Here is a 165,424-nt window from a genome sequence, read left to right on the forward strand (position 1 = left end):
TGCAGCAGGATGTCGACGACCTTTTCCGATTCCATCTGCAATTGCGGCACGGTTTCGGCCAGGGTCGCCGCCACTTGGTGCAGGGACAGCACGGTCTGTTCGCTGGCGAGGATCGCGTCAGTGTTTTTCAGCAGTGCTTCCCAGTCGGTCTGCACCGCGCGCATTTCGGCGCGTACCGCACCGGGCGCCGCCGGCAGGCCGGTAGCCGGATCGCCTTTTTTCAGGTAACCCCAGCGCTGAGCGAAGTCGTTGCGCGCCTCCCCCAGCAGCTTGAACGCCGCCGCCTTGCCGGCGGCGGCTTCGGTGGCGTTCTTGGCTATACGTTGCGACAGCACACGCAGTTCACCGGCGTGGCCGATGTATTGCTTGTCGTAGGTGGACTGGGTGTTGAGGTACGCGAAGTTGGCGAACAACAGCATGATGAACACGATCAGGGCGATAAACAGCACGATGATCTGTGAGCGGCTGCGCGAGCCGGCCTGGGGTTTGGGCGTGGTAACGGTGGTCATGCGGCGACATCCATGAAGCCTGGGGCCTTGGCCAGAGCGAAGGGGCTGAAGACCTGCCACGGTGGGTCGCCGTCGAACCGGCCCTGGATAAACGGCGCGCCGGGGCCGGCGTTGGCCAGCAAGGCGTCTTGTGCGAAATGCTGCATCCCCACCACCTCGTCCACCAGCAGCCCGACAAACAGATCGTTGTATTCCACCACCAGCACGCGCCGTTGCCTGCGCGCCTTGGACAGCGCAAGCCCGAGGAAACCACCCAGGTCCATCACCGGCAGCAAGCGCCCGCGCAGGTTGGCCACGCCCCTGACCCAGGCCTTGACCCCGGGCATCAGCGTACAGCGAGGCTCATGCAGCACTTCGGCGATTTCACCCATCGGCGCCACATACCACTGTTCACCCAGGCGAAAACCGATACCGCTCCAGCGCTGCAGGCGGGTTTCCTGGGACGGCAGGTCGGCCGCCAGCAAGCGGCAGCGGCGGTCGATGTCCAGCAACAGCTCGAAGGCGGTTTGCGACTCGGTCATGATCGCGAACCTTTAACCGGCCAGCACCTTGTTCAGGGTGGCGATCAGGGTTTCTTCATCCACAGGCTTGGTCAGGTAGTCCTTGGCGCCTTGGCGTGCTCCCCAGATTTTGTCGGTTTCCTGGTCTTTGGTCGTGATGATGATGATCGGGATGGCGTTGGTTTCCGGCTCCTTGGACAGCTGCCGGGTGGCTTGGAAGCCATTGAGACCCGGCATCACGATGTCCATCAGGACCGCATCGGGCTTTTCCTGACGGGCCAGGGCCACGCCGTCCGCGCCGTTTTCGGCCTTGAGCACCTGGTGACCATGCTTTTCCAGCATGCCGGTGAGTTTGTACATTTCAGTCGGCGAATCGTCGACGATCAGAACGCGTGCCATGGTTTTCCCCGCTACATTGGTCGGCGCCAGCCCTTGTGAGGCGGCGTCAGTGTGCTTGTTCTACTGCTGCGAACCCCGGCACATAGGCCTTGATCGCGCTCAGCAGTTCTTCCTTGCTGAAAGGCTTGGTCAAAAACTGATCGACACCCACGATGCGCCCCTTGGCCTTGTCGAACAGGCCGTCCTTGGAGGACAGCATGATCACCGGGATCGACTTGAACGCCGGGTTGTTCTTCACCAGGGCGCAGGTCTGATAACCATCCAGGCGCGGCATCATGATGTCGACAAAGATAATGTGCGGGTGATGATCAACAATCCGGGCCAGGGCATCGAAACCGTCGATGGCCGTGATGACATCGCAGCCCACGTTCTTCAACAGCGTCTCGGCGGTGCGGCGGATGGTTTTCGAATCGTCGATCACCATCACTCTCAAGGCGTTGGAATGCTGTTCCATAGTTGCTCTACCATCGCCACAGCGAATCGGTTTTCGGTGTGTACTGCCTGATGCTTCACAGGATGAGCGCCGCAAGCCATGCAATTCAAGGGCTGCTGCGCCGTGGGAGTCTTTTTAGCACAGTCTCGGGGAGCAATCTATCGAGGCACCCGCCCGGTGGTTTTTCCTTGACCCACAACAGCCGCAGCGCCACTCTGACGCCACTTTTATGCGCCCAATTTGCCAGAGGAAATCCCCCATGAGCGTTCGCGTCGGCATTGTCATGGACCCTATTGCCAGCATTTCCTATAAAAAGGACAGCTCGCTGGCCATGCTCCTGGCCGCCCAGGCCCGCGGCTGGACCCTGTTCTATATGGAACAGCGCGACCTTTACCAGGGCGACGGCGAGGCCCGCGCACGCATGCGCCCGCTGCAGGTGTTTGCCAACCCTGAGAAATGGTTCGAGTTGCAGGACGAAATCGACAGCCCGTTGAGCGACCTGGATGTGATCCTGATGCGCAAGGACCCGCCGTTCGACATGGAGTTTGTCTACTCCACCTACCTGCTGGAGCAGGCCGAGCGCGCCGGTGTGCTGATCGTCAACAAGCCGCAGAGCCTGCGCGACTGCAACGAAAAGCTGTTCGCCACGCTCTTCCCGCAGTGCACGCCGCCGACCGTGGTCAGCCGCCGCGCCGATGTGCTGCGTGAATTTGCCGCCCAGCACGGCGATGTGATCCTCAAGCCGCTGGACGGCATGGGTGGCACCTCGATCTTCCGTCACCGCGCCGGCGACCCGAACCTGTCGGTGATCCTGGAGACCCTGACCGCCCTGGGCACCCAGCAGATCATGGGCCAGGCCTACCTGCCGGCGATCAAGGACGGCGACAAACGCATTCTGATGATCGACGGCGAGCCGGTGGATTACTGCCTGGCGCGGATCCCGGCGGCGGGCGAGACCCGTGGCAACCTGGCGGCCGGTGGTCGTGGCGAGGCACGGCCGTTGTCGGACAAGGACCGCTGGATCGCCAGCCAGGTCGGCCCGACCCTGCGCGAAAAAGGCCTGTTGTTTGTAGGCCTGGACGTAATTGGTGAACACCTCACCGAAATCAACGTCACCAGCCCCACCTGTATCCGTGAGATCGACAATGCATATGGCACGAACATCGGCGAAATGCTGATGGGCGCCATTGAGCGCAAGCTACAAGCCAAGTGACATAGAACAGCCGGACACGCACCAACATTGCGTTATCATGCGCCACCTGTGAAACGCGCGATGTTGGTTTTTTTGTCATGACACTCCCGTCCGATCTGCCCCCCGAACTCTCCCACCGCGGCGTGCGCCCGGCTGATCGGCTCGGATTTACCCTGTTCCTGGCCGCATTGCTTCACCTGGCCGTGCTCCTCGGGGTGGGGTTCACCCTGGTCGAACCCAAGCAGATCACCAAGACCCTGGAAATCACCCTCGCCACGTTCAAGAGCGAAAAGAAGCCTGAAAAAGCGGACTTTCTCGCTCAGGACAACCAGCAAGGCAGCGGCACCCTGGACAAGAAAGCCGTGCCCAAGACCACTGAAGTGGCGCCGTTCCAGGACAACAAGGTGAATAAAGTCACGCCGCCTCCGGCGCCCAAGCCCGAGGTCAAGCAGGCCACGCCCAAGCCTGCGGTGGCCACCGTCGCGCCCAAGCCGCAAAAAGCCCCGACCCAGCGCGAGAAGACCAAGACCGAGCCGACGCCTGAACCGGTGAAGCCGGCGCCGACCTTCGACAGCTCGACGCTGTCCGACGAAATTTCCAGCCTGGAAGCCGAGCTGGCCCATGAGCAACAGCTGTACGCCAAGCGCCCGCGCATCTACCGCTTGAATGCCGCGTCGACCATGCGTGACAAAGGGGCCTGGTATAAGGACGAGTGGCGCAAGAAAGTCGAGCGCATCGGCAACCTCAACTACCCCGAAGAGGCCCGTCGCCAGCAGATTTATGGCAATTTGCGCCTGCTGGTGTCGATCAACCGCGACGGCACGTTATATGAGGTGCAGGTGCTCGAGTCCTCCGGGCAACCGCTGCTGGACCAGGCCGCCCAGCGCATCGTGCGCCTGGCCGCGCCTTTCGCGCCGTTCAGCGGTGACCTGAACGACGTGGACCGCCTGGAAATCATCCGCACCTGGAAATTCGCCAAGGGCGATCGGCTCTCAAGCAACTGACCTTCTGTTGGTCGGGCTCGTTGTGGCGAGGGAGCTTGCTCCCGTTGGTCTGCGCAGCAGACCCAATACATGCACCCATTATTTCCAATTGAAACGCAATGACCGGTTTTAGGGCCGCTTCGCGACCCAGCGGGAGCAAGCTCCCTCGCCACAAGACAGCACAAGGCTCACTCCCGGCTTGTCAGTTCGCCCCTCCAACGCCACACTAGCGGACATGAAAAATGTCAGCCCGACCTACCTCAAGCACCAATTCCTGATCGCCATGCCCCATATGGCCGACCCGAACTTTGCGCAGACCTTGACCTACATCGTCGAGCACACGGCCAACGGTGCCATGGGGTTGGTGGTGAATCGCCCGCAGGAGCTGAACCTGGCCGATATCCTCGAGCAACTGCGCCCAGAGATCGAGCCGCCGGCCCGTTGCCAGCATGTGCCGATCTACATCGGCGGGCCGGTGCAGACCGATCGCGGTTTTGTGCTGCACCCGACCGGGCCGACGTTCCAGGCCACGGTGGACCTGGACGGCGTGTCGCTGTCCACCTCTCAGGACGTGTTGTTTGCGATTGCCGATGGCGTAGGCCCCGAGCAAAGTGTCATCACCCTGGGTTACGCCGGCTGGGAAGCCGGGCAACTGGAAGCAGAACTGGCCAGCAATGCCTGGCTGACCTGTCCGTTCGACGCCGACATCCTGTTCAACACTGCCAGCGAACTGCGCCTGGAAGCGGCCGCCGCCAAGCTGCGGGTCAACCTCAGCCTGTTGACCAGCCAGGCGGGGCACGCTTGATGGCCTTGCGTCTGATCCTGGGTTTTGACTACGGCACCAAACAGATCGGCGTTGCGGTCGGCCAGGTCATCACCGGCCAGGCCCGCGAACTGTGCACCCTCAAGGCCCAGAACGGCATACCGGACTGGAACCAGGTCGAAGCCCTGATCAAGGAATGGAAGCCCGACGCAGTGGTGGTCGGCCTGCCTCTGAACATGGATGGCACCCCCAGCGACATGTGCCTGCGCGCCGAAAAGTTCGCCCGCCGCCTCAACGGCCGCTACAACATCCCCTTCTATACCCACGATGAACGCCTGACCACCTTTGAAGCCAAGGGTGAGCGACGTGACCGTGGCGGGCAGAAGGGCAGCTACCGCGACAACCCTGTGGATGCAATCGCGGCCGCCCTGCTGTTGCAGGGTTGGCTGGATGAAAACACTGCTTTATTTGAATCCTGACTGACGCGGCTTGCCGCGTCTTCTTACGTTTGAGCCCGGAACTTGCCTACAGCAAGGCCCTGAAGGAGCCACCATGAGCCTGCCGAATCCCGCCGAACTGATCAGCCAGATGGCGATACGCCTCAAGGCGCACCTGGAACACCGTGGCATCAGCGAGCCGCGCTTCATCGGCATTCGCACCGGTGGCGTGTGGGTGGCCCAGGCGCTGCTGGAAGCACTGGGCAGCGATTCGCCCCTGGGCACCCTGGACGTATCCTTCTACCGCGACGACTTCAGCCAGAACGGCCTGCACCCGCAAGTGCAACCCTCGGCCCTGCCGTTCGAGGTCGAAGGCCAGCACCTGGTGCTGATCGACGACGTGCTGATGAGCGGCCGCACCATCCGCGCTGCCATGAACGAGCTGTTCGACTACGGCCGCCCAGCCAGCATCACGCTGGTGTGCCTGCTCGACCTGGACGCCGGCGAACTGCCGATCAGCCCGGACGTGGTCGGTGCCACGCTGTCCCTTGAGGCCAGCCAGCGAGTAAAATTGTCCGGTCCTACGCCGCTCGAACTCGAACTGCAAGACCTTGCCCTTTAAACCGCCTTGTAAAGAGTCCCCGCGATGACGCCTCTAGATGCCAAGCGCCCGCTGCAGCTCAATGCTCAGGGCCAGTTGCAACACTTCTTGTCCCTCGACGGTTTGCCCCGCGAACTGCTCACCGAGATCCTCGACACCGCCGACTCGTTCCTCGAAGTCGGTGGCCGGGCGGTGAAGAAGGTCCCGCTGCTACGCGGCAAAACCATCTGCAACGTGTTCTTCGAGAACTCCACGCGCACCCGCACCACCTTTGAACTGGCGGCCCAGCGGCTGTCGGCCGACGTAATCACGCTGAACGTGTCCACCTCATCGGCGAGCAAGGGCGAGACCCTGCTCGACACCCTGCGCAACCTGGAAGCCATGGCCGCCGACATGTTCGTGGTGCGCCACGGTGACTCCGGCGCCGCGCATTTCATCGCCGAGCACGTGTGCCCGCAGGTGGCGATCATCAACGGCGGCGACGGCCGCCACGCCCACCCGACCCAGGGCATGCTCGATATGCTCACCATCCGTCGGCACAAGGGCAGCTTTGAAAACCTCTCGGTGGCCATCGTCGGCGACATCCTGCACTCGCGGGTGGCGCGTTCGAACATGCTCGCGCTCAAAGCCCTGGGATGCCCGGATATCCGCGTGATCGCACCGAAAACCCTGCTGCCTATCGGTATCGAGCAGTACGGCGTGAAGGTCTACACCGACATGGCCACGGGCCTCAAGGATGTGGACGTGGTGATCATGCTGCGCCTGCAACGAGAGCGCATGGCCGGTGGCCTGCTGCCGAGCGAAGGTGAATTCTACCGCCTGTTCGGCCTCACCACCGCGCGCCTGGCCGGCGCCAAGCCGGATGCCATCGTGATGCACCCGGGCCCGATCAACCGAGGGGTGGAGATTGAGTCGGCGGTGGCCGACGGTAACCAGTCGGTGATCCTCAACCAGGTCACCTACGGCATCGCCGTGCGCATGGCGGTGTTGTCCATGGCCATGAGCGGGCAAACCGCGCAACGTCAATTCGAGCAGGAGAACGCCCAGTGAAGCTCAGCATTCTTGGCGCGCGCGTTATCGATCCGGCCACTGGCCTGGACGCCGTTACTGACCTTCATCTGGAAGCCGGCAAGATCATCGCTATCGGCGCCGCCCCCGGCGGTTTCACCGCGGTCGAGACCCTTGATGCCACTGGCCTGGTAGCCGCCCCTGGGCTGGTAGACCTCAACGTCGCCCTGCGCGAACCGGGTTACAGCCGCAAAGGCAGCATCGCCAGCGAAACCCGTGCCGCTGCGGCCGGCGGCGTGACCAGCCTGTGCTGCCCGCCGCACACCAAGCCGGTGCTGGACACCTCGGCCGTGACCGAGCTGATCCTCGACCGCGCCCGTGAAGCCGGCAATTGCAAAGTGTTCCCCATCGGCGCCCTGAGCAAAGGCCTCGAAGGCGAACAGCTTGCAGAACTCATTGCACTGCGCGACGCCGGCTGCGTGGCGTTCGGCAACGGCCTGCAAGGTTTCCGCAGTACACGCACGCTGTGCCGCGCCCTGGAATACGCGGCCACCTTCGATTTGACGGTGATCTTCCATTCCCAGGACCGCGACCTGGCCGAAGGTGGCCTGGCCCATGAAGGCGCCGTGGCCAGCTTCCTCGGCCTGCCGGGCATTCCGGAAACCGCCGAAACCGTGGCCCTGGCCCGCGACCTGTTGCTGGTGGAGCAAAGCGGCGTGCGCGCGCACTTCAGCCAGCTGACCAGCGCCCGTGGTGTGGCCCTGATCGCCCAGGCCCAGGCCCGTGGCCTGCCGGTAACGGCGGATGTGGCGTTGTATCAATTGATTCTGACGGACGAGGCGCTGATCGACTTCTCCAGCCTGTACCACGTGCAGCCGCCGCTGCGCACCCTGGCCGACCGCGAGGGTTTGCGCGCGGCAGTGAAGTCCGGTGTGGTCTCGGCGATTTCCAGCCACCATCAGCCCCACGAGCGTGACGCCAAGCTGGCGCCGTTTGGCGCGACAGAACCGGGCATCAGCAGCGTCGAGCTGTTGCTGCCATTGGCCATGACGTTGGTGGAAGACGGTTTGCTGGACTTGCCGACGCTGCTGGCACGCCTGAGCGCCGGACCGGCTGAGGCGTTGCGCCTGCCGGCGGGTAAGTTGGCGGTGGGTGCGGCGGCGGACCTGGTGCTGTTTGATCCGGCCAGCTCCACGATTGCCGGGGAACACTGGCTGTCCAAGGGTGAGAACTGCCCGTTCATCGGGCATAGCCTGCCGGCGAGCGTACGCTACACCCTGGTGGATGGGCGCATCAGCTACCAGGCCTGAACCGCTCTAAAGCGGACACAGTAACAAGTGGGGGGGGGCTTGCTCCCGATATAGGTGGATCAGTCACAGATGCAGTGACTGACACTGCGCTATCGGGAGCAAGTCGAATCGTCGCACCGCCCCTCCCACATTTGGTTCTGCAGTATGGCTGAGAGATCAACGTCCGCCATTACGCTCGGCATTGCGGATCGAAATCTGCGTGTTCAACGTCCAGAAGTCATACAGCACCCCGACCAGGAACAAACCGCCGGTCAACAGGTAGATCAGGCCGGAGATCCACTTGCCCTGGTACATGCGGTGCACGCCGAATACCCCGAGAAACGCCAATAGGATCCAGGCCACGTTGTATTCGATGGGCCCGGCGGTAAAGCGCAGGTCGGCTTCACGGTCCATGGCCGGGATCAGGAACAGGTCGATCAGCCAGCCGATACCCAAAAGCCCCAGGGTAAAAAACCAGATCGTACCGGTGACGGGCTTGCCGTAATAAAAGCGATGCGCCCCGGTAAATCCGAAAATCCATAGCAGGTAGCCAATCACCTTGCTGTGAGTGTCTTGATGCGGGCCAACCTGTTGATAGGTGTTCATGGAGTACCTCATTTGGGTCGATAGATAAATTTTTTCACTTTCTTTGTGACTTTTTTACAAGCGCCCGACGTACGGTAAATGGTATCTTCCCTGCCCTGAAAGCCTTATGCCACCTGACTTGTGTAGGACAATTGCGGCGAATCGTCGCGTTTTTCCTGATTTTGACCGCAAGGTTCAGTCGACAAACGGCCTGAGAACGGCACAAAAAGCTGTTATAAAGTTGCGCGCAAACCCATAAGAGCCACGCCTAATGCGACCATTTTTCAAGACATGGCTAACCATTTGCCTATTAATGCCATTGGCCGCCCACGCCACCAATCGTGAGCAACGACTTCCGAACGTTAACGGTTTCACCCCTAAAGTTCACAGCACACCCAGCACCGCCAAGTCGGTAAAGCCGACCGTCAGCCGCCCAACTCAACTGAGCAAGGCCCACGGTAAAGCAGCTCCCGGCCTGATGGCTGTCAACACCAAGCAAAGCAGCACCGTGCTCAGCCGCGCCGTCAACGTGCTCGGTACACCTTATCGTTGGGGCGGCAGCAGCCCAAGTAAAGGGTTCGACTGCAGCGGCCTGGTGAAATACGCGTTTAACGACGTAAAAGCCGTGGATTTGCCGCGCACCTCCAATGCCATGGCCGCCGGCCACGGGCAGAAGGTGGATCGCAAGGACTTGAAGCCGGGCGACCTGCTGTTCTTCAAACTCAAGAGCCGCCAGGTGAACCACGTTGCCATCTACCTGGGCAACGACCGCTTCATCCACGCACCGCGTCGTGGCAAGTCGGTGAGCATTGACACGCTGAAAAAGCCGTTCTGGGACAAGAACTACGTGATTGCCAAGCGGGTTCTGCCCAAAGAGCAGAACAGCAACCTGCGGATCGTGCAACGCTGATCTTCAGCTGAAATGCAGTAACCAATGTGGGAGGGGCTTGCCCTCTCCCACATTTGGATCGCCTTATATCTCCCCGATCCTATATATCTGCAGGCACCCTCGCCTTCTCCCGAGCCGCCTCCCGGCTGATCACCCCCTCCCCGACCAACGCCTTCAAACTCATATCCAACGTTTTCATCCCCAACGCCCCACCGGTCTGAATGGCCGAGACCATCTGCGCCACCTTGTCCTCGCGGATCAGGTTCCGAATGGCCGGTGTGCCCAGCATGATTTCATGGGCCGCCACGCGCCCGCCGCCGAGTTTTTTCACCAGCACCTGGGACACCACCGCTTGCAGCGACTCCGACAGCATCGAGCGCACCATGGCCTTTTCGCCTGCCGGAAACACGTCCACCAAGCGATCCACGGTTTTCGCCGCCGAGGTTGTGTGCAGCGTGCCGAAGACCAGGTGCCCGGTCTCGGCAGCCGTCAACGCCAGGCGGATGGTTTCCAGGTCGCGCAACTCGCCTACCAGGATCACGTCCGGGTCTTCGCGCAGCGCCGAGCGTAGCGCTACCGAAAAACTGTGCGTATCACGGTGCACCTGACGCTGGTTGATCAGCGCGGTTTTCGGCGTGTGGATAAATTCGATCGGATCTTCCAGCGTGAGGATGTGCTGGCGCCGATGCTGATTGAGGTAGTCGATCATCGCAGCCAGGGTGGTGGACTTGCCGGAGCCGGTGGGCCCGGTCACCAGCACCAGGCCGCGGGGCAACTGGGCGATGCGCTGGAATACTTCCCCAAGGCCCAGACTCTCCAGGCTTTGGACCTCGGTCGGGATGGTGCGAAACACTGCGCCCATGCCGCGCTCCTGCTGGAACACGTTTACCCGGAACCGCGCCACACCGGGCAGCTCGAACGCGAAGTCCGTTTCAAGAGATGTTTCGAAATCCTTTTGTTGATGCTCGTTGAGCAGCGGGCTTAACAAGTCCGCCACTTGACGGGCTGCCAGCCTTGGCCAATCCAGGGGCCAAACCTCGCCATCGATCCTCAGCATGGGTGCCAGGCCGGCCGAGAGATGCAGGTCGGAGGCGCCCCGGCGCACGCCAACCGTCAGCAATTCAGTGATATCCATAGGGCTTTCCATTTCCAGTAGAATGCCGCGGACTCCATATCCACGGGCGCATCTTGAATGTCGACGATAGCAGACAATATCGGCCAGGTTAGCCGGCGCATCCGCGCTGCAGCCGACGCCGTGCAACGTGACGCAAACAGCATCCACCTGCTGGCCGTGAGCAAGACCAAACCCGCGCAAGCCGTTCGCGAAGCCTATGCCGCCGGGATGCGCGACTTCGGCGAGAACTATCTGCAGGAAGCCTTGGGCAAACAGGCCGAATTGACCGACCTGCCCTTGAGTTGGCACTTCATCGGCCCCATTCAATCGAACAAGACTCGCGCGATCGCCGAGAACTTCGCCTGGGTGCATTCCGTGGACCGTCTGAAAATCGCACAACGCTTGTCCGAACAACGCCCGGCCGACCTGCCGCCGCTGAATATCTGCATCCAGGTCAACGTCAGCGGCGAAGCCAGCAAGTCCGGCTGCACGCCCGCCGACCTGCCGGCCCTGGCCAATGCGATCAGCGCCCTGCCTCGCTTGAAGCTGCGCGGTTTGATGGCGATTCCCGAGCCGACAGAAGATCGGGCCGAGCAAGATGCGGCGTTCGCCACCGTGCGCGAGCTGCAAGCCGGTTTGAACCTGCCGCTCGACACACTTTCCATGGGCATGAGCCACGACCTTGAGTCGGCCATCGCCCAAGGCGCCACCTGGGTGCGGATCGGTACCGCATTGTTTGGCGCCCGCGACTACGGCCAGCCTTGAAATGGCTGACTTCCATCTAGCTAAGGACCTGTCATGACAGACACGCGTATTGCCTTTATCGGCGCCGGTAACATGGCGGCCAGCCTGATCGGCGGCCTGCGGGCCAAAGGCCTGGACGCCGCGCAGATCCGCGCCAGCGATCCGGGGGCCGACACCCGCGCCCGCATCAGTGCCGAACACGGTATCGAGACCTTTGCCGACAACGCCGAGGCCATCCAGGGCGTCGACGTGATCGTGCTGGCGGTCAAGCCGCAAGCCATGAAGGCCGTGTGCGAAAGCCTGCGCCCGAGCCTGCAGCCGCACCAACTGGTGGTGTCCATCGCAGCCGGTATTACCTGCGCCAGTATGAACCACTGGCTTGGCGCCCAGCCGATCGTGCGCTGCATGCCCAACACCCCGTCGCTGCTGCGCCAGGGTGTGAGTGGCCTGTACGCCACCGCCCAAGTGAGCGCCGCACAACGCGAGCAGGCGCAGGTGCTGCTGTCCGCCGTGGGCATCGCCCTGTGGCTGGAACAGGAGCAGCAACTGGACGCGGTCACCGCCGTGTCCGGCAGCGGCCCGGCGTACTTCTTCCTGCTGATCGAAGCCATGACCGCCGCCGGCGTGAAACTGGGCCTCTCCAAGGAAGTGGCTGAGCAACTGGCCGAGCAAACCGCACTGGGCGCCGCGAAGATGGCCGTCGCCAGTGACGTGGACGCTGCCGAGTTGCGCCGTCGCGTCACTTCCCCAGGGGGCACCACACAAGCCGCCATCGAATCGTTCCAGGCCGGGGGCTTTGAAGCCCTGGTGGAAAAAGCACTGGGTGCCGCGGCACATCGTTCGGCCGAAATGGCCGAACAGCTGGGCAAATAGTCGTCTCCCTACGAAGGAATACATGATGCTTGGACTCAATAGTGCCCTCATCTTCATCATCCAGACCTTGGGCAGCCTGTACCTGCTGATCGTGCTGATGCGTTTTATCCTGCAACTGGTGCGGGCGAACTTCTATAACCCGCTGTGCCAGTTCGTGGTGAAGGCCACCCAGCCGCTGCTCAAGCCACTGCGCCGGGTGATCCCGAGCATGTTCGGCCTGGACATGTCGTCGCTGGTGCTGGCGCTGCTGTTGCAGATTCTGTTGTTCATGGTGGTCCTCCTGCTGCTCATGGGCTATGTGCCCCTCACGCCGCTGCTGTTGCCATGGGCGCTGATTGGCATCTTCTCGCTGTTTTTGAAGATCATTTTCTGGTCGATGATCATCAGCGTGATTCTGTCGTGGGTCGCTCCCGGCAGCCGCAGCCCTGGTGCCGAACTGGTCTACCAGATCACCGAGCCGGTGCTGGCACCGTTCCGCCGCTGGATCCCGAACCTGGGCGGCCTGGATATCTCGCCGATCTTCGCGTTTATCGCGATCCAACTCATACAGGGCTGGGTGATCCCGTACGTGGCTGATTACGCGGGTATGCCCAAGGAACTGTTTGGGCTGATCTGACGCGGATCATAATGTGGGAGGGGGCAATTCGAATCGTCGCACCGCCCCTCCCACATTTTGTATCTGTGTACCGGCGCAGACCTTCGCTTGCCGCTAGGGTCCCCGCTCTTTAGACTTACGCCTCATTTAAACGAGAGCAGGGTCGATGCCAGCTGTCTTTCCCCCCGATTCTGTTGGACTGGTCGCCCCCCAAGTGGCGCACTTCAGCGAACCGCTGGCCCTGGCCTGCGGGCGTTCGCTGCCAGCCTATGACCTCATCTACGAAACCTACGGCCAACTGAACGCCACGGCGAGCAACGCGGTGCTGATCTGCCATGCCCTGTCCGGTCATCATCACGCCGCCGGTTTCCATTCTGTCGACGAGCGCAAGCCCGGCTGGTGGGACAGCTGCATCGGCCCCGGCAAGCCCATCGACACCACCCAGTTCTTTGTGGTCAGCCTGAACAACCTCGGCGGTTGCAACGGCTCCACCGGCCCCAGCAGCCTCAACCCGGAAACCGGCAAGCCGTTCGGCGCCGACTTCCCGGTGCTCACCGTGGAAGACTGGGTGCACAGCCAGGCGCGCCTGGCCGATCTGCTCGGCATCAACCAGTGGGCGGCGGTGATCGGCGGCAGCCTGGGCGGCATGCAGGCACTGCAGTGGACCATCACTTACCCGGATCGCGTGCGCCATTGCCTGGCAATCGCCTCGGCCCCCAAATTGTCGGCGCAGAACATCGCCTTCAACGAAGTGGCGCGCCAGGCGATCCTCACCGACCCCGAGTTCCACGGCGGCTCGTTCCAGGAAGCGGGCGTGATCCCCAAGCGCGGCTTGATGCTGGCGCGGATGGTCGGGCATATCACTTACCTGTCCGACGATTCCATGGGCGAGAAATTCGGCCGTGGCCTCAAGAGCGAAAAGCTCAACTACGACTTCCACAGCGTCGAGTTCCAGGTGGAAAGCTACCTGCGCTATCAGGGCGAGGAGTTCTCGGGGCGTTTCGACGCCAATACCTACCTGTTGATGACCAAGGCCCTGGACTATTTCGACCCGGCGGCCAGCTTTGATGACGACCTGGCGAAAACCTTCGAGCACGCCACGGCGAAGTTCTGCGTGATGTCGTTCACTACCGACTGGCGCTTCTCGCCCGCGCGCTCCCGTGAGCTGGTGGATGCCCTGATGGCCGCGCGCAAAGACGTCTGCTACCTGGAAATCGATGCACCACAAGGCCACGACGCCTTCCTGATCCCGATCCCGCGCTACCTGCAGGCGTTTCGCAACTACATGAACCGAATCACGCTTATATGAATTGCTTACGCTTTGGGAGAACGCCATGAGAGCCGACCTGGAAATCATCCAAGACTGGATCCCCGCCGGCAGCCGCGTGCTCGACCTCGGCTGCGGCGATGGCGAACTGCTGAGCTGGTTGCGCGACCACAAGCAAGTGACCGGCTATGGCCTGGAAAACGACCCGGATAACATCGCCCAGTGCGTGGCCAAGGGCATCAACGTGATCGAGCAGGACCTGGACAAGGGCCTGGGCAACTTTGCCAGCAACAGCTTCGATATCGTCGTCATGACCCAGGCCCTGCAAGCGGTGCACTACCCGGACCGGATCCTCGATGAAATGCTGCGCGTAGGTCGCCAATGCATCATCACCTTTCCCAATTTCGGGCACTGGCGCTGCCGCTGGTACCTGGCCACCAAGGGCCGCATGCCGGTGTCGGACTTCCTGCCATACACCTGGTACAACACGCCGAACATCCACTTCTGCACCTTCGAAGACTTCGAAGCACTGTGCGGCGAGCGCGAAGCCAAGGTGATCAACCGCCTGGCCGTCGATCAACAGCATCGCCACGGCTGGGCGAGTAAGCTATGGCCCAATTTGTTGGGTGAAATCGGAATTTACCGGGTCAGCAGCCCTGGCCTGACCGAACACAAGATTGCCGTCTAATCATTATCAAGAGGGACGATCATGAGTCGTTTGGCTATTTTTCTACTGACCGCATGCCTGGGCGCCAACGCCATGGCTGCGGACACTATCGACGCTAATCGCAAGAAAGACTTCGGTGACATCACCGTTCACTACAACACCTTTACCTCAAGCTTCCTGCCACCCGAAACCGCCCAGAAAGTCGGCGTGGTGCGCAGCAAGGAGAAGGGCTTGATCAATGTGACGGTGATCAAGGGCGTGACCCCGGTCGCGGCCCAGGTGACCGGTACCATCAAGGACCTGGGCGGCAAGAGCGAGATTCTCACGTTCAAGCAAATCGAAGAGAAAAGCGGGATCAGCTACCTTGCGCCCTACTCCGTGACGCTGCGGGAATACAAGACGTTTACCATCAACGTTGAAACGGGCGGCAAGGCCCACAGTTTCCAATTCAACCAAGAACTGTTTCCGGCCAACTGATGACTCTTACACAACTCGTACTGGCCAGCCATAACGCCGGCAAACTCAAAGAACTGCAGGCCATGCTCGGTGAGTCCGTGCGACTGTGCTCAATCGGCGAGTTCAGCCAGGTCGAGCCGGAAGAAACCGGCCTGTCATTTGTCGAGAACGCCATCCTCAAGGCCCGCAATGCCGCACGCATTTCAGGCCTGCCGGCGCTGGCGGATGACTCCGGCCTGGCCGTGGACTTCCTCGGCGGCGCGCCGGGCATCTACTCCGCGCGTTACGCCGGTGGCCAGGGCGATGCGGCCAATAACGCCAAGCTGCTCGAGGCCCTCAGGGATGTGCCGGACGCGATGCGTGGCGCGCAGTTCGTCTGCGTGCTGGCCCTGGTGCGGCATGCCGATGACCCGTTACCGATCCTTTGCGAAGGCCTGTGGCACGGGCGCATCCTGCATGCAGCCAGCGGTGACCACGGTTTTGGCTATGACCCGCTGTTCTGGGTGCCGGAGCGCAATGTCTCCAGCGCCGAGCTAAGCCCCGCCGACAAGAACCAGATCAGCCACCGCGCCCGTGCAATGGATCTGCTGCGCCAACGCCTGGGCCTGAAATGACCCACGACACTCCGGCGCTGCCGCTGATCCATGGCGGCGCGCAAACACCTCGGGCGAGCCTGCCGGTGCTGCCGCCCCTGGCGCTGTATATCCACATCCCGTGGTGCGTGCGCAAATGCCCTTATTGCGACTTCAACTCCCATACCGCAAGCCAAGTGCTACCAGAGGAAGAGTACGTAGACGCCCTGCTGGATGACCTCGACCAGGATCTGCACGCCGTTTACGGGCGGGAGCTGAGCTCGATCTTCTTTGGCGGCGGTACGCCCAGCCTGTTCAGCGCAGCGGCACTGGGCCGTCTGCTCAAGGGTGTGGAAGCCCGGATCCCGTTTGCCGGCGACATCGAGATCACTCTGGAGGCCAACCCCGGCACCTTCGAACAAGAGAAGTTCGTGGCGTACCGCAAGCTGGGGATCAACCGCCTGTCCATCGGCGTCCAGAGCTTCCAGCAGGAAAAACTCGAGGCGCTGGGCCGCATCCACAATGGTGACGAGGCGGTGCGCGCCGCCGGCATGGCGCGCCAGGCCGGGTTCGATAACTTCAACCTCGACCTGATGCACGGTTTGCCAAACCAGTCCCTGGACGACGCCCTGAGCGACCTGCGCCAAGCCATCGCACTCAAGCCCACGCATTTGTCGTGGTACCAGTTGACCCTGGAACCCAACACCGTGTTCTGGAACCAGCCGCCCGTGCTGCCGGAGGACGACACCCTGTGGGATATCCAGGAAGCCGGCCAGGCACTGCTCGCCGAACACGGTTACCGGCAATATGAAGTGTCGGCCTATGCCCAACCGGGCCGCCCGGCGCGGCATAACCTGAACTACTGGAGCTTCGGCGACTTTATCGGCATCGGCGCCGGCGCGCATGGCAAGCTCAGCCACTCGGACGGGCGCATCGTGCGTACCTGGAAGACCCGGGCGCCGAAGGACTACCTGAACCCGGCCAAACCCTTCCAGGCCGGCGCGAAGGAGCTGACCAACGAAGAGCTGCCCTTTGAGTTCCTGATGAACGCCCTGCGCCTTACCGAGGGTGTCGAAGCCAGACTCTACGCCGAGCGCACCGGCCTCGATCTGGCCAGTCTCGCTGAAGGCCGCCGCGAGGCAGAACAAAGTGGCTTAATGCAGGTCGAACCCTCACGCCTGGCGGCGACCGACCGCGGGCAACTCTTTCTCAATGACCTGTTGCAGACGTTTTTGAGCTGACGCTCTTAAGGAAATCGAATGGATTTGGTACTCGACCTGCTCGCCACCGTATCCCGCTGGAGCCGCAGCAACCTGTCGGAAATTTCACTGGCCCTCGTCGGCTGCTTGCTGGTGCTGTTCGGCGCCGACATCAAGGGCTGGGTCGAAGCGCGCCTGGGCAGCATCGCCGGCGCCTTGCGCGTTCCCTTGATGGCGCTGCTGTGCATGATTGGCAGCGGCGCGGCGTTGATCTACGCCACGCCGTGGATTGTGCGGGGGTTGAGCCAGTTCAATAACTACAGCCTGGCGCCGGTGTTGGTGGTGGTGCTGGTGTTGATTGGGGTAGTGGCTGACCGCCGCTGATCTCAAATCCAACACAAAACAACTGTGGGAGGGGCAAGCCCCTCCCACATTTTTTACCGCATTCCAAGTGGCTGGTTTGTCAGTCGACTTTCTCGAACTTCAAATCCCACACCCCATGCCCCAACCGCTCACCACGGCGTTCAAACTTGGTGATCGGACGCTCTGCCGGGCGCGGCACACATTTACCGTCTTCGGCCAGGTTGCGGTAGCCCGGAGCGACGTTCATCACTTCCAGCATGTATTCGGCATACGGTTCCCAGTCGGTGGCCATGTGCAGGATGCCGCCGACTTTCAGCTTGCTGCGCACCAGCTCGGCGAAGGACGCCTGGACGATGCGGCGCTTGTGGTGACGGGCTTTGTGCCAAGGGTCGGGGAAGAACAGCATCAGGCGGTCGAGGCTGTTGTCGGCGATGCAGCGGTTGAGCACTTCGATCGCGTCGCAGTCGTAGACCCGCAGGTTGGTAAGGCCCTGGGTCAGCACGCCGTTGAGCAGCGCGCCGACACCGGGACGGTGCACTTCCACGCCGATAAAGTCCTGGTCCGGCGCGGCAGCGGCCATTTCCAGCAGGGAGTGCCCCATGCCGAAGCCGATTTCCAGGGAGCGTGGCGCCGAGCGGCCGAACACCTGGTCGTAATCCACCGGCGCGTCGGCCAACGGCAACACGAACAGTGGCGTGCCTTGCTCCAGGCCTTTTTGCTGGCCTTCGGTCATGCGGCCGGCGCGCATCACAAAACTCTTGATGCGGCGATGCTTGGACTCGTCGCCTGCTTCCAGGGTGTTCGGCGTTTCGTTTGATTCAGTCATCAATGGCTCTTACTTGATCAGACCATCCAGCGGCGAAGAGGCGCTGGCGTAGAGTTTTTTCGGCATGCGCCCGGCGAGGTAGGCCAGGCGGCCCGCGACGATGGCGTGGTTCATGGCTTGCGCCATCATGATCGGTTGCTGGGCATGGGCGATGGCCGAGTTCATCAGCACCGCGTCGCAGCCCAGTTCCATGGCGATGGTTGCGTCGGAGGCAGTGCCCACGCCTGCATCCACCAGCACCGGGATCGTGGCTTCTTCGAGGATGATCTGCAGGTTGTAGGGGTTGCAGATCCCCAGGCCCGAACCGATCAGACCGGCCAGCGGCATCACTGCGATGCAGCCGATTTCTGCCAGTTGACGGGCAATGATCGGGTCATCACTGGTGTAGACCATCACGTCGAAGCCTTCCTTGACCAGGGTTTCGGCGGCCTTGAGGGTTTCGATCACGTTGGGGAACAGGGTTTTCTGGTCGGCCAGCACTTCCAGCTTTACCAGGTTGTGGCCATCGAGCAGCTCACGGGCCAGGCGGCAGGTGCGCACGGCTTCGATGGCATCGTAGCAACCGGCGGTGTTCGGCAGGAAGGTATAGCGGTCCGGCGACAGCACTTCGAGCAGGTTTGGCTCGCCCTCGATCTGGCCGAGGTTGGTGCGGCGCACGGCGAAGGTCACGATTTCGGCACCCGAGGCTTCGATGGCCAGGCGGGTTTCTTCCATGTCGCGGTACTTGCCGGTACCGACCAGCAGACGGGACTGGTAGGTACGACCGGCCAGGACGAAAGGCTTGTCGCTACGAACGATGCTCATGGGAAATCCTCGTAATGGGGTGAGGTTCTGCAGAATTCGGGCAGGCGACTAGCCGCCGCCAATGGCGTGGACCACTTCGACCCGGTCACCGTCGCTGAGCGCGGTGCCTTCGTGCTGGCTGCGCGGGACGATATCCAGGTTGAGCTCCACTGCGACGCGACGCCCGGTCAGTTCCAGGCGGGTCAGCAGGGCCGCGACGGTTTCGCCGTCGGGCAGTTCAAAGGGTTCGCCGTTCAACTGAATGCGCATGCCACGGGCCGCCATCGTTTTTAGGGGCCAGCATTCTAGCCCGATTGGGGCCAGAAGGTCAGCTCCAAGCGTCAAGCGGTCACAGCTGCAGGCGCCAGGCGAACAGACCGAGGAAGAACCAACCGAGCAAGAAGGCCAGGCCGCCGAGCGGCGTGATGATGCCGAGTTTGCTGATGCCGGTCAGGGTCAGCACGTACAGGCTGCCGGAAAACAACAGGATACCGACCACGAACGAGATGCCGGCCCAAGTCACCAGGCGGCCCGGCAGGTGCGCGGCCAACAACGCGACGCCGAACAGGGCCAGGGTGTGCACAAGTTGGTAAGTCACGCCCGTGTGGAAGATCGCCAGGTATTCGGCGCTCAGGCGGTTTTTCAGGCCGTGAGCGGCGAAGGCGCCGAGGGCCACACCGGTGAAGCCGAAAAAGGCAGCCAGCATCAGAAAGCTACGCAGCATGAGGAACTCCAGTCAGACTCATCGGGCAGGGTCTGTATAATGGCCCGCTCAACGGGTTCGGCCAAGCCATCTCTATGCTGCGTCTCCTCTTCAAACGCTTTCTCAACGTCGTGAAATGGTTTGCCATCGGCAGTGTCTTGCTGGTGCTGCTGTTGCGTATCGTCCCGCCGCCGTTCACTGCGCTGATGGTGGAGCGCAAGATCGAATCCTGGTTCGACGGCGAGCCCATCGACCTGCAACGCACCTGGGTGCCGTGGGACGAGATTTCCGATGATCTCAAAGTCGCGGTGATGGCCGGTGAAGACCAGCGTTTCCCGCAGCATTGGGGCTTCGACTTCGGCGCAATCCAGGCGGCGATCCAGCACAACGAGCGCGGCGGTTCGATTCGCGGCGCCAGCACGTTGAGCCAACAGGTGTCGAAAAACCTGTTCCTGTGGGCCGGTCGCAGTTATCTGCGCAAGGGCCTGGAGGCGTGGTTTACCGGGTTGATCGAGGTGTTGTGGCCCAAGCAACGGATTCTTGAGGTGTACCTCAACAGCGTGGAATGGGATGAGGGCGTGTTTGGTGCCGAAGCGGCGGCGCGGCATCATTTTGGGGTGAGCGCTAAAGGGCTTTCGCGGCAGCAGGCAAGCTACTTGGCTGCCGTATTGCCGAACCCGCGCGTCTGGAGCGCCAGCCATCCAACCGCCTATGTGGCGCGGCGGGCGGCGTGGATTCGTCAACAGATGAGCCAGTTGGGTGGGGACGGTTATCTCGTGGAACTGAACAACTCCCGCAAAGCCCCCTGGTCGGACTGACACAACACACAAACAAATATGGGAGGGGCAAGCCCCTCCCACATTTCTGACCCAGTGTTACCCGCTGGGTTAAGCGGCGATCGACAGCTTCAACTTGTTCATCGCGCTTTTCTCAAGCTGACGAATGCGCTCGGCCGACACGTTGTACTTCTGGGCGAGGTCGTGCAGCGTGGCTTTTTCTTCCGCCAGCCAGCGCTGGTAAAGAATGTCACGGCTGCGGTCGTCCAGCACTTCCAGGGCTTCGTGCAGGTTGTGGTTGGAGTTGTCGCTCCAGTCGGCATCTTCCAGTTGACGCGCCGGGTCGTACCGGTGGTCTTCCAGGTAGTTGGCCGGCGATTGGAAGGCGCTGTCGTCGTCCGCTTCGGCGGCCGGGTCGAAGGCCATGTCATGGCCGGTCAGGCGACTTTCCATCTCGCGCACTTCGCGAGGCTCAACGCCAAGGCTTTCGGCCACGCGGTGGACTTCCTCATTATTCAGCCACGCCAGGCGTTTCTTCTGGCTGCGCAGGTTGAAGAACAGTTTGCGCTGGGCCTTGGTGGTCGCCACTTTCACGATGCGCCAGTTGCGCAGGATGAACTCGTGGATTTCCGCCTTGATCCAGTGAACCGCGAACGACACCAGGCGCACACCCATTTCCGGGTTGAAGCGCTTGACCGCCTTCATCAGGCCGACGTTGCCTTCCTGGATCAGGTCAGCCTGGGCCAGGCCGTAGCCGCTATAGCTACGGGCGATATGTACGACAAAACGCAGGTGGGCGAGCACCATCTGCCGAGCCGCCCCCAAATCCTGCTCATAGTAGAGACTCTCGGCCAGTTCACGCTCCTGCTCGGGTGTCAGCAATGGAATGCTGTTGACCGTGTGCACATAGGCCTCCAGGTTCGCACCCGGGACCAAGGCATAAGCAGGTTGCAAAGAAGTGGTCATACGAAAAAACCTCCGACTCACATAACTCGTGCAGTTCAGCACTGCGAAAATTGACCTGGGAACCGTAGGACAAGTTCCCTAAACCGCTGATACGGTCAATACAAACGAAACCACATTAATCTGGCATTAACTACTTCGGCGCCAGCTCGCGTAAATGCCGTGCGACCGCAATCCAGGCACCGATATAACCCAACAATACCGCGCCAAGCAAGAGACTCAGACCATCGGCTACCGGCACACCGGCCAGGGCAAAATCGCTGCCGTACAAGCCGGCGAGTCCGACAACCGCGTCGTTCAACCAGTTCAGGCCAAAAGCCAGCACGGCCCAGGACAAAACCCCCGCACCCAAGCCATAAAGCGCGCCCATGTACAGAAAAGGCCGACGCACATAGCTGTCTGTGCCGCCGACCAGTTTAATCACTTCTATCTCGGTGCGGCGGTTTTCAATATGAAGACGAATGGTATTACCTATCACCAAAAGTAATGCAGACACCAACAACACGGTCAGGCCAAACACAAAGCGGTCACCCAGCTTGAGGATGGCGGCCAGACGCTCTACCCAGACTAGGTCAAGTTGCGCCTGTTGCACCTTGGGCATCTCCGCGAGTTTTTGTCGCAGGGCTTCCAGCGCCGTTTTGTCGACCTCGTTCGGCGTCACCAGCACCACGCCCGGCAGCGGGTTCTGCGGCAGTTCCTTGAGCGCCTCGCCCAGGCCGGACTGCTGCTGGAACTCCTCAAGGGCCTGGTCGCGGCTGACGTACTCGGCATCCGCCACGCCCGGCATGTTCTTGATGTCGTCGCGCAGCGCCTCGCCTTGCTGGGGGCTGGCGTCGAGGTTGAGGTACAACGAAATCTGCGCCGCGCGCTGCCAGGAACCGCCCAGGCGCTCGACATTATTGAGCAGCAGCGACAAGCCCATCGGCAGGCTCAAGGCCACGGCCATTACCAGGCAGGTGAAAAAGCTGCCGATCGGCTGCTTGCCCAGACGGCGCAGGCTGTCGAGCAGGCTGGCGCGATGGCTTTCGATCCAGGCGCGCAGCAGGGTGCCGAAGTCCGGACCGTCATCGTCGTCATGCTTTTTCTTTTTCGGTTGCGGGTCGGCCGGTTTCGGCGCCACGCGTTCGGATACTTTAGGGCTGCGTGTAGCACTCATACTCCGGCCTCCCCGTCACCGATCAGGCGACCGCGTTGCAGGGTCAGCATGCGGTGACGCATGCGGGCGATCAACGCCAGGTCGTGACTGGCGATGAGTACGCTGGTGCCCAGGCGGTTGATGTCTTCGAACACCCCCATGATCTCGGCCGCCAGACGCGGGTCGAGGTTACCGGTGGGCTCGTCCGCCAGCAGCAAGGCCGGGCGGTGGACGATGGCGCGGGCAATGCCGACGCGCTGTTGCTGGCCGGTGGACAGATCGCCAGGGTAGAGGTCGGTCTTGTCCGACAGCGCGACACGCTCCAGCGCCGAATCCACGCGCTTGATGATTTCGGCCTTGGACAGCCCCAGGATCTGCAACGGCAACGCAACGTTATTGAACACGGTGCGATCGAACAGCAACTGGTGGTTCTGGAACACCACGCCGATCTGACGGCGCAGGAACGGAATCTGCGCATTGCTGATGGTGGCCAGGTCCTGGCCTGCCAGCAGCAGTTTGCCAGTGGTTGGGCGTTCCATGGCCAGCAGCAGGCGCAACAGGGTACTTTTGCCGGCGCCGGAATGACCGGTCACGAACAAGAACTCGCCGCGACGCACTCGAAAGCTCAGCTCATGCAAGCCCACATGCCCGTTGGCATAGCGTTTACCGACCTGTTCGAATCGAATCATGAACGCTCCCGCTCGGCAAACAGTGCCTGTACAAAGGGTTCGGCTTCAAAGGTGCGCAGGTCGTCGATGCCTTCACCGACACCGATATAACGAATCGGCAACCCGAACTGTTTGGCCAGGGCGAAGATCACGCCGCCTTTGGCCGTGCCGTCGAGCTTAGTCAAGGCCAGGCCGGTCAGTTGCACCGTCTGGTTGAATTGCTTGGCCTGGCTGATGGCGTTCTGGCCGGTACCGGCGTCGAGCACCAGCAGCACCTCGTGGGGGGCGTCGGCGTCGAGCTTGCCGATCACGCGGCGCACTTTCTTCAGTTCTTCCATCAAATTGTCTTTGGTGTGCAGGCGACCGGCGGTGTCGGCGATCAGCACGTCGATGTTGCGCGCCTTGGCGGCTTGCACGGCATCGAAGATCACCGAAGCGGAGTCGGCACCCGTGTGCTGGGCGATCACCGGAATCTTGTTGCGCTCGCCCCAGACTTGCAGTTGCTCCACGGCAGCCGCGCGGAAGGTGTCGCCGGCGGCAAGCATGACTTTCTTGCCCTCACCCTGCAGCTTCTTGGCCAATTTGCCGATGGTGGTGGTCTTGCCGGCGCCGTTGACGCCCACCACCAGGATCACGAACGGCTTGTTCGGGGTGATTACCAGCGGTGCTTCAACAGGCTTGAGCATCGCCGCCAGCTCGGCCTGCAAGGATTTGTACAGCGCGTCGGCATCGGTCAACTGCTTGCGCGCTACCTTCTGGGTCAGGCTCTGGATGATCACGGCGGTAGCTTCCACGCCCACGTCCGCGGTGAGCAGGCGCGTTTCGATGTCTTCCAGCAGTTCGTCATCAATGACTTTTTTGCCGAGGAACAGGCTGGCCATGCCTTCGCCGATGCTGGCGCTGGTCTTGCTCAGGCCTTGCTTGAGGCGGGCGAAGAAGCCGGTTTTGCTGGTTTCGGTGGCTGGTGTGACAGGGGCCGGCTCGATAACCGCGGGTGCGGCGACCAGGGGTGCAGGCATGTCGACCACCGGCGGCGCTTGAACCACAACGTCTTCTACCGGTGCCGATTCAATCACCGCAGGAATCGGCGGCACCACGTGCTCGGCCTGCACATCCTCAACCAATGCCACCGGCTCTTCGGCCACCGGCAGTTCCGGCCACGGCTTGTGCTCGAGCTCCGGCTCGGCCTCGATGACCGGCTGCAACACCGGTTCAACCACCGGCAACACCACCGGCGGCGGCGTTTCAGCAAGCGGTTCGGCTTCTATTAGGGGTTCGGGGATCGGTTCGGCTTGAACCTGCGGCTGTTCGACGACGGTTTCCTGCGGCTTTTTGCGCAGCCATCCGAACAGGCCTTTCTTCTCGCCAGCCGCAGCTGGGGTCTTCTTGTCGTCGTTGGAACCAAACATGGAGACGGCTATCTCAAGGTAGCGACGCGCCAGGGGGCGCGTCGGTAAATAAAATACGATGCGTAACAGACTGTTTTTTAGCCAGCTCGTTCATGCGCAACATTTTGTAAGGCCTAAATAGGGCCTCAACAAGACTGCCGCAGTGGCCGTCCGTAAATCCGACCAGTATCCTAGCACCTCCTCGCCCGCCGACGCTAAGACCAAGCGGGCAGCCCAACAGGTTAAAAAACGAATGAATGCTCTAGCCCGCCGCGCCGCAGGCCTGCTGCTCAGCACAGTTTGTCTGCCCCTTTCAGCTCTGGCTGCCGACCCACAACCCACCCATGAATTCACCCTGGACAACGGCCTCAAGGTCGTCGTGCGCGAAGATCATCGCGCGCCGGTGGTGGTTTCCCAGGTTTGGTACAAGGTCGGCTCGAGCTACGAAACCCCGGGCCAGACCGGTTTGTCGCACGCCCTGGAGCACATGATGTTCAAGGGCAGCGCCAAAGTCGGCCCAGGCGAAGCCTCGCTGATCCTGCGCGATCTGGGCGCGAAAGAGAACGCGTTCACCAGTGACGACTACACCGCCTACTACCAAGTGCTGGCCCGCGACCGCCTGGGCGTGGCCTTTGAACTCGAAGCCGACCGCATGGCCAGCCTGCGCCTGCCGGCCGACGAGTTCAGCCGCGAAATCGAGGTGATTAAAGAAGAACGCCGCCTGCGCACCGACGACAACCCGATGTCCAAGGCCTACGAGCGCTTCAAGGCCATGGCGTTCCCGGCCAGCGGCTACCACACGCCGACCATCGGCTGGATGGCCGACCTGGACCGCATGAAGGTCGAAGAGCTGCGCCACTGGTACCAATCCTGGTACGTGCCGAACAACGCCACCCTGGTGGTGGTCGGCGATGTGACCCCGGACGAGGTGAAAACCCTGGCCCAGCGCTACTTCGGCCCGATCCCCAAGCGTGACGTACCGCCCGCCAAGATTCCGATGGAGCTGGCCGAACCCGGCGAGCGCCTGCTGACGATGCACGTGCAAACCCAACTGCCGAGCGTATTCCTGGGTTTCAACGTCCCCGGCCTGGCCACCGCCGAAGACAAGCGCTCGGTGCAGGCCCTGCGCCTGATCTCGGCGCTGCTGGACGGCGGCTACAGCGCGCGCATCTCCGAGCAGTTGGAGCGCGGTGAAGAGCTGGTCTCCGCCGCCTCCACCAACTACGACGCCTATACCCGCGGCGACACTCTGTTCATGCTGAGCGCCACTCCCAACCAGCAGAAGAAAAAGACCATCGCCCAAGCCGAAGCCGGCCTGTGGCGTCTGCTGGAAGAACTCAAGGCCAAGCCACCGACCGCCGAAGAACTGGAGCGTATCCGCGCCCAGGTGATTGCCGGCCTGGTCTACCAGCGCGACTCGATCACCAGCCAGGCCACGGCCATCGGCTCCCTGGAAACCGTCGGCCTGTCCTGGAAGCTGATGGACTCTGAGCTGGCCGACCTGCAAAGCGTGACCCCGGAAGATATCCAGAAGGCCGCACGCACCTATTTCACCCGCGAACGTCTGAGCGTCGCCCATGTTCTGCCCGAGGAGACCGCTCATGAGTGATCGCAAAAGCCTGATCCTGCCCGGCCTGATCGCCGTCACCCTGGCGGCGGCGAGCGCCGTGTATGTCCTGCGCCCCAACGAATCGATGGCCAGCCAGGCGCTGGACAAGGCTCAATCGGCGAGCAAGCTGCAATCCCTGGCGGAGCTGGACGGCAAGGCGCCGACCAACCGCAAGCTCGACGTGCAAACCTGGACCACCGCCGAAGGCGCCAAGGTGCTGTTCGTCGAAGCCCATGAACTGCCGATGTTCGACATGCGCATCCTGTTCGCCGCCGGTAGCAGCCAGGACGGCAATGTGCCGGGCCTGGCACTGATGACCAACGCCATGCTCAATGAAGGGGTACCGGGCAAGGATGTCAGCCAGATCGCCAGTGGTTTTGAGGGCCTGGGGGCCGACTTCGGCAATGGCGCCTACCGCGACATGGCGCTGGTGTCCCTGCGCAGCTTGAGCGCAAGCGACAAGCGCGATGCGGCCCTGACGCTGTTTGACGAGGTCATCGGCAAGCCGACCTTCCCGGCCGACTCCCTGGCCCGCATCAAGAACCAGATCCTCGCCGGCTTCGACTACCAGAAGCAGAACCCCGGCAAACTGGCGAACCTGGAGCTGTTCAAACGCCTGTACGGCGATCACCCTTACGCGCACCCAAGCGAAGGCACGCCTGACAGTGTGCCGAAGATCACCCTGGCGCAATTGCAGGGCTTCCATGCCAAGGCATATGCCGCCGGTAACGCGGTGATTGCGGTGGTCGGTGACCTGACCCGCGCCGAAGCCGAAGCGATGACGGCCAAGGTCTCTGCGTCACTGCCCAAAGGCCCGGCCCTGGCGAAGATCGCCCAGCCGACCGAGCCGAAAGCCGGCCTGAGCCACATCGAGTTTCCGTCCAAGCAAACCCACCTGCTGTTCGCCCAACTGGGCATCGACCGCGCCGACCCGGACTACGCCGCCTTGTCCCTGGGCAACCAGATCCTCGGCGGCGGCGGCTTCGGCACCCGGTTGATGAGCGAAGTGCGCGAAAAACGCGGCCTGACCTACGGCGTATACTCCGGCTTTTCGCCAATGCAGGTGCGTGGCCCGTTCATGATCAACCTGCAGACTCGCGCCGAAATGAGTGGCGGCACCCTGCGCCTGGTCGAACAAGTGCTGGCCGACTACCTCAAGACCGGCCCGACCCAGAAAGAACTGGATGACGCCAAGCGCGAGCTGGCCGGCAGCTTCCCGCTGTCGACCGCGAGCAACGCCGATATCGTCGGCCAACTGGGCGCCATGGGTTTCTACAACCTGCCGCTGAGCTATCTGGAAGATTTCATGAAACAATCCCAGGCCCTGACCGTAGAGCAGGTCAAGGCTGCCTTGAACAAACACTTGAGCGCCGACAAGATGGTCATCGTGACCGCCGGCCCGACGATTGCGCAAAAGCCACTACCGCCCCCCACTGATAAACCCGCCGAGCAGCCGCTCGGGGTTCCGGAGCATTAATGGCCAGTTCATCTCGCCCGAAAAAACCTGTCCACAACGTACACAACGGTGTGGGCCAATTGCGCATCATTGGCGGTGAATGGGGCAGCCGCAAGCTGAGCTTCCCCGACGTCGTGGGCCTGCGCCCGACACCGGATCGCGTGCGTGAAACGTTGTTCAACTGGCTCGCACCGTATATCGGCGGAGCCAAGGTGCTGGACCCGTTCGCCGGCAGTGGCGCACTGTTCCTGGAAGCGCTGTCCCGTGGCGCGGCCCAGGCCCAGGCGCTGGATGCCAGCAATGTCGCGGTGTCCAGCCTCAAGGAACACTTGGGCACCCTGCGCTGCACCAATGGCCAGGTACAAACCGCCGACGCCCTGCGCTACCTCGAAACCCAGGCAGCCAGTGCGTACGACGTGGTGTTCCTCGACCCGCCGTTCAACCAGAACCTGCTGCCAACCGTCTGTGCGCTGCTGGAAGAGCGCCAGTGGCTGGCGCCGGATGCGTGGGTCTACACTGAAAGCGAGACCGCGCCGTCTACCCTGGGCTTGCCGGGGACGTGGCGCCTGCACCGGGAGCAGAAGTCAGGGCGGGTGTATTACGCGCTGTGGCATCGGTTGATTGAGGGTTGATCGCGATTGGGCCGTTGTGACCACAGAGACTTGCATGAACCCCTGCTCTGAAAAATTCAAGCCCGCCTTCGGCCTCGGCAACCCCCACCTGCAAACCCTGTGGGGGCCGCTGTGGCGCCCCACGACCCATATCGAGCGCCAGCGCGAACGCTTGTGGCTGGAAGACGGCGACTTTCTCGATCTTGACTGGCATGGCCCTCACGACGCACAAGCGCCGTTGGTGCTGGTGCTGCACGGCCTGACCGGTTCCTCCAATTCGCCGTATGTCGCCGGCCTGCAAAAAGTCCTCGGTGCTCACGGCTGGGCCAGCGTGGCGCTGAACTGGCGTGGCTGCTCCGGCGAGCCGAACCTGTTGGCCCGCAGCTATCACTCGGGTGCCAGCGAAGACTTGGCGGCAACGATTGCCCATCTGCGCGCCAAGCGACCGTTGGCGCCGTTGTATGCCGTGGGCTATTCCCTGGGCGGCAATGTGCTGCTCAAGCATTTGGGTGAAACCGGCGAAACGTCCGGGCTGCAAGGCGCGGCGGCGGTGTCGGTGCCGTTTCGCCTGGACCAATGCGCAGACCGCATCGGGCTGGGGTTTTCACGGGTGTATCAGAAGCATTTCATGCGCGAGATGCTGGCGTATATCCGCGTCAAGCAGCGCCAGTTTCTGCAGGATGGCCGGGAAGACGGGCTGAAAACCCTGCAAGCGCTGGGCTCCTTGGAGAAGATGCGCACGTTCTGGGATTTCGACGGTCGGGTGACCGCCCCGCTACACGGTTTTTTGAGTGCCGAGGACTATTACCGCCAGGCGTCGAGCCGCTATTACCTGGGCGCTATCCGCACGCCGACGCTGATTATCCAGGCGGCCGATGACCCGTTTGTGTTTGCGCACAGCTTGCCCGAGGCCAGTGAGTTGTCGGCGTGCATTGAGTTTGAGTTGCTGGCGAAGGGTGGGCATGTCGGGTTTGTGGAAGGCTCCTTGAAGCGCCCCGGCTATTACCTGGAGCGCCGCATCCCACAATGGCTGCTGACACAACACGGATAGAAATGTGTTTACACCTCAGAAAGCTCAGTCGCCTGTAGCGATCGCCCGCGCAGGCTCAGTAATCCACTCGCTCCAAGACCCCGCATATAACTTGCCCAACGGATATCCCGCCAGACTCAGCGCAAACAGGTTATGGCAGGCCGTCACCCCGGAACCGCAATACGCCACCAGTTCCTCCGGCGAGCGCCCCTGCAATTGCGCGGCAAACCGCCGCTGGAGCTGATCGGCCGACAGGAAGCGGCCGTCGCTGCCAAGGTTTTCGTTGAACGCCGCACATTGCGCACCGGGGATATGCCCGGCAATCGGGTCGATGGGCTCCACTTCGCCGCGAAAACGCGCGGGTGCACGCGCGTCGATCAAGGTCATGCCCGGTTGGCCCAGGCGTTTTTGCAGGTGTTCGGCGTCCAACAGCAGGTGATTATCCGGCTTGCCGACAAAGGTCCCCGGCTCGATCGTCGGCGCATCCAGGCTCAATGGGAACCCGGCGCTGTGCCAGGCCTTGAGGCCGCCATCCAGGATAAACACGCCATCGCGCTTGCCCAGCCAGGCCAGCAACCACCATGCACGGGCGGCATAAGCGCCAGGACCGTCGTCGTACAGCACCACATCGGTATCGGCGCTGATCCCCCAGGCCCGCAGTTGCCTGGCAAAGGTATCCGGCTCCGGCAACGGATGACGACCGGTCACCCCCTTGATCACCGGCCCACTGAGATGGCGCTCCAAGTCGGCATACTGCGCGCCGTCGATATGCCCTTCGGCATAACTGCAGCGTCCGTAATCCGGGTCTTCGAGGGCAAAGCGGCAATCGAGGATCACCAAGCCGCCGGTCTCGCGACGCTCGGCCATTGACTGCGGGTTGATCAGTTGGGCAAGCGGCATGACGAACTCCTGCGAATGCATGGGGGAAAGGTCTACTTCACTTCTTCCAATGCCTGGTTCAACGGCACGTAAAACTCTTTGAACAGCGCATCCACCGCCTCTTTGGCCTGGGGCGTGACAAAACCCGCCTCCAGCACCAGGACTTGATACACACCGCGTTTGATCGCTTCAGCGCTCAAGTGGGCGGAGTTTTCATTGGTGGTGCACAGAAATCGCACCCAGGAGGTGAGGATGATCCAGGCATTGAGCGTCAGGGCTTCGGTTTGCACCGGGTCCATGTTGAGGATGCCGGCATCGACAAAACCCTGATAAATGGCGCCGCCCTGGACCAGGCAACGCTGGGAAAAACGCCGGTAGCCGGTGGCCAGTTCCGGGTCGCTTTCCAGCAGATGTTCGAGGTCACGGTGCAGGAAACGGTAACGCCACATGCCGGCCAGCACGGCTTGCAGGTAAAAACGCTTGTCCTCCACGACCATCCCGCGTCCCTGCGGTGGGCGCAGAAAACTGTCTACCAGCGCTTCGTATTCACGAAACAGCACGGCGATGATCGCCTGCTTGTTGGGGAAGTGGTAGTACAGGTTGCCCGGTGAAATTTCCATGTGAGCGGCGATATGGTTGGTGCTGACACTGCGCTCGCCCTGCTGGTTAAAAAGCTCCAGGCTGGTTTGCACAATGCGTTCGCTGGTCTTTACTCGTGGTGCCATAAGGGAATCAGCTTCTGTACACGTGATTGAGCATCTTACGGCCTATCCTTGCCAGGATAAATCTGGATGTTGCTGCAATGTTATTTGACAATTTAGAGCAATGACTCTAAAAACTCAGGCAGACCAATAACAATCGGTGCCGCGCCATGTCTGCCAACGTTGCCTATCTGCAAGATTCCCAGGCGCTGGATCACCTCCAGGCCCAGTTCGACGCCCAACGTCGCGCCTATGCGGCCAACCCGATGCCACCGGCCGGGCAGCGCCTGCAATGGCTCAAGGCCCTGCGCGACCTGCTCAGCGGCGAACGCCAGGCACTGATCAACGCCATCAGCCAGGATTTCAGCCACCGCAGCGCGGACGAAACCCTGTTCGCCGAACTGATGCCCAGCCTGCACGGCATCCACTACGCCAGCAAACACCTCAAGGGCTGGATGAAACCTTCCCGCCGTGCGGTAGGCCTTGCCTTCCAGCCCGCCTCAGCCAAAGTCATTTACCAACCGTTGGGCGTGATCGGTGTGATCGTGCCATGGAACTACCCGCTGTACCTGGCCATCGGGCCATTGGTCGGCGCATTGGCGGCGGGCAACCGGGTGATGCTCAAGCTCAGCGAGTCCACCCCCGCCACCGGTGAACTGCTTAAAACGCTGCTGGCGAAGATCTTCCCCGAAGACCTGGTCTGCGTGGTGCTGGGCGAAGCCGAGGTGGGCATGGCGTTTTCCAAGCTGCGCTTCGACCACCTGCTGTTCACCGGCGCCACCAGCATCGGCAAGCATGTGATGCGTGCGGCGGCCGAACACCTCACACCGGTCACCCTGGAGTTGGGGGGCAAATCGCCAGCCATTGTTTCCACTGACGTGCCGCTCAAGGACGCCGCCGAACGCATCGCTTTCGGCAAAGCCTTGAATGCCGGACAAACCTGCGTGGCGCCCGACTACGTGCTGGTGCCGGAAGACCGCGTCGAGGGGTTTATCGAGGCCTACAGCAAAGCGGTTCGCGGGTTTTATCCGACGCTGGCCGATAACCCGGACTACACGGCGATCATCAACGAGCGGCAGTTGGCGCGGCTCAACAGTTACATCAAGGACGCCACCGACAAGGGCGCCACCCTGATTGCGCTGTACGAACAGGGCCAGGCGCGGCGGATGGCTCATAGCCTGTTGCTCAATGTCAGCGACGACATGACGGTGATGCAGGATGAAATCTTTGGTCCCGTGCTGCCGATCGTGCCCTATCGCGGTATCGACCAGGCGTTTGCCTACATCAACCAGCGCCCTCGCCCACTGGCCCTGTATTACTTCGGCTACAACAAGGGCGAACAGAACCGCGTGCTCCACGAAACCCATTCCGGCGGCGTATGCCTGAACGACACGCTGCTGCACGTGGCCCAGGACGACATGCCGTTTGGCGGCATAGGCCCTTCGGGCATGGGCCACTACCACGGCCATGAAGGCTTCCTGACCTTCAGCAAGGCCAAGGGTGTGCTGGTGAAACAGCGCTTGAACGCCGCCAGGTTGATCTACCCGCCCTACGGTAAATCCATTCAGAAGCTGATCCAGAAGTTGTTCGTTCGCTGATACCGCCACCCATGGGACAACAATAACAATGAACCCTAGCCTGACTGAAACACCTGCGCTGTCGCGGCGCGGCGTCTTGAAAATCGGCCTGTGCGCCAGCGCCTTCCTGGCCACCGCCGGGTTGGGCGCCAGCCTCAGCGGCTGCTCCAGCAGCACGCCGGCCAACGGTTTCACCCTGTTGCGCAGCAGTGATCTGCCCTTTTTACGTGCGGTGATCCCGGTATTGCTGGAAGGCGTGGCCAGCGCCCAGCAAATCGCCAATGGCGTCGAAGACACCCTCAAAAAGCTCGACTTCAGCCTGAAACACCTGTCGCCGGAGATGTTCAAGCTCACCCAGCAATTGTTCGACGTATTGAGTATGGGCATCACCCGCGGCCCGTTGACCGGTATCTGGGGCAGTTGGGAAAACGCCGACAGCGAGCAGATCCGCAACTTCCTGCACCGCTGGGAGAACAGCTACCTGAACCTGCTGCGCATGGGCCAGGGCTCGCTGCTCAAACTGGCGATCATGGCCTGGTACTTCCAACCGGCGTCCTGGGCCCATTGCGGCTACCCCGGCCCGCCGAAGATCTGATCCGCATCCCCCAATAAAAACAAGAGACGACCCTGATGCCCGTACCCGATCTGTTTCGCGAAGGCCTGGCCCGTGGCTGGAAAACCCACAACGGCGCCGCCCTAGACAACGACCTGACCCTGGAAGCCGACGTCGCCATCATCGGCAGCGGCGCGGGTGGCGGTACCACCGCCGAGATCCTCAGCGCCGCCGGCTACAAGGTGCTGCTGATCGAAGAAGGCCCGCTCAAGACCAGCAGCGATTTCAAGCTGCTCGAAGACGAGGCCTACACCAGCCTGTACCAGGAAGGCATCGGCCGCATGAGCAAGGACGGCGCGATCACCATCCTGCAAGGCCGGGCCGTGGGCGGCACCACGCTGATCAACTGGACCTCCAGCTTCCGCACCCCGGACGCGACCCTCGCCCACTGGGCCAGCGAATACGCAGTGAAAGGCCACAGCAGTGCCGAGATGGCGCCGTGGTTCGAGAAGATGGAACAACGCCTGGGCATCGCGCCCTGGGCGATACCGCCAAACGCCAACAACGACGTCATCCGCAAAGGCTGCGAACAACTGGGCTACAGCTGGCACGTGATCCCGCGCAATGTGCGTGGCTGCTTCAACCTGGGCTATTGCGGCATGGGTTGCCCGGTCAATGCCAAGCAATCGATGCTGGTGACCACCATCCCGTCCACCCTGGAGAAAGGCGGCGAGCTGCTGTATCTGGCTCGCGCCGAACGCCTGAACTACAGCGGCGACCGCATCGGCAGCCTGGAATGCCTGGCGATGGATGCCCGTTGCGTGGCGCCCACCGGACGCAAAATCACCGTGAAGGCCAAACACTATGTGCTCTCGGGCGGCGGCATCAACAGCCCGGCATTGCTGATGCGCTCGGACGCACCCGACCCGCATTCGCGGCTGGGCAAGCGCACCTTTTTGCACTTGGTGAATTTTTCCGCCGCGCTGTTCGACGAGGTGATCAACCCGTTCTACGGCGCGCCGCAGTCGATCTACTCCGACCACTTCCAATGGCAGGACGGCACCACCGGCAAAATGTCCTACAAGCTTGAGGCGCCCCCCTTGCATCCGGCCTTGGCCAGCACCTTGCTGGGGGGCTACGGCACGCAAAACGCCCTGGACATGAGCCAATTGCCCAACACACACGCGATGCTCGCCCTGCTGCGCGACGGCTTTCACCCCGACAGCCCGGGCGGCAACGTGGAACTGCGCGGCGACGGCACGCCGGTGCTCGACTATCAGGTCTCGCCGTACGCCTGGGACGGCTTGCGCCGGGCCTTTCACAGCATGGCCGAGATCCAGTTCGCGGCGGGCGCCAAGTCCGTCAAACCGCTGCACCACGATGCGCGTTATGTCACAACCCTGGCCGAAGCCCGCACGTTGATCGACGGTTTGAACCTGGAACTGCACCGCACCTGCCTGGGCAGCGCCCATGTAATGGGCGGTTGCGCCATGGGTGAAGACCCGAAAAACGCAGTGGCCGACAGCCTCGGTCGTCATCACCAATTGCGTAACCTGTCGATCCACGATGGCTCGCTATTCCCCACCAGCATTGGGGCCAACCCGCAATTATCGGTCTACGGGTTGACCGCACAACTGGCCGATGCATTGGCCGAACGTCTGAAAACAGCGTGAAAAAACGTTCGATACGCGGCCTCTATCTACATAAGTCGACTTGGCCGACCGGGATGGCTGCGATACCATCCGGTTCCCCAACGGACTCCGCCAGGACGACGCGATGAACCGAGTGTTGTACCCAGGTACCTTCGACCCGATTACCAAAGGCCATGGCGATCTGGTCGAACGCGCCTCTCGCTTGTTCGACCATGTGATCATCGCGGTCGCGGCCAGCCCCAAGAAAAACCCGCTGTTTCCCCTGGAACAGCGTGTGGAGCTGGCGCGAGAGGTCACCAAGCACCTGCCTAACGTAGAAGTGGTGGGTTTTTCGACTCTGCTGGCGCATTTTGCCAAGGAGCAGAACGCCAACGTGTTCCTGCGTGGCCTGCGCGCGGTCTCGGACTTCGAATACGAATTCCAACTGGCCAACATGAACCGCCAACTGGCACCGGACGTCGAGAGCCTGTTTCTTACGCCGTCTGAGCGTTATTCGTTCATTTCCTCGACGTTGGTCCGTGAAATTGCCGCTCTGGGCGGAGATATCACCAAGTTCGTGCACCCTGCCGTGGCGGATGCGCTGACGCTGCGCTTCAAGAAGTAAGACCGCTTAATCGGCGCCTGCTCGCACTGCGGGCGCCAATGCGGCACAATTGCACGCATTAGTTTTCAGATGCCTTGGCCGAGTGCCCTGGCAGGAGTTTCCATGTCCCTGATCATCACCGACGACTGCATCAATTGCGACGTCTGCGAACCCGAGTGCCCGAACGCTGCTATTTCTCAAGGTGAGGAGATCTACGTGATCGATCCCAACCTGTGCACCCAGTGTGTCGGCCACTATGACGAACCTCAGTGCCAGCAGGTGTGCCCGGTGGATTGCATTCCGTTGGATGAAGCCCATCCTGAGACGCAAGAGCAGTTGATGGAGAAGTACCGGAAGATTACCGGTAAGGCTTGAGGCTCTTGGGTGCCTGTAAGGGCCTCATCGGGAGCAAGTCGATATCAGCCATTACCCAATAATCAGCTCTGGCACCTGGGGCAAAACACACTCGCCCGCTGCCCCAGCACCACATTGCGCAACTCTGTCCCGCAGACCTTGCACGCCTCGCCTCCCCGGCCATAGACGAACAGTTCCTGCTGGAAGTACCCCGGCTGCCCGTCGCCGCCGATAAAGTCCCGCAACGTGGTCCCGCCACGCTCGATAGCCGCCGCCAGGATGCGCTTGATCTCGATCGCCAGCTTCAAATAACGCCCGCGTGAAATACCGCCGGCCGCGCGACGCGGGTCGATTCCGGCCGCAAACAGCGCTTCCGTCGCATAGATATTGCCCACGCCCACGACCACCGCGTTGTCCATGATGAACGGCTTCACCGCCATCGACTTGCCGCGGGACAACTGGAACAAGCGCTCGCCATCGAACAGGTCGGTCAACGGCTCCGGCCCCAGGCGAATCAGCAACTCGTGGTTGTGCGGGTCCTGGCTCCAGAGCATCGCGCCGAAGCGCCGAGGGTCGGTGTAGCGCAGGCTCAGGCCCGATTCCAACTCGATGTCCACATGTTCATGCTTGGCGGCCGGCATGCCGGTCTCCACCAGGCGCAGGTTGCCCGACATGCCCAGGTGGCTGATGAGGGTGCCGACTTCGGCGTTGATCAGCAGGTACTTGGCGCGTCGTTCCACCAGCACGATGCGCTGCCCGGACAGGCGCACATCCAGGTCTTCCGGGATCGGCCAGCGCAGGCGTCGCTCACGCACCACCACACGGCTGACGCGCTGGCCTTCCAGGTGCGGCGCGATGCCCCGACGGGTGGTTTCGACTTCTGGCAACTCGGGCATGTGTACCTCTTGAAGGAAGGGTCAGTGCGCGCCCAGTTCGCGGATCGACAACTTCATGCTCTCGAAGTCGTAGTCCGACAGGCCCACGTAATCCAGCACCAGAGGGCCGACGGTTTCCCATTCGTGATCGACCGCCTGGTTGCCCAACACCCGATAGGATGAGCAGATGTGCTCGGCCATCTTCAGGATCGCCAACAGGTTTTTCAGCTGGGGATTGCGCGTCGATTCATCGCTGAAAATTGCCAGGGCGTTGTGGTGGTTGGCGATGGCGTCGGTCACATGTTCCGGCAGGCGCCAGGATTTGGCCGTGTAGTAACCGACCACGGCGTGGTTGGTGTTGAAGGCATTGTTTTCAGTGTCGACCACGCGGCAGTCGGGGCCGGCATTGGCGTAAGCCTCTTCCAGCACCGCCATGTAGTCGGGGAAACGCTTGAGCATCAACGGCACGCCACAATCGTGGAACAACCCCAGGGCGTAGGCCTCGTCCACGGCCTGGGAGCCCGTGCGCTTGGCCAGCGTAAGGCAGGTCATGGCCACATCCTGGGCGGTGTCCCAAAAGCGGTTGAGGGTGACGATGGTGTCGTCGCTCATCTCGCCCTTGATCGACAAGGCATTGATCAGGTTGATGATCGAACGACTGCCCAGCAGGTTCACCGCACGCTGGATCGAGGCGATCTTGTTGCTCAGCCCGTAATACGACGAATTGACGATCTTGAGCAACGCGCCGGACAAGCCGGGATCCTGGGAGATCAACCGCGCGATCACTTCCAGGTCCGGGTCGGGCATGTACTGCTCCATCTGCAAATCCACCATGATTTGCGGCTGAGGCGGCACGCTGATGCCCTGAAGGGCCTGCTGGATCTGTTCGGCGGAAAGCTCTTGGGACATAAGTACACACTCTGGGCTAGGCGGGGATTCTAACCCCTAAGCAAAGCTGACCGACACCTCAAATACCGGATTGGACGCGGACCCAGTGTGGGAGCCGGGCTTGCCTGCGATAGCATCAACACCGTACGTCAGATACACCGCAGCGCCCGCATCGCAGGCAAGCCAGCTCCCACATGAACCATGCCGCAACAGGTATACTCCCGCTCTTTTTTCCGGAGCGACGTCATGTCCCTGCCAAGCCTGCGTCTCAAAGCCAACGCCGATCGTCGTTTGCGCAACGGCCACCTGTGGGTCTACAGCAACGAAATCGATGTGGCCGCCACCCCACTCCACGGCTTCCAGGCAGGCGACCAGGCCATCCTCGAAGCAGCCGGCGGCAAGACCCTGGGCATCGTGGCCATGAGCCCGAACAACCTGATCTGCGCGCGCCTGCTGTCGCGCGACATCAAGTTGCCGCTGGACAAGTCGCTGCTGGTACACCGCCTCAACGTCGCCCTTTCCCTGCGTGACCGGCTGTTCGACAAGCCGTTCTACCGCCTGGTCTACGGCGATTCCGACCTGCTGCCGGGCCTGGTGGTCGACCGTTTCGGCGACATCCTGGTGGTACAGATCGCCTCGGCGACCATGGAAGCGCATAAAGACGACGTGATCGCGGCCCTGACCCAAGTGCTCAAGCCGAGCGGCATCCTGTTCAAGAACGACTCCGCCGCGCGCGACGCCGAAGGCCTCAACCGCTACGTCGAAACCGTCTTCGGCCTGGTGCCGGAGTGGGTCGGGCTGGAAGAAAACGGCGTGCAATTCGAAGCCCCGGTGATCCAGGGCCAAAAGACCGGCTGGTTCTACGACCACCGCATGAACCGTGCCCGCCTGGCGCCGTATGCCAAAGGCAAACGCGTACTCGACCTGTACAGCTACATCGGCGGCTGGGGCGTGCAAGCCGCCGCCTTCGGCGCCAGTGAAGTGTTCTGCGTCGACGCCTCGGCCTTTGCCCTCGATGGCGTCGAACGCAATGCCGCGCTGAACGGCGTGGCCGAGAAGATGACCTGCATCGAAGGTGACGTGTTTGAAGCGTTGAAAGAACTCAAAGCCAGCGAAGAACGCTTCGACGTGATCGTTGCCGACCCACCGGCCTTCATCAAACGCAAAAAAGACATGAAGAACGGCGAAGGCGCCTACCGCCGCCTGAACGAGCAAGCCATGCGCCTGCTCAGCAAGGACGGCATCCTGGTCAGCGCCTCGTGCTCCATGCACCTGCCGGAAGACGACCTGCAGAACATCCTGCTCACCAGCGCCCGTCACCTGGACCGCAATATCCAGATGCTGGAGCGCGGCGGCCAGGGCCCGGACCATCCAGTGCACCCGGCGATTGTAGAGACGCGGTATATCAAGAGCATTACGTGCCGGTTGTTGCCTAATAGCTAAACATGTGGGAGGGGCACCGCCCCTCCCACATTTGTTTTGTGTGGTGCCATGAAGACTTTTCCTACCGCCGCAAGCCACGTTAATTTAGGAAGTTTCTCGCAACACTTTTGATTGAATTCCACTTTTCGCAGACTAGTATCGGTTTCTGGTTTTACTCCGGAAAACAAAAACAATGTCTGGCTCCCACCTCTCCCGCTTCACCCTCATCACCTGCATTTCCCTGATCAGCTTCTTCCCGATCAATATCCTGCTGCCTTCCTTCCCCGCCCTGGCCGTCAGGTTCGATACGCCCAGCGCAGACATCGCGCTATCGATCAGCCTGTTCACGCTGGTCTTCTCCATCTCCCAACTCATCGCCGGCCCCCTCTCGGATAAATGCGGCCGCAAGGAAGTGCTGCTTGGCTGCATCACGCTATCGATCCTGGGTGCGATAGGCTGCGCACTGGCGACGGATTACCTGAGCTTTCTGCTGTTTCGCTCAGTCCAGGCCATGGGTTGCGGTTTCTTCGTATTGGGACACGCGCTGGTGGAGGACCTGTTCGAGGAGCAGGACCGAGCCCGGGTGCGCCTCTATTACATGACCCTGAGCGGTTCCTTTGTGGCCCTGTCACCGCTGATCGGCTCTTGGCTGCAAACGACGTTCGATTGGCAAGGCAGCTTCTACGGCTTCGTCTTGATGGCGCTGGGTATGTTGATCCATGCGTTTTGCATCCTGCCGTCCAAATCCGCCAGCCCGGAGCACGCATCGGTATCGATCATCAGCACACTCAAAGCCGTGGCCGCCAATCGAGACTTCCTGCGCTACTGGTGGATCGCCGCGCTGGTGTTCGCCTGTTATTTCGCCCTGATCAGCGTGACACCCTTGATCTTCATGGACGCACTCAAGCTCTCCGAATACCAATACGCGCTGGTGCTGATGGTATACGGCGTGGCGTACCTGCTCGGCGGCGTGGCGGCATCGTATTGGCAGAAACGTATTTCGCTGTCCCGGCAAATCAACATCGGCCTCGGCTTGCTCTGTGTCGCCGGCATGCTGTTAGCGCTGATCCTGAGCCTGGATGCCATCACCACCGTCACCTTGCTGATCCCGATGCTGATCAGCGCCCTCGCCGTCACGCTGGTTCGCCCTGCCGCCATTTCTGCGGCGATGCTGTTGTTTTCCAGCCGCGCGGGCACGGCGGCCTCGGCGGGGAACAGCATCATGTTCTTCACCGCCGCTGTCAGCAGCGCGGCACTGGCCCAGGCGGACGATCATCTGCTGCTGACTATCGCTCTCAGTTTCATCGGGTTCAGCCTGTGGGGGCTGGTGACCAATCGCCGAGCAGGCCGCGACTAACGCTCCCGAATGACCGGAGTGAGCAACATGTCACTGGATTCCAATTGCAGGTAACGCGGCTTGGCCAACGAGACTTTGCCTGCACGGATGTCGTGGATCAGCGTTTCAGTGTCGATGGCTCCGTCCGGCAGCTGCGTCCACAGCAGCGGGCCGTGATCGCTCCATTGGCCTTTATTGTCCTGCACAAAAATGCGCGGAGCTTTGAAGTCGTGACGGTAGCTGGCGCGGGGTACCGCCAGCACTTCGGGCCGGCCATCCTCATCAAGGTCGACTGCCCACAGCACACAGCCGGGCTCGCATGCCGAGTCAGTGTCCAGGCTGAGTTCGGCGAACTGTTCGCTGCCTTTGGGCTGCGGTCCGATCCACTCCAGTTCGGGCTTGGGCCGCTGGGCGCGTTCCTTTTCGTACTGTTCGCTGAAACTCAGCGACGTGTCGTCCATGCGCTCGCGCAAGGCCCGGCGTGATTCCGGGTCCAGAATGCGCTCCTGATCCAGATCGGCCTGCAACTTCGCGTATGCCTCCTGGCCCGCCTTCTCCAAGCCAAACCGCAGGTTGTGCGCATCGAACGCTTCAGCCTTGGTGCGCCCGTCAAGCAAACGCCGGACCTGGTCGTCGACGCTCAGGCGCACCGGGTCCAGAAGCGGCGTGTTGATCAATACCACCAGCCCACAAAACAACAACGCCAAGGCCGGGTTGGTCACCCGCAAGTTGCCCAGCCAGACCGGCGAGCGCAGGGCGACCGCCCACACCGCCGCCAGGCCGTACAAGCCACACAATACTGCCAGCGCCAGCGCGATGAAGCGCAGTGGCGACAAGGCGTATTGCTCGACCCGCAGCCAGCTTGAGTAAAACGCCAATGCGGCGAGTATCGGCAGGCACAGCAGGCTCAACTCGATAAAGTGCGTCAACCATTTGGGATACGGTCGAGGCTGGACGCCATCCTGGAACACGCCGTTGAGCAGGAACAATTGCGCACCGGCCAACACCAGCAGAATCGGAGTGGAATAGCCCGTGGCCCAAATCCGTGCCAGCCCGGTGAACGGCAAGGTCAAGGTAAACAACACACTGATCAGCGCAATCAACGGCAATAACAAGCCACAGGCGCTTAACAACATGCCACGCATCTGGCCGATGACTTTCTCGCTGCGCGCCGCGAAATACATTCCCAGGGCGAACAGCAGCGGCAGGCTGAAACTCAGGAACAGCTTGCTCCAGAAGTGATGCTCGAAAAACTCGATGCCCAGCATCAGAAACAGCTGGCCCCAGAGTTTGAGCAACAGCATGAATACCGCCACCAGAATCAGCGCGTACAGCACAATAAACACGCTGCTCCAGGCCTGCAGGAACAACGCCTCATAGCGCCAGCGCTCGCCTTTGGTGGCAGGCCAGACGAACAGAAAGGTAGCGCAGACATAACTCAACACCAGCAGGCTGATCACCCAGGAGTTGATCGCCCACCGGGGATTGCCCTCAGGATCAAGGCCCTGGCAGACCCATAGCGTCATACCGCCCATCAGCACGGTGAACGCCAGCGTAGGCAGCAATGAACGCCAATGTCGGGCTTTCTCGCCGAGCAACTGCAACGCGGTACCGCCGACCAGCACCACGGTGCCGATGACAAAAAACAGCGTCTCGCTCAGGCGATGCAACTGGCCGGCGTAATAAAAGACGATTCCCTGGATCAGGCCGATCAGCAGGTAGAACCCTAGAAAACGGTGAATAACGGGCATTCCAATTCCTTTGGAGCGAGGTGAGTGCAAAGGGCCGCCAGTCTAAACAAAGCCGGCCGCCCTGAGTATTGCCCCATTCCCTCCAGCCGCCAGCGGTGTAGAATCGGCCCTATTCATCGCCAGTCATCCCCGGCGGGTTTATGAGCTCAAGGCCCAAGCGTGCGGCGATCCCGCGACGCGAGCGGCAACTTCCGGACACACGGCTATTTCTGAGTGTTCCAGACGTCAATAGAAGCTCACTCCCCAGTAGTACCTGATTAGTAGTTACCTGATTAGCCGCCCGGAGTGCTCCATGCCAGATTACCGCTCGAAAACATCCACCCATGGCCGCAACATGGCCGGCGCGCGCGCACTGTGGCGTGCCACGGGGATGAAAGATGACGACTTCAAGAAGCCGATCATCGCGATTGCCAATTCGTTCACCCAGTTCGTACCCGGCCACGTCCACCTCAAGGACCTGGGCCAACTGGTCGCCCGCGAAATCGAACGCGCCGGCGGCGTAGCCAAGGAATTCAACACCATCGCCGTGGACGACGGCATCGCCATGGGCCATGACGGCATGCTGTATTCGCTGCCGAGCCGCGAGATCATCGCCGACTCCGTGGAGTACATGGTCAACGCCCACTGCGCCGACGCCATCGTCTGCATCTCCAACTGCGACAAGATCACCCCCGGCATGTTGATGGCTGCCCTGCGCCTGAACATCCCGGTGATCTTCGTCTCCGGCGGCCCGATGGAAGCCGGCAAGACCAAGCTCGCCTCCCACGGCCTCGACCTGGTCGATGCCATGGTCATCGCCGCCGATTCCAGCGCGTCCGACGAGAAAGTCGCGGAATACGAGCGCAGCGCCTGCCCGACCTGCGGTTCGTGCTCCGGCATGTTCACCGCCAACTCGATGAACTGCCTGGTGGAAGCCCTGGGGCTCGCCTTGCCGGGCAACGGTTCCACCCTGGCCACCCACAGCGACCGCGAGCAACTGTTCCTGCAGGCCGGTCGCACCATCGTCGAGCTGTGCAAGCGTTACTACGGTGAGAACGATGAGTCGGTGTTGCCGCGCAACATCGCCAACTTCAAGGCGTTCGAAAACGCCATGACCCTGGACATCGCCATGGGCGGTTCCACCAACACCATCCTGCACTTGCTGGCCGCTGCCCAGGAAGCCGAGATCGATTTCGACCTGCGCGACATCGACCGCCTGTCCCGTCACGTACCGCAACTGTGCAAGGTCGCGCCGAACATCCAGAAGTACCACATGGAAGACGTGCACCGCGCCGGCGGGATCTTCTCGATCCTGGGCTCCCTGGCCCGTGGCGGGCTGCTGCACACCGACCTGCCGACCGTGCACAGCACGTCCCTGGCCGAAGGCATCGCCAAGTGGGACATCACCCAGACAGACGACGAAGCCGTGCACACATTCTTCAAGGCAGGCCCGGCCGGCATCCCGACCCAGACCGCCTTCAGCCAGTCGACGCGTTGGGACACCCTGGACGCCGACCGTGAAAACGGCTGCATCCGCAGTGTTGAATACGCGTATTCCAAGGAAGGCGGCCTGGCCGTGCTGTACGGCAACATCGCCCTTGACGGCTGCGTGGTCAAAACCGCCGGTGTGGATGAATCCATCCACGTCTTCGAAGGCCGCGCCAAGATCTACGAAAGCCAGGACAGCTCGGTACGCGGCATCCTCGCCGACGAAGTGAAAGAAGGCGACATCGTGATCATCCGCTACGAAGGCCCGAAAGGCGGCCCGGGTATGCAGGAGATGCTGTACCCGACGTCTTACCTCAAATCCAAAGGCCTGGGCAAAGCCTGCGCCCTGCTCACCGACGGCCGCTTCTCCGGCGGCACCTCGGGCCTGTCCATCGGCCACGCCTCGCCCGAAGCCGCAGCTGGCGGCGCGATTGGCCTGGTGCAGGACGGCGACAAGGTGCTGATCGACATTCCGAACCGCTCGATCAACCTGTTGATCAGCGATGAAGAACTGGCGGCCCGCCGCGTTGAGCAAGACAAGAAGGGTTGGAAACCGGTGGAAAAACGTCCACGTAAAGTCACCACCGCCTTGAAGGCTTACGCGTTGTTGGCCACCAGCGCCGACAAAGGTGCGGTACGTAACAAGGCGATGCTTGACGGTCTGTAAACCGCGCCCATAAAAAATGCCCCGCCAAGTGCGGGGCATTTTTTTGCTTGAAGCAAATCTCCAAAACACTGGAGATCAAAATGTGGGAGCTGGCTTGCCTGTGATAAGGGCGACTCGGTCTTACTGGATGTCCTCCGGCTTGACGATCACCCAGTTCTTGTCCGCTGTCACCGGCAAGCCTTCCTTGGCCTGCGCCGCCGCGTGCTTGGCCATCATGCCGTTGAGTTGGGTCATGTACTTGTCCTTGCGGTTGATCCACAAGTGAATGCCGCCCTTGGCCACGTCCACATCGTGGAACAGCATGTAGCCGTCGCTGGTCGGCGTGTCGCCGCCGACGATCACCGGTTTTTTCCATTCATCGATGTAGGTGAGGATTGCCGCGTGCTTGCCGGCCATCCAGGTCGCCGGGGTCCACAGGTAGGGGGTGAGTTCCAGGCCGAGGTTGGCCTTCTCGTCATACTTGCCGGCAGCGATCTGTTTGCGGGCGGTGGTCAGCTCGCCGGTCTTGCGGTCCTTGAGCAGGGTGGTCACACCGATCACGTTCTCGGGTTTGACGTTGTAGCCGTACTTCGGATCCGCCGCGACCATGCGCACCAGTTCTTCCGAAGCGGCGGTCATCACGTACACCTCGATGCCGTTTTCCATCAGCTTGTTGTACAGCTCGGCCTGGCCGGTGAAGACTTTCGGCGGCTGCACCTCGGACTTCTTCACCGCGTCGCCTTCAAAATAGGTGACGGGAACGGGCTTGCCGGAGGCCATCAGCTCATCGACCTGGACCTTGAGTTCCTTGAGGGTGAAACCGGAAAACACTTGGGCGACCCATGGGTAGCAGACCATATCGTCCACTTCGCACAGACGATAGTAGTAGCTGAACAAGCTCTCCTTATGGTCGGCGGTGTCTTTGAACGGTATCAGTTTGAGCGATGGGTCAAGGCTTTCGCGGGTGATCAGACCCTTGTTTTCCATGTACGGCAGCAAGGACTCTTCAAGGTCGTAGCGGTAGCTGGTGTTGTCCATGTCGAACACCGCGAAGTTACCCTTGTTGGCGTTGGCGGCGATCATTTCGTTGAGTTGCTTGGCGGCGGGCGCCGGCCAGTGTTTCAACTCGGTGGCGGCAAACGCCTGGCTGGCGAGCCCCAGGCAAAGTGCGGCGGATACCAGTAGTTTCGGCGCGAGCTTCATAGGCGTTGTCTCCCTGAGTTAAAGACATCGACGCTAACAAATCCCTGTGACAGTTCCCGTGTCGAGCACGACGGTACACGTCCTGATCCCGCCAGCGGCATACGCCTGAGCGTCAACCACTTATTCCAAAAACGACAGTCGACATTCCATATCGGTATTAAATCATTATATTTCAAGCTGTTAGGCTTCCCGGTTCGCAATCGCAGTCTCATGCGATGGGCTGCCTTCTCAACGGAGCTTCAATGAATCTGCCCCTGATTCTCAACTTACTGGTGTTCGCGGCCCTGCTGTTGGGCCTGGCACAAACTCGCCGCACGAACTGGAGCCTGGCCAAGAAGGTTTTGTTCGCTCTGGTCCTGGGCGTGGCGTTCGGTGTGGCGCTGCACAGCATTTACGGTGCCGGCAATCCGGTACTCAAGGCCTCCATCGGCTGGTTCGACCTGGTCGGCAATGGCTACGTGCAGTTGCTGCAAATGATCGTGATCCCGCTGGTATTCGCCTCGATCCTCAGCGCCGTGGCGCGCCTGCATAACGCGGCGTCCCTGGGCAAGATCAGCTTCCTGACCATTGGCACCTTGCTGTTCACCACCGCGATAGCGGCGTTGATTGGTATCGGCCTGACCAACCTGTTCGGCCTCACCGCCGAAGGCCTGGTGGCCGGCACCCAGGAAATGGCACGCCTGCAAGTGATCCAGAGTGACTACGCGGGCAAGGTCGCCGACCTGAATATCCCGCAGTTGCTGCTCTCGTTCGTGCCGGCCAACCCGTTTGCCGACCTGGCCCGGGCCAAGCCGACGTCGATCATCAGCGTAGTGATTTTCGCCGCGTTCCTGGGGGTCGCCGCGCTGCAACTGCTCAAGGATGACGTGGAAAAAGGCCAGAAGGTGCTCAACGCCATCGACACCCTGCAAGCCTGGGTGATGCGCCTGGTGCGCCTGGTGATGAAGCTGACCCCGTACGGAGTACTGGCGCTGATGACCAAAGTGGTCGCCGGTTCCAACCTGCAGGACATCATCAAGCTCGGCAGTTTTGTGCTGGTGTCGTACCTGGCTTTGGGCCTGATGTTCGTGGTGCACGGTTTGCTGCTGTCGTTGGCCGGGGTCAACCCGTTGCGGTTTTTCCGTAAGGTCTGGCCGGTGCTGACCTTTGCCTTCACCAGCCGCTCCAGCGCGGCGGCGATTCCGCTGAGCATCGAAGCGCAAACCCGTCGCCTGGGCATCCCGCAATCCATCGCCGGCTTCGCCGCCTCGTTTGGCGCGACCATCGGCCAGAACGGCTGCGCCGGGCTCTACCCAGCCATGTTGGCGGTGATGGTGGCGCCGACCGTGGGCATCAACCCGCTGGACCCGCTGTGGATCGCGACCCTGGTGGCGATCGTGACCTTGAGTTCGGCCGGTGTGGCGGGCGTGGGCGGTGGTGCGACCTTTGCCGCGCTGATCGTACTGCCGGCGATGGGCTTGCCGGTGTCACTGGTGGCGCTGCTGATTTCCGTGGAACCGCTGATCGATATGGGCCGCACGGCGTTGAACGTGAACGGTTCGATGACGGCGGGGGCGATTACCAGCCAGATCATGGGGCAGACGGATAAGGCGTTGTTGGAGGCCGATGAGCACGCGGAGTTGGCGCAGGCTTAACGTAATAAGCTAGCAGGGACCTCAGTCCCTGCTAGCTCAAACGATCAGCAGCTTTTCGGTAAACCTCATCACGCTCACGTTTATCCACAGCCACGACAAACACCGTGATCTCCTGATCAATGACTTGATACACCAACCGATAGCCGCTGCTGCGAAGCTTGATTTTGTAGCAATCGGGCAAGCCGTGCAGACGGCTGGCTTCAATACGTGGATTGATCAGGATCTCGACCAGCTTCTTTTTAAACTGCTGACGAACGGTATCGCCCAGTTTGTGCCATTCCTTCAAAGCCCGCGCATCGAAATCCAGTTCATAGGTCATCCAGTGAGACCTTCACCCGCTGCGGCGCAGACAGCCGTTCCCGAACTGTTGCCAACAATGCCTCATCATCTTCAGTCATGAGAACAGGCTTGAAAGGTAACTGGCCGCGTTCTGCCACGTACTGCAAGGCTTGACGCATTAATTCCGATGGGGTGACGCCGAGCTTTTCCAACTCGTGATAAGCACGAGCCTTAAGGTCGTCGTCGATACGTACGTTGATAGAGGCCATGGGGTAGCCCTCACTGTAAAGACATCAGTCATTACAGTGGCGCATGAAGGTTTCTTTTGCAAGTCTGACTTATCTGGTGCCAGTCAGGCCTTTTCCCAAAGCTCAAAGTTGTACGCCGGCTTGTCCCCTTCAGCCGGATTCACAACATTCGACACCAGCTTCCACTGGTTCGCATCAAACGCCGGAAACCAAGCATCCCCTTCCGGGCTCAGCGCCACTCGCGTCAAATACAGGCGATCTGCCTGTTCCAGCCCCTGCGCATACAACTGCGCACCGCCGATCAGCATCAGCTCATCCACGCCCTGCGCCAGCGCCCAGGCTTCGGCCCGTTCCACTGCCGCTTCCAGTGACGGAAAAACTTCCGCACCTTCCAGGCTCAGATCGGTCTGACGGCTGACCACAATGTTCAAGCGTCCCGGCAACGGTCGGCCCAGGGAGTCCCAGGTCTTGCGCCCCATGATGATCGGCTTGCCGAGCGTAGTGGCCTTGAAATATTTGAAGTCCCCCGGCAAATGCCAGGGCATGCTGTTGTCGACGCCGATCACACGGTTTTCACCGAGGGCTGCGATCAGGCTTAAAGGGAGAGTTTTTTTCATGGCGACGAGAATACCAGAGCCCCGCGCAGCTTTCCCCAACAGGGTGCACAGCGGTTATGCTCCAATCTCATTAGCTCAACAGGACGGCGCGTGACTGCACTGACCCCCCTGCACAGACTCTGGCTGACAGAAACCGTGCGCCTGCGTGAAGAACACGCCGGCGCCTTGGAAGACCAGGAAGCCAACCGTCTGGCCCGCAAGGCCGGCGGCGACCTGCCGACGCGCATTCAGCACCGCGCCTTGCACCTGGCCGAACGCGACGGTCTGAGCACCGCCCTCACCCATTGGCTGCAAGGCGCGCGCCTGGCGCTGGTGGTGCTGGCGATTGTCGCCATCATCAGTGGCGCCGGCCTGGCTTTGGCCGCGCTCGGCAACGGCCTGGCCCCGGTGAATGTGTTCTGGGCCCTGGGCAGCCTGCTCGGCTTGAACCTGATCCTGCTGCTCAGTTGGGTCATGGGCCTGCTGTTTGCCGGCGAACACAGCGCCAGCCTCGGTCGCCTGTGGTTGTGGCTCAGCGAAAAACTCGCCCGCGACGCCAAGGCCGCGCAACTGGCGCCGGCGTTATTGCTGTTGTTACAGCGCCAGAAACTCAATCGCTGGGCCGTCGGCGTACTGGTCAACGGCCTGTGGTTGCTGGCGTTGCTCAGCGCGCTGGTGGTCCTGCTGATGCTGCTCGCCACAAGGCGCTACGGCTTCGTGTGGGAAACCACCATTCTTGGTGCCGACACTTTTGTCGCCGTCACCCAGGCCCTCGGCACGCTGCCTGGATTGTTCGGCTTCAACGTGCCGACAGTCGAGATGATCCGCGCCAGCGGCGACTCGGCATTGAATATCGAAAACGCCCGCCAAGCCTGGGCCGCCTGGCTGGTGGGCGTGTTGCTGGTCTACGGCCTGCTGCCACGACTGCTCCTCGCCCTGCTGTGCCTGTGGCGCTGGAAACGCGGGCGCGCCGCATTGCGCCTGGACCTTAACCTGCCCGGCTACAGCCCATTGCGCGAACGCCTGATGCCGAGCAGCGAACGCCTCGGCGTCAACGACGCCGCACCGGAACAACTGCACCAGGTCAACGGTGGTGTGAACGAACTGCAAAGCGACGGCGCGCTGGTGGTGGCCATCGAACTGGACGATCAACGGCCCTGGCCGCCCAAATTGCCCGGCACCGTAAAAGACGCCGGTATTCTCGACAGCCGCGAATCGCGCCACAAACTGCTGGAGCAACTCACGCGCTTCCCGCCCGCGCGCCTGGCCATTGCCTGCGACCCACGCCGCTCGCCGGATCGCGGCAGCCTGGCGCTGATCGCCGAACTGGCGCGCAGTGCCGCGGCCACCCGCGTGTGGTTGCTGCAAGCGCCACCGGGCCAGGCGCTGGACGCCGAGCGCCTGGGCGATTGGCACACCGCGCTGCAACAGTTGGAGCTGCCGTTTGCCGACTGTGCGCCGCTGAACTGGCTGGAGACCGGTCATGACTAAGCCGCTGAAACTCGCCGTGGTCGGCCACACCAATGTGGGCAAGACCTCGCTGCTGCGCACCCTGACCCGCGATGTGGGCTTCGGCGAAGTCTCCCATCGTCCCAGCACCACGCGACACGTGGAAGGCGCGCGCCTGTCGGTGGAGGGCGAAGCCCTGCTGGAGCTGTACGACACGCCCGGCCTGGAAGACGCCATTGCCCTGCTCGACTACCTGGAACGCCTCGACCGCCCCGGCGAACGCCTGGACGGCCCGGCGCGCCTGGCACGTTTTCTTGAAGGCAGCGAAGCACGCCAGCGTTTCGAGCAGGAAGCCAAGGTGCTGCGCCAACTGCTGGCCTGCGACGCCGGCCTGTATGTGATCGACGCCCGCGAACCGGTGCTGGCCAAGTACCGCGACGAGTTGCAAGTGCTGGCCAGTTGCGGCAAACCGCTGCTGCCGGTGCTCAACTTCGTCAGCAGCAACGATCACCGCGAGCCGCACTGGCGCGAAGCCCTGGCCCGCCTCGGCTTGCATGCGCTGGTGCGTTTTGACAGCGTCGCGCCGCCCGAAGACGGCGAACGTCGCCTGTATGAAAGCCTCGCCTTGTTGCTGGAAACCGCACGGCCGCAACTGGAACGTTTGATTGTGGATCAAGAGGCCCAGCGTCAGGCCCGCCAGCAAAGCGCCGCGCGGTTGATCGCCGAGCTGTTGATCGACTGCGCCGCGTGCCGACGCAGCGTGTTCACTGAAGATGAGCCGCAAGCCATCAGCGAGTTGCGCAAGGCCGTGCGCCAGCGCGAACAAAAATGCGTGGAGGCGTTGCTCAAGCTGTTCGGCTTTCGTGCGCAGGACGCCGCCGCCAGTGATCTACCGCTGCTCGACGGCCGCTGGGGCGATGACCTGTTCAACCCGGAAACCCTCAAGCAACTCGGCGTGCGCGTGGGCGGTGGGATCGCCGCAGGCGCGGCCGCCGGTGCCGGTGTGGACTTGTTGGTCGGCGGGCTGACCCTCGGCGCTGCCGCCCTCGCCGGCGCCATCGCCGGGGGTGCGCTGCAAACCGCGCGCAGTTATGGCAGCCGTCTGCTGGGCAAAATCAAAGGCCAGCGCGAACTCACCGTGGACGACAGCGTGCTGCGCCTGCTCGCCCTGCGCCAACGCCAGTTGCTCAAGGCCCTGAACCTGCGCGGCCATGCCGCGATGCACAGCATCAAGGTCGATACGCCCCAGGACAAAACCTGGCGCGAAGGCCAATTGCCGGACGCGCTGCACAAGGCCCGCGCCCATCCGCAATGGTCGTCCCTCAACCCTCACGTCAAACTGAGCCAGGCAGAGCGTCAGGAACAGGTTGAAGCCCTCGCTCAGCGCCTCGACGACACCTGAGCTGCCAGCACCTGGCGGGCCTTGGCCTTGAGCATTGCCAGGTCAAGCAGCGGCACATGCCTGTGTTTGGCCTGCTCGTCCCAATGGCGCATGCGCAGGCTGATCCGACAGAGCGGGTCCTGCTCGAAGACACGAGCTTCTTCGGCGCTCATCACACCGCCCTGATAACCCAAGGTTCGGCGGCTGGCTTCGCTCAGGCGCGCGTAGTAGTCCGGCTGACTGAACGTCAGGTAACGCTTGGCCTGCACATGGTATTCGACCAGTTTGGCCATGCGTTCACTGAAGCCCGCACGCCGTAGATAGTCCGCCCCCAGCCGCTCATGGCTGACCACGCCATACCCACCCATGTTCTCGCCGCCTTCGCCGCAAATGTGCCCGATATCGTGGAAGAACGCCGCCAATACCACCTCTTCATCGAAACCTTCGGCCATGGCCAACTGCGCGGTTTGGGACATATGCTCGATCTGCGACACCGGCTCGCCGATGTAATCCGCCGTGCCGTACCGTTCGTACAAACCGAAGACTTCATCAACTCCCTGCTCGCGGTTCGTCACGCCTCCTCCCACAACGCACGGATATTGCGCTCGGCCATCGCCGGCCCCACGCTCATGCCTACGCCGGTGTGCATCAACGCCGCGCTCACCCCTGGCGCCACGCGCAGGAACGAAAACGGCCCCGGCCCACGCGCGCCATACACCCCCTGCCAACGCTCCACCACCTGGAGCGTGCAGCCCAAGGTCTGCTCGGCCAGTTCGATCAGCCAGTCGTCGACCTGCTCGGCATTGAACGGCGACGCATCGCTGCCGTAATCGTGGGAGTCGCCGATGATCAGTTCGCCATGGGGCGTCGGGCTGATCAGCAGGTGAATCCCGTGCTCGTGCAGGTGCGGTGTTTCACGCAGGATCTGCGCCTGCACCGGCGCGGCTTCCGGCAGGTCGGCGAAGGCGCCGTAATGCACACAACTGAGGCCTGTGAGCAACGCATGTTGCAGGTTCAGGTTCACCGCCGGCCGGGCGCGCAGCATTTGCAGGCGGCAGACATGCGGGTTGAGCTGGGCAATTGATTCGGCCAGCAGGGTTTGATAATCGTGGCCGGAACAGACGATGATCTGCTCGCCACGAAAGCTGCCCGCCGTGCTGTGCAACTGGCCCGGTTCGACGTCGCGCACCAGGGTGGAAAAGTAGAACTCCACGTCAAGCTGCTGGCTCAGGTAGTGGATCAACGCCGGGATGGCTTCGCGCGAATACAGTTGCTGATCGTCCTTGCCATGCAGTGCGGCGCGGTGATGGCGGAACTGGCCGCCATACAGATCCCTCAGCGCCGCGCCCTGCAACAACTCGACGTTGTAGCCGTGTTGCCGGGCGCGGCCAGCGCAAAAGGCTTCCAACAGATGTTCTTCGGCTTCGGTGCGGGCAAACAGGTACGCGCCATTGCGCTTGAGTTGCAGGCCCGCCACCTGCGCCCAATGGCCCCAGATTTCGCGGCTTTCCCGCGCCAGGTCGAGCATCGGCCCCGGCGGCTGGCCGGTGACCAATGCCTGGCCGAAGTTGCGTACCGAGGCGCCCAAGGGCATGGCGCTGCGCTCGAACACCTTGACCTTGAGGCCACGCTTGGCGGCGGCGTACGCGTGGGACAGGCCGAGGATGCCGGCGCCGATGATCAACAGTTGTGTCATGAAATGATGTCCTGAATTCGAAGCCGCTATCGGGGGCAAGCCCCCGATGAGGCCATCAGCCCTAACGAAAACCTTACTGACCGGCGACCTTTTCCGACTTGCCGTCATAACGCTTGCGCCACTCAGCCAGGATGCTGTCGCGGTTCTTCGAGGCCCAGGCAAAGTCGTTCTTGATCAATCGCTGCTCATAATCGGCCGGCAATTCGGTCTGCGGCTTGGCGATACCCGGCTGGGCGAGTACGGCGAAGTTGTCCTTGTACAGCGCCATCGCCGCCGGGCTGGCGGAGAAGTCGGCGAGTTTTTTCGCCGCATCGGCGTGGGCCGTGCCCTTGATCACAGCCGTGGCCTCAATGTCCCAGCCCAGGCCTTCCTTCGGCAGGATGATGTCCAGCGGTGCGCCCTGGCGCTTGAGCTGTATGGCCGGGTATTCAAACGAAATGCCAATCGGAAACTCCCCCGATGCCGCCAGCTTGCACGGCTTGGAGCCGGAGTGGACGTACTGGCCGATGTTCTGGTGCAGGTCGTCCATGTACTGCCAACCCTGTTTTTCGCCAAAGGTCTGCAGCCAGGCGCTCACGTCCAGAAAGCCGGTGCCCGAGGACGCCGGGTTAGGCATGACGATCTTGCCCTTGTACTCAGGCTTGGTCAGGTCTTGCCAGCTCACCGGTTTGGTCAGGCCCTGCTTTTCGGCTTCGACGGTGTTGAAGCAGATAGTCGCCGCCCACACGTCCATGCCGACCCAGGCCGGTGGGTTGGCGGCATCGCGGTAGTTCTTGCCGATCTTGTCCAGGTCCTTCGGTGCGTAGTTATCGAGCATGCCCTGCTGGTCGAGGATCGCCAGGCTGGAGGCGGCCAGGCCCCACACCACGTCAGCCTGCGGGCGGTCCTTCTCGGCCAGCAGCTTGGCGGTGATGATGCCGGTGGAGTCGCGCACCCATTTGATCTCGACGTCGGGGTTGGCTGTTTCGAACGCCTGCTTATAGGTCTTCAACTGCTCGGCTTCGAGGGCCGTGTACACGGTGAGCTCGGTCTTGGCGAAGGCATTCAGGCTGAATGCAGTGAGTGCGGCAGCGACCAGCGCCAGGGGCTTGAACATGAATCACCTCCTTTAATGGGGACGGATTTATTTACCCGGCGCGCTCTGGCGCCAGGCTTGAGAGCGGCGCAACACGCCACGTGAGGCCCACGCCAGCAGCAGCGAGACGCTGGCCGACGTGAACAGGATCAGGGTCGACATGGCCGCCGCACCGCCCACATTGCCGGCGTCGTCCATGTTCAGCACGGCGACGGCAGCGAGGATAGTGTCGGGGCTGTAGAGGAAGATGGCGGCGGACACGGTGGTCATCGCCGACACAAACAGGTAGCGCACGATATCCAGCAGCGCCGGCAGGCAGATCGGCACGGTGACGCGCAGATAATGACGGTACAGCGGCGCCTTCAGCGACAGCGCGGCGGCTTCGAACTCGCTGTCCAACTGGCGCAGCGCCGTGGTGGCGGTCATCTGCGCGGTGGTCAAATAGTGAGCGATGGTGCACACCACCAGCAGGGTCATGGTCCCGTAGAACACATGCAGCGGGTTACCGTTGAGGTTGAAAAAGAACACGTAGCCCAAACCCAACACCAACCCCGGCACGGCCATCGGTACGAAGCTGAGCAGGCGCAACGCCAGGTTCAGGCCCTTCTGACCCTGGGTCTTTTCCATCAGGTAGGCGCCGGTAAAAATCAGCACGCTGCCGATCAATGCGGCGCACAGCGCCAGGGTCAGGCTGTTGCGATAGGCCAACCAGCCGCCGCCCGCCGTGTCTTCGAATTGGTAATGATTAAGCGACAGCGACAGGTTGTACGGCCAGAACTTGACCAGCGAGGAGTACACCGCCATGCCGAACACCAGCAGCAACACCGCACAGATCAGCAGGACGATCGCCAGGTAGCTGCCATCCCTTACCCGCGACGGCGCCGGTCGGAACACTTGGGCACGGCCACTCATGGCATCGCCCTGCCGACGGCGCAGCCACGCATCCACGCCAAAACTGAACAGCGCCGGCAGCAGCAACACCATGCCGATCAGCGCGCCGCGTCCAAACTGTTGCTGGCCGACCACCGCCTTGTAGGCCTCCAGTGCCAGTACCTGGTAATCGCCCCCCACCACCACGGGCACGCCGAAGTCGGTGATGGTCAGGGTGAACACCAGGCAGAACGCGGCGAACACCGCCTGGCATGTCGCCGGCCAGGTGATACTGCGAAACGCCCGCGCCGGGCTGGCGCCCATGCTGGACGCCGCATCGAACAGGCGCGCATCCGCCAGCGACAGCGCCGACAGCAAGATCATCAGCGCATGTGGGAAGGTGTAGATCACCTCCCCCAGAACAATGCCCCAGAAGCCGTAGATATTCTCCGAGAGCAGCCCGCGCAACAGGCCCTGGTTACCGAACAAGTACACCAGCGCAATGCCCGGCAGCATCGACGGCGCCATCAACGGCAGCAGCGACAGGCCGCGCCAGATCGCCTTGCCGGGAATCAACGTGCGCTGCAGGGCGTAGGCAAACAGGTAGGCCAACGGTACGACGATGGCCGCGACGCTGAGAGAAACTTTCAGACTGTTACCCAGCAGCCAGTGGAAGTTTTCGCTGGTCACCAACGCCCGGGCAGCAATCAGCCCGCCGCCCTGCCCGGCCTCACTGCTGAAGCCGCGCCAGAAGATCGCCAGCAAGGGCAGCAACACAGCGACGCCGAGCAACAGCAGCCACAGCACTTTGCCGCCCACCACAAACAGGCGGTCGCCCCTTTCGGCGCGGGAAACCTGGCGTGGCATCGGCAGCGTCATCACGCCAGCCATCTCAGGCAAACACCTGCAGGCTGCGCGGCGGCAGGGCCACCCAAATGTCCTGGGCGCCCAGGCGCGGCATGGCTTCGGGGGCCAGTTCGGCCAGCAGCGGGTGACCGGGCAACTGCTCCAGCTCAAAGCTCATGCGGCAGCGGTTGCCAAGGAAGGTGATCTCGCGGACCTTGGCCGGGAACAGGTTTTCTTCATGCACAGGGGGGTTCACGCTGATGGCTTCCGGGCGGCAGAACAGACGACCGGACCTGGCCCCACCAGCATCATCGGCCAGGCGCATATTCATCCCGCCGACCTGGGCGTGGCTGGCGCTGTTGCGGCTGAACGGCAGCCAGTTGCCCTGGCCGACAAACTCCGCCACGAACGGTGTGGCCGGGCGGTCGTAGATCTCCTGGGGCGTGGCGTATTGCTCGACCTTGCCGTTGTTCATCACGGCAATCCGGTCGGCCATCAACATGGCTTCGTCCTGGTTGTGGGTGACCATCAAGGTGGTGACGCCCAGGCGCCGTTGCAGCTGGCGCAGTTCAGTGCACAAGTGCTCGCGCACACGGGCGTCCAGCGCGGACATGGGTTCGTCGAGCAGCAACAACGACGGGGCCGGCGCCAACGCACGCGCCAGCGCTACACGTTGCTGCTGACCACCGGAGAGTTGACCGGGGTATTTTTTTTCACTGCCCAGCAGGCCCACCAGCTCAAGCATCTGCCCGACGCGCTTGCGCACTTCATCGCGGCCACTGCCGGTGAGGCCGTAGCCGATATTCGCTTCGACGGTGAGGTTGGGAAACAGCGCGTAGGACTGGAACAAAATGCCGTAGTCCCGGGCCTGGGGCGGCAGCAGGGAAACATCGCGGTTGCCCAGGTAAAGCTCACCGCTGTCCTGGCGCTCCAGGCCGGCGATGCAGCGCAGCAAGGTGGTCTTGCCGCAACCGGACGGCCCCAGCAGGCACACCAACTCGCCAGCGGCGACGTCCAGGGACACGTTGTCCAGCGCGGTAAAGGCGCCGAAGCGTTTCTGGATGGCACGCACCTTCATCGGCGCGCCGGGTTGGGTCAGGGCTGTGTTCATGGGGGCACCTCATCGAACGAATGAGGGCCATGCTAGGCGGGCAATGCGTCGTGCATGTGGCAGGAAGGCAAAAGGCGGTGATAGTGGTATTGGTGGATTTGGGTAGGACTCGTAGTGATGGGTTGCCTGGTCTTGCTCCCGATTGGCCCCAAAGGCCACCCCAACGTTTCAGATCGGCGACATTTCCTGCGCCAACCCCAGAAAAGCCGCCGGCAGCCGCGCACCTTTACGCTCCTTGAGGCAGTAAAGATACTCCGAGATCTGCGGCGCATTCTCGAGGGTCAACACCCGCAGCTGTGGGTCATGCGGCACTTCCTGGCGGGCAATGATGCTGATGCCGATATTGCGCAGCACCGCCTCGCGGATCGATTCGCGGCTGCCGATTTCCAGCAGCGGGCCGTAGCTCACGCCGGCACCTTGCAGCATTTCTTCGGTGAGACGGCGTGTGGTGGAGCCGGCTTCGCGCATCAACAAGGTGTGCCCGGCCAGTGCGGTCAAGGGCACATGATCGAGCTTGGCCAGGGGATGATTACGGTGCACCGCCAGCACCAGCGGGTCGGTGCCGAGTACCCGACGAATCAGGCGCGGGTCTTCCAGCAGTTGCGAAGAGGCCGCGACATCGACGCGGTAATCGTCCAACGCCTCGAGCACCTGCTGGGAGTTGCCGATTTCCACCGACACGTCCACTTGCGGCAGGCGCTCGCGAAAGGCTTTGACCAGATCCAGGATGTAATACGGCGCCGTCGCGGCAATGCGCAAGGCGCCCTGGACCTGGCCGTTGTTACGCAGGAAAAATTCGATATCCGCTTCCTGCTGCAACAACGCCTTGACCATCGGCAACAGCCGCGCGCCTTCGTCACTCACCGTGAGGCGGCGACCGCCACGGTAGAACAGCTCAACGCCGTACTGGCTTTCCAGGTTGCGAATCTGGGTGGTGACCGTGGGCTGGCTGAGGCCGAGTTTCTTCGCCGCCTGGGTGATGCTGCCCAGGCGGGCTACCATGAAAAACGCCTTCAGCTCGGCACTCAGCACACCACCCTCTCATCCTCATTTGCGCAACAGGCGCAGGCCATTGAACACCACCAGCAGGCTCACGCCCATGTCGGCGAACACCGCCATCCACATGGTGGCCATGCCCAGGAACGTGACCGCCAGGAAAATCGCCTTGATCACCAACGCCAGGGCGATGTTCTGCTTGAGGATACTCGACGTTTGCCGCGACAACCGAATGAAAGCCGGGATCTTGCGCAAATCATCGTCCATCAGCGCCACGTCGGCGGTCTCGATGGCGGTGTCGGTGCCGGCGGCGGCCATGGCAAAGCCGATCTCGGCGCGGGCCAGGGCCGGGGCATCGTTGATGCCGTCGCCGACCATACCCACGCGGCGGCCCTGGCCGTAGAGGGTTTCGATGGCGTGCAGCTTGTCGGTGGGCAGCAGGTCACCCTGGGCCTGATCGATGCCGACCTGTGCCGCAATCGCCTGGGCGGTGTGGGTGTTGTCACCGGTGAGCATCAGGGTCTTGATGCCCAGCTCGTGCAGCTGCCGGATGGCTTCGCGGCTGCTGTCCTTGACCGTGTCAGCCACGGCGAACAGTGCCAGCGGGCCTGACTTGTCGAGCAACAGCACCACGGACTTGCCTTGTTTCTCCAGGGCGAAGAGCTTTTCTTCAAGCTGCGGCGAACACAAGCCGAGGTCTTCCACCAGGCGGTGGTTGCCCAGGTGGTAGGTTTTGCCATTGATATCACCGCGCACACCACGACCGACCAAGGCTTCGAAGTTATCCACAACGTGGTTCGGCAGATTGTTATCCACAGCCGCTTTGGCGATGGCCAACGACACAGGGTGGTCGGAACGCCCGGCCAAACTGGCGGCCAGGGCCGGTGCGCTGTCTTCTACATTGGGGAATAGCGCCAGGTAATCGGTTTGCACCGGTTTGCCGTGGGTAATCGTGCCGGTCTTGTCCAGCGCCAGATAGTCGAGCTTATAGCCGCCCTCCAGGTACACGCCGCCCTTGATCAGGATACCTTTGCGCGCCGCCGCCGCCAGGCCGCTGACGATAGTCACCGGGGTGGAGATCACCAGCGCGCACGGGCAGGCGACCACCAGCAGCACCAGGGCGCGGTAGATCCAGTCGAACCACACGCCGGCCATGAACAGCGGCGGGATCACCGCCACGCCCAGGGCAAACAGGAACACCGCCGGGGTGTAGACCTTGGAGAAACTGTCGACGAAGCGCTGGGTCGGTGCGCGGGCACCTTGGGCCTGCTCCACCGCATGGATGATGCGCGCCAGTGTTGAGTTGTTGGCCGCTGCGGTGACGGCGTATTCCAGGGAACCGGCCTGGTTGATGGTGCCGGCGAAGACTTTGTCGCCCACGGTCTTTTCAATCGGCAGGCTTTCGCCGGTGATCGGCGCCTGGTCGATGGTGGATTGACCGGCCGTGACTTCACCGTCCAGGCCAATGCGCTCGCCGGGTTTTACCCGCACGATGGCCCCAAGTTCGATGTCTTTGACCTCCTGTTCCACCCAGCTTCCGTCAGCCTGCCGCACGGTGGCCTGTTCCGGGGTCATCTGCATCAAGCCACTGATGGCATTGCGTGCGCGGTCGAGTGACTTGGCTTCGATCAACTCGGCCACGGTGAACAGGAACATCACCATGGCGGCTTCCGGCCACTGGCCGATCAGCACCGCGCCGGTGACGGCAATGCTCATCAGGGCGTTGATGTTCAGGTTGAGGTTTTTCAGGGCAATCCAGCCCTTTTTGTAGGTAGTGAGGCCACCGCTGAGGATCGACACCAATGCCACGATGGCAATCACCCAAGTCGGCGCGGCGTTGGTGAAGTGCAGTACTTCGGCACCCAACGCCCCCACACCGGACAACGCCAGCGGCCACCAATGTTTCCTGACGGGCGACTCGGCGGCCGGGGTGCCTTGTTCAATCGGGTCGGCCTGCATGCCCAGGGATTTGATCGCATCGATGATCGGCGCCGTGCTCGGCAAGTCATGGGTGACGCCGAGGATGCGGTTGATCAGGTTGAATTCCAGTTGCTGCACGCCGGCCAGCTTGCCCAGTTTGTTCTGGATCAGCGTTTGCTCGGTGGGGCAGTCCATGGCTTCGATGCGAAAGGTGCTCAGGCGCGAGCCGGCGGTAGGGGCCTGGCTCAGTTGCACCCGCGCAGGAGCCGGGGTGCCGGAACAGCAGGCACCGCCGTGGCCGTGGTTATGCACAGGCGTCAGCTTCTTCTCGCCATGGTCATGGTCATGGTCATGTTTGTGCGGGGAGAGGTGCGGGGTGTGAAGGGAATCGCTCATCAGGTCGCGTCCATAAAAGGTGCCTGTTGCCAAGTAAAGACCCTGTAGCCACTATAGGGTCAAGCACCCTTTTGGAGATTGCTGCGATGAAGATCGGCGAATTGGCCAAACTCACCGACTGTCCGGTGGAAACCATCCGTTATTACGAGAAAGAAGGCCTGCTGCCGCCCCCGGCCCGCACTGACGCCAACTATCGCGTGTACACCCAGGCGCACACCGAACGGCTGGTCTTTATCCGCAACTGCCGCAGCCTGGACATGACCCTCGAAGAAATCCGCAGCCTGCTCAGCCTGCGCGACAGTCCCCAGGACCAGTGCGAAAGCGTGAATGCGTTGATCGACGAGCATATTCACCATGTAAAAGCACGGATCGATGGGCTGTTGGCGCTGCAGGAGCAATTGCTGGATTTGCGCCAGCGCTGTGGGGGTGGGGAGCAGTGTGGGATTTTGCAGCGGCTGGAGGTGAACGGGAGTGTGCAGCCCAGTGAAGCTGAGCCTTCACACGTGGGCAGAAGCCATGGCCATTAACCCAGACTGGTAACCGGATAAAAATGTGGGAGCAAGCCCCCTCCCACATTTGGACCGAGACCGACTTTAGATCGCCACGTCCGCCTTGATGCTTGGATCGGCCTCGTACCCCACGATCTCGAAGTCTTCGAACTTATAGTCGTAGATTGATTCGGGCTTACGCTTGATCACCAGCTCCGGCAGCTTCTTCGGCGTGCGCGCCAGCTGGGTGCGGATCTGTTCCATATGGTTGCTGTAGGCGTGGGTGTCGCCGGTGGTGACGATGATCTCGTGGGGGATCAGGTCGCACTGTTGGGCCAGCATATGGGTGAGCAGCGCCAGGGCGGCGGTGTTGTACGGCAGGCCAAGGAACACATCGGAACTGCGGATGTATAACTGCATCGACAGATGACCGTCATGCACAAATGCCTGGTACAGCAGGTGGCACGGCGGCAGGGCTTGCTTGCCGTTGCGCGCGTTTTCCTGGGGGCTCTTGGTCTCGTCCGGCAGGTATTCGACGTTCCAGCCGTGGAACAGGATGCGCCGGCTGTTGGGGTTGGTCTTGAGGGTGTGAACCATGTAGTCGATCTGGTTGATCGTGCCGCCGTCCTTGGTCGGCCAGGCAGTCCACTGCTCGCCGTACACCGGGCCCAGGTCGCCGTCTTCGGTGGCCCATTCGTCCCAGATGCGCACACCGTTTTCGTTGAGCCACTTGATGTTGGTGTTGCCGCTCAACATCCAGATCAGTTCGTTGGCGATGCTTTTGAAGTGAAGCTTTTTGGTGGTCAGCAGCGGGAAGCCGTCGGCCAGATTATGCCGATACTGACGGGCGAACACGGCCTTGGTGCCGGTGCCGGTGCGATCGCCCTTGGTCAGGCCATTGGTCACGACGTCGTTCAGCAGCTCGAGATATTGCTTCATATCATTACCTGTATCGTTGAAGCCGAGACCTCGCAGGCCCCGGCATTCGAATTCAAAGCGCGGTGTTCTTCAACGGCTGCGGGCGATTGTACGCCCACCACAGCAGGCCCAGGCCTACCAGGATCATCGGGATGCTGAGCACCTGCCCCATGGTCAACCAGCCCCACGCCAGGTAACCCAACTGGGCATCCGGCACGCGCACGAACTCGACGATAAAGCGGAAGATCCCGTAGAACAACGCGAACATGCCGGAAACGGCCATGGTCGGACGTGGCTTGCGCGAGAAGAGGTAAAGGATAAGGAACAGCGCCACACCTTCCAGAGCGAACTGGTACAGCTGCGACGGATGGCGCGGCAGTTGCGCCGGATCGCTGAACGGAGGGAAGACCATGGCCCAGGGCACGTCGGTCGGCTTGCCCCACAATTCGGCGTTGATGAAGTTGCCGATACGCCCGGCGCCCAGGCCGATCGGCACCAGCGGCGCGACGAAGTCCATCAGTTCGAAGAACGACTTGCCGTTGCGACGGCCAAACCACCAGGCCGCGATCATCACGCCGATGAAGCCACCATGGAACGCCATGCCGCCCTTCCAGACCTCGAAGATCAGCATCGGATTGGCGATATACGCAGGAAGATCGTAGAACAGTACATACCCCAGACGCCCGCCGACGATCACCCCCATCGACAGCCAGAACACCATGTCGGAGAGTTTTTCCTTGGTCCAGGTCGGGTCGAAACGGTTCAGGCGCCGGGACGCCAGCAGCCAGGCGCCGCCGATGCCGATCAGGTACATCAACCCGTACCAGTGGATTTTCAGCGGACCGATGGCCAGGGCCACCGGGTCGATCTGCGGGTAAGGCAGCATTGCGACTCCTCGTTAAATCATTCGTTATAGCGACCGGACCATGCCCGGGCGCGATTAAGCGTGCGTTACAGCAACTGCCGTCAAATCAGAAAATTTATACCGACGCAAAACAGCAGGCCGGCGAACAGCCGCTTGAGCAAGCGCGGCGACAAGCGGTGCGCCAGGCGTGCGCCAAAGCGCGCGAATACCATACTGGTCAGGGCAATCCCCAGCAGTGCGGGCAAATACACGAACCCTAGACTATGAGCGGGCAGCAACGGGTCATGCCAGCCCAGAATCATGAAACTTAATGCACTGGCCAGGGCAATCGGCAGACCACAGGCCGAAGAGGTGGCCACTGCCTGCTGCATCGGCACGCTGCGCCAGGTTAAAAACGGCACGGTCAGCGAGCCGCCACCGATGCCGAAAATCGCCGAGGCCCAGCCGATTACCGTACCGGCCAGGGTCAGCCCGACCTTGCCCGGCACCGTGCGGCTGGCCTTGGGCTTGAAATCCAGGCCCAGTTGCACCGCCACGACCAGCGCAAACACACCGATGATCTTTTGCAAATGCGGGCCGGAAATCGCCTCGGCAGTCAGCGCGCCGAAGCCTGCGCCGATCAAAATGCCTACCGTCATCCACACGAAGATCGGCCAACGCACCGCGCCGCGCCGGTGGTGCTCACGCACGGCATTGATCGAGGTAAAGATAATCGTCGCCAGGGAGGTGCCCACGGCGAGGTGAGTCAGCACCTGCGGGTCGAAGCCCTGCACGGTGAAGCTGAACACCAGCACCGGCACAATGATGATCCCGCCGCCGACACCGAACAGCCCCGCCAGCACGCCTGCGCAGGCGCCCAGCAGCAAATACAGCAGAAATTCCATGGGAGCCCCCGAATCAAGTCCGGCATGTTAACGGATGGAAGGCGTGCTACCCAACTGGATACGATGGAACGCCTCCGGTTGTGTGGGTAGAGTGGCAAAAAACCACAAAGGGAAATCGCCTGATGTGCCTGATTGTTTTCGCCTGGCGGCCGGGCCACGCCCAACCGCTGATCGTCGCGGCCAACCGTGATGAGTTCTACGCCCGCCCCAGCCTGCCGCTGGCCCAGTGGCCGGATGCGCCGCACGTCTACGCCGGCCGCGATCAGGAAGCCGGCGGTACCTGGTTGGGGGTGAATGCCGAGGGGCGTTTTGCCGCGCTGACCAATATCCGTGATCCGCATCAGCCGCCGGCACGCAAGTCCCGCGGGGAACTGGTGGCGCGGTTTCTCAGTGGTTCGCTGTCGATTGAGGATTATTTGGCCGACGTTAACGGCCGTTCGATTGAATATGCCGGGTTTAACCTGCTGGTGGGGACCCAGGATGAGCTGTGGCACTACAACGCCCATCACACCGAGCCCACGCAGTTGAAACCGGGCGTGTATGGGTTATCCAACGCAGGGCTGGACACGCCTTGGCCAAAACTGCTCAAGACCAAAGCCGCGCTGAGCGAATTGCTGGCCGATCCGCAGCCTGAAGCGCTATTGGAGATTCTGAGCGATCCGCGGATTGCGCCGTTTGCCGAGCTGCCGGATACCGGCGTGGGTCTGGCGACCGAAAGTCTGCTGTCGAGCGTGTTTATCGCCAGCCCCACTTATGGGACACGGGCGAGCACGGCGTTGATTGTGAATGCCGATGGCACACGGCGGATGGTGGAGCGCAGTTTTGGGCCGCAAGGTGGGCGGCTGGGTGAAGTAGAGCTCAGAATTTAGCGGCATGATCGTTCCCACGCTCTGCGTGGGAACGATCAGGTTCTAAAGGGTTTTGGCCGACGCCGGGTTGATCATCCGCGTCAGCCCCAAATTCTTCAGCGCCAACTGCAGCGAGCTGTGGATAACTTGCGGGTTGTCGATGGTCATCAGCTCGGCCAGCAGGTCCTTGGCCATGCTCAGTTCAACCTGGCGCAGCATCCACTTCACCTTCGGCAAGTTGGTGGCGTTCATCGACAGGCTGTCAAAGCCCATTGCCATCAACAGCACCGCCGCCGCCGGGTCACCGGCCATTTCACCGCAGATACTCACCGGCTTGCCTTCGGCATGGGCGTCGCGCACCACGTGTTGCAGCGCTTGCAGCACCGCCGGGTGCAGGTAGTCGTAGAGGTCGGCCACCCGTGGGTTGTTGCGATCCACGGCCAGCAGGTATTGAGTGAGGTCGTTGGAGCCCACCGACAGGAAGTCCACCTGCCGCGCCAGTTCCTTGGCCTGGTAAACCGCTGCCGGGATTTCGATCATCACGCCAATCGGCGGCATCGGTACGTCGGCACCTTCGTCGCGCACTTCGCCCCAGGCACGATGGATCAGGTGCAGGGCCTCTTCCAGCTCATGGGTGCCGGAGATCATCGGCAACAAAATACGCAGGTTGTTCAGCCCCTCGCTGGCCTTGAGCATGGCGCGGGTCTGTACCAGGAAGATCTCGGGATGGTCGAGGGTGACGCGAATGCCGCGCCAGCCGAGGAAGGGGTTGTCTTCCTTGATCGGGAAATACGACAGGGACTTGTCGCCGCCGATGTCCAGGCTGCGCATGGTCACCGGCAGCGGGTGGAAGGCTTGCAGTTGCTCGCGATAAATCGCCAACTGCTCCTTCTCGCTCGGGAAGCGCTGGTTGATCATGAACGGCACTTCGGTGCGGTACAGCCCCACGCCTTCGGCGCCACGTTGCTGCGCACGCGCCACGTCAGCCAACAGCCCGGTATTCACCAGCAACGGCACCCGGTGGCCATCGGTGGTCACGCACGGCAGTTCGCGCAATGAATCGAGGCCCAGCGCCAGTTGTTTCTCTTCTTCAACCACTTCGGCGTATTGCTTGCGCAGTACTTCGCTGGGGTTGGTAAACACTTCGCCACGATGGCCATCGACGATCATGTCGATGCCGTCGACCTTGGAGTACGGCAGGTCCACCAGGCCCATCACCGTCGGAATGCCCATGGCGCGGGCCAGGATCGCGACGTGGGAGTTGCCCGAACCGAGTACCGAGACCAGGCCCACCAGTTTGCCCTCAGGCACTTCGCCGAGCATGGTGGCGGTCAGCTCTTCACTGATCAGGATGGTGTTGTCGGGATAGACCAGGTTGGTGCTGCGGTCTTCCTGCAGATACGCCAGCAGACGGCGACCGAGGTCGCGCACATCCGAGGCGCGCTCGCGCAGGTAGGCGTCGTCCATCAACTCAAAACGGTTGACGTGATCGGTCACCACTTGGCGCAGCGCACCCTGGGCCCACTGGCCGGTCTTGATCACGGTCTTGACTTCGTTACCCAGGGACGCGTCGTCGAGCATCATCTGGTATACGTCGAACAGCGCACGCTCTTCGGGACGCAGTTGGGTGGCCAGCTTGGTCGACAGGTTGCGCATGTCGGCGCGCACGCCTTCCAGGGCGGTCTTGAACAGTTTGATTTCGGCGTCGATGTCGTCGACGGATTTGTCCGGCACCACATCAAGGTCGGCCGGCGGCAACATGACCACGGCTGTACCGACGGCGGCGCCCGGCGAACCCGGCACACCGACGAACTTGGCTTCCTGGATGCCCTTGCCCTGACGGCCCAGGCCACGTATCGAGCCGGTGGCTTCAGCGTGGGCAATAACCCCGGCGAGCTGTGCGCTCATGGTCACGAGGAAGGCTTCTTCACCTTCATCGAACTGACGGCGTTCTTTCTGCTGGATGACCAACACGCCGACGACGCGGCGGTGGTGAATGATCGGTGCGCCGAGGAATGAGGCGTAACGCTCTTCGCCGGTTTCGGCAAAGTAGCGATAACGCGGGTGATCGGCCGCGTTTTCGAGATTCAGGGGTTCTTCACGCGTCCCCACCAGGCCCACCAGCCCTTCATTGGGCGCCATGCTGACCTTGCCGATGGAGCGCTTGTTCAAGCCCTCCGTGGCCATCAGCACAAAACGGTTGGTCTCTGGGTCCAGCAGGTAAACCGAGCAGACCTGGCTGCCCATGGCTTCCTTGACGCGCAACACAATAATCCCCAACGCCGCCTTGAGATCCTTGGCGGAGTTAACTTCCTGGACGATCTTGCGCAGCGTATTGAGCATGGCTCGGGGTCGAACTCCGTCGTCAGTCGCGCGCTAATAGGCGCGGGGCAAGCTCTTTGAGAGCGCGACGATAAACCTCGCGCTTGAATGTCACCACCTGGCCCAACGGGTACCAATAGCTGACCCAGCGCCAGCCATCGAACTCCGGTTTACCGGTCAAATCCATCCGCACCCGCTGCTCGTTGGAGATCAGGCGCAGGAGAAACCATTTCTGCTTCTGGCCGATGCACAGCGGTTGGCTGTGGGTACGCACCAGGCGTTGCGGCAAACGATAGCGCAACCAGCCACGGGTACAGGCCAGAATTTGCACATCTTCACGCTCAAGGCCGACTTCTTCATTCAACTCACGGTACAAGGCGTCTTCAGGGGTTTCGTCGGGGTTGATTCCACCTTGAGGAAACTGCCAGGCATCTTGGTTGATTCGGCGAGCCCATAGCACCTGTCCGGCATCATTCGTAAGAATGATCCCGACATTAGGACGGAAACCATCGGGGTCGATCACGGCAACAACCTCGCAAACGCATGTCGCCGCATTGTTCCACAAAGGTTGTTCCAGCGGCAACGAGGCTTCTTAGCTTATGTGCACTCTTGTGAAAAGACCGTATTCTGGACGCCTTTTTACAGACTTTTCAGCGAGTAACTGCAATGCGCCTGGCTTTATTCGACTTGGACAACACCCTTCTCGGCGGCGACAGCGACCACGCGTGGGGCGATTACCTGTGCGAACGCGGGATTCTCGACGCCGTAGCCTATAAGGCTCGCAACGACGAGTTCTATCAGGATTATCTGGCCGGCAAGCTGGATAACGCCGCCTACCTGAACTTTTGCCTGGAAATCCTCGGCCGCACCGAGATGGCCCAGTTGGATGAGTGGCACAACGACTATATGCGCGACTGCATCGAGCCGATCCTGCTACCCAAGGCCGTGGAACTGCTGGCCAAGCATCGCGCCGCCGGCGACAAGCTGGTGATCATCACCGCCACCAACCGTTTCGTCACCGCGCCAATTGCCGCACGCCTGGGTGTCGAAACCCTGATCGCCACCGAGTGTGAGATGGAAGACGGCCGCTACACCGGGCGCAGCACTGATGTGCCGTGCTTTCGCGAGGGCAAGGTCACGCGCTTGAATCGTTGGCTGGAAGAAACTGGGCATAGCCTGGAAGACAGCTATTTCTATAGCGATTCGATGAATGACCTGCCGTTGCTGGAGCAGGTGACGCACCCGGTGGCGGTGGATCCGGACCCCAATCTTCGCGCTGAGGCTGAACGGCGCGGCTGGCCGGTGATTACGCTGCGTAGCTGATGGCCCTATCGGGGGCAAGTCGGTCTCAAGCCTTAAACCGGCTTGGCCCCCATGAGCCCCGCAATCGCCACGAACCCCACCAGGCTGACCACCGCCAGCACCAGGGTGAAATTCAGACTGCCACCCTCCCCCTTGCGCAGGCGGTTAAGCCGCGCCACCAGCCAGAACCAGGCCAGCGCCGCGACGGTGTAGAGGAGGCTGGAGCCCAGGATCCAGGTCTGCCCCAGCGGCCAGCCGGTCAGGTGCACCAACCACCAGCCGGTGAACGGCATGCTCACCACGCAAATGCCCATCAGCAACCACACGAACGCCCACGGGCGCTGCACGGTCACCGCCGCGCCGGCACTGCGTTTGCGCCAGGCCAGCAGCGCCAGGCCGAGGCCGCTGAGCAGTAACACCACGGTGGCCGCGATGTGGATAACTTTCAGGGTGATCAGGGTTTCCATGTGTCGTCTTCCTTAAAGGCCGCGCCTCAATCAGCGTAGTCGCTCAACCGAGGAACAGTTTATAGGCCGGGTTATCGCTCTCATCCCAGTACGGGTAGCCAATCGCTTCCAACGCGGCCGGCACCAGGTGACGCTCGCTCGCCGGTACTTGCAGGCCAGCGACCACACGGCCGTCGGCGGCGCCGTGGTTGCGATAGTGGAACATCGAGATGTTCCAGCGCCCGCCCAATTTGTTGAGAAAGTTGAACAAGGCCCCCGGACGCTCCGGAAATTCGAAGCGAAACACCACTTCGTTGCTGACGTGCGCCGCATGCCCACCGACCATATGGCGAATGTGCAACTTGGCCAGTTCGTTCTCCGTCAGGTCCAACACCGGAAAACCCTGCTCGGTGAGGCTGGCGATCAGTGCACTGCGCGGATCGTTTTCCGGGTGGGTCTGCACGCCAACGAAGATGTGCGCCTCGCTGCCGGAGTGGTAGCGGTAGTTGAATTCGGTGATCTGGCGCTTGCCCACGGCCTCGCAGAACGCCTTGAAGCTGCCGGGCTGCTCGGGAATGGTCACGGCGATGATGGCTTCGCGGCCTTCGCCCAGCTCGGCGCGCTCGGCCACGTGGCGCAGACGGTCGAAGTTGACGTTGGCGCCGGAGTCGATGGCGACAAAGGTCTGGCCGCTGACGCCACGGGTTTCCACGTACTTCTTGATGCCCGCCACACCCAGGGCGCCCGCCGGTTCGGTAATGGAACGGGTGTCGTCGTAGATGTCCTTGATCGCTGCACAGATTTCATCGGTGCTCACGGTGATCACTTCATCGACATAGTCTTTGCAGATATCGAAGGTGTGCTGGCCGATCTGCGCCACCGCCACGCCATCGGCAAAGATCCCGACCGTCGGCAACACCACGCGTTCGCCCGCCGCCATCGCGGCTTGCAGGCAGTTGGAGTCGTCCGGCTCTACGCCGATGATCTTGATCTCGGGCCGCAGGTATTTCACATACGCCGCAATGCCGGCGATCAGCCCGCCGCCGCCCACCGGTACGAAAATCGCGTCCAGCGGCCCCGGGTGCTGGCGCAGGATTTCCATCGCCACGGTGCCCTGCCCGGCAATGGTGTGCGGATCATCGTAAGGGTGAATGTAGACGTAGCCTTTTTCGTCGACCAGCTTGAGCGAGTAGGCCAGGGCTTCCGGGAAGGAGTCACCGTGCAGCACCACTTTGCCGCCACGCGAGCGCACGCCTTCGACCTTGATCTCCGGAGTGGTCTTGGGCATCACGATGGTGGCCTTGACCCCCAGCACCTTGGCCGCCAGCGCCAGGCCCTGTGCATGGTTGCCCGCCGAAGCGGTGACCACGCCACGCGCGCGTTCTTCGGCGCTCAACTGGGTCAGCTTGTTGTAGGCGCCGCGAATCTTGAACGAGAACACCGGCTGCAAGTCTTCGCGCTTGAGCCAGACCTTGTTGCCCAGGCGCTCGGAGAGCTGGCGGGCGGTCTGCAGCGGGGTTTCTACGGCGACGTCGTAAACGCGCGAGGTGAGGATCTTTTTGACGTAGTGTTCAAGCATCGGCGGAATCACTGGGCGGGTTGGGCAGGGCCGAGGAGTCTAACCCGGCTTTTAGCCGTACGACCACACGAATCCCGAGGTTTTGTTAGGTTATACTCGCGCGCCTCGATAACTCCCCGCCCGTTCCGGAGCCCGCATGACCCAGGATCAACTCAAACAGGCAGTGGCCCAGGCCGCCGTCGATTTAATCCTTCCCAAGCTCGACGACAAGAGCATCGTCGGTGTCGGCACAGGCTCCACCGCCAATTGCTTTATCGATGCGCTGGCCCGGCATAAAGGCGCATTCGACGGCGCCGTGGCCAGTTCCGAAGCCACCGCCGCGCGCCTCAAGGGCCACGGCATTCCGGTGTACGAGCTCAACACCGTGAGCGACCTGGAGTTCTACGTCGACGGCGCCGATGAAAGCGACGCGCACCTGAACCTGATCAAGGGCGGCGGCGCGGCCCTGACCCGTGAAAAGATCGTCGCGGCCGTGGCCAAGACCTTCATCTGCATCGCCGACGCCAGCAAGCTGGTGCCGGTACTGGGCGCCTTCCCGTTGCCGGTGGAAGTGATCCCAATGGCCCGCAGCCATGTGGCCCGCGAGCTGGTGAAACTGGGCGGCGACCCGGTGTACCGCGAAGGCGTGTTGACCGACAACGGCAACATCATCCTTGATGTGTTCAACATGCAGATCACCAACCCGGTGGAGCTTGAGACGCAGATCAATGCGATCGTCGGCGTGGTCACCAATGGCCTGTTCGCCGCGCGCCCAGCCGACGTGCTGCTGCTCGGCACTTGCGAAGGCGTAAAAACCCTCAAGGCCTGATGCAAAACCAAATGTGGGAGCAAGCCCCCTCCCACACTTTTGATCGGCGGTGTGTCAGGGTGTTGGTTTCTTGAAGACGTAGAACAGGTTCGGCTCACTGACCAGGTACAACGTGCCGTCGTCATCCATGGCGATCCCTTCGGCCTGCGGGACGCGCCTTTTCAGGCCGTGGCGCCCATTGAGCAGAGACAGACTGCTCAGCGGGCGACCGTCGATATCCAGTTCCAACACCAGAAACGACTCATCCGACAGCGCCAGCAGATGGCCGCTGCGCTCGTCGTATTGCAGGCTCGAGAGGTCGCGCACAAACAGCCCGGCGTCACGCTTGGGGTTGTTGATCACGTGCACCGAGTAGGTTTTTTCCGGTTTGAAATGGGGAAAACCGCGAACCTCGTAGATCAGCATCGGGTCGCGCTCCTTGGCCACGAACAGGCGCTTGCCCACCGAGTCATAGGCCAACCCTTCGAACCCGTTGTTACCACCGACGTGCACGCCCAGGGTCATTTGCTCGGCATCGGCGGCGTCGAGAAAGCGGGTGTCATCGTCGACATGCACCTTGATCAGACGCTGCTGATGCTCATCGGTGATCACGTAGATGTTGTCGCTGATGAACTCCACGGCCTCGGCGTCGCCAAAGCCCACCAGGGGAATACGCCGCAGGATCTTGCCCTGCAGGGACAGCTCGATCAGCTCGGCGTTTTTATTGGTGACGGTAAACAGGCTTTTGCGCACCGGGTCATAGGTGAGGGCCGAGACATCATCGTCGAGCCCCTCGATCACCTGGGCCTCCAGGACGACCCGGTAATCCGCCAAGCCAATGGAGCGCGCATCCGCCGGCTGGCGCCAGGCCTGCAGATTGAACCAGGCGCGCTCGAACAGGCGAAAATGCTGCGCAACGGCCCCGGCGCTGATCAGGGCGATCAGCGCAAGCACAATCAGAAGGGGTTTGGGGCGGGTTAGTCGACGCATTGGGCGGGCTCAAAATCAAAAGTGGCGAATAAATATCACGCCGGTCTGAATTTAAACTTAAACGCGCCCATCTGTCTGGCGAATGCCGCAACTGGAGAACTATCCGACGTAATCGGTGGGCTACTTCTGCTTTTCGAAACGATAGAACAGGTTCGGCTCACTGACCACGTACAGGGTGCCGCTTTCGTCCATGGTCACACCCTCGGCACGCGGGATGGTGTTCTTGAGGCCGTTGAAGCCGCCGAGCAGGGTCATGAAGCTGACTTGTTCGCCCTTCTCGTTCAGCTCCAGCAACAGATGGGAATCGGCCGACAGCACCAACAGGTGTCCGGTGCGCGGGTCGACAGCCAGGGCCGAGAGGTTGCGCATGTCCAGTTCCTTGCTCGCCAGTTTTTGCTTGTCGCCAACCAGGGCCTGGCTGCCATCGCTTTTCCAGGTGAACAACGCCGGCGGGCGCTCTTCGCCCAATACAAGCTGTTGACCGCGCTTGTCCCACGCGACGCCTTCAAACGCTTTGTTCTGGTTTTTGGAGGGGCCCAGGTCGACACTCTGGAAGTCGGCTTTGGTGAGTTGCTGAGTGGTGGCATCGACCTTGACGATGGTCAGGGTGTGCTGGCGCTCATCGACGATTGCCATCAGGCCGTTTTCCATCACCGTCACGCCTTCCGGGTTGTCCCAGCCATTGAGTGGCATCTTGCGCAGCACATCGCCTTGCAGGCTCAACTCAACGAGAAACGGGTTTTTGCCCATCACGGAAAACAGGGTTTTGGTTTGCGGATTGTAGGAGACGTCCGAAGCCTCATCCTTCTCCATACCCGGCAACACCTTGGCGTCGATGACGGCGTGATAGTCCGGCAGCCACACACTTTCGCCGCGTTCGGCGGAAGTTTCAAAACGCTCCAGCACCCAGAGCACACCGCGATCATCCCAATGCATGGCCCAGGCGATGCCGTACACAACGGCGCCGCACAGAAACAGCCAGGAATACCAGCGCAGGGCAAAACGAGAACGCGGCTTAGGGGTGACGGAGGGCAGAGGCAAGGCCATGGGGCGCTTTTTCCGGAAAGTCAGCGTTAGGTGATAGCACAGGAGCAACAGGCCCGCGCGTTCGAGGCTGGGAATTATCCGGATGCCGTGTGAAAAAAATGCAAAACCCGATATATGAAATATACCCGGACCCAATGTGGGAGGGGGCGAATCGTCGCACCGCCCCTCCCATATTTTTAACCGCGTTTTGCCTGATGCTCAGCGAACGACGCTCTCGAAGCGATTCACACCCGACAGTTCCAGCACCAACTCGTCCCCCACATTCAACGGGCCCACGCCGGCCGGGGTGCCGGTGAGAATCACATCGCCGGCCTGCAGCGAGAAGCAGCCGGCCATGTGCTGGATCATCGGCACGATGGGGTTGAGCATCTGCGAACTGTTACCGTCCTGACGCACTTCACCGTTGATGGTCAGGCGGATGCCGATATCGGTGACGTCGGCAAAGGTGCTGCTCACCACAAAAGGTGCAATCACCGCCGCGCCGTCGAAGGACTTGGCGATTTCCCATGGCAGGCCCTTGGCCTTCAACTCGGCTTGCTTGTCGCGCAGGGTCAAATCCAAAGCCGGCGCGAAACCGGAGATGGCATCCAGTACTTCTTCACGGCTTGGCTTGTTCGACAGCGGCTTGCCGATCAATACCGCGATTTCCGCTTCGTAATGCACCGAACCGCGCTCGGTCGGGATGGCAAAACCACCGTCCAGTGGCACCACGCAACTGCCCGGCTTGATGAACAGCAACGGCTCGGTCGGCACCGGGTTGTCCAGTTCCTTGGCATGTTCGGCGTAGTTACGCCCAATGCACACCACTTTACCCACCGGGAAATGGATGTTGGTGCCGTCGACGTACTTGTGCTGGTAGCTCATGAAACGACTCCTTCAGAGGCGATTAAACAGCGAAGATTTTGCCAGGGTTCATGATCCCGTTCGGATCGAACACCGCTTTGACGGCCTTCATGTATTCGATTTCAGCCGGGGAGCGGCTGTAGGTCAGGTAATCGCGCTTGGTCATGCCCACGCCGTGTTCGGCGGAGATCGAGCCGTTGTACTTCTCGACGGTCTCGAACACCCACTTGTTCACGGTGGCGCACTTGGCGAAGAACTCGTCCTTGCTCAGGTTTTCCGGCTTGAGGATGTTCAGGTGCAGGTTGCCGTCACCGATATGGCCGAACCAGACGATTTCGAAGTCCGGATAGTGTTCGCCGACGATGGCGTCAATTTCCTTCAAGAACGCCGGCACTTTGGAGACGGTGACCGAGATGTCGTTCTTGTACGGTGTCCAGTGGGAGATGGTCTCGGAGATGTACTCGCGCAGCTTCCACAGGTTGTGCAGTTGGGTTTCGCTCTGGCTCATCACGCCATCCAGCACCCAGCCCTGCTCGACGCAGTGCTCGAAGGTTTCCAGGGCGTGGTTGGCGACTTCTTCGGTGGTGGCCTCGAATTCCAGCAGCGCGTAGAACGGGCACTCGGTTTCAAACGGCGCCGGCACATCGCCACGGCCGAGGACTTTGGCCAGGGCCTTGTCCGAGAAAAATTCGAAGGCTGTCAGGTCCAGCTTGCTCTGGAAGGCGTGCAGCACCGGCATGATCGAGTCGAAATCGGTGGTGCCCAGCACCATGGCGGTGAGGTTTTTCGGCGCACGGTCCAGGCGCATGGTCGCTTCGACCACAAAACCCAGGGTGCCTTCGGCGCCGATGAACAGCTGGCGCATGTCGTAGCCGGTGGCGTTCTTGATCAGGTCGCGGTTCAGTTCCAGCACATCGCCCTTGCCGGTGACGACTTTCATGCCGGCTACCCAGTTACGGGTCATGCCGTAGCGAATCACCTTGATCCCGCCGGCATTGGTGCCGATATTGCCGCCAATCTGGCTGGAACCGGACGATGCGAAGTCCACCGGGTAGTACAGGCCGTTTTCTTCGGCGACGTTCTGCAATTGCTTGGTGACCACGCCTGGCTGGCACACAGCGGTGCGGTCGGTGAGGTTCACGTCGAGGATCTGGTTCATATAGTCGAAGGACACAACCACTTCGCCATTGGCCGCCACCGCCGCAGCCGACAGCCCGGTACGCCCGCCCGACGGCACCAGCGCCACCTTGCGTTCATTGGCCCAACGCACAATGGCCTGCACCTGTTCGATGGTCTTGGGGAAGACGATGGCGGTTGGCGCGGGTGCGAAGTGCTTGGTCCAATCCTTGCCGTAAGCCTCCAGGGAGTCGGCGTCGGTCAGCACTTTGCCGGGCTCAACCAGGGTCTTTAGCTCATCAATCAGGGCAGGATGGGTCATCGACAGAACTCTCGAACAATTCATGGTCATCCTGAGAACGCTTCACGTCGCAGGAATGAGTGTTAGCGGGGCGCGTATGCTAGCATACCGCCCCCGCAGGACAGAGCCCAAGGGCGTTTCTGCGGTGACGGCTTTCCTGCCGTCCGGGTCAGCTTAAGTGATCCGACTCCCTGCCATTTTTCTCCGGGATACAGGTTTACGCAGATGAGCAAGACTTCTCTCGATAAGAGCAAGATCAAGTTCCTTCTTCTGGAAGGCGTCCACCCATCGGCTGTCGACGTTCTGAAAGCCGCCGGGTACACCAGCATTGAGTACATCACCAGTTCTCTGCCGGAAGCCCAGCTCAAGGAAAAGATCGCCGACGCGCACTTCATCGGCATTCGCTCCCGCACTCAGCTGACCGAAGAAATCTTCGATCACGCCAAGAAACTCGTGGCAGTTGGCTGTTTCTGCATCGGCACCAACCAGGTCGACCTCAACGCGGCGCGCGAGCGCGGCATCGCGGTGTTCAACGCACCGTACTCCAACACCCGTTCCGTTGCGGAGCTGGTATTGGCCGAGGCCATCCTGCTGCTGCGCGGTATCCCTGAGAAGAACGCTTCCTGCCATCGTGGCGGCTGGATCAAAAGCGCGGCCAACTCCTTCGAAATCCGCGGCAAGAAGCTGGGTATCGTCGGTTACGGCTCGATCGGCACGCAGCTTTCGGTACTCGCTGAAGGCTTGGGCATGCAGGTGTTCTTCTACGACACCCTGACCAAGCTGCCATTGGGCAACGCCACGCAAGTGTCGAGCCTGACCGAGCTGCTGGGCATGTCCGACATCGTTACCCTGCACGTTCCGGAAACCGCCGAGACCCAGTGGATGATCGGCGAAAAGGAAATCCGCGCCATCAAGAAAGGCGGCATCCTGATCAACGCTGCACGCGGCACCGTGGTCGAACTGGACGCCCTGGCCGACGCGATCAAGGACAAGCACCTGATCGGCGCCGCCATCGACGTGTTCCCGGTGGAGCCACGCTCCAACGATGACATTTTCGAAAGCCCGCTGCGTGGCCTGGACAATGTGATCCTGACCCCGCACATCGGCGGCTCCACCGCTGAGGCGCAGGCCAACATCGGCCTGGAAGTCTCGGAAAAACTGGTCAAGTACAGCGACAACGGTACTTCGGTATCGTCGGTGAACTTCCCGGAAGTGGCCCTGCCGGCTCACCCTGGCAAGCACCGCCTGCTGCACATCCACCAGAACATTCCTGGTGTGATGATGGAGATCAACAAAGTCTTCGCGGAAAACGGCATCAACATCTCCGGTCAGTTCCTGCAGACCAACGAGAAGGTCGGCTACGTGGTGATCGACGTCGACGCCGAGTACTCGGACCTGGCGCAAGAGAAGCTGCAGCACATCAACGGCACTATCCGCAGCCGCGTGTTGTTCTAACGCTTTAAACGCCGCACAAAAAATGGGAGACCCGCGGGGGGCTCCCATTTTTTTGTCTGGATAACGCTTACTTGACGATCACCGTGATGACTTTCGAGGCGACTGTCGGGTTGAACTGCATGTGCAGTTTGTCACCGGCCACCAGTTGCAAGGTGTGCTTGCCTGGGGTCAGGGTCAGTTCGGTTTCGGTCTGGGCCTTGCCGTAGTGGATCACAGTGTCGGTGGCCGGGATCGGCAGGCTGGCGTCAGGCAGCTCTTTTTGGTCGATCAGCAGGTGATGGTGGCCGGTGCCGGCGGTCTGGTCAGTGGCCGGGGCCAGCTTCAAGCCTTCCATGCCGAATTTCACGGTGAAGGTTTTATCGACAGTGGCGCCGTCCTTGGGCGACACGATAAACACTTTGGCGCCTTCAGGCGGTGCACTGCGCGGGATGCCGTCGGCGGCAGTGGCCAACATCGAAGCACCCAGCAGCAGGCTGGCAATCGTTGCACGGGACAAAAGGGCTTTCATTCGCTTCTCCAGTTTTTCTGTGAAATCTGTAGGGTTATGACAACTTCGCGATAATTTGCTGTCCAAGGCACTCACCACCCTAGCAAAGCGATGCTGAACGGCGCCTCGCACATTCGAATTCTTTAGGAGTGACCATGCGCTTTTCGCCTGGCCTGTTACTTTTGCTACCCCTTCTGAGCCCCTTGGCTTATGCCGAACTGATCGACGATGTGAATGATCGCGGTGAACTGCGCATTGCCCTTGAAGCCAACACCCCGCCCTACAATTTCAAGGAAAGCGACAAACTCACTGGCTTTGAAGTCGAGCTGGGTGAACTGCTGGCAAAGGAAATGGACGTGCGCTCCTCGTTTATCACCACCGATGAGGCCGACCTGCTCCCCGGTGTAGCCACCGGCAAATATGACGTGGCCATCAACCATATCGCTAAGACTGCCGAGCTTGAGGATCAGTTCGATTTCAGCGCGGTTTATCACGAGAAACCTGAGCTGGCGATCCCGTTCCAGAAGGGCAACCCGGCGTTCAAGAGCAGTTTGGACGGGGCGTTGAAGCGGGTGAAGGACGATGGCCGGCTGAAGACGCTGTCGCAGAAGTGGTTTGAGGGAACAACACCGGTGGATCAGTCTGAGTAGATCCAAATGTGGGAGGGGGCTTGCTCCCTCCCACATCTGATCTACGCAAGACTTGAGAGATGGACTGCCGCCTCGGGCAACTCCAGCTCACTGAACACCTGCACGCCGTGGCGCCTGAGCAGGGCCGCCGTAACGCCTTCGCCAGTCACCTTCACGCCGCTGAAGGTGCCGTCATACGTCAGCAGGTTGCCGCAGGACGGGCTGTTGGCCTTGAGGATGGCGATACGGATGTTGTGGCGTTGCACCAGCGCCAAGGCCTGGCGAGCGCCGTCGAGAAAGGCGGCACTGAAGTCTTCGCCCTCGGCGGTGAGTACTTTGGCGCGCGCCTGCCACACCTCGACGCCCTGCCCACCGAGAATCTCGGCAGCGGGCCTGGGCGTTGGCAAGCCGCCCGCCACTTCCGGGCAGATCGCAACCACGCGGCCTTCGGCCTGCCACGCCGCCAGTTGATCGAACGGCCCACTGGCGCCGCCGTCATAGCGCACTTTGTGTCCGAGCAAGCAGCGGCTGACCAGTATCTTTTGCATGTTTAAAAGGGCTCGTTGCCCCGCCGACGAAACCAGCCGGTGAGGGACAGGCGTTCGCGCGTCGCAGGCATGACTTCGTGGGGCACTTCCCCGGACAGGAACACCACCAGGCATCCCCCCGTGGGCACTACATCGTATTCAACGCCGTCCTTGAGGTACATACGCAACTGGCCACCCTGTTCGGGCAGCCAGGCGTCGTTCAAGTAGACCACTGCCGACACCGTGCGCCGGTCATCGTCACGAAAGCGGTCCAGGTGCCTGAGATAGAACGACCCTGGCGGGTACAGGGCGAAGTGGCTTTCGAAATCTTCCAGGCCGAGGAACAAGTCACGGTTCATCGCCAGGCGCAGGCTGTCCATCAATGCCATATAGGTCCCGCAGACGGCGGCATCATCCTCTTCCAGCCACTGGATATGATCGCCGCGAATGCCCTCGCGAATCTCCTGGGCCGGGCCACGCCCTACTGCCGCCGGGGCCAACTCACCTTCAGCTGCACGTTTACGGCACTCAGCCGCCAGTTCCAGGGTCAGAGCCTGGGGCAGGAAGCCGTTTTGCTGCGACCAGCCTTTTTCGGCGAGGTCGTCGACAATGCGTTGCAGCAGAGGGTGATCAAGGGGTATGTGCATGGCGCGCATAGTATCCATACACCCATAAATCCGACAGCGCCGTCGAGCACCCCAACACACTTTAGTCAGGTGACTGATAGGACTTCTCGACAAATCCTACGCCCGACACGGACAATAGTGGCCGACTGACAGGAGTCCATATGCGTCGTTTGTTTTTTTCCTTGCTGATGTTCTGCGTTTTGCCCGCTTGGGCAGACGGCCATGACCAGTTGTACAAGGTCGCCGGCTGGGCCGAACAACGTGCGCATTTCAATGACGCCCTGAGTGCCGCCCAGCAGCGCTACCGCAATAGCCTGCCGCCGGCGGTGTATCAGGCGCTGGTGGACAACAGCAATACACGCTTTGCCGCACAAGCCATGGACCAACGGGCCGAAGCGCAGCTGCGCAAGCACCTGGCGGACCCCGCACCCGCCCTCGCGTTCTTCCAGTCGCCGCTGGGCCGCAAGATCGTTGCCGCCGAGTTGCTCGCCACCCGCCGCGACCAATTGGCGAAAAACGCCCAGGGCCTGCCGAAAATCCAGGCCGACGCCACCCGCAGCCTGATCATCGGCCACCTGGCCCAGGCCCTGCCCGCCCGCGAAGCCGGCGCAGAGGTGAGCCTGGCGATTGCCGGTGTGGCCGCTGACAGTTTGAGCCAGATGATCCCGGGCCTGTTGGGCGGCGGTCAGGCACAGGGCATGTTGAATGGTCAACGCGAGCGGTTGATGCAGCAGATCGGCAATGATCTGAACAACACGCTGCTGTACGTCTATCGGGATTTGTCCGATCCGGAGCTGGAAGAATTCGCAACGTTTGCGGAGTCACCGGAGGGTAAGGCGTATTACCAGGCGGCGCTGGCGGCGATTCGTGCAGGCTTGGCCGTGGGCCAGAGCACTTCAAGCCTGACGCAGTAACCCCCTCCCACATTTGGATTGTGTTACTTCAGTTGATCCGTGAGAAAGCTGAAATATTCATCGCGAATTTGCGCAATCTCATTCGCCAAATGGTGCCGACCGCGCTTGAGCATCAACACCTCAGGCTGATCAAACTTACTCCGCAACACCCGCAAATTGTGCTGCCAGTCCACCGTCATATCTTCCTCGCCCTGCACGATCACTGGCCGCCGGGGGCTGCGCGGTGCGGCTTCAATCCGCTTGATCCAGCGCAACAGCGCGCCCACCCAGGCGGTGGGCAGTTGGCGCGGCTGCAGCGGGTCGGCCTCCAGAAAGGGTTTGAATGCAGGGTCGTTGGTGTTCTCGCTGAACCGCCGCGCAATACCGTTGACGAACGGCCGCAGCAGGTAATAACTCACTTGCGACCAGCCCCAGGCACGTGGGCGTACCAGCGGCGATAACAGGAAGGTCTTGCCCTGGGCCGGGCTGTCGGCGCCATGGTGGAGCAAATGATCCACCACCACCGCGCCGCCGGTGCTCTGCCCAAACAGGTGCCAGGGCTGCGGCAGTTGCAGTGCCTGGGCCTGGGCGAACAGCGCCTGCACCACGTTCTGGTACACCGCAAAATCATCGATGCTGGCCCGTGCGCCGCTGGACAAACCATGGCCCGGCAGGTCGCAGGCGATCACCACGAAGCCCTGGTCCAAGGCCCAGTCCACCACATGGCGGTACAGGCCCATATGGTCGTAGAAACCGTGGAACATGAACATCGTCGCCACTGGAGCGGGTGGCGACCACACCTGTGCCACCACCTCGAACCCATCCACCTCGAAACGCCCCAGGCGGCTTGTGGCCGGCACCTTGCGCGCCGTCAGATCCAATCCATAAAAGCGCTGATAGACCCGCGCCTCGGCGCTGAGCGGTTGCGCATCCACCAGGGGTCGCAAGCTGTCGCGCAGATGATCGGGGTCAAAAGTGACGGGCATAAAGGCTTCCAGACTGACGGTGAAGATGAATATCGAGCTGCGATATTCATCTGTCGAGGCAAGCATGGCAAGCTACGCGACCTGCGAGGATAGATCCGAATGCGACAGCCTTACCGTACCACCCTGTTCGCCAGCCTGATCCTGCTCCTCTGCGCCGGTGTGCTGTGGGCCGCGTATGACTGGTTCCAGGGCCGCTACCTGCGCGCCTTCAGCGAACACACCGCGGTGTTTTCCGGAGACCCCTTGACGCTGCCCGCCGAGCTCGCCGGCCCAGGCCCGATCCGCCTGGTGCATTTCTGGGACCCGGCCTGCCCGTGCAATGTCGGCAACCAGCAGCACTTGGGCGAGCTGATCGAGCAGTACGCCCCCCAGGGGGTCGACTTCTATGCCCTGCGAAAACCCGGCAGCCACGGCCAATTGCCTGACAACCTTCGTAACATGAAAATCCTCACCGCCCTGCCCGGCGCCGACCAAGTGCCGGCCAGCCCTGCCGTGGGCATCTGGGACCGTTCGGGCAAGCTTGCGTATTTCGGGCCCTACAGCGAAGGATTGACGTGCAACGCCAATAACAGCTTTATAGAACCGATCTTGAAAGCCCTTGCCGCCGGGCGCGAGGTGAATGCCACGCACACCCTGGCGGTGGGCTGTTATTGTTCGTGGCCCAAAGGGGAGTAGCCCGCGGTCCCCATCCAGGTAAGGAAAGTTCATGAAGCGCGTCTTGCGGATTCTCGCAGTCCTGCTGGTGCTGATCGCCCTCGGCGCCGGCTGGTACGTCTACAGCAAGCAACCGACCCGACAGGGCACGGTCATGCTGGCCAATCTGCAAGGCTCGGTCACCGTGCGCTATGACGACCGTGGCGTCCCGCATATCCGTGCCGAGAGCGAGACCGACCTGTATCGCGCGCTCGGCTACGTGCAGGCCCAGGACCGTCTGTTCCAGATGGAGATCATGCGGCGCCTGGCGCGTGGCGAACTGGCCGAGGTGCTGGGGCCCAAGCTGCTGGAGACCGACAAGCTGTTTCGCAGCCTGCGCATACGTGAGCGCGCCTTGAGCTACGTCGAACACATGGACCACGAGTCCCCCGCGTGGAAGGCTCTGCAAGCCTATCTGGACGGTATCAATCAGTATCAGGACAGCCACGTCAGCCCGATGGAGTTCGACGTGCTGGGCATCCCCAAGCGCCGATTCACCGCCGAAGACACCATCAGCGTCGCCGGTTACCTGGCCTACAGTTTTGCCGCCGCGTTTCGTACCGAGCCGTTGCTGACTTACATACGCGATCAATTGGGCAGCGATTACCTGAAAGTCTTCGACCTCGACTGGCAACCCAAAGGTGCGTTGAACCTGGCCGCCAGCGACTGGCAAACCCTTGGCGCCCTTGCAGCCCTGAGCGACCAGGCCCTGGCCGACAATGGCTTGCCGCAGTTCGAAGGCAGCAACGCCTGGGCCATCAGCGGCAGCCGCACCAAAAGCGGCAAACCATTGCTGGCGGGCGATCCGCATATTCGCTTCTCGGTGCCATCGGTATGGTACGAAGCCCAACTGTCGGCGCCGGGCTTCGAGCTGTATGGCTATCACAACGCGCTGGTGCCGGTGGCGTTCCTGGGGCACAACCTGGACTTCGGCTGGAGCCTGACCATGTTCCAGAACGACGACCTCGACCTGATCGCTGAAAAGGTCAACCCGGCCAACCCCAACCAGGTCTGGTACCACGACCAGTGGGTCGACATGACCAGCAGCGAACAACAGATCGCGGTGAAGGGCCAGGCACCGGTCACGCTTACCCTGCGCCGGTCGCCCCACGGGCCGATCATCAATGACGTACTCGGCGAGAACGCCGGCAACACGCCAATCGCCATGTGGTGGGCGTTCCTCGACACCCAGAACCCGATCCTCGAAGGTTTCTACCAGCTCAACCGCGCCGATACCCTGGCCAAGGCCCGGGCGGCCGCGGCCAAGGTCTCCGCTCCTGGGTTGAATATCGTATGGGCCAATGCCAAGGGCGATATCGGCTGGTGGGCAGCGGCGCAATTGCCAATCCGCCCGGCCGGCGCCAACCCGGGGTTTATCCTCGACGGTAGCACCGCCCAGGCCGACAAGCTGGGCTTCTACCCCTTCAGTGCCAACCCTCAGGAAGAGAACCCGGCGCGCGGTTATGTGGTATCGGCCAATGCCCAGCCCGTATCGCCCGCCGGCATTGAGATCCCCGGCTATTACAACCTGGCCGACCGAGGCCAGCAGTTGAACGCGCAATTGAGCGACAAAAGCGTGAAGTGGGACGTGAACAACAGCCAGGCCTTGCAACTGGGCACCACCACCGCCTTCGGCCCGCGCCTGCTGGCGCCGCTGTTGCCGGTGCTGCGCGAAGTGGTCAAGGACCCGGCGCAGCGCAAACTGGTGGAACAGCTTGCAAGCTGGAAGGGTGACTACCCGCTGGATTCCATCAGCGCCACGCTGTTCAACCAGTTCCTGTTCAACCTGACCGATGCCGCCTTCCACCCCAAGCTTGGCGACAACCTGTTCAAGACCCTGCTCGGCACCCGCGTGATCGACGCCGCCCTGCCCCGCCTGGCCGCCGATCCGGCCTCGCCCTGGTGGGACGGCAAACGCGCCGACGCCGTCAAGCTCGCCTGGGACAACAGCCTCGCGCATCTCAAGGCCACGTTCGGCGACGATCCCGCCCAATGGCAATGGGGCACGGCGCATACCCTCACCCATGGCCATCCATTGGGTTCACAAACGCCCTTGGACATGATCTTCAATGTTGGCCCCTTCCCGGCCCCCGGCACCCACGAAGTACCGAACAACCAGTCGGCCGCTATCGGCCCGGCACCGTGGCCGGTGACCTATGGCCCCTCGACTCGCCGCCTGATCGACTTCGCCGACGCGGCCCACGCCTTGACCATCAACCCGGTGGGGCAAAGCGGTGTGCCGTTTGACCGCCACTACGGCGACCAGGCGCAAACCTACATCGAGGGCGGTTACGAACAGGCACACTTCACTGATGAGGAAGTCACCGCGAACGCCCGTGGCACGTTAAAGCTGCTGCCTGCCCGCTAACCCTACCTTTGGGAGCGGCGTCGAGGCGACTACCGCGCCCGCAAACGCCCCGGCGCCTCGCCGTAGATCTCCTTGAATTTCTTGCTGAACGCCGCCTGGGACTGGTAACCCACCTGGGCGGCGATATCCAGCAGGCTCAGGTGTGACTGGTGCAGCAGGTTGAACGCCAGCTCCATGCGTAACCGCGTCAGCAGCACCCACGGCGATACATCCGCGACGTTGACAAACGCTCGCATAAACGTGGCCCGCGACATGCTGGCAGCTTCGGCCAGGCTGTCGATGCTCCACGCGTGCCCGGGATCGGCCAGCATCATCTGCAAGGCCTTGCTCAGGCGTTTGTCGACGAGCAGCCCGAGCGTGCCCGCCAGCGGCGTCTCGCGGGCCAGCCAGCCGCGCAGGATCAGGGTAAACAACGCCGACGACAGCGCATCGATAAAGGTCCGGGCACCCAGTTGCTGGCCGTCCGCCTCACTGCGCAGCAAGGCGATCAAGGCCGCCAGTTGCCCGTCGGCCTGCCATTGACGGCTGGACACCACCAGAAACTGCGGCAACGCCGCGAACAACAGCGACTGGCGGTTGTAGTGAAAGCTGCCGCAGAGCATGTCCACCTCCGGCCGGTCGCCGCCCAGGCGATGAATCGGCAGCAACCCGCCGTCGATCACCCGCGGCTGCATCGGCCGAATCCGTGCGCCCTGGCTGCGCAGTAAATGCGTGGCACCGCCGGGCATCAGCAGGATATCGCCCTCCTCCAGGGTCACCTGTTGCCCGCTCGATAACTCGGCGCGGCAAGTGCCGCTGAGCACGATGTGATACGGCGCCACGCCGAGGTTTTCCGGCGCATGGTCCAGTGCCCACTCGCCCTGGAACTGGCAGCGCAAATCCAGACTGCCGCGCAGGTTGGCCAGCGCGATAAGGGTGTCGATCGAGTTCATTGCGAGCATCGGTCAAAAAGATGAGCGGATTGAACAATAACGCGAATCCCGAACGGCACACACTGGCTTCACACCCAACCTGTTCAGGAGTAACCGCAATGTTCAATAACTGGTCCGACTTGCTGCCTACCGTGAAGAAAGCCTTTGGCGCGCTGGGCAAGAGCAACCCGAAGATGGTCAAAGCCTACATGGCGCTGGGCGAAGCCGCCGAGGAAAACAACGTACTCGACGCCAAGACCCGTGAGCTGATCTCCATAGCCGTGGCCATCACCACCCGCTGCGACGGCTGCATCGGCGTGCATGCCGACGCCGCGATCAAGGCCGGCGCCACCCGCGAAGAAGTCGCCGCCACCCTCGCCACCGCGATCTCACTGAACGCCGGCGCGGCGTACATCTACTCGCTGCGCGCGCTGGAAGCCTACGACACGCTCAAACCGGCGCCGCAAAATTGAGCCTGAACTGTTGCGGTGTCACGCCCAGCCGGCGATTGAACACACTGCGCATGTGCTGGGCATCGCGAAAGCCACATTGATAGGCAACGGTTTTCAGCGGCGCGTGGGGGCTTTCGAGCATCACTCGCGCCGCGTCCACCCGTGCTCTTTCGACAAACTCTGCTGGCGTGATGCGTGCCTCGCGGGCAAACACTCGGGAGAAATTGCGTGCGCTCATATTGGCTGCCTTGGCCAGGTCGCCGATGGTCAGGTCGCCCGTCAGGTTTGCCAATACATACAATTGCACCCGCGCTACCGCCGAGGTGGTTTCGGCGTGGGGCGAAAGAAACGGGCTGAACTGCGACTGCCCACCCGAACGCTGGGTGAACACCACCAGGCGCTTGGCCACGCTCAAGGCCACTTCCGGGCCATGGTCCTGGGCCAGCAGGTAAAGCGACAAGTCGATGCCCGCCGTCACCCCGGCCGAGGTATAGAGGTTGCCGTCCTGGATGTAGAGACGGTCGGCGTCGACCTGAGCCGAGGGGCACAGGCGCGCCAGGCCCGGCGCATCATTCCAATGCGTCGTGACGGTTTTTCCATCCAGTAACCCGGCGCGCGCCAGCGTGAAGGCGCCGTTGCAGATCGAACCGAAACGCCGTGCCCGAGCGGCGGCGCCACGCAGCCAATCGTCGAATTGAGCGCCGAAATCCTCGAACGGCAGTTGCGGGCCGCCGGCCACCAGCAACAGGTCGTAGGCCTGCAGGGCTTCGCTGTAATGCCTATGAGCCTGCAAGGACAAACCATTGGAAGCGGCCATGCTGCCATGCCCGAAGCCGATGACTTCCAGTTGGTAATGGTCTTGCGGCGCCAGGAAGCGGTTGGCCTCGCAGAACACGTCCATGGGCCCGGTCACATCCAGTGACTGGACGCCGGGGAAGATCAGGATGGCGACAGCCTTGTGCATGCTCACAAATACCTTTACCTGACTGAATAGAGGCAAAACACCTGTGGGAGCGGGCTTGCTCGCGAATGCGGTTGTTCAGTCAACACATGCATTAACTGACATACCGCTTTCGCGAGCAAGCCCGCTCCCACAATGATCTCCTTTGAGCGTTCCACTTGGCACGATGTGGCGGCAGATTGGCCGGGATCGCACCCTCGTCGCCATGGCCGCTTCGTGGGCGCGCGACCAGACTGGCTACTTTCCAGAGGAGAACCACCATGAGCACCACCATCGCCGGTATCAAGATCCCTGACAGCGCCCTGGCCAAGGCCACCACCGAGTACATTCGCGACATCGAATCCGACCTGCTCTACCACCACTCACGCCGAGTCTTTCTGTTCGGTGCATTGAGCGGTGAACGCAAGCAGTTGGCCTACAACCCCGAGTTGCTCTACGTCGGCGCGATGTTCCATGACCTTGGCCTGGTGGCAGGTCATCGCAGTGACAACGACCGCTTCGAAGTGGACGGCGCCAACGCGGCAGCGGCGTTCCTCAGGCCTTACGGGTTGAGCGATGACGATATCGAACAAGTGTGGCTATCCATCGCTCTGCACACCACGCCCGGCGTACCGCAATACTTGCGCCCAACGGTAGCCCTGGTAACCGCGGGCGTCGAGATGGATGTGCTGGGCATGGACTACGCCGCGTTTACCACCGAGCAGCGTCAAGCCGTGGTGCATGCGCATCCACGCGGCGAAGGGTTCAAGGAGTGCATCATCTGCGCCTTTGCCGACGGTTTACGCCATCGCCCGCAGACTACGTTCGGTAACGTGAAGACCGATGTGCTGGTGGATCAGGAGCCGGGGTTCAAGCCGATGAATTTTGTGCAGGTGATTCGCAAGTCGCCGTGGGCTGCATAACCACTCTGGAATGCGGCCAAAATTGTGAGAGGGGGCTTGCCCCTCCCACATTTGGATAGCGCAGGCCTTTAGACCGGCGCTGGAGCGCGGCGCTTGTCCGGTTGCTGCCAGCCATCGGCGGCGGCTTCTTCGATGGCTTGCTGAATGGCCTTCTTGCGGTGCTCTTCGGCACGACGGCTGAAGAACCACACCAGGAAAGTCACCAGCGACACCGCCAGCAAGATCAGGCTGGCCACGGCGTTGATCTCGGGTTTGACCCCAAGACGCACCGCCGAGAACACTTCCATCGGCAAGGTGGTCGAGCCCGGGCCCGACACGAAGCTGGCCAATACCAGGTCATCCAGGGACAGCGCGAACGACATCATCCCGCCCGCCGCCAGCGACGGCGCAATCATCGGGATGGTGATCAGGAAGAACACCTTCCACGGCCGCGCGCCCAGGTCCATCGCCGCTTCTTCGATCGACAGGTCCAGCTCACGCAAACGCGCCGACACCACCACCGCCACATACGCCGCGCAGAACGTGGTGTGGGCGATCCAGATGGTGACAATGCCACGCTCCTGGGGCCAGCCGATCATCTGCGCCATGGCCACGAACAGCAGCAACAGCGACAGACCGGTGATCACTTCCGGCATCACCAGCGGCGCGGTCACCAGGCCGCCGAACAGCGTGCGGCCCTTGAACTGGCTGATGCGCGTCAGCACGAACGCGGCCAAGGTACCCAGCGCTACCGCTGCGACCGCCGTATAGCAGGCGATTTCCAGGGAGCGCGCCACCGAGCCCATCAGTTGGGTGTTGTCCAGCAAGCCGACGTACCACTTGATCGACCAGCCGCCCCACACCGTCACCAGTTTGGATTCGTTGAACGAGTAGATCACCAGAATCAGCATCGGCAGGTAGATAAACAACAACCCCGCCACCAGCATGAAGCTTGAGAAACTGACGCGCTTCATATCTTGCCCTCCATCTCTTTGGCTTGGCTGCGGTTAAACAGGATGATCGGCACAATCAGGATCGCCAGCATCACCACCGCCAGGGCAGACGCCACCGGCCAGTCACGGTTGTTGAAGAATTCTTGCCACAGCACTTTACCGATCATCAGGGTTTCCGGCCCGCCGAGCAGTTCCGGGATCACGAACTCGCCCACCACCGGGATAAACACCAGCATGCAACCGGCGATGATGCCGTTCTTGGACAGCGGCACGGTGATCTTCCAAAAGCTGTTGAAGGTACTCGAACCCAGGTCTGATGCAGCTTCCAGCAGACTCTGGTCGTGCTTCACCAGGTTGGCGTACAGCGGCAGGATCATGAACGGCAGGTACGAATAGACCACGCCGATATACACCGCGATGTTGGTGTTGAGGATCTGCAGCGGCTCGCTGATCAGCCCCATGGACATCAGGAAGCCATTGAGCAAACCGTTGTTGCTGAGGATGCCCATCCACGCATACACGCGGATCAGAATCGCGGTCCAGGTCGGCATCATGATCAGCAGCACCAGCACGGTCTGCATCTCTTTGCGCGCGGTGGCAATGGCGTAGGCCATCGGGTAGCCGATCAGCAGGCACAGCAACGTGCTGAAGAACGCCATTTTCAGCGAGCCCAGGTAGGCGGAGATGTACAGCTCATCCCCCGCCAACAGGCTGTAGTTGGCCAGGTTCAGTACCACCTGCAGCTTTTGCTCGACGTAGGTGTAGATCTCGGTATACGGCGGGATCGCCACGTCGGCTTCGGCAAAGCTGATTTTCAGTACGATGAAAAACGGCAGGGCGAAAAACAGGAACAGCCACAGGAACGGTATCCCGATGACCACCTGCTTGCCGCTGGGGACGATGCGCTGCAAGCGCCGCTTGAGCTTTTTTGTGTTCATGAGCGAAGTACCACGCCGCTGTCGTCTTCCCACCACACATAGACCTGGTCACCCCAGGTCGGCCGCTGGCCACGGCGCTCGGCGTTGGCCACGAAAGACTGCACCAGCTTGCCGCTCGGCAACTCCACGTAGAACACCGAGTGGCCGCCCAGGTAGGCGATGTCGTGCACCTTGCCGCTGGACCAGTTGTGCTCGCAGGTCGGCATTTCGGTGGTTACCAGCAGTTTTTCCGGGCGGATCGCGTAGGTCACCGACTTGTCTTCCACCGCAGTGGCGATGCCGTAGCCCACGTAGATGTCGCGGTCCAGGTCCGGGCATTTGAGCACCGCGTGGCCTTCGGCGTCGTCCACCACCTGGGTGTCGAAGATGTTGACGTTGCCGATGAACTCGCACACCAGGCGGCTGGTAGGCGTTTCGTAGATGTCGATGGGGCTGCCGATCTGCGCGATCCAGCCCAGGTGCATGATCGCGATGCGCTCGGCCATGGTCATGGCCTCTTCCTGGTCGTGGGTCACCATCACGCAGGTCACGCCGACGCGCTCGATGATCTCTACCAGCTCAAGCTGCATCTGCGAGCGCAGCTTCTTGTCCAATGCGCCCATCGGCTCATCGAGCAGCAGCAGTTTCGGGCGTTTGGCCAGGGAACGCGCCAGGGCCACCCGCTGACGCTGGCCGCCGGACAACTGGTGCGGCTTGCGCTTGGCGTACTGGCTCATCTGCACCAGCTTGAGCATCTCGGCCACGCGGGCGTCGACCTCGGCCTTGGGGATCTTGTCCTGTTGCAGGCCGAAGGCAATGTTCTGCGCCACGGTCATGTGTGGGAACAGGGCGTAGGACTGGAACATCATGTTGATCGGCCGCTCGTAGGGCGGCATATCGGTGATGTCCACACCGTCGAGGTAGATACGACCTTCGGTTGGGCGCTCGAAGCCTGCGAGCATGCGCAACAAGGTGGACTTGCCCGAACCCGAACCGCCGAGCAAGGCGAAAATCTCGCCTTTCTTGATTTCCAGGGACACGTCGTCCACGGCAATCGTCTCGTCGAACTTCTTTGTGACCCGGTCGATTTTGACCAGCACCTTCTTAGGTGTCTGGTCGCCTTCGAGGGCTTTCTTATAGGCGCCGGAGGCAACTGCCATTTACGAAACTCCCAAAAAAAACAGTGCAGTTCGCCCGAGGCGGGCGAACCCAGGATAGTTTGAGCCTTACTTGCCCGTCTTGACCTTGGTCCAGCTACGGGTCATCAAGCGTTGCACGTTCGGGGGTAGCTCGAAGTTGACGAATGTCCGATCGAGAACCGCCTGCGGTGGGTAAACCGCTGCGTCGGTGCGTATCGATTGCTCCATCAGTTTGTCCGCCCCTGGGTTAGGGTTGGCGTAACCGACTTGATCACTGACCTGAGCGATGACCTCAGGTTGCAGCAAATAGTTAATGAAGGCATGGGCTTGCTTGACGTTGGTCGCATCCTTGGGAATCGCCAGTACGTCAAACCACAGGTTGCCGCCTTCTTTCGGAATGACATAGGCGATGTTCACGCCTTTGCCTGCTTCGCTTGCGCGCGCCTTGGCCTGGAACACATCGCCGGAGAACCCGGCGGCCACGCAGATGTTGCCGTTGGCCAGGTCCGAGATGTATTTGGAGGAATGGAAGTAGGTCACGTAGGGCCGCACTTTGAGCAGCTTTTCTTCAGCTTTTTTGTAGTCGTCCGGGTTGGTGCTGTTAGGGTTAAGCCCCATGTAGTTGAGCACCGCCGGCAGCATTTCATCGGCCGAGTCCATGAAGGACACGCCGCAGGTGGCCAGCTTCTTCATGTTTTCCGGCTCGAACAGCACCGCCCAGGAATCGATATGGTCGACGCCCAGCACTTGCTTCACTTTGTCGACGTTGTAGCCGATGCCGTTGGTGCCCCACAGGTACGGCACTGCGTACTGGTTGCCTGGGTCGTTCTTCTCCAGACGCTTGAGCAGCGTCGGGTCAAGGTTGGCGTAGTTGGTCAGCAGCGACCGGTCCAGCTTCTGGAACGCCCCGGCCTTGATCTGCTTGCCGAGGAAGTGGTTGGACGGCACCACCACGTCGTAACCGGTACGCCCGGCCAGCAGCTTGCCTTCCAGGGTTTCGTTGGAGTCAAACACGTCATACACGGGCTTGATACCGGTGGCCTTTTCGAAGTTGGCCAGGGTGTCGGGGCCGATGTAGTCCGACCAGTTATAAATATGCACCGTAGGGGCGGCCTGCACGCTGACAGCCAGCGTGATACCCGCGCCCACCAGCAAGGCTTGGCGAAATAAAGAAATTGGCAAGTGGAGGTCCTCTTAAATAGTTGGGCCTTAACAGTTGTTGCCCGGCAACAAAACCGGCGCGCAACTTACCCTCGATAAACCGATCCGGCAAAACTTTCTGTCATTTAATGTGTGGGAGGGGCAAGCCCCTCCCACAGGTATCACGGCTTATTTACCGGACTTGATCTTGGTCCAGCTGCGCGTCATTTCACGTTGAGTGGCAGCGGGCAGGTCAGCAATGGCGTAGAGCTTGGCCTGCACATCAGCGGGTGGGTAGATGCCCGGGTCGCTGGTGATGTCTTTGTCGACCAGTGCGGTGGCCTTCTCGTTACCGTTCGGGAAACGCACGCTGTCGGTGATCGCCGCCATCACTTTCGGCTCAAGCAGATAGTTCATGAACTTGTAGGCCGCCTCGACGTTTTCGGCATCCTTAGGGATGGCGACCATGTCGTAGAAGCTACCGGCGCCTTCTTTCGGAATGTCGTAGGCCACTTTGACCTTGCCACCGGCTTCAGCCGCACGGGACTTGGCCTGCTGGATGTCACCCGAGTAACCCACGGCCACGCAGATGTTGCCGTTGGCGAGGTCGGAAATGTACTTGGAGGAGTGGAAGTAGCCGATCGAAGGACGGATCTTGAGGAACAGGTCTTCGGCTTGCTTGAGCTGTTTTTTATCCTGAGTGTCGGTTGGCAGGCCCAGGTAATGCAGCGCCACCGGCAGCATTTCGGTAGGCGAATCGAGGAAGCTCACGCCGCAGCTTTTGAGCTTGGCGATATTTTCAGGCTTGAGCAGCACGTCCCACGAGTCGATCTTGTCCACGCCCAGCGCGGCCTTGACCTTCTCCGGGTTGTAGCCGATGCCGATCGAACCCCACATGTACGGGAAGGCGTGCTTGTTGTCCGGGTCGCTGACCGACACGGCCTTGAGCAGGGAGGTGTTCAGGTTGCTGTAGTTGGACAGCTTGGACTTGTCCAGTTCCTGATAGACACCGGCCTTGATCTGCTTGGCGAGGAAGTTGTTCGACGGTACGACGATGTCGTAGCCGGACTTGCCTGCCAGCAGCTTGGCTTCGAGGGTTTCGTTGCTGTCGAATACGTCGTACACCACTTTGATGCCGGACTCTTTTTCAAAGTTGGCGATGGTGTCCGGCGCGATGTAGTCGGACCAGTTGTAGACGTGCAGCACTTTATCGTCCGCCTGGGCCGCGCCCGCCATTGCGCCCATCAGGGACAAGGCGAGGAGAGTCTTGCCAGCGTTCTTCAAACCTAATGCCTTCATTATGGTGATGCTCCAATTTTTTCTTTTTTGGGCCACATTCTTTTATGTTCAGCGGCCCTTCCAGAGGGCAACAAAACAGGGCGACAGTCTGGCAAGTTCAGGGGCTGGCTTTCAACCAAGGCCCCCAACATTTCTAACTGCCCAGACGCAGCATCAAAAGCCACCGCGCACTGAGCCTAGCACTTAGCCCTGCAACGCCGCCAAAGTCAGGTCCAGGCACGTACGCGCCTTGGTCACCAGCTCATCGATTTCGGCCTTGCTGATCACCAGCGGCGGAGAAATGATCATGGTGTCGCCGACGGCGCGCATGATCAGCCCGTTGTTGAAGCAGAAGTTGCGGCAAATCATGCCCACGCCCTTGCCTTCATAACGTTTGCGGGTGGCCTTGTCCTGAACCAGCTCGATTGCACCGAGCATGCCCACACCGCGAACTTCGCCCACCAACGGATGATCAGCCAGCTCCCTCAGGCGCTTTTGCAAATACGGTGCCGTTTCGTCATGAACCCGACTGACGATTTTTTCATCGCGCATGATGCGGATGTTTTCCAGGGCCACCGCCGCCGCCACCGGATGGCCGGAGTAGGTGAAGCCGTGGTTGAAATCACCGCCTTCGTTGAGCACGGCTACCACGTCGTCGCGCACGATCAGGCCACCCATGGGGATGTAACCCGAGGTGAGTCCCTTGGCGATGGTCATCATGTGCGGCTTGAGGTCGTAGAAGTCGCTACCGAACCACTCACCGGTACGGCCGAACCCGCAGATCACCTCGTCGGCGACAAACAGGATGTCGTACTTGGCGAGGATTTCCTTGATGCGCGGCCAGTAGGTGTCGGGCGGCACGATCACACCACCGGCGCCCTGGATCGGCTCGGCAATAAAGGCACCGACGGTGTCCACGCCCAGTTCCAGGATCTTTTCTTCCAACTGGTTGGCGGCCCAGGTGCCGAATTCGTCGGGGCTCATGTTGCCACCTTCGCCGAACCAGTACGGCTGGGCGATGTGGGTGATGCCCGGAATCGGCAAGTCGCCCTGTTCATGCATATACGTCATGCCGCCCAGGCTGGCGCCGGCCACGGTGGAGCCGTGGTAGCCATTCTTGCGGCTGATGATGGTTTTCTTGTTCGGCTGGCCTTTGATCGCCCAGTAGTGGCGGACCATGCGCAACATGGTGTCGTTGCCTTCGGAGCCGGAACCGGTAAAGAACACGTGGTTCATGCCGGCGGGCGCAACGCCTGCAATGGCCTTGGCCAGCTCCAGCACCGGCGGGTGAGCGGTCTGGAAGAACAGGTTGTAGTACGGCAGTTCTTTCATCTGTTTGGCGGCGGCGTCGGCCAGTTCATCGCGACCGTAACCGATCGCCACGCACCACAGGCCGGCCATGCCGTCGAGGATCTTGTTGCCTTCGCTGTCCCACAAGTACACGCCGTGGGCTTTGGTGATGATCCGTGGGCCTTTCTCTTTCAATTGCTTGAAGTCGCTGAACGGCGCCAGGTGGTGATCACTGCTCAAGGCTTGCCATTCACGGGTTTGCGGGTTGTTGCTGGACATACCGATCTCCTAGACTTTTCAGTGAAGGGCGCGCTGTGCAGGCAGCGCGCCCGGCGCATCAGACGGCAAAGAGCAGGAATTCCCGCTCCCACGAACTGATCACGCGCTTGAAGTTTTCATGCTCGGCCCGCTTGACCGCGACATAGCCTGTGATGAATTTCTGACCCAGGTATTTCTCGATGGTCTTGCTGTTTTCCATGCGTTCCAGGGCGTCTTCGATGGTCAACGGCAGGCGCAGGTTGCGTCGCTCATAACCCCGGCCCACTACCGGCGCGCTTGGGTTGTGGCCTTCGACCATGCCGATGTAGCCGCACAACAAGCTGGCGGCAATCGCCAGGTACGGGTTGGCGTCAGCGCCCGGCAGGCGGTTTTCCACACGGCGGTTCTGCGGGCCGGCATCCGGTACGCGCAGGCCGACGGTGCGGTTTTCTTCGCCCCATTCCACGTTCACCGGCGCCGAGGTATCGGGCAGGAAGCGGCGGAACGAGTTCACGTTGGGTGCAAATAATGGCAGCAATTCGGGAATGAATTTCTGCAGGCCGCCAATGTGGTTGAGGAACAGCTGGCTCATGGTCCCGTCTTCATTGGAGAAGACATTCTTGCCGGTGGCGATGTCGATGATGCTCTGGTGCAGGTGCATCGCGCTGCCGGGCTCGCCGGTCATCGGCTTGGCCATGAAGGTGGCGGCCACGTCGTGCTTGAGCGCGGCTTCACGCATGGTGCGCTTGAACACCAGGATCTGGTCGGCCAGGGACAGCGCGTCGCCGTGACGGAAGTTGATTTCCATCTGCGCGGTGCCGTCTTCGTGGATCAGGGTGTCGAGGTCCAGCTCCTGCAGTTCGCACCAGTCGTAGACGTCTTCGAACAGCGGGTCGAATTCGTTGGCGGCTTCAATAGAGAAGGACTGGCGGCCGGTCTCCGGGCGCCCGGAACGGCCGATCGGCGGTTGCAGCGGGAAGTCCGGGTCTTCGCAGCGCTTGGTCAGGTAGAACTCCATCTCCGGCGCCACGATGGGCTGCCAGCCTTTGTCGGCGTAGAGCTTGAGGACTTTCTTGAGTACGTTGCGCGGCGACAGCTCGATCGGGTTGCCTTGCTTGTCGTAGGTGTCGTGGATCACCTGGGCGGTCGGCTCGATGGCCCAGGGCACCAGGAACACCGCATTCTGGTCGGGGCGGCAGATCATGTCGATGTCGGCCGGGTCGAGCAATTCGTAATAGATGTCGTCTTCGACATAGTCGCCGGTCACGGTCTGCAACAGCACGCTTTCGGGCAGGCGCATGCCTTTTTCGGCGATGAATTTGTTGGTCGGCGAGATCTTGCCCCGGGTGATGCCGGTGAGGTCGCCAATCATGCATTCGACTTCTGTGATCTTGTGGTCTTTCAACCAATCGGTGAGCTGGTCGAGGTTGTTACTCATAAATGCCTCTGGGCTGGGTTTCCTGGCATCCATTAAAGGCCAGGCGTTGGTTGACGCAGCATCCGCGTCGTTTTTTCGTTCGAGGTAGGAGCTTACCTGCCATTTGCTGCAGCGTTGCATTCCTCACGCCAAAGTTGTGCGTAATCTTGATCGGCGCGCTCGATGAGGGCCGGTCAGTGACGAATGAGAGGGCAACGGAGAGGCGGGACTGGCCGTCAAGAATATTGGCCGGTGCATGAGCATTCACGCGGGATGAACGGACTGCGGACAACGCCTGGCTGAAGCAGGCGCAGACGCCGAGTGGCGGCAGGTGAAACATGAAGCACCCCGGTATTATTGCTGTTATGGGTTTGAATCGAGCTTAGCCTTGTTCATTTTTTTACACAACACCCCCGTAAAAAATACAACACGGCCCGCTCAAGCCTGCGAGTCCCAAGCCCATCGAACCCAAAAAATCGCCCTAAAAAGCCCCAAAAAAGCCTTCGCAGCGCTTTTTTAGGGCAAAAAAGGCCTCGCTTGACTTCGGCATGCCGTTCGGGTTGACTGAAACCAGAAAAGATCAATGATTGATATTTTTAACAACAAAGGTGTTGCATCATGTCGGTACCCCCGCGTGCCGTTCAGCTTAACGAAGCGAACGCGTTCCTTAAGGATCATCCTGAGGTTCTGTACGTAGACCTTCTAATTGCGGATATGAATGGTGTGGTGCGCGGCAAGCGCATCGAACGCACCAGCCTCCACAAGGTTTACGAGAAGGGCATTAACCTGCCTGCCTCTTTATTTGCCCTGGATATCAACGGCTCGACGGTGGAAAGCACCGGCCTGGGCCTGGACATCGGTGATGCTGACCGAATCTGTTATCCAATCCCCGACACCCTGTGCAATGAGCCCTGGCAAAAGCGCCCTACCGCGCAATTGCTGATGACCATGCACGAACTTGAAGGTGAACCCTTCTTCGCCGATCCGCGCGAAGTACTCCGCCAAGTCGTCAGCAAGTTCGATGACATGGGCCTGACCATCTGCGCCGCCTTCGAGCTTGAGTTCTACCTGATCGACCAGGAGAACGTGAACGGCCGCCCACAACCGCCACGCTCGCCGATCTCCGGCAAACGCCCGCACTCGACACAGGTCTACCTGATCGACGACCTCGACGAATACGTCGACTGCCTCCAGGACATCCTGGAAGGTGCCAAAGAGCAAGGCATCCCGGCCGACGCCATCGTCAAGGAAAGTGCCCCGGCGCAGTTCGAAGTGAACCTGCACCACGTGGCCGACCCGATCAAGGCCTGCGACTACGCGGTACTGCTCAAGCGCCTGATCAAGAACATCGCCTACGACCATGAGATGGACACCACCTTCATGGCCAAGCCTTACCCAGGCCAGGCGGGCAACGGTCTGCACGTGCACATTTCGATCCTGGACAAGGACGGCAAGAACATCTTCGCCAGCGAGGATCCCGAGCAGAACGCCGCATTGCGTCACGCGATCGGCGGTGTGCTGGAGACCCTACCCGCCCAGATGGCGTTCCTGTGCCCCAACGTCAACTCCTACCGTCGTTTCGGCGCACAGTTCTACGTGCCCAACTCGCCGTGCTGGGGCCTGGACAACCGCACCGTGGCGATTCGCGTACCGACCGGCTCGTCCGACGCCGTACGTATCGAACACCGTGTGGCCGGCGCCGATGCCAACCCTTACCTGCTGATGGCTTCGGTCCTGGCGGGTGTGCATCACGGTCTGACCAACAAGATCGAACCGGGCGCGCCCGTGGAAGGCAACAGCTACGAGCAGAACGAGCAAAGCCTGCCGAACAACCTGCGCGATGCCCTGCGCGAGCTGGACGACAGCGAGGTGATGGCCAAGTACATCGATCCTAAATACATCGATATCTTCGTCGCCTGCAAGGAAAGTGAGCTGGAAGAGTTCGAACACTCCATCTCCGACCTTGAGTACAACTGGTACCTGCATACCGTTTAACCGGCGGTTGCATTGACTGTGGTGAGCGAGCTTGCCCCGCGCTGGGTGGCGAAGCCGCCCTGAAACCAGACGCCGCATTCTGCCTGTCAGAATGCGGCGTTTTTATTGGGGCCGCTGCGCAGCCCAGCGCGGGGCAAGCCCGCTCGGCACAAAAGCCCCCCTTCCCAACTATGGACCTCTGCGTACAATGCCCGCTGCCTTGTAGGAGACTTCCATGACCACCCGCCCCGCCTCCCCGCGCAAACCTCGCGCCCGCAGCCAGGCCAGGATCGACGCGATTCTCGACGCCGCCCGCACCTTGCTCGCCGCCGAAGGCGTGGCCGGTCTGTCGATCTACAGCGTGGCCGAGCGCGCGCAGATTCCGCCGTCGTCGGTGTACCACTTTTTCGCCAGCGTACCGGCGTTGCTGCAAGCGTTGACGGCCGATGTGCACGCGGCGTTCCGGGCAGCGATTCAGACCCCCATTGAGCATGAGTCACTCAAGCACTGGCGCGACCTGTCCTACATCGTCGAGCAGCGCATGCTCTCCATCTATGACCAGGACGCCGCCGCGCGTCAGTTAATTCTGGCCCAGCATGGCCTCACCGAGGTGACCCAGGCCGACCGCCAGCATGATCTGGAATTAGGGGATTTGATGCTCACGGTGTTCAACCGCCACTTCGAAGTGCCGACCCTGCCCACGGACGTGGATGTGTTTGCCCTGGCACTGGAATTGAGCGACCGCGTGTATGCGCGCTCGGTGCATCAGCATGGGCTGATTACGCCGCGCATGGCGGAAGAAGGGATGCGTGTGTTTGATGCGTACGTGGGGCTATACCTGCCGCCCTACCTGCCCAAACGCTGAGTCTTGCGTTAACTGGGCCGGCCTCATCGGGGGCAAGCCCCCTCCCGCAGTTTGATCTGTGAACATTCAAAATGTGGGAGGGGGCTTGCACCCGATGGCGGCCTCAAGGCCAATCACAACTTGGCGATCGACACCTCAGTGGATTTCACAAAGGCAATCACTTCACTGCCAATCACCAGTTCCAACTCTTTGACCGAGCGCGTGGTGATCACCGAAGTGACGATCCCGGAGGCGGTCTGCACGTCGATTTCCGACAGCACGTCGCCGACCACGATTTCCTTGATGGTGCCTTTGAACTGGTTACGCACGTTGATGGCTTTAATAGTCATGGTGTTCTTCCTTCGTGGGACAAGTGAGTTATTGCGCCCAACGCAGTTGCGTAGGCAGCGGTGAAACAGGTTCGGGTTCCGGCGGGGTACCGGGCAACGACAGCACACGGTTGAGCACTTCGGCTTCCAGCGCCGCCAGGCGATGGGAGCCACGGGCCCGTGGGCGTGGCAGGTCGACGATCAGGTCGAGGCCGATTTCGCCGTCTTCGATCAGGATCACTCGGTCGGCAATCGCCACGGCTTCGCTGACGTCGTGGGTCACCAGCAACACGGTGAAGCCGTGCTTGCGCCACAGGTTTTCGATCAGTTGCTGCATCTCGATGCGGGTCAGGGCATCCAGCGCGCCCAGGGGTTCATCGAGTAACAGCAAGCGCGGTTGGTGGATCAGCGCGCGGGCCAGAGCCACCCGTTGTTTTTGGCCGCCGGACAGTGCCGCCGGCCATTCATTGGCGCGCTCGGCCAGGCCGACCGCTTCCAAGGCCTGCAGAGCCTTGGGGCGCCAGTCGCCCTTGAGGCCCAGGCCCACGTTGTCGATGATTTTTTTCCAAGGCAGCAAACGTGCTTCCTGGAACATCAGCCGCGTATCTTCAATCGCTTCGCCGAGCGGCGCGGAACCGGCCAGCAACTCGCCGCCGCTGGCTTTGTCCAGGCCGGCCAGCAGGCGCAGCAAAGTGCTTTTGCCGCACCCGCTACGACCGACCACCGCCACGAACTGGCCCGCCGGAATGTGCAGATCGATCTCTTTGAGCACTTGCCGTGTGCCAAACGATTTGCGCAATTTGCGCACCGCCAGGGGAATCCCCTTCAGCAAGCGCGCAGGTTCTTGAGCACTCATGCCGCACCGCCTTTTTTCACTTGATACGCCGGGTGCCAGCGCAGCCACACACGCTCCAGGCCACGCGCCGCCAGGTCGGCCAGCTTGCCGAGGATCGCGTACATCACGATGGCCAGCACCACCACGTCGGTTTGCAGGAATTCACGGGCGTTCATCGCCAGGTAACCGATGCCCGAGCTGGCGGAGATGGTTTCCGCCACGATCAGCGTCAACCACATAAAGCCCAGGGCAAAGCGCACGCCCACCAGAATCGAGGGCAGCGCCCCCGGCAGGATCACCTGCCAGAACAGGCTGAAACCGGACAAGCCGTAGCTGCGCGACATTTCCACCAGCGCCGGGTCGACGTTACGGATGCCGTGGTAGGTATTGAGGTAAATCGGGAACAGCGTGCCGAGGGCCACCAGGAAAATCTTTGCGGTCTCGTCAATCCCGAACCACAGGATCACCAGCGGGATCAGCGCCAGGTGCGGCACGTTGCGGATCATCTGCACCGAACTGTCCAACAGGCGTTCGCCCCAGGCCGACAGCCCGGTAATAAACCCCAGCGCCAGACCGATGCTGCCACCGATCACAAAACCCAGGCCCGCACGCCAGCCGCTGATGGCCAGGTGGGTCCAGATTTCGCCGCTGGCCACCAGGTGGACCCCGGCTGCAATTACTGCACTGGGGGCCGGCAGAATACGCGTCGACAACCAGCCCGCCGACACCGACAACTGCCACACCGCCAGCAATAGAATCGGCAGCACCCAGGGCGCCACGCGATGGCTCAGTTTTTCATAGTTCATAACGTCGCCTCAGCTCTGTGACGCCGCTTTGGGAAGGATATCGTTGGCGACCATTTCGCCGAACGGGCTCACGTAACCGGCGCTTTTCGGCAGCTCGGGACGTTCGATATCCAGGTGCGGGAACAGCAGTTCGGCGACCCGGTACGACTCTTCCAGGTGTGGATAACCGGAGAAGATAAAGGTATCGATGCCCAACGCGGCGTACTCCTTGACCCGCGCCGCAACGGTTGGGCCATCGCCCACCAGCGCGGTACCCGCACCGCCGCGCACCAGGCCGACGCCAGCCCACAGGTTGGGACTGACTTCGAGATTGTCGCGGTTGCCGCCATGCAACGCCGCCATGCGTTGTTGCCCGACCGAATCGAAGCGCGCCAGGGAGGCCTGGGCGCGGGCGATGGTATCGTCATCCAGATGGGAGATCAGTTTGTCGGCGGCTTTCCAGGCTTCATCGTTGGTTTCGCGCACGATCACATGCAGACGAATGCCGAAGCGCACCGTGCGCCCAAGCTTGGCGGCCTTGGCGCGTACCTGCTCGATCTTCTCGGCAACCGCAGCCGGTGGCTCGCCCCAGGTCAGCACCATTTCCACTTGCTCGGCAGCCAAATCCTGAGCGGCTTCGGAAGAACCACCGAAGTACAACGGCGGTCGCGGTTGCTGGATCGGTGGATAGAGCAATTTGGCGCCTTTGACGCTGATGTGCTCGCCGTCGTAGTCCACGGTTTCGCCTTCCAGCACGCGGCGCCAGATGCGCGTGAACTCGACCGAAGCCTGGTAACGCTCTTCGTGACTGAGGAACAAGCCATCACCGGCCAATTCTTCCGGATCACCGCCAGTGACCAGATTGAACAATGCCCGGCCGCCGGACAGACGATCCAGAGTCGCGGCCTGACGCGCCGCCACCGTCGGGGAAATGATCCCGGGGCGCAGGGCGACAAGGAATTTCAGACGCTGGGTCACCGGGATCAGCGACGCGGCCACCAGCCACGAGTCCTCGCAGGAGCGCCCGGTGGGGATCAAAACGCCGCCGAAACCCAGGCGGTCAGCGGCCTGGGCCACTTGCTGCAAATAACCGTGGTCGACGGCGCGTGCGCCTTCGGCGGTGCCAAGGTAGTGGCCGTCGCCGTGGGTAGGCAGAAACCAGAAAATATTGAGGCTCATGGAGTTGTCTCCTGAAGAAATCGGATTACGGCGCGTTGGCCACCGCGGCGGGTGGTGTCCAGATCACGTCCTTGATGCTCAAGGGTTTGGGGATCAATTTGAGTTGATAGAAGCTGTCGGCGATTTTCTGTTGGGCGGCGACCACTTCCGGGGTCAGGAACAACGCGCCATAGCCCTGGCGTTTCACCGAGGTCAGGGTGATGTCAGCCGGCAGGCCAAGCAGCGGCGCGACTTGTTCAGTGACTTCCTGCGGATTGGCCTTGGACCATTCGCCCACCGCGCGTACTTCTTCCACCAGCGCCTTGATCACCTGCGGGTGTTGCTCGGCATACGGCTTGGTCGCCAGGTAGAACTGGTGGTTGTCAGCAATGCCGGTGCCGTCACGCAAGGTGCGCGCTTGCAGCTGTTTCTCGGCGGCGGCCTGGTACGGGTCCCAGATCACCCAGGCGTCCACGCTGCCACGCTCGAACGCGGCGCGGGCATCGGCGGGCGGCAGGAACACGGTTTGTACGTCGGTGTATTTCAGGCCGGCGTCTTCCAGGGCACGTACCAGCAGGTAGTGCACGTTGGAGCCTTTATTGAGCACGATTTTCTTGCCCTTGAGCTCGGCCACCGATTTGATCGTCGAGTCTTTCGGCACCAGGATCGCTTCGCTGGTCGGTGCCGGCGGCTCGTAGGCCACATAGAGCAGATCGGCACCGGCGGCCTGGGCAAACACCGGCGGGGTTTCGCCGGTAACGCCGAAGTCGATGGAGCCGACGTTCAGGCCCTCAAGCAGCTGCGGGCCGCCGGGGAACTCGGTCCATTGCACCTGCACGCCTTGGGCCGCCAGGCGTTTTTCCAGGGTGCCCTTGGCTTTGAGCAACACCAGGGTGCCGTATTTCTGATAACCGATCCGCAGGGTCTCGGCGGCTTGGGCTTGAACAATGGCGCCGAAGGACACAGCCGCAGCAAACAGTGCGACCAGACCACGACGCAAGATGACAGTGCGCATGGCGCTCTCTCCAAATATGCGTTTAGGGTTTTGGCTGCACCTGCTTGGCCGTTGGCGGCTGAGTAAGGTGAGTGTTTCTTGAGTGGGTAAGGCTCAGATGCTCCAGCGAGCCGTCAGCAAACGGTCATTCAAAGCATGCGGGTCCAACGGTTTCGGGCGACGAGCCATGGCGCTGTAGAGCGTTTCCAGCGCCTCGTGCAAACGGTGTTCAAGCACCGGCACCAACTGCGCCTGGGCACTGCCTTCGCCATAGGCGATCTGGCTGTCTTCGGCAAAGATCCCGTGGAGTAATTCCTGGGCCTTGAGGGCCGACAACACCGGCTTCAGCGCGTAGTCCACCGCCAGCATATGGGCGATGCTGCCGCCAGTGGCCATCGGCAAAACGACCTTGTGCGCCAGGGCGCGTTCGGGCAGCAGGTCGAGCACGGTTTTCAGCGCGCCGGAGAACGAGGCCTTGTAGACCGGCGTGGCTATCACCAAGCCATCCGCATTAGCCACTTGCTGCAACAGGTCGATGACCTTGGGGCTGTCGAAGCGCGCATGCAGCAAGTCTTCGGCCGGGAAGTCCCGTACCTGGTAACTCACCACTTCAACGCCTTTGTCTTGCAACCATTGACGGGTTTTTTCCAGCAAGACCCCGGAGCGGGAACGCTGGCTGGGACTGCCTCCGAGTGTGACGACCAACATGCAGGTATTCCTTGAGCAAGTGCCGGCGGTTCGCTGGGTGGGCGATGGCGCCAAGATGAAACAGACCTTACCAGCAGATTTATATATCTATAAATCTTATTTATTCATTTGTTTATTCTTAAAATGCATATATCACCCATCAATCGCCAGGCGAAAAAAAAGGCCGTCGAAACGGCCTGAAACCCCCTGCAATGTGAGCGTTGAAATGCGGTCAACCTGTGGGAGGGGGCTTGCTCCCTCCCGCAGAGGTCCCGCGTCAGCGGTTAGGTTGTGGGGTAAGCCGCAGATACGGCTTCACTGCCCTGTAACCCTTTGGAAAGCGCTTCTTGATCTCTTCCTCGTCCTTGAGCGACGGCACGATCACCACTTCATCGCCGTCCTGCCAGTTGGCGGGGGTAGCGACCTTGTGGTTGTCGGTCAGCTGCAGCGAGTCGATGACTCGCAGGATTTCGTGGAAGTTACGGCCGGTACTCGCCGGGTAGGTGATGGTCAGGCGAATCTTTTTGTTCGGGTCGATCACGAACAGGGAACGCACGGTGAGGGTGTCACTGGCGTTGGGGTGGATCAGGTCGTAAAGGTCCGAGACCTTGCGGTCGGCGTCCGCCAGGATCGGGAAGTTGACGACGGTGTTCTGGGTCTCATTGATGTCTTCGATCCACTTGTGATGCGAGTCCACCGGGTCGACCGACAGGGCGATGGCCTTGACGCCACGCCTGGCGAATTCATCCTTGAGCTTGGCGGTAAAGCCCAGCTCGGTGGTGCACACCGGGGTGAAGTCAGCCGGATGGGAAAACAACACACCCCAGCTGTCGCCAAGCCATTCGTGAAAACGAATCTTGCCGGCGCTGGAATCCTGTTCGAAGTCGGGGGCGATATCGCCCAGTCTTAGGCTCATGGTGTGGCTCCTGATGAGTGCTTATGGAGCCACTGTGCATGGATTGACGCTGATTTAAAAAGAATAAATATCGATTTATCTAGACGATAAAAGAATATTAAAAATGTGTTCATTGGACGCGGGAAAGGGCGAGGTGCACCATTGCTTTCAAGGTTCGAGAAGGCCTTGAGACGCTGTACAAAGAGGGGTTTCAGGAAGGGCTTGCGGGGGTTTAGCCCGACTTGAAAGGCAAGACACCTTGCCCGGCGTTGCGCCGGGCAAGGTTTTACGGTCTTACAACAGCATTACGCTATTACAGCAGTGGCAGCGAGTAACTGACGATCACACGGTTTTCGTCTTGGTTACGCTGACCGGCAATATCGTTGCGCCACATGGCGTTTTTCCAGGCCACGCCAACGTTCTTGAAAGTACCTTCTGGTACGACGTAGGCAACAGTGATGTCACGTTCCCACTCGTTCGCGCCATTGGAGTTTGTTTGGACCTGAGCAACACCCACCCGGCCGCGAGTATCGATATTGTCGCCACGCAGATAAACCACACCGGCGGTCAAGCCTGGTACGCCAACTTTGGCGAAGTCGTACGCGTAACGAGCTTGCCAAGTACGCTCGCCAGCACGGGCGAATTTGGCGATCTGCGAGTCAGTGGTCAAGTAAGCCGACGAACCGTCACCTTGGTTCAACCATGGGAAGTCGCTGTTGCCGTTGCTGACCTGGTAACCACCACCGAAGGTGTGACCGGCCACCGAGTACAGGAACAAACCGCTGTAAAGGTTGTTGTCGACTTTACCTTTGGTGACGTTAGCGCCAGCAGCGTTAGTGCCGTAGTCACCAGTGGTGAAGTAGTTCGCGTCGTTGCTGTTGGCACCGTCAGCGCGGCTGTTGAAGTAGCGCAGGTCGGTTTTCAACACGCCAGGACCGATCGCCCAGTTGTGCAGCAAGCCCAGGAAGTGCTGCTTGTAGAACTGATCCAGATTGCCGTAGTAGTACTGGGCAGTCAGGTCTTTGGTGATCTTGTAGTCGCCACCGGCGTAGATGAACTTGTTGCTGTCGCGGCCAGCGGCGGTACGGCCGTTGGCGCCCGCGAGAGACAGGTTCTCGACGTTGCTGGAGTTACGACCCTTGGCCTTTTCGATCTGACCGGCAACCAGCGTCAGGTCCTTGATGTCGTTGGTGGTGATCTGGCCACCCTGGAAAGTCTGCGGCAGCAGACGACCATCGTTGGTGATGATTACCGGCAGCTTAGGCTGCAAAGTACCCAACTTCAGTTCGGTCTGGGAGATCTTGGCTTTAGCGGTCAGGCCCAGGCTGGAGTAGTTATCAACGGCTTCGCCATTGGACTTGCTCGGGAAAACCGTGCCGCCATAGGAGCCAGCGTTGCCAGCCGACGCAGCGGTTGCACCGTTGGTGCCGCCGCCCGAATCCAGACGTACGCCCAGCAGGCCGATAGCGTCAAGACCGAAGCCTACGGTGCCTTGGGTGTAACCGGAGATGAAGCGCAGGTCGAAAGCTTGGCCCCACTCTTCCGATTTGTTCTGCGCGCCGGCCGCCTTGGTAGCGTCGTCACGGTTATCGGTATTGATGTAAAAGTTACGCAGACCCAGTGTGGCCTTGCTGTCTTCGATGAAACCGGCAGCGCCTGCTTGCTGGGCGATTGCGCCCAAAGCTACAGCCAAAGCCAAGGTGGACTTATTCATGTACCGCTCCTCTCATTTCTAATTTTTGTATTTCTTCGGTCTCGGGTCTGACGCCCTCGATCCACAGATGCGCGATTAGCGCCGGATAGTGACTGGCAAGTCAATCGTAACCTTGTGTGTCTACTACCTTCGTCTAATCACAGTTGTTTTGGTCCCTGCAGGGTAATGAGTTTTTCATACACCCAAAAAGAATTGTTTCATTCTTTTTCATACGATTTGGGAATAAGCCTTTACGTGACATGGAGCAGTCAGGGTAGACCAACCGTTCCATAAGCTCATTCCTAAAGGGTATTTGTTAGCACTTTTTTAGATCGATTAGGGTGGACGCTCCATTACATACGTCACCCATGATCAAAAAGGCGACGCCATCATGGCGAAACGCACATCCTCCAGTCAATTTGTTACAGTTTTTGTGTCACTAATAATTTCTTTGCCGACCGCAATCTACCCACAGTCGCCATCCCGTTATCGGCGTGAGATCAAGAATGCTTAAATTTCAGTTGTGACTTGAAAGACCGAGCCGCCGAGCAGGCCGGTGCTTACGCGAGCCTGCTCGGTGGTCGGAGGGGAGGGTTTTACAAGGCTTTCTCGAAGATCTTCGAATTACGCTGATAGTTGTACAGCGAGGCACGCGCCGACGGCAGGCGGTCCACACTGCTTGGCACAAACCCCCGCTCGCGGAACCAGTGGGCGGTGCGCGTGGTGAGTACGAACAAGGTTTTCAGCCCCTGGGCCCGCGCACGGGTCTGGATGCGCTCCAGCAACACGTCACCTCGCGCGCCATGGCGGTATTCCGGGTTCACCGCCAGGCAGGCCAGCTCGCCGGCGTCCGAATCGGCGATCTGATACAGCGCCGCACAGGCGATGATCATGCCCTCGCGCTCGACCACACTGAACTGCTCGATTTCACGCTCCAGCACTTCCCGCGAACGACGCACCAAAATGCCCTGTTCTTCCAGTGGGCTGATCAGGTCGAGCAAGCCGCCGACGTCTTCAATCGCCGCCTCGCGCACTTGTTCGAACTGCTCCTGCGCCACCAGCGTACCGCCGCCGTCGCGGGTGAACAGCTCCGTGAGCAAGGCGCCGTCCTCGGCGTAGCTGACGATATGACTGCGCCCTACCCCGCCACGGCAAGCCTCGGCCGCCGCATCAAGCAGTTCGGCCTGGTAGTTGCTGCTGCCCAGGCGTTGCAGGTGGGCCGGTACCTGTTGCGGGCGCAGCTCGCGCACCAGGCGGCCATTTTCGTCGATCAGACCTAGATCGGCACCGAACAGCAGCAGCTTATCGGCACCCAGATCGATGGCGGCGCGGGTGGCGACGTCTTCGCAGGCCAGGTTAAAAATCTCACCCGTGGGTGAATACCCCAGTGGCGACAGCAGCACGATGGAGCGCTCATCCAACAGACGGTTGATGCCCTTGCGGTCGACGCGGCGCACTTCGCCGGTGTGGTGGTAGTCCACACCTTCCAGCACGCCGATCGGACGCGCGGTCACCAGGTTGCCGCTGGCCACCCGCAGGCGCGAGCCCTGCATGGGCGACGAGGCCATGTCCATCGACAAGCGCGCTTCGATGGCGATACGCAGGTGGCCGACCGCGTCGATCACACATTCCAGCGTTGCGGCATCGGTGATGCGCATGCCTTCGTGATAAATCGGGGTCAGACCACGCGCTTCAAGGCGCGCTTCGATCTGCGGGCGCGAACCGTGGACCAGCACCAGCCGCACGCCCAGGCTGTGCAGCAGCACCAGGTCGTGGACGATATTGCCGAAGTTCGGATGGTCCACACCGTCGCCGGGCAGCATGACCACAAAGGTGCAGTCGCGGTGGGCGTTGATGTAGGGCGAAGCGTGACGAAGCCAATTGACGTATTCGGGCATAACACCTGGGCCTGTAATAAAAAGCAGCCAAACAAGGATGAATCGTGGAAGCGCACAGCGGGCTGATGGTTATCGTCGGAACAGGCTTGGCGACACGCTCACTCTCCTTTTATGTACGAACAGGCAAGGGCTAATTTATGCGGGTTTCAGGCAGTAATGTTCGATCAGTTCCCGCAATAGACGCACTGTAGGCGCCAAGCGTGACATTTCGAGGTACTCGCCCGGCTGGTGAGCACAGGCGATATCGCCAGGGCCCAATACCAGGGTTTCACACCCAAGGCGCTGAAGATAAGGCGCTTCGGTGCCGAACGCCACTGCTTCGGCACGATGACCGGTCAATCGTTCCGCCACCCGCACCAGTTCGGCGTCTTCCGGTTGTTCGAACGGCGGCACTTCGGGGAACAGCGGCGCGTAGTCGATCTTGACCTTGTGGCGCTCGGCCAGGGGTTCGAGCTTCTGCCGGATGGCCGCGCGCAGCACTTGCGGGTCCATGCCCGGCAAGGGCCGCAGGTCGAACTCCAGTGAGCACTGACCGCAAATGCGGTTGGGGTTGTCGCCGCCGTGGATACAGCCAAAGTTCATGGTCGGCTGCGGCACGCTGAATTGCGGGTTGCGGTATTCACGCTGCCAGGCCAGGCGCAGACCGCGCAATTCGCCGATGGCATCGTGCATCGCTTCAAGAGCGCTGTGGCCCAGGCTGGGGTCCGACGAGTGGCCACTCTGGCCCAGGATATCGATGCGCTCCATCATCACGCCTTTATGCAGGCGGATCGGTTTGAGCCCGGTGGGCTCGCCGATCACCGCCGCGCGGCCCAGTGGACGCCCGGCTTCGGCCAGCGCGCGGGCGCCGGACATGGAGCTTTCCTCATCGCAGGTGGCGAGGATCAGCAAGGGTTGCCTGAACGGCTGGTCCAGCAGCGGCAACACCGCTTCAATCGCCAGAGCGAAAAAGCCCTTCATGTCGCAACTGCCCAATCCTACCCAGCGGCCGTCGACTTCAGTCAGCTTGAGCGGGTCGGTTTTCCACAGCGCGGCGTCATAGGGCACCGTATCGCTATGGCCCGCCAGCACCAGGCCGCCAGGACCACTGCCGAAACTTGCCAGCAGGTTGAATTTGCCGGGACTGACCTGCTGGATGTCGATAGCAAACCCCAGGTCGCCCAGCCAATTGGCGAGCAAATCGATCACCGGGCGGTTGGTCTGGTCGAGAGAGGCTTGGGTGCAACTGACCGAAGGCGCGGCAATCAGCGCGGCGAACTGCTCTTTCATGGACGGTAATGGCATGCGCGGCCTCTCAACTTCCCGGATGAACCCCACTATAGAACCATCTGCACGACACAATAAACCGTTGCGGCACGTTGCCGGGCTCACTCCTGTACACTGCACGGCCTTGGCAGCCACCTTTTTCCCCGGCTGCGCTCCCGATCCTGGATTTTCCGGCCATGCAGAAAGAAACCGAAATCAAGCTCCGCGTCAGCCGCGAAACACTCGCCGCGCTGCGTGAGCACCCGCTACTGAAAAAACGCAACAAAAGTGGCTGGGAACGCCTTGAGTTGATGAATCAGTATTTCGACACCCCCGAACGCGACCTGGCCCAGGCCAAAGTCGCCCTGCGTTTGCGCAAGGACGGTGACGCCATCATCCAGACCCTCAAGACCCGCGGCCAGAGCGTCGCCGGTTTGTCGGAACGCAACGAGTACAACTGGGACCTGCCCAAAGCCAAACTCGACGTGAAGAAACTCGACGGCGAATGCTGGCCCGAGCAACTGGCCGAGCTGGACAAAAAGACCCTCAAGCCGATCTTCACCACCGATTTCGTGCGCGAACGCGCCGAAATCGCCTGGGGCCGTGGCAAGGCCAAGGTGGTGATCGAGGCCGCGTTGGACCTGGGCCACGTAGTGGTCGGCAAGCAGAAAGAAGAAATCTGCGAGCTGGAACTGGAACTGCGCGAAGGTGAACCGGCTGCCCTGCTGGAACTGGCCGCTGAATTGGCCGCGACCCTGGCGCTGATGCCATGCGATATCAGCAAGGCCGAGCGCGGCTACCGCCTGTACGATGCAGGCAGCTACTCCCTGAGCCTGCCGGCACCGCAGATCCAGGCCGAAATGCCATTGGACGACGCCTTCGCCGCAATCATGTGGCACCTGCTGGGCAGCAGCCAGCGCCTGGCCGAGCAATACCGCTTCAATGGCCACTGGCGCCTGCTGCAGGACTGGGTCGACAACCTCGGTGAGTTGCGCGCCCTGATCGGCAGCCTCGGCCAGGCCGCACCGCGCCAATCCACCGCCGAACTGCGCAGCGCACTGGATGCCCTGCTGGAAGACTGGCGCCCGCTGGTACAGGCCGGTGACGACGACGAAGACATTCGCAAAGCCGCACCCGAGCAGTTCGCCGAAGAACTGGAGGACCTGCGCTGGGGCCTGTTCTCACTGAACACTTCGCGCTGGCTGCTGGCCCGCAGCTGGACCGCCGAGCGTAACGTGCGGGGCAACCGTCAGGGCGCCGCGCAAATCACCAACTGGCTGCCGCGCCTGCTGGCCGACGATGCCGTCGCCCTGCAACTGCCGCGCTACCAGCAACAGCCGGAAGACCTGGCCGAGCAACTGCCGCGTATCGAACGCATCCAGGCCTGGCTGCACCATGCACGCCAGGTGGTGGACATCCCGGAACTGGACCGGTTGTACGGCGAGCTGAACAAGCTGGTGCAACTGGCCAATCAGCCGATCACCGATGAGTCGCTGGATGCGCGGATGCATCAGGCGATTGCGGTGTATCAGAACCGCGCCTGGAAGACTCTTCTGCGTCTGTAAGATCGCCATCGACGGCAAGCCCCTCCAGCGTGGGAGGGGCGGTACGACGATTCGACTTGCCCCCGATGAGGCCCTGCCTGTCAGCGCAACACTGGCAGGCTGGTGGTGGACTTGATCTCCGACAACGCCACGATCGAATTGACCTCCTGAATCCCCGGCACCATCGACAACTTGTCGAAGAAAAACCGCTCATACGCCTCAATGTCCGACGCCACGATGCGCAGCAGAAAATCCACCGCGCCCATCAGCACGTAACACTCCAATACTTCCGGAAAGCCACGAATCGCCTCGGTGAACTCGGTGAAGTTGGATCGCCCGTGAGCGTTGAGTTTGACCTCGGCGAAAATCTGCGTGTTAAGGCCGATCTTCTTGCGGTCCAGCAGGGTCACCTGGCCGCGGATCACACCCTCGTCCTTGAGCCGTTGGATGCGCCGCCAGCAGGGCGACTGGGACAGGCCGACCTGCTCGGCGATCTGCGCACTCGAGAGCGAAGCATCCTCTTGCAGCAGGGCCAGGATGCGGCGGTCATAAGCGTCCAATTGGCTGTGCATAGAAATACCTTTTATAGCGATATTCTTGAATTAGATGATTCGAATAATGTTGAATCAAGTTCATCTTAGATAAGAAATCTCCGTAGGCGAATGTAAAAATTTCTTCAGTCGAAACTGGAGAGCCAACATGCACGTCGTCGAAACTACCCACCCCGATACCCGCGTCGATGCATGGGCCGTCAATAACGCCCATTGCCAGGCCCATTACCAGATCGTCGCCGAGGCTGAACCGGATGTGTTGTGTCGGGTGCTTAACTATTTCGCGCTGCAGTTTCTGACGCCTCGGCAGGTCAGTGTGACTCGGCAAGACGACGTGCTGAGCATCGAGATCGTGATGGACGGCTTGAGCTGGCATCGGGCCCAGGTGATCGGTGAAAAGATTCGAAACCTGATCAGCGTGTGCACGCTGGATGTGTGGCCGGCCGACTCCGTGGGCCCGCAGGCGGTGTCGGCAGCCGCCCGGTAAAAGCCTGCAATACACGGCGGGCGGCGAATATTCAGGGGGTGGCTAGCCTGGGAGTACGTCCGAGGTTACCCAGGAAAACCCACATGTCTGTTGATCGACGATTGGAATTGCATCAATTGCTGCCGGCTTTGGTCGGTTCCGAACTGATCAGCGACGACACCGCAAAGCGCTTGTCGAAACTGCCCGCCGGCAACACCCAGCATCCGCTGGAGCACGTCGCAACCCTCGGGCCCTGCCTGGAAACCCTGACCCAATGGCTTGCCCAGCATGTCGGGCAACCTTATCTGCGCATCGACCCACTGAAGATCGACGTGGCGACGGTGGTGCCGCTGATGTCCCATGCCTTTGCCCAGCGCCACGGAATCCTTGCCGTGGCGGTGGACGCGCAGTCCGTCACGATCGCCAGCGCCCAACCCCTCGTCACCGCTTGGGAGGCCGGGCTGGCGCAGGTGCTCAAGCGTTCCATCACGCGCGTGGTGGCCAACCCCCAGGAGATTACGCGCTGTATCGGCGAGTTTTATCGGCTGGCGAAGTCCGTCAGCGGTGCGGATCAAAAGGTGGCGGTGCCCGGCAACTTCGACCTGCTCAACCTCGGCGCCAGCGACCAGGAACCGGACGCCAACGATGCGCACATCGTCAATATCGTCGATTGGTTGCTGCAGTACGCCTTCAGCCAGCGGGCCAGCGATATCCATATCGAACCTTGCCGTGAACAGGGCCGGGTGCGTTTTCGCATTGATGGGTTGTTGCACGATGTCTACCAGTTTCCACCCCAGGTGACGATGGCGGTGGTCAGCCGGCTCAAGAGCTTGGGACGGATGAACGTGGCGGAAAAACGCAAACCCCAGGACGGCCGGGTCAAGACCAAAAGCCCGACGGGCGCGGAGGTCGAGCTGCGTCTGTCGACCTTGCCTACCGCCTTTGGCGAAAAACTGGTGATGCGGATTTTCGACCCGCAGGTGTTGCTCAAGGACTTCGACCAGTTGGGCCTGTCCCTGGAAGACCAGCAACGCTGGCACGGCATGACCCGCCAGACCAACGGCATCATCCTGGTCACCGGGCCCACCGGCTCCGGCAAGACCAGCACCCTCTACACCACGCTCAAGCAGTTGGCGACCCGCGAAGTCAACCTGTGCACGGTTGAAGACCCGATCGAGATGGTTGAACCCGGCTTCAATCAGATGCAGGTGCAACACAATATCGACCTGACCTTCGCCAGCGGCATCCGCGCACTGCTGCGCCAGGACCCGGACATCATCATGATTGGCGAAATACGCGACCAGGAAACCGCAGAAATGGCGATCCAGGCCGCACTGACCGGGCATTTGGTGCTGTCGACCCTGCACACCAACGACGCGCCCAGTGCGATCAGTCGCTTGCAGGAGCTGGGTATTGCGCATTATTTAATCAAGGCCACGCTGTTAGGCGTGATGGCGCAACGCTTGGTACGGTTGCTGTGCCCTCACTGCAAGCGCGCAACGGGCGACGTGTATGAGGCTGCCGGGTGCGCCGAATGTAGAAACAGCGGGTATCGGGGGCGAGCCGGGGTCTACGAAATCATGGTGCTGGACGATGCGCTCAAGGCGCTGATCACTCCAGGCGCCGACGTTCAGTCCCTGCGGGCCGCCGCTATCGCGCAAGGCATGCATGACCTGCGCATGTCCGGCATGACAAAGGTTGAAGCAGGGCTGACCACGATGGCGGAAGTGTTGCGGGTAACGCCTGGGGATTCGGTAACAAATCCTATGATTACGGCGCTTTGAAACCGTTCTTATCGGTGGCAACACCGTTACAATCGGCGCAACGTCGTTTCACTGACACCATCAGATAGGGAATCGCTATGCAGATCGGAACCGTACTGCTTCTTTTCGTGGGTTTGGCCATCGCCATCCTTTTCATGGGCTTCAAGGTGGTGCCCCAGGGCTACCAGTGGACGGTCGAACGTTTCGGCCGCTATACCAATACCCTCAAGCCTGGCCTGAACATCATCATCCCGGTCATGGACCGCATCGGTCGCAAGATCAACGTGATGGAAAGCGTGCTGGACATCCCGCCCCAGGAAGTGATCACCGCCGACAACGCCACGGTGCAGATCGACGCCGTGTGTTTCTTCCAAGTGGTCAATACCGCCCAGGCCGCCTATGAGGTCAACAACCTCGAACACGCCATTCGCAACCTGCTGCAAACCAATATTCGTACCGTCCTCGGCTCCATGGAGCTGGATGCCATGCTCAGCCAGCGTGACGGCATCAACGAAAAACTCCTGAGAACCGTGGATGAAGCCACCGCGCCGTGGGGCATCAAGATCACCCGTATCGAGATCAAGGACATCAGCCCGCCCGCCGACCTGATGGCCGCCATGTCGGGCCAGATGAAAGCCGAGCGGATCAAGCGCGCGCAAATTCTTGAGGCCGAGGGCCTGCGAGCGTCGGCGATCCTGACGGCCGAAGGTAAAAAGCAGGCGCAGATCCTGGAAGCCGAAGGCAGCCGCCAGGCAGCATTCCTCGAATCCGAAGCCCGTGAGCGTCAGGCCGAGGCGGAAGCACGCGCGACCCAGGTGGTGTCGGAAGCGATCGCCTCGGGCAACGTGCAGGCGGTCAATTACTTCGTCGCGCAAAAATATATCGACGCGCTGGGCAAGCTGGCATCAGCCAACAACAGCAAGGTGATCCTCATGCCGCTTGAAGCCAGCCAGGTGATTGGTGCGGTTGGCGGCATTGGCGAGATCGTCAAGGCCACGTTCGATAACAAGAAAGGCTGAGGCCAGCACCATGTGGGATTTCCTACAGCACCTGTCATTTTGGGATTGGCTGGCACTGGGCACGGTGCTGTTGATCCTTGAGGTCTTCGGCGCCGGCGGTTACCTGTTGTGGATGGGTATCGCCGCTGCGGCCGTGGGTGTGATCAAGTTTCTGGTACCGCCGCTCGGCCTGGAATGGCAACTGTTGTTGTTCGCAGTGTTGTCGATACTGACGGCCGTGTACTGGTGGAAACGCCAACGCAGCAGTGCCAAGGCCAGTGACCAACCTGGGCTGAATGAACGAGGCTCGGAGCTGGTTGGTCGCACCTTCGTGGTGCACCAGGCGATTGTGGACGGCCGGGGCAAGGTGAAAGTCGGTGATGGCGTGTGGATGGTGACCGGCCCCGACAGCCCCGTAGGCGCTCAAGTCCGGGTCGTTGGTCAGGACGGGGTGATTTTAAAGGTTGAAACTGTTTAGTCAGTGATGGAACTCGGTTGGGCTATCTACAATCAAAACCTGCAGATAACCCCACCGGAGTCACCCATCATGCGTCTCAAATATGCTGTCGCCACCCTCGCTGTGCTTTCCCTTCCTGTCGGTTCAGCCATGGCCGACAGTTTCTGGCGCAACGTCATCTCGTCGGGCGCCACCACTGGCTCGACGTACCTGACCTTCAAGGACCACAAGCTGGTGGTTGCCGCACAAGACGACGCCGGCAGCTTCGTTGCCAGCGACGGCGGCATTCGCGGCCCGTACCTGGAAGCCGCCATGCAGAAGGTCCGCGCCGATAACCCAGGCCTGCAAGCCACGGATATGGAACTGGCCAACGCTATCCTCGCGAAGAATGCTGTCACTGAGTAAAACTCGCCCCCCAAAAAGAATGCCGCTTGTTCAAGCGGCATTTTTTTTTGCCCGCCAGGTGACGTTTCATTCACAGACGACAGGCTATATTCAGTCAGGCCGTGCAACCATGCCGGTACTGATAAGCCTCTCATCGCCCACCTGAAACGGATGCCTTCGTCGTCATGAGCCAACAGCCCTTCCTGCCGTTCTCCAAACCTACCATTGATGAAGCCACCATCTCGGCGGTCGGTGATGTACTGCGCTCGGGCTGGATCACCAGCGGCCCGAAAGTACAGGCGTTCGAAGCGCAACTGTCGGAGTACTTTGGCGGCCGGCCGGTGCGTACATTCAACTCAGGCACCTGCACCATGGAGATTGCGTTGCGCATCGCCGGTGTCGGGCCAGGCGATGAAGTCATCACCACGCCGATCTCCTGGGTCGCCACGGCCAACGTGATCCTGGAGGTGGGTGCCACGCCCGTGTTTGCCGATATCGACCCGGTTACCCGCAATATCGACCTGGCCCAGGTAGAAGCCGCGATCACCCCGCGTACCAAGGCAATCATCCCGGTCTACCTGGCAGGCCTGCCGCTGGACATGCCGATGCTTTACGCACTGGCCAACAAGTACAACCTGCGTATCGTCGAAGACGCCGCGCAAGCGCTGGGCTCCAGCTGGGACGGCGAGCGTATTGGCGCCACAGGGGACTTCGTGTCGTTCAGCTTCCAGGCCAATAAGAACATCACGTGTTCCGAAGGCGGCTGCCTGGTTTTGAATAACGCCGAAGAGGCGCGCCTGGCGGAGAAGTACCGCCTGCAAGGCGTCACCCGCAGCGGTTTTGACGGCCTGGATGTGGACGTGTTGGGCGGCAAGTTCAACATGACGGATATCGCCGCCGCCATCGGTCTGGGGCAGTTTGCACATATCGAGCAGATCACCGCCCACCGCCAGAACCTGGCGCGACATTACTTCAAATGCTTCGGCAGCGACTTTGAAGCGCAATACGGCGCACAACTGCCGCCGGCAGATTTCGAAAACAGCAACTGGCACCTGTTCCAACTGGTGCTGCCGGAGCGTCAGGACGGCCTGCCCGCCCGCGCCACCTTCATGGAGCAGATGCAGGCCCATGGTGTCGGCATTGGCTATCACTACCCACCGATTCACCTGCTGAGCCTGTATCGGGCGCAGGGGTTCAAGGAGGGCATGTTCCCGGTGGCGGAAAAGGTTGGGCGCTTGATCGTGTCGTTGCCGATGTTCACGGCGATGACAGAGGCCGATGTGGAGCGGTCGGTGGCGGCGGTAAAAGCAGTCCTGAGAGCAAACTGAACAATCACGGCTGACCTCGTTTGAATGTGGGAGGAAGCAAGCCCCTCCCACATAGGTCTTGCGTTTACTCGCCGATGGCTGCTTTGTAGCCCGCGGCATCCAACAGGTTTTCCAGATCGGCTGGGTTGCTTGGCTTGAGCTTGAAGATCCAGGCGCCGTAAGGGTTGGAGTTCAGCAGCTCAGGGTTGCCATCCAGCTCTTCGTTGACGGCAATCACTTCACCGGCAATCGGCGAGTAGATATCCGAAGCGGCCTTCACCGACTCAACCACGCCTGCCTGGCCTTGAGCCTCGAACGTGGCGCCGACTTCGGCCAGCTCAACAAACACCACATCCCCCAACGCTTCCTGGGCATGGTCGGAGATCCCGACGGTCACGGTGCCGTCAGCTTCGAGTAGGGCCCATTCATGACTTTCGGCAAAACGCAGGTTCGCAGGGATATCGCTCATATTCCGTGTCCTCAAGAAGTAATGTCAGCGGCCTTAGGCCTGCCGGAAATAGTTAGATCAAGGTTTTGCCATGGCGCACAAAGGTCGGTTTGACCACCCGAACCGGGTACCACTTGCCGCGGATTTCCACTTCGGCCCGATCGGCAGTCGCCGTCGGTACACGCGCCAGGGCAATGGATTTGCTCAGCGTAGGAGAGAAACTACCACTGGTGATCTCCCCTTCGCCAACATTGGCGATGCGAACCACCTGGTGAGCGCGTAAAACCCCGCGCTCTTCCAATACCAGCCCGACCAGTTTGGACTGCACACCCGTTGCCAATTCGGCTTCCAATGCCCCACGACCGATAAAATTGCGCTCGGCCGGTTCCCAGGCGATGCTCCAGGCCATGTTGGCGGCCAGGGGCGAAACGTCCTGGTGGATATCCTGGCCGTACAGGTTCATCCCGGCTTCCAGACGCAGGGTATCCCGTGCACCGAGGCCGATCGGTGAAATGCCCGCGCCCACCAGATCATTGAAAAAACCGGGGGCCTGATCCGCAGGCAGGACAATTTCCAGGCCGTCTTCGCCGGTGTAACCGGTGCGGGCGATAAACCAATCGCCATCGGCCTGGCCTTCAAAAGGCTTGAGCTGGCGAATCAGGGTACCGCGCGACTGGGTGACCAGTTCAGCGATCTTTTGCCGGGCATGGGGGCCTTGAATCGCGAGCATGGCCAACTCGGACCGCTCCTGCAACTGCACGGGGTAGTCGCCCAGTTGCGCCTGCATCCAGGCCATGTCCTGGTCGCGGGTGGCGGCGTTGACCACCAACCGATAACCGGTCTCGGTGCGGTACACGATCATATCGTCCACCACGCCGCCCCACTCGTTGAGCATCGCGCTGTACAACGCACGGCCGCAGCCATGCAAACGATCGACGTCATTGGCCAGCAGGTGCCGGAGCCATTCCCTGGCCTGAGGGCCTGTGACATCGATCACGGTCATATGAGATACATCGAACACCCCGCAGTCGCGTCGCACCTGATGGTGCTCTTCAACCTGCGAGCCGTAATGCAGAGGCATATCCCAACCGCCAAAATCGACCATTTTCGCGCCGAGGGCGAGATGCAGGTCATACAGAGGCGTACGCTGTCCCATGGGTTTCTCCTTCCGGGCTTGGCGAGGGTGCGCAGCGCCGCTGTTCGCGGCTGACGCCTTGAAATACAAGGGCTGCAGCCACATACAACGACCCGATCCGAAAGATGGAGCGCACCGAATGCCGCGCATTGTAGCCGCAAGCCGTAGGACTGGCACCTAACCGATGGGTCGGGCGGAGCGGCGGATCAGCCCGATCACCGGCAGCAGGCCCACCAACACCAATGTCAGCGCCGGCAAAGAGGCCCGCGCCCACTCGCCTTCGCTGGTCATTTCAAAGACCCGCACCGCCAGGGTGTCCCAGCCGAACGGGCGCATCAGCAGGGTGGCAGGCATTTCCTTGAGCACATCGACAAACACCAGCAGCGCCGCGCTCAAGGTGCCGGGAAGCAAAAGCGGCAGATACACTTTGCAAAACAGTCGCGGCCCGCTCACGCCCAAACTGCGTGCCGCTTCCGGTAGCGATGGACGGATACGCGCCAGGCTGCTTTCCAGCGGGCCATAGGCCACTGCCAGAAAACGCACCAGATACGCCAGCACCAGCGCCGACAGACTGCCCAACAACAAAGGCTTGCCCGCCCCGCCCAGCCAGCCCGACAGCGGCACCACCAGTTCGCGGTCCAGGTAACTGAACGCCAGCATGATCGACACCGCCAGCACCGAGCCCGGCAGGGCATAACCGACATTGGCCAGGCTGATGCCGGAGCGGATCGCGCGAGTCGGCGCCAGGCGGTTGGCGAACGCCAATACCAGCGCCACGCTGACCGTGAACAGCGCGGCGATCCCGCCCAGGTAAAGCGTGTGGACGATCAGGCCCGAATAGCGCTCATCCAGGTCGAAACGACCGCGCTGCCAGAACCAGGCGACCAATTGCAGCACTGGAATGACAAACGCACAGGCGAATACCAGGCCACACCAACCGCTCGCCGCCGCTGCCTTGACCCCGTGCAGGTGATACAGCGCCTTGCCACGCGGCCGTTCATTGCCGGGCCGACTGGCGCCTCGGGCGCGACGCTCGCCGTAGAGCACCAGCATCACCACCAACAGCAACAGGCTGGCCAGTTGCGCCGCGCTGGACAGGCTGAAAAAGCCGTACCAAGTCTTATAGATGGCCGTGGTGAACGTATCGAAGTTGAACACCGAGACCGCGCCGAAATCCGCCAGGGTTTCCATCAAGGCCAGGGCGACCCCGGCGCCGATCGCCGGTCGCGCCATGGGCAGCGCCACACGCCAGAACGCTTGCCACGGCGATTGCCCCAGCACCCGCGCCGCCTCCATCAGCCCCTTGCCCTGAGCCAGGAATGCGGAGCGCGCCAGCAAGTAGACGTAGGGATAGAACACCAGCACCAATACGATGATCACGCCGCTGGTGGAGCGCACGCGCGGCAGGCGCAAGCCCGTACCGAGCCATTCGCGCAACAGGGTCTGCACCGGGCCGGAAAAATCCAGGAGCCCCACGAAGACGAAGGCCAGCACGTACGCGGGAATGGCAAAAGGCAGCATCAACGCCCAGTCCAGCCAGCGGCGTCCGGGGAATTCGCAAAGGCTGGTCAGCCATGCCAGGCTTACACCCAGCAGCGTTACGCCGATGCCGACGCCCACCACCAACGTCAGGGTGTTGCCCAACAGGCGTGGCATCTGGGTTTCCCAGAGGTGGGACCAGATCTGTGCGTCAATGCTTTGCCAGGACAGCAACAGCACGCTCAGCGGCAGCAGCACCAGGGCAGCGACGGTGAAGACCGGCAGGTACCAGCGGCGCTGGGCGGGGTGGGCCAAGGGTTAACTCTCTGGGAATAGTATCTAAAGACAAACACAAAACAGTGACATTTCAACCTGCTGTGTGTCAGTTCCAACCCGCCCGATCCATCAACCGAATCGCCTCGGCCTGACGCTTACCCGCCACTTCCACCGGTAACGTGTCGGCCACAAATTTACCCCAGGTCGCCACTTCGGCCGACGGTGGCACCGCCGGGTTGGCCGGAAACTCCTGGTTCACGTCAGCAAATATCTGCTGCGCCTCAGGCGTGGTCATCCATTCCACCAGCGCCTTGGCGGCTTCAGGGTGCGGTGCGTTCTTGGTCAGGCCGATGCCCGACAGGTTCACATGCACGCCACGGTCGCCCTGGTTCGGCCAGAACAGCTTCACTGCCAGGTCCGGTTTCTGCTTGTGCAGGCGGCCGTAGTAGTAGGTGTTGACGATCCCCACGTCGCATTGCCCGGCATTGATTGCTTCCAGCACCGCGATGTCATCGGAGAACACGTCGGTGGACAGGTTATTCACCCAGCCCTTGACGATTGCTTCGGTCTTGGCCGCGCCGTGCGTTTCGATCAGGGTCGCGGTCAGCGACTGGTTATAGACCTTCTTCGCGGTACGCAGGCACAGGCGGCCTTCCCACTGCTTGTCGGCCAGGGCCTCATAAGTGGTCAGGTCACCCGGCTTTACCCGGTCGGTGGAGTAGGCGATGGTTCGCGCGCGCAGGCTCAACCCCGTCCAGGCGTGGGCGGATGAACGGTATTGCAGCGGAATATTCTTGTCGATCACTGCGGAGGTGAACGGTTGCAGGATGCCCATCTGCTCGGCTTGCCAGAGGTTGCCGGCGTCGACGGTGAGCAGCAGGTCGGCGGTGGCGTTTTCGCCCTCGGCCTTGATGCGCTGCATCAGCGGGGCTTCCTTGTCGGTGATGAACTTCACCTGCACACCGGTCTTTTTGGTGTAGGCATCAAACACCGGCTTGATCAGTTCGTCGATGCGTGAGGAGTAAACCACCACCTCGTCGGCTGCCTGCACGGTGGTGCTGCCGATCAGGGTGAGTGCCAGGGCAGTCAGGAGGCGCTTGGGTGCCAACATGGGGGCGGTCTCTCATTTGCAAAAAGAGAGCAAATGATAAGGACTCACATTTGGTAACGCTTGGTGGAGGCGTTACCAGATGTTGCACCACGGCTTAATAGGCAACCGACGTATGGCAATTCAAGGTTTGGCCAGCTCCGGCAGATCGCCGGTCAAACCCAAGGCCTGGCGCACAAAAACGGCCTTGGCTTCGGGCATCTGGTCGACCATTTTCAACCCGGCATTGCGCAACCAGCGCAACGGCAGTTGATCGGCCTGGAACAACCGCTCAAAGCCCTCCATCGCCGCCATCAACGCCAGGTTATGCGGCATGCGCCGGCGCTCGTAACGGCTGAGCACTTTCACATCCGCCAGGCGCTCGCCACGTTCGGTGGCCGACAACAACACGTCGGCAAGCACTGCCGCATCGAGGAAACCCAGGTTCACGCCCTGCCCGGCCAGCGGATGGATCACATGGGCCGCGTCGCCGATCAATGCCAGGCCCTCGGCCACATAGCGTTTGGCATGGCGTTGACGCAACGGCACGCAAACCCTTGGATCGGCGCTGACGACGGTGCCCAGGCGCCCTTCAAAGGCGCGCTCCAGCGCACGGCAAAACGCCTCGTCATCCAACGACATCAAGCGTTCGGACTCAGCCGGCGTGGTCGACCAGACGATCGAGCACCAATCCTGCTGCCCGTCCCGCTCCAATGGCAAAAACGCCAGCGGGCCGGTATCGGTAAACCGCTGCCAGGCCGTGCGCTGGTGCGGCTGGCTGCTGCGTACGCTGGTGACGATGGCGTTATGCAGGTAATCCCACTCACGGGTCGCCGTGCCGGTAAGGCGGCGCACGGCGGAGTTGGCGCCATCGGCCGCGACCACCAACGGCGCGCGCAAAGTTCGGCCATCGGCCAGGGTCAGCAGCCAGTCATCGCCGGAGCGGCGCATCTGCTCCAGGCGTGCGTTGGCGAGCAAACCCAGGTCGCAGTCGTGCAGGCGCTCGAGCAAGGCGTCCTGCACCACGCGGTTTTCGACGATATGCCCGAGCACTTCGGCATGCACGCTGGCCGCCGAGAAGTGGATCTGCCCGGTGCCGCTGCCATCCCACACCTGCATCTCGCCATAGGGGCTGGCGCGGCGCGAGACAATGCCATCCCACACGCCGAGGCGCTCCAGGATGCGCTGGCTGGCCGCCGACAGGGCACTCACCCGAGGCTCGAAGGCCGCGTCACGGTCGAACGGCTTGACACTCAGCGGGCTGCCGTCGAGCAGCAGCACTTGCAGGCCACTGCCTTGCAACGCCAGCGCCAGGGCGCTTCCTACCATTCCGGCTCCGACAATCAGCACATCTGCGCGCATGTCCATGCTTTAAACCTGTCTTGCTGGCGGCTTGCGCCGCACGTAAAGGGTTTTGTCGACCCGCGCGACCAAAGTGCCGGAGCCGTCATGAATCTGGACCTTGAGGTGGGGCAGATATTTCTCGCCGCCTTCGGTCTGTCGACGTACCTCATCCAACAACGCATCGTCGATAAAAAATTCGGCATACACCGGGCCCTTGCCCGGCGAGATGAAGTCGATGCTCGCGGCCTTGTCCCACACGATGTAGTCACGGCCCAGGTTCTCCATGAGCATCAGCATGTAGAACGGGTCGACCATCGAATACAGGCTGCCACCGAACTGGGTGCCGACGTAATTGCGGTTATACCAACCCAGGCCCATGCGCACTTTGACGTGACGAAAGTCGGCGCTCATATGCTGTACGCTGACCCCGGCGCCCAGGTACGGCGGGTACAGGGTCATGACCCAACGCAACAACCGCGCCTTGCCCAGCCGTTCGATCAACCACTTAAGCATCGGGACGCGTCCCCAGGCCCATCGCCTGACGGGCGAACCAGCGCTTGGCCGGCGGCAACAGGTCCAGGCCCAGCAGGCCCATGTTGCGGCCCAGCGCGACCAAGGGTTGAGCACTGCCAAACAGCCGCGTGACCTGGTCGGAAAAACCCACGGTCAACTTCTGATCCAGGTGCTGGCGCTCGCGATAAGCCTGCAGCGTCGCCAGGTCGCCCGGCACCGCAGGCCCGGCCAGCAGGGCCTCGGCCAAGGCATTCGCATCGCGCAGCGACAGGTTGAAACCCTGCCCGGCAATCGGGTGCAGGCTGTGGGCGGCATTGCCGAGGATCGCCAGGTGCGAGCGTACTTGCTCTTCGGCTTCCACCAGGGTCAGCGGATACAGATGTCGCGCGCCGACTTGTTTCAGCGTGCCCAGGCGGTAACCGAACACGCCCTGCAATTCGCTCAGGAAACTGCGCTCGTCAAGGGCGGCCAGGCGTTGGGCGTCCATGCCGATGCGGGTCCACACCAGCGCGCAGCGATTGTCCGGCAGCGGCAGCAACGCCATCGGGCCTTGCTCGGTGAAGCGCTCGAAGGCTTCGCCGTTGTGGGACTCGCTTGGGGTGATGTTGGCGATCAGCGCGCTCTGGTTGTACGGCCGGGTTTTCACGCCGACTCCCAACTGCTCGCGCAAGCCGGAGCGACCACCATCGGCCAATACCGCAAGGTCGCATTCCAACACGGTTTCATCGTTGAGGGTGAGGCGATAACCGTCGGACAGCGGCTCCATGCGCGTGACCTCCGCCGGGCAGCGCCAGCTCACCACATCTTTGTCCAGGCCTTGCCACAGGCATTGGCCGAGCCAGGCGTTTTCCACCACATAGCCCAGGGCCGGCACGCCCTCCTCCAAGGCAGACAAGCGCGCGGTAGAGAAGCGGCCTTTGTCCGACACATGAATCTGCTTGATCGGTTCGGCGCGAGGGGAGATGGCCTGCCATACCCCCAGGCGCTGATAAATCTGCCTGGCGCCAAACGACAACGCCGACGAGCGCGCGTCGTAGCTCGGCTGGTAGCTGTCACCCGGCGCGAAAGGTTCGATCAACACGATTTTCCAGCCGCGCGCCTTGGCCCCGGCCTGCAGTGCCAGCGCCAGGCTGGCGCCCACCAGGCCGCCGCCGATGATCGCCAGGTTGACCCGGCTCATCGGGCAGCCGCCATCAGGGCTTCGATCTCGGCGACGGTCTTGGGCACGCCGCCGGTCAGGATTTCACAGCCTTGCTTGGTCACCACCACGTCGTCCTCGATGCGTACGCCAATGCCACGCCATTTCTTTGCCACGTTCTGGTTGTCCGGCGAAATATAAATGCCCGGCTCCACGGTGAGTGCCATGCCGACTTCCAGCACGCGCCATTCACCGCCCACCTTGTACTCACCCACGTCATGCACATCCATCCCCAGCCAATGGCCGGCGCGGTGCATATAGAAGGGTTTATAGGCTTCGCCGGCAATCAGTTCGTCGACGTCACCTTGCAACAGCCCCAGCTTTACCAACCCGGCGGTGATGACCTGCACGGTCGCCTCATGGGCCTGGTTCCAATGCTTGTTCGGTGCGATCTCGGCAAAGGCGGCTTCCTGGGAGGCCAGCACAATCTCGTAGATCGCTTTCTGTTCAGCTGAAAACCTGCCATTGACCGGCCAGGTGCGGGTGATGTCGCTGGCGTAGCAGTCGATCTCGCAACCGGCGTCGATCAGCACCAGGTCACCGTCCTTGAGCAGCGCGTCATTCTGCTGGTAGTGCAGGATGCAGCTGTTACGCCCGGCGGCGACGATGGAGCCATAGGCGGGCATTTTCGCGCCGCCTTTACGGAATTCGTAATCCAGCTCGGCTTCCAGGCTGAACTCATGCAGCCCGGCGCGACTGGCCTGCATCGCCTTGACGTGGGCCGCGCAGGAAATCCGCGCGGCTTCGCGCATCACCTTCACTTCCGCCGCCGATTTATACAGGCGCATGTCGTGGAGCAGATGATCCAGGGCAACGAATTCATTCGGCGGCTGCGCGCCCAGGTGCGCTTTGGAGCGGATCACGTTGATCCATTCCATCAGGTGCCGGTCGAATTCGGCGTTGCTGCCCATGGCCGAATACACCCGGTCGCGGCCTTCGATCAGGCCGGGCAGGATGTCGTCGATATCGGTGATGGGAAACGCGTCGTCGGCGCCAAAATCACGAATCGCACCTTCGGTACCGGCGCGCAGGCCGTCCCACAATTCGCGTTCGGCATTGCGTTCGCGGCAGAACAGCACGTACTCGCCATGCTGGCGACCGGGCATCAGCACGATCACCGCTTCCGGCTCGGGGAAACCGCTCAGGTACTGGAAATCACTGTCCTGGCGGTAGACGTGCTCGACATCGCGATTGCGGATAGCCACGGCGGCGGCCGGCAGGATCGCGATGCTGTTGGGTTCCATCTGCGCCATGAGCGCCTTGCGGCGCCGGGTGTATTCCGCTTTGGGGATATGGATCATGGGCAGATGGGCTTCCTTTCTCAGTGCAGTGAAGGCTTGGGGGCAGCAGGCTCAGCGGACTTCCTGGTCTCGGTGAACAGCAGCAATGGTGCGACGCGCAGGTATTCCATGACTTCCATGTAATCGCCTTCGCCGTCTTCGGACTCTTCCAGGGCGTCCTGCACCTGGGAGATGGCCGCCAAGTCCTGCAGCACTTCCTTGGCGTCGGTGCTCAACTCCAGGCCACCGGCGTTCACACCGAAACCGTGGAGGAAGCCCTGGCACCATTGGCCCAGTGCGGCGGCACGCTCGGTAAGCGGCGCATCGTCGGTCGGCAACAGCAGGACCACGGTGACGTCATCACCGGTCAGCTCGCCCTTGACCATCTCTTGCAGTCCGATCAGTGCGTTACGCACGTTGTCGGTCGGTTCGGTTTCCAGCAGCTCGGCGACATCGGCCAGCCAGTTGTCGGCGTCAAAGCCGACACCGGTGCAACTGCGGCCCAGCAATACGCCGTGCAGCTCGGCAGGCGAGCAGGGATGGCCGCTGGTGCTCAGCAGTTTGGAGAAAGCATCGTACGGGGAGTTCTGAATGGGCATGGTGAGCTAGGCGCCAGACGGCGCAATGTCTAGAATGGAGCGCTGTATCCTAGCACCGGCAGACGCACCAAGACTATCAAGGGCGTCAGATCGTTTATCCTGCAGTTGCCATTCATCAGACAAAATCCAGTGGAACCCAATGGAAGACACCGACCTGCAAGCGCTGATGGCCAGACTCGAATTGCTAATTACTCGGGTCGAGCAACTTAAGAGTCAAAACGGACTCCTATTAGCTCAGGAAAAGACCTGGCGCGAGGAACGCGCTCACCTCATTGAAAAAAACGAAATCGCCCGGCGTAAGGTCGAATCGATGATTTCGCGCCTGAAGGCCCTGGAGCAAGACTCATGAGTTCAAGCAATAGCGTCACCGTGCAGATTCTCGACAAAGAATATTCGATCATCTGCCCTCAGGAAGAGCGCAATAACCTGGTGAGCGCCGCCCGCTACCTGGATGGCAAGATGCGTGAGATCCGCAGCAGCGGCAAAGTGATCGGCGCCGACCGCATCGCTGTGATGGCCGCGCTGAACATTACCCACGACTTGCTGCACAAGCAGGAACGTCCTGACGTACAGGCCAGCGGCTCGACCCGCGAGCAGGTACGCGACCTGCTCGAACGCGTTGACCTGGTGCTGTCCAGCGACTCAGACGCACCCAAGGGCTGATTGCCGCGACCGTTTAAGGTATACTCGCCCCACTCCCTGGCGTGTTTGCCAGTCGGCGATGTCCCGGAGCCGATTCGCACTACCCTGGAAGTTGCACGTTGGGCTGGTGTGCATGTCCGCTAGACGGAAAGCCTTAAAGCCTACTGCTTCTTCCACCTTGAACTTTCGGGTTCAAGGGCTAAGTCGACAGCGGCGCTGTCGGGGAGCCTGAATTCCCAAAACTCAATGCCAGTCCCCGGACTGGCATTGTTGTATGAGCCGAAAAATCATGACCGAACCTGCGCCGCTTTCCCGTCCGCACCTTCGACGCATGTTGCGCAAGGCCCGCCGCGCCCTCACGCCGAGCGAGCAGCGCCAGGCCGCCCTCGGCCTGTATCGGCAACTGGCACAGCACCCGCTGTTTCGCCGGGCCAAACATATTTCCTTATATCTACCGACGGACGGTGAAATCGATCCGCGCTTGCTGCTGCGTGCCGCCCAGCGCCGAGGCAAGGCTACTTACCTGCCGGTGCTGAGTGCCTGGCCGCGGACCAAGATGGTGTTCCAGCGCGTGCGGCCTGGAGAAACGCTGCGGCCCAATCGCTTTCGCATCCTGGAACCACGGGTCAATGCCAAGCGCCAGCGCAAGGTCTGGGCGCTGGACCTGGTGCTGCTGCCGCTGGTGGGATTCGATGATGCCGGCGGCCGCCTGGGCATGGGCGGCGGTTTCTACGACCGCAGCCTGGCCTACCTTGCCCGCCGCCAAAGCTGGCGCAAGCCGACGCTGCTGGGGCTGGCCCATGAATGTCAGAAGGTCGATCGATTGGCGCAGGCCAGTTGGGATGTGCCATTGGCCGGCACCGTCACAGACAGGAAGTGGTATATCGCGCAGGCGCCACTGGAGTCAGCGGCGCCTTGAAGCCGTATCAGCGCTTGAACGGTTGTTGCTGTTGAGTCAATTCAACGGGTGCATCGGTCTTGTTCGACCACAGGCTTTGCGCATACCCGGTGGTCACGACGCCCAGACCAAACAAAATCACCAAAATCCATAGTAAATCCGGTTTACGTTGCATCGATTGCCCCCCTTCAGGCACCTCGTACACGATGACAACAACGTTCCAAAGTAGTCCGTTGCAGCTGCGTCAAGCTTAAAATCCCGGCATTCTGCGATAACGTGAACCAACACGCAAACCTTGACGCCAACCGACTGTCGGTTTGTCATCAAATTGCCTGACAACTTGCCCACTGCCTTTTTCAGGAGCGCAAAAATGGCCTATTGGCTGATGAAATCCGAGCCCGACGAACTCTCCATCCAAGGCCTGGAAAAGCTCGGTGAAGCGCGCTGGGATGGCGTGCGCAATTACCAGGCGCGCAACTTTTTGCGGGCAATGGCCGAGGGCGATGAATTTTTCTTCTACCATTCCAGCTGCCCCGAGCCGGGCATTGCCGGCATAGGCAAGATCGTCAAGACGGCCTACCCCGATCCGACCGCATTGGAGCCTGAAGGCCACTATTTCGACGCCAAGGCCACATCCGACAAAAATCCGTGGAGTGCAATCGACGTTTCCCATGTCCAGACCTTCCCCAAGGTACTGAGCCTCGGCTACCTGAAGCAGCAAACCGCCCTCGCCGAGTTGCCTTTGGTACAAAAAGGCAGCCGGCTGTCGGTCATGCCAGTCACCGCCGAGCAATGGGCAGCCGTCCTGGCGCTGTGTTGAATACCCGCGCGGTGCACAACCGATCCCGACACACCCGGACTTATACCTGTCCGAATAGCTAGTCGTCGTGCGGGGCACGCTTTGGCAGAATCACGGCTTTGCCCACTCCGCAAGGAGACCAGCGTGTCCCTGCCCACCCACACCTACAAGCCCGCCATCGATGGCTTGCGCGCCATCGCCGTCCTCGGCGTCATCATTTTCCACCTCGATTTCATCGACCTGCTGCCAGGCGGCTTTACCGGCGTCGACCTGTTCTTCGTGATCTCCGGGTATGTGATCAGCCAGTCGCTGTGGGAACGTCGCAACCTGACCTTCGGCCGCTACCTAAAAGATTTTTACCGGCGGCGCCTGCTACGCATCATGCCCGCGTTGCTGACGGTGCTCTGCGTCAGCTTCATTGCATCAGCGATGTTCATGCCGCAATTCTGGCTCAGCGAACTCATACACAGCACCGGCATCGCGGCCTTTTTTGGCCTGAGCAACGTTGTGCTGGCCTGGAACACCGACACGTACTTTTCACCCAGCACCGAACTCAACCCCTACTTGCACACCTGGTCTCTGGGGGTCGAAGAGCAGTTTTATGTGATATTCCCGGCGCTGTTCTACCTTTGGCTGCGTTATCGACGCCACACGCCCATTGCCTGGGTGGCATTGCCGTTGATGGCCGTTGTTTCGTTGATCGTCGGCGCATGGCAGGTCGAAGCTGCGCCGCTGTCGGCGTTCTACCTGCTGCCGGGGCGCTTCTGGGAGCTGGCGGTCGGCGCGATCCTGTTTCAACTGATCGGCACGCGGGCCGTGACACCTCACCTCTGTCGCCTGGCGCCCACACTGCTGGCGATCGGCCTGGGCCTGGTTGTGACCGGCTTTCTGTTCGCCGACCCCAGCCGGTTCCCCTTTCCATGGGCTGTGGTCACCGTAGCAGGCGCGGTGGCCATGATTGCCGGGACAGTGCTACGCGCCGACAGCCCGCCAAGCGCAGTGCAGCGCGTGCTGCAAAACCCGCTGGCGGCCTATGTCGGCCGCCTGTCCTATTCGCTGTATTTGTGGCACTGGCCGGTCGCGGTATTCCTGCGCTGGACCACCGGCCTGGAGTGGCTGGTTGTGCAGCTGCTCTACCCGCTGCTGGTCATTGCCCTGGCCGCAGCCTCCTATCACTGGATCGAAACACCGATCCGTAGCGGACAATCGATGGTTCAGCGCAATGCGTGGCTGACCTTCGTAACCGGCGCGATGGCGACAACGCTGCTATGGCTGAGTGCGCTGTGGGTAACGCAGAACACGTCGACGCTGTCACTCAGCCAGACCCGCGATACTTACACCTGGTACGCCTACAGGCATTACCCCCAGGAAGATATCGACACCCTCGACGACCCGAGCCTGCAGGGGCGCCAACTGTTCGTCATCGGCGACTCGCATACGGCGGCCTACCGCACGCTGCTCAAGCTGGTATCGCTGAGGCTGGGCATCCAGGTGGTGGAATATGAAGAGGGCGGTTGCAGTGTGGTCAGCCTTATCGGCCCCGATCCGGCAAGGTGTGCGAACACCCGAGAGGCGCAGCTCAAGCAAATCGAGGAGCAGGCCAAACCGGGGGATATCGTCTTCCTCGCCTCGTTGCGGATGCCTGAACTGAACGGTCGTGAGTGGCGCAACGGCGAGGCGGCGACCGTCGATGAGGCGCTGAGCGAGTTGACCGCAGACAACCTGAGCGCCGCGAGGTCCGCCGCAGACACGCTGTTGAGCCGCTTGCAAGGCGCGCAGCTCAACGTCCTGATCGATGCGCCAAAGCCGGTATTCAAGGCTGCGCCCAACCGTTGCTCGGACTGGTTCAACCGCATGAACCCGGTCTGCGCACCCGGCCTGACGATGGCGCGCGACCAGCTGGAAAGGTTGCGCGCCCCGCAGATGCAACTGCTGCAACAACTGCAGGCGGACTATCCCGCCCTGTATGCCTGGGACCCGCTGCCCCTGCTGTGCCCGGGCCCGACCTGCTCGGCCTATGACGAAAGCGCCAAGCCGCTGTTTTTCGACACCAACCACCTCAGTGGCCATGGCAACCGCGTGCTGGAGCCGTCCTTCACGGCGGCACTGCTGAAGATCTGGGGAGTGACGCCGCCGCTTACTGAATGATCAGGTTGTTGAACAACAGGTCCTCGACCACCGGTTTACCCGTTTCGTCATTCATCAATTGCTGCGTTTGCTTCAGCGCTTCCTGGCGCAGCTTTTCCTTGCCCTCGACAGTGCTCATGGCCTCATTGGTCTGCTGAGTAAACAGCGCCACCAACTGGTTACGAATCAACGGGTCATTGGCTTTGACCAGCTTCGCCGCTTCCTCGCCGGTCACGCGCAGGGCGATATCGGCCTTGAACACCTTGAGTTTCGCCGTGCCATCCAGGCCATAGTTACCCACGAACGGCGGGCTCAGGCTGATATAGCTGACCTTCGGCGCCTCGCCTTCTTTGGCTTCTTCGGCCTGGGCTGCCATCGGCAAGGTCAGGGCCAGCATCAACAGGATCCACGCTTTCACAGTTCATTCCTCGAATTCGGTTGCCGGGTAGCATAACGCTAGCAAGGCAGAGCACAAGCTTATGGCGACTTATCAGGCCCGGGCATGCTCGTTGACCCGCGGGCGTACCCTCCTACACTTATCGGCCACGACACCAAAAGGAATAGCCCGATGAAAGCAGTGCTGTGCAAAGCCTTCGGCCCCGCCGAAACCCTGGTGCTGGAAGAGATCGCCAGCCCTGCGATCAAGAAGAACGAAATTTTGCTGGACGTGCATGCCGCCGGGGTGAATTTTCCGGACACGCTGATCATCGAGGGCAAATACCAGTTCAAGCCGCCCTTTCCATTTTCGCCGGGTGGCGAAGCAGCGGGCGTGGTCAGCGAAGTGGGGGAAAAGGTCAGCCACCTCAAAGTCGGTGACCGGGTCATGGCGCTCACCGGCTGGGGCAGCTTTGCCGAGCAGGTCGCGGTGCCGGGCTACAACGTGCTGCCGATTCCGCCAAGCATGGACTTCAACATCGCCGCCGCCTTCAGCATGACCTACGGCACCTCGATGCACGCGCTGAAACAACGGGCCCACCTGCAACCCGGCGAAACCCTGCTGGTACTCGGCGCCTCCGGCGGCGTGGGCCTGGCCGCCGTGGAAATCGGCAAGGCCATGGGCGCCCGCGTGATCGCCGCCGCCAGCAGCGCCGAGAAACTCGCCGTGGCCAAGGCCGCCGGTGCCGATGAGCTGATCAACTACAGCGAAACCAGCCTCAAGGATGAGATCAAGCGGCTCACCGACGGCAACGGTGCCGATGTAATCTACGACCCGGTCGGCGGTGACCTGTTTGACCAGGCCGTGCGCGCCATCGCGTGGAATGGCCGCTTGCTGGTGGTGGGTTTTGCCAGCGGGCGCATTCCCGAGCTGCCGGTGAACCTGGCGCTGCTCAAGGGCGCAGCCGTGGTCGGGGTGTTCTGGGGCTCATTTGCCCAGCGCCAGCCGCAGGACAATGCGGCCAACTTCCAGCAACTGTTCACTTGGTATGGTGAAGGCAAACTCAAGCCGCTGGTGTCGCAGGTGTATCCGCTGGAACAGGCCGCACAGGCTATTAACGATCTGGGGCAGCGCAAGGCAGTCGGCAAGGTCGTCGTCCAGACCCGCTGAGAGTCACTTGAAATGCAATCAATGTGGGAGCAAGCCCCCTCCCACATTTGATCTCCAGCAGTCCTAAAATCGATAACGACCACCACTTATCCATTCGCGACATGTTCATAAAAGAACATACATTTGCCAGCTTTTCCTGTGTTTGCGCTTAAGAGGCGATGCTATTTTCGGTAACGAAACTGTAACATTCGCATCCGCAGTCAAAACAAGAAATCTGGAGCTCTTGAATGTTTGCTTTCTTTCGTCCTGCCGCGCACCAGGCGCCCCTGCCTGAAGAAAAAATAGACAGTACCTACCGACGACTGCGCTGGCAGATCTTCGCCGGTATTTTCTTCGGTTACGCCGGGTACTACCTGCTGCGCAAGAACTTCTCCCTGGCCATGCCCTACTTGATCGACGAGGGTTATACCCGGGGCCAACTGGGCCTGGCGATGTCGGCGATCGCGATTGCCTATGGGCTGTCCAAGTTCCTCATGGGCCTGGTGTCCGACCGCTCCAACCCACGTTACTTCCTGCCCTTCGGCCTGCTGGTGTCAGCGGGCGTGATGTTCATTTTCGGTTTCGCGCCCTGGGCCACATCCAGCGTGACCATGATGTTCATTTTGCTGTTCATCAACGGCTGGGCCCAAGGCATGGGCTGGCCGCCAAGTGGACGCACCATGGTGCACTGGTGGTCGCAGAAAGAACGCGGCGGCGTGGTGTCGGTATGGAACGTGGCGCACAACGTCGGCGGCGGCCTGATCGGCCCGCTGTTCCTGTTGGGCATGGCCTGGTTCAACGACTGGCATGCAGCGTTCTATGTACCGGCCACCGTGGCCCTGCTGGTGGCGGCGTTTGCCTTCATCACCATGCGCGACACCCCGCAATCGGTGGGCCTGCCGCCGATTGAAAAGTACAAGAACGACTACCCGGAAGGCTACGACGCCAGCCACGAAGAGGAATTCAGCGCCAAGGAAATCTTCGTCAAGTACGTGCTGCGCAACAAGATGCTGTGGTACATCGCTTTCGCCAACGTCTTCGTCTACCTGCTGCGCTACGGTGTACTGGACTGGGCACCGACCTATCTCAAGGAAGCCAAGCACTTCACGGTGGACAAGTCGTCGTGGGCATACTTCTTCTATGAGTGGGCGGGCATTCCGGGCACGCTGTTGTGCGGCTGGATGTCGGACAAAATCTTCCGTGGCAACCGCGGCCTGACCGGCATCGTGTTCATGGCGCTGGTCACCGTGGCGACCCTGGTGTACTGGCTCAACCCGCCGGGCAACCCGATGGTCGATATGATCGCGCTGTTCTCCATCGGCTTCCTGATCTACGGCCCGGTGATGCTGATCGGCCTGCAGGCACTGGAGCTGGCACCGAAGAAAGCCGCCGGTACGGCTGCGGGCTTCACCGGCCTGTTCGGTTACCTGGGTGGCTCGGTGGCGGCAAGCGCGGCCATGGGCTACACCGTGGACCATTTCGGCTGGGACGGCGGTTTCGTGCTGTTGATCGGCGCGTGCCTGCTGGCGATCGCGTTCTTGATCCCAACGCTGTGGCACACCAACAGTGTCAGCTCGGCGCGTTAACCGCCTGCGCAGTCCTTTGCACAACGCTTGAGCCGCGCCTCCAGATTCTTGTCTGGCATGGCGTGGCTACGCAGGGCGTTTACGGTCTGCTCGACATAATCGCGAGTGGTGCCGTAACGCCCGCAAGCGCTCTGCAGCACATGGTTGAGCACGATATCGGGCAGATTGCCGGCGTAGCTGGGCAAATGCCGCTCCAATACAAACCCCAGCGCCTGTACCTGACTGCCATCCTCCAGACGGCAACTGAGCCAGTGAGGCTTGTAGGAAGGATAAGGCATCTCGCGCTGCCACAAGGCGTAGAGCGAGGCTTCGAGTTGGTCTTCCGGCAAGCGGTAGGCAAAACCGCTGCAAGAGCCGCCCCGATCCAGGCCGAATACCAGCCCTGGTAATTCCGGCGTCCCCCGATGTTCGTGAGACCACAGATACAGGCCACGGTGATAACCATGCACCCGAGCCCGCACCCGCTCGGTCGACGAACACTCAGGGCGCCAGATCAGCGAGCCGTACGCAAATAGCCAGACCGGCCCACCCTTGTGCCGCCCCATGGTGGCCTGCATCGAACTCATTAATTGTTCGTGAGTGAGTTGCGGCCCCAGATCGAGCCGCGGAGGGTAAGCCAACTGCAGAAGATCGGATTCTATAGCGGTCATGGCGAAAAGCGCTGTGCCTCCTATGTGTTACTTGGTGTAAACAACTTTAACCCAATACCCTGGGGTGGCAATAAGCTGCCCGTCGCGGGTATAGCTTAAGGACATTTACCCAAGACAATAAATACCGTAACCGCATAAGTACGGATATAAGCCCAACGGTCATTCGTCAGGATTGCGACTGCCAATTCCGCTACCTTCAGCCCCGGTTCAGCCTGGGAACGCGCCAAGCCGTCAAAATAGCGCGCACATCACGACCCACCTAGCCGCCCATCACAACGACTATCGAGGTCGCACCCATGAAAAATTTTCGACTGCCTGGCCTGTTATTCCTGGCCCAGGCCACGACCGCACTGGCTGGCGAAACGCGCGTCGACAACGATGACAAGGGCTTCTGGTACGCACAGACCAGCGTCTACACGCGGCACTTCGCGCCGGACCCGGACCACAACAATAACCAGGACCTGATCGGCCTGGAGCGCAATCAAGCCTCGGGGTTCGTATACGGCGCAGCGACATTTCGCAATTCGTTCAGCCAGCGCTCGTACTACGCCTATGCAGGCAAGCGCTATGACATGACGGACTATCCGGTGTACCTGAAGCTGACCGGCGGAGCGATCCAGGGCTATCGCGGCAAGTACCGCGACAAAATCCCATTGAACCGTTTCGGCGTGGCGCCGGTGATCATTCCGTCGATGGGCACCCATTACGGGCCGGTGGCAGCGGAATTGGTGCTGCTGGGGTTCAATGCGGCGATGGTGACAACTGGCGTGCGTTTCTAAACGGGCACCGAGCAGGCTTGTTGTGGTGAGCGGTTTTGTTGTGTTGAGCGGGCTTGCCCCGCGCCGGGGCGCGAAGCGGCCCCAAACCAGGCTGCGCGGTGTACCTGAAAGAGTCCAGTGGCTTTATTGGGCTGCTTCGCCGCCCCGCGCGGGGCAAGCCCGCTCACTACAACAGCCGGCAGTCATTGACGCGGGGCGTAGGCGAATACGTCGGCACGCATCTGGTGCGCATCCATGCCGGCGTCGACCAGCGCATCCAGGGTGCCGTAGATCATCGCCGGTGAACCGCTGGCATAGACATGCACACCCTTGAGGTCGGTAATGTCTTCACACACCGCTTCATGCAATAAGCCACAGCGTCCTTCCCAGCCGCACAAGTCGCTGACCACTTTGTGCAGGAACAGGTTGGGCAGTCGCTGCCATTGTTCCCAGTGTTCGATCTGATAGAAATCTTCCGGGCGACGCACGCCCCAGTACAGATGCACCGGGTGTTTGAAGCCGGAGGCGCGGCAATGTTCGATCAGACTGTGCATCTGCGCCATACCCGTGCCGGCCGCGATCAACACCAGCGGGCCGTCCGGCAGCTCGGCCAGGTGAGTATCGCCAAATGGCAACTCGATACGGGCCATCCGGTTACGTTGCAGCTGCTCCAGCAAGTTGCGCGCACTGTCTTCGCGAGCCAGTACATGCAGTTCCAGCTCGCGCCCGGCATGGGGTGCCGAGGCCAGGGAAAATGCCGACTTCTCGCCGTTTTCCCGTTCGATCATCAGGTACTGCCCGGCGTGGTAGCGCACGGCCTTGCCGGCAGGAGCCCGCAGGCGCACGCGCCACACATCGCCACCGACCTCCACGCACTCACTCAATTGGCACGACAACTTGCGCAACGGCAATTCTCCCGGCGCCAACACGCCATCCCACAGCACGATGCAATCTTCCAGCGGCTCGGCGATGCAGGTGTAGAACTCACCGTGGTCACGCACTTCGCCGGCTTGTTGCACACGGCCTTCCACCAGCAGCGCCGCGCACACGTGGCATACACCGTTGCGACAAGCCTGCGGGCACTCGTAGCCCAGGCGGCGCGCACCTTCGAGGATTCGCTCGCCAAGAGCCAGCTCCAGCACAGCGCCGGAAGGTTGCAGGGTTACACGCATCAATCTATTCCCAATTCTTTCCAGATCGCATCGACGCGCGCGGTCACGGCTTCATCCTTGACGATCACCCGGCCCCACTCGCGGGTAGTTTCACCCGGCCATTTGTGGGTGGCGTCCAGGCCCATCTTCGAACCCAGGCCCGATACCGGCGACGCGAAGTCGAGGTAGTCGATCGGCGTGTTGTCGATCATCACCGTGTCGCGCTTGGGGTCCATGCGCGTGGTGATGGCCCAGATCACGTCGTTCCAGTCGCGGGCATTGATGTCGTCGTCAGTGACAATAACGAACTTGGTGTACATGAACTGTCGCAAAAACGACCACACACCGAGCATTACCCGCTTGGCATGGCCGGGGTACGACTTCTTCATCGTCACGATGGCCATGCGATACGAGCAGCCTTCAGGCGGCAGGTAGAAGTCGGTGATTTCCGGGAATTGCTTCTGCAGGATCGGCACGAACACTTCGTTGAGCGCCACGCCGAGAATGGCCGGCTCATCCGGCGGACGGCCGGTATAGGTGCTGTGGTAGATCGGTTTGATGCGGTGGGTGATGCGCTCGACGGTGAACACCGGGAAGCTGTCGACTTCGTTGTAGTAGCCGGTGTGATCGCCGTAGGGGCCTTCATCGGCCATTTCGCCCGGGTGAATCACACCTTCGAGGATAATTTCCGCAGTGGCCGGTACTTGCAGGTCGTTGCCACGGCATTTCACCAGCTCGGTACGGTTACCGCGCAACAGGCCGGCGAAAGCGTATTCGGACAGGCTGTCGGGCACCGGCGTCACGGCGCCGAGGATGGTAGCCGGGTCAGCGCCCAGGGCAACGGAGACCGGGAACGGTTTGCCGGGGTGCTTTTCACACCACTCCCGGAAGTCGAGGGCGCCGCCACGATGGCTCAGCCAGCGCATGATCACCTTGTTGCGGCCGATCACTTGCTGGCGGTAGATACCCAGGTTCTGGCGGTCCTTGTTCGGACCCTTGGTGACGGTCAGGCCCCAGGTGATCAGTGGGCCGACATCGCCGGGCCAGCAGGTCTGCACCGGGAGCATGGCCAGGTCGACGTCGTCGCCTTCGATGACCACTTCCTGGCACACCGCGTCCTTGACCACCTTGGGGGCCATGGCAATGATCTTGCGGAAGATCGGCAGCTTGGACCAGGCGTCCTTCAGCCCCTTGGGCGGCTCGGGCTCCTTGAGGAAGGCCAGCAGCTTGCCGATCTCGCGCAGTTCGCTGACCGACTCGGCGCCCATGCCAAAGGCCACGCGCTCGGGCGTGCCGAACAAGTTGCCGAGCACCGGAATGTCAAAGCCGGTCGGGTTCTCGAACAGCAGCGCCGGGCCCTTGTTGCGCAGGGTACGGTCGCAAATCTCAGTCATTTCCAGCACCGGGGAAATCGGCATCTGGATACGTTTCAACTCTCCGCGCTGCTCAAGTTGCTGCACGAAATCCCGAAGATCCTTGAATTTCATTAACCATGCCACCCGTAAAATAGGCGTACATCCTACCTGCTCTGAGGGCGGCTGGCAGCCCTATCGGCGGCGCAATTGCCGGCCAGGTGTCGTTAAAACCCCAGATCGCAAAAAAAATGGCGCCCCTGGGGGCGCCATTCTTTCGGACCTGAAACGCAGTATTACTTGCGCTTCATCGACAAGAAGAACTCGTCGTTGGTCTTGGTGGTTTTCAGCTTGTCGATCAGGAACTCGATGGCGGCGACTTCGTCCATCGGGTGCAGCAGCTTGCGCAGGATCCACATGCGCTGCAGTTCGTCGTCGGCGGTCAGCAACTCTTCGCGGCGCGTGCCGGAACGGTTGATGTTGATCGCCGGGAACACGCGTTTTTCCGCGATACGACGGTCCAGAGGCAGTTCCATGTTGCCGGTACCCTTGAACTCTTCGTAGATCACTTCGTCCATCTTCGAGCCGGTTTCAACCAGCGCGGTGGCGATAATGGTCAGCGAGCCGCCTTCTTCGATGTTACGCGCGGCGCCGAAGAAACGTTTCGGTTTCTCCAGGGCGTGGGCATCGACACCACCGGTCAGTACCTTGCCGGAGCTCGGGATCACGGTGTTGTAGGCACGGGCCAGACGGGTGATGGAATCGAGCAGGATCACCACGTCCTTCTTGTGTTCGACCAGGCGCTTGGCCTTCTCGATCACCATTTCGGCAACCTGCACGTGGCGGGTTGGCGGCTCATCGAACGTCGAGGCAACCACTTCGCCGCGCACGGTGCGCTGCATTTCGGTCACTTCTTCCGGACGCTCATCGATCAGTAGCACGATCAGGTGAACTTCAGGGTTGTTACGCGCGATGTTCGCTGCAATGTTCTGCAGCATGATGGTCTTACCGGCTTTCGGCGGTGCGACGATCAGGCCACGCTGGCCTTTACCGATCGGGGCGCACAGGTCAATCACACGGCCGGTCAGGTCTTCGGTGGAACCGTTACCGGCTTCCATCTTCATGCGCACGGTCGGGAACAGCGGGGTCAGGTTCTCGAAGAGAATCTTGTTTTTCGCGTTCTCGGGACGATCGAAGTTGATCGTGTCGACCTTGAGCAGGGCAAAATAACGCTCGCCTTCCTTCGGAGGGCGAATCTTGCCAACGATGGTGTCACCGGTGCGCAAGTTGAAGCGACGGATCTGGCTTGGCGAGACATAGATATCGTCTGGGCCGGCGAGATAGGAAGCGTCTGCGGAGCGGAGAAAGCCGAAGCCGTCCTGGAGAATCTCCAGCACGCCATCACCGGAGATTTCCTCGCCGCTTTTCGCGTGCTTCTTGAGCAGGGAGAAAATCACGTCCTGCTTGCGCGAACGGGCCATATTTTCTATGCCCATTTCTTCGGCCAGTTGGAGCAGGTCGGTAATCGGCTTTTGCTTGAGTTCAGTCAGATTCATATAGGAATGACGTAATCATTTATGGAGGGGGGAAATTAAGCTTTTGGCTTAATGAGGCCGCGCCGCGGAGAAGGCGACAGGATCGCGTACTAATCGAAAAGGAATGCGTCGGCGACGGCTTGCAGGGGGCAGTGGAGAAACCAGTGCGGGGCCGAATGTACCACCTGAGTTTCGGAGCGTCTAGCCCTGCTTTACGAAAAAGCCCCGCGATTTTCGGGGCTTTTTTGACGACGTTTAGATGTTGGCGTCGAGGAAAGCTTGCAGCTGGGACTTCGACAGCGCGCCCACTTTAGTGGCTTCGACGTTGCCGTTCTTGAACAGCATCAGCGTAGGAATACCACGCACGCCGTGCTTGGCCGGGGTTTCCTGGTTGTCGTCGATGTTCAGCTTGGCGATGGTCAGCTTGCCTTCGTAGGTGGTTGCAATGTCGTCCAGGACCGGAGCGATCATTTTGCAAGGGCCGCACCATTCAGCCCAGTAATCAACCAGCACCGGGCCAGTAGCCTTGAGTACTTCGGCCTCAAAGGTCGCGTCGGTGACGTGCTTGATAAGATCGTTGCTCATGGATGTCTCCGGATTGTAAGCAAAAAAAACGTTGCCCATCATAGCCGCCCTTCCCCCGTTCAGGAAGCCGCCTCTGATTGAGTCTTGCTATGGTGGTGCATGAGTTTGGATATGGCCCGATCAGGGTGTCACCGGAGTCACAAAGGCAATACCGGTGCGCAATGCCGCATTACGTACATGTTCCTGCATGGTTTTCTGCGCTGGCGCACTGGCGCGTCGAGCGAGGGCGCGCAGGATTTTGCGATGTTCCTGCCAGGTTTCCATGGCCCGCTCCGGCCGGATGAACGGTAGTTTCTGACTCTCCAGGAATACCTGCGCGCTGGCACTCAGGATGCTGGCCATCGCCTGATTGCCGCTGGCCAGCAGGATGCGCTGGTGGAATTCGAAGTCCAGCCGTGCGGCCGCGTCAAAGTCGCCGGCCTTGAGTACCTTGCGCATCGCCTCGACGTTATCTTCCAGGCTGTCCAGCTCATCAATCGTCAATGTCACCGCCGCCAGCCCAGCCGCAAACCCCTCCAGGGCGTAACGCAACTGGAAAATATCCAGTGGCGTGGCCTGTGCCGCGAAAGGCCAGGCAAACCCCGGAGACTCATCCGCGGCTTGCACGAACACGCCTTTGCCCGGCTGCACGCTGACCACCCCCAAGGCACTGAGAGACGACAATGCCTCGCGCAATGACGCCCGACTCACGCCCAACTGCAGGGCCAGGTCGCGCTGGGACGGCAGCGCATCGCCCGGCCCGAAGCCCTGCTCCTTGATCAGTTTACGGATGGCCTGCAGGGCCGCCTCCGGTACGGCTTGGGCGATGGAATTCATAAAAAAACTCGAGGTTCCAGACAACTGAGCGGCTAGTTGTAAAGCTATTCGCGGCTGGCGGCAAGCCACGCCCCAAAGGGGCTCGCGGGGTTTTGCCAGCGCTCGAAAAGGGTGCGAAAAGCGCAGGCACTGTTCAGACCAGTAAGACCAGCGCACCCCAACAAATCCCGGCCCTGCAGAGGATCGCGAAGGGGCTGGCATGGGCTGTGCACTGAGCAAATCCAGAAATTCCTTCGCCCTTCTCGGAGAGTTGCCATGACCAAGCGCTACAGCGCCCTGCTTACCGCCCTGTTCGCCAGCCTGATGTTGAGCCAGGCTCCCGCCCAGGCCAACGGTCTGGACGATATCGTTGCCCGCGGCACCCTCAAGGTCGCCGTGCCCCAGGACTTCCCGCCGTTCGGCTCGGTCGGCCCCGACATGAAACCCCGTGGCCTGGACATCGACACGGCCAAGCTGCTGGCCGACCAGCTGAAGGTCAAACTGGAGCTTACCCCTGTCAACAGCACCAACCGCATCCCGTTCCTTACCACCGGCAAGGTCGACCTGGTGATCTCCAGCCTGGGCAAGAACCCGGAGCGGGAAAAAGTCATCGATTTTTCCAAGGCCTACGCCCCCTTCTACCTGGCCGTGTTCGGCCCGCCTGACGCCGCCATCAGCAGCACTGACGACCTCAAGGGCAAGACCATCAGCGTGACCCGTGGCGCCATCGAAGACATCGAGTTGACCGCCGTGGCGCCCAAGGAAGCCACCATCAAGCGCTTCGAAGACAACAACTCGACCATCGCCGCCTACCTGGCCGGCCAGGTCGACCTGATCGCCAGCGGCAACGTGGTGATGGTCGCGATCAGTGAGCGCAACCCTAAACGCGTACCGGCGCTGAAGGTGAAGCTCAAGGACTCTCCGGTGTACGTGGGCGTGAACAAAAACGAGCCGGCATTGCTGGAGAAGGTCAACCAGATCCTGGTCGCGGCCAAGGCCGATGGCAGCCTGGAAAAGAACGCGATGCAATGGCTGAAAGAGCCGCTGCCCAAGGATCTTTGACAGGACGGAGTTGACTCATGGCGTATCAATTTGACTTTGTGCCGGTGCTGGCCAATACCGACCTGCTACTGCGCGGTGCGTTGTTCACCCTTGAGCTGACGGCCATCGGCGCGATCCTGGGGGTGGCCGTAGGCACCGTCGGTGCGGTGGTGCGGGCGTGGAAGATCCAGCCGTTCGCCTGGTTCTTCGGCGTGTATGTCGAGTTGATCCGCAACACGCCGTTTCTGGTGCAGCTGTTTTTCATCTTCTTCGGCCTGCCGTCCCTGGGGCTGAAGATCACCGAGTGGCAAGCCGCCGTATTGGCGATGGTGATCAACCTGGGCGCCTACTCCACCGAAATCATCCGCGCCGGCATCCAGGCCATCCCGCGCGGGCAACTGGAAGCCGCCGCCGCGCTGGCAATGACACGCTTCGAAGCGTTTCGCCATGTGGTGCTGCTGCCGGCGCTGGGCAAGGTGTGGCCGGCCCTGAGCAGCCAGATCATCATCGTGATGCTCGGTTCGGCGGTGTGCTCGCAGATCGCCACCGAGGAGCTGAGCTTTGCCGCCAATTTTATCCAGTCGCGCAACTTCCGCGCGTTTGAAACCTATGCCCTGACCACCCTGGTGTACCTGTGCATGGCGTTGATGATTCGCCAGTTGCTCAACTGGATCGGCCGCCGCTTTGTGATGAGGAACAGCCGATGAGTGATTTTTCCTTCTGGGACATCGTGCGCAACCTGCTCACCGGCCTGCAATGGACCTTGTTGTTGTCGGTGGTGGCGTTTGTCGGTGGCGGCCTGATCGGCCTGCTGGTGATGACGATGCGCATCAGCCGCAAAGCCTTTGCGCGCAATGTTGCGCGCACCTACATCGAACTGTTCCAGGGCACACCGCTGTTGATGCAATTATTCCTGGTGTTTTTCGGCGTCGCCTTGCTGGGAGTGGATATTTCGCCCTGGCTGGCGGCAGCGATAGCCCTGACGCTGTTTACCAGCGCCTATCTCGCCGAAATCTGGCGCGGCTGTGTCGACTCCATCGCCCACGGACAGTGGGAAGCGTCCGCCAGCCTGGCCCTTAACCCGCTTGAGCAGTTGCGCTATGTGATCCTGCCCCAGGCGCTGCGCATTGCCGTCGCGCCAACGGTGGGGTTCTCGGTGCAAGTGGTCAAAGGCACCGCCGTGACCTCGATCATCGGCTTCACCGAGCTGACCAAAACCGGCGGCATGCTCGCCAACGCGACCTTCGAGCCCTTCATGGTCTATGGCCTGGTGGCCCTCGGTTACTTCCTGCTTTGTTATCCCTTGTCCCTCAGTGCGCGCTACCTGGAAAGGAGACTGCATGCCTCTGCTTAGAATTACCGCCCTGCATAAGTACTACGGCGATCATCACGTACTCAAAGGCATCGACCTGACGGTTGAAGAAGGCCAGGTGGTGGCGATCATCGGCCGCAGCGGCTCGGGCAAGTCCACCTTGCTGCGTACCCTCAATGGCCTGGAGTCGATCAACGATGGCGTGATCGAAGTCGACGGCGAGTACCTCGACGCCGCCCGCGCCGACCTGCGCACTTTGCGGCAGAAAGTCGGCATGGTGTTCCAGCAGTTCAACCTGTTCCCGCACCTGACCGTGGGCGAAAACGTCATGCTCGCGCCGCAGGTGGTGCAGAAAGTACCCAAGGCCAAGGCCGCCCAATTGGCCAGGCAGATGCTGGAACGCGTTGGGCTGGGCGAGAAATTCGACGCCTTCCCCGATCGATTGTCCGGAGGCCAGCAACAAAGGGTCGCCATCGCTCGCGCCCTGGCCATGTCGCCCAAGGTGCTGCTGTGCGACGAAATCACCTCCGCCCTCGATCCGGAACTGGTCAATGAAGTGCTCAGCGTGGTGCGCCAACTGGCCAAGGACGGCATGACCCTGATCATGGTGACCCATGAGATGCGCTTCGCCCGTGAAGTCGGCGACAAGCTGGTGTTCATGCACCAGGGCAAGGTGCATGAAGTGGGCGACCCCAAGGTGCTATTCGCCAACCCGCAAACCCCGGAGCTCGCCAACTTCATCGGCTCCGTGGAACAGCCGGACTGACCAGCTCGAAACGGCCCTGCCCCTGCAGCTCCGTTTGACTGCGTACCTGCAGGGCATCTGCAAGCAGGTCGGTGTCAATATCGACCTGAGCCGTCAGACGCGTCCCGGCCACTCGGGCCACCAGGACCTGGCCCGGCAACAGCAGGCCGACGCTGCGTTCACCGGGCAGGTGCGCCGTCTCCCATTCGACGGCACGCCCATCCACCTGGGCATGCTTGAGGCTCACACGGAAACGTCCCTGAGGGCCGAACCGAAAACCCTGCCCATCGACGGCACCGACAAACCGCAGCGCCATTGCCGAAGGCTCAACGCACAGCACGCTCAGGCTCAAGGTGCGTGTACCGAGCACCACGCTGGCGCCCCGCCCCGAAGCCTCACTGCGAATGACGCCATAGTCGACGCGCGGTTGACTCAGCGACAACCGGCAATTTTCAGCCTGGACACCCTGGGCCGGCAGCGCCGCGCAGACCAGCACGAAAACCATGCGTTTAAGCTTAGCGGCCATGGCACACCGCCGTTGCTGTCTCATAGAACTTGTCATGGTCAGGCTGATCCTCAAGGACAACGCTTGGCCGGCAAAAAGCCGAATCGGGCAAGGAAACCCGCAGGTCTTGCGTGTCATCCATGTCGTTCAGAAAAATCATGCCCTCCCCCACCACACTGGTCAGGAAGCGGTTGTTTTTGCCAAACACCGAGGCGCCCTGAGGCAGCGGCCGGCCCTGCTCATCCCTGGCGGAGATCAACACTCGACGCACTTTCACCACCTCGAATGCCAGGGTATTGACCGACCCACGGCCCGCGGCGAGCACCTGGGTGCCATTCTTCAGGTCGACGCGCTTGGGCAGCGACCGGGTTTGCACTTCGATGCGGCTGTTGGTGTACGCCGGCAAGCCTGGGATGACGGCCTGGCCGCTGAAGTCGGTCCACACCGGGCCTTGCGGGGTATCGATTCGCGCGGAACCGATGTCGCCCACCGAGACGATGCCGAAGGTGTCCTGCACGGTATGAGGCGAAAAGGTCAACCCGCCCTGGTGAGCCACGACGCCGCCTTGCAACTGTCCCGTATAGGTCGTACCCAGCGGATCACGGTTCACCCCCATGCCGATGCGGGTATAACGCGGCATCAGGTCCAACTGGCCATTTATCGATTGCTCCCGGGCACTGATATCGCGCTCGACACCCACCTCGTACGCCACAGACTCATTGACCCGTTCACTGAGCGCGCTGCCTGCACGGGATTGCCCCCCACGACGGCTGATAGAGCTGCGCACACGACGATCGCCCCCCAGGGGCACGCTGACCTGAAGCCGCACGGACAGGTCATTGCCCGACGCCGCATCGCGCCGGCGGCCGTCATCCCTGGCGTCACGGCGCGCCTGAGTTCCTCCGACCTGCGAGTCAGCGATCAACGTGACATCGGCGTACCTGAACGAGCGGTTCCACGACGCAAACAGGTGTTCGGCCGTTTGCCCGTCAAATTGGGAACTGCGGGTATAACCCAGGGAGAACGCCCCCAGCGCAGGGTCGACCCAACTCATGCCTGCGGTGTATTGGTTCTTGAAGCGCGAGCCCAGTTCATCGGAGTGGGTCGACCGGCCGGCATCAAGCACTTCGCGGTAGCCTCGGGTCTGGGTCGTTGCGCTGAGGTTCAGGTCGGTATTGGCGTAGACCGGGCTGCTCAGGGTGAGGCTGGTGCGCGCCCCCGACACAGCGTTACGGCTGTCGCGGGACAGATTATGGCGTGCCCCCATGGAAAGGCGCTGGAAAAATACGCTGCCGAGGGTGCCACCCGCTGCCACATAGTCATCGGCGTTCAACAAACCAAAGCCCACTGATGAGTCCCGCCCCAGCCCCCACGTACCGCTCCCCATGGCGACCATCGGCGATGCGACCTCCCCAGGTATATCCTCACGCGCCTTGCCAAGGGAAAAGTAATATCCGGGCGTGACCGGCGCCGCGCCCGCAAACGATGCCGCCGGCACCACAAAGCTGCGCCTGGCGCCGCGCACGTCGATCATGCTGACGGCCAGGTCACCGGTGCCGTTGAGCAAGGGTAATCCGGTCAGCCTGAAAGGACCTTCGGGCACCAGCGTGCTGTGGATCAACACGCCGGACTGGCGCACCTCGATCCGTGATTGGCTCTGGGCGAGGCCCTCGACCACGGCCTGGTTGCTACCCGCCGGCACACGCGATTGACCATCAGGAAAAAACTGCACACCGGACAGCGCAATGCCGCCAAACAATGGATCGTTGCTGGAAAGCTGACCGACCTGGAAAGTCGAGTGCAGCGCCGCAAGATCGCGCTGGGCGTAGGCATAGAGGTGTTCGGTACGGGTGGCGCCATCATCGGTCACGTAAAATTGCCGGCTGCGCACAATCCAGTCACCGAGGTTGAAGCCCGCCTCGGTATAGGCCGATAGGAACCGGCTGTGCCCACTCTGCGCACGGCTGTCGAACCCGTGCACGTCATAGTTGAACAACGCCGCTGCGCCACCCCGGGAAAATTGTCCGGCCTCCCATTGCGGTTCCCGCAGTGATTGGGTCGGCACCACCAGCGCCACCTCATCGCTGCCAGGCCGCAGCCTGATCATGGTGGTCGGGAAAGCCCGCAGGAAATCATGGCAGGCCTCATCCGCCGCGACGCCTTCACGGGCGCTGCCGGCGGGCTTTACCAGCCCGGCTTTTTCCAGTAACCCCGAGGTAAAACACAATTGCCCGCGTGAGTCGAACCGTGCATCCACCAGACCGAGCGGGTTTCCATTGACCCGCAGCCCCACGACCTGGATACCTTCGCGAAAACGCGCGGCCGTACGAAAGTAGTCGGAGACCTTGGGATCAATGCCGTGGGTGGTCAGCGCCGCCAGGTCGAAACCTTCTCCCAGCTCCAATGCAGGCGCGACGGCAGGCAGGCCCCACAGGGTTGCAAACCCCACCAGCAGCGTAGGTCGACAAGGCCATGAAGCCATCACGCGTCGTTGGCTCGACAAGCTGCTCATGGGATGATCAGTCCCCATCGACAGTGACCAATGCGCGATAGCTCTCCACTGAAAACCCATAGGCCGTGGCCGGCTGGAACTCGACGGCTGTCAACCCCGTCAGCGCCCCTTGCACCGCCACCGTCAACGTGTCCCCTGGCAGCACATACGCGCGCGGAAGAGTCGCCTGGACGTGTTGCGGCAGCAATTGCACCTGCGGTGTGAGGCGCACCACATAGGCGCTGTCGTTATGCACGGTAAGACGGTCACCCATACGTCGCCACTTCAGCAGCTCCCAAGGCGTGTGATGCACGGGCAGACCCCGAGGGTGCAGGATCAACGGCAAATTCTGCCGCAGGGTGATACCGATGGTCGCACCGCCTGCGGCGCGCGCCTGGGGGATACCTTCGAACGTCACGCGCTTGAGCCGTTGGGTCTTGAGCGGCGCTTTCAAGGTGCTGATAAAACGCACCAGCTGGGTTTCTCCCGCCTCTACCCGCGTAATCGGCGGCGTCACGACCAGCAGCGGCTCCAGGTCCTCCGGGACGTTTTCCACGACCGAATGCAATAACGCAGGCACCGCATCGGTATTCTTGATAGTCAGGGTGGCTTCGCCCTGTTCTTCATAAAGCAGCACCACAGTGGTTTCCGGCAACATACCGTCCGCCACCACGGCACAGGTGAAACACAAACATAAACTTACGCATAACAACCGCACACGATTGATCACTGAAAGACTAAGCACTCAGTTGCCCCACGACTTTGAAGTTGAAGATTGATAGCCAAGCGCTTATATGAAAACAGCCGACGAGAACGCTATGGTTCCCGTCCGGCTGTATGACCGTCGTTTAGATGTAACTCAACTCAAGTGTGGCGCGCCCATCAAGGATAATGTCGCGACTCAGGTCCAGGTCACGGCCCCTGTTGATCACCGCCCTCACCGCGATGGTTCCGGTCAGTTGAGGGATGGAAACGGGCGTAAGGGCGGTGGTATAGCGCCACGAATACTGGGTGGGCGATTGAGCGACCTTGCCATCACTGCTTTGCCAGGCCCCGGCGCCGACACGCAGGATGGGATACAGCGGGGTGGTCGACGAGCGCAGATCCCTGAGGGTAACCGCAAAGCCGCCGGTCTTGCGCCCGGACGCTATGCCCAAGCCATAGTTGTGCGCTTCGGTATAGCCAGAGCCCAGTGCGCTGAGGATGCCCGGCACCTTGCTGGCGGCTTGCAGGTCGACGAATTTGAGCCCGAACTTGGCAGGCGTGGTGCCGCAATTAATGCTCAGGGGCGCGGTCCTTTCCGCGAGCGGGTTGAACGCCGTCGCAGAGAGTTGGCCCGAGGGAATGTCACCGTAGTTGATGATGCCGCCACCGCTCATGCTGAGGTTGCAGGCGGCCGGCTTGATCGTGCCCCTGACGATCAACTCGGCGCTGGTGGAGGCATGGGCACTCAGGGCCGTAGCCAGGCAAGCGATACCAAGCGTCAATCCAACAATTTTCTTCATATTCGACCTGTCACTGTAATGAGTCAGGCGTATTTATTTTTGTCCTGAAAATACAAACCACAAATAAATAACACCACGGCACAATTGCCGAGTGACAGTCTGTCTCTTGGGCATTGGCTAAAAAATAAGACAGCACCTTAATAACTGTGGGAGCAATAGACGCGAACTGTCGCCCGAGCCGACCGTGACAGTAAGCCAAGATAAAATAACCCGTGGAACACCAGCACCTAAGTTGTAGGCGAAATCAAAAAAACACATACAACCGTACGCAGTTAAAACTTCTGACAAGGACACGAGCACCTTCCACACAACCCCGCCAGTACAAGCAGCATCGGCTACAGCGACTTCCCACAGACGATCTCGGAGAAATTCCCGAAGCACTACGCGTTGGCTCCAGCGGTCGATCGTGGCACGATGGACAGGTTATCGACCGAGACCCCCAAACCATGCCGCAATCCCAAGCCAAGAATCTGTCCCTGATCGCCGCCATCGACCTGGGCTCCAACAGCTTTCACATGGTCGTGGCCAAGGCCCAGAACGGTGAGATCCGCATCCTTGAGCGGCTCGGCGAGAAAGTACAACTGGCTGCCGGGATCAATGACGAGCGCCAGCTCAACGAAGAGTCCATGCAGCGCGGGCTCGATTGCCTGAAGCGTTTTGCCCAACTGATCAATGGCATGCCCTTGGGCGCCGTGCGTATCGTCGGCACCAACGCGCTGCGCGAAGCGCGCAATCGTGGTGAATTCATCCGCCGCGCCGAGGAGATCCTCGGCCACCCGGTAGAAGTCATCTCCGGCCGTGAAGAAGCGCGCCTGATCTACCTCGGCGTATCCCACACCCTGGCCGATACCCCCGGCAAACGCCTGGTCGCCGACATCGGCGGCGGCAGCACCGAGTTCATCATCGGCCAGCGCTTCGAACCGCTGCTGCGTGAAAGCCTGCAAATGGGCTGCGTCAGTTATACCCAACGCTACTTCAAGGACGGCAAGATCACCCCGGCGCGCTACGCCCAAGCCTACACGGCGGCGCGGCTGGAGATCATGAGCATCGAGCATGCCCTGCATCGCCTGACCTGGGATGAAGCCATCGGCTCGTCCGGCACCATCCGCGCCATCGGCCTGGCCCTCAAGGCCGGCGGCCATGGCACTGGCGAGGTCAATGCCGAAGGCTTGGCGTGGCTCAAGCGCAAACTGTTCAAGCTGGGTGATGCCGAGAAAATCGACTTCGACGGCATCAAGCCAGACCGTCGCACCATCTTCCCGGCCGGCCTGGCGATTCTCGAAGCGATCTTCGATGCCCTTGAACTGCAACGCATGGATCACTGCGACGGCGCGCTGCGTGAGGGTGTGCTCTATGACCTGCTCGGCCGCCATCACCACGAAGACGTGCGTGAACGCACCCTCAGCTCGCTGATGGAGCGTTATCACGTCGATATGGAACAGGCATTGCGCGTGGAGCGCAAAGCCCTGCACGCCTTCGACCAGGTGGCCGCGGACTGGGACCTGCAAGACGGCGTGTGGCGCGAACTGCTGGGCTGGGCGGCCAAAGTGCATGAGGTGGGCCTGGACATCGCCCACTACCATTACCACAAGCACGGCGCCTACCTGATCGAGCACTCCGACCTGGCCGGCTTCTCCCGGGAAGACCAGCAAATGCTCGCGCTGCTGGTGCGCGGGCACCGTCGCAACATCCCCAAGGATAAATTCGCTGAATTCGGCGATGAAGGCATCAAGCTGATTCGCCTGTGCGTGCTGATGCGCTTTGCGATCCTGTTCCACCACATCCGTGGCACCCAGGAAATGCCCCAGGTCAAACTACGCGCCGATGGCGACAGCCTGGAAGTGATGTTCCCCAAGGGCTGGCTGGATGAAAACCAGTTGACCCAGGCGGATTTTGCCCAGGAAGCGGAGTGGCTGACGCGGGTGGGGTTCAGCCTGAACGTGCGCTGATCCGATCTAAAGAACACCGCAAAAAAATGTGGGAGGGCGCTTGCTGTGGTGAGCGGGCTTGCCCCGCGCCGGGCTGCGAAGCGGCCCTAAAAGCAAACGCCGCATTCTGACTGACAGAATGCGGCGTTTTTACTGGGGGCGGCTTCGCCACCCAGCGCGGGCGGTGCGACGATTCGACAAGCCCGCTCACCACACAAACCTGCACCACATTAAGCTTTTGTTGGCTTTAGCTCACCGACAGAATCGGGCTACCCAGCCTCTCCAGCAACGTCGCCTGCGCGCTGCGTGGGTTCTGGTTGCCGGTCGGCGTGTTGCGCACGTAGCGGCCGTCCGACTGCAGGCTCCAGCTGTGGGTGTTATCGGTGAGGTAACTTTCCAGCTCTTTCTTGACCCGCATGATCAGCTTCTTGCCTTCCACCGGGAAGCACGTCTCCACGCGCTTATCGAGGTTGCGTTCCATCCAGTCGGCACTGGAGAGGAACATCTGCTCTTCGCCGCCGTTGAGGAAGTAGAACACCCGGGTGTGTTCCAGGAAGCGGCCGATGATCGAACGCACATGGATATTGTGCGAGACGCCAACGATGCCCGGACGCAGGCAGCACATGCCACGCACCACCAGGTCGATGCGTACGCCGGACTGGCTGGCCTTGTAAAGCGCGCGGATGATCTTCGGATCGGTCAGCGAGTTGAACTTGGCGATGATGTGCGCCGGCTTGCCCTCAAGGGCAAACTGCGTCTCGCGGGCAATCATGTCGAGCATGCCCTTCTTGAGGGTGAACGGCGCGTGCAGCAGTTTCTTCATGCGCAACGTCTTGCCCATGCCGATCAACTGGCTGAACAACTTGCCGACGTCTTCACACAAGGCGTCGTCGGAGGTCAGCAGGCTGTAGTCGGTGTAGAGCTTGGCGTTGCCGGCGTGATAGTTACCGGTGCCCAAATGCGCGTAACGCACGATCTCACCGGCTTCACGGCGCAGGATCAGCATCATCTTGGCGTGGGTCTTGAAGCCGACCACGCCGTAGATCACCACCGCACCGGCCGCTTGCAGGCGGCTGGCCAGTTGCAGGTTGGACTCTTCGTCGAACCGCGCACGCAGCTCGATCACCGCAGTGACTTCCTTGCCGTTACGCGCGGCATCCACCAGCGCATCGACGATTTCCGAGTTGGCGCCGGAGCGGTACAAGGTCTGGCGCACGGCCAGCACATGCGGGTCCTTGGCGGCCTGGCGCAGCAGGTCGACCACCGGGGTGAAGGACTCGAACGGGTGCAGCAGGAGGATGTCCTGCTTGCTCACCACGCTGAAAATGTTCTCGCTGTTTTGCAGCAGTTTCGGGATCTGCGGAGTGAACGGCGTGTATTGCAGCTCCGGGTGGCTGTCCAGCCCGGTGATGCTGAACAGTCGCGTCAGGTTCACCGGGCCATTGACCTGGTAAAGCTCGCTCTCGCCCAGGTTGAACTGCTTGAGCAGGTAGTCCGACAGGTGTTTGGGGCAGGTGTCAGCCACTTCCAGGCGCACCGCATCGCCGTAGCGCCGCGAAAACAGCTCACCGCGCAGGGCACGGGCCAAGTCTTCGACGTCTTCGGAGTCCAGCGCCAGGTCAGCGTTACGGGTCAGGCGGAACTGGTAGCAGCCCTTGACCTTCATGCCTTGGAACAGGTCATCGGCATGGGCGTGGATCATCGACGACAGGAATACATAGTTGTCGCCAGCCCCCCCTACCTCTTCCGGTACCTTGATGATCCGTGGCAACAAGCGTGGCGCAGGGATGATTGCCAGGCCGGAGTCGCGACCGAAGGCGTCGATACCTTCGAGCTCGACGATGAAGTTGAGACTCTTGTTCACCAGCAACGGGAACGGGTGCGTCGGGTCGAGGCCGATGGGGGTGATGATCGGCGCGATCTCGTCGCGGAAGTAACGGCGCACCCAGGTCTTGATCTTGGTGGTCCAGTGGCGGCGACGGATGAAGCGAACCTGATGTTTTTCCAGTTCCGGCAGCAGGATGTCGTTGAGGATCGCGTATTGGCGATCCACATGGCCGTGCACCAGCTCGCTGATGCGCGCCAGGGCCTGATGCGGTTGCAGGCCGTCGGCGCCGGCCTGCTCACGGGCGAAAGTGATTTGCTTCTTGAGACCGGCCACGCGGATCTCGAAGAACTCATCCAGGTTGCTGGAGAAGATCAGCAGGAATTTCAGCCGCTCCAGCAGCGGATAGGATTCATCCAGCGCCTGCTCCAGCACGCGGATGTTGAATTGCAGTTGTGACAACTCGCGATGGATGTACAGGCTGCTGTCATCCAGGTTGGTCACCGCCACCACAGGTGCCGGGACAGGCGCTTCAACCGCCACGGCAGGCGGAGCCGGCTCCAGCTCCGGCGGGGTCTCGGCGACTTGTTCAACCACCGGGTGGGCGTCTTTTACGGCAACTTCGGAGAGTCCTTCGGTATTCATCGAGTGTTCCTGTGAGGGCTATTGTTGCTCTCTAAGCAATTGGGCGGCGCGGGCGGCAAAATAAGTCAGGATGCCATCAGCCCCGGCACGTTTAAAGGCCGTCAGGGATTCAAGAATCACCCCTTCACTCAACCATCCATTTTGTATTGCAGCCATGTGCATGGCGTATTCGCCGCTGACCTGGTAGACAAAGGTCGGCACCTTGAATTCATCTTTGACCCGCCAAAGGATGTCGAGGTAGGGCATCCCCGGCTTGACCATCACCATGTCGGCGCCTTCGGCCAGATCGGCCGCCACTTCGTGCAAGGCTTCATGGCTGTTGGCCGGGTCCATCTGGTACGAGGCTTTGTTGGCCTTGCCCAGGTTGAGGGCCGAGCCCACCGCATCGCGGAACGGCCCGTAATAGGCGCTGGCGTACTTGGCCGAATAGGCCATGATCCGCACATTGACGTGGCCGGCCAGCTCCAGTGCCTCGCGAATCGCCTGGATGCGGCCGTCCATCATGTCCGACGGTGCAACCACCTGGGCGCCCGCGGCGGCGTGGGACAAGGCCTGTTTGACCAGCGCGTCGACGGTGATGTCGTTCTGCACATAACCGTCTTCGTCGAGAATGCCATCCTGGCCGTGGGTGGTGAACGGGTCCAGGGCCACGTCGGTGATCACCCCCAGCTCCGGGAAACGCTCGCGCAGGGCGCGGGTGGCGCGCTGAGCAATACCCTGCGGGTTCCAGGCTTCGGCAGCGTCCAGGGACTTGAGTTCCGACGGCGTGACCGGGAACAGCGCCAACGCCGGAATTCCCAGCTCGACCCAGTTTGCCGCCTCTTCAAGCAACAAATCGATGGTCAAGCGCTCCACCCCCGGCATCGACGCCACCGCTTCCCGACGATTGTCACCGTCGAGCACAAACACCGGCAGGATCAGATCGTTCGTGGTCAGTACGTTTTCACGAACCAGACGGCGCGAAAAATCATCACGACGGTTGCGACGCAGACGGGTGGCGGGGAACAGGCGATTGGCAGGGGTAAAGCTCACGACAGACTCCTGAGCCCGGATTGACGGGCGAGCGTTGCAGTTATAAGCGGCCATTATGACGAAGGTATGACAGTTGTGCTTAACGATGCGACCTGTAGTCGCATTCGTCGTATATGTAGGAAATGTTCACTTCGTGACACATCTCGATACTTTCATGAACCTTCACGAAGGCGTAGGCTGCGCGTTCATTTCGCCAGCACCCAGACCATGCTTCAACAATTCCTGCATGACTTCGGCTACTTTGCCCTGTTCCTGGGCACCTTCTTTGAAGGCGAGACCATTCTGGTTCTCGCAGGCTTCCTGGCTTTCCGTGGGTACATGGATATCAACCTGGTGGTGGTCGTTGCCTTTTTCGGCAGCTATGCCGGCGACCAGCTCTGGTATTACATGGGCCGCAAACACGGCCGCAAGCTGTTGGCGCGCAAACCGCGCTGGCAATTGATGGGCGACAAGGCTCTGGAACATATCCGCAAGCACCCCGATATCTGGGTGCTGAGCTTCCGCTTCGTGTACGGGTTGCGCACGGTGATGCCGGTGGCGATCGGACTGTCCGGCTACCCACCGCTGCGCTACCTGATCCTCAACGGTATCGGCGCCGCGATCTGGGCCGCCGCGTTGGGCGCGGCGGCGTACCATTTCGGCGCCGTGCTCGAAGGCATGCTCGGCAGCGTCAAGAAGTACGAGCTGTGGGTATTGGGCGCCTTGCTGTTGCTGGGCTTTGGCCTGTGGCTGCGTCGCCGCTTCAAGAATGCGCGGATTGCGCGCCAGGCCTGTGCCGACGCCAAGGCCCGGCTCGCCGCCGAGCCTGCTCATGCCGAGCCACCTAAGTCGCCAGTCGAGTAAGCCGGCCCCGGCAACAATAGAGGCCGAACACACTGAGCACGCTGTAGCTCAACAAAGCCGGCCAACCGAGTTGGCTGGCCGGCCACAGCCCCACCAGCGGCGCCAGCCATACCAGCGGCACATTCAGCGCCAGGCGCGCCCATTCGGCTTTCAGCGCCCAGGGGCGATTCTCCAGGGCCACGCCCAGGGTAAACAGCCCCAGCGCCATCGTGCTCCAGCCCAGCACCAATGCGGGTATGGGCAGCCCTTCGCCGGCATTCATCAAATAACTGCCAAACCCCACGTACACCGCAAATTGCAGGGCGATGTAAGCCTGTTGACGGGGATTGAGCGGCACCTCGAATTTGCGGAACTGGCTCAAGTCCGGCTTGGCCAACGGGTATCTGGCCTGCACGTCCGCAGGGCGCCAGCCGGTGGGCATGAACCAGATGCGCAGCTTGTCCCGCCAACGTTCGGCACGCCGCGCATCACGCCACAACTGCGCATAAAACTGCAGATTGGCCCACAGCGGGTTCCAACTGGCCAAGGGCGTGGTCACGCCGAAAATCACCGGCTCATTGTCGTCCTCTTCCTGAAAGGTGCCGAACAGCCGGTCCCAAAGAATGAACACCCCGCCGTAGTTGCGATCCATGTAGAGAGCGTTCTGTGCATGGTGGGCCCTATGGTTGGACGGCGTGACGAAGAACCACTCGAACCAACCGAGCTTGGGCACATGGCGAGTGTGCACCCAGAACTGGTACAGCAGGTTGAGCGAGGCCACACTGATAAACACCACCAGCGGCACGCCGAGTACGGCCAGGGGCAGGTAGAAAATCCAGCTCAGCAAAAAGCCGGTGCTGGTCTGGCGCAGGGCTGTGCTGAGGTTGTAGTCCTCGCTCTGGTGATGCACCGAATGCGCGGCCCACAGGATGTTGCGCTCGTGGCCCATGCGGTGCAGCCAGTAGTAGCAGAAGTCGTAGAGCACAAAGGCCAAGCCCCAGGTCCAGAGGCTCTGGGCCGGCAGTTCGATCACCGCCAGGTGCTTGAGGGCGAATGCGTAGGTGAGCAGCCCCAGGCCTTTGGTCAACAGCCCGGTGGTGGTGGACAGCACACCCGTGCTGAGACTGTTGATGGCGTCGGCCACCCGGTAGTTACGCTGGCCACGCCAGCGGTCGGCGAGCAGCTCCACCACGATCAAGGCAATGAAAAACGGTACCGCGTAAGGCACGAAGTCCATGGTGTGGTCCGGTCTATTTTTGTTACATCAAGAGTAGGGGCAGCGGCGCGAGATCCCATTGGCAACAGGTTACAAATTAGTAGACATTTAACGCCAAGACCTCAGGAGAAATGCCCATGAGCAAAAAGATTGCAGTGATCCTTTCCGGCTGCGGCGTGTATGACGGCGCCGAGATCCACGAAAGCGTGATCACCCTGCTGCGCCTGGACCAGCGCGGCGCTCAAGTCCAGTGCTTTGCACCCGATATTGCGCAAATGCACGTGATCAACCACCTGACCGGCGAGGAAATGCCCGAGTCGCGCAACGTGCTGGTGGAATCGGCGCGTATTGCCCGAGGCGAGGTGAAGGACATCGCTGAGGCCGACGCCACAGACTTCGACGCACTGATCGTGCCCGGCGGGTTTGGCGCGGCGAAGAACCTGTCGAGCTTTGCCGTGGAGGGCGCGGGCTGCAGTGTTAACCCACAGGTATTGGCGTTGGCCGAAGCCTTTGCCGAAGCGGGCAAGCCGGTGGGGCTGATCTGCATCTCACCGGCCCTGGCCGCGAAGATCTACGGCCCGGGCGTGACCTGCACCATCGGCAACGATGCCGACACCGCCGCCGCATTGGACAAGATGGGTGCCACGCACCAGGAATGCACGGTTGAAGACATCGTCGAAGACACTGCGCGCAAGCTGGTCAGCACGCCGGCCTATATGCTCGGCAAGAACATCAGCGAGGTCGCGTCAGGCATCAACAAGCTGGTGGATCGCGTGCTGGAGCTGACCCACGAAAATGACTGATAGTGACGAGCAGGCTTGTTGTGGCGAGGGAGCTTGCTCCCGTTGGAGTGCGCAGCGCTCCCGCTTTATTGGGGCTGCTACGCAGCCCAACGGGAGCAAGCTCCCTCGCCACGTTACACTTTTCATCAGGCCCTCAGGCCCGGCGCATCAATTGGGTGAGAATGCGGTCCAGTGAGTTGGCAAACGCCTGTTTATCCTTCTCCCCATGGGGCGGTGGACCACCGCCCATCTGGCCCTGCTCCCGCAGGTCGGTGAACAGGTTACGCACCGCCAGGCGCTCACTCATGTTCGCGGGGCTGAATTCCTTGCCCCGAGGGTCCAGGGCCGTGACGCCCTTCTTCACCAACCGGTCGGCCAGGGGCACGTCGCTGCAGATCACCAGTTCGCCGGGCACCGCGTGCTCTACCAGATAATCATCCGCCGCATCCGGGCCGCTGGGCACCACGATCAGCTTTACGCAGGCGAAGCTCGGCTTGATCTGGCTCTGCCCGGCCACCAGCACCACCTCGAACTGGCGCTTGAGGGCGAACTTCACCACCTGGTCCTTGGCTGCCCGAGGGCAGGCGTCGGCGTCGATCCATACGCGCACCCTATGCCACCACCCGGCGTTTTTCTGCCATGCGACTGCGGCCATACAACACCATAATCGCCAGGATCGCCACGGCCTGCGCACTCAGCGAATAGGCATCGGCGTGAATGCCCAGCCAATCGAAGTCAAAGAACGCCACCGGCCGCGTGCCAAAGATGCCGGCTTCCTGCAACGCTTTGACGCCATGCCCGGCAAACACCACCGACAGCGCACACAGCAGTGCAGCGTTGATGCCGAAGAACAACGCCAGCGGCAACTTCGCCGAACCGCGCAGGATCACCCAGGCCAGGCCCACCAGCAGCACCAGCGCGCTGGCGCCACCGGCCAGCACCGCGTTGTGCCCGGCCGGGCCGGCCTGTAGCCACAGGGTTTCGTAGAACAGGATGACCTCGAACAGTTCGCGATACACCGAGAAGAACGCCAGCAGCGCAAACCCAAAGCGCCCACCGCCGCCGACCAGGCTGCTCTTGATGTAGTCCTGCCAGGCGGCCGCGTGGCGCCGGTCGTGCATCCATACGCCGAGCCACAGCACCATGACACTGGCGAACAGCGCGGTACAGCCTTCGAGCAATTCGCGCTGGGCGCCGCTCACGTCAATCACATAGGCCGCCAACGCCCAGGTGGCCAAACCGGCCAGCAGCGCCAGCCCCCAACCCACGTTGACGCTGCGCACCGCCGACTGCTGGCCGGTGTTACGCAGAAAGGCAAGGATCGCCGCCAGCACCAGAATCGCTTCCAGGCCTTCGCGCAGCAAAATCAGCAGGCCCGAGATATAGCTCAACGACCAGCTCAAGCCATCGCCGCCCAGCAAACCGGCGGACTCGGTGAGCTTGCCCTTGGCCATGTCCAGACGCTGCTGCACCTGCTCGATCGGCAAACCGTCCTGCAACGACTGCCGATAGGCCATCAGGGCCTTCTCGGTGTCCTTGCGCACGTTGGCGTCGACATTGTCCAGCGAGCTTTCCACCAACTCGAAACCTTCCAGGTACGCCGCTACGGACAGGTCATAGGCCTGTTCGTGGTCACCGTTACGAAACGCGGCGAGGCTCTTGTCCAACGTCGTCGCGGTGTAGTCGAGCAACTGTGCGGGGCCACGTTTGACCTGCGGCGGTTGCGCACGCTGGGCGCGGAAGGTCGCGGCTGTCACGGGGCCGTCGGCGGCCAGCACTTCATTGGGGGTCTGGCGGGCCAGGTCGGCGAGGTTGAAGGGTTGTTCGCTTTTGGCGGCAGCCGGGTCGGCGGTGAAACCGGCGATGTAGGTGGCCAGGTCCCAGCGTTGGCGGTCGTCCAGTTGGTCGGCGAAGGACGGCATATCAGTGCCTTCGATACCCAGGCCCAAGGTGTTGTAGATCGCATACAGGCTCAGGCGGTCCAGACGCGCGGCATCGCGCAGGTTGGCCGGCGGCGGCGTGAGGCCCACGCCGGCCGGGCCATCTCCCGCGCCGGCGGCGCCGTGACATACCGAACAATGCTGGGCGTAGAGCGGTGCACCACGGGTCGGGTCCGGCGTGATGGCCGGAGCCTGGCTGACTTCATAGGCCACTGCCAGCTTGGCGCCCAATTGACGGGCCTGGCGCGCAACCGCCACACCGTCCTGATGCGTCGTGACCGCTGCCAGCAACTCATCGACACCCTTGACCAACTCGGCGCGTTCCGGCCTTTGCGGCAAATCCGCCACCAAGCCCTGCAACACCCCGAGAAACTCCACCTGCTCGCGGTATTCCGAATCATCAACCACCTTGCCCGCCGCCACTGTAGGTGGGTAGTCCGCGCCGATGTAATCCAGCAAATGCAGGGCTTGGGTTGCGCCCTCGGCAGTCGCGGCCATCAGGTTGAAGCTGCACGACATCAACGCCGGCAATACCAGCCAGGCGAGAAAACGGAGGGGGGCAGTCATGAACGAATCTCAAATGGAAATACGAAGTAACACATTGTTAGGCCTTATGAGGTTTGACTCAAGGCGTAAGTGATTTTGGCGTTAGCGCAGGCGCGGCTTTTCTATTCGGCGATGGCACTTCTGATGATGGCATCACAGCAAAAAGCCATTGTTTTGCCAGTAATGGCGCTTATAATGCGGCGCCCTGTTAGTGCGAAAGGGAATTTCGTTCCTCATTTTTTATGAGGAATCACCACACCGGTTGACTACTTTCAGGGAAGAAGCTGCATGGCATTTCGCGCCTTAACTCCGCTCGCGCTCGCGACGGTCACGTTGCTCTCCGGCTGTTCGATGTTTCGCAGCTACGACACCGAGCTGCAAGCCACCAATCAGCAATTGGCCACCGGCAACATCGACGGTGCCCTGACCCTGCTGGAAAAAAACAACACCAGCCAGGACAAGGACCTGCTGTATTTCTTCGAAAAAGGCGAGTTGTTGCGGGCCAAGGGCGACCTCGCCGGCAGCCAGACCGCCTGGCGCAGCGCCGACCTGCAAGTCCACAAGTGGGAAGAGTCGGTCAAGTTCGACAGTGCAAAGTACCTCGCCCAGTTCGGCAGTTTCCTGGCCAACGACAAGGTGCGTCGCTACGAAGGCTATGACTATGAAAAAGTCATGCTGACCACCCAGATGGCTCTCAACCTGCTGGCCCTGAATGACTTTGACGGTGCGCGCACCGAGATCAAGAAGACCCACGAACGCGAAGCCGTGATCGCCGACCTGCGCGACAAGGAATACCTCAAGCGCGAGGACGAAGCCCAGCGCGAAGGCGTTACCACCCAGATGAAAGACCTCAGCGGTTACCCGGTGCAAGCCCTGAACGCGCCGGAAGTGGTCGGCCTCAAAAACAGCTACCAGAGTGCGTTCAGCCATTACCTGGCCGGCTTCATCTACGAAGCCCTGGGCGAAAAAGACCTGGCTGCCCCGGGCTACCGCAAGGCCGCCGAGCTGCGCCCGAATACGCCGCTACTGGAAAAGGCCTTGCTGGACCTGGATAAATCCAAGGTCGGCGCCAATGAAACCGAGGTGCTGATTGTGGTGCAGAGTGGCCTCGCCCCGGCTCGCGATTCGATCCGCCTGCCCCTGCCGATCCCGATCAACGGCAACCTGGTGATCACCCCGCTGTCGTTCCCGGTGATCAAGGCCGATACGTCCACGGCGACCTTCACGCAGATCGGCGTCGACGGTCAGCAACAGAACCTCACCGCACTCAACAGCACCACGGCCATGTCGCGCCGCGCCCTGCGCGATGACATGCCGGGGATCATCCTGCGCACCACCGTGCGCGCGGTGACCCGTGGCGTGGCACAAAACAACCTGAACAAGACCAACCCCATGGCGGGCCTGGTGTTGGGCATTGCCTCGGCCGTCACCGAAGGCGCCGACACCCGCACCTGGCGCACGTTGCCGGACATGACCCAAGTGACCCGCCTGCGCCTCAAGCACGGCGAGCACCAGGTCAGCCTGCCCAACGCCCTGGGCGGCACGCTGGTGACGGTCAAGGCCGACCAACGCTACCAAGTGATCACCCTGCGCGTGGTCGGTAACCAGGTGTTCGCCGGCGGCCTCGCGGCCCACGTGGTGCCGGGCACAACGCCCCAGGCCATCGCCACTCTCAAACAACCTTAAGGAGCACGCTATGCGTCATTTCATCCTCGGCGCCCTGGCGCTGGTCCTGCTTGCCGGCTGCGCCACCCCGCCACCGCCAGAGCCCGGCAGCGCCGCGAGCAAGATCGTGGTGATGGGCAAGTTCAAGGGCATCGCCGTCGGTGCCATTCGCGTGGCGCGCGAGAACGGTTTTCTCACCGCCAAGGTGCAGTTGAGCAACATCACCAGCAGCAATCAGACGCTGTATTACCGCTTCGCCTGGCTGGGTGCCGACGGCTTTCCGGTGGGCGACGAGGACACTTGGAAAGTGCTGAACCTGTATGCCAACCAGGCGACGTTCCTGCCGGCCATCGCCAATTTGCCCCAGGCGGCGGACTTTCGCCTTGAAGTCAAAACCCCTTGAGCCATTCCCTTCTTAAGCGCCAGAGAGATTTCCCCATGTTTGCACGCTTCTCGATTCTCGCCGTGGTTGCCGTCCTGGCCAGCGGCTGCGCCAATACCTCGCCGGTACTGGGCAGTAAGAACATCAACTACGGCGACACCAAGGCTGTGGAAACCGTGACCAACGAGTTCGGCTCCACCGACCTGCAGATGATTGCTGAAAGCATGACCCGCTCCCTGGCCCAGTCCGGCATCCTGCACGGCCGTCCGGTGGTGCAGGTGTACGACGTGAAGAACAAGACCAGCGAGTACATCGACACCCGCGAGATCACCACGTCGATCAAAACCCAGTTGATGAAGACCGGCACCGCCCGCTTCGCCAGCGACAACACCGACATGCAGAGCCAGGTCGACCAGCTCAAGCTGCAGAACCAGAGCGGCCTGTACAAGAAGACCACCGTGAGCAAGACCGGCAACATGGTCGCGGCCAAGTACCGCCTGGAAGGCTCCATCAGTTCCATCGTCAAGCGCAGCTCGGACTACAAGGACGTGTTCTACAAATTCAGCCTGCAGCTGATCGACGTCGAGAGCGGCCTGGCCGAGTGGATGGACGAAAAAGAAATCCGCAAGACTACGGAGCGCTAAGCGATGCGTGCATGGATCGGTATGATCGGCCTGCTGTGCGCCTTTGGCGCCTCGGCCGCGCCGAAGATCGCGGTGACCGACCTGGCCTACGAGGCGCGGGTCGAGGAATACATCCACCAAGTCTCGGCCAGCGACAACTTCCAGGCAAGCGCCTACCACGCCAGCGGTGCGTCGAGCTACAGCGAGTACGAAAGCCGTACCAGCTACATCGAGCAGACCGAGCTGCGTAAGTTCAGCGGTGATATCAAGGGCGAGATTCTCAAGTCCCGCCAGTTCCAGCTGGTGCAGGGCACGCCCTACACCGCCGATGCCAAGGGTGACGTCTATGACGTGATCAAGCGCATCAAGGCCGGTAACTTCAAGGGCGCGGACTACGTGCTGTTCGGCACGCTGTCAGACATCGACTTTACCCAGGACATCAACGCCCTGGACCACACCAACAGCTACTCGGCGGTGCTGGGCCTGACCCTGGTGGCGGATTTCAGCCTGATCAACACCCGTACCTTCGAGATCACCTCGGCGTTTACCGCCATGGGTGAAGGCCAGGACACCAAGCTGGTGAACAGCCGCGACGTACGTGTGAGCCTCAATCGGCCACGGGTGGTAAAAGAAGTGTCGAAAGCGTTGGGTGAGGATGTGGCCAGGCAGTTGGCGGAACAGATGGGCGGCGGTTATCAAGAGCCTGGCCAGCCGGCGTTGCGCAACAACCTGCCAAGGGATGAAGCGCCGAAGATTCTGCGCTGAGCGGTAGTCCTTCAGGCAACACCAAACCAATGTGGGCGGGGCGGTGCGACTTGCTCCCGATTGCGGTGGTTCAGCTACAGATAAGCTGACTGACACACCGCTATCGGGAGCAAGTCGAATCGTCGCACCGCCCCTCCCACATTTTGATTCGGTTTCCTCAGTCAGGCCGTTGCGCGATGCAAGCTGGCGAGAAAACCCGCAGCCCCCACGAACAACCCGGCAAACGTACGGTTCATGCGTTTTTGCTGCTTGGGCGTACGCAACAGACGCAACACCTTCGACGCCAGCCCGGTGTAACCCGCCATCACGATCATATCGACGCTGATCATGGTCGCACCCAGGATCAGGTACTGGGTCAGCAGCGGCGCCTGCGGGTTCACGAATTGCGGCAGTACCGCCAGCATGAATACCAGGGCCTTGGGATTACTGGCATTGACCAGAAAACCGCGGAACATCATCGCCATCGGCCTGCCGACAGGGCGTGGGGTCGCGTCATCGGTCATGTCCATGGGCAAGGCGCGCCATTGCTTGACGGCCAGGTACACCAGGTACGCCACGCCAAACCATTTGATCGCGTAGAACGCTGTGGACGATGCCGCCAAAATGGCTCCGAGCCCGCAGGCAACCACGGCAATCTGCATCGCAAGGCCCAGTTGCAGGCCAATGGCGTTCCAGTAGCCGCGCAGGAAACCGTATTGCAGGCCGCTGGACATCGAAGCGATGGCGCCGGCACCAGGGGAAAGGGAGATGATCCAACTGGCCAGGAAAAAGGCCAGCCACGTATCGAGCGCCATTGCACACCTCGGAGGGGAATTTGCTGTTGTGGCCTTAAGCTAACTCCGCCGACCGAGGGCTGGCTATAGATTTTTACAAGATGTGAATACTAACGATCGCCCGGAAACACATGGGTGCCCGGCCAACGCCGCACCGAGCGCTGGAAGAACAGGCTGTTAGGCACCTGCACGATGGCGCTGTCAGTGCCCGCCGCTTCCACTTCGATCAGCGTGGTATAGAGCAGGTTGATCGCCACGACCCGGCCTTTTACGCCGGGTTTGTCGACGGTATCCACCAGCTCGACGATGTCACCGAGGCGAAACGGCCCAACGGTAAAAATCAGAATGGCGCACAGCAGGTTGGACAGCACCGACCACATCGCGAAGAACGCCACGGCGGCGACCGCGACAAACCCCGACAGCGCCGTCCACAGCACGGTGGCGGACACGCCCAGGCGACCCAGCACGAAGATCAGCGCACTGCCCATGATCAGCCAGCGCAAGCCACCACGCAGCGGCATCAGCAGTTGTGGCGGGAACGGGTAACGCTCGCCCAGGCGGGTCAGGCCTTTGGCGACGAAGCGCTGGGCAAGGTAGCCGGCCAGCAGGATCAGCAGGATTTGCACGCCGATCCAGACAGGCTCGATCCATTGCGCCGGCAGTGGCAGCTGCAACGCTTCCATCAGGACAGCGCCTCCAGCTCCGCTTGCAGGGTTTCGAGCAGTTCGAGCGCTTCCATCCAGGTTTCCTCCAATTGCCCTTCACGCACCTTGAGCCTGGCTTGTTCGGCCAGCAGGTCGCGCAGTTCGTCCTTGCGGGCCGCCTCGTACACGGCGCTGTCGCCCAGACTGGCTTCGATCCTGGCCAGGCGCTCGTGCACCTTGCCCAACTCGGCTTCCAGCTTGTCGGCTTCGCGCTTGTGCGGCGCCAGTTGCTGACGCAATGCGGCGGCCGCCTGACGCTGGGCTTTCTTGTCGGTCTTGTCCGGGTTGACCGGGGTGTTGCTCACCGGCGCATTGCGCAGACGGTATTCCGTCAGCCAGCGGGCGTAGTCGTCCAGGTCACCGTCGAACTCTTCGACTTTGCCGTCGGCCACCAACAGGAAGTTATCGGTGGTGCTCTTGAGCAAGTGGCGATCGTGGGACACCACCAGTACCGCACCGCTGAATTCCTGCAAGGCCATGGTCAACGCCAGGCGCATTTCCAGGTCCAGGTGGTTGGTCGGTTCGTCGAGCAACAGCAGGTTCGGCCGGTCCCAGGCGATAAGGGCCAGGGCCAGGCGGGCTTTTTCGCCGCCGGAGAAGTTCAGCACCGGCTCATCGATACGTGCGCCACGGAAGTCGAACCCGCCGAGGAAGTCGCGCAGTGTCTGCTCGCGTTCGGTCGGCGCCAGACGCTGCAGATGCAGCAACGGGCTGGCCTTGGCGTCCAGGGAATCCAACTGATGCTGGGCGAAGTAGCCCACCACCGTGTTCTCGCCACGGGTCAGGTGGCCCGCCAAGGGCTCGAGTTCGCCCGAGAGGTTTTTGATCAGCGTCGACTTGCCCGCGCCGTTGGGGCCCAGCAGGCCGATACGCGCGCCCGGCGTGAGCTGCAGCTTGACCTTCTCCAGGATGGTCTTGTCACCGTAGCCCAGGCGAGCATCGGACAGGTCCAGCAAGGGGCTGGAGATCTTCACCGACTCACGGAACACGAAGTCGAATGGCGAATCGACGTGGGCCGCCGACAGTTCCTCCATGCGCTCCAACGCCTTGATCCGGCTCTGGGCCTGACGGGCCTTGGTGGCCTGGGCCTTGAACCGGGCGATGTAGCTTTCCATGTGCGCACGCTGCGCCTGCTGTTTCTCGAACGCCTGTTGCTGTTGGGCCAGGCGCTCGGCACGCGCGCGCTCGAACGCGGTGTAGCCACCTCGGTAGAGCGTGATTTTCTTCTGTTCGACGTGGGCGATGTTGTCGACCACGGCGTCGAGGAAATCCCGGTCGTGGGAAATCAGCAGCAAGGTGCCCTGGTAGTTCTTGAGGAAGTCTTCCAGCCACAGGATCGCATCGAGGTCCAAGTGGTTGGTCGGTTCATCGAGTAGCAACAGGTCGGAGGGACACATCAGTGCCTGGGCCAGGTTCAGGCGCATGCGCCAGCCACCGGAGAAATCCGCGACCGGCCGATCCATCTGCTCGTTGGTAAAGCCAAGGCCGGCCAGCATCTTGCGGGCGCGGGCGTCGGCGGTGTAGCCGTCGGCACTGTCCAGCTCCGAGTGCAGGCGCGCCAGGGCGGCGCCGTTCTGGGCTTTCTCGGCCTCGGCGAGGTCGTGCTGCACCTGGCGTAAACGCAGGTCGCCATCGAGCACGTAGTCGATCGCAATGCGGTCCAGGGTGTCGATCTCCTGGCGCATATGGGCGATGCGCCAGTCGGCCGGCAGCAGGCAGTCCCCGGAATCCGGGGTCAGCTCACCCAGCAACAGGGCAAACAACGTGGATTTACCGGCGCCGTTGGCACCGATCAGGCCGGCTTTGTGACCGGCGTGCAGGGTCAGCTCGGCGTCTTCGAGAAGACGCTGCGGGCCACGCTGTAATGTTAGGCTTTGAAGTCGGATCATAATGGCGGCGGAGTCTACCAGCTTCGTTGGCCGCTGGCTTGGGTGTGAATATGTACGCTGACCTGTGGAGCTTTGCCCTCTCGACCTACGCCCGTCCGGGTATCGAAGCGGCTTGCCTGCGTTTGCAGGAACAAGGCGCTGACGTGTGCCTGATGCTGTGTGGAGCCTGGCTGGAGCAACGAGGCGTGGCCGTGACCCCCGAACGCATGAGAGCGCTGAAGCAGATCGCCGGGCCCTGGCAGGTACAAGTGGTCGAACCGTTGCGGCGGATGCGCATGCAATGGCGCGCCACGGCGCAGCAGGATAAGCCACTGGCGGCGTTACGGGAACGGGTCAAAGCCCTGGAGCTGGATGCGGAGCGCGTCTTGCTGACACGGCTGGAAGGGCTGGCACAGACATGGCCGACAGGTGAAGGTCATCAGAAGTGGCTTGAAGGACTGGCGGCTGAGGCTGCCGCCAACCTTGACCACGACGCGCTGCAGCAGCTGCGCATCGTGGCCACCGGCACTTAGGAAGCGCTGGTTGGCGTGGTGCTTGGCGCTACCGGTGCAGGCGTGCTGCTGGCCGATGCGGTTGGAGCGGTGGCGGTCGCCGGGGTCGCAGGTTTGGCCGGTGCTGGCTTTGCAGCAGCTGGTTTGGCGACAGCGGGTTTGGCAACAGCAGGTTTAGCGGCTGGCTTGGCGGCTGGTTTCGCAGCAGCTGGTTTGGCAGCTGGCTTCGCGGCCGATTTGGCAGCGACGGTTTTGGCAGCTGGCTTCACGGCCGGTTTAGCAGCAGCGGTTTTGGCCGCTGGCTTCGCGGCTGGTTTCGCAGCAGCGGTTTTGGTCGCTGGTTTGGCGGCTGGTTTGGCAGCAGCGGTTTTGGCCGCTGGCTTCGCGGCTGGTTTCGCAGCAGCGGTTTTAGCAGCTGGCTTGACGGCTGGTTTCGCAGCGGCGGTTTTGGCCGCTGGCTT

At 61.3% G+C, this 165,424-nt stretch carries 169 protein-coding genes and 1 other RNA gene (1 of these 170 cut by a window edge); 74 read left to right on the forward strand and 96 right to left on the reverse strand.

Annotated features, from left to right (window positions below; genetic code table 11):
• The 4 genes in view from V6M90_RS14185 to pilG are tightly spaced (at most 46 nt apart) and all read right to left on the reverse strand, a layout consistent with a single transcriptional unit that may run on beyond the window.
• A protein-coding gene (locus V6M90_RS14185) for a methyl-accepting chemotaxis protein (protein WP_003176668.1) crosses the window boundary here: on the reverse strand, positions 1-509 show its 5' portion. It extends 1,543 nt beyond the left edge of the window; only the first 509 of its 2,052 coding nucleotides appear in the window; it begins with the start codon at positions 507-509; its stop codon lies off the left edge, out of view.
• Complete coding sequence (locus tag V6M90_RS14190; protein ID WP_003176669.1) at positions 506-1,030, reverse strand: chemotaxis protein CheW; 525 nt, start codon at positions 1,028-1,030, stop codon at positions 506-508. The genes V6M90_RS14185 and V6M90_RS14190 overlap by 4 nt, the downstream gene beginning before the upstream one ends.
• 12 nt (positions 1,031-1,042) lie before the next feature.
• Positions 1,043-1,408, reverse strand: coding sequence for a twitching motility response regulator PilH (gene pilH / locus V6M90_RS14195; protein ID WP_003176670.1), 366 nt, complete (start codon positions 1,406-1,408; stop codon positions 1,043-1,045).
• Between the two features lie 46 nt (positions 1,409-1,454).
• Complete coding sequence (gene pilG, locus V6M90_RS14200) at positions 1,455-1,862, reverse strand: twitching motility response regulator PilG (protein ID WP_003176671.1); 408 nt, start codon at positions 1,860-1,862, stop codon at positions 1,455-1,457.
• Between the two features lie 238 nt (positions 1,863-2,100).
• On the opposite strand from pilG, the gene gshB reads away from it, so the two are divergent.
• The 7 genes from gshB to V6M90_RS14235 all read left to right on the forward strand — a co-directional run bounded on the left by gshB (position 2,101) and on the right by V6M90_RS14235 (position 8,135).
• Complete coding sequence (gene gshB / locus V6M90_RS14205; RefSeq protein WP_003176673.1) at positions 2,101-3,054, forward strand: glutathione synthase; 954 nt, start codon at positions 2,101-2,103, stop codon at positions 3,052-3,054.
• Positions 3,055-3,131: 77 nt separating this feature from the next.
• On the forward strand, positions 3,132-4,037 hold the full coding sequence (locus V6M90_RS14210) for an energy transducer TonB (protein ID WP_003176674.1): 906 nt from the start codon (positions 3,132-3,134) through the stop codon (positions 4,035-4,037).
• Positions 4,038-4,251: 214 nt separating this feature from the next.
• Complete coding sequence (locus tag V6M90_RS14215; protein ID WP_078826450.1) at positions 4,252-4,821, forward strand: YqgE/AlgH family protein; 570 nt, start codon at positions 4,252-4,254, stop codon at positions 4,819-4,821.
• Entirely contained in the window at positions 4,821-5,258 is a 438-nt protein-coding gene (ruvX, locus tag V6M90_RS14220; protein ID WP_003176676.1) for a Holliday junction resolvase RuvX, read from the forward strand. The genes V6M90_RS14215 and ruvX overlap by 1 nt, the downstream gene beginning before the upstream one ends.
• 73 nt (positions 5,259-5,331) lie before the next feature.
• Positions 5,332-5,838: a bifunctional pyr operon transcriptional regulator/uracil phosphoribosyltransferase PyrR gene (gene pyrR, locus V6M90_RS14225; RefSeq protein ID WP_332846703.1), complete on the forward strand. Its 507-nt coding sequence runs from the start codon at positions 5,332-5,334 to the stop codon at positions 5,836-5,838.
• A 24-nt stretch (positions 5,839-5,862) separates the two neighbouring features.
• A complete protein-coding gene (locus V6M90_RS14230; protein WP_003176678.1) occupies positions 5,863-6,867 on the forward strand; it encodes an aspartate carbamoyltransferase catalytic subunit in 1,005 nt (334 codons plus the stop codon).
• Positions 6,864-8,135 carry a dihydroorotase gene (locus V6M90_RS14235; RefSeq protein ID WP_141062895.1) on the forward strand — a complete coding sequence of 424 codons (1,272 nt, stop codon included), beginning with the start codon at positions 6,864-6,866 and terminating at the stop codon, positions 8,133-8,135. Before V6M90_RS14230 ends, V6M90_RS14235 begins: the two co-directional genes overlap by 4 nt.
• Positions 8,136-8,291: 156 nt before the next feature.
• Here the strand turns inward: V6M90_RS14235 and V6M90_RS14240 are convergent, their stop codons facing one another.
• Positions 8,292-8,720, reverse strand: coding sequence for an NINE protein (locus V6M90_RS14240; RefSeq protein ID WP_003176680.1), 429 nt, complete (start codon positions 8,718-8,720; stop codon positions 8,292-8,294).
• 250 nt (positions 8,721-8,970) lie between these two features.
• Between V6M90_RS14240 and V6M90_RS14245 the strand changes: the two genes are divergently transcribed.
• Positions 8,971-9,609, forward strand: a complete 639-nt coding sequence (locus V6M90_RS14245; RefSeq protein WP_003176681.1) for a C40 family peptidase — start codon at positions 8,971-8,973, stop codon at positions 9,607-9,609.
• Positions 9,610-9,688: 79 nt separating this feature from the next.
• Here the strand turns inward: V6M90_RS14245 and V6M90_RS14250 are convergent, their stop codons facing one another.
• Positions 9,689-10,723: a type IV pilus twitching motility protein PilT gene (locus V6M90_RS14250; protein WP_003176682.1), complete on the reverse strand. Its 1,035-nt coding sequence runs from the start codon at positions 10,721-10,723 to the stop codon at positions 9,689-9,691.
• A 57-nt stretch (positions 10,724-10,780) separates the two neighbouring features.
• On the opposite strand from V6M90_RS14250, the gene V6M90_RS14255 reads away from it, so the two are divergent.
• The 9 genes from V6M90_RS14255 (at position 10,781) to V6M90_RS14295 (ending at position 17,459) form a co-directional block, all read left to right on the forward strand.
• On the forward strand, positions 10,781-11,467 hold the full coding sequence (locus V6M90_RS14255; protein ID WP_003176683.1) for a YggS family pyridoxal phosphate-dependent enzyme: 687 nt from the start codon (positions 10,781-10,783) through the stop codon (positions 11,465-11,467).
• Between the two features lie 33 nt (positions 11,468-11,500).
• The gene (gene proC / locus V6M90_RS14260; RefSeq protein WP_003176684.1) at positions 11,501-12,319 is read left to right on the forward strand and encodes a pyrroline-5-carboxylate reductase; all 819 of its coding nucleotides are present in this window, start codon (positions 11,501-11,503) and stop codon (positions 12,317-12,319) included.
• 25 nt (positions 12,320-12,344) lie between these two features.
• The gene (locus V6M90_RS14265; RefSeq protein WP_003176685.1) at positions 12,345-12,935 is read left to right on the forward strand and encodes a YggT family protein; all 591 of its coding nucleotides are present in this window, start codon (positions 12,345-12,347) and stop codon (positions 12,933-12,935) included.
• A 145-nt stretch (positions 12,936-13,080) separates the two neighbouring features.
• Positions 13,081-14,223, forward strand: coding sequence for a homoserine O-succinyltransferase MetX (gene metX, locus V6M90_RS14270; protein ID WP_003176686.1), 1,143 nt, complete (start codon positions 13,081-13,083; stop codon positions 14,221-14,223).
• A 25-nt stretch (positions 14,224-14,248) separates the two neighbouring features.
• Positions 14,249-14,869, forward strand: a complete 621-nt coding sequence (gene metW, locus V6M90_RS14275) for a methionine biosynthesis protein MetW (RefSeq protein WP_003176687.1) — start codon at positions 14,249-14,251, stop codon at positions 14,867-14,869.
• Positions 14,870-14,890: 21 nt separating this feature from the next.
• Positions 14,891-15,325 (forward strand): DUF4426 domain-containing protein, encoded by a 435-nt coding sequence (locus V6M90_RS14280; RefSeq protein ID WP_003176688.1) that lies wholly within the window; start codon positions 14,891-14,893, stop codon positions 15,323-15,325.
• Entirely contained in the window at positions 15,322-15,918 is a 597-nt protein-coding gene (gene rdgB, locus V6M90_RS14285) for an RdgB/HAM1 family non-canonical purine NTP pyrophosphatase (protein WP_332846730.1), read from the forward strand. The genes V6M90_RS14280 and rdgB overlap by 4 nt, the downstream gene beginning before the upstream one ends.
• A complete protein-coding gene (hemW, locus tag V6M90_RS14290; RefSeq protein ID WP_305428039.1) occupies positions 15,915-17,117 on the forward strand; it encodes a radical SAM family heme chaperone HemW in 1,203 nt (400 codons plus the stop codon). Before rdgB ends, hemW begins: the two co-directional genes overlap by 4 nt.
• Before the next feature lie 18 nt (positions 17,118-17,135).
• On the forward strand, positions 17,136-17,459 hold the full coding sequence (locus tag V6M90_RS14295) for a DUF3392 domain-containing protein (protein WP_003176691.1): 324 nt from the start codon (positions 17,136-17,138) through the stop codon (positions 17,457-17,459).
• A 79-nt stretch (positions 17,460-17,538) separates the two neighbouring features.
• Here V6M90_RS14295 and trmB read toward each other — a convergent pair whose 3' ends face one another.
• From trmB to V6M90_RS14315, 4 genes are all read right to left on the reverse strand, one after another.
• Complete coding sequence (gene trmB, locus V6M90_RS14300; protein ID WP_078826457.1) at positions 17,539-18,264, reverse strand: tRNA (guanosine(46)-N7)-methyltransferase TrmB; 726 nt, start codon at positions 18,262-18,264, stop codon at positions 17,539-17,541.
• A 9-nt stretch (positions 18,265-18,273) separates the two neighbouring features.
• Entirely contained in the window at positions 18,274-19,068 is a 795-nt protein-coding gene (locus tag V6M90_RS14305; RefSeq protein ID WP_003176694.1) for a thiazole synthase, read from the reverse strand.
• A gap of 48 nt (positions 19,069-19,116) precedes the next feature.
• A complete protein-coding gene (thiS, locus tag V6M90_RS14310; RefSeq protein WP_042945398.1) occupies positions 19,117-19,317 on the reverse strand; it encodes a sulfur carrier protein ThiS in 201 nt (66 codons plus the stop codon).
• A 79-nt stretch (positions 19,318-19,396) separates the two neighbouring features.
• Positions 19,397-19,771 carry a DUF423 domain-containing protein gene (locus tag V6M90_RS14315; RefSeq protein WP_003176696.1) on the reverse strand — a complete coding sequence of 125 codons (375 nt, stop codon included), beginning with the start codon at positions 19,769-19,771 and terminating at the stop codon, positions 19,397-19,399.
• Between the two features lie 74 nt (positions 19,772-19,845).
• Between V6M90_RS14315 and mtgA the strand changes: the two genes are divergently transcribed.
• The gene (mtgA, locus tag V6M90_RS14320) at positions 19,846-20,568 is read left to right on the forward strand and encodes a monofunctional biosynthetic peptidoglycan transglycosylase (protein ID WP_003176697.1); all 723 of its coding nucleotides are present in this window, start codon (positions 19,846-19,848) and stop codon (positions 20,566-20,568) included.
• A 69-nt stretch (positions 20,569-20,637) separates the two neighbouring features.
• On the opposite strand, the gene rpoH is transcribed toward mtgA, so the two are convergent.
• The 4 genes from rpoH to ftsY form a co-directional block, all read right to left on the reverse strand.
• Complete coding sequence (rpoH, locus tag V6M90_RS14325) at positions 20,638-21,492, reverse strand: RNA polymerase sigma factor RpoH (protein WP_003176698.1); 855 nt, start codon at positions 21,490-21,492, stop codon at positions 20,638-20,640.
• Between the two features lie 130 nt (positions 21,493-21,622).
• Positions 21,623-22,645 carry a permease-like cell division protein FtsX gene (gene ftsX, locus V6M90_RS14330; protein ID WP_003176699.1) on the reverse strand — a complete coding sequence of 341 codons (1,023 nt, stop codon included), beginning with the start codon at positions 22,643-22,645 and terminating at the stop codon, positions 21,623-21,625.
• On the reverse strand, positions 22,642-23,313 hold the full coding sequence (gene ftsE, locus V6M90_RS14335) for a cell division ATP-binding protein FtsE (protein WP_003176700.1): 672 nt from the start codon (positions 23,311-23,313) through the stop codon (positions 22,642-22,644). The genes ftsX and ftsE overlap by 4 nt, the downstream gene beginning before the upstream one ends.
• A complete protein-coding gene (ftsY, locus tag V6M90_RS14340) occupies positions 23,310-24,701 on the reverse strand; it encodes a signal recognition particle-docking protein FtsY (protein ID WP_332846704.1) in 1,392 nt (463 codons plus the stop codon). The genes ftsE and ftsY overlap by 4 nt, the downstream gene beginning before the upstream one ends.
• A 232-nt stretch (positions 24,702-24,933) precedes the next feature.
• On the opposite strand from ftsY, the gene V6M90_RS14345 reads away from it, so the two are divergent.
• Genes V6M90_RS14345 through V6M90_RS14360 form a run of 4 tightly spaced genes read left to right on the forward strand, consistent with a single transcriptional unit; the run spans position 24,934 to position 29,407 of the window.
• Positions 24,934-26,289 (forward strand): M16 family metallopeptidase, encoded by a 1,356-nt coding sequence (locus V6M90_RS14345; protein WP_332846705.1) that lies wholly within the window; start codon positions 24,934-24,936, stop codon positions 26,287-26,289.
• On the forward strand, positions 26,282-27,766 hold the full coding sequence (locus V6M90_RS14350) for a M16 family metallopeptidase (protein WP_003176703.1): 1,485 nt from the start codon (positions 26,282-26,284) through the stop codon (positions 27,764-27,766). The genes V6M90_RS14345 and V6M90_RS14350 overlap by 8 nt, the downstream gene beginning before the upstream one ends.
• Positions 27,766-28,377 (forward strand): 16S rRNA (guanine(966)-N(2))-methyltransferase RsmD, encoded by a 612-nt coding sequence (gene rsmD / locus V6M90_RS14355; RefSeq protein ID WP_003176704.1) that lies wholly within the window; start codon positions 27,766-27,768, stop codon positions 28,375-28,377. The genes V6M90_RS14350 and rsmD overlap by 1 nt, the downstream gene beginning before the upstream one ends.
• A gap of 34 nt (positions 28,378-28,411) precedes the next feature.
• Positions 28,412-29,407, forward strand: a complete 996-nt coding sequence (locus tag V6M90_RS14360) for a hydrolase (RefSeq protein ID WP_003176705.1) — start codon at positions 28,412-28,414, stop codon at positions 29,405-29,407.
• A gap of 24 nt (positions 29,408-29,431) precedes the next feature.
• Here the strand turns inward: V6M90_RS14360 and V6M90_RS14365 are convergent, their stop codons facing one another.
• Together V6M90_RS14365 and V6M90_RS14370 are read right to left on the reverse strand one after the other, a co-directional pair.
• The gene (locus tag V6M90_RS14365) at positions 29,432-30,286 is read right to left on the reverse strand and encodes a sulfurtransferase (protein ID WP_332846706.1); all 855 of its coding nucleotides are present in this window, start codon (positions 30,284-30,286) and stop codon (positions 29,432-29,434) included.
• A 32-nt stretch (positions 30,287-30,318) separates the two neighbouring features.
• Positions 30,319-30,990: a TetR/AcrR family transcriptional regulator gene (locus V6M90_RS14370; RefSeq protein WP_003176707.1), complete on the reverse strand. Its 672-nt coding sequence runs from the start codon at positions 30,988-30,990 to the stop codon at positions 30,319-30,321.
• Between the two features lie 146 nt (positions 30,991-31,136).
• On the opposite strand from V6M90_RS14370, the gene V6M90_RS14375 reads away from it, so the two are divergent.
• The 5 genes from V6M90_RS14375 to V6M90_RS14395 all read left to right on the forward strand — a co-directional run bounded on the left by V6M90_RS14375 (position 31,137) and on the right by V6M90_RS14395 (position 35,706).
• Positions 31,137-32,564, forward strand: a complete 1,428-nt coding sequence (locus V6M90_RS14375; RefSeq protein ID WP_332846707.1) for a coniferyl aldehyde dehydrogenase — start codon at positions 31,137-31,139, stop codon at positions 32,562-32,564.
• 28 nt (positions 32,565-32,592) lie between these two features.
• Positions 32,593-33,138 (forward strand): twin-arginine translocation pathway signal protein, encoded by a 546-nt coding sequence (locus tag V6M90_RS14380; RefSeq protein ID WP_332846708.1) that lies wholly within the window; start codon positions 32,593-32,595, stop codon positions 33,136-33,138.
• A 35-nt stretch (positions 33,139-33,173) separates the two neighbouring features.
• The gene (locus V6M90_RS14385) at positions 33,174-34,769 is read left to right on the forward strand and encodes a GMC family oxidoreductase (protein WP_003176710.1); all 1,596 of its coding nucleotides are present in this window, start codon (positions 33,174-33,176) and stop codon (positions 34,767-34,769) included.
• Between the two features lie 103 nt (positions 34,770-34,872).
• A complete protein-coding gene (gene coaD / locus V6M90_RS14390) occupies positions 34,873-35,352 on the forward strand; it encodes a pantetheine-phosphate adenylyltransferase (RefSeq protein ID WP_003176711.1) in 480 nt (159 codons plus the stop codon).
• Between the two features lie 102 nt (positions 35,353-35,454).
• On the forward strand, positions 35,455-35,706 hold the full coding sequence (locus V6M90_RS14395) for a YfhL family 4Fe-4S dicluster ferredoxin (protein WP_003176712.1): 252 nt from the start codon (positions 35,455-35,457) through the stop codon (positions 35,704-35,706).
• 62 nt (positions 35,707-35,768) lie between these two features.
• Here V6M90_RS14395 and mutM read toward each other — a convergent pair whose 3' ends face one another.
• The gene (gene mutM, locus V6M90_RS14400; RefSeq protein WP_141062892.1) at positions 35,769-36,581 is read right to left on the reverse strand and encodes a bifunctional DNA-formamidopyrimidine glycosylase/DNA-(apurinic or apyrimidinic site) lyase; all 813 of its coding nucleotides are present in this window, start codon (positions 36,579-36,581) and stop codon (positions 35,769-35,771) included.
• Between the two features lie 21 nt (positions 36,582-36,602).
• On the reverse strand, positions 36,603-37,415 hold the full coding sequence (locus tag V6M90_RS14405) for an HDOD domain-containing protein (protein WP_181408566.1): 813 nt from the start codon (positions 37,413-37,415) through the stop codon (positions 36,603-36,605).
• A 279-nt stretch (positions 37,416-37,694) separates the two neighbouring features.
• On the opposite strand from V6M90_RS14405, the gene V6M90_RS14410 reads away from it, so the two are divergent.
• Both V6M90_RS14410 and V6M90_RS14415 read left to right on the forward strand, forming a co-directional pair.
• Positions 37,695-38,891, forward strand: a complete 1,197-nt coding sequence (locus tag V6M90_RS14410) for a class I SAM-dependent rRNA methyltransferase (RefSeq protein WP_305428046.1) — start codon at positions 37,695-37,697, stop codon at positions 38,889-38,891.
• Between the two features lie 172 nt (positions 38,892-39,063).
• The gene (locus V6M90_RS14415) at positions 39,064-40,227 is read left to right on the forward strand and encodes an MFS transporter (protein WP_332846709.1); all 1,164 of its coding nucleotides are present in this window, start codon (positions 39,064-39,066) and stop codon (positions 40,225-40,227) included.
• On the opposite strand, the gene V6M90_RS14420 is transcribed toward V6M90_RS14415, so the two are convergent.
• A complete protein-coding gene (locus tag V6M90_RS14420; protein WP_332846710.1) occupies positions 40,224-41,957 on the reverse strand; it encodes a DUF4153 domain-containing protein in 1,734 nt (577 codons plus the stop codon). The genes V6M90_RS14415 and V6M90_RS14420 overlap by 4 nt on opposite strands.
• Before the next feature lie 292 nt (positions 41,958-42,249).
• Here V6M90_RS14420 and ilvD point away from each other — a divergent pair, with 292 nt between their 5' ends.
• Positions 42,250-44,091: a dihydroxy-acid dehydratase gene (gene ilvD, locus V6M90_RS14425; RefSeq protein WP_332846711.1), complete on the forward strand. Its 1,842-nt coding sequence runs from the start codon at positions 42,250-42,252 to the stop codon at positions 44,089-44,091.
• 120 nt (positions 44,092-44,211) lie between these two features.
• On the opposite strand, the gene V6M90_RS14430 is transcribed toward ilvD, so the two are convergent.
• On the reverse strand, positions 44,212-45,273 hold the full coding sequence (locus tag V6M90_RS14430; protein ID WP_003176722.1) for an HAD family hydrolase: 1,062 nt from the start codon (positions 45,271-45,273) through the stop codon (positions 44,212-44,214).
• A 242-nt stretch (positions 45,274-45,515) separates the two neighbouring features.
• Here V6M90_RS14430 and V6M90_RS14435 point away from each other — a divergent pair, with 242 nt between their 5' ends.
• Entirely contained in the window at positions 45,516-46,907 is a 1,392-nt protein-coding gene (locus tag V6M90_RS14435) for an L-cystine transporter (RefSeq protein WP_003176723.1), read from the forward strand.
• 31 nt (positions 46,908-46,938) lie between these two features.
• Here V6M90_RS14435 and V6M90_RS14440 read toward each other — a convergent pair whose 3' ends face one another.
• The 3 genes from V6M90_RS14440 to V6M90_RS14450 form a co-directional block, all read right to left on the reverse strand.
• Positions 46,939-47,226, reverse strand: coding sequence for a type II toxin-antitoxin system RelE family toxin (locus V6M90_RS14440; protein ID WP_003176724.1), 288 nt, complete (start codon positions 47,224-47,226; stop codon positions 46,939-46,941).
• Complete coding sequence (locus V6M90_RS14445) at positions 47,216-47,455, reverse strand: type II toxin-antitoxin system RelB/DinJ family antitoxin (protein ID WP_003176725.1); 240 nt, start codon at positions 47,453-47,455, stop codon at positions 47,216-47,218. Before V6M90_RS14445 ends, V6M90_RS14440 begins: the two co-directional genes overlap by 11 nt.
• A gap of 83 nt (positions 47,456-47,538) precedes the next feature.
• Complete coding sequence (locus tag V6M90_RS14450) at positions 47,539-48,051, reverse strand: dihydrofolate reductase (RefSeq protein WP_042945403.1); 513 nt, start codon at positions 48,049-48,051, stop codon at positions 47,539-47,541.
• Positions 48,052-48,141: 90 nt separating this feature from the next.
• Here V6M90_RS14450 and V6M90_RS14455 point away from each other — a divergent pair, with 90 nt between their 5' ends.
• Positions 48,142-49,521, forward strand: a complete 1,380-nt coding sequence (locus V6M90_RS14455; RefSeq protein WP_332846712.1) for a DUF2868 domain-containing protein — start codon at positions 48,142-48,144, stop codon at positions 49,519-49,521.
• Entirely contained in the window at positions 49,514-50,881 is a 1,368-nt protein-coding gene (locus V6M90_RS14460; RefSeq protein ID WP_332846713.1) for a GTPase/DUF3482 domain-containing protein, read from the forward strand. The genes V6M90_RS14455 and V6M90_RS14460 overlap by 8 nt, the downstream gene beginning before the upstream one ends.
• Here the strand turns inward: V6M90_RS14460 and V6M90_RS14465 are convergent.
• From V6M90_RS14465 to V6M90_RS14495, 7 genes are all read right to left on the reverse strand, one after another.
• On the reverse strand, positions 50,860-51,435 hold the full coding sequence (locus tag V6M90_RS14465; protein WP_332846714.1) for a phosphonate degradation HD-domain oxygenase: 576 nt from the start codon (positions 51,433-51,435) through the stop codon (positions 50,860-50,862). The genes V6M90_RS14460 and V6M90_RS14465 overlap by 22 nt on opposite strands.
• Complete coding sequence (locus V6M90_RS14470) at positions 51,432-52,556, reverse strand: TIGR03364 family FAD-dependent oxidoreductase (protein ID WP_042945407.1); 1,125 nt, start codon at positions 52,554-52,556, stop codon at positions 51,432-51,434. Before V6M90_RS14470 ends, V6M90_RS14465 begins: the two co-directional genes overlap by 4 nt.
• 73 nt (positions 52,557-52,629) lie before the next feature.
• Positions 52,630-53,652: a putative 2-aminoethylphosphonate ABC transporter substrate-binding protein gene (locus V6M90_RS14475; RefSeq protein WP_003176732.1), complete on the reverse strand. Its 1,023-nt coding sequence runs from the start codon at positions 53,650-53,652 to the stop codon at positions 52,630-52,632.
• 27 nt (positions 53,653-53,679) lie between these two features.
• Entirely contained in the window at positions 53,680-55,392 is a 1,713-nt protein-coding gene (locus V6M90_RS14480; protein ID WP_332846715.1) for a putative 2-aminoethylphosphonate ABC transporter permease subunit, read from the reverse strand.
• A 1-nt stretch (position 55,393) separates the two neighbouring features.
• Positions 55,394-56,458 (reverse strand): putative 2-aminoethylphosphonate ABC transporter ATP-binding protein, encoded by a 1,065-nt coding sequence (locus V6M90_RS14485; RefSeq protein WP_003176734.1) that lies wholly within the window; start codon positions 56,456-56,458, stop codon positions 55,394-55,396.
• A 168-nt stretch (positions 56,459-56,626) separates the two neighbouring features.
• Positions 56,627-57,490, reverse strand: a complete 864-nt coding sequence (locus V6M90_RS14490) for a LysR family transcriptional regulator (protein ID WP_332846716.1) — start codon at positions 57,488-57,490, stop codon at positions 56,627-56,629.
• Between the two features lie 15 nt (positions 57,491-57,505).
• Positions 57,506-59,770, reverse strand: coding sequence for a heavy metal translocating P-type ATPase (locus V6M90_RS14495; protein ID WP_332846717.1), 2,265 nt, complete (start codon positions 59,768-59,770; stop codon positions 57,506-57,508).
• Positions 59,771-59,856: 86 nt separating this feature from the next.
• On the opposite strand from V6M90_RS14495, the gene cadR reads away from it, so the two are divergent.
• Complete coding sequence (gene cadR, locus V6M90_RS14500; protein ID WP_003176737.1) at positions 59,857-60,297, forward strand: Cd(II)/Pb(II)-responsive transcriptional regulator; 441 nt, start codon at positions 59,857-59,859, stop codon at positions 60,295-60,297.
• Positions 60,298-60,363: 66 nt separating this feature from the next.
• Here the strand turns inward: cadR and V6M90_RS14505 are convergent, their stop codons facing one another.
• The 3 genes from V6M90_RS14505 to V6M90_RS14515 all read right to left on the reverse strand — a co-directional run bounded on the left by V6M90_RS14505 (position 60,364) and on the right by V6M90_RS14515 (position 62,925).
• A complete protein-coding gene (locus tag V6M90_RS14505) occupies positions 60,364-61,197 on the reverse strand; it encodes a thymidylate synthase (protein ID WP_003176738.1) in 834 nt (277 codons plus the stop codon).
• 52 nt (positions 61,198-61,249) lie between these two features.
• The gene (lgt, locus tag V6M90_RS14510; RefSeq protein ID WP_003176739.1) at positions 61,250-62,062 is read right to left on the reverse strand and encodes a prolipoprotein diacylglyceryl transferase; all 813 of its coding nucleotides are present in this window, start codon (positions 62,060-62,062) and stop codon (positions 61,250-61,252) included.
• A gap of 80 nt (positions 62,063-62,142) precedes the next feature.
• Positions 62,143-62,925: a sulfite exporter TauE/SafE family protein gene (locus tag V6M90_RS14515; RefSeq protein ID WP_003176740.1), complete on the reverse strand. Its 783-nt coding sequence runs from the start codon at positions 62,923-62,925 to the stop codon at positions 62,143-62,145.
• A gap of 122 nt (positions 62,926-63,047) precedes the next feature.
• Between V6M90_RS14515 and V6M90_RS14520 the strand changes: the two genes are divergently transcribed.
• Positions 63,048-63,794, forward strand: coding sequence for an NRDE family protein (locus tag V6M90_RS14520; RefSeq protein WP_332846718.1), 747 nt, complete (start codon positions 63,048-63,050; stop codon positions 63,792-63,794).
• Between the two features lie 42 nt (positions 63,795-63,836).
• On the opposite strand, the gene ptsP is transcribed toward V6M90_RS14520, so the two are convergent.
• On the reverse strand, positions 63,837-66,116 hold the full coding sequence (gene ptsP, locus V6M90_RS14525; RefSeq protein ID WP_017530922.1) for a phosphoenolpyruvate--protein phosphotransferase: 2,280 nt from the start codon (positions 66,114-66,116) through the stop codon (positions 63,837-63,839).
• Between the two features lie 22 nt (positions 66,117-66,138).
• Positions 66,139-66,618, reverse strand: a complete 480-nt coding sequence (locus V6M90_RS14530; RefSeq protein ID WP_003176750.1) for an RNA pyrophosphohydrolase — start codon at positions 66,616-66,618, stop codon at positions 66,139-66,141.
• Positions 66,619-66,761: 143 nt separating this feature from the next.
• Between V6M90_RS14530 and V6M90_RS14535 the strand changes: the two genes are divergently transcribed.
• Entirely contained in the window at positions 66,762-67,418 is a 657-nt protein-coding gene (locus V6M90_RS14535) for a histidinol-phosphatase (RefSeq protein ID WP_003176752.1), read from the forward strand.
• A gap of 32 nt (positions 67,419-67,450) precedes the next feature.
• Here the strand turns inward: V6M90_RS14535 and V6M90_RS14540 are convergent, their stop codons facing one another.
• Positions 67,451-67,864, reverse strand: a complete 414-nt coding sequence (locus V6M90_RS14540) for a DUF2269 family protein (RefSeq protein ID WP_078826488.1) — start codon at positions 67,862-67,864, stop codon at positions 67,451-67,453.
• A gap of 43 nt (positions 67,865-67,907) precedes the next feature.
• A complete protein-coding gene (ilvA, locus tag V6M90_RS14545) occupies positions 67,908-69,422 on the reverse strand; it encodes a threonine ammonia-lyase, biosynthetic (RefSeq protein WP_042945428.1) in 1,515 nt (504 codons plus the stop codon).
• Between the two features lie 136 nt (positions 69,423-69,558).
• On the opposite strand from ilvA, the gene rpiA reads away from it, so the two are divergent.
• The gene (gene rpiA / locus V6M90_RS14550) at positions 69,559-70,230 is read left to right on the forward strand and encodes a ribose-5-phosphate isomerase RpiA (protein ID WP_003176756.1); all 672 of its coding nucleotides are present in this window, start codon (positions 69,559-69,561) and stop codon (positions 70,228-70,230) included.
• A 54-nt stretch (positions 70,231-70,284) separates the two neighbouring features.
• Here the strand turns inward: rpiA and V6M90_RS14555 are convergent, their stop codons facing one another.
• The 4 genes from V6M90_RS14555 to V6M90_RS14570 form a co-directional block, all read right to left on the reverse strand.
• The gene (locus tag V6M90_RS14555) at positions 70,285-71,199 is read right to left on the reverse strand and encodes an SdiA-regulated domain-containing protein (protein WP_003176757.1); all 915 of its coding nucleotides are present in this window, start codon (positions 71,197-71,199) and stop codon (positions 70,285-70,287) included.
• A 120-nt stretch (positions 71,200-71,319) separates the two neighbouring features.
• Positions 71,320-72,246: an SdiA-regulated domain-containing protein gene (locus V6M90_RS14560; RefSeq protein ID WP_042945430.1), complete on the reverse strand. Its 927-nt coding sequence runs from the start codon at positions 72,244-72,246 to the stop codon at positions 71,320-71,322.
• A gap of 198 nt (positions 72,247-72,444) precedes the next feature.
• Entirely contained in the window at positions 72,445-73,110 is a 666-nt protein-coding gene (locus V6M90_RS14565) for a fumarylacetoacetate hydrolase family protein (protein ID WP_003176759.1), read from the reverse strand.
• Between the two features lie 22 nt (positions 73,111-73,132).
• Positions 73,133-74,527 (reverse strand): FAD-binding oxidoreductase, encoded by a 1,395-nt coding sequence (locus V6M90_RS14570; RefSeq protein ID WP_042945433.1) that lies wholly within the window; start codon positions 74,525-74,527, stop codon positions 73,133-73,135.
• 204 nt (positions 74,528-74,731) lie between these two features.
• Between V6M90_RS14570 and serA the strand changes: the two genes are divergently transcribed.
• Entirely contained in the window at positions 74,732-75,961 is a 1,230-nt protein-coding gene (gene serA / locus V6M90_RS14575) for a phosphoglycerate dehydrogenase (protein WP_003176761.1), read from the forward strand.
• 67 nt (positions 75,962-76,028) lie between these two features.
• On the opposite strand, the gene V6M90_RS14580 is transcribed toward serA, so the two are convergent.
• The gene (locus V6M90_RS14580) at positions 76,029-76,469 is read right to left on the reverse strand and encodes a DUF4399 domain-containing protein (protein WP_042945436.1); all 441 of its coding nucleotides are present in this window, start codon (positions 76,467-76,469) and stop codon (positions 76,029-76,031) included.
• A gap of 134 nt (positions 76,470-76,603) precedes the next feature.
• Here V6M90_RS14580 and V6M90_RS14585 point away from each other — a divergent pair, with 134 nt between their 5' ends.
• Positions 76,604-77,098 carry a transporter substrate-binding domain-containing protein gene (locus V6M90_RS14585; RefSeq protein ID WP_003176763.1) on the forward strand — a complete coding sequence of 165 codons (495 nt, stop codon included), beginning with the start codon at positions 76,604-76,606 and terminating at the stop codon, positions 77,096-77,098.
• Between the two features lie 41 nt (positions 77,099-77,139).
• Here V6M90_RS14585 and V6M90_RS14590 read toward each other — a convergent pair whose 3' ends face one another.
• Together V6M90_RS14590 and V6M90_RS14595 are read right to left on the reverse strand one after the other, a co-directional pair.
• Positions 77,140-77,625 (reverse strand): DUF523 domain-containing protein, encoded by a 486-nt coding sequence (locus V6M90_RS14590; RefSeq protein WP_141062887.1) that lies wholly within the window; start codon positions 77,623-77,625, stop codon positions 77,140-77,142.
• 2 nt (positions 77,626-77,627) lie between these two features.
• On the reverse strand, positions 77,628-78,260 hold the full coding sequence (locus V6M90_RS14595; RefSeq protein ID WP_042945439.1) for a 2OG-Fe(II) oxygenase: 633 nt from the start codon (positions 78,258-78,260) through the stop codon (positions 77,628-77,630).
• A gap of 131 nt (positions 78,261-78,391) precedes the next feature.
• Between V6M90_RS14595 and V6M90_RS14600 the strand changes: the two genes are divergently transcribed.
• A complete protein-coding gene (locus V6M90_RS14600) occupies positions 78,392-79,144 on the forward strand; it encodes a DUF2059 domain-containing protein (RefSeq protein WP_003176766.1) in 753 nt (250 codons plus the stop codon).
• Between the two features lie 23 nt (positions 79,145-79,167).
• On the opposite strand, the gene V6M90_RS14605 is transcribed toward V6M90_RS14600, so the two are convergent.
• The gene (locus tag V6M90_RS14605) at positions 79,168-80,109 is read right to left on the reverse strand and encodes a phospholipase BipL (RefSeq protein WP_042945441.1); all 942 of its coding nucleotides are present in this window, start codon (positions 80,107-80,109) and stop codon (positions 79,168-79,170) included.
• A 99-nt stretch (positions 80,110-80,208) separates the two neighbouring features.
• On the opposite strand from V6M90_RS14605, the gene V6M90_RS14610 reads away from it, so the two are divergent.
• A complete protein-coding gene (locus tag V6M90_RS14610) occupies positions 80,209-80,784 on the forward strand; it encodes a DUF6436 domain-containing protein (RefSeq protein ID WP_003176768.1) in 576 nt (191 codons plus the stop codon).
• Positions 80,785-80,815: 31 nt separating this feature from the next.
• Positions 80,816-83,170 (forward strand): penicillin acylase family protein, encoded by a 2,355-nt coding sequence (locus V6M90_RS14615; RefSeq protein ID WP_003176769.1) that lies wholly within the window; start codon positions 80,816-80,818, stop codon positions 83,168-83,170.
• Between the two features lie 29 nt (positions 83,171-83,199).
• On the opposite strand, the gene V6M90_RS14620 is transcribed toward V6M90_RS14615, so the two are convergent.
• Positions 83,200-84,102: an AraC family transcriptional regulator gene (locus tag V6M90_RS14620; protein ID WP_332846719.1), complete on the reverse strand. Its 903-nt coding sequence runs from the start codon at positions 84,100-84,102 to the stop codon at positions 83,200-83,202.
• A gap of 98 nt (positions 84,103-84,200) precedes the next feature.
• On the opposite strand from V6M90_RS14620, the gene V6M90_RS14625 reads away from it, so the two are divergent.
• The gene (locus V6M90_RS14625; protein WP_003176771.1) at positions 84,201-84,554 is read left to right on the forward strand and encodes a carboxymuconolactone decarboxylase family protein; all 354 of its coding nucleotides are present in this window, start codon (positions 84,201-84,203) and stop codon (positions 84,552-84,554) included.
• Here the strand turns inward: V6M90_RS14625 and V6M90_RS14630 are convergent.
• Positions 84,532-85,497, reverse strand: coding sequence for a GlxA family transcriptional regulator (locus tag V6M90_RS14630; protein WP_042945447.1), 966 nt, complete (start codon positions 85,495-85,497; stop codon positions 84,532-84,534). The genes V6M90_RS14625 and V6M90_RS14630 overlap by 23 nt on opposite strands.
• A gap of 257 nt (positions 85,498-85,754) precedes the next feature.
• Between V6M90_RS14630 and V6M90_RS14635 the strand changes: the two genes are divergently transcribed.
• Positions 85,755-86,396 carry an HD domain-containing protein gene (locus V6M90_RS14635; RefSeq protein WP_003176773.1) on the forward strand — a complete coding sequence of 214 codons (642 nt, stop codon included), beginning with the start codon at positions 85,755-85,757 and terminating at the stop codon, positions 86,394-86,396.
• A gap of 68 nt (positions 86,397-86,464) precedes the next feature.
• On the opposite strand, the gene V6M90_RS14640 is transcribed toward V6M90_RS14635, so the two are convergent.
• The 8 genes from V6M90_RS14640 to V6M90_RS14675 form a co-directional block, all read right to left on the reverse strand.
• The gene (locus V6M90_RS14640; protein WP_003176774.1) at positions 86,465-87,349 is read right to left on the reverse strand and encodes an ABC transporter permease subunit; all 885 of its coding nucleotides are present in this window, start codon (positions 87,347-87,349) and stop codon (positions 86,465-86,467) included.
• Positions 87,346-88,266 carry an ABC transporter permease subunit gene (locus tag V6M90_RS14645; RefSeq protein ID WP_003176775.1) on the reverse strand — a complete coding sequence of 307 codons (921 nt, stop codon included), beginning with the start codon at positions 88,264-88,266 and terminating at the stop codon, positions 87,346-87,348. The genes V6M90_RS14640 and V6M90_RS14645 overlap by 4 nt, the downstream gene beginning before the upstream one ends.
• The gene (locus V6M90_RS14650; protein ID WP_003176776.1) at positions 88,263-89,405 is read right to left on the reverse strand and encodes an ABC transporter ATP-binding protein; all 1,143 of its coding nucleotides are present in this window, start codon (positions 89,403-89,405) and stop codon (positions 88,263-88,265) included. The genes V6M90_RS14645 and V6M90_RS14650 overlap by 4 nt, the downstream gene beginning before the upstream one ends.
• Positions 89,406-89,471: 66 nt before the next feature.
• On the reverse strand, positions 89,472-90,566 hold the full coding sequence (locus V6M90_RS14655) for a polyamine ABC transporter substrate-binding protein (protein ID WP_003176777.1): 1,095 nt from the start codon (positions 90,564-90,566) through the stop codon (positions 89,472-89,474).
• A gap of 147 nt (positions 90,567-90,713) precedes the next feature.
• Positions 90,714-91,808 carry a polyamine ABC transporter substrate-binding protein gene (locus V6M90_RS14660; RefSeq protein WP_078826740.1) on the reverse strand — a complete coding sequence of 365 codons (1,095 nt, stop codon included), beginning with the start codon at positions 91,806-91,808 and terminating at the stop codon, positions 90,714-90,716.
• Positions 91,809-92,006: 198 nt separating this feature from the next.
• On the reverse strand, positions 92,007-93,371 hold the full coding sequence (locus V6M90_RS14665) for an aspartate aminotransferase family protein (protein ID WP_078735122.1): 1,365 nt from the start codon (positions 93,369-93,371) through the stop codon (positions 92,007-92,009).
• Positions 93,372-93,429: 58 nt separating this feature from the next.
• On the reverse strand, positions 93,430-94,788 hold the full coding sequence (locus V6M90_RS14670) for a glutamine synthetase family protein (protein WP_003176780.1): 1,359 nt from the start codon (positions 94,786-94,788) through the stop codon (positions 93,430-93,432).
• Positions 94,781-95,107: a hypothetical protein gene (locus V6M90_RS14675; RefSeq protein ID WP_176156692.1), complete on the reverse strand. Its 327-nt coding sequence runs from the start codon at positions 95,105-95,107 to the stop codon at positions 94,781-94,783. Before V6M90_RS14675 ends, V6M90_RS14670 begins: the two co-directional genes overlap by 8 nt.
• A 278-nt stretch (positions 95,108-95,385) precedes the next feature.
• Here V6M90_RS14675 and V6M90_RS14680 point away from each other — a divergent pair, with 278 nt between their 5' ends.
• On the forward strand, positions 95,386-96,762 hold the full coding sequence (locus tag V6M90_RS14680; RefSeq protein ID WP_003176781.1) for a glutamine synthetase family protein: 1,377 nt from the start codon (positions 95,386-95,388) through the stop codon (positions 96,760-96,762).
• A 214-nt stretch (positions 96,763-96,976) separates the two neighbouring features.
• Entirely contained in the window at positions 96,977-97,606 is a 630-nt protein-coding gene (locus tag V6M90_RS14685) for a TetR/AcrR family transcriptional regulator (protein ID WP_003176782.1), read from the forward strand.
• Positions 97,607-97,719: 113 nt separating this feature from the next.
• Here the strand turns inward: V6M90_RS14685 and V6M90_RS14690 are convergent, their stop codons facing one another.
• The 10 genes from V6M90_RS14690 to argE all read right to left on the reverse strand — a co-directional run bounded on the left by V6M90_RS14690 (position 97,720) and on the right by argE (position 108,143).
• Complete coding sequence (locus tag V6M90_RS14690; RefSeq protein WP_003176783.1) at positions 97,720-97,935, reverse strand: TOBE domain-containing protein; 216 nt, start codon at positions 97,933-97,935, stop codon at positions 97,720-97,722.
• A 28-nt stretch (positions 97,936-97,963) separates the two neighbouring features.
• Positions 97,964-98,770 carry an aliphatic sulfonates ABC transporter ATP-binding protein gene (ssuB, locus tag V6M90_RS14695; RefSeq protein ID WP_003176784.1) on the reverse strand — a complete coding sequence of 269 codons (807 nt, stop codon included), beginning with the start codon at positions 98,768-98,770 and terminating at the stop codon, positions 97,964-97,966.
• Entirely contained in the window at positions 98,767-99,555 is a 789-nt protein-coding gene (gene ssuC / locus V6M90_RS14700) for an aliphatic sulfonate ABC transporter permease SsuC (protein WP_078826507.1), read from the reverse strand. Before ssuC ends, ssuB begins: the two co-directional genes overlap by 4 nt.
• 9 nt (positions 99,556-99,564) lie before the next feature.
• Positions 99,565-100,713 (reverse strand): FMNH2-dependent alkanesulfonate monooxygenase, encoded by a 1,149-nt coding sequence (gene ssuD, locus V6M90_RS14705; RefSeq protein WP_003176786.1) that lies wholly within the window; start codon positions 100,711-100,713, stop codon positions 99,565-99,567.
• 25 nt (positions 100,714-100,738) lie between these two features.
• The gene (locus tag V6M90_RS14710; protein WP_305428067.1) at positions 100,739-101,707 is read right to left on the reverse strand and encodes a sulfonate ABC transporter substrate-binding protein; all 969 of its coding nucleotides are present in this window, start codon (positions 101,705-101,707) and stop codon (positions 100,739-100,741) included.
• Positions 101,708-101,800: 93 nt separating this feature from the next.
• Positions 101,801-102,394 (reverse strand): NADPH-dependent FMN reductase, encoded by a 594-nt coding sequence (gene ssuE, locus V6M90_RS14715; protein WP_003176788.1) that lies wholly within the window; start codon positions 102,392-102,394, stop codon positions 101,801-101,803.
• Positions 102,395-102,650: 256 nt separating this feature from the next.
• The gene (locus V6M90_RS14720) at positions 102,651-103,289 is read right to left on the reverse strand and encodes a peroxiredoxin (protein ID WP_003176789.1); all 639 of its coding nucleotides are present in this window, start codon (positions 103,287-103,289) and stop codon (positions 102,651-102,653) included.
• 292 nt (positions 103,290-103,581) lie between these two features.
• Positions 103,582-104,982 carry an OprD family porin gene (locus tag V6M90_RS14725; RefSeq protein ID WP_078735127.1) on the reverse strand — a complete coding sequence of 467 codons (1,401 nt, stop codon included), beginning with the start codon at positions 104,980-104,982 and terminating at the stop codon, positions 103,582-103,584.
• A 575-nt stretch (positions 104,983-105,557) separates the two neighbouring features.
• On the reverse strand, positions 105,558-106,859 hold the full coding sequence (gene argA / locus V6M90_RS14730; protein ID WP_003176791.1) for an amino-acid N-acetyltransferase: 1,302 nt from the start codon (positions 106,857-106,859) through the stop codon (positions 105,558-105,560).
• 135 nt (positions 106,860-106,994) lie between these two features.
• A complete protein-coding gene (argE, locus tag V6M90_RS14735) occupies positions 106,995-108,143 on the reverse strand; it encodes an acetylornithine deacetylase (protein ID WP_332846720.1) in 1,149 nt (382 codons plus the stop codon).
• A 158-nt stretch (positions 108,144-108,301) separates the two neighbouring features.
• Here argE and V6M90_RS14740 point away from each other — a divergent pair, with 158 nt between their 5' ends.
• The gene (locus V6M90_RS14740) at positions 108,302-109,669 is read left to right on the forward strand and encodes a CYTH domain-containing protein (protein WP_141062881.1); all 1,368 of its coding nucleotides are present in this window, start codon (positions 108,302-108,304) and stop codon (positions 109,667-109,669) included.
• Positions 109,670-109,749: 80 nt separating this feature from the next.
• Here V6M90_RS14740 and V6M90_RS14745 read toward each other — a convergent pair whose 3' ends face one another.
• Complete coding sequence (locus V6M90_RS14745; protein ID WP_003176794.1) at positions 109,750-110,220, reverse strand: Lrp/AsnC family transcriptional regulator; 471 nt, start codon at positions 110,218-110,220, stop codon at positions 109,750-109,752.
• Positions 110,221-110,347: 127 nt separating this feature from the next.
• Here V6M90_RS14745 and V6M90_RS14750 point away from each other — a divergent pair, with 127 nt between their 5' ends.
• From V6M90_RS14750 to V6M90_RS14775, 6 genes are all read left to right on the forward strand, one after another.
• Positions 110,348-110,686 (forward strand): hypothetical protein, encoded by a 339-nt coding sequence (locus V6M90_RS14750; protein WP_003176795.1) that lies wholly within the window; start codon positions 110,348-110,350, stop codon positions 110,684-110,686.
• Positions 110,687-110,769: 83 nt separating this feature from the next.
• Entirely contained in the window at positions 110,770-112,449 is a 1,680-nt protein-coding gene (locus tag V6M90_RS14755; protein WP_003176796.1) for a GspE/PulE family protein, read from the forward strand.
• 77 nt (positions 112,450-112,526) lie between these two features.
• The gene (locus tag V6M90_RS14760) at positions 112,527-113,447 is read left to right on the forward strand and encodes an SPFH domain-containing protein (RefSeq protein ID WP_003176797.1); all 921 of its coding nucleotides are present in this window, start codon (positions 112,527-112,529) and stop codon (positions 113,445-113,447) included.
• Between the two features lie 10 nt (positions 113,448-113,457).
• Positions 113,458-113,904 (forward strand): NfeD family protein, encoded by a 447-nt coding sequence (locus V6M90_RS14765; protein WP_003176798.1) that lies wholly within the window; start codon positions 113,458-113,460, stop codon positions 113,902-113,904.
• A gap of 69 nt (positions 113,905-113,973) precedes the next feature.
• The gene (locus V6M90_RS14770) at positions 113,974-114,288 is read left to right on the forward strand and encodes a DUF2388 domain-containing protein (RefSeq protein ID WP_003176799.1); all 315 of its coding nucleotides are present in this window, start codon (positions 113,974-113,976) and stop codon (positions 114,286-114,288) included.
• A gap of 164 nt (positions 114,289-114,452) precedes the next feature.
• Entirely contained in the window at positions 114,453-115,595 is a 1,143-nt protein-coding gene (locus tag V6M90_RS14775; protein WP_003176800.1) for a DegT/DnrJ/EryC1/StrS family aminotransferase, read from the forward strand.
• A 64-nt stretch (positions 115,596-115,659) separates the two neighbouring features.
• Here the strand turns inward: V6M90_RS14775 and gcvH are convergent, their stop codons facing one another.
• From gcvH to V6M90_RS14820, 9 genes are all read right to left on the reverse strand, one after another.
• A complete protein-coding gene (gene gcvH, locus V6M90_RS14780; RefSeq protein WP_332846721.1) occupies positions 115,660-116,043 on the reverse strand; it encodes a glycine cleavage system protein GcvH in 384 nt (127 codons plus the stop codon).
• Between the two features lie 52 nt (positions 116,044-116,095).
• A complete protein-coding gene (gene gcvT / locus V6M90_RS14785) occupies positions 116,096-117,178 on the reverse strand; it encodes a glycine cleavage system aminomethyltransferase GcvT (RefSeq protein WP_332846722.1) in 1,083 nt (360 codons plus the stop codon).
• 156 nt (positions 117,179-117,334) lie between these two features.
• On the reverse strand, positions 117,335-118,951 hold the full coding sequence (locus V6M90_RS14790; protein WP_305428072.1) for an ABC transporter permease: 1,617 nt from the start codon (positions 118,949-118,951) through the stop codon (positions 117,335-117,337).
• A 67-nt stretch (positions 118,952-119,018) separates the two neighbouring features.
• Positions 119,019-120,023 carry an extracellular solute-binding protein gene (locus V6M90_RS14795; protein WP_003176804.1) on the reverse strand — a complete coding sequence of 335 codons (1,005 nt, stop codon included), beginning with the start codon at positions 120,021-120,023 and terminating at the stop codon, positions 119,019-119,021.
• 120 nt (positions 120,024-120,143) lie between these two features.
• Complete coding sequence (locus tag V6M90_RS14800; RefSeq protein ID WP_003176805.1) at positions 120,144-121,361, reverse strand: 2-octaprenyl-3-methyl-6-methoxy-1,4-benzoquinol hydroxylase; 1,218 nt, start codon at positions 121,359-121,361, stop codon at positions 120,144-120,146.
• 9 nt (positions 121,362-121,370) lie between these two features.
• On the reverse strand, positions 121,371-121,856 hold the full coding sequence (locus tag V6M90_RS14805) for a DUF4442 domain-containing protein (RefSeq protein WP_003176806.1): 486 nt from the start codon (positions 121,854-121,856) through the stop codon (positions 121,371-121,373).
• A complete protein-coding gene (ubiH, locus tag V6M90_RS14810) occupies positions 121,849-123,036 on the reverse strand; it encodes a 2-octaprenyl-6-methoxyphenyl hydroxylase (protein WP_003176807.1) in 1,188 nt (395 codons plus the stop codon). Before ubiH ends, V6M90_RS14805 begins: the two co-directional genes overlap by 8 nt.
• Complete coding sequence (gene pepP, locus V6M90_RS14815) at positions 123,033-124,355, reverse strand: Xaa-Pro aminopeptidase (RefSeq protein ID WP_003176808.1); 1,323 nt, start codon at positions 124,353-124,355, stop codon at positions 123,033-123,035. Before pepP ends, ubiH begins: the two co-directional genes overlap by 4 nt.
• 20 nt (positions 124,356-124,375) lie before the next feature.
• Complete coding sequence (locus tag V6M90_RS14820) at positions 124,376-124,933, reverse strand: YecA/YgfB family protein (RefSeq protein WP_003176809.1); 558 nt, start codon at positions 124,931-124,933, stop codon at positions 124,376-124,378.
• A gap of 139 nt (positions 124,934-125,072) precedes the next feature.
• Here V6M90_RS14820 and V6M90_RS14825 point away from each other — a divergent pair, with 139 nt between their 5' ends.
• The 4 genes from V6M90_RS14825 (at position 125,073) to V6M90_RS14840 (ending at position 126,494) form a co-directional block, all read left to right on the forward strand.
• On the forward strand, positions 125,073-125,282 hold the full coding sequence (locus V6M90_RS14825) for a TIGR02449 family protein (protein WP_007982902.1): 210 nt from the start codon (positions 125,073-125,075) through the stop codon (positions 125,280-125,282).
• Positions 125,279-125,596, forward strand: a complete 318-nt coding sequence (locus V6M90_RS14830) for a cell division protein ZapA (RefSeq protein WP_003176812.1) — start codon at positions 125,279-125,281, stop codon at positions 125,594-125,596. The genes V6M90_RS14825 and V6M90_RS14830 overlap by 4 nt, the downstream gene beginning before the upstream one ends.
• A 30-nt stretch (positions 125,597-125,626) precedes the next feature.
• A non-coding RNA gene (gene ssrS / locus V6M90_RS14835) (6S RNA) lies at positions 125,627-125,805 on the forward strand.
• 59 nt (positions 125,806-125,864) lie between these two features.
• On the forward strand, positions 125,865-126,494 hold the full coding sequence (locus tag V6M90_RS14840; protein ID WP_305429664.1) for a 5-formyltetrahydrofolate cyclo-ligase: 630 nt from the start codon (positions 125,865-125,867) through the stop codon (positions 126,492-126,494).
• Positions 126,495-126,501: 7 nt separating this feature from the next.
• On the opposite strand, the gene V6M90_RS14845 is transcribed toward V6M90_RS14840, so the two are convergent.
• The gene (locus tag V6M90_RS14845) at positions 126,502-126,648 is read right to left on the reverse strand and encodes a hypothetical protein (protein ID WP_003176815.1); all 147 of its coding nucleotides are present in this window, start codon (positions 126,646-126,648) and stop codon (positions 126,502-126,504) included.
• 195 nt (positions 126,649-126,843) lie between these two features.
• Between V6M90_RS14845 and V6M90_RS14850 the strand changes: the two genes are divergently transcribed.
• A complete protein-coding gene (locus V6M90_RS14850; protein ID WP_003176816.1) occupies positions 126,844-127,293 on the forward strand; it encodes an EVE domain-containing protein in 450 nt (149 codons plus the stop codon).
• Between the two features lie 123 nt (positions 127,294-127,416).
• The gene (locus V6M90_RS14855) at positions 127,417-129,420 is read left to right on the forward strand and encodes an acyltransferase family protein (protein ID WP_003176817.1); all 2,004 of its coding nucleotides are present in this window, start codon (positions 127,417-127,419) and stop codon (positions 129,418-129,420) included.
• Here the strand turns inward: V6M90_RS14855 and V6M90_RS14860 are convergent.
• Positions 129,410-129,817, reverse strand: a complete 408-nt coding sequence (locus tag V6M90_RS14860; RefSeq protein ID WP_003176818.1) for a flagellar basal body-associated protein FliL — start codon at positions 129,815-129,817, stop codon at positions 129,410-129,412. The genes V6M90_RS14855 and V6M90_RS14860 overlap by 11 nt on opposite strands.
• Before the next feature lie 150 nt (positions 129,818-129,967).
• Between V6M90_RS14860 and V6M90_RS14865 the strand changes: the two genes are divergently transcribed.
• Entirely contained in the window at positions 129,968-130,945 is a 978-nt protein-coding gene (locus V6M90_RS14865) for an NADPH:quinone oxidoreductase family protein (RefSeq protein ID WP_332846723.1), read from the forward strand.
• A 227-nt stretch (positions 130,946-131,172) separates the two neighbouring features.
• Positions 131,173-132,510: a glycerol-3-phosphate transporter gene (gene glpT / locus V6M90_RS14870; RefSeq protein ID WP_003176820.1), complete on the forward strand. Its 1,338-nt coding sequence runs from the start codon at positions 131,173-131,175 to the stop codon at positions 132,508-132,510.
• Here the strand turns inward: glpT and V6M90_RS14875 are convergent.
• The gene (locus tag V6M90_RS14875; protein WP_003176821.1) at positions 132,507-133,160 is read right to left on the reverse strand and encodes a gamma-glutamylcyclotransferase; all 654 of its coding nucleotides are present in this window, start codon (positions 133,158-133,160) and stop codon (positions 132,507-132,509) included. The genes glpT and V6M90_RS14875 overlap by 4 nt on opposite strands.
• 296 nt (positions 133,161-133,456) lie before the next feature.
• On the opposite strand from V6M90_RS14875, the gene V6M90_RS14880 reads away from it, so the two are divergent.
• Entirely contained in the window at positions 133,457-133,939 is a 483-nt protein-coding gene (locus V6M90_RS14880; protein ID WP_003176822.1) for a hypothetical protein, read from the forward strand.
• Positions 133,940-134,121: 182 nt separating this feature from the next.
• Here V6M90_RS14880 and V6M90_RS14885 read toward each other — a convergent pair whose 3' ends face one another.
• The 5 genes from V6M90_RS14885 to V6M90_RS14905 all read right to left on the reverse strand — a co-directional run bounded on the left by V6M90_RS14885 (position 134,122) and on the right by V6M90_RS14905 (position 139,357).
• Positions 134,122-135,090, reverse strand: coding sequence for a CDP-6-deoxy-delta-3,4-glucoseen reductase (locus V6M90_RS14885; protein WP_332846724.1), 969 nt, complete (start codon positions 135,088-135,090; stop codon positions 134,122-134,124).
• Complete coding sequence (ubiD, locus tag V6M90_RS14890; protein ID WP_003176824.1) at positions 135,090-136,556, reverse strand: 4-hydroxy-3-polyprenylbenzoate decarboxylase; 1,467 nt, start codon at positions 136,554-136,556, stop codon at positions 135,090-135,092. The genes V6M90_RS14885 and ubiD overlap by 1 nt, the downstream gene beginning before the upstream one ends.
• 161 nt (positions 136,557-136,717) lie before the next feature.
• Positions 136,718-137,977, reverse strand: a complete 1,260-nt coding sequence (gene rho, locus V6M90_RS14895) for a transcription termination factor Rho (protein WP_003176825.1) — start codon at positions 137,975-137,977, stop codon at positions 136,718-136,720.
• A gap of 234 nt (positions 137,978-138,211) precedes the next feature.
• A complete protein-coding gene (gene trxA, locus V6M90_RS14900) occupies positions 138,212-138,541 on the reverse strand; it encodes a thioredoxin TrxA (protein WP_003176826.1) in 330 nt (109 codons plus the stop codon).
• A 120-nt stretch (positions 138,542-138,661) separates the two neighbouring features.
• Positions 138,662-139,357, reverse strand: coding sequence for a FadR/GntR family transcriptional regulator (locus V6M90_RS14905; RefSeq protein WP_003176827.1), 696 nt, complete (start codon positions 139,355-139,357; stop codon positions 138,662-138,664).
• 255 nt (positions 139,358-139,612) lie between these two features.
• On the opposite strand from V6M90_RS14905, the gene V6M90_RS14910 reads away from it, so the two are divergent.
• From V6M90_RS14910 to V6M90_RS14925, 4 genes are read left to right on the forward strand one after another with little or no spacing between them, the layout of a single operon-like run.
• Positions 139,613-140,398: a transporter substrate-binding domain-containing protein gene (locus V6M90_RS14910; protein ID WP_003176828.1), complete on the forward strand. Its 786-nt coding sequence runs from the start codon at positions 139,613-139,615 to the stop codon at positions 140,396-140,398.
• A gap of 17 nt (positions 140,399-140,415) precedes the next feature.
• Positions 140,416-141,084, forward strand: coding sequence for an amino acid ABC transporter permease (locus V6M90_RS14915; protein WP_003176829.1), 669 nt, complete (start codon positions 140,416-140,418; stop codon positions 141,082-141,084).
• The gene (locus tag V6M90_RS14920) at positions 141,081-141,731 is read left to right on the forward strand and encodes an amino acid ABC transporter permease (protein WP_003176830.1); all 651 of its coding nucleotides are present in this window, start codon (positions 141,081-141,083) and stop codon (positions 141,729-141,731) included. The genes V6M90_RS14915 and V6M90_RS14920 overlap by 4 nt, the downstream gene beginning before the upstream one ends.
• The gene (locus V6M90_RS14925; protein WP_003176831.1) at positions 141,718-142,455 is read left to right on the forward strand and encodes an amino acid ABC transporter ATP-binding protein; all 738 of its coding nucleotides are present in this window, start codon (positions 141,718-141,720) and stop codon (positions 142,453-142,455) included. The genes V6M90_RS14920 and V6M90_RS14925 overlap by 14 nt, the downstream gene beginning before the upstream one ends.
• Here V6M90_RS14925 and V6M90_RS14930 read toward each other — a convergent pair.
• The 4 genes from V6M90_RS14930 to V6M90_RS14945 all read right to left on the reverse strand — a co-directional run bounded on the left by V6M90_RS14930 (position 142,427) and on the right by V6M90_RS14945 (position 146,935).
• The gene (locus V6M90_RS14930; RefSeq protein ID WP_042945454.1) at positions 142,427-142,960 is read right to left on the reverse strand and encodes a DUF1120 domain-containing protein; all 534 of its coding nucleotides are present in this window, start codon (positions 142,958-142,960) and stop codon (positions 142,427-142,429) included. The two genes, V6M90_RS14925 and V6M90_RS14930, sit on opposite strands and share 29 nt — an antisense overlap.
• The gene (locus tag V6M90_RS14935; RefSeq protein WP_332846725.1) at positions 142,950-145,451 is read right to left on the reverse strand and encodes a fimbria/pilus outer membrane usher protein; all 2,502 of its coding nucleotides are present in this window, start codon (positions 145,449-145,451) and stop codon (positions 142,950-142,952) included. The genes V6M90_RS14930 and V6M90_RS14935 overlap by 11 nt, the downstream gene beginning before the upstream one ends.
• A gap of 7 nt (positions 145,452-145,458) precedes the next feature.
• Positions 145,459-146,148 (reverse strand): fimbria/pilus chaperone family protein, encoded by a 690-nt coding sequence (locus V6M90_RS14940; protein ID WP_318278503.1) that lies wholly within the window; start codon positions 146,146-146,148, stop codon positions 145,459-145,461.
• A gap of 130 nt (positions 146,149-146,278) precedes the next feature.
• Positions 146,279-146,935, reverse strand: a complete 657-nt coding sequence (locus tag V6M90_RS14945) for a DUF1120 domain-containing protein (protein WP_003176835.1) — start codon at positions 146,933-146,935, stop codon at positions 146,279-146,281.
• 446 nt (positions 146,936-147,381) lie between these two features.
• Here V6M90_RS14945 and ppx point away from each other — a divergent pair, with 446 nt between their 5' ends.
• Complete coding sequence (ppx, locus tag V6M90_RS14950) at positions 147,382-148,884, forward strand: exopolyphosphatase (RefSeq protein WP_003176836.1); 1,503 nt, start codon at positions 147,382-147,384, stop codon at positions 148,882-148,884.
• 226 nt (positions 148,885-149,110) lie between these two features.
• Here the strand turns inward: ppx and ppk1 are convergent, their stop codons facing one another.
• Together ppk1 and hemB are read right to left on the reverse strand one after the other, a co-directional pair.
• A complete protein-coding gene (ppk1, locus tag V6M90_RS14955; RefSeq protein ID WP_003176837.1) occupies positions 149,111-151,333 on the reverse strand; it encodes a polyphosphate kinase 1 in 2,223 nt (740 codons plus the stop codon).
• A gap of 18 nt (positions 151,334-151,351) precedes the next feature.
• Positions 151,352-152,365 carry a porphobilinogen synthase gene (gene hemB, locus V6M90_RS14960; RefSeq protein WP_078735160.1) on the reverse strand — a complete coding sequence of 338 codons (1,014 nt, stop codon included), beginning with the start codon at positions 152,363-152,365 and terminating at the stop codon, positions 151,352-151,354.
• Positions 152,366-152,572: 207 nt separating this feature from the next.
• Between hemB and V6M90_RS14965 the strand changes: the two genes are divergently transcribed.
• On the forward strand, positions 152,573-153,208 hold the full coding sequence (locus V6M90_RS14965) for a DedA family protein (RefSeq protein ID WP_042945460.1): 636 nt from the start codon (positions 152,573-152,575) through the stop codon (positions 153,206-153,208).
• On the opposite strand, the gene V6M90_RS14970 is transcribed toward V6M90_RS14965, so the two are convergent.
• Complete coding sequence (locus V6M90_RS14970; protein WP_003176840.1) at positions 153,189-154,424, reverse strand: sterol desaturase family protein; 1,236 nt, start codon at positions 154,422-154,424, stop codon at positions 153,189-153,191. The two genes, V6M90_RS14965 and V6M90_RS14970, sit on opposite strands and share 20 nt — an antisense overlap.
• A gap of 116 nt (positions 154,425-154,540) precedes the next feature.
• Between V6M90_RS14970 and elbB the strand changes: the two genes are divergently transcribed.
• Positions 154,541-155,206: an isoprenoid biosynthesis glyoxalase ElbB gene (gene elbB / locus V6M90_RS14975; protein WP_003176842.1), complete on the forward strand. Its 666-nt coding sequence runs from the start codon at positions 154,541-154,543 to the stop codon at positions 155,204-155,206.
• 133 nt (positions 155,207-155,339) lie between these two features.
• Here elbB and V6M90_RS14980 read toward each other — a convergent pair whose 3' ends face one another.
• Together V6M90_RS14980 and V6M90_RS14985 are read right to left on the reverse strand one after the other, a co-directional pair.
• The gene (locus V6M90_RS14980; RefSeq protein ID WP_003176843.1) at positions 155,340-155,795 is read right to left on the reverse strand and encodes a YaiI/YqxD family protein; all 456 of its coding nucleotides are present in this window, start codon (positions 155,793-155,795) and stop codon (positions 155,340-155,342) included.
• 1 nt (position 155,796) lies between these two features.
• Positions 155,797-157,692, reverse strand: a complete 1,896-nt coding sequence (locus V6M90_RS14985; RefSeq protein WP_141062875.1) for an FTR1 family protein — start codon at positions 157,690-157,692, stop codon at positions 155,797-155,799.
• Between the two features lie 267 nt (positions 157,693-157,959).
• Between V6M90_RS14985 and V6M90_RS14990 the strand changes: the two genes are divergently transcribed.
• Genes V6M90_RS14990 through V6M90_RS15005 form a run of 4 tightly spaced genes read left to right on the forward strand, consistent with a single transcriptional unit; the run spans position 157,960 to position 161,106 of the window.
• Positions 157,960-159,357 carry a COG3014 family protein gene (locus V6M90_RS14990; RefSeq protein ID WP_332846726.1) on the forward strand — a complete coding sequence of 466 codons (1,398 nt, stop codon included), beginning with the start codon at positions 157,960-157,962 and terminating at the stop codon, positions 159,355-159,357.
• 10 nt (positions 159,358-159,367) lie between these two features.
• Complete coding sequence (locus tag V6M90_RS14995; protein WP_003176846.1) at positions 159,368-159,739, forward strand: YcfL family protein; 372 nt, start codon at positions 159,368-159,370, stop codon at positions 159,737-159,739.
• 35 nt (positions 159,740-159,774) lie between these two features.
• Complete coding sequence (lpoB, locus tag V6M90_RS15000; RefSeq protein ID WP_003176847.1) at positions 159,775-160,362, forward strand: penicillin-binding protein activator LpoB; 588 nt, start codon at positions 159,775-159,777, stop codon at positions 160,360-160,362.
• 3 nt (positions 160,363-160,365) lie between these two features.
• A complete protein-coding gene (locus V6M90_RS15005; RefSeq protein ID WP_332846727.1) occupies positions 160,366-161,106 on the forward strand; it encodes a penicillin-binding protein activator LpoB in 741 nt (246 codons plus the stop codon).
• Positions 161,107-161,267: 161 nt separating this feature from the next.
• On the opposite strand, the gene V6M90_RS15010 is transcribed toward V6M90_RS15005, so the two are convergent.
• From V6M90_RS15010 to V6M90_RS15020, 3 genes are all read right to left on the reverse strand, one after another.
• Positions 161,268-161,900: a LysE family transporter gene (locus V6M90_RS15010; protein ID WP_003176849.1), complete on the reverse strand. Its 633-nt coding sequence runs from the start codon at positions 161,898-161,900 to the stop codon at positions 161,268-161,270.
• An 89-nt stretch (positions 161,901-161,989) separates the two neighbouring features.
• Positions 161,990-162,562: a mechanosensitive ion channel family protein gene (locus tag V6M90_RS15015; RefSeq protein ID WP_003176850.1), complete on the reverse strand. Its 573-nt coding sequence runs from the start codon at positions 162,560-162,562 to the stop codon at positions 161,990-161,992.
• Positions 162,562-164,472, reverse strand: coding sequence for an ATP-binding cassette domain-containing protein (locus V6M90_RS15020; RefSeq protein ID WP_141062874.1), 1,911 nt, complete (start codon positions 164,470-164,472; stop codon positions 162,562-162,564). Before V6M90_RS15020 ends, V6M90_RS15015 begins: the two co-directional genes overlap by 1 nt.
• 50 nt (positions 164,473-164,522) lie before the next feature.
• On the opposite strand from V6M90_RS15020, the gene V6M90_RS15025 reads away from it, so the two are divergent.
• On the forward strand, positions 164,523-164,984 hold the full coding sequence (locus V6M90_RS15025) for a TIGR02444 family protein (RefSeq protein WP_141062873.1): 462 nt from the start codon (positions 164,523-164,525) through the stop codon (positions 164,982-164,984).
• Here V6M90_RS15025 and V6M90_RS30205 read toward each other — a convergent pair.
• Positions 164,981-165,424: hypothetical protein (locus V6M90_RS30205; protein ID WP_408637311.1), on the reverse strand; the 444-nt coding region annotated here is incomplete at its 5' end. The genes V6M90_RS15025 and V6M90_RS30205 overlap by 4 nt on opposite strands.

Source organism: Pseudomonas lactucae (assembly GCF_036688725.1).
Lineage (GTDB): Bacteria > Pseudomonadota > Gammaproteobacteria > Pseudomonadales > Pseudomonadaceae > Aquipseudomonas > Aquipseudomonas lactucae.

What these genes read in the sequence shown, in the direction of transcription:
- argA (WP_003176791.1), bottom strand. Translation starts at nt 106,859, where the DNA reads ATGCCCGAATACGTCAATTGGCTTCGTCACGCTTCGCCCTACATCAAC.
- V6M90_RS14635 (WP_003176773.1), top strand. Translation starts at nt 85,755, where the DNA reads ATGAGCACCACCATCGCCGGTATCAAGATCCCTGACAGCGCCCTGGCC.
- lpoB (WP_003176847.1), top strand. Translation starts at nt 159,775, where the DNA reads ATGTTTGCACGCTTCTCGATTCTCGCCGTGGTTGCCGTCCTGGCCAGC.
- V6M90_RS14920 (WP_003176830.1), top strand. Translation starts at nt 141,081, where the DNA reads ATGAGTGATTTTTCCTTCTGGGACATCGTGCGCAACCTGCTCACCGGC.
- V6M90_RS14925 (WP_003176831.1), top strand. Translation starts at nt 141,718, where the DNA reads ATGCCTCTGCTTAGAATTACCGCCCTGCATAAGTACTACGGCGATCAT.
- V6M90_RS14280 (WP_003176688.1), top strand. Translation starts at nt 14,891, where the DNA reads ATGAGTCGTTTGGCTATTTTTCTACTGACCGCATGCCTGGGCGCCAAC.
- V6M90_RS14420 (WP_332846710.1), bottom strand. Translation starts at nt 41,957, where the DNA reads ATGCCCGTTATTCACCGTTTTCTAGGGTTCTACCTGCTGATCGGCCTG.
- V6M90_RS14750 (WP_003176795.1), top strand. Translation starts at nt 110,348, where the DNA reads ATGCACGTCGTCGAAACTACCCACCCCGATACCCGCGTCGATGCATGG.
- V6M90_RS14805 (WP_003176806.1), bottom strand. Translation starts at nt 121,856, where the DNA reads ATGCTTAAGTGGTTGATCGAACGGCTGGGCAAGGCGCGGTTGTTGCGT.
- V6M90_RS14480 (WP_332846715.1), bottom strand. Translation starts at nt 55,392, where the DNA reads ATGGCTGGCGTGATGACGCTGCCGATGCCACGCCAGGTTTCCCGCGCC.
- ubiD (WP_003176824.1), bottom strand. Translation starts at nt 136,556, where the DNA reads ATGAAATTCAAGGATCTTCGGGATTTCGTGCAGCAACTTGAGCAGCGC.
- V6M90_RS14375 (WP_332846707.1), top strand. Translation starts at nt 31,137, where the DNA reads ATGTCTGCCAACGTTGCCTATCTGCAAGATTCCCAGGCGCTGGATCAC.
- mutM (WP_141062892.1), bottom strand. Translation starts at nt 36,581, where the DNA reads ATGCCCGAGTTGCCAGAAGTCGAAACCACCCGTCGGGGCATCGCGCCG.
- V6M90_RS14485 (WP_003176734.1), bottom strand. Translation starts at nt 56,458, where the DNA reads ATGAACACAGCCCTGACCCAACCCGGCGCGCCGATGAAGGTGCGTGCC.
- ilvD (WP_332846711.1), top strand. Translation starts at nt 42,250, where the DNA reads ATGCCAGATTACCGCTCGAAAACATCCACCCATGGCCGCAACATGGCC.
- V6M90_RS14410 (WP_305428046.1), top strand. Translation starts at nt 37,695, where the DNA reads ATGTCCCTGCCAAGCCTGCGTCTCAAAGCCAACGCCGATCGTCGTTTG.
- V6M90_RS14435 (WP_003176723.1), top strand. Translation starts at nt 45,516, where the DNA reads ATGAATCTGCCCCTGATTCTCAACTTACTGGTGTTCGCGGCCCTGCTG.
- V6M90_RS14640 (WP_003176774.1), bottom strand. Translation starts at nt 87,349, where the DNA reads ATGAAGCGCGTCAGTTTCTCAAGCTTCATGCTGGTGGCGGGGTTGTTG.
- V6M90_RS14840 (WP_305429664.1), top strand. Translation starts at nt 125,865, where the DNA reads ATGACCGAACCTGCGCCGCTTTCCCGTCCGCACCTTCGACGCATGTTG.
- V6M90_RS14875 (WP_003176821.1), bottom strand. Translation starts at nt 133,160, where the DNA reads ATGACCGCTATAGAATCCGATCTTCTGCAGTTGGCTTACCCTCCGCGG.
- V6M90_RS14765 (WP_003176798.1), top strand. Translation starts at nt 113,458, where the DNA reads ATGTGGGATTTCCTACAGCACCTGTCATTTTGGGATTGGCTGGCACTG.
- V6M90_RS14725 (WP_078735127.1), bottom strand. Translation starts at nt 104,982, where the DNA reads ATGAATAAGTCCACCTTGGCTTTGGCTGTAGCTTTGGGCGCAATCGCC.
- V6M90_RS14605 (WP_042945441.1), bottom strand. Translation starts at nt 80,109, where the DNA reads ATGCCCGTCACTTTTGACCCCGATCATCTGCGCGACAGCTTGCGACCC.
- V6M90_RS14830 (WP_003176812.1), top strand. Translation starts at nt 125,279, where the DNA reads ATGAGTTCAAGCAATAGCGTCACCGTGCAGATTCTCGACAAAGAATAT.
- V6M90_RS14615 (WP_003176769.1), top strand. Translation starts at nt 80,816, where the DNA reads ATGAAGCGCGTCTTGCGGATTCTCGCAGTCCTGCTGGTGCTGATCGCC.
- V6M90_RS14970 (WP_003176840.1), bottom strand. Translation starts at nt 154,424, where the DNA reads ATGGACTTCGTGCCTTACGCGGTACCGTTTTTCATTGCCTTGATCGTG.
- ubiH (WP_003176807.1), bottom strand. Translation starts at nt 123,036, where the DNA reads ATGAGCCGGGTCAACCTGGCGATCATCGGCGGCGGCCTGGTGGGCGCC.
- V6M90_RS14250 (WP_003176682.1), bottom strand. Translation starts at nt 10,723, where the DNA reads ATGGATATCACTGAATTGCTGACGGTTGGCGTGCGCCGGGGCGCCTCC.
- thiS (WP_042945398.1), bottom strand. Translation starts at nt 19,317, where the DNA reads ATGCGCATTCAGTTGAACGGCGAACCCTTTGAACTGCCCGACGGCGAA.
- V6M90_RS14915 (WP_003176829.1), top strand. Translation starts at nt 140,416, where the DNA reads ATGGCGTATCAATTTGACTTTGTGCCGGTGCTGGCCAATACCGACCTG.
- rpiA (WP_003176756.1), top strand. Translation starts at nt 69,559, where the DNA reads ATGACCCAGGATCAACTCAAACAGGCAGTGGCCCAGGCCGCCGTCGAT.
- V6M90_RS14460 (WP_332846713.1), top strand. Translation starts at nt 49,514, where the DNA reads ATGACTAAGCCGCTGAAACTCGCCGTGGTCGGCCACACCAATGTGGGC.
- V6M90_RS14505 (WP_003176738.1), bottom strand. Translation starts at nt 61,197, where the DNA reads ATGAAGCAATATCTCGAGCTGCTGAACGACGTCGTGACCAATGGCCTG.
- V6M90_RS14350 (WP_003176703.1), top strand. Translation starts at nt 26,282, where the DNA reads ATGAGTGATCGCAAAAGCCTGATCCTGCCCGGCCTGATCGCCGTCACC.
- glpT (WP_003176820.1), top strand. Translation starts at nt 131,173, where the DNA reads ATGTTTGCTTTCTTTCGTCCTGCCGCGCACCAGGCGCCCCTGCCTGAA.
- V6M90_RS14945 (WP_003176835.1), bottom strand. Translation starts at nt 146,935, where the DNA reads ATGAAGAAAATTGTTGGATTGACGCTTGGTATCGCTTGCCTGGCTACG.
- V6M90_RS14690 (WP_003176783.1), bottom strand. Translation starts at nt 97,935, where the DNA reads ATGACTATTAAAGCCATCAACGTGCGTAACCAGTTCAAAGGCACCATC.
- pepP (WP_003176808.1), bottom strand. Translation starts at nt 124,355, where the DNA reads ATGATCCATATCCCCAAAGCGGAATACACCCGGCGCCGCAAGGCGCTC.
- V6M90_RS14675 (WP_176156692.1), bottom strand. Translation starts at nt 95,107, where the DNA reads ATGTTTCACCTGCCGCCACTCGGCGTCTGCGCCTGCTTCAGCCAGGCG.
- V6M90_RS14845 (WP_003176815.1), bottom strand. Translation starts at nt 126,648, where the DNA reads ATGCAACGTAAACCGGATTTACTATGGATTTTGGTGATTTTGTTTGGT.
- V6M90_RS14685 (WP_003176782.1), top strand. Translation starts at nt 96,977, where the DNA reads ATGACCACCCGCCCCGCCTCCCCGCGCAAACCTCGCGCCCGCAGCCAG.
- V6M90_RS14445 (WP_003176725.1), bottom strand. Translation starts at nt 47,455, where the DNA reads ATGGCCTCTATCAACGTACGTATCGACGACGACCTTAAGGCTCGTGCT.
- V6M90_RS14470 (WP_042945407.1), bottom strand. Translation starts at nt 52,556, where the DNA reads ATGACACAACTGTTGATCATCGGCGCCGGCATCCTCGGCCTGTCCCAC.
- V6M90_RS14740 (WP_141062881.1), top strand. Translation starts at nt 108,302, where the DNA reads ATGCAGAAAGAAACCGAAATCAAGCTCCGCGTCAGCCGCGAAACACTC.
- V6M90_RS14645 (WP_003176775.1), bottom strand. Translation starts at nt 88,266, where the DNA reads ATGAACACAAAAAAGCTCAAGCGGCGCTTGCAGCGCATCGTCCCCAGC.
- V6M90_RS14210 (WP_003176674.1), top strand. Translation starts at nt 3,132, where the DNA reads ATGACACTCCCGTCCGATCTGCCCCCCGAACTCTCCCACCGCGGCGTG.
- ilvA (WP_042945428.1), bottom strand. Translation starts at nt 69,422, where the DNA reads ATGCTTGAACACTACGTCAAAAAGATCCTCACCTCGCGCGTTTACGAC.
- V6M90_RS14745 (WP_003176794.1), bottom strand. Translation starts at nt 110,220, where the DNA reads ATGCACAGCCAATTGGACGCTTATGACCGCCGCATCCTGGCCCTGCTG.
- V6M90_RS14565 (WP_003176759.1), bottom strand. Translation starts at nt 73,110, where the DNA reads ATGAGCTACCAGCACAAGTACGTCGACGGCACCAACATCCATTTCCCG.
- V6M90_RS15015 (WP_003176850.1), bottom strand. Translation starts at nt 162,562, where the DNA reads ATGGAAGCGTTGCAGCTGCCACTGCCGGCGCAATGGATCGAGCCTGTC.
- V6M90_RS14190 (WP_003176669.1), bottom strand. Translation starts at nt 1,030, where the DNA reads ATGACCGAGTCGCAAACCGCCTTCGAGCTGTTGCTGGACATCGACCGC.
- V6M90_RS14905 (WP_003176827.1), bottom strand. Translation starts at nt 139,357, where the DNA reads ATGAATTCCATCGCCCAAGCCGTACCGGAGGCGGCCCTGCAGGCCATC.
- V6M90_RS14865 (WP_332846723.1), top strand. Translation starts at nt 129,968, where the DNA reads ATGAAAGCAGTGCTGTGCAAAGCCTTCGGCCCCGCCGAAACCCTGGTG.
- ftsY (WP_332846704.1), bottom strand. Translation starts at nt 24,701, where the DNA reads ATGTTTGGTTCCAACGACGACAAGAAGACCCCAGCTGCGGCTGGCGAG.
- proC (WP_003176684.1), top strand. Translation starts at nt 11,501, where the DNA reads ATGACAGACACGCGTATTGCCTTTATCGGCGCCGGTAACATGGCGGCC.
- V6M90_RS14995 (WP_003176846.1), top strand. Translation starts at nt 159,368, where the DNA reads ATGCGTCATTTCATCCTCGGCGCCCTGGCGCTGGTCCTGCTTGCCGGC.
- V6M90_RS14610 (WP_003176768.1), top strand. Translation starts at nt 80,209, where the DNA reads ATGCGACAGCCTTACCGTACCACCCTGTTCGCCAGCCTGATCCTGCTC.
- V6M90_RS14775 (WP_003176800.1), top strand. Translation starts at nt 114,453, where the DNA reads ATGAGCCAACAGCCCTTCCTGCCGTTCTCCAAACCTACCATTGATGAA.
- ruvX (WP_003176676.1), top strand. Translation starts at nt 4,821, where the DNA reads ATGGCCTTGCGTCTGATCCTGGGTTTTGACTACGGCACCAAACAGATC.
- V6M90_RS14540 (WP_078826488.1), bottom strand. Translation starts at nt 67,864, where the DNA reads ATGGAAACCCTGATCACCCTGAAAGTTATCCACATCGCGGCCACCGTG.
- V6M90_RS14850 (WP_003176816.1), top strand. Translation starts at nt 126,844, where the DNA reads ATGGCCTATTGGCTGATGAAATCCGAGCCCGACGAACTCTCCATCCAA.
- V6M90_RS14820 (WP_003176809.1), bottom strand. Translation starts at nt 124,933, where the DNA reads ATGCCCATTCAGAACTCCCCGTACGATGCTTTCTCCAAACTGCTGAGC.
- V6M90_RS14665 (WP_078735122.1), bottom strand. Translation starts at nt 93,371, where the DNA reads ATGTCCAGCAACAACCCGCAAACCCGTGAATGGCAAGCCTTGAGCAGT.
- V6M90_RS14440 (WP_003176724.1), bottom strand. Translation starts at nt 47,226, where the DNA reads ATGACCTATGAACTGGATTTCGATGCGCGGGCTTTGAAGGAATGGCAC.
- V6M90_RS14800 (WP_003176805.1), bottom strand. Translation starts at nt 121,361, where the DNA reads ATGCGCGCAGATGTGCTGATTGTCGGAGCCGGAATGGTAGGAAGCGCC.
- V6M90_RS14600 (WP_003176766.1), top strand. Translation starts at nt 78,392, where the DNA reads ATGCGTCGTTTGTTTTTTTCCTTGCTGATGTTCTGCGTTTTGCCCGCT.
- V6M90_RS14670 (WP_003176780.1), bottom strand. Translation starts at nt 94,788, where the DNA reads ATGAGTAACAACCTCGACCAGCTCACCGATTGGTTGAAAGACCACAAG.
- V6M90_RS14315 (WP_003176696.1), bottom strand. Translation starts at nt 19,771, where the DNA reads ATGCTGCGTAGCTTTCTGATGCTGGCTGCCTTTTTCGGCTTCACCGGT.
- V6M90_RS15020 (WP_141062874.1), bottom strand. Translation starts at nt 164,472, where the DNA reads ATGATCCGACTTCAAAGCCTAACATTACAGCGTGGCCCGCAGCGTCTT.
- cadR (WP_003176737.1), top strand. Translation starts at nt 59,857, where the DNA reads ATGAAGATCGGCGAATTGGCCAAACTCACCGACTGTCCGGTGGAAACC.
- V6M90_RS14475 (WP_003176732.1), bottom strand. Translation starts at nt 53,652, where the DNA reads ATGTTCAAGCCCCTGGCGCTGGTCGCTGCCGCACTCACTGCATTCAGC.
- V6M90_RS14295 (WP_003176691.1), top strand. Translation starts at nt 17,136, where the DNA reads ATGGATTTGGTACTCGACCTGCTCGCCACCGTATCCCGCTGGAGCCGC.
- pilH (WP_003176670.1), bottom strand. Translation starts at nt 1,408, where the DNA reads ATGGCACGCGTTCTGATCGTCGACGATTCGCCGACTGAAATGTACAAA.
- V6M90_RS14930 (WP_042945454.1), bottom strand. Translation starts at nt 142,960, where the DNA reads ATGGCCGCTAAGCTTAAACGCATGGTTTTCGTGCTGGTCTGCGCGGCG.
- V6M90_RS14710 (WP_305428067.1), bottom strand. Translation starts at nt 101,707, where the DNA reads ATGCGCACTGTCATCTTGCGTCGTGGTCTGGTCGCACTGTTTGCTGCG.
- V6M90_RS14935 (WP_332846725.1), bottom strand. Translation starts at nt 145,451, where the DNA reads ATGAGCAGCTTGTCGAGCCAACGACGCGTGATGGCTTCATGGCCTTGT.
- V6M90_RS14625 (WP_003176771.1), top strand. Translation starts at nt 84,201, where the DNA reads ATGTTCAATAACTGGTCCGACTTGCTGCCTACCGTGAAGAAAGCCTTT.
- ppk1 (WP_003176837.1), bottom strand. Translation starts at nt 151,333, where the DNA reads ATGAATACCGAAGGACTCTCCGAAGTTGCCGTAAAAGACGCCCACCCG.
- V6M90_RS14380 (WP_332846708.1), top strand. Translation starts at nt 32,593, where the DNA reads ATGAACCCTAGCCTGACTGAAACACCTGCGCTGTCGCGGCGCGGCGTC.
- V6M90_RS14760 (WP_003176797.1), top strand. Translation starts at nt 112,527, where the DNA reads ATGCAGATCGGAACCGTACTGCTTCTTTTCGTGGGTTTGGCCATCGCC.
- V6M90_RS14450 (WP_042945403.1), bottom strand. Translation starts at nt 48,051, where the DNA reads ATGAAAAAAACTCTCCCTTTAAGCCTGATCGCAGCCCTCGGTGAAAAC.
- V6M90_RS14535 (WP_003176752.1), top strand. Translation starts at nt 66,762, where the DNA reads ATGCGCCTGGCTTTATTCGACTTGGACAACACCCTTCTCGGCGGCGAC.
- gcvH (WP_332846721.1), bottom strand. Translation starts at nt 116,043, where the DNA reads ATGAGCGATATCCCTGCGAACCTGCGTTTTGCCGAAAGTCATGAATGG.
- V6M90_RS14720 (WP_003176789.1), bottom strand. Translation starts at nt 103,289, where the DNA reads ATGAGCCTAAGACTGGGCGATATCGCCCCCGACTTCGAACAGGATTCC.
- V6M90_RS15010 (WP_003176849.1), bottom strand. Translation starts at nt 161,900, where the DNA reads ATGGCGCTCGATACGTGGCTGGCCTTTTTCCTGGCCAGTTGGATCATC.
- V6M90_RS14595 (WP_042945439.1), bottom strand. Translation starts at nt 78,260, where the DNA reads ATGCGCGCCATGCACATACCCCTTGATCACCCTCTGCTGCAACGCATT.
- V6M90_RS14430 (WP_003176722.1), bottom strand. Translation starts at nt 45,273, where the DNA reads ATGAAGCTCGCGCCGAAACTACTGGTATCCGCCGCACTTTGCCTGGGG.
- V6M90_RS14305 (WP_003176694.1), bottom strand. Translation starts at nt 19,068, where the DNA reads ATGAGCATCGTTCGTAGCGACAAGCCTTTCGTCCTGGCCGGTCGTACC.
- V6M90_RS14570 (WP_042945433.1), bottom strand. Translation starts at nt 74,527, where the DNA reads ATGACCCATCCTGCCCTGATTGATGAGCTAAAGACCCTGGTTGAGCCC.
- V6M90_RS14395 (WP_003176712.1), top strand. Translation starts at nt 35,455, where the DNA reads ATGTCCCTGATCATCACCGACGACTGCATCAATTGCGACGTCTGCGAA.
- V6M90_RS14620 (WP_332846719.1), bottom strand. Translation starts at nt 84,102, where the DNA reads ATGAACTCGATCGACACCCTTATCGCGCTGGCCAACCTGCGCGGCAGT.
- ppx (WP_003176836.1), top strand. Translation starts at nt 147,382, where the DNA reads ATGCCGCAATCCCAAGCCAAGAATCTGTCCCTGATCGCCGCCATCGAC.
- ftsE (WP_003176700.1), bottom strand. Translation starts at nt 23,313, where the DNA reads ATGATTCGATTCGAACAGGTCGGTAAACGCTATGCCAACGGGCATGTG.
- V6M90_RS14795 (WP_003176804.1), bottom strand. Translation starts at nt 120,023, where the DNA reads ATGTTGGCACCCAAGCGCCTCCTGACTGCCCTGGCACTCACCCTGATC.
- V6M90_RS15005 (WP_332846727.1), top strand. Translation starts at nt 160,366, where the DNA reads ATGCGTGCATGGATCGGTATGATCGGCCTGCTGTGCGCCTTTGGCGCC.
- V6M90_RS14555 (WP_003176757.1), bottom strand. Translation starts at nt 71,199, where the DNA reads ATGCGTCGACTAACCCGCCCCAAACCCCTTCTGATTGTGCTTGCGCTG.
- V6M90_RS14755 (WP_003176796.1), top strand. Translation starts at nt 110,770, where the DNA reads ATGTCTGTTGATCGACGATTGGAATTGCATCAATTGCTGCCGGCTTTG.
- V6M90_RS14265 (WP_003176685.1), top strand. Translation starts at nt 12,345, where the DNA reads ATGCTTGGACTCAATAGTGCCCTCATCTTCATCATCCAGACCTTGGGC.
- ptsP (WP_017530922.1), bottom strand. Translation starts at nt 66,116, where the DNA reads ATGCTCAATACGCTGCGCAAGATCGTCCAGGAAGTTAACTCCGCCAAG.
- elbB (WP_003176842.1), top strand. Translation starts at nt 154,541, where the DNA reads ATGAGCAAAAAGATTGCAGTGATCCTTTCCGGCTGCGGCGTGTATGAC.
- pilG (WP_003176671.1), bottom strand. Translation starts at nt 1,862, where the DNA reads ATGGAACAGCATTCCAACGCCTTGAGAGTGATGGTGATCGACGATTCG.
- V6M90_RS14385 (WP_003176710.1), top strand. Translation starts at nt 33,174, where the DNA reads ATGCCCGTACCCGATCTGTTTCGCGAAGGCCTGGCCCGTGGCTGGAAA.
- V6M90_RS14245 (WP_003176681.1), top strand. Translation starts at nt 8,971, where the DNA reads ATGCGACCATTTTTCAAGACATGGCTAACCATTTGCCTATTAATGCCA.
- V6M90_RS14630 (WP_042945447.1), bottom strand. Translation starts at nt 85,497, where the DNA reads ATGCACAAGGCTGTCGCCATCCTGATCTTCCCCGGCGTCCAGTCACTG.
- V6M90_RS14515 (WP_003176740.1), bottom strand. Translation starts at nt 62,925, where the DNA reads ATGGAATTTCTGCTGTATTTGCTGCTGGGCGCCTGCGCAGGCGTGCTG.
- ssuD (WP_003176786.1), bottom strand. Translation starts at nt 100,713, where the DNA reads ATGAGCCTCAATATTTTCTGGTTTCTGCCTACCCACGGCGACGGCCAC.
- mtgA (WP_003176697.1), top strand. Translation starts at nt 19,846, where the DNA reads ATGCTGCGTCTCCTCTTCAAACGCTTTCTCAACGTCGTGAAATGGTTT.
- hemW (WP_305428039.1), top strand. Translation starts at nt 15,915, where the DNA reads ATGACCCACGACACTCCGGCGCTGCCGCTGATCCATGGCGGCGCGCAA.
- V6M90_RS14230 (WP_003176678.1), top strand. Translation starts at nt 5,863, where the DNA reads ATGACGCCTCTAGATGCCAAGCGCCCGCTGCAGCTCAATGCTCAGGGC.
- trxA (WP_003176826.1), bottom strand. Translation starts at nt 138,541, where the DNA reads ATGAGCAACGATCTTATCAAGCACGTCACCGACGCGACCTTTGAGGCC.
- rpoH (WP_003176698.1), bottom strand. Translation starts at nt 21,492, where the DNA reads ATGACCACTTCTTTGCAACCTGCTTATGCCTTGGTCCCGGGTGCGAAC.
- V6M90_RS14590 (WP_141062887.1), bottom strand. Translation starts at nt 77,625, where the DNA reads ATGCAAAAGATACTGGTCAGCCGCTGCTTGCTCGGACACAAAGTGCGC.
- serA (WP_003176761.1), top strand. Translation starts at nt 74,732, where the DNA reads ATGAGCAAGACTTCTCTCGATAAGAGCAAGATCAAGTTCCTTCTTCTG.
- V6M90_RS14240 (WP_003176680.1), bottom strand. Translation starts at nt 8,720, where the DNA reads ATGAACACCTATCAACAGGTTGGCCCGCATCAAGACACTCACAGCAAG.
- lgt (WP_003176739.1), bottom strand. Translation starts at nt 62,062, where the DNA reads ATGCTGCCTTACCCGCAGATCGACCCGGTGGCCCTGGCCATCGGTCCG.
- rho (WP_003176825.1), bottom strand. Translation starts at nt 137,977, where the DNA reads ATGAATCTGACTGAACTCAAGCAAAAGCCGATTACCGACCTGCTCCAA.
- V6M90_RS14520 (WP_332846718.1), top strand. Translation starts at nt 63,048, where the DNA reads ATGTGCCTGATTGTTTTCGCCTGGCGGCCGGGCCACGCCCAACCGCTG.
- V6M90_RS14880 (WP_003176822.1), top strand. Translation starts at nt 133,457, where the DNA reads ATGAAAAATTTTCGACTGCCTGGCCTGTTATTCCTGGCCCAGGCCACG.
- V6M90_RS14495 (WP_332846717.1), bottom strand. Translation starts at nt 59,770, where the DNA reads ATGAGCGATTCCCTTCACACCCCGCACCTCTCCCCGCACAAACATGAC.
- argE (WP_332846720.1), bottom strand. Translation starts at nt 108,143, where the DNA reads ATGCCATTACCGTCCATGAAAGAGCAGTTCGCCGCGCTGATTGCCGCG.
- V6M90_RS14965 (WP_042945460.1), top strand. Translation starts at nt 152,573, where the DNA reads ATGCTTCAACAATTCCTGCATGACTTCGGCTACTTTGCCCTGTTCCTG.
- metW (WP_003176687.1), top strand. Translation starts at nt 14,249, where the DNA reads ATGAGAGCCGACCTGGAAATCATCCAAGACTGGATCCCCGCCGGCAGC.
- V6M90_RS14825 (WP_007982902.1), top strand. Translation starts at nt 125,073, where the DNA reads ATGGAAGACACCGACCTGCAAGCGCTGATGGCCAGACTCGAATTGCTA.
- V6M90_RS14370 (WP_003176707.1), bottom strand. Translation starts at nt 30,990, where the DNA reads ATGGCACCACGAGTAAAGACCAGCGAACGCATTGTGCAAACCAGCCTG.
- rsmD (WP_003176704.1), top strand. Translation starts at nt 27,766, where the DNA reads ATGGCCAGTTCATCTCGCCCGAAAAAACCTGTCCACAACGTACACAAC.
- V6M90_RS14985 (WP_141062875.1), bottom strand. Translation starts at nt 157,692, where the DNA reads ATGACTGCCCCCCTCCGTTTTCTCGCCTGGCTGGTATTGCCGGCGTTG.
- V6M90_RS14345 (WP_332846705.1), top strand. Translation starts at nt 24,934, where the DNA reads ATGAATGCTCTAGCCCGCCGCGCCGCAGGCCTGCTGCTCAGCACAGTT.
- V6M90_RS15025 (WP_141062873.1), top strand. Translation starts at nt 164,523, where the DNA reads ATGTACGCTGACCTGTGGAGCTTTGCCCTCTCGACCTACGCCCGTCCG.
- trmB (WP_078826457.1), bottom strand. Translation starts at nt 18,264, where the DNA reads ATGACTGAATCAAACGAAACGCCGAACACCCTGGAAGCAGGCGACGAG.
- gshB (WP_003176673.1), top strand. Translation starts at nt 2,101, where the DNA reads ATGAGCGTTCGCGTCGGCATTGTCATGGACCCTATTGCCAGCATTTCC.
- V6M90_RS14255 (WP_003176683.1), top strand. Translation starts at nt 10,781, where the DNA reads ATGTCGACGATAGCAGACAATATCGGCCAGGTTAGCCGGCGCATCCGC.
- V6M90_RS14885 (WP_332846724.1), bottom strand. Translation starts at nt 135,090, where the DNA reads ATGCGTGTAACCCTGCAACCTTCCGGCGCTGTGCTGGAGCTGGCTCTT.
- ftsX (WP_003176699.1), bottom strand. Translation starts at nt 22,645, where the DNA reads ATGAGTGCTACACGCAGCCCTAAAGTATCCGAACGCGTGGCGCCGAAA.
- V6M90_RS14580 (WP_042945436.1), bottom strand. Translation starts at nt 76,469, where the DNA reads ATGAAAGCCCTTTTGTCCCGTGCAACGATTGCCAGCCTGCTGCTGGGT.
- V6M90_RS14215 (WP_078826450.1), top strand. Translation starts at nt 4,252, where the DNA reads ATGAAAAATGTCAGCCCGACCTACCTCAAGCACCAATTCCTGATCGCC.
- V6M90_RS14990 (WP_332846726.1), top strand. Translation starts at nt 157,960, where the DNA reads ATGGCATTTCGCGCCTTAACTCCGCTCGCGCTCGCGACGGTCACGTTG.
- coaD (WP_003176711.1), top strand. Translation starts at nt 34,873, where the DNA reads ATGAACCGAGTGTTGTACCCAGGTACCTTCGACCCGATTACCAAAGGC.
- V6M90_RS14650 (WP_003176776.1), bottom strand. Translation starts at nt 89,405, where the DNA reads ATGGCAGTTGCCTCCGGCGCCTATAAGAAAGCCCTCGAAGGCGACCAG.
- V6M90_RS14365 (WP_332846706.1), bottom strand. Translation starts at nt 30,286, where the DNA reads ATGCCGCTTGCCCAACTGATCAACCCGCAGTCAATGGCCGAGCGTCGC.
- ssuB (WP_003176784.1), bottom strand. Translation starts at nt 98,770, where the DNA reads ATGAGTGCTCAAGAACCTGCGCGCTTGCTGAAGGGGATTCCCCTGGCG.
- V6M90_RS14770 (WP_003176799.1), top strand. Translation starts at nt 113,974, where the DNA reads ATGCGTCTCAAATATGCTGTCGCCACCCTCGCTGTGCTTTCCCTTCCT.
- ssuC (WP_078826507.1), bottom strand. Translation starts at nt 99,555, where the DNA reads ATGAACTATGAAAAACTGAGCCATCGCGTGGCGCCCTGGGTGCTGCCG.
- metX (WP_003176686.1), top strand. Translation starts at nt 13,081, where the DNA reads ATGCCAGCTGTCTTTCCCCCCGATTCTGTTGGACTGGTCGCCCCCCAA.
- V6M90_RS14910 (WP_003176828.1), top strand. Translation starts at nt 139,613, where the DNA reads ATGACCAAGCGCTACAGCGCCCTGCTTACCGCCCTGTTCGCCAGCCTG.
- V6M90_RS14560 (WP_042945430.1), bottom strand. Translation starts at nt 72,246, where the DNA reads ATGGCCTTGCCTCTGCCCTCCGTCACCCCTAAGCCGCGTTCTCGTTTT.
- V6M90_RS14415 (WP_332846709.1), top strand. Translation starts at nt 39,064, where the DNA reads ATGTCTGGCTCCCACCTCTCCCGCTTCACCCTCATCACCTGCATTTCC.
- V6M90_RS14360 (WP_003176705.1), top strand. Translation starts at nt 28,412, where the DNA reads ATGAACCCCTGCTCTGAAAAATTCAAGCCCGCCTTCGGCCTCGGCAAC.
- V6M90_RS14585 (WP_003176763.1), top strand. Translation starts at nt 76,604, where the DNA reads ATGCGCTTTTCGCCTGGCCTGTTACTTTTGCTACCCCTTCTGAGCCCC.
- V6M90_RS14680 (WP_003176781.1), top strand. Translation starts at nt 95,386, where the DNA reads ATGTCGGTACCCCCGCGTGCCGTTCAGCTTAACGAAGCGAACGCGTTC.
- gcvT (WP_332846722.1), bottom strand. Translation starts at nt 117,178, where the DNA reads ATGGGACAGCGTACGCCTCTGTATGACCTGCATCTCGCCCTCGGCGCG.
- pyrR (WP_332846703.1), top strand. Translation starts at nt 5,332, where the DNA reads ATGAGCCTGCCGAATCCCGCCGAACTGATCAGCCAGATGGCGATACGC.
- ssuE (WP_003176788.1), bottom strand. Translation starts at nt 102,394, where the DNA reads ATGTTGGTCGTCACACTCGGAGGCAGTCCCAGCCAGCGTTCCCGCTCC.